Origin of the sequence: Lentzea sp. HUAS12 (assembly GCF_024125735.1) — a bacterium.
GTDB lineage: Bacteria > Actinomycetota > Actinomycetes > Mycobacteriales > Pseudonocardiaceae > Lentzea > Lentzea albida.
In genome coordinates this window covers 1,489,145-1,719,830 of record NZ_CP099738.1, presented here as the reverse complement: position 1 = coordinate 1,719,830, position 230,686 = coordinate 1,489,145, and the positions used below count along the sequence as shown (strand labels likewise).

Here is a 230,686-nt window from a genome sequence, read left to right as displayed (position 1 = left end):
GTCGTGGACGGACGGGGCTGCACCACCGGTCGACGACGCCGACGTGGCGTTGCTGCTGCGGCAGGGCTCCACCCCCGGCAGGACGCTGTTCCTGCTGCATCCCTCGGGTGGCGACGTGCTGTGCTACACGGAGCTGTCGCGACTGGTCGACCCCGGCGTCACCGTCGTCGCGCTCACCGACCCCGGGCTGTCCGGCCACGACGCCCCGGAGAGCGTGGACGCCCTGGCAGAGCTGTATCTGGGCGTCCTGCGGCGCCACCAGCCGCACGGCCCGTACCTGCTCGGCGGCTGGTCGATGGGCGGCGACCTGGCCCAGCGCGTGGCCTGCCTGTTGCACGAGGCGGGCGAGCACACCGCCCTGCTGGTGATGCTCGACTCCAACGACCCCACGCACATCGTCGACGTACCCGGTTCCCCCGCCGAGGCGGACGCGGAGGTGCGCCGCCGCTACGTGGCGTCGCTGGCGGGCTTCCTCGGCGTGCCGCTGAACGCGGGAGTGCAGCCGTCCCAGGACGACGTCGACGCGGCGTTGCGGTCGCAGGGCCTGCTGCGCCAAGAGGCCAGTGCCGCCGAACGGGTGGCCGTCTTCGCCCGGCACCTGCGCGGCCTGGCCGCGTACGAACCGCGGAGGCTGAACGATCCCGGCACCCGGACCCTCGTGGTCAAGGCCGGGAGGAAGGCCCCGGTCAACTCGGGCGTCGGCATGGGAGTCGACGACGTGCCCGGTGACCCCGCGGACCTCGGGTGGACCGCGCTGCTGGCCCGGCCGCCTCGGACGGCACCGGTGGACGCCCACCACTACTCCCTGCTGCGCGGCGGCGCCCTCGCCGCGATCGCCGCACTCGTCAACGAAGAACTCGCCCGCTGTGAAAGGCCCGCACCGTGACCCGCCTCCCCCGCCGCCTCGTCCTGCTGGCCGTGGCCGCGCTGACCACCACCGCCTGCGCCACCGGCAGCACCGCCTCCGCCATCGCCGAACTGGTCCGCTACGCCGCGGTCGGCTCGGCCGCCACCGCGAGCAACGACCCGCACGGCGGGCTCGGCAACGAGTCCGACGCGCTGCGCTTCGCCCTGCTCTACGACGTGCTGACCGTGGCCGGTTCCGACGGCGCGACCGCGCCCCGCCTGGCCACCGCCTGGGAACCCGACTCCACGCTCACCCGGTGGAAGATCACCCTGCGCACGGACGCGACCTTCGCCGACGGCAGGAAGGTCAGGGCCGCCGACGCGTTGTTCTCGTTGCGCCGCATGCAGAGCAAGGCCGCCGAGAACTACGGCCGCATGGCGATGTTCGACCTGGACGCCTCCAGCACCGTCGACGAGTCCACTGTGGAACTGCGCACCCGATCCCCGTTCGCGGCAGTACCGGAGGCGTTGCAGTCGGCGACCTTCGTCGTGCCCGAGGGCACGACGGACTTCAGCTCGCCGCCACCGGGCTCCGGGCCCTACCGGATGACCGGCGGTGATCCGGCGAACGCCGCCCTGGAGCGCAACGACGCGTGGTGGGGACCGAAGCCGCCGACGAAGCGGATCGAGATCCGCGCGATGGCGGACCCGCAGGCACGGGCCGACGCGGTCCGCTCGGGACAGGCCGACGTCGCGGGCAGCGTGAGCCCGACCGCCGCCGCTCAGGCCGAGAGCGCGGGCGTCCAGGTGGTCCGCCGACCGGCCGTCACGACGTACCCGGTCGTGATGCGGCTGGACCAGGCACCGTTCGACAAGCCCGAGGTGCGGGAGGCGGTCAAGCTCGCGACCGACCGCAAGCAGCTCACCGACACCGTGTTCGGCGTCTACGGCAAGGTGGGCAACGACCTGCTGACCCCCGGCGACCCGACCAGCCCCCGGCTGCCCGAGCGGAACCGCGACCTCGACCGCGCTCGCGCGCTGATGGCGCAGGCGGGTTACGCGGGTGGCGCGTCGGTCACCCTGCACACCACGACGGCCTACCCCGGCATGGACTCGGCCGCGACACTGCTCTCCGCGCAGCTCGCCGAGATCGGGCTGAAGGTCGCCGTGCAGGTCGACCCGCCGGAGAGCTTCTGGACGAAGACCTACGCCCAGGCCGGTTTCTACGTGAGCTACCTCGGTGGCATCGGCTTCCTCGACGTCTCCCGCATCGCATTGCGCGCGGCCTCTCCGACCAACGAGACCGCGTGGAAGAACCCGTCGTGGGAACGCGGCCTGGACGCCGCGCTCGCCGAGCCCGACGCCGCGAAGCGGGCCGGCGCGCTGGGCGCGCTGCAGGCGGCGTTGCGCGACGAGGGCGGTTACCTCGTCTGGGGTGTGGGCGACGGCCTCGACCTCGCCCGGTCCGGCGTCAGCGGGCTGCCGACCGGCCCTGGGTTCGCCCGCCTGTTCATCGACCAGGTGCGGATCACCGCGTGAGTGCTGCCGTGTCCCTGGCCCGCGCCGGAGGGGTTGTTCTGGCGCGGGCCACCGCGACCGCCGTGGTCGTCTCGGCCGCCGTGTTCGCGGCGGTGAGCGCACTGCCCTCGGACGCGGCCGACACGCGCACCGGTGGCCGTGCGAGCGCGGAGACGTTGGCGCAGCTCAGGGAAACGCTCGGCCTGGACGCGCCGCTGTGGCAGCGGTGGGGCCGGTGGACCACGACGATCCTGAACGGGGACTGGGGACGCTCGCTCGTCACCGACCGGCCGGTGGTGGACCTGGTGGCGCCCCGGCTCCAGGCCACCGCCGTGCTCACCGCGGTGGCGGTGACCCTGGCGGTTCCGCTGGCCCTCGCCCTCGCGCTCGCGGTCGGAACCACCCGGCCCCGGTCGGCACGGCGCTGGGCGGCGTTCGCCACGGCGGGCGCCGCGGTGCCGCAGACCGTCGTGGTCGCGGTGCTCGTGGTGGTCCTCAGTGGACTGCTGGGCTGGCTGCCGCCGTTGTCCCTGCTGCCACCGGGCGGCTCTCCCGCGGACCGGCCCGACCTGCTCGTGCTGCCCGCACTCGCCCTCGCGCTGCCCGCCGCCGCCTGGGCGGGCGGCCTGCTCGGCGGTGCGGTGGCGGACGCCTGGAGCGCACCGCACGTGCGCGACGCCGTCGCCCGCGGGGTGACCGGCTGGCGGCTGCGGACCCGGCACGTCCTGCCGTTCGTGCTGTCCCCCGCGATCCGCGCGGTGGCAGTGGTGACCGCGGGCACCGCCACCTCGGCGGCCGTCGTCGAGACGATGCTCGGCTACCAGGGCCTCGGCGAACTGCTGGTGACGGCGGTGGCGGGCAGGGACACCCCGGTCGTCGCGGCCGTCGGGCTCATCGGCGCGCTGGTCGTCGTCGCGGGCACGGCACTCGCGGACATGGCGGCCGCCGCAGTCGAGGTGCGGAGGGACCACCGATGAAATCAGCGTGGCCCGCCGCGGCCGTGGTCGCCGTCGTCCTCGCCGGCAGTCTGCTGGCACCGCACGATCCCCTTGCGGTCGCTGGTCTTCCGTTCGCCGGACCGGATGCCGGCCATCTCCTCGGCACCGACGTGCTGGGCAGGGACGTGCTGTCCCGGTCGCTGACCGGCGGGGCGGGCCTGGTCCTGCTGGCCGCCGTGGCGGGCGCCGTCACGTGCGTCGTCGGGGTGGCGTGCGGACTCGTCGCCGGGTGGCGCGGAGGCTGGGCGAACCGGGTGATCACCGCGGTGGCCGACGTGCTCACCGCCGTGCCGGTCCTGCTCGTGGCACTCGTGATCGCGATCGCGGTGCCCGGTCCGGTCGCCGTCGTCGCCGCCACCGTCACGGGAGGGGCCCCGCTCACGGCGCAGATCGTGCGGGACGCCACGCGGTCGGCGAAGTCGGCGGGCTGGGCGGACGCCGCCCGGTGCCGGGGAGAGACGACCACCGCTCTGCTGGCGCGCGAGGTGCTGCCCGCGATGTCCGGGCTGGTCGTGGCGGAGGCCGGGCTGCGGTTCGTCCTCGGTCTCCAGCTGGCTTGCACCCTCACGCTGCTCGGGTTCGGGGCCCAGCCTCCCGCCGCCGACTGGGCCTTGATGCTGCGCGAGAACCTGCCCGGCGCGGCGGTGAACCCGGCCGCCGTTGCGGCACCCGCCCTGCTCCTCGCGACGCTCGCCTGCGTGGTCGCGCTCGCGCTGCGGTCCCGCCGGGGCGCGGAGGTGACGGCATGACGGACCTGACCGTGCGCGGCCTCACCGTCCACGACGGACGCGGTCGCGCGGTGCTCTCCGGGGTCGACCTCGACGTGCCCGCGCACACCGTCGTGGCGGTGACCGGACCGTCGGGCAGCGGGAAGTCCACGGTGCTCAAGGCCGTTCTCGACGTCCTCCCACCCGGCCTGCGGCGTACCGGGGGCGAGGTCCGGTGGGCGGGCACGCCGGTGGTCCCGGGGCGTGCGGCCGTGCGGTGGCGGCGGCGATGCACCGGCCTGCTCGCGCAGGACCCGGTGAGCACGCTCAACCCGCTCTGGACCGTCGAGCGCCTTCTGTCCGAAGTGGACAGAGGCGTCGATGCTTCGCGGCTGCGTGCCCTGGGCCTGGACCCCGATGTCGTGCTCCAGCGCAGGCCCCACCAGCTCTCCGGAGGGCAGGCGCAGCGCGTCGCGCTCGCCAGGGCGACGGCGGGAGATCCGGCGCTGCTGCTGCTCGACGAGCCGACCAGCTCGCTCGACACCGACACCGCCCGGCGAGTCGCCGAACTCGTGCGGCGGCGCCGGGAAGAAGGACTCGGCTCCACCCTGCTGATCTCCCACGACCGCGAGTTCGTGTCGGCACTGGCCGACCACGTCGTCGACCTCGGCACCACCGGCTCCGGCTTCACCCCGCCCACCGCGCCACCACCGGAGGACGACGTCGTCCTCCGGGTCAGCGGGCTGGGCATCGAGCACCCGGTGCCGTTGCTGCACGACGCGACGTTCGAGGCGCGCCGCGGCGAGCTCGTGGTGATCGTCGGTCCGTCGGGCAGCGGGAAGACGACGTTGCTGCGCGCGCTGGCGGGGCTGCACGAGCCCTGCACCGGCCTGGCGCAGGTCGGCGGAACGGCGTTGGCGCCGCTGCCCCGGCGGGATCAGGACCACCTGCGCGCCGTGCAGTACCTGCCGCAGGACCCGTTCGCCGCGCTCAACCCGGCACACCGCGCCACGTCCGCCGTCGCCCGCGCCGCACGGGTGCTGCTCGGGCTTCCCCGTGACCGGGCGACCTCCGCGGCGCTGGAGCTGCTCGCCGCGGTCGGGCTCGACCCCGCGACCGGGCGCCGCCGGCCCCGTCAGCTCTCCGGCGGACAGCGGCAGCGCGTCGTGCTCGCCCGCGCGCTGGTCGCCGAACCCCGGCTGCTGCTCGCCGACGAACCCACGTCGGCGCTCGACGACCGCACCGCCGAGGCCGTGCTCGGCGTGCTCGCGGACCACCGGGCGCGAGGGCTCGCGGTGCTCGCGGCCACGCACGACCCGCGGCTCGTCCGGTACGCCGACCGCGTTCTGCGCTGGCGGCACGAGGCCCTCACCGACGAGACGACCCGTCACCCCACCCGAGGAGGAACCACCCGGTGACCACTTCCGAGCTACCGGTGCTCGCCGTGATCGAGCGCCTGCGCGCCCACCCCTGGATCGGGCACTGCGAACGGACCGCGGACGGGGTGCGCGTGCACCCCGCGCCGCACCTGCTCGACACCGCTCCCGAACCGGGCGCGCTCGTCACCGAGTACCTGGAGCAGTGGAGCGAGGTCTACCAGCTGACCTACTCCTCCGCCTCCGACGACACCCCGGGCGACCTGGACCTGAGCGGCTGGCGCGCCTCCGACTCGGGAGAACCGCTGCCCACCGGGCACATGCGCCAGTGGGTCGAGCGCACCGTCGAACTCGTCGCGGGCCTGCGCCCCCGGTGGGTGCTGGAGCTCGGTTGCGGCACCGGCATGCTCCTGCACCGGCTCGCGCCGCGGGTGCGGGGCTATGTCGGGACCGACGTAGTCGGCGGTTCCGTGCGCGGGCTCGACCAGGCCCGTGGCGCGGTCCGCACCGTGCGGGCGGCGGCGCACGAGGCCGCGGCGCCGTCCGTGGCCGCAGCGATGGCGGCCACGGGTTTCCCGGCGGCGACCCCCGACTGCGTGGTGCTCAACTCCGTGACCCAGTGCTTCCCCGACGTCGGCTACCTCGGCGAGGTCGTGCGCGAGGCGGTGCGCGTCGTGGCCGCCGGCGGGCACGTCGTGATCGGCGACAACCGGCACTCCGGGCTGCACGCCGACTTCAGCACGTGGGTCGAGGAACACCGCGGAGCCGGTCCCGACCTCGCCGAACGGGCCCGCGCCAGGATGGAGCGCGACGAGGAGCTGCTGTTCGACCCGCTCGTGCTGGCGCGGATCGCCGCCGAGGCGGGGGCGTCGACCGGGCGTCAGGTGCGGATCGCGACGTTCCCGAAGCTCCTCGACGCCGACTCGGAGTTGACCCGCTACCGCTTCGACTGCGTCCTGTCCGTCGACTCCGACGCACCGGTCGCCGAGCCGCGCGTTCTGCCGTGGCCGCAGGCGGCGGACGTCCTCGACGGGTCCGGTGTGCGCGTCACGGGCATCCCGAACGGCGCCCTGCCCGGCACAGGCGGCCCGGCGACGACCGCGGCGGAGCTGGCCCACCTGGTGGCAGGCCGCGACGCGCACGTGACGCTGGCGGCGCACGACCCCCGTTCGCTGGAGATCGTGTCACCCGCCTCGGCAGCGTGGCGTCCCGCCGAGGAGGTCGCCTCGCTGGGCAACGGTGCCGCGCACGAACCGCTGCGCCGCTTCACCGCGCAACGACTGCGGGCGGTCGTCCGCACGTGTCTGCGTGACGTCCCCGGAGCGAAGGACGTCCACGTCGAGGTCGTTCCCGTTCCGCACCGGACGGCCGAGTCGTGATCGAACGCTGCCACCAGGCCGGGCTCACCGCCGTCGGCCGGGCCGACCTCTCCGCACTGCCCGAGGCGATGCGCGCCCTCGACGAGGCCGCACTGGACACGATGGCCGCGGTGCTGCGCCGGGCGGGACTGTTCCGGCCTGGTGTGAGCCACCGCGCGGACCAGGTGCTCGACCGCCTGCGCGTGGCCGACCGGCACCGCTGGATCGTCCGCGGTTGGGTGCGCGCACTCGTGCGGCACGGTCGCCTCCAGGCCTCCGCCGACGGCGCGGCGCTGCGTGACCTCTCCCCCGCGCCGACCGCCCCCGTGCCCCTGCCCGAGCTGTGTGCCCGGCTGGGGTATCCACCCGAGGTCGCCACGTTCTTCACGTCCGCCGCCGCGCGTCTGCCGGAACTGCTGCGCGACGAGGTCACCCTGCAGTCGGTGCTGTTCGGAACCGACAGCACGGAGACCGCGGACGGCGTCTACCGCGAGAACGTGATCAACGGCTACCTCAACGCGGCCCTCGTCGAGGTGCTGCGCACCGCACTGCCGGCCGCACCTCGCGTGCTGGAGCTGGGAGCGGGTGTCGGCGCCACCGCCGTCCCGGTGCTCACGAGCATCACGGGTCCGCTCGAGTACCTGTTCACCGACGTCTCCCGCTACTTCCTCGACACCGCGGGGGAACTGCTCTCCGCCGACGGGCGGGTGCGGTTCGGTGAGCTCGACATCAACGAACCCGCGTCGCACACGGTCGACGCCGGCTCGTGCGACGCCGTCATCGCCGCGAACGTGCTGCACAACGCGATCGACGTCAACGCCGTGCTCACCACGGCACGCTCCTGGCTGCGCCCAGGCGGACTCCTGCTGATCGTCGAGTCGTGCGGCGAACTGCTGCAGGCCGCCGTGTCGATGCAACTGCTCATGTCCCCCGCGCCGGACCGTCCCGCCGCGGGTTCGCGCGACCTCCGCGCGGGTGAGGACCGCATCTTCCTCACCCGCGACGAATGGATCACCGCGCTGCGCGACAACGGCCTGAGCCCCGTGCTCGTCCTCCCCCACCCCGACCACCCCCTCAGCGCACTCGGCCAGCTCCTGCTGGTCGCCACACCCACAACTCCGGGAGCAACTCGATGACCGACACCCTGGACCACCGGGAGACTCTGGCCGACATCTGGGGCCGGTTGCTCGGGCTCGACGCCGCGGCCGTGCCGCACGACGCGGGGTTCCTCACCCTCGGCGGTGACTCCGTGCTCGCCGTGCGGATGTCCGCACAGGTGCGCAAGCAGCTCGGCGTCGTGCTGGCGCTGTCCGACGTCCGGGTCGAGATCACGCTGTCCGAACTCGCCGACCTCGTCGCGCAGCGCGCCTCCGGCGGCGGCCGGGCACTGCCCGTCGAGGTCGTGCGCCGCACGGACCCCGACGAGCCGTTCCCGTTGCTGCCCCTGCAACAGGGGTACTTCGTCGGGCAGCAGGACGGGTGGGAGCTGTCCTACCCGTCCGCGCACCACTACGTCGACATCGGACTGTCCGAAGTGGAGGCCGACGAGGCGGCGGAGTCTTTGCAGGACGCCCTGCGCCGGCTGGTGGCACACCAGCCCACCCTGCGGGCCCGCGTGCTTCCGGACGGACGGCAGCGCATCCTGCCCGCCGACGATCCGGCGGCCGTGCCCACTCTGACCGTCACCGACCTGCGCGGCGCGCCCGCCGACGACGCCTCTCGCACGCTGGCCGCCACGCGGCACGAGATGAGCACCAACGGCCCGAACCCCGCCGACGGCCCCGGTATCGACATCCGCCTCACGCTGCTCTCCGACGACCGCGCCCGGCTGCACTGCGCGGTGAGCCTGCTCATCATCGACGGCTGGTCCTCGAACGTCTTCTACCGCGACCTGTTCGCGCTCGTCGCGGACTGGAACGCCACCCTGGCGCCGCTGGACATCGACTACGGCGACTACGTGACGTCTGTGCGGCAGCTGCCCGGCACCGCGGCCTGGGAGGCCGACCGGGACTGGTGGTTCGACCGGTTGCCGGATTTCGGGCAGCCACCGGCCCTGCCGTTGCGGCTCGACCCGGCGCACGCACATCCCGATCTGATGGCCTCGACCCAGCGGACCGTGGACAGCACCACCTGGGCGGCCGTGCGCGTCCAGTGCGCGGCTCACGGTGTCACCCCGTCGGCGGCGGTGTTCACCGCCTACGCCTGCGTGCTCGCGCGAGCAGCCGGCCACCGCGTGATGCTGCTGAACTCGCTGCAGCTCAACAGGTTGCCGTTGCACCCGGACGTGCACCGCATCATCGGGGCCTTCGCCTCCACCATGCTGATCCCCGTCGAGCTCCAGCCGTCGGCCTCGTTCGCCGACCTGGCCCTCACCTGCCAGCGCCAGTTCGGTGACGCGGCGGCGCACAACCTGATCAGCGGGGTCGAGGTGTCGCGGGAACTGGGCCGTCACCGCGGCACCCACCGGCCGGTCGCGCCGGTGGTGTTCCAGAGCACGCTCGGCATGGACGCGGCGATGGGCCAGCGCCTGCCGCAGGACGCCGGCCCACTCGGCGTGATCGACATGCACGACCACCACCAGCAGCTCCGCACGCCGCAGGTCGCACTCGAAGTCCGCCTGTTCGAACTCGACGACACCATGACGGCGGTGTTCTCCTACGTTGAGGAGATCTTCGAACCCGGTCTCGTCGAGCGGATGTTCAGCGAACTGCTCGACCACGTCCACACGCTCGCCGAGCCGGGCTCCTGGGACTCGACCGTGCCGCTGCCCGCGGCGGAGCACCCACAGCACTCCGCGAACGTGCTGGCGCTGGGCAGGTACGGACGCACCGACACCGCTGGGGACTCGGAGAGCGGTCCGCCGCGTGACGATCTGGAGAAGCAGGTCTCGTTGCTGTGGCAGGACGTACTCGACGTCGCCGAGGTCGACCGGGCGGGGAACTTCTTCGCGATGGGCGGCGACTCGCTGCTGGCCGTGCGCGCCCTCGCCCGGCTGGCCCGGGAGACCGGGACCGCGGTGAGCGTGCGCGACTTCCTGGCCTCGCCAACGGTGGCGGGTGTGGCCGCACGGATCCGCACCGCACGGCCACACCCGGCGTGAGTGTGCCGCTAGGCCTGTTCCGCGGCGGCGAGCCCGGCGCGGAACAGGCCCTGCTCCAGCCACACCGCCGCCCGCACACCGTCGGCCGCCGCCTGGCTGACGAGCGTCAGCGCGTCGGGCAGCACGGCCAGCCTGGCCATGTCGCCCGCGGCCGACACACCCGCGACGGTGGTGGCCTGGAACTCGTCGACGCGCACGCAGCCGTCCGGGAGGATCTCGCAGCCGAGGTCGGCGGCGAAGGGCGCACCCTGCCGGGTCGGGGCGCGGTGGAAGACCGCCTCCCGCCGCACGACCTCACCACCTTCGAAGTGGATGCCCACGGCGCCGAGCTCGCCGCTGACCCGTTCGACGCGTTCCGTCCGCACCGGGATCCCCGCCTGGTCCAGCCGCGCCAGCACCTCGGGCGGAAGCTCGTGCGGGCCGTCGGTCAGCACGACCACGTCCTTGCCGAACCGGTCGGCGACGTACAACCCGAGCATCACCTGCGGCACGTCGCGGCCGAGCACGGCGAGCGTCCTGCCGCTGGTCTCGTAGCCGTGGCAGAACGGGCAGTGGAAGACGGACCGGCCGAACCGCTCGGGCAGTCCGGGAATCTGCCACGGCTCGTCGACCTGCCCGGTGGCGAGCACGAGCCGGCGCGCCCGTTCGACCCGCCCGCCGGCCAGTTCCACGCGGAAGTCGTCGAGCGCGCCGGACACCGCGACCACCCGCGTCTGCTCCAGCCGCACGGTCTCGTAGCCGGCCAGCTCCTCGCGCCCGGCGGCGAGCAGGTCGGCCGGGGGGAAGCCGTCCCTGCTCAGGAACATGTGCACGCCGTCGGAGGGTGCGTTCCTCGGTTCTCCCCCGTCCACCACCAACACCGACCGCCGCTGCCGGCCCAGCACCTGTGCGGCACTGAGGCCCGCCGCCCCGCCACCGATCACGACGACGTCGAACACGATCCCACCTCCAGTTTTCGATAATGACTATCACTATCAGAAACCTTGTGGGTGGTCGACACCCCGAACCGGAAGGGCACCCCGCATGACCATCGCGATCTTGGGCGGCTACGGAGCCGTGGGAGCGGCAGCGGCCCGCAGGCTGGCCGCTCGTGCCGCGTCCCCGCTTCGCATCGGCGGCCGCAGCCTCCGCTCCGCCACGGCGCTGCGCGAGGAGCTCGGCGACGGCGCCACAGCGCACGCCGTGGACCTGAGTGACAGCAACTCACTCGCCGCGTTCTGCGCGGGCAGCACCGTCGTCCTCAACTGCGCCGGACCGTCGTACCGCGTGCTCGACACCGTCGCACTCGCCGCCCGCGAGGCAGGGGCGCACTACGTCGACGTCGCGGGTGATCTACCGCTGCTGCGCCGCCTCCGCGCCCTGCCGCCCTCTGACCGCCTGGCGGTCGTGTCCGCGGGGGTCATGCCCGGACTCACCGCCATCCTCCCGCTCACCCTGCTCGGCGGCGATCCCACGACCACACGCATCGACCTCCACGTCGGCGGCCCAGTACGCATCACCCCGGCGTCCGCGCAGGACATCCTGCTGGCCACCGGTCCCGACTTCGGCACCCCCTCAGCCACCTGGCGTGACGGCCGAGTCGCCCCCGGCACCGCGACCGCGCGCTGGCACACCACGCTTCCGCACTTCGGTCCCGACGTGCACGCCCTGCCCTACCTGACCACCGAAACCGCGGACATCGCACACCACCACGACCTCGGCGAGGTCCGGCAGTACTCGGTCTACGTCTCCGAACGCATCCCCACCACGCTGGCCACCGCGTGGGCGGACTCCCCGGACGACCCCACCTCCTGGGCGGGCGAACTGGCCGCCGCCGCGACAGCCGACCTCGCGGAACACCGGCCCAGCTACACGATCCTGGCGGAGCGGAGGGACATCCCGTCGGGTCGCCTCGTCGGCCGACGGCTCCTGCAGGCCGACGACCCCTACCGGCTCAGCGGACTCGTGGCGGCCCTCACGGCCGAGGCTGCTCTCGTCCACGGCGGATCGGGCACGTGGCCCGCCTGGCGCTTCCTCGACGCGCACGAGACCTGGAGTGCCCTCACCTCGGATCCTCAATGCCGGACAGAAGTGCGGGCCACCTCCGCCGCACCGCTCTAGTGCGTTGCATTACGGCCGGCAGCAGGACGCCGAAGGCCGGCCGGCGACCTGGCGCGGCCCGCGACTACGCGCCGGCCCGCTCCGTGACGTAGGTGTCGCGCGCGACCGGACGGCTGGTGGCGAGAGCCGGAGCGCCCTGATGGGCGCCCCGGAAAGTGAGCGCGTCGGTTCTCAGACGCCGGCGCTGTGGGGAACGGCGCCGGCGGGCAGGGAAGCATCCGGCGCGGGACCTGTTCGAACGCGGCCAGAACTCCGGGGAGTTCACCCCGCTGATGACCACGGCCTGGCTGACCGAGGCGTTCTACAGCCTCGTCGTCGGCGCGGTCTGGGCCGTGCGCAGCGGCCGATGCGCCCAACGCGACTTCGTCCCCATGGTGATCAGGATGGTGCTCCTCGGAGCCTGCAACGGAAAGGACGAGCAGCTCGCGTGATCACGCAGGTGCTTGATCGGGCGGACCGTCGTGCATACCGAGTTCAGCTGCCGGTGTCATGGCCGCCAGGAGCGCCCGCGCTCGCGACACCAGCGGCAGATCGACCATCTGGCCGTCGTGCGCGGCGGCAGAACCGTCCGCTGACGCCACGATGACGGCGCGCGCCCACCTGAGTTGTGCCCGGGAGGGAACGAACGCGCGGTTCACTGCCGCGACCTGGCGGGGATGCACGCAGAGCTTGGCCGTGAAGCCCAGCGCCAGAGCGTGGTCGAGGTCTGCCGCGAGCACGTCCGGGGAGTCGAGCGCGGTCGTCACACCGTCGATCGGTCCTCCGCGACCGGCCGCTGCCGACGCCAGGACAACGGTGGAGCGGGCGTGCCGGAGAGCCAGGTGTGAGTGGTGGTCCACGCCGAGCTGGGTGGCGAGGTCGATGCTGCCGAAAGCCGGCCGCAGTGCGGTGTCCGCCTTGCAGAGGGTGGCTGCGTTGAGCACTCCGGCGGCTGTCTCGATCAGGGGGATGGTCGGCACGCCGAGGTCGAGGTCTGCCGGGGTCTCCGCTTTGGGCACCATCAGTGCCGACGCGGAGTGGCGCGTGGCTTCGACGTCGTCGCGGTGCCACGGTGTGCCGGCGGCGTTGATGCGGACGATCGCGCGGTTTCCTGAGGCGAGCCAGGCTCGGACGTGCTCGCGGGCCCTGGTCTTGTGCTCTGGTGCGACCGCGTCCTCCAGATCGAGGATGACGGCGTCCGCGCCACTGGCCAGCGCCTTGGCGAAGCGGTCGGGCCGGTCTCCGGGAACGAAGAGGAACGAGCGGCCGTTCACCGCAACTGTCCCGTCGCGGTCACGCGGCCGTACCGGTCCCGCACGGAGGTCGTGGTCGCCTCCGAAGTCTTCTCGGCCTTGGCGATCAGGCCCTGGTGGGCGAACAGCGGGGAGATGAGGCGGTAGTCGAAGTGCTGGTCGCCGGCGCACCCTCGGGCACGGGCGGCTTCGGCCATCGCGAGTGCCTGCAACGGGCCGTGCGTGACGAGTCCGGGGTAGCCCTCCACGTCGCGCGCGTAGTCGCGGTCGTAGTGGATGCGGTGCGCGTTGTAGGTCAACGCGGAGAAGCGGAACAGCAAGGTCGGGGACACGTCGATCGACCACTCGTCTCCTGCCGCTCCCACCTCCGCGCCCTCGTCGACGCGCAACGGTGTCGTTCCCGCGTCTCGGTAGACGATGTCCTGTTCCTCGTCGACGACGACTTCGCCGCGCTGGAGGACCTCGTTCCGCACCACCACGAACGTCAGCTTTCCCGAACGGCCTTCCTTGTCCTTCGTGGACAGGATCGTGGAGCGCCGGGTCGCCTCCTCGCCGCACCTCAACGCTCCCGCGGTGCGGATCCTGCCTCCCGCCCACATCCGGCGGCGGCCCCGTCCCGGCGTTGCCGCAACGGTGTCGCGGACCGGGTGCCCGTCGGCGCCCAGGTCCGCTTGGGCCGGGTGGTCGAGCAGGTAGACCCAGTGCCAGAGCAGCGGCAGCCCGTCCCGTTCCAGGTCGGGTACCGGCACGTCGAGCAGGGCGCCGAGCGCGAGGGCGGGCCCGGGTTGCAGCAGTTCGGTCCTCACGCGGGCACCTTTCCGAACTCGGCGCGGATCGCCTCGTTGTGCTGTCCCAATGCGGGCACGGCGCCCATGAGCGGTTCCCGTCCGGTCTCCACCGGCGGCAGCAGGGCCTCCACCTCACCGCCGGGCGTGGCGACGGAGCACCACCGCGAGCGGGCCAGCAGTTGCGGGTGTTCTGCGAGCTCGGCGGGGCCGCGCAGACGGGCGTTCGCGATGCCCGCGGTGTCGAGCAGCGCCAGCACCTCGTCGGCCTCGAAGCCGGCGAACGCCGCTTCCAGCAACGGGGTCAACTCGTGGTCGTGGCGCACGCGGTCGGTGTTGGTGCGGAACCTCGGGTCTTCGACGAGGTCCGGGCGCTTCAACACGTCGTGGCACAGGGCGGCCCACTCCCGGTCGTTCTGCACGCCGAGGAACACCGCGCCGTCGCCACAGTCGTAGGGACCGTAGGGCGCGATCGACGCGTGGCGGGCGGCGGTACGACGAGGTGGTTCGGCGCCGTACCGGGAGAAGTAGGCGGGCTGGCTCATCCACTCTCCCAGCGCGTCGATCATCGCCACGTGCAGGGAGGCGCCCTGGCCGGTGTGTTCGCGGTCGTAGAGGGCGGTGAGGATGCCGCTGTAGGCGTACATGCCGGTGGCGATGTCGGCGACCGAGATCCCGGCCTTCGACGGCACGTCCGGTGTGCCGGTGGTGGCGAGCAGACCGGTTTCGCACTGCACCAGCAGGTCGTAGGCCTTCTTGTCGCGGTACGGGCCGTGAGGGCCGTAGCCGGACACCGAGCAGTGGATCAGCGAGGGATGCTGGGCGCGCAACGCTTCCGCACCCAGGCCAAGGCGTTCGGCGGCTCCGGGCGCGAGGTTCTGCACGAACACGTCGGCACGGGCGATCAGCGCGTGCAGCAGCTCGATCTCGTTCTTGATGTCGAGCTCGATGCTCTCCTTGCCTCGGTTGAGCCACACGAAGTAGCTGGACTGGCCGTGCACGGTGCGGTCGTAGTCGCGGGCGAAGTCGCCGGCGCCGGGGCGTTCGACCTTGATCACGCGGGCGCCGAGGTCGGCGAGGTGCCGGGTGGCGAGCGGTGCGGCGACGGCCTGTTCCAGTGCGACGACGGTGATGCCGTCGAGGGGGTGGCGCATCAGGAGGTCCTCACTGCGCGATGGGGTGGCGCTGGACGAGCTGGCGGGCGATGACGTTGCGCTGGATCTCGTTGGTGCCCTCGCCCACGATCATCAGCGGCGCGTCGCGGAAGTACCGCTCGACGTCGAACTCCGTGGAGTAGCCGTAGCCGCCGTGGATGCGCACGGCGTTGAGCGCGACCTCCATCGCGGTCTCCGAGGCGAAGAGCTTCGCCATGCCGGCTTCCAGGTCAGCGCGCTCGCCCGAGTCGTAGCGGCGGGCGGCGTGCAACGTGAGCTGGCGGGCGGCCTCGAGCTTGGTCGCCATGTCGGCGAGGTAGTTGCCGACGGACTGGTGCTGCCAGATCGGCTTGCCGAAGCTCTCGCGCTCCTGGGCGTAGCGCAGCGAGTCCTCCAGCGCTGCCCGGCCCACGCCGAGCGCCCGGCAGGCCACCTGGATGCGGCCGATCTCCAGGCCTCGCATCATCTGCGCGAAGCCCTTGCCCTCCACGCCGCCGAGCACCGCGGTCGACGGCACGCGGAAGTCGTCGAACGCGAGTTCACAGCTCTCGACGCCCTTGTAGCCGAGCTTCGGCAGGTCGCGCGACAGGGAGAAGCCCGGCCCCTTCTCGACCAGCAGGACGCTGATACCCCTGTGCGCGGGCGAGGCTGCGGGATCCGTCTTGCACAGCAGCGCGATCAGGTCCGAGCGGCGGGCGTTGGTGATCCACGTCTTGGAGCCGTTGATCACGTACTCGTCGCCGTCGCACCGCGCGGTGGTGCGCATGGCCTGCAGGTCGGAGCCGCCACCGGGTTCGGTGAGGGCCATCGTCGCGCGGATCTCGCCGGTGGCCATGCGGGGCAGGTAGGTGTCCTGCTGCTCCCTGGTCCCGTGGGCGACGAGGAGCTTGGCCACGACGGTGTGGCCTCCCATCGCGCCGGCCAGTGACATCCAGCCGCGAGCCAGCTCCTCGGTGACCATGGCGTAGCACTGGGCGGAGACCTGAACCGGGCCCCAGGGCTCCGGCACGGCGAGCCCGAAGATGCCCATCTCCTTCATCTGCTCGATGAGTTTCTCGGGGTAGGTGTTCGTGTGGTCGAGTTCCTGCGCGACCGGCTTCACCTCGCGGTCGACGAACTCGCCGACGAGCCGGACGATCGCGGATTCTTCCTCGGTCAACGTCATGCCTTCTATCATCGCCACGAATGGGACCGGCCGGGTAATAACGAGTCGGCATGACCTCATGCGAGGCCGGGATGGACTTCAAGCAGCTCAAGGCACTGGTGACGGTCGTCGAGGTGGGCAGCGTGACCAGGGCCGCCGAGTTGCTGCACCTGGTGCAGCCCGCCGTGACGCGGCAGATCCGCGCGCTGGAGCAGGAACTGGGCGTGCCGCTGTTCGAACGCACCCGGCAGGGCATGCGCCCCACCGCGGCCGGTGTGAGCCTTGCCGAGCGGGCCCGGCGCGCGTTGACCGAGATCGAACGCGCCCGTGCCGAACTGGCCCCCACGCCCGGTGTCGTCACCGGCATCGTCACGGTCGGCCTGCTGGAGAGCGCGGCCGACCTGCTCACCGAACCGCTGGTGACGGCGATCGCCCGCGACCACCCCGGCATCGAACTGCGCCTGCTGACCGCCTACTCGGGGCACCTGCAGCAGTGGCTCGATGACGGCGACCTGGACCTGAGCCTGCTCTACAACCTCACGAGCACCCCGTCGCTGAACGTCACACCGCTGGTGCACGAACAGCTCTGGGCGGTCGCTCCCCCGTCGGCCGCGCTGACCGGGGACCGGCCGGCGTCGCTGGCCGAGGTCGCCGAGCATCCGATCGTCATGCCGTCGTCCGGGCACGCCCTGCGCAGCCTGATCGAGACCGCCGCGCGCACCGCCGGCGTCGGTCTGACGATCAGCGTGCAGACCAACTCGATGCACCTGCAGAAGTCCCTGGTGCGCGGTGGTCACGGGTGGACGGTCCTGCCCGGTGTGGGCATCGCCGCCGACGTCGCGAACGGGGTGCTGTCCGCCGCGCCGTTGTGCGAGCCGGAGGTGCGGCGGTCGATCGTGCTCGGCATGCCGCGCGCGGGCCGGATCGCCACCGCGGTCGAGGTCGTGGCGCGCGAACTCGTGCGGCAGATCCACGAGGCAGTCCGGAGTGGACGGTGGCCGTCGGCTCGGCCGCACTGAACGACCCCATGCCACGGCGGCATGGAGGTATGCCGACTTTCTATTTTCCAGGCGCGTTCATCACCGCTGATGATGGCTCGCATGAGCCCAGCACCGCCCTTGTGGCAACAGAAGATCTTCGAGGTGCTCCGCAAAGGCGGGGTCGAGCAGGTCGCCTACGTCCCTGACGCGGGGCACTCCCACGTCATCCGCGAGGCATCCCGCGATCCCGCGATCCACGACGTCGTGCTCACCACCGAGGAGGAGGGCGTCGCCGTCGCCGCCGGTGCCTGGCTCGGCGGGCACCGCGCGGTGCTGCTGATGCAGAGCAGCGGTGTCGGCAACTGCGTGAACATGTTCTCGTTGCTGGACACCTGCCGGTTCCCGTTCCTCGCGCTGGTCACCATGCGGGGCGAGTACGCCGAATTCAACCCCTGGCAGGGGCCGATGGGACGGGCCACGCAACAGGCGTTCGAGCTCATGGGCATCACCGTCGTGCGCGTCGACGACCCCGACGACGTCGAGGACACCGTCGGCGCCGCCCTCGACAGCGCTTTCGAGGCCGGTGACCGCGTGGCGGTGCTGCTGGGCCAGAAGCTGATCGGCCGCAAGAAGTGGGAGCGCGACTGATGATCCGTCTCGACCGCCGTCGTTTCGTCACCGACCTGATGGCCGCCGTGCACACAGCCCTGGTCGTCTCCGGGCTCGGGTCCGCGTCCTACGACCTGTTCGCCGCAGGCCACCGCCCCGGCAACTTCTACCTCTGGGGCGCGATGGGCGGCGCCACGCCGCTGGCGCTCGGACTCGCGCTCGCCCAGCCGGAACGCCCGGTCATCGCCCTGACCGGCGACGGCGAACAGCTGATGGGCATCGGCGCGCTCGGCACCGTCGCCGCGGCCCGTCCCGCGAACCTCACCGTCGTCGTGCTGGACAACGGCCACTTCGGCGAGACCGACATGCAGCCGAGCCACACCAGCCTCGGCACGGACCTCGCCGCCGTGGCACGGGGTTTCGGGATCACCGATGCCTTCCAGGCCCGTCAGGTCGCCGACGTCACCTCGCGTGTGCTGTCGGCCCGGGGCCCGGCGTTCGCCCACGTCCTGATCAACGCCGACGAGCCACCCCGCGCACTGCCGCCCCGTGACGGTGTCGCCGGCAAGAACTCGTTCCGCGCCGCGCTGGGCCTGCCTACCTTCTGACGCCCTGGAGGCCACCGTGCAGAAGTACCCGATGTTCGTCGACGGCAGGAACCACGAGCCGGCCGGAGGCGAGTGGTTCCTCACCGACGACCCGTTCCAGGGCAAGCCCTGGGCGGAGATCGCCCGGGGTGGCCAGCGCGACGTCGACGAAGCCGTCGAGGCGGCCCACCGCGCGTTCCCCGGCTGGGCGGACCTCACCGCCAGCGCCCGCGGAGCCCTGCTGCGCACACTCGGCGACGCGCTCGCCGGCCACGCCGAACGGCTGGCGCGGCTGGAGGTGCGCGACAACGGCAAGCTGCTCAGCGAGATGCACGCGCAGCTTTCCTATCTGCCGCAGTGGTTCCACTACTACGGCGGCCTCGCCGACAAGATCGAGGGCACCGTCGTCCCACTGGACAAGAAGGGCTACTTCGCCTACACGCAGAAGGAACCCCTGGGTGTCGTCGCGATCATCACGCCGTGGAACTCACCGCTGATGCTGCTGGCGTGGAAGCTCGCTCCCGCCCTCGCCGCCGGATGCACCGTGGTGGTCAAACCGTCCGAGTACACCTCGGCGTCCACAGTGGAGTTCGTCCGTCTGCTGCACACGGCCGGACTGCCGCCCGGCGTGGTGAACGTGGTCACCGGTTTCGGTCACGACGTGGGCGCGGCGCTGGTCGCGCACCCGTTGGTGCGCAAGGTCAGCTTCACCGGTGCGGACACTACCGGCCGGCAGATCAACGCGGCGGCCGCGCGGGACCTCAAGCCGGTCAGCCTGGAACTGGGAGGCAAGTCGCCCAACATCGTCTTCGCCGACGCCGACCTGGACGCCGCCGTCAACGGCGTCGTCTCCGGGATCTTCGCCGCCACGGGGCAGACGTGCATCGCCGGGTCCCGCCTGCTCGTCCAGGACACCGTGCACGACGAGGTCGTGCGCCGCGTGGTCGACCTCGCCGGCACCGCCCGCATGGGCGACCCCGCGGACCCGGCCACCCAGATCGGCCCCATCACGACACCAGCCCAGCACGCGAAGGTGCTCGACTACATCGACATCGCTCTGGCCGAGGGAGCGACCCTCGCACTCGGCGGCAGCGCGGCGACCCGGCCCGAGTGCGGCGACGGGTGGTTCGTCGAGCCGACGATCTTCACCGGGGTCGACAACGGCATGCGCATCGCCCAGGAAGAGGTCTTCGGACCGGTGCTCGCGGTCATCCCGTTCAGCGACGAGCAGCACGCCGTGGAGATCGCCAACGACTCCCGCTTCGGCCTCGGGGCCGGCGTGTGGACTTCCGACATCGCCCGCGCTTTCCGCATGGCACAACGCATCCGCTCCGGCACCGTGTGGGTCAACACCTACCGCGCGGTCAGCTACCTCGCGCCGTTCGGCGGCGTGAAGGACTCCGGCATCGGCCGGGAGAACGGCATCGGCGCCGTCCACGCCTACCTCGAGGACAGGTGCGTCTGGATCAACACCGGCGCGGAGACGGGCAACCCGTTCGTCCTGCGCTAGTCCCCTCCCCCGCGACCAGAGCAAAGGAGCTTCTCGTGTCGCACCAGCGCAAAGTCGTGGCGAACGTCGTCCGCGGTTGCCTCGGCAACCTCGTCGAGTGGTACGACTGGTTCGTCTACGCCTCGTTCAGCATCTACTTCGCGGCCGTGTTCTTCCCGAAGGGCAACCTGACCGCGCAACTGCTGTCCACGGCGGTCGTGTTCGCGGTCGGCTTCCTCATGCGCCCGCTCGGCGGTTGGCTGCTCGGCCTCTACGCCGACCGCCACGGCAGGAGGGCCGCGCTGACGCTCTCGGTCACACTGATGAGCTTCGGCTCGCTCGCCATCGCCGTCACACCGGGCTACGCGACGATCGGCGTGCTCGCGCCCGTCATCCTGGTGATCGCCCGGCTGCTGCAGGGCCTCTCGGTGGGAGGCGAGTTCGGTTCGAGCGCCACCTATCTGTCCGAGGTGGCCACTCCGCGACGGCGCGGGTTCTTCTCCAGCTTCCAGTACGTCTCGATCACCATGGGACAGATCAGCGCGCTGCTCGTGATGATCCTGCTGCAGGCGCTGCTCGACGAACGTCAGATGAGCGAGTGGGGCTGGCGCGTGCCGTTCGCCGTCGGCGCGGTCGCCGGCGTCGTCGTGATGTACCTGCGCCGGACTATGGACGAGTCCGAGCACTTCAAGGCCTCGGACGCGCGCAAGGGCGGCCTGCGCACGCTGCTCACCGAACACCCCAGGCAGCTCGTCGCCGTCCTCGGTCTCGCGATCGGCGGCACCGTCGCCTTCTACACCTTCACCTCGTACCTGCAGAAGTACATGGTGAACACCGCGGGCATCCCCAAGGAGACTGCGGCGGTCATCGGGTTCGCCGCCCTCACCGTGTTCATGTTCCTCCAGCCCGCCGCCGGCGCCATATCCGACAGGTACGGCCGACGGCCGGTGATGCTCGGGTTCTCCGTCGCCGGCATCCTGCTGACCGTGCCGATCCTGACAGTGCTGGGCCGCACCACGAACCCCTGGGCCGCGTTCGGGATCATGGTGCTCGGGCTGACGTTCCTCAGCGGCTACACCGCGCTGTCCGCGATCATCAAGGCGGAGATGTTCCCCACCAACGTCCGCGCGCTCGGCGTCGGCCTGCCCCACGCGATCGTGACGGCCACGTTCGGCGGCCTCTCCGAGCCCATCGCGCTGGCACTCAAGCAGGCGGGCCGCGAGAGCGCCTACTTCTGGTGGGTCACGGGCTGCATCAGCCTCACGCTCATCGCCACCCTGCTGGTGCGGGAGCCCTCGCGGAACTCGACGCTCGACCCGGTCGGCGCCACCCCTCTGCCTCCATCACCCAGAGCACAGACCGCGATACAGCTATGACACAGCGCGCGAACGCCGTACCGCTCGATGTTCGACGACCACGTCGACCGGATGTGGTTGCGAGCCTGCTGCGTGGTCCACGGGCCGTCAGGGTTGGAGATGGGGTCTGCTGCGACCAACAGTACAAACGCGACCCTCGACAGTCCAAACGCGACATACCTGAGCACGCGTGCCGTTGCCACCATGCCAACCACCTCCTGCCGTCAGGCCTCATCCGCCCGGACACCCCGGTGCAGGCAGGAAGGCACCACCGATGCCGCCGTTGGTCGCCGTCGAGCCGACGAGGACCTTCGGCTCTTCCCGGCCGCCGCGGGCAGGCCGATGCTCGAAGCGGCACGACGGCACGGGGAGGTCGCGCGATGACAACCGCTCGCAAACGCCGGATCACCGGAGGTCTCATCGGGCCCGTCGACTACACCGCACGGACCCGTTACCGCCGCACGCCGTCGTTGTACCAGCGTCTGCAGCCACTCGGCTGGTGGCTGACCAAGCACGGACTCAGCCCGTCCTACGTGGTGACCCTCGAGGTGCCGGGGCGAAGGACCGCGGTGATCCGCCGCACCTCGCTGGTGCAGGTGGTGCTCGCCGGGCAGCGCTACCTGGTGTCGTTGGCCGGCGAGTCGGAATGGGTGCGCAACGTGCGTGCGGCGGCCGGGCGCGCGGTGCTCGGTCGCACGCAGCGCCGCGAGGTGACGCTGGTCGAGGTTCCTGTCGACGATCGGCCGCCGGTCATCCAGGCCTATCTCGGCCGGGCGGGGCGAACCGGCCGTTCGTGGGGACGGGCGGCGGAGGCTCGCTACTACTTCGGCGTCAGCACCGAAGCGACGCTGGACGAGATCGCGGCGGTGGCCGCGCACTACCCGGTGTTCCGCGTCGCGTCGCCGTGATCAGCGGCTGCTGGGGCGAACACCTCGTCCAGCCAGTCGAAGACGTGGTGGCTCATGAGGCCGAGGTTGGTGACCAGGGCGTGCCCCCAGCCGCCGTCGGCGTAGGGGCAGACGACCAGGTTCTTGCGGGCGCTGCGAGCCTGCTCCAGGCAGAAGTGCTGGGCGGCCCGGCTGACCGGGGCTCGATCGAACTCGGCCTGCCCGATCAGAAGCAGCAGCGGGCAGGCGATCTGGGCCGGGTCGAACACGAACGTCCTCAGCGTGGCCAGCAATGTCGACGGTGACGTGACGCCCCAGCGCCACAGGTAGGAGTCGATCAGGATCATCTTGGCCCGCATCCGCCGGCGCAGCAGGGCGAGGATCGGCCAGAACTCCAGCAGCCGCGCGTTGCGTTCGGCTTTCGGATCCCCCTGCGTCATGTACTCGTGGAAGTCCGGAATCGCGCTGGCGGCGATGCACGCCTTGATGCGCGGTTCTCGGGTGATGGCACGCGGAACGAGGTAGCCGCCGGCGCTGATGCCGAAGGCCGCCAGGGTGTCCGGGTCGACATCCGGCCGGGAGAGCACGTGGTCGACGACGGCGGGCATCGGCACCTCGGCGTCGGCGCGCATGGGCAACCCCGCGAACGGCAGACCGCCCTGACCGGGCAGGTCGACGAGCAGCACCTGGTACCCGCGGCTGACCGCGGCCGGACCGATGTAGAAGTAGAGGTCCTCGACGAACGTGTCCCCGCCGCCCACCATGATCAACGTCGGTCGCCGGATACCGGAGTCGCCGGGGCGCAGGAAGTATCCCGGCAGGGTCGTTCCCTCGAACGGGACCGCCACCTGCTCGACGGGTGTGTCAAGCAGAGCCGTCCCCGCACGGAAACACCCCACTGCCCGTGTCCATCGGGACCTGTAGGAGGCGTCGGCAACGTTCAGGTACAGCAACGCGAGCCGCTGATAGTGGTACGCACGCAGGTACGACTCCCGAGCCGTGACGCGGTGGCCGCGAACCAACGCCTGCTCGGCCCGCTGCTCCAGCCGCACGCCCAGGTCGGTCCACTCCCGGACCCAGCTGTCCGGGTCACCGTCGGAGATCCGCGTGGCGACGAAGAAACACTCGCCCGGCTCGCTGCCCCCGTGCACCGACGCCGCCAGCGCCCACTGGAACCAGAAGTCGAAACCGCCGTGCCGGAACCTGTAACGGACATCCGCGCCCCTGACCAGTTCGTCCTTGCGCACAGCCATCGCCGTCTCCTCCGCAGACCTGCTGACACCAAATCATCAAATCGGCTCGTGACGGCCAAGGCGCACGGTCAACAGCCACGAGCCGCGCAGGACCTACGCCACTGTGCCTCGCCGGCCCCGATGCGAGCCTGAGGAGGTGCACACCTACGAGATTGCCCCGCCGCGCACCGCCCATCCCCGAGCTCTCGCCGTCTCTCCGACTGCCCACCGCGGCTGACGATCGGAGCCAGAGCCTCGCGGAGCAGGGCACAGAGGAAGATGTCCCGTCGTCCTCGCGTCGTGGATCCGTCGTGGCACCGAGGCCGAACTGCCCTGTCCGCTCACCTTGGCCTGCGGGATCGTCGACGGGACAGCACACCGCGAGGAGGCGGGCATGCCGGCGGAACGTGTCGCTGAGGACGTGTACGTGATCAGGCTCGGTCGCGGCCTGATGGCCACGAACGTCTATCTGGTGCGCACGGACGAGTCGTGGGTGCTGATCGACACCGGCTGGCGGCGCGACGCGGATGCCGTATCGGACGCCGCCGAGGCGTTGCTCGGCGCGGGAGCCCGCCCGATCGCGATCCTGCTCACCCACCTGCACCCGGACCACTCCGGAGCAGCCCCCGCCCTGGCGCGCCGGTGGGACCTGCCGGTGCACGTGCATCCGGTGGAACTCCCGCAGGCCGAGGGGAAGCTGCTGCCCCGGTACGCCAACCCGCTCGACCGCCGGATACTCGGGCCACTCCTGCGGCTGCTACCCGCGAAGACCCGCGCCCGGCTCGTCGCGGCAGGAGACCTGACCGGCACGGCGCACGGCCTCGACACGATCACCGGCCCACCCGGACTGCCGGGCTGGGAAGCAGTGCCCACACCCGGCCACACTCCGGGCCACGTCGCCTACCTCCGTCGCCACGACCGGGTCTTGATCACCGGTGACGCACTGCTGACCGTCGACCTCAACGCCTTCGGGAGACGGCGACTCGCGGGCCCGCCGTGGTACACCACCTGGCACCGATCCACGGCCGAAGACTCGATCCGGACATTGGCAGCGTTGCAGCCCGAGGTAGTAGCGCCAGGGCACGGCGAGCCTCTCACCTCAGGCGCCGCCACCCGCCTGCAGGCGGGTGGCGGACCGGCTCGGCACACGCTGACGACCTGGCGGGTCCGGTTTCGAGTCCTGCCTCGCCTGCCCGGCACCGCGGACGGCATCGTCACCGCGGCCGACAACCGCGGTTCAGCGTTCGCTACCACGCCGACCCCGTCGAGCGAAGGCATCGGCGTCCCCAGCGTCCGGCCTGAGCCTTCGCTGCGTCTACCGGGATCGTCGCGGTCGGCTCAGACCACTGCCCAGGCTCGTCCCAGGTGGCGAGTACTCCTGCCGGCCAGAGCAGGTCGACGCGTGGTGCGATGATCGGCGACTCGGATGCTGATCGTCAACGGTGCCGGGAGACCGCGCGGCGACGTGGCGGATCACCGAGTGAGGGTGGTGGCGCGGCCTGTCCTGCCTTCGTCGGCACAGCGGCCCTGATTCCTCCTTTCCCAGCACGAGAACGGCCTCCCAGCCGATGCCGTGAGGCACTTGTACCGGGGCAATTCCCCAAGGTCTGTCCTCGGTGGACGTGCCGTCCGGGTGGGACGCGGGCTTCCGGGAAGGAACTTGGGCCCGGCCGGGTGGGGTTGGAAGACCCTGCTCCGCTGTGTGACGGTGTGGCCAGCATGGACGAGTGGCCAGCCTCCGCGACCTCCTGCAGCGCTACCGACCGGTGGGAACACCGGGTGCCGCGGCACGCCCAGGGGTACCAGCGGACCGCGCGGCGGAGCTGGCGACCGAGCTCGAACCGGTGCTCGCACTGCTCGCGAGCACCGAGGACGAGATGCGGCGCCTGCGCGAGGAGGCGCGCGCAGAGGCTCACCGGATCCGGGAGCAGGCCGCTCGTCAGGCGGACGAGCTCGTCACCACGGCGCACGACCGTGCATCCGAGGTGCGTGCGCAGGCGGCCGCGAACGCCCGGGCGGCGGCTGCGCCGGACGGGACGTTGCTCGTCGAGGCCGCGCGGGAGAACGCACGCCGCATCCGGGAACGTGCCACGGTGATGATGCCCGAGTACGTCGACCGCGCCGTCGCAACAGCGCTGAGCAAAGGCTTGGTCGTGCGATGAGCGCGGCGTGGATCGCGGGCGGAGTCCGGGCACGAGCATTGATGCGGCGCCGCGTCGGCGCGCTCGGAGCGCGTGAGATCGCCGGGTGTTCGTCGTTGGCCGAGGCGGTGGGCCTGCTGGTCGCCGGACCCTACCAGCGGGACGTCCGAGCGGGTCAGTCGTTGGAGCAGGCCGAGCACGGTGTCGCGGCGACGTTGCTGTGGCACCTGCGAGTGCTCGCCGGGTGGCAGCCTCGGGCGGGCGCCGAGCTGGTGCGACTGCTCGCCGGATGGTTCGAGATGGCGAACGTCGTGGAGCACCTGCGGATGGTGACGGGAGAGGCTGCGAGCACAACCTTTCAGCTCGGCACGCTCGCCACCGCGTGGCCACGGCTCGCGGCCACGTCGTCGGTCGCGGAGCTGAGACACGCTCTCGCGGCTTCACCGTGGGGTGATCCGGGGACCGACAACCCGAGGCAGATCGTCTCCGCGGTCCAGCTCGGCTGGGCGGCGCGGGTCGCCGGCGGGGTTCCGCAGGCACGGTTCTGGGCCGCGGGAGGTGCGGCGTTGCTGGTGGCGCGCGAGCGGTTCCTGCTCGGTCGACCGGTGGACGTCCCTGCGCTGCTCGGAGATGCCGGAGGGCGTGGGTTCTCCGAGTTCGCCGCCCGACTGCCCGTTGAGGCGGCGTGGGCGCTCGCGGACGTCGGTGACCCTGCGGACCTGTGGCAGGCCGAGGAACGCTGGTGGGCACGCGTTGACAGCGACGCGCGAACGTTGTTGCGCGGACGAGGTTTCGGCCCTGACGCGGTGGTCGGGTGCGCGGCACTGCTCGCGGTCGACGCTCGCCGCGTGCGGGCAGCGCTCGAGTGCGCTGCCCGCGGTGGCAGCCGGCTGGAGGTGTTCGATGCCATCACATGAGGTCATGACGCCCGTGCGAATGGAACGGATCGCGATCGTCGCGCCGGAGGTCACGCTGCGCGATGCCCTTCTCGTGGTGGCGAACGCGGGTGTGGTCGACGTCGACCGCGCCGACGACGCGATGGACACCGTCGTGGGCGGAGCGGTCCGCCGGGAGTCCGCCGCTGCCGTCGCGGGATGGTGTCCGGCCGAGGAAAAGCCTGGCCTGGCAGCCGAACTCGCCGAGGTGGGTGCCGGTGCGGTGCCGTTGCCCGTTCCTCGCGGCGTGGATCCACCCTCGCTGCTGCGTTCTGCTGGAGCGGTGCGGCGGTCGTTCACGCCGCTCGTGAGCACATACGGCACAGTGCCGTACCAGGACGTCGATCCGACGGTGCTCGCGGGCGCCGCCTACGTGCTGATGTTCGGCATGATGTTCGGTGACGCCGGGCAGGGACTGCTGCTGGTCGTCGTAGCCGTGTTACTGCGGGCGGGATGGCCGGCACGCTTGGCGCGCTGGCGATCCGCGTGGCCGTTCGTACTCGGTGCCGGTGCCGCCAGCACCCTGTTCGGAGTGTTGTACGGAGAGTTCTTCGGGCCGACAGGAGTCGTTCCCGTGCTGTGGCTCGATCCGCTGGACGACCCGGTCCGGCTGCTGGGTGCGGGTGTCGCGGCAGGGGCGGTGCTGCTGGCCGCCGCCTACACCGTGGCGATTGTCAACCGGTGGCGGGAGGGCGGTACACGCCTCGCGGTGTACGCGTCGTCCGGCGTCGCCGGAGCCGCGTTGTTCCTCGGCATCGCCGGGATCGCGGGCGGGTTGCTGCTGAGCGCGGACCCGCTCGCCGTGACCGGTGCCGTGGTCGCGGTGATGGGCCTGGTGCTCGCCGGGATCGGGTTCGCCGCGGCGTCCGGGGGCGGTGCCGCGGGCTGGGTGCAGGCCGCCGTGGAGCTGTTCGACATCGTGATCAGGACCGGGTCGAACCTGGTGTCGTTCGCGCGGCTCGCGGCCTTCGGCCTGGTGCACGCCGCGATCGGTTCGGTGGTGTGGCTCGGGACGACCGCGCTGGCGGGGCGCGGCGGCGGGACGGGCATCGTCGCGGCGGTACTGCTCTTCCTGCTGGGCAACGTGCTTGCGTTCTCCCTCGAGGCGCTGGTCGCCGCCATCCAGGCATTGCGCCTGGAGTACTACGAACTGTTCTCGCGGGTCTTCGAGATCGAGGGCCGGCCGTTCCGCCCGTGGCACGGGGAGGCTCGATGATGGTCTGGCTGGCAGGACTGCCGGTGCTCGTCGCGGTGTGCGGGGGAGCCGTGTTGCTGATGCGCCGCGGAGGACGCGCGGTGCTCACCGTGTTAGCGGGGCTCAACGGTGTGTTGCTCGTCGGCGCGCTGGTCGTTCTGGTCATGGCGCTGCAGAGCGGTGAGGCGGCCGCAGCCGCCGCTCAGTCGCCCGCTCCCGCGGCGAACTGGGCGGCGCTGCTCGGGGCGGCGATCTCGGTCGCCGGATCGTCGATCGGGGCGGCGGTCGCGGTCGCTCACACCGGCGCGGCCGCGCTGGCCGCGCTCAGCGAACGACCGGAACTGTTCGGACGCGCGATGGTGATCGTGGGCCTGGCGGAGGGCATCGCGATCTACGGGCTGATCGTCGCGGTAATCCTCATCGGCAAGGCGTGAGCCGTGGGTGCCGTTGCCGTGATCGGGGCCGGAGTCGGTGACTGGGCGCTCGCCGGGGTGCGGGTGCGTGAGGCGACCGACGCCGCGGCCGTGCACCTGGCCTGGAGCGGCCTGGGCGACGATGTGTCCGTCGTGCTGCTCACCGGCGCCGCCGCCGAGGTGCTGAGCGCTCAACTCGCGGGAACCGACTGGCCGCTCGTGGTGGTGATCCCGTCGTGACCGCCCAGCAGCAGGACGCACTGGCTCCGGTCCGGGCCGCGTTGCTGGCCGAGGCGCGTGCCGAGGCCGAACGCGAACTCACCGCCGCACGACTCGACGCGGACGCGACGCTCGCCCGTGCCCGTGCCCGTGCGAGCTCGATCCTCGACGCAGCCGCACAAGAAGGCCGTGCGGACGCGGCGTCGTCGATCGCCGCCGAGCACGAGAAGGCGCGTCGTGCGGCCCGCACGGTCGAGCTGACCGCACAAGGCGAGATCTACGACGAACTCCTGCAGCGTGTCACCGCCGCCGTGGCGCGTGCCTTCACGGAACCGAGTCGGCGGGAACAGCTCGTGGCAGCTGTCCACGCCCAGCTCGGCGCAGGAGCAGTCGTGCGGGACGCTCCAGGAGGAGGCGTGACCGGTGAGGTCACCGGCCGGCTCGTGGATCTCGGTGTGCAGGCGGTCACCGGCCGCGCGGTCGACGCGCTCGGCGACGAGGTGCGAGCGCTGTGGGCGCCGTGACCTCCGGACGGGTGGTCCGGGTCTCGGGCCCGCTGGTCGAGGTCGAGGACGTCGGCCCGGTCGCGATGCACGACCTGGTCACTCTGGGACCCGACGCGATACCGGGCGAGGTCGTCGCGATCAAGGACGGCAGGGTGGGCGTGCAGGCCTACGAGTACACCGGCGGTCTCGCTCCGGGTGCGGTCGCCGTGCCCGCGGGCAGACCGCTGTCCGTCCGGCTCGGCCCGGGACTGCTCGGCCGTGTCTTCGACGGCTTGTTGCGGTCGTTGTCCGCTGCGCCTGTCTTCCTGACCCCCGGTGTCACCGCTGATGAATCGGACCGCAGGTGGCGGTTCGAACCGAGGGTCCGCGTCGGTGACCACGTCGAGGCCGGACAGGTGCTCGGTGTCGTGGCCGACGCCGGAGCGCTCGAACACCGGGTGCTCGTCCCTCCTGGCCTCGACGGCCCGGTCGAGTCGCTGGCGGACGGCAAGTGCGGAGCGGACGTCGCGGTCGCCGTGGTCGGCGGCACCGACGTGCACCTGTTCTCCGACTGGCCGGTCCGAACGCCACGGCCGTGCCGGTCGCGCCTCACCGACGTGACGCCCCTGCGCACCGGGCAACGCGTGCTGGACCTGCTCTACCCCCTGGCGAGAGGTGGTGCGGCCGCGGTACCCGGAGGCTTCGGCACCGGGAAGACCGTTCTCCTGCAACAGCTCGCGAAGTGGTGCGATGCGGACGTCATCATCTACGTCGGCTGCGGTGAACGCGGCAACGAGCTGGCCGAGGTCGTCGCCGAGCTGTTCGAGCTCACCGACCCCCGCACCGGCGGCCGGCTGGCCGACCGCAGCGTGGTCGTCGCCAACACCTCGAACATGCCGATGATGGCGCGCGAGGCGAGCATCTACACCGGCGTCGCCGTCGCGGAGTACTTCCGCGACATGGGCTACCACGCGGTCGTCATCGCCGACTCCACGTCGCGCTGGGCGGAGGCGTTGCGGGAGTTCGCGTCCCGCACCGGCGTGCTGCCCGCGGAAGAGGGGTATCCCGCCGACCTGGCCTCGGCGCTGGCGGCGTTCTACGAACGCGCGGGTTGCGTGGAGACGCTCGGTGGAGCGACTGGCTCGGTCACGATCATCGGAGCCGTGTCGCCGCCGGGTGGTGACATGACCGAGCCCGTCACCGCGCACACCGAGCGATTCGTCAGGGCCCGGTGGACGCTCGACCGGGATCTGGCCTACGCCAGGCACTACCCCGCGGTCTCCTGGTCGGGCTCGTTCTCCCGCGACGCACCGGCGGTCGGGGACCACCACGTCCGCGCGGGTGACCACGGATGGCCCGCACGGCGAGCCCGCGTGATGACCGCGCTGGCCGAGGCGGACCGGCTCGGTGCCCTCGCGGAACTGGTCGGCACGGCCGCTCTTTCCGGGCCCGAGCGGGTCGCGTTGCTGGCCGGACGGCTGCTGCGCGACGGAGTCCTCCAGCAGAGCGCTCTGTCCACGGTGGATGCGGCAGGAGGCGACGACAAGGCGCGCGCACTCGTGGAAGCCGTTCTGGCGGTGGCGGAGGAGTGCCACGAGCTGGTGACCGCGGGCGTGGCCGCCGACGTGCTCGAGGAGTTCGACTTCACCGCGCTGGTGCGGTCGCGCGAAGAAGCGGCACCGCACGATGCGGCGTTGATCGGCAAGCGGCGTGACGAACTGCTCGCCGGACTGCGGAGGTTGCGATGACGGTCGAGTTCACCGCTGTACGGGAGCTCCGCGGCCCGCTGGTCGTCGTCGGCGGCGTCGAGGGTGTCGGCTGGGACGAGTTCGTGCGCATCAGGCTGGACTCCGGCGAGCTGCGGCACGGCCTCGTCCTGGAAGTCGACCGCGACCTCGCTGTCGTGCAGGTGCTGGAGGGCACCGCCGGCATGGCCACCGCGAGCACCCGGCTGGAGTTCACCGGGCAACCGCTGAGCATCCCGGTCGGCACGGGATGGCTCGGTCGCACCTGCGACGGCCGGGGCAACCCGGTGGACGGCGGCCCGCCTGTGTTCGGTGCGCGGCACGAGCCGGTCGCCGGCGCACCGCTGAACCCGACGTGGCGCGAGCCCCCCGCGGAACCCGTGCTCACGGGGGTGTCCGTGATCGACGCGCTGACCACCCTGGTCCGCGGTCAGAAGCTGCCGCTGTTCTCCCTGCCGGGGCACCCGCACCTGGAGCTGGCGACCCAGATCGCCGCACAGTCCACAGTGGGAGGTGAACCGTTCTGCGTGGTGTTCGCGGGCATCGGGCTCACCCACGCGGACGCCGCGTACACGCGCGACGCACTCGAGGCGCGATCAGCGGCGGGAGAACTCGTGCTGCTGATCAACACCGCCGACGATCCCGTCATCGAGCGGATCCTCACCCCGAGGCTGGCGCTGACCATCGCCGAGTCGCTGGCGTTCCGCGACGGCAGGCACGTGCTGGTCGTGATGACCGACATGACGACGTACGCGGAGGCGTTGCGGGAGGTGTCCGCGGCACGTGGCGAGATTCCCGCGAGACGGTCGTATCCCGGCTATCTCTACAGCGATCTCGCCTCGTTGTTCGAACGCTGCGGCCGGATCCGCGGTAGGCCCGGGTCGGTGACGGTGCTGCCCGTGCTGACCATGCCGGGTGGCGACATCACCCATCCCGTTCCCGACCTCACCGGGTACATCACCGAGGGCCAGATCGTGTTCTCCGCGGAAGCCCACGCCCACGGCCTGTATCCACCGGTCGATCCACTCGCCTCGCTGTCGCGGCTCATGCGCAACGGCGCCGGGCCGGACCGGACCAGGGCCGACCACCTCGACGTCGCGGCTCAGCTGCTGTCCGCGCTGGCACGGGCGCGGCAGGTGCGCGACCTGGCCGAACTCATCGGTGTCGGCGGCCTGAGCCGCACCGACCAGGCCTACCTCGACCTGGAGCAGGCGTTCCGAGCCGACGTGCTCGGCCAGTCGCCCGGTGAGACGCGCACGCTCGACGACACCCTGGAGCGGGTGTGGCGGGCACTGCTGAGACTGCCCCGATCCGAGCTGTCGATGCTCCCCGCCTCGCTGCTGGAGACGCGGTGAACGCCATCCGCGTGCCTCCCGGCCGGTCAGGACGTCAGTGGCTGCGTGGACGTCTCGGCAGCGCCGAGCACGCCGCCGCGTTGCTGGAGCAGAAACTGCGCGCGTTGCGAACGGAACAGGGCCGCCTCGCCGAGGCAGCGGCGCACACCCACGACGAACTCCTCGCGCAGGCGGAGAGGACGAAGACCTGGACGCTCCGCGCCGCGCTGACCGCCGGCCGCCGCGGAATGCGCCTCGCGTGCACCGGCGCGGAAGCAGACGTGACGATCTCCTGGTCCACGACAGCGGGCGTGCGGCACCCCACCGGGGTCACCTGCTCGACGCCCTCAGGTGCAGCCGATGTGCCCACCGGCACCGCGGTCGCACGTGCCGTGCAGGAACAACGCCGGATGCTCGGTGCGGCCCTCCAGCACGCTGTCGCGGCTTCCGCGCTGCGCCGGCTCACTGCGGAGACCGACACGACCCAGCGCCGCGTTCGGGTGTTGCGCCGGCACTGGGTGCCGCTGTTGCGGAAGACGCTCGCGCACGTCGAGCTGGAGTTGGAGGAGCGGGAGCAAGCCGAGAACCTCCGGCATCGAGTTGCCTCGCACACCGGCCAGAACCGGGAGACCGAGTGACCACCGGTAAGGGGCGAAGGTCTTTGGCGCGCTACCGGGCCGTGACGCGAGGTGGACCTGGCGTCGGCACACCAGGACGCGCATGTCCCAGTCGAACGTCCGCGTGTCGACGCCCACCGGGTCCGGCCGGATGTGAGCGCCTCAGCCGCAGTTCGCCGCTGGAACAGTGCGGCACCTACCCGCTGCTCGTCATGTGTGTGAGCCCCGCGAGTCCGGCCTGCCACCGTGGGAGATGAGATGGACGTCGAGGCGTGGCTGCTGGCCGGTGATCCGGCCATCCGCTGGCAGGTGATGCGTGACCTCCAGGACGCGCCGGAGGCGGAGTGGCGGACGGAACGGGCGCGGGTCGCCACCGAAGGTTGGGGCGCGCGGCTGCTCGCCCATCGCAACGACAGCGGCCGCTGGACTCCGCGCCTCTACGGCCGGAAGTGGATCTCGACCACCTACTCGTTGTTGCTGTTGCGCCAGCTCGGGCTGCCACCGGGCGATCCACGGGCGCACGAGTCGTGCGCGCTGTTCCTGGAGGAAGGGCTGTGGCACGACGGCGGCATGAACCTCGCCGCCACCCGGAAACGGAGCGAAACGTGCATCACCGGGTTCGCTCTCGGTCTGTTGTCGTACTTCGAGGTCACAGACCCGCGCGGCGAACGTCTCGTCGACTACCTGCGGCGCGAGCAGATGCCGGACGGCGGGTGGAACTGCCTGCGGCACCAAGGCGCCACGCACAGTTCGTTCCACACCACGGCGAACGTGCTCGACGGTCTGCGCGACCACGGCCGATCCGAACAGGCGGAGGCACGCGGCCGGGAGTTCCTGCTGGCCCACCGGCTCTACCGGTCCCACCGCACCGGCGCCGTGGTCGATCCGGCGATGCTCCGGCTGACCTTCCCACCCCGCTGGCGCCACGACGTTCTGCGCGCACTGGACCACTTCCGCGCCGCCGGGGCGCACCGGGACGAACGGTTGACCGATGCCGTGGAAGTTGTCCGGGGCAGGCGAGGCCGTGACGGCAGGTGGGCGTTGCAGCGGCCCTACCCCGGCGCGGTCTGGTTCGAAATGGAGCAGACCGGTGAACCGAGCCGCTGGAACACGTTGCGGGCGCTACGAGTGCTGAAGTGGTTCGACAAATCCTGACGGTGCGCGTTGGACCGTCGTCAGTCCAACGCGGCGATGCGGTCGAGTTCGCCGCGCAGCGCACACGTGAGCACGTCGAGGTCCGGGAACCGGCCCGGATCCGCGATCAGGGTGATGGTGACAGTGCCCGCATAGGTGAACACCTCCACATATACGGTCATGTTCCCGGCACCGAGCGATCCGATCGGGATCGCCGATCGGATCGGCCAGCCGCCGAACGTGACCGGATCAACGGGGCCGCGGACGTGGCTGACCAGGGTGTGCATCCGGCGCTGGTGGTTCATGTACCAGGGGTAGACACCGAGCGCGGCGAGAGGCCGGAACAACCAGCCGAGCAACGCGATCGGCGGCGGCCCCTGGGCGGAGGACTGGTGCGCGCGAACCCCGGCCTCGGTGCGGCGCAGGCGTTGCACCAGGTCACCCGTGGCCGGTACGGACACCAGGAGAGGGCTGACCATGTTCCCCCGTGCGGGTTCCCCTGCCGCGTGGCCGGACACCGGCACGCCGATCATCACAGTGTCGAGGGACTCACCGCGGGTCACCAGTACGTGGTTCAGTGCCGCAGCCACCGCCACCAGTATCGCGTCGTTGGTGGTGGCGCCGCATCGGTGCGCCGCTGCCCGAAGCGCCGACGCGGGGACGCGGACGACCGCCAGCCTGCCGCGGCCCCCGGTCCGCCGCAACAACGAGCACGGCGCCGCAGGCGGGGGACGCAGCCCTCCCGCCGCGGCCGTCGAGGTGCGCAGCAAGCGCAGAGCCGCGCCGGTGCGGAGTACGCCGCGAACCCGTTCCGACACAGCGTCGACGGCCAGCGCGCACACAGCCGGACGCGGCCGGGGAAAGGCCACCGGGAGCGCGGGCCCACCCGGATCGACCAGGCCGGCCAGGATGGCAAGCCCGCCGACCCCGTCCGCGAGCACGTGATGCAACACGATCACCAGCGCGACCCCGCTGTCGGCGAGCCCCTCCACGAACACCGCCGACCACCTCGGGCCCGCGCGCGGCAGCGGGGTCGCGACCAGGGAGTACGCCATGTCGAGCAACGCCCGTTCGTCCCCCGGCTCCGCACATCGCACCAGGCGAACCTGGTCACGGATGTCGAACCATTCGTCGTCGACCCAGATCGGCCCGCCGCAGCCGAGCGGTGTCCGGATCAGTCGCTGACGCAGCCTGGGCACCGCCGCGACACGGTCGGCGAGCACCTGCCGGGCACGATCCAGGTCGAACCCGTCGGACTTGTCGAACAGCAGCACCACACCGAAATGCTCGGGAGCACATCGGTCGTCCATCGCCAGGAAGGCGCGGTCCGTCGGACTCGCCCGGTCGATCATCGGGTGCCCCTGCGCATGTTGAGGACCATCACGACGAGCGCGACCAGGGACACTCCCACGACGAACGGCCCGGTCGGGTCGAGACCGCGCCCCGTACCGATGTCCGCGATCATCCCGATGAACTCGGGATCGGCGGGATGTCATGCCTCCAGGCTGGAGCGGCACGGGTCCGAGCAGCAGGGACGAAGGTCCTCGGAGCGCCCGACATCGGTCCGCGGAACCGCGCGACCGCGGCAGACAGTCCCGGCGAGACAGGAACGTACCTCCCTCCCCGCGCAGCGGCACGGGCACGGGCACCCGGGCGACGATGGGCGACAGAGGTGTCGCGATGAGCGCGCCTTCCGCCACTCGGACGTCGTGTCCACGCTCTCCGTCCGACCGCCGCGGGGGCGCGGCGATCAGGGCCGGACGTCGCTCACCGCATGGGTCGACGTACCCAGGTCGACACGTTGTGGTGTCGGCGGGCACCGGCCGCTCGACCGATCGTCACGTCGACGGCCCGCGGCGCACCACACCAGGCTCCTGTTCCTCCGAGGGCCACCGGCCGTCGATTCCGCAGGACCTTCGACGGTGATCATCGAATTGGTTCCAGCAAGGACCAGCGTCGGTGAACAACGACCAGCAGGTCGGATGTCGCCCAGACCGAGAACTACGTCGATGCAGTTGAGCAGACGCGATGACACCCGAACAGAACTCAGCCGGGAAGTCCTGCCGACCCATGACGAAGCGTTCGATCCGGTTGAGTTCGACAGACCGGACCCGCACCCCAACGGGCCTGCGGCCTGGAACATCCGGGTCGCGTCCGCTCGCACCGCCGCGCCAACGCCGGAAGGCGAGCCCGCAGCTGCGCATTCGCGATCACGATGGGCGCACCGACCACGACCCGAAGAGCACTTCTGAGCATTACGAAAACTATTCCACGCGAATCATAATACGACAAACAAGTCAGATCACGTGAAATGACCATGCCCTTTGCGGAAGTGGTCTGATCCACCCGATCGAGCCGTACACCCAGCTCGCCCGCAGACAATCGTGTCGTCACCGACCGGATCCGCCATCCATCAGGTGCCGATTACACGCCTGCCGTATGTTTGACTGGTCAACCATGATGGCGTCATCGCGGATCGGTTCTCGCCACGATCCCGCAGACAGGACTGCGCTGTGACACCTGAGGCCTCCTTACGAGACCACTCTCGTTCTGCCCGCACCGGAGCCGACTGGCGCCGACGTCTGGCTTTCCTCGTCGCGCATTCGCATCCACTGCGTGATTCGGCGAACCTGGTTCGGGACCTGGTCGAATGCGCACAGGCCGGCGCGGACGCGGCCACGGCGGCGCTCACGGTCCCCGCGGAGCGGGAGGGGTGGCTGTGCATCGCCGTCGCTGCGGGAGGACTGCGGGAATGGGAGGGCAGGTTGCTTCCCGTGGAGGGGTCGGTGTCCGCTCTGGCGATCGACGCCGGCCGCGCCGTCGTGATCGACGACGTGATCCTCGACGAGCGGTCGGAACAGGCCGCGAGGTCGTCCGCTGTCGGCCCCACCGTGGCCGGACCGGTCGTGGCGGACGGCGAGCTGCGCGGTGTCCTGATGATCGGGCGTCCGCCGGGCAGCCCGAAGTTCACGGACTCCGACCGCGAGATGGTCGACGCGGTGGCCGGTCACCTCGGGTGGGCGTTGCTCGGTCAGGCCTGTGCGGACGATGCGGACCCGTGGGGCGTCGCCGACGCTGTGCACGGACGGTTGGCGGGGCGGCTCTTCCAGCTGACCGCGGACCTCTGCTCCTTGCGTCCGCTGGTGCCCAGGGCCGCGAGGACGAGGATCGACAGGATCATCGCCGATTCGGACGCCCTCATCGCTCACGCCCGGCACGTCGCGTGCGAAACGTCCTCCACTCCGCACCGGTCGACGGCCGCTCACTCCCGTGTCCTCCACACGTTCCAGGCGGCGCTGTCCAATCACGACCTGGTGGGTACAGCGCGGTTCGTCCGGCTGGCCGGCTTCGACGCGACGGATCCGGCGGTCGACGTGATCGAACGGTGGATTCCGGTCGTCGTGGCCGTCGCGGCTCGCTGCGGCCTGGCACGGTCGGTTTCGCTGGACATCGGCCGGCAGGACGGCACAGTCGAGGCGGAGCTGCGTTACCGGGGCTGGCCGGCGGCCGGCTCCGATCACGCGGCGGTCCGGGAACTCGGAACGGAAGTGGAGGTCGAGACGCGGACCGGCGTCGCCGGCTCGCCGGGCGACCAGGTGGTGCTGCGCCTGACTCTGCCGCAGGTCACACCGCCGGAGCCGCACGCAGGCCCGTCTTCCGCGCGCCGCGCGACCGGACCGCTCGATTCGGACTCGCCTCGCGGAACCGCACCACGTCCTGAGAACGCGTGATCGGTGCAGCACGGGTTCCCAGGGATCACCCGCATGCTGCCGGCGTGAGCGGGCTTCGAGATCAGCGCGTCGTCGGCGCGAGGACCGTTCGCCGACATGGGCATCACCATCCCGGTCGAGATCGGCATCGGCGATCTCCCGCCGTTGCGGAGTGAGCTGCCCGAGCCGACCTCGCGTCAGATCACTCGGTTCATCGAGGGGGCGACGGAACTTGGCCGAGTCACGCATCGGGATCGAACTCGTCGAGCAGTCGGCGGGTGACCGGGTGTCCTGCCTGGACGGCACTGTCCGCGTCGGGCAGATGTTCGAACGGCCGGAGGGGCCGGGCGGCGAGGTACGTCCTGTGTCCCCGCGGATGTTCGGGCTCCTCCGGTACGACCAGGAGGTGGAGTTCTCCGACCCACCGCACACCGGACGGGCCCAGCCGACCGGAACGGGTGTCGGCGAGCTGGTCCAGGGCACGTTCCCGGTCGGCTGACGCGCAAGTGACGACACGCACGGGTGGGGCGCTTCGGCGTCCCACCCCATGTCGCGTGAGCAGGTTGCGTGAGGTGCTCGCCTCGCGCCGGCCGAGTCCCTGCTGACCGTGCAACCTCAGCCAGACCGGCACACAACACCGAACGGTCGTTCCAAGCGGCTTCCCACGGCGTCGTGCCAATGCCCGCATGAACACTCGGGCTCATTGTTGCCGCTGAACCCGGCCCAGGTGGCGCGCACCTCGTTCCCCTCGGCCGGGTTCATCTTGTGGGCCGTTGATCGATTCGACGTGAATTCGACGATCAGGCCGCAGGAATTCTGCGGAGCATTTGACGGCCCGCTAGCTTGGGAGCGCTCCCATAACCCTGTCCCAGGAGTCGTCATGCGAAAGACCTTTCGCGCGGCCGTCGCCGCAGGCCTGCTCGTCGCGAGCACCTTCGTCGCAACGGCGGGCCCCGCGCACGCCGACGTGACCATCTGCGACCAGTACGGGTCGACCACGATCCAAGGCCGGTACGTGGTCCAGAACAACCGGTGGGGCACGTCGGCCCAGCAGTGCGTCAACGTCACGTCGTCCGGTTTCCAGATCACCCGTCAGGACGGTTCGTCGCCGACCAACGGGGCGCCCGTGTCCTACCCGTCGGCGTTCCTCGGTTGCCACTACGGCAACTGCTCCCCCGGCTCCGTTCTGCCGATGCAGGTGAGCCGGATCCGCAGTGCCACGTCGGCGATCAACTACCGCTACGCCGGCGGCACCTACAACGCCTCTTACGACATCTGGCTCGACCCCACGCCGAAGACCAACGGGGTGAACCAGATGGAAATCATGATCTGGTTCAACCGCCAGGGCTCGATCCAGCCCATCGGCAGCGCGGTCGGCACGACCACCCTCGGCGGGCGCAGCTGGCAGGTGTGGCGCGGCAGCAACGGTTCCAACAACGTCATCTCCTACCTCGCGCAGTCGCCGATCAGCTCGTGGTCGTTCAACGTGCTCGACTTCGTCAACGACGTGCGCAACCGCGGCGCGATCACGAACTCCTGGTACCTGACGAGCATCCAGGCCGGGTTCGAGCCGTGGAACGGCGGTGTCGGCCTGGCGGTCGACAACTTCTCGGCGTCCGTCAGCGGCTGAGCAGACCCTCCTCCACTTGCCTGAGCGGAAAGTGCACGCTACTTTCTTCTCAGGCAAGTACTTTCCCAAGGAGGATGAGATGGCGCCCACAACACTGCGACCAGCACGAACTCCGACGCCGCTGGCCGTCGAGGGGCTGCCGGTGTGGTACTTCGTCCTGGCCGGTTCGCTCGTGGCGAGCTTCGACATCAGCCAGCAGTTCAGCCCTGCCCACCCGGCCGTCGCAGCGCTGCCCCTGGTGCTCGCCGTCGCGCACATCGCGCTCTGGTTCACGGTGCTTTCGCGCCGCCGCGAGTTCATCCGCTCGGTGTGGCGCTCGAAGCGGGCGCGGCTGCTGGCCGTGCTCCTGTTCGCCGTCCGGCTGGGCCTCCAGCTGGTCCTGACGAAGGCCCTGGACGAGAACGCGCCCCTGCACAGCTACGCGCACCTGGTGATGGGGCTGGTGCTCCTGGTCCTGGCCACGGCAGGCGCGTGGTTTGACCAGTGGCTGATCTTGCGCACCCTGAACCGGCACCAGGAGCAGACGGAGGAACGATGACCGAACCGACGCCGGAAGAGGCCGCGGCGGCACTGCACGCGGTTCGCCAGGGCAAGGACCAGGTGGCGAGGTCCGCGCTCGGGTCCCGCGGGTTGTGGATCGCCTGCGGTCTCGCCCTCTTCGCCTACTGCGTGGTGATCGACCTCGCGCCCGCCGTGGGCAGCTGGCTGCTCTGGCCGTTCCTGCTGGTCTGCCTCGGCCTGTCCTTCGCCCTGCGCACGCGGACCGGTGGCGCCCTTCTCGGCCGTCGCGTCGCCGTGTCGAACCGCAGCCTGCCGGTCGGCCTCCGGTGGCGGTTGCTGCGCCTGGTACCCGTCCTCTTGATCGGGATCGTCGGGGCGCTGCTGATCGCGTGGCTGCAGGTGCCGCACGCCGCCATCTACTATGGGGCGCTGGCCGGGCTCTACGTCGTGTTCCTCGGTCCGAAGTTCCAGCTGTGGTTGTTGCGCAGGCAGGACGAGGTGAGTGGTGGCCGAGCTTGACCAGCTCCTGCTGGACCCGACGAGACTGGCCATCGTCTCCCTGCTGACCGCGGCGGAGTGGGCCGAGTTCGGGTTCGTCCGGGACTCGGTGGGGCTCTCCGACTCCGCACTGTCCAAACAGGTCACCACGCTGTCGAAGAACGAGTACGTAGAGGTCCGCAAGGGGTACGTCAACAAGCGGCCGCGGACCTGGCTCAACCTGACCGGTCCCGGTCGCTCGGCCCTGAGCGCGCACATCGCGGCGCTGCAGGCCATCGCGGAGAAGGCGAAGGCGGACGGGGCGAGCCACTCCCGCGGCTGACGCCGAAGCCGAGTTCAGCCGATCGTGCCACCGGCCACCTGAACAGCGTGGCGAACCAGAACCGCGTGGAGGTGAAGAGCGTCAACTCCTTCACCGACAGGTACTCGCCGGCGCAGAGCATCAGCGGGAACTTCCTGACGACGCGGCAACCCGCCTGGAGCAACAACACGTTCGGCCACGACACGCTCAACGACCCGTTCCGCACCGGGCCGCTCCACCTGACGAACGCGTACGAGTTCCTGGACACGGCGGGCGAGTGGTACCTCAACCTGGGCGCCGGGATCCTGCACCACATCCCCCGCTCCAGGCAGAACATGAACAACGTCAGCGTCGAACTGCCCACCCCGCAGTCGCTCGTGGCCGTCGGCGGCACCTACGACGCGCCCGCGCACGACATCTCGTTCAGCGGCATCACCTTCACCGGTACGTCGCGGCTCGGCCCCAGCGGCAACCAGGGGTACCCGCTTCGTCAACCCGGGCAGACCGCGATCGGCATCGCCAACGCGCACACCAGCGGGGTCGGCCTCGGTGCGTCCGGCACCACGATCACCCGCTCGGAGATCGCGCAGAACTCGGAGGGCGGTGTGGTGGTCGGCGGCGTGCACGCCGACGCGCACCACTCGAGCGACCAGCGGATGGTCAACCGGGACATCACGGTCAGCTACAACCGCGTGCACGACCTCGGGATCGAGTACCGGGGCATCGTCTCCGTGCTCAACACCTACGGGCGGCAGCAATCACAATCCGGGCAGGGGTCTCCACCACTACCAGCCCCGCCACTCCACCCCCACCACGGCGTCCGGCAACAAGCTGCTGAACAACTACGTCCACGACGTGATGCAGCAGATGACCGACGGCGGGTGCACCTACACGTTGCGCTGGAACCCTAACGCGGAGATCAGCGGCAACCACTGCCTGCGCACCACCGCCAACCACGGCGGCGGCGAGAACACGGGCAACTGGACGCTCACCGGCGACTGGCCGAGCAACGGCAGCAGCAACATCTCCCACGGAGATCGCGGCAACGTGGTGAACGGCGACGTCGTCGTCTCCGCCGGCGCCCAGGCGGTGATGGCCGGCGCGGGACCTGGCGGCGGCACCGGGACGGACGCGAGAACGTCACCGTCGTCGGCACCCAGTCGGGCCGGCGCCTCGACGTCGCGACCACGACGAACAACAGCGCCGTGAGGCTGTGGGACTGCGATGGCGGAGCGAACCAGCGGTGGAACCACACGTCCGCCCGGCAGTTCACGATCGGCGGCAGGTGCCTCGACGCCAGTGGCGGTGGCACCGCCAACGGCACCGCGATGATCCTGTGAGACTGCCACGGCGGCCTGAACCAGCAGTGGAGGCTGCGCGGCTGACCGGCACGACCACACCGCGCTGCCGTCCGCCGCGACAGGCGAACGGCAGCGCGGCCGTACCCGCGGAAAGCTAAAAGTGTTAGCGCTCACTTTAGCAAGGGATCGATTTGTTCGAATCTTTTCGACGACATTCGACTGCGTTCGAACTGGTTCACCACTATTTCGACCCACTCCCGTGCGCCATCCAGACCAATTCTCCGAACAACTGGCACGCACCTTCTTGTGAGCGTGAACATCCAGCTGGAACACTCCTGACCGGCGCACTCGCAGTCGCATGCGGAAGGGGACGGCGATGACGCTTTTCCACCGAAGACGATTCCGCGCGCACCTCTGAAGCGCGAACTGGATCGCCCTGCCCATCACGCCCGCATTCCGGGCGCCTCCGGTGAAAGTGTGGAAGATGAAACTGACATCGAGGTCGGTCTCACTCGTCCCGATCGTGGCGACCGCAGCGGCGGCGGCTCTCGGCGCCGTGCTCGTCGTGTCCGCTCCCGCCAGCGCGGCGACCACCCTCGGCGCCGCCGCGGCGCAGTCCGGCCGCTACTTCGGCACGGCCGTCGCGGCGGGCAAGCTCAACGACCAGACGTACGTGAACATCCTCAACACCGAGTTCAACATGGTGACCGCCGAGAACGAGATGAAGTGGGACGCCACCGAGCCCAACCGCGGCCAGTTCACCTACTCCGGCGGGGACCGCGTCCTGAACCAGGCCGTGAGCAACGGCAAGCGGGTCCGCGGGCACGCTCTCCTGTGGCACCAGCAGGAACCGGGCTGGGCACAGCGCATGGAGGGGTCGGACCTGCGCCAGGCCATGATGAACCACGTCACCCAGGTCGCCACGCACTACAAGGGCAAGATCTACGCCTGGGACGTCGTCAACGAGGCCTTCGCCGACGGCGGCAGCGGCGGCCGGCGCGACTCCAACCTGCAGCGGACCGGCAACGACTGGATCGAGGCGGCGTTCCGCGCGGCCCGTGCGGCCGATCCGAACGCGAAGCTCTGCTACAACGACTACAACACCGACAGCATCAACCCGAAGTCCACCGGCATCTACAACATGGTGCGCGACTTCAAAGCGCGCGGCGTGCCGATCGACTGCGTCGGGTTCCAGTCCCACCTCTCCAACAACGCGCCGTCGGACTACCAGGCGAACCTCCAGCGCTTCGCCAACCTCGGCGTCGAGGTGCAGATCACCGAGCTCGACATCTCCGGCGGCAACCAGGCGAACGCCTACGGGGCCGTGACGAGGGCGTGCATGGCCGTGCGCGCCTGCACGGGCATCACCGTGTGGGGCATCCGCGACACCGACTCGTGGCGCACCGGTGAGAACCCGTTGCTGTTCACCGGTTCCGGCGCCAAGAAGGCCGCGTACACCTCCGTGCTCGACGCGCTGAACGCGGGAGGCCCCGGCCCCACGACGACCACCACGACGACGTCCAACGACCCCGGTCCCGGCGGCTGCACGGCGTCGGTCTCGCTGAACCAGTGGAACGGCGGGTTCGTCGCCACCATCAAGGTCACCGCCGGATCCGGCGCGCTGAGCGGCTGGCGGGTCACCACCACCCTGTCGAACGGGACGGTCACCTCCCACTGGAGCTCGAACCGCAGCGGTACCAGCGGAACCGTCACCTTCACCAACGTGGACTACAACGGCGCGGTGCCGGCCGGTCAGTCCACCGAGTTCGGCTTCCAGGGCACCGGCAGCGGGTCCGGGCTCAACCCCACCTGCACCGCCACCTGACACACCACCGGAGGACGGCTCGCGCGGCCCGGGCATCCGGGCCGCGGGGCCTCCCTGCCCTCGGGAGACGACGATGGCCACGAAACGAAGGTTCTGGGCGACCGCCGCCGCGGTGGTGGGACTGGTCCTGACCGTGATCGCCCCCGCGCGAGCGGACAACCCGATCGTGCAACACATCTACACCGCCGACCCCGCGCCGTTGGTCCACAACGGACGGGTCTACCTCTACACAGGACACGACGAGGACGGCTCGACCTGGTTCACCATGAAGGAGTGGCGGGTCTGGTCCTCCGCCGACATGGTCAACTGGACCGACCACGGCTCCCCCATGAACCTCGCCACCTTCAGCTGGGCCAAGCAGGACGCCTGGGCCGGGCAGGCGATCGAGCGCAACGGCAAGTTCTACTGGTACGTCCCCGTCGTCACCAAGTCGACCGGCCGTCCGGCCATCGGGGTCGGCGTGTCCGACAGCCCCACCGGCCCGTTCCGCGACGCGATCGGCAGGCCGCTCGTCGAGAACGGCGAGATCGACCCGACCGTCATGATCGACGACGACGGTCAGGCGTACCTGTACTGGGGCAACCCGAACCTGTCCTACGTCCGGCTGAACGCCGACATGATCTCCTACAGCGGCGGCGTCAACCGCATCCCGCTCACCACCGCGGGCTTCGGCACCCGCACCGGTGACCCGAACCGGCCCACCCTCTACGAGGAGGGTCCCTGGGTCTACAAGCGCAACGGCCTGTACTACAACGTCTTCGCGGCCAAGTGCTGCTCGGAGTTCATCGCCTACTCCACCGCGCCGAGCCCGACCGGACCGTGGACCTACCGCGGCACCGTGATGCCCACCCAGGGCAGCAGTTTCACCAACCACCCCGGCATCGTCGACTTCAAGGGTGGTTCGTACTTCTTCTACCACAACGGTGCTCTGCCCGGCGGTGGCGGCTTCACGCGCTCCGTCGCCGTGGAGAGGTTCAGCTACAACTCCGACGGCACCATCCCGACGATCTCCATGACCACGACCGGGCCACCCGCTGCGGACACGCTCAACCCGTACGTCCGCCAGGAAGCCGAGACCATCGCGTGGGGCAGCGGCATCGAGACCGAGCCGTCGAGCGAGGGCGGCATGAACGTCGGCTACATCGACAACGGCGACTACGTGAAGCTGAAGAACGTGGCCTTCGGCAACGGTGCCAGGACCTTCACCGCCCGCGTCGCGTCCACCGTCGCGGGAAGTTCCGTCGAGGTCCGCTCCGGCGGCCCGACCGGCGCTCTCGCCGGAACCTGCTCGGTGCCCAACACCGGCGGCTGGCAGAACTGGACCACCGTCTCCTGCTCGGTCAGCGGACTGACCGGCACCCGCGACCTCTACCTCAGGTTCGCGGGAGGCAACGGCTACCTGCTCAACGTGAACTGGTGGCAGTTCACCGCCTGATCCCCACGCCATCGGAGGAGCGACATGTCCGACCTGAACCGGCGTCAGCTCATGAAGCTGGGTGCGGGAGTGGTGCTGACACAGGCGGGGTGGACGGCCACCGGCACCTCCTCCGCGGCACCCGAGGAGGTGCGGGCGGCGAACGACCTCGCGCTCTGGTACGACCGCCCCGCCGGCAGCGACTGGCTGCGCGCGCTGCCGGTGGGCAACGGACGGCTCGGCGCGATGGTGTTCGGCAACACCGACACCGAACGCCTGCAGCTCAACGAGGACACGGTCTGGGCGGGAGGCCCGCACGACTACAGCAACCCGCGGGGTGCCGGATCACTGGCGCAGATCCGGCAGCTCGTGTTCTCGAACCAGTGGCCGCAGGCGCAGTCGCTGATCGACCAGACCATGCTGGGCAGCCCGGCCGGTCAGCTCGCCTACCAGCCCGTCGGCGACCTCAGGCTGGTGCTGCCGTCCGGCACCGCGTCCGGGTACCAGCGCGCGCTCGACCTCACGACGGCGACGACCTCGGTGAGCTACGTGGTGAACGGCGTGCGCCACCGGCGGGAGGTGTTCGCCAGCGCGCCGGACCAGGTGGTCGTCGCGCGCCTGACCGCCGAAACGCCGGGGGCCATCGCGTTCACCGCGTCGTTCGGCTCGCCCCAGCGCACGACGACGTCCAGCCCGGACGCCACCACGATCGCGCTGGACGGGATCTCCGGCACCCAGCGGGGAATCGCGGGCACCGTGCGGTTCCTCGCGCTCGCGAAGGCGGTGACCGAGGGCGGCAACATCAGCAGCTCGGCGGGGACGCTGCAGGTGAGCGGTGCGAACGCCGTGACGCTGCTGATCTCCATCGGCAGCAGCTACGTCGACTTCCGCACGGTCAACGGCGACTACCAGGGCATCGCCCGCAGCCGCCTGAACGCCGCGCAGGGCTTCTCGTTCGACACGCTGCGGGCCCGGCACGTCACCGACTACCAGGCGTTGTTCGGGCGCGTCACGATCGACCTGGGACGGACGGCGGCGGCCGACCAGCCGACCGACGTCCGGATCTCGCGGCACGCGAGCACCACCGACCCGCAGTTCGCCGCGCTGCTCTTCCAGTACGGCCGCTACCTGCTCATCTCGTCGTCCCGGCCCGGCACGCAACCGGCGAACCTGCAGGGCATCTGGAACGACCAGATGGCGCCGTCGTGGGACTCGAAGTACACGATCAACGCCAACCTGCCGATGAACTACTGGCCGGCCGACACCACCAACCTCGGCGAGTGCCTGCAACCCGTGTTCCGCATGATCACCGACCTGACGACCACTGGTGCCCGCACGGCCCAGGTGCAGTACGGCGCCCGCGGCTGGGTCACCCACCACAACACCGACGCCTGGCGCGGTTCCTCCGTCGTCGACTTCGCGGCGGCGGGCATGTGGCAGACGGGTGGGGCGTGGCTGTCCACGCTCATCTGGGACCACTACCGCTTCACCGGTGACGTCGAGTTCCTGCGCACGTACTACCCGGCGCTCAAGGGGTGCGCGCAGTTCTTCCTCGACACGCTCGTCACCGAGCCGAACCTCGGCCACCTCGTCACGAACCCGTCCAACTCACCGGAACTCAACCACCACGCCAACGCGTCGGTGTGCGCCGGGCCCACGATGGACATGCAGATCCTGCGCGACCTGTTCGACGGCTGCGCGAGCGCGTCCGAGGTGCTGGGCGTCGACACCGACTTCCGCGCGCAGGCGCGGTCGGCGCGGCAGCGGCTGGCGCCGACGAAGGTCGGGTCGCGCGGCAACGTGATGGAGTGGCTCCACGACTGGGTGGAGACCGAACCGAACCACCGGCACGTCTCGCACCTGTACGGCCTGCACCCGAGCAACCAGATCACCAAGCGCGGCACACCTCAGCTGCACACCGCCGCCCGTCGCACCCTCGAACTGCGCGGTGACGCGGGCACCGGGTGGTCGCTCGCCTGGAAGATCAACTACTGGGCGCGGCTCGAGGAGGGTTCCCGCGCGCACGACCTGCTGCGCTCGCTCGTGACCACGGACCGGTTGGCACCCAACATGTTCGACCTGCACCCACCGTTCCAGATCGACGGCAACTTCGGCGCGACCTCCGGCATCGCGGAGATGCTGCTGCACAGCCACAACGGCGAGTTGCACGTGCTCCCCGCCCTGCCCCCGGCCTGGCCCGCGGGCAGCGTCACGGGCCTGCGCGGGCGCGGCGGCCACACGGTCGGCGCGACGTGGGCGGCCGACGGCGCGATCGCGCTGTCCGTCACCCCGGACCGCAGCGGCACGGTCCGCGTCCGCAACCGGATCTTCACCGGCACGTTCGAGCTGCGCGACACGACCACCGGTGCCGTGGTGCAGGCGAGGAAACCCGAAGCCGATGTCGTGGAGTTCATCGTCCAGGCCGGACGCACCTACCGCGCGACCGGCCAGGGCACCGGGTTGGGCGTGCAACCGGGCGTGTACTACCGGCTCATCGCACGGCACAGCGGCAAGTACGCCGACATCAGCGGTGCTTCCGCGGCTACTGGTGCGGTGTTGCAGCAGTGGTCCCCGACCGGCGGGCTCAACCAACAGTTCGACTTCCTCGACTCCGGCGGCGGCTACTACCGCGTCCGGGCCCGGCACAGCGGCCTGGTGCTCCAGGTCGCGAGCACGGCCGCCGGCGCCGACGTCACCCAGCAGACGGACACGGGAGCGGCCTCTCAGCAGTGGCGCGTGGCCGACCAGGGCGGCGGGGTCGTCAGCCTGGTCAGCCGGCTGAGCGGCCTCGCTCTCGACGTGTGGGAGGCGTCGGCCGCCGACGGTGCCCGGATCTCCCAGTGGAACCCCAGCGGGGCCGAGAACCAGCGGTTCCAGCTCCAACCAGCCTGACGAACCGGAGGAACGACGATGTTCCAGCAGGTCAAGTGGTTCCGGCGCAGGATCGTGCCCGCGCTGGCGGCGGCGAGTGCCGTCGTCTTCCTGGGTGCGGCGGGCATCGCCGCCGGCGGCACGACACCGGACGGGCCGGCCGCGCTCGCGGGAACGGCCGGGTGCGGCAAGGCACCGGCCCTCACGAGCGGCCAGCACACCATCTCGAGCGGCGGGCAGAACCGCACCTACATCCTGCGCGTGCCGCCCGGGTACGACGCCAACCGCCAGTACCGGTTGTTCGTCGGCCTGCACTGGCGGGGCGGCACCGCGAACGACGTCGACTCCGGCGGCACCGACGGCTACAACTGGTCCTACTACGGCCTGCGCCGGCTGTCCGACCAGGCGAACAACGGCACGATCTTCGTGGCACCGCAGGGCAACGGCAACGGCTGGGCCAACCCGGGCGGCCAGGACCTGACGTTCATCGACGACCTGGTCCGGTTGCTGGACAACAGCCTGTGCGTCGACACGGCCCAGCGCTACGCCGGTGGCTTCAGCTACGGCGGCGGCATGTCCTACGCCATCGCCTGCGCCCGCGCCAAGGTGTTCCGCGCGGTCGTCGTCTACTCCGGTGCCGAGCTCAGCGGATGCTCCGGTGGCAGCGATCCCATCGCCTACCTGGGCATCCACGGCGTCAGCGACAACGTCCTGGGCATCGGCCTGGGCCGCGGGCTGCGCGACCGGTTCGTGCGCAACAACGGTTGCACGGCCCAGAACCCCCGCGAGCCGGGCGCGGGCAGCCGGACCCACGTCGTGACCGCCTACAGCGGCTGCCGCGCCGGGTACCCGGTGGTGTGGGCGGCGTTCGACGGCGGCCACACGCCGGGCCCGATCGACTCGGGTGGTGACGGCTGGCGCACCTGGACCTCCGGTGAGGCGTGGAAGTTCATCACCCAGTTCGACGGCGGTACCGGCCCGACGACGACAACGACCACTACCACCACGACCTCGACCCCGCCGGGTGGCGCGACGTGCCGCGTCGGCGACGTGATCAACGCCTGGAACAACGGCCTCACGTCGAACATCACCATCACGAACACCGGCTCCGCCCCGATCAGCGGCTGGTCGCTGGTCTTCACCCTGCCCGGCGGCCAGTCCATCACGTCCGGCTGGAGTGCCACCTACTCCCCCGCGTCGGGCCAGGTGACGGCCAGGAACGTCTCCTACAACGCCGACATCGCGCCGAACGCGTCCGTCACGGTCGGCTTCCAGGCGAACCACACCGGTGACGCCTCCGCTCCCGCCTCGTTCGCCCTCAACGGAACCACGTGCACAGCCTCCTGACCACGGAAGAGAAACCCATGCGACGCAACACCATCCAACGACGGGCGTGGTCGCTGATCGCGGCGGCCGCGCTGGTCCTCTCCGGCACCGGTGCCGCGCAGGCCGATCCGGCCGTGCTCGCGGGCACCGCCGGCTGCGGCAAGGCCCCCACGCTGCGCAACGGCGACCAGACCATCCAGAGCGGCGGCAAGAACCGCTCGTTCATCCTGAGCATCCCGGACGACTACGACAACACGCGCCAGTACCGGCTGGTCTTCGGGTTTCACTGGCTGGGCGGCACGGCCGGCCAGGTGGCGGGCGGTGGCAGCGACGGCGACGTCTACGCCCACTACGGCCTGCGCCGGCTGGCGAACAACTCGACGATCTTCGTCGCGCCGCAGGGCCTGAACAACGGCTGGGGCAACTCCGGCGGCGAGGACGTCCGGTTCGTCGACGACATGCTCAGCCGCATCGAGAACGACCTCTGCGTCGACACCACGCAGCGCTTCTCGCTCGGCTTCAGCTACGGCGGCGCGATGAGCATCTCGCTCGCCTGCTCCCGGCCGACGGTGTTCCGCGCCATCGCCGCGATCGCCTCGCCGGGTGAGATCAGCGGGTGCGCCGGCGGCACCGCGCCCGTGGCGTTCATGGGCATCCACGGCATCAACGACAACATCGGGTCGGGCCGCGGTCAGCGCGACCGCTGGGTCCGCAACAACGGCTGCACCGCGCAGAACGCCCCGGAGCCCGCGCGGGGCAGCAACACGCACATCACCACCGCCTACTCGGGTTGCCGCAGCGGTTACCCCGTGGTGTGGGCGCCGTTCGACGGCGGACACCAGCAGGGACCGGTGGACGGGTGCGCGGGATGCGTGAGCGGCGCCCGCAGCTGGGTCAAGACCGAGGTGTGGAAGTTCTTCACCGGTGACACGACCCCAGGTCCCACGTCGTTCCGGTTGCGCGGCGAGGCCTCCGGCCGCTGCCTCGACGTGTCCGGGGCGGGCACGGCCAACGGCACCCAGCTGATCACCTGGGACTGCCACGCGAACGCCAACCAGCAGTTCACCCGGAACGGTCAGGCGCTCCAGGTCGTCGGCAAGTGCCTCGACGAGCCCACCGGCGCCGGTTCCGGGGCCAGGGTGCAGATCTGGGACTGCCACGGCGGCACCAACCAGAGCTGGACCGTCGGCGGCGGCACCGTCACCAGCGTCCAGACAGGACTGTGCCTCACCTCCGGCGGCACGGGCAACGGCGCGGCCGTCACCGTGGCCACCTGCCGGGGCAGCTCCGACCAGCGCTGGACCCAGGCCTGACGTCGCCCGCTCCCCCGCCGACCGGCGCACACCGGGAGACGACGTGTCCCACGCAGCGCAACACGCGACTTCGTGCCGCAACACCAACAAGTGCCGCAACACCAACAACTCGACGTCCCTGGCCGCCGAGGACCGGCCGAGCAGAACCAGCCAGCCCCCCAGCCGGACAAAGACGAGATGAGGCAGTCGCAGTGCCACGCCCACGATCAAGCATGCAGGACTACAGGACCTGATCACCGCGGCTCAGCGTGTGCCTGCGGATTTCCGGCACCCCACAGGATCCTGATCTGCACATGCCCGATCCCTGCCACCTGGGGTGAGGTCGAGTCGCCAGAATGGTCCGTGATCAGCTCGCCGGGGTGAGCACGTGCGGGGCTCGCGGCCGGGGAATCGTCGGCACGTTCTCGTCGTGCTCATCCTCGTGCAACGGCGCGGACGCCGCCCGCAAGGTCGAGACCAGCAGGACCGCGCCGAGCGCACATCCGCCGAGCACCAACGCGTCGTGCCCGGACCGCGCGGTGAACGTCAGGTCCCCGAGCCGGCCGAGCACGAACCCGGAGTGCAGGCACCAGCACACCACCACGGTGGCCAGGGCGGCCCATGCCCTGCTCGTCACCGCGACCAGGTCGACCACGGCGACCAACGCGACGACCGAGAGCACCGGCTCGCTCCGGACACCGACCGCTACCAGCAGCAACACCACGACGGCGGCGAGCGCCGACCCTGAGAAGAACGCGAAGCCCCCTGGAACCGTTGTGCGCATGCCTCCAGTCCACTCGTCGAATCCGTGGATCTCGAGGGCACTTGCGCCGTTGCAACGCGGTACTTGCGCAACCTTTGCCTCAGGGCTGGAAGCGGTAGCCCATACCGGGTTCGGTGATCAGGTGCTTCGGCCGCGACGGGTCCTGCTCCAGCTTGCGGCGGAGCTACGCCATGTACACCCGCAGGTACTGGGACTCGTTGAGGTGCTTCGGTCCCCAGACCTCCTGCAGGAGCTGTTTCTGCGTCACCAGCCGGTCGGGGTTGCGGGCGAGGATCTCCAGGATCCCCCACTCGGTGGGAGTCAGGTGCACCTCGTCGTCGCCGCGGTGCACGCGTTTGACCGTGAAGTCGACGGTGAAGGTCGACGTCCGCACGAGCGGTTCGTCCGGCACGTGCACGGCGGTGGCCTTCCGCCGCACCGCGGCACGCAGCCTGGCCAGCAACTCGTCCATGCCGAACGGCTTCGTGACGTAGTCGTCGGCACCCGCGTCGAGCGCCTCGACCTTCGCCGTCGAGTCGGTGCGTGCGGACAGCACGATGATCGGCACGGTGGACCAGCCGCGCAGGCCTGTGATGACGTCGACCCCGTCGAGGTCGGGTAGTCCCAGGTCGAGCACGACCACATCGGGTTTGGTCTCCACCGCGATGCTCAGCGCGGTCCGGCCGTCGTAGGCGGTCATGACGTCGTAGCCGTGTGCGCTGAGGTTGATTCTCAGCGCACGGACGATCTGCGGTTCGTCGTCGACCACCAGCACGGAAGTCATTCGTGGTTCTCCTTGTGCACCTGCAGCGAGATCACGACCGTGAGTCCACCGCCGGGGGTGTCCTCCGCGGTGATCTCGCCGCCCATGGCCTCGGTGAAGCCCTTCGCCACGCTCAGGCCCAGGCCGACGCCGGGGGTGGCGTCGCGGTCGCCGAGCCGCTGGAACGGCGTGAAGACCCCGGCGAGGGCCTTCTTGTGCAGTCCGGGGCCGTGGTCGACGACCCTCAGCTCGACGAACGAGCCGTGGGTGCTCGCCCTGACGGCGATCTCCGGCTCGTCGTCGGCGACCCGCCCGTCGCCGTCGACGTCGACCTCACGGCGCGGTGACATCCGGCCGTGGCGCAGCGCGTTGTCGATGACGTTGGCCACCACCCGTTCCAGCAGGCCGATGTCCGCCTCCACGAGAGGAAGGTCCTCGTCGACGTCGACCGTGACCGCTCGCCGTTCGTCCACGGCCGACAGTGCCCTGGCGACGACCTCGTAGTAGCCGACCGGCCGCATGATCGGCGCGACCGATCCGGTGGCGAGGCGGGAGGAGTCGAGCAGGTTGTCCACCAGGCCGTTGAGGCGGTCGGCGGACTCCTCCACGGTCTCCATCAGCTCTGCCGTGTCCTCTTCGGACAGTCGCAGGTCGCGGTCGCGCAGGCTGCCGATCGCGGCCTTGATCGACGTGAGCGGAGTCCGCAGGTCGTGGCCGACGCCCGACAGCAACGCGGTGCGCAGCTCGGTCGTCTCCACCTTGCGCTGGGCGTCCCTCGTCTCATCGGCCATGCGCTGTTGCCGCAGAGCCATCAACGCCTGCCCCGCGGCCGCCTCCAGCACTCGTTGGTCGCTCGCGGGCAACGTGCGGCCCTTGAGCGCGAGGTGGATGTCGCTGGTGACGGCGACGTCGGCATCGGCCTCGTCGGGGTCGTTGCACGGGCGCGCCCCCACGCAGGCGACGCGTTCCCACTCGGTCGAGCGTTTCTCCAGCAGTGCCACCGACTCCAGGCCGAAGTTCTCCCGGATCTTCTCCAGCAACCGCGCGAGCGGGTACGGGTTCGTGAGCACGGTGCGGGAGTACGAGGCGAGCAGCGCGGCCTCGGTCCGGGCGCGGGCGCCCTGCTCCCCCAGCCGTGCCGCCCGGTCGACGACCAGCGCGACGATCGTCGCCACGATCACCATGGCCACCAGCGTGATCACGTTCTCCGGCGAGTTCACCGCGAGGCTGTAGTAGGGCTCGGTGAAGAAGTAGTTGAGCAGGCCCGCGCCGAGGAACGCGCTGACCAGCGCCGGTCCCAGGCCACCGATCAGCGCGACCACGCAGGTGGCGAGCAGGAACCCGACCAGGTCGGTGGAGTAGGTGATGTCGTCCCGCCAGAACAGGCCGAGCACGGTGGTGGCGGCAGGGAGCAGGACCGATGCCAGCCAGCCGGTGAGCTGCCGGGATGCGCTGAGGGCGTTGCGGCCGATCTTCCAGCGCAGGCCGCGGTGGGATTCGTCGTGCGTGACCATGTGCACGTCGATGGCGCCGGACTCCTGCACGACCGATGCACCGATGCCCTCGTCGAACGCCCGCGCGAGCCGCGACCGGCGCGAGGTGCCGAGCACGAGCTGGGTCGCGTTGACGCCACGCGCGAACTCCAGCAGTGCGGTCGGCACGTCGTCGCCGACGACCTGGTGGAACGTCGCGCCGAGGTCCTCGGCGATCCTGCGGCACTTCGCGATCAGCTCGGGCGTCGCGCCGGTGAGGCCGTCGCCGCGCATCACGTGCACGACCAGCAGTTCGGCACCGGCGCGCAACGCGATCCTCCTGGCGCGCCGGATGAGCGTCTCGCTCTCCGGCCCGCCGGTGACCGACACGACGACGCGCTCGCGGGTCTCCCAGGTGTCGGTGATCCGCTGTTCGGTGCGGTAGCGCTGAAGGGCGACGTCGACCTGGTCGGCGACCCACAGCAGCGCCAGCTCCCGCAGCGCGGTGAGGTTGCCGACGCGGAAGTAGTTGCCCAGAGCGGCGTCGATCTTGTGTGCCGCGTAGACGTTGCCGTGCGCGAGTCTGCGCCGCAGCGCCTCCGGGGTGATGTCGACCAGTTCGAGCTGGTCGGCCCGGCGCACCACCTCGTCCGGCACGGTTTCCCGTTGCTGGACGCCGGTGATGCGCTGGACGACGTCGTTGAGCGACTCGAGGTGCTGGACGTTCACGGTGGACAGGACGTCGATGCCCGCGTCGAGCAGCTCCTCGACGTCCTGCCACCGCTTCTCGTTGCGCGAACCGGGAACGTTGGTGTGCGCCAACTCGTCCACGACCGCCACTTCGGGCGCGCGGGCGAGCAGTGCGTCGACGTCCATCTCGGAGAAGTCGACGCCCCGGTGGTGGAACTCACGGCGTGGCAACACCTCCAGGCCGTCCACCAGGTTGCCGGTCTTCTCCCGGCCGTGCGTCTCGACGAGACCGACGACCACGTCGGTGCCGCGCTCCCGGCGCCGGTGGGCCTCGCCGAGCATGGCGAAGGTCTTGCCGACACCGGGAGCCGCGCCGAGGTAGATCCTCAGCTCGCCGCGACGAGACTCAGGCCGCGTCGATGGCACGGTTGAGCGCCGTGACGTTGACGGTCGTGGTGAACGTGCCCCCGGTCGCGGCCGCCACCAGTTCCCGCACCTTCTCCACCGGCAGGCCGCTGGCCTTCGCCACGCGCGGGATCTGGATCTCGGCGTAGGCCGGGCTGATGTCCGGGTCGAGACCGGAGGCCGACGCCGTGACGGCGTCCTGGGGAACCTGGTCCTCGGACACGCCTTCGCGTCGAGCGATCGCCGTGCGCCGCTCGTCGACGACCTTGGTGTAGTCCTCGTTGATCTCGCTCTTGTTGGAGCCGCCGGACGCGGGCAGCGTGGCGGCGGACGGGCGCGGCACGAAGTACTGGTCCCCCTCCCGCACAACGGCCACCAGGGTGGTGCCGGACGCCTCGGCGTTGGCGTGCAGGCCGGGGATGCGCGACACGCCCCACACCGCGGCCGGGTAGGCCACACCGAGGATCACGGTCAGCGCCAGCAGGATGCGAACGCCCGCCCAGGCCTGTTTGAAGAAGTTGTCCATTGGTTCAGCCGATCCCGGGGATGAGTCGCACGAGCAGGTCGATCAGCCAGATCCCGGCGAAAGGCGTGACGACGCCGCCCAGGCCGTAGATCAGCAGGTTGCGCCGCAGCAGCGCGGACGCGCTGGACGGCCGGTACTTCACGCCCTTGAGCGCCAGCGGGATCAGCGCCACGATGACCAGCGCGTTGAAGATCACCGCCGACAGGATCGCCGACTGCGGCGTCGCGAGGTGCATGATGTTGAGCTTGTCCAGCGCCGGGTAGATGGCGGCGAACATGGCGGGCAGGATCGCGAAGTACTTGGCCAGGTCGTTCGCCACGGAGAACGTCGTGAGCGCTCCGCGGGTGATCAGCAGCTGCTTGCCGATCTCCACGATCTCGATGAGCTTCGTCGGGTCCGAGTCGAGGTCGACCATGTTGCCGGCCTCCTTCGCGGCCGACGTACCGGTGTTCATCGCGACGCCGACGTCGGACTGCGCGAGCGCCGGTGCGTCGTTCGTGCCGTCCCCGGTCATCGCGACCAGGCGGCCGCCCTCCTGCTCCTTGCGGATCAGGGCCATCTTGTCCTCGGGCTTGGCCTCGGCCAGGAAGTCGTCCACCCCGGCCTCGGCCGCGATGGCGCGGGCGGTCAGCGGGTTGTCGCCCGTGACCATGACCGTGCGGATGCCCATCGCGCGCAGCTCGTCGAACCGCGCCTTCATCCCCGGCTTCACGACGTCGCTCAACCTGATGACGCCGAGCACCTCGTCGTTCTCCGCGACCACCAGCGGCGTGCCACCGTCGGAGCTGATCCCGTCGACGACCTGGCGCACCGCGTCGGAGGTGCCGAACCCGCTGGCGGCGCCCTTGCGGATGCGGCGGTCGCCGAGGTCGATGCCGGACATGCGGGTCTGCGCGGTGAACGGCACGAACTCGCCGGCCCTCTCCGCGTCGGTCGGCTCGGCCGACAGACCGTACTTCCGCACGCACAGCTCGACGATGCTGCGGCCTTCGGGTGTGCCGTCGGCGAGGCTCGACAGCCGCACCACCTCCGCGAGCCTGTGCTCGTCGACGCCGGCGGCCGCGATGAACTCGGTCGCGCGCCGGTTGCCCCAGGTGATCGTTCCGGTCTTGTCGAGCAGCAACGTGTCGATGTCACCCGCCGCCTCGACCGCCTTGCCCGAGGTGGCGAGGACGTTGCGCTGCACCAGGCGGTCCATGCCCGCGATGCCGATCGCGGACAGCAGCGCGCCGATCGTCGTCGGGATCAGGCAGACCAGCAACGCGGTCAGCACGACCACCGACTGCTCGCCGCCGGAGTAGATCGCGAACGGCTGCAGCGCCACGACGGCCAGCAGGAAGATGATCGTCAGCGTCGACAGCAGGATCGTCAGCGCGATCTCGTTCGGCGTCTTCTGCCTCTCGGCACCCTCGACCAGCGCGATCATCCGGTCCACGAACGTCTCGCCCGGCTTGGCCGTGATCTTGACGACGATCCGGTCGGACAGCACGGTCGTGCCACCGGTGACGGCGGACCGGTCACCGCCGGACTCGCGGATCACCGGCGCGGACTCGCCGGTGATGGCCGACTCGTCCACGGTCGCGATGCCCTCGACGACGTCACCGTCGCCCGGGACGACTTCGCCGGCCTCCACGACGACCAGGTCGCCGAGCCGGAGCTCGGTGCCGGGCACGCGTTCCTCGGAACCGTCCTCGGTCAACCGCCGGGCGACGGCGTCCTTCTTCGTCTTGCGCAGCGACTCGGCCTGCGCCTTGCCGCGTCCTTCCGCGACGGCCTCGGCGAGGTTCGCGAACAGCACGGTGAACCACAGCCACACCGTGACCGCGATGGTGAACACGCTGGGGTCGAGGAACGCGAAGACGGTGACCAGCAGCGAGCCGGCCCAGACGACGAACATCACCGGGTTGCGCAGCTGGTGGCGCGGGTCGAACTTGCGCAGCGCGTCCGGCAGCGACTTGAGCAGCTGCTTGGGGTCGAAGACGCCGGCGCCGACCTGGTGGCCCAGGTTCTCGGCGTGCCGGTCGCGGATCTCTTCTGGAGTCCGCTGAAGTGTGCTGGTCACAGCAGTGCCTCCGCGATGGGACCAAGAGCGAGAGCGGGAACGAACGTGAGTGCGGCGACCAGCACGATCGCGCCGGTCAGCAGCGTCGCGAACAGCGGTCCGGTGGTGGGCAGCGTGCCCGCCGTCACCGGCACCTTCTTCTGCGCCGCAAGGGAACCGGCGAGCGCGAGGACCGCGATGATCGGGACGAACCGGCCGAACAGCATGCACAGGCCGAGCGAGGACTGGAACCAGTCGCTGGTCACCGTGATGCCGGCGAACGCGCTGCCGTTGTTGTTCGACGCCGACGCGTAGGCGTAGAGGATCTCCGACAGCCCGTGCTCACCGGAGTTGTTGAGCGCTCCCTGCGTTCCCGGCAGGATCGCGGCGATGCCCGCGCCGATCAGCAGCACCGTGGGCATCGCGAGGATCGACACCGCGGCGGCCGTGACCTCCCGGCGCCCCAGCTTCTTCCCGAGGTACTCGGGCGTGCGGCCGACCATCAGGCCCGCCAGGAACATCGCGATGATCGCCATCACCAGGATGCTGTACAGGCCGGTGCCGACACCGCCCGGCGTCATCTCGCCGAACAACATGTTCAGCATCGCACCGCCGCCGCCGAGACCGGTGAAGCTGTCGTGCAGCGAGTTCACCGCTCCGGTGGACGTGCCGGTCGTGGAGTTGGCGAACAACGCGCTCGACGCGATGCCGAAGCGGAACTCCTTGCCTTCCAACGGCCTGAGCCCGTTCGCCTCGGCGGTCCAGATGACCGTGAGCATGGCGCTCCAGATCAAGCCCATGACGCCCAGCAGCACGTAGCCCTGCTTCTTGTTGCCGACGAGCTGTCCGAACGTGCGGGTGAGCGCGACCGGGACGACCAGGAGCAGGAAGATCTCGATGAGGTTCGACCACTCGTTCGGGTTCTCGAACGGGTGCGCGGAGTTCGCGTTGAGGACACCACCGCCGTTGGTGCCGAGTTCCTTGATCGCCTCCTGGGAGGCAACGGGTGCGTTCGCGACGGTCTGACCGTCGACGTCCACACCGGACTTCAGCGACATCGTGACGCCCAACGCGATCAGCACGAGCGCGAACACGAACGCCAATGGCAGCAGGATCCGCAGCGTGCCGCGGACGAGGTCGACCCAGAAGTTGCCGAGCCGGTCCGTCTGGTGCCGCACGAAACCGCGGACGAGCGCCACCGCCACGGCCAGCCCGACGGCGGCCGACACGAAGTTCTGCACCGTCAAGCCGATCATCTGGACCGTGTGGCCCATCACGGCTTCCGGTACGTACGACTGCCAGTTCGTGTTCGTGACGAAGCTGATGGCCGTGTTGAACGACATGCCTTCCGGCACGTTGCCGCGGTCGAAGTCGAACGGCAGCAAGGACTGGATCCGTTGGAGGACGTACAGGAGCACGATGCTCACGAACGAGAAGCCGAGCACACCAAAGGCGTAGGTGCTCCACTTCTGCTCGGTGGCGGGGTCGATCCGGGCGAACCGGTAGATCGCGAGTTCCGCCTTGGAGTGCTTCTCGCTGCGGAACACCCGCGCCATGTAGTCGCCGAGCGGCCTGTACGCGACCGCGAGAGCCGCCAGCAGGATGCCGACCTGGACGAGGCCGGCCACGACAGGGGACATCAGAACTTCTCCGGCCTGATCAGTGCGATGAACAAGTAGACGATCAACCCGAGCGCGATCACGCCCGCGATGACGTTCGCGACGACACCGGTGCCGTTCACAGCTTCTCCAGTCCACGCACGGTGAGCCCCAGCACGAGGAAACTCACGATCAGCAGCAACGCATAGGCCAGGTCGGCCATGACGCCGCTCCCTTCAGCAACAGTCGATCGGTCCTGACGGCAGGAAGCGTGCATCACGAAAACGCCAGTTCAGAGGGACCTGACAGCACCTTGACACCGGAGGTGGGTTCCTTGATGCGATCTTTACGCGGAGCGATCCAGGTCTCACCCGATCGATGCGACCGACGTCACCGAATGTGATCCAGCTGGTCGTCGAGGTGTCGTTCGGATCGCTTGTCGTCAGCCGATCCGGGATGTGCCGCCGTCCCGTGCTCACCGCTGTGATGGCGACCATTACGCCGTCCGAACGGCCGCACGGCGCGCGCCGATCACGGGCCGCGATCCGTTGGGTCTGATGGCCCTGTGCCCCGGCACCACCACGACCTACCCTGGTCGTCAGGTGTGCCGGGAAGCCTGGTCGGCGTGACGTGACGTCGCGCGAAGGGACCCGGCCATGGCGTTCAGAAGAGCTCTCGTCCTCGGCACCGGCATCGCCGGCCTCACCACCGCCTACCGGCTCCTGCGCAGCGACTGGGACGTGACGCTGACCGGTCCAGTCCCCTCCCACCGCCACGCGGCCTACTCCGGTCCCGGTCTCGACGCCGCCCGGCGCCTGGGGCTGCTGCCCCGCACCGGCTCCGCCCGCGCCGACCTCGTGCCCGTGCTGCGCGCAGCCCTCGGCGACCTGAGGACCGCGGCGGACATCAGGTCGCGCGTGCCCGACGACTGCGGTGTCACGGTGACCTTCGCCGACGGCACCCAGGACTGGTTCGACCTGGTCGTCGACACCGACTGGAGCCCCGACGACCCCTCACTCGCGGTCGCCGGGGCCGAACTGCTCGGCGACGCGTTCGACATCCACACCGACACCACCGAGGCATGGCGGTGGTGGTACCGGACGATGCGGTCGTACGCGCGCCGGCGCACGGACCGGATGGTCACCCGCCGACGTGGATACCGGGCCGTCGTTGCGGATCCGGTTCGCTTGCCCGGATGATCTCCCGCACGACCGGGGCGGTGTCACCCCGCCCCAGCAGCAGGTAGCGGAAGAGGTGCCCCAGCGGATTGCCCTCGCTCCACGCGAAGTGGCAGTGGGGCCGCACCCCGGTGCAGTCGCGCAGTGCGAGCAGGATCGCGGCGATGGCGTTGGGCGCCGCGGGGCTCTCGGCCCGCAGCACCCGGTGCCCGTCGACCTGCACTCCGCGCACCTGCAGCACGTCGCTGAACCCGGACGGGTCGACCACGTCGATCTCGAGGAACAGCACGTCCGCAGTGCCCGGCACGGGATTCGCGTCGCGTTGCTCGGCCTCCTTCTCGGCGTACTCGGCCGCGTCACCCGCCTGGCGCCGGTTCGCGATGAGGGTGATCGCGCCGTCGTGAGCGAGCGAGTCGGTGACGAACCGGCGGGCCGCCTCGTCGAGCTCGATGTGCTCCACCCGCAGCTCGGTCGTGCGGCTGACCCGGGAGACCAGGGAGATCGCGATGATGCCCACGATGAAGAAGATCGAGATCGTCAGGCCGTCCGGCTTCTCGATCACGTTCTCGACCAGCGCGTACAGCAGGATCAGCGTCAGCACCGTGAACGCCACCGCGGCGGGGCGCTGCCGGCGCCGGGCCGCGGAGATGGCCACGGCGATCGACGCCGACACCATCATGGCCAGGATGCCCGTCGCGTAGGCGCCGGCCTGGGCGTTGACGTCGGCGTTGAAGGCGATCGTCACGAGGACGCAGATCGCGGTGTAGACGAGCACGACCGGCCGCACGGCCCGCGACCACTCGGGGGCCATGCCGTAGGACGGCAGGTAGCGCGGCACGATGTTGATCAGTCCGGCCATCGCCGAGGCGCCCGCGAACCACAGGATCAGGATGCTGCTGACGTCGTAGGCCGTCCCGACCCCCTCGCCCAGCAACTCGTGCGCCAGGTAGGCCAGCGCCCGGCCGTTGGCCTCGCCGCCGGGCTGGAACTTCTCCGCCGGGATCAGCACGGTCGTGACGAAGCTGGTCGCGACCAGGTACACCGACATGATCAACGCTGCGGCCGTGAGCAGCTTGCGGGTGTTGCGCACGCGGTCCCGCAGGCGCTCCTCGGCGGTCTTCCCGTTCGACGCGACCAGGGGCATCATGCTGACGCCGGTCTCGAAGCCGGACAGACCGAGCACCAGCAACGGGAAGGCCAGGATCGCGGGTCCCACCACGCCGGTCAGCCCGCCGCCACCCGACGTCAGGGCGTCGATCCAGCGGTCGAGCACCGCCGGTTCGGCCAGGACCCGCGCCACACCCGCGACGACGATCACGGCGTTCAGCAGCAAGAAGACCGCCACCAGCGGAATCGCCACGCCGACGGCCTCGCTGAACCCGAGCAGGAACACCCCGCCGAGCACGACGAGCAGGACGACGGTCACCGCGACCTCGTGACCGTGCAGGAAGTCGGGTGCGAGCGGGTTCTCCAGCAGGTGCACCGTCGCATCCGCCGAGGACAGCGTGATCGTGATGATCCACGACGTCGCCACGAACCCCAGCAGCACCAGCACGAACAGCTTGCCTCGCCAGAAGGGCAGCAGGTGCTCGAGCATCGCGACCGAGCCCTGCCCGTGCGGACTCTCGCGGGCCACCCTGCGGTACATGGGCAGCATCCCCAGCAGGGTGAGCGCCACGATCAGCAACGTCGCGAGCGGCGAGACGGCACCGGCGGCCAGCGCGGCGATGGCGGGCAGGTAGGACAGCGTGGAGAAGTAGTCGACGCCGGTCAGGCACATGACCTTCCACCACGACTGCGGCGCGGCGTGCGCCTCCCCGCTCTCCGGCCCGACCACCGGCTGAACCCGGTGCTTCAGCAGCCATCTGCCGAGCCGGGAGTCCGGAGCCTCCGCCCGGACCGGGCTGTCGAGCCGTTCGGGTACCGCTAACCGCGACGTGTCGGCGAGGTCCGCCGAGTCGTCTGACGAGGTGCTGATCACGACGATCAAGTGAACTGACCGTGAAGTCCGGCCGATGTAAAGGCAGCGGCCCCCAGGCGTAAGAATCGCGTAAAGATCAACAACTCGAACTGGACATTGACTAAACAGATGTTCAGTATCATGAACATGCGTTCAGCATCTGACCTGACGGCGCGCGCCCGGATCCGCGACGCCGCCCTTGCCCGGTTCGGCGCGGACGGGGTCTCGGCCACCACGGTGCGCACGGTCGCCGCAGACGCCGGCGTGTCCGCGGCACTGGTCGTGCACCACTTCGGCTCGAAGGAGGGCTTGCGCCGGGCCTGTGACGAGCACGTCCTGGAGGCCGTCCGGGCGGGCGGGGAAATCTCCCTGGAGTCGCTGGGCGAGGCCCTCGACTCCGCGACACCGGTGCGGCGCTACCTCGCCCGCGCGCTGCTGGACGACACCGAGGCGGCCAGGAGGCTGTTCACCGAGATCGTCGAACGGACGGAAGCGTGGCTCGCCGGCGGCGAGGAGGAGGGCTGGGTCCGTCCCACGTCGGACGCGCGCGCCCGTGCGGTGACCTACGTGTCGTGGCTGCTCGGGCCTCTTGTGCTCAGCGATCAGGTCGGCCGTCTGCTGGGCGGCGATCCGGCGGAGACCACGACGGCCGTACGCGGTGCACGAGCCGGGTTGGAGATGCTGACCAGAGGGTTGTTCACCGACGACCGCTGGCTGGCGGCGTTCACCGAGGCCGACGGGAGCAGCCGGCCGTGAGAGTCCTGGTCGTCACCCACGGCACGCGCGGAGACGTGCAACCGTTGCTGCCACTCGCCCAGGCTCTCGTGCTCGCGGGCCACGAGGCACTGCTCGCCGCACCCCGGTCGTTCGCGGACCAGGCGAGGTCCTACGACGTGCCGTTCGCACCGTTGGACGACGGGCCGAACAGGCTGCTCGACGACCCGGTGCTCAAGGAGGCGATCGAGGGCGGGTACCGAGGTGTCCGAGGCAAGATCACCGCGCTGTCGGCCATCAAGCGCATCAAGCCGCTGATGGCGGACGTGCTGCGCGACGTCGGGGCGGTCGCGCGATCGTGGACCGCCGACCTCGTCGTGCACACGCCCAGCGTGCCCCCGCACCACGCGACGGAGGTGCTCGGCGTGCCCTCGGTCCTGGCAGCGTTGCAGCCCGGCTGGGTCCCCACAGCGGAGTTCCCGTGCCCCATGGTTGCGCTCCCCAGGGTGCCGAGGTTCCTCAACCGCGCCACCTACCTGACGGTCTCCGCGACGTTGCGCGCCTACTCCGGCGTCGTCGACGACTGGCGCACCGGCGACCTGGGTCTGCCGCGAGGTCGTGGCCCTCAGCCGGTCCGCGTGCTGCAGGCGTTCAGCCGACTCGTCACCCCCGTCGATCCCGGGTGGCCGGAATCCGTGCTCACCACGGGCTTCTGGTACTTGCCGCGCACCGCCAACTGGACACCGGACGCGTCGCTGTCGGCGTTCCTCGACGCAGGTCCCGCTCCCGTGTACATCGGCTTCGGCAGCATGGCGGGACGCGATGCCGGGCGCACCGGCGAGATCGTCGCCGAGGCCGTCCGCGCGGCCGGCGTGCGCGCGGTCGTCGCGACCGGCTGGGGCGGGCTCTCCGCGCACGAGTCCGCCGATCTCCACGTGATCGACCAGGCACCGCACGACTGGTTGTTCCCGAGGACCTCCGCGGTGGCGCACCACGGCGGAGGAGGAACGACCGCAGCCGCACTCGCCGCAGGAACTCCCCAGGTCGTGTGCCCTTTTGTCGCCGACCAGCCGCACTGGGCCCAGCGCATGCACGCCGTAGGCGTCGCGCCGCCTCCGGTCCCCCACCGCGTGCTGACCGTCGCGGCACTGGCCGACGCGATCTCCCAGGCCGTCGGTGATGCGGCACTGCGGCGGCGTGCCGGAGAACTCGGCGAACGGATCCGCTCCGAGAACGGCGTCACCACGGCGGTCCGGGAGCTGGAGTCGGTGCACAGCGCGAGGAGTTCGAGCTGAGTCGACGGTCGTGACCGGTCGGCGGGCGGATCCGGGACCGCGCCGGTGCACCAGCCGGAGCGCACTGCTGGCGATGCCCGGCCGGCCGGGAAACCAGTCAGGCGTTCGCCGGTGCGCGCTCGGCTTCCGCGGTGACCGCTCGGCGGCCGCGCGGCGTGACGCTCGCGATGAGCGCCCTTGACGGCGATGCCGGCGGCACCGAGGAAGGCGGCGCAGACACCCGCGGTCAGCGCTTCGGTGTCGCCGAGCCGACCGACTCCGTGCCCAGCGGCGAGGGCGATCATCGCGGCCAGTCAGCACCTCATCGGCGCGCTGGTAGGAGTCGGCCCCAGCCGCACGGCTTGGTCGGCGGCCTGCACGTGCGGGGCGCCGACGCCGGGTGTCGGACACCGGCGGACCTTTCGTCAGGGCGACCCGAGGTAGATGGGAGTGGGACCGGCGAGCGCGTTCATCGCGGCGAGCGAGTGGGTGGCGCGTTCGGCGACGATCTCCAGCGAGGCCCCGATGTGCTCGTGCAGCAGGCGGTGCGCGGTCTCCAGATGGCCCTCGGCCACCCGTTCGGCGATCTCGATGTGCTCGTCGATCGAGGTTCCGACGCGGCCGGTGATCATGAAGTCGTACCTGCGGACGCGCCGGAGGCGGCGGGTCACGTCCGCCAGCACCGCGACGAGCTCGGTGTTGCCGGACGAGGCGAGCAGCGCGGTGTGGAAGCGTTCGTCCTCGAGCACGAACTCCGGTGACGGCTCAGGCGGGGCGGCCCTCAGCGCGTACCAGTGCTCCAGTTCGGTGCCCAGCGCGTCGACGTCGTGCCGCACCTGCGGGTTCTCGATGCTGCGGCTGATTCCGCGCAGCTCCACCGCGATGCGCACCTCGTAGATGTCGCGGACGCGGGCCATGCTCGGCACGACGACCGAGTAACCCCACTCCTCACGGGCGAGCAGGCCGTCGCCCACGAGCCGGGTCAGGGCGTCGCGAACCGGCGTGCGCGACACCCCGAACCGCTTGGACAGGCGTGGTTCGGTCAGCCGTTCGGTGGTGTCGATCCGCCCGCCCAGCACCTCGTCGCGCAGTTCCAGGTAGACGCGCTCACGGAGCGAGGTCGGGGCGTTGGTCTCGTTCATGGACACTGTGCAGCTGCTCTCAAATGGCCATCGCAGCGCGAACGTCGGTGAGCGCTGTCTCTCCGCCGGAACCAGACGAGGTGACCTGGCCGGACGCGAGCACGTAGTACGAGTGCGCGGCCGACAACGCGAAGCCCACGTGCTGTTCCACCAGCAGCACGGACAGGTCTCCGCGCCTGGTCAGGCCGAGGATGATCTCCTCGATCTCGGCGACCACCGACGGCTGGATGCCCTCGGTGGGTTCGTCGAGGATCAGCATCCGCGGCTGGGCGACCAGCGCGCGGGCGATCGCGAGCTGCTGGCGCTGCCCGCCGGAGAGCAGGCCCGCGCGGCGACCGAGCAGTCCCCGCAGCGCGGGGAAGAGGTCGAGGGCCTCGTCGATCAACGCCCCGCCGCGCGGGCGCCCGTCGGCCACCACGCGCAGGTTCTCCATCGTGGTCATCTGCCCGAACGACTGCTGTCCCTGCGGCACGTACCCCAGACCGCGCGCGACCCGCTTGTGCGGCGCGAGCGCGGTGACGTCCTCTCCGTCGAGGAGCACCCGCCCGGACCGTGCGGGCAGGGTGCCGACCGCCGCCCGCAACAGCGTGGTCTTGCCCGCACCGTTGTGGCCCATGATCGCGGTGACACCACCGGCCGGCACCTCGACGGTGACGCCGTGCACCACGGAGGTCCGCCCGTAGGCGACCTCCACGTCGACGAGTTGCAGCATCTACGCCCCCTCCCCCAGCACGGCCTCGGCCACGGCCTTCGAGTGCTCGCCCGGACCGAGGTAGACCTCCTGCACCCGCGGATCGGCCTGCACCTGCGCGACCGACCCCTCCGCGAGCACCTTCCCGGCGTGCAGCACGGTCACGGACGTGGCGAAGGCCCGCATGAAGTCCATGTCGTGCTCGACCACGACTACGGTCAGATCGGCGGCGATGCGGTGCAGCAGCCGCCCCGTCTCGTCCTTCTCCTCGGCGCTCATACCGGCCACCGGCTCGTCGAGCATGATCAGCCGGGCGTCCTGCACCAGCACCATGCCGATCTCCAGCCACTGCTTCTGACCGTGCGACAGCGTGCCGGCGAGGGCGTCCGCGAGGTCGGTGAGTCCGATCGTTTCCATGGCCTTGACGACCGCCTCGGGCAGACTCGTACGGCGCCGGGCGAGCGTGAGCAGGCCACGGCGCGCACCGGCCGCGATGTCGAGGTTCTGCGCCACCGTGAGCTCCTCGAACACGGTGGCGGTCTGGAACGTGCGGCCCACGCCGAGCCGGGCGATGCGGTGCACCTTGCGGCCGACGAGGTCCTCGCCCGCCCACCGCGCCGAGCCGGTGGCGGGCACCAGTCCGGACACCGCGTCGATCAGCGTGGTCTTGCCCGCACCGTTGGGACCGATGAGGAAGCGCAGGTCGCCCGGCAGCACCGACATGTTCACGCGGTCCACCGCGACGAACCCGTCGAAGCTCACGGTCAGGTCGGTCAGTTCCAGGTAGTCGGCGTTCATCGCGAGCTCCCCGAGAGCGACGGGACAGGAGCCGAATCGGCGGTGCGGGAGGGCCGCAGTCGTTCCCGCCATCCGCGCACGATCGGCCGCAGCGACGCGAGCCCGCCTGGCAGGAACGCCACGACCAGCATGAACAGCAGGCCCTGCGCGTAGGTCCAGCCCGACGGGAAGCGTTCCGACAGCGACGTCTCGGCCCAGGCCACGGCGATCGCGCCGAGCACCGGTCCGAGCAAAGTCGTGCGGCCGCCGATCGCGACACCGATGAGCAGCCCGATCGACGGGACGATGCCGACGTCGTTGGGCGACACGATGCCCACGATCGGCACGAACAACGCCCCGGCCACCCCCGCCATCGCCGCGGCGGCGGCGTAGGCGAACGTCTTGATCGCCGCCGGGTCGTACCCGAGGAACCGCACCCGTTCCTCCGCGTCACGGCACGCGACGAGCAGCTCGCCGTAGCGGCTCACCATCAGCTGCCGCGCCACCGCGACCATCGCGAGCAGGGCGACCACGGCGATGACGTAGAGGGTCATCCGGTTCGCCGGGTCGCGCAGCGAGAACCCGAAGAATCCCTTGAAGTTGTTGAGACCCGTCGATCCGCCGGTGCTGCGCGGGTTGCCGATCAGCAGGATCGCGAACGCCGCCGCGAGCGCCTGCGACAGGATCGCGAAGTACGCGCCGCGCACCCTGCGCCGGAACGTCGCGAGTCCCAAGAGGACCGCTACCGCCGTGGGCACCACCACGATCGCGACGAGCGTGACCACGCCGGACCGGAACGGCTCCCACCAGACGGGTACTCCGTCCGAGGAGATCAGCGCCATGAAGTCGGGCACGCCGGTGCTCGGCGGGGCGTCGGCGAGTTTCAGGTGCATCGCCATGATGTAGGCGCCCAGCCCGAAGAACACGCCCTGCCCGAGCACGAGCATCCCGCCGCGCCCCCACGCCAGGCCGATGCCGACCGCGACCATGGCGTAGCAGAGGTACTTGCCCAGCAACCCGAGCCGGAACGACGAGAGCAGCGCCGGTGCCACGACGAGCAGCAGGACCGCCGCGACGGCGAACCCGGCCGCCACCGCCCACCTGGTGGTGAGGAACGACTTGAGGTTCATACGAGGCTCCGGGTCCGCACGACGAAGATGCCCTGGGGGCGTGCCTGGAGGAACGCCACGATGAGCGCCAGCACCACGACCTTGGCGATCGACGCGGTGGTGGAGTACTCGATCCACGACTGCGCGACGCCGAGCACGAACGCCGCGATCACCGCGCCCTTGATCTGGCCGACCCCGCCGACCACGACCACGAGGAAGGCGTCGACGATGTAGTTGGTGCCGAGGTTCGACGAGATCGAGCCCATCAACGTGAGCGCCACCCCGGCGACTCCCGCCAGCCCCGAACCGACGAAGAACGTGATGCGGTCGGTGCGCCGGGTGGAGATGCCCGAGCTCTCCGCGAGCGACCGGTTCTGCACCGTGGCGCGGATCCGGCGACCCAGCGGTGTGAACGCGAGCAACGCCGACAGCACGACCACGGCCACGATCGCGAGCACCAGGATGAACAACCGGGTCTTCGGGAACGCGACCCCGAAGACCTCCACCGGACCGGACAGCCACCCCGGAGCAGCGACGTCGACGCCGGCGGTGCCGAACACGTCGCGAGCGAGTTGTTGCAGCACCAGGGAAACGCCGAAGGTGACCAGCAGCGTGTCAAGTGGACGGTGGTACATCCGCCGCAGCAGCAACGCCTCCAGGGCGAGACCGAGCAGGCCGCCCACCACGAAGGCCGCGGGAAGCGACAGCAGCAACGACAACCCGGCGTCGCCGAGCAGCTTCTGCACGACGAACGCGGTGTAGGCGCCGGCCATGATGAACTCGCCGTGCGCCATGTTGATGACGCCCATCTGCCCGAACGTCAGAGCGAGACCCAGCGCGGCCAGCAGGAGGATCGACCCTCCCGACAGGCCGTTGAACAGCTGGCTCAGCAGGATTTCCACGACATGCCTCCGTGAGATCGGACCGGCAGGTCACCGGCCGGGTGGTCCCCGGCCGGTGTCGGAGTGTGGATGCTCAGCCGGACAGACCGGTGGCCCAGGGGTAGGACTTGAGGTAGGGGTCCGGCTCGATCGGCTTGCCCGAGGTCCAGTCGGTGTAGATCAGGCCGTCCTGGCCGATCTTGCCGATGAGCGCGGTCTTGGCGATGTGGTGGTTCTCCCCGTTGACCGTCACCTTCCCTTCGGGAGCGTCGAAGGCGACCCCGCCCGCGGCCTTCTGGATGTCCGCTACCGCGAAGGACTTCGCCTTCTCGACCATGCCCTTCCACAGGTACAACGAGGTGTAGGCGGCCTCCATCGGGTCGGAGGTGACCTTCGTCGGCCCGTAGGCGGCCTTGAAGTCGGCGACGAACTTCTTGTTCTGCGCGCTGTCGATGGTCTGGTAGTAGTTCCACGCCACCGGCTGGCCGACGATGTTGCCGACGCCGATGCCGCCGACCTCCTCCTCGGCGATCGACACCGACAGCACCGGCATCGCGTCGGCCGTCAGGCCCGCGTTCTTGTACTCCTTGAAGAACGCCACGTTCGAGTCGCCGTTGAGGGTGTTGAACACCGCGTCCGCGTCGGCCGCCTTGACCTTCGAGACGATGGTGGAGAAGTCGGTGTGCCCGAGCGGCGCGTACTCCTCGCCTTTGACCTCGATGCCGTTCGCCTTCGCGTACGCCTTGATGATCTTGTTGGCGGTCTGCGGGAAGACGTAGTCGCTGCCCACCAGGAAGAGGCTCTTCGCGCCCTTCTCCTTGAGGTAGTCGAGCGCCGGCACGATCTGCTGGTTGGTGGTGGCGCCGGTGTAGAAGATGTTCTTCGACGACTCCAGGCCCTCGTACTGCACCGGGTAGAACAGCAGGGCGTTGTTGGACTCGAAGACCGGCAGCATCGCCTTGCGCGACGACGACGTCCAGCCGCCGAACACCGCGGCCACGCAGTCACCGCGGATCAGCTTCTCGGCCTTCTCCGCGAACGTCGTCGGCTCGGACGCGCCGTCCTCGGCGACGATCGCGAGCTGCTTCCCCGCGACACCGCCGGCGGCGTTGATCTGGTCAGCCGCGAGCTTCAGCGAGTTGTAGACGGTGTTCTCGCTGATCGCCATCGTGCCCGAGCGCGAGTTGAGGAAACCGATCTTGACCGACGACCCCGAAGTGTCGACGCAGCCGGCACCCGCCGCACCGGTCGACGGATCGTCGGACACACGAGCGCCGCAGCCTACGAGCAGTCCCATCGCCGACATCGTTGCCACGGCGACCAGCCGCCGGGCTGGTGAGATGTTCATCCGCATGCGCCTTTCACGAAGGCCGAGGCAGCGCGGAGCTCGTCGAAAGCCGCCTCTGAGCTGCTGGATACAGGCCTGTATCCAGGGAGGCAACGCTAGGTAGGCGATGTTGCGGCGGTGGCGGCGCGCGGTTAAGACGTCGTAGCCGAACGGTCCGGCCAGGGCCGGACCGCGAGATCCGGCGGAAACATCAGGTCGTGAGCACCTGCGCGTGCCGAAAACCGCGCCTGTGCAGTTCAAATCGCGTGGCGGTACTCGTGGACAACTCCGCTGGGACGGTCCTGCCGATCTGTGGTGAGGCGTCCGATCTGGCCGGGTTCAAGAGCTTCTGGAGTGCCGAAGTCAGCTCGTTGGGCCCGACCTGCGGATCAACCAGTCGGCGTTCTCCCGCGCCGAACGCTCGATCAACGCCACTACGGTCTCGTCGCCCCGCGGGCGACCACTCGATGCTGTGCACTCCGCCCTCGGCCGCCTCACCCGGCACCCCGCCACCAGCACCCGGTGCGCATCACGGTCGATCCTGATTGGACCTGCCGGCAGAAACGCACCTCGTCCAGGCACCGTTCGACGCGCGGCGACCACTTCGACGCGCAGGGCCGGCCACGCTCACCTTCGCCGACTGCGCACACGAGAACGCATCTGCCTTGAGCGCTGATCACCGGGACGACCTGCGAGCCAGTGCTTTGATGGGATCATGGCTCTCTCTCAGCGGTTCCAGTGGCGCGGTCGTACCATCGGCTGGGATGTCCGCGGTCGAGGCCCAGCGGTGGTGTTCTGTCATGGCACGCCGTGGTCGTCGCGCTTGTGGGAGCCGTACGCGCGCGCCTTGAGTACCGAGTTCACCGTCTATCTGTGGGACATGCCTGGATACGGCGCATCCTCGAAACACCCTGACCATCCGGTCGACCTCGCCGTCCAGGGTGAACTGTTCGCCGACCTGCTCGCACATTGGGAGCTGCGCGAACCACACGTCGTGGCCCACGACTACGGCGGAGCGGTCTCCCTGCGCGCGCACTTGTTGCACAGGGCCATGTACGGGTCGCTCGCTCTGGTGGACGTCGTCGCGTTGCGGCCGTGGGGCTCGGACTTCTTCAAGCTGGTCACCTCCAACGCCGGCACGTTCACGGCGCTGCCGCCAGCGGTGCACCGCGGTGCGCTGGAGGCGTACATCCGTGGGGCCAGCCACCGCGGCCTGACCGACGAGCAACTGGCGACGCTGACCGAGCCGTGGTTGACCGCCGAGGGGCAGGCCGCGTTCTACCGCCAGATCGCCCAAGCCGACGAACGGTTCACCGACGAGTTCCACGACCTGCTTCCGACGATCACCATTCCGACCCACGTCATCTGGGGCGACCGTGACACGTGGATCCCGCCGGATCGCGGTCGCCGGCTCGTGGATCTCATCCCGAGCGCTCATCTGGAGATCATCGAGAACGCCGGGCATCTCGTGCAGTACGACGCACCGGTGGAGCTCGCCGTCGCATTGCACCGATGGCTCAGCAGAACACGCTGAGCCATCACCATGGCTGTATCGCCGTGTCGAGAGCGTTTCCGGCCGCCTGATCGGTGCACCGACCCGATGGCGGTCGTGACCGCCGAGTCACATGGCGTCTTCCAACGCTGTGCGTGCCGAGAATCGTCCAGCGCCGGTTCCCGCGCTCGCACTGCCCTGACCCGATCGGGAGCGAACTCGGTCCGGAGCGTTTCCACGCTCACCGCGGAGTCCGTCAGCCCGGTGAACGGGATCCCTGGAATTTGCCGAGACGCGCCGAGAGCCTTCTCTCGGCGCGGTGCAGCCACGGAACCACGCCCGCCGCGCGGTTGCGCTCGACCGCCCGCCGGTAGGCCGCCGCCGCAGCGTCCATCTCGCCGAAGCCTTCCCGCCCGCGCCCGACGAAGTAGTCGATCGACCCGAGGAAGTCGATCGACCCGTACACCGCGAACTCGTGCCCCCACGGTGCGATCCGGTCCAGCACCCGCCGCAGCTCCGGGCTCGGCCCGCCGTGTGCCAGCACGTCGACTCGCAGACAGTCGCCCACGACGGGCGAGTAGTCCCACGCGCCGTCGGGCACGGGGTCGCCGAGCACGGCCATGCCTTCCTCGACCCGGCCCGCTTCAGCGAGCACGTGCCCGATGAACGCGCGGAACGTCGGATTGGCGTTGGTGCGCGCCAGTTCCACCCACTCGCCGGGCACGGGCACGCCCTCACCGGCGGGGCGTGCCGCGGCGATCGGCCCGCTTTCGGGTTGGGCGACGAGCTGGCTGCGATCGTGGAGTTCAACGGCGTCGGCGACGAGCTTGGTCGCCCGCTCGCGGTCGTTCGCCGCGATGGCGCGGTAGAAGTGCCACCACGCGATCGGGACGTCGGCGCCGGTGTGGCGCAGCCTTCTGGCCAGTTCGACGCAGCGGATCATCTCGGTGTCCGCGGCGTCGCCGGCGCCCAGTTGCAGATGGGCCGCAGCGGCGATGAAGCGGGTGTACAGCCCCTGCTCGAGGGTCAGCGGCAGCGCCCGCACCTCCGCGGCCAGTGCCAGTCGCTCCTGTGCCGAGCCCGGACGGCCCCAGAGCACGAGCATCCGCAGGGACGCCACGTCGACCAGCAGTTCCGCGTCTCCCACGGTGCGCGCGAGGGCGACCGCAGCGGTGCTCACCTCGTCCGCGACCACAGACCGCCATTCGTAGGTCAGCTCCATCGCCAGGCTCGCGAGAACCCTGGCCTTGAGCGCGGACTCCGGCAGCGCGGCCGCACAGTTCTCCAGCACCGCCACCATCTCCGGGTCAATGCCGCCGAACTCCCGCCAATACCAGACGCCCGCGCCGGTAGCGGGCGCTCGTGGTGGACGAGGAGCCGGAAGAACCGGGGCGGTTGTTCCAGGATTCGCAGTCAGGAACCGTCAGGAGGCGTCTCGGCGGCGACCGCCACTCGACAGCGGCCTCACAGCGAAGATCGTGAAATCGGTGTGCGACACGTCACCGTGGCCGCAGGCCGGAATCAGGTGAGGGGCGCCGAGGTTCCGGATGACATGACGACGATTGGCATCATCGGCAGTGGCAACATCGGAAGCACCGTCGCGCGGCTGGCGGTGGCTGCCGGGCACGACGTGGTGTTGAGCAACTCTCGTGGCCCGCACACCCTTCAGGACCTCGTGTCCGAGCTGGGGCCGAAGGCGCGCGCCGCGACTGCGGCGGAGGCGGCCGCGGCCGGCGACGTCGTGGTGGTGACGGTGCCGCTGCGGGCGTACCGGGACGTTCCGGTGGAGCCGCTGGCGGGCAAGGTGGTCATCGACACCAACAACTACTACCCGGACCGCGACGGCGTCTTCGACGAACTGGAGGACGGCTCCACCACCACCGGTGAACTGCTGCAGAAGCACCTGCCGCAAGCGCACGTGGTGAAGGGCTTCAACAACATCTGGGCCGGGCACCTGGGCGACCTGTCCCGTCCGGCGGGAAGCGCGGACCGGTCGGCGCTCCCGATCGCTGGTGACAACGAGGCCGCCAAGCAGACGGTCACCGAGCTCTTCGACAGCCTCGGCTACGACACCGTGGACGCCGGACCGCTCGCCGAGAACTGGCGCACCCAGCGGGACACTCCCGTGTACGTGACTCCTTACGGCGCTTACGGGCAACTCCCCGGTACCCAGGCGAGCACGCAGATCGTCCGCGAGGCGCTCGCCGCGGCGAAGTGACGGTCTGCGGATCGATCCGGTGACGGCTCTCCCGTTCTCCTTGGAGCTCACCGCGTCCTCCAGGTGGTCGTGGTGCCGGGAATCTCGGTGATTCCCGGCACGGGGAGAGGATGCGGTCAGCCAAGCATTCGGATACCGAGAGCATCTCAGGATGCCCAGGTCACGTCCGGCCTGCGCCGAGTGTCGCCGACCAGGCCGTCCTCGCCTCGTGCGAATGCCTCCACGGACCAGCCGTCGGCGGCGAGATCTGGCAGTGCCTCGGCGGCCTGTCCCCGCTCGACCCACCGCCCACCGGGCCACCCTTGAGCCGCGCACCTTCGTGCTGTCGGACATCGCCGGTCTGGTCGGACCCGGCCGCGACGCCGACCTTCGAACGCTGCTTCCGGAAGAGGGAGCGGGACCGGACCTGTCCCGGATGACGACATCGCCCTGTTCGTCATGCGGGTTCCAGCTCACGGGAGCCCGCGAACCGGAAACGAGGTCCCCCGCGAATGGAAGCGGTGCACGCGTTGCGCCACTTGGGTGGGCAACGTTCTCGTTCCGCCGCTTGATCTCGTTCGCAGGTTGCCGCCGCTCACGCCGACGATTCGTCTTGAAGGAAGTCGACCACCACCGTGCGGAAGTCGGGGCTGCTGCCGACGATCGTGTGATCGCCTGCGACGAGCACGAGGCAGGCGTCCGGGATCGCGTCCGCGAGCACTTCGGGCCGAGCCGCGAGTGGGTCCTCATCGCCCGCGATGACGAGCGTCCGCGCGGTGATGCGCGCGAGGTCGACTCCTCCCGTGTGCACCGCCCGTGCCTGCGCCGCCAGGGACGGGAGGTCCGCGCCCACCGTCTGCGCGAACGTGCGCATGCCGGCGACCTCCGGCGGGAAGGAACCAGGGTGGTCGGCGAGCAGTGCCTCCGCGAGCAGGTCGTTGGGCAACACCCGCGTGTCCACCCCGCCGACCTCGACGACGCCGGCGCCGACACCGCCGACGACCAGCTTGCGCACCTTCGGTTCCTCCGCGCCGACGAGCAACGAGATGATGGATCCCATCGAGTAGCCGACAAGATCCACCTCGTGCACGCCGAGGAGATCGATCACCGCGCGCAGGTCCATTGCCATGCGCGGTTCACCGTAGCGGCGGGGATCCGGGGACTTCTGCGACTGGCCGTGGCCGCGGGCGTCGACTCCGACCACCGTCCGCCCCACCGCGGTCAGTGCCGTCACGGTGCCCCTGCCGGCCCAGTCCACCATCGTGTTCGCCGTGAATCCGTGCTGCAGGACGACCGGGACGGGATGTGCCCGGATCCCGGGATCGGGTTCCCAGCGGTGGTACGCGATCTCCGTTCCGTCGTCCACGACGAGCACGGCCGTCCGCGGTTGCGGGGCCGCGGCGAGACCGGCCCTCAGGTCGAGCACGGGATCAGTCATCGAGGACCTCGGAGAACATGCCGTGACAGCAGGGGACGGATCTACGAGTCGTCGGCTCGGCGATCTCGCATCAGCCGATGATCACGCCGCCGGCGATGCCGAACATGGCGGTGTTGCGGAAGAACGGGCGGACACCGTGCGCGAGACCTGTGTGTGCCGAGAACTGCATCCCCTGTTGGTCAGGCGGCGCGGTGATGCTCGCGGATGACTCTCCCACGACGGTCACGTCGATCGACGGGAGGTGTTCGATTCGCTCGGGTTCGAGAGTCTGCGGTCTGGCGCTGAAGGGTGCTGCGGCGAGTGATCGGTGGGTGCGGTGTCCGTTTGTGGTGCCACTCGTATTCGCCGCGCGTGGCGTGAGTGGGTCTGATTCCAGGTTGCGGACAGCCCGGGTCACCCGGCACGACCGCCTGCCGGTGCCGTTCAGGGCCCGGTGGAGTAGACGTTGACGAGGTTGCCGTCGGGGTCGCGGAAGAGCATCGACCGGTTTCCCCATGGCTGGTCGGCGGGTTCCTGGACCCAGGCGGTGACGTGGTCGTCCAAGCGGGCGCGTTCGGCGTCGACGTCGTCCACCTCGAACTCGATGATGACGGATCGGTTGGCGGCGGCCTCGGCGGCGTTGTTGTTGAAACGCTTGACGGCCGCGCTGCTGGCCAGCGCGATGATGCTGCCCTCGGTACGCAGTTCGGCGTAGTCGCCGGGCCCGAAAGGTGTCACCGGCTCGGTGTTGGTGAGCGTGGAGTAGAAGGCGGTCAGGGTGGGCAGGTCGTCGGTGACGAGGCGCACCGAGGCGAGCTTCATGGCGTTCTCCTGGCTGCTTCCGAGGGGTCGGGCCGCCCGACCCGAGAAACAGTACGGTACAGTAGCGTACTGTTTCTGCCGGGAGAAAGAAGCGGAGATCGCAAGGTGGCCCGATCCGGGGACTTCGTCGACGTTCGAGTTCAGCGGTCCAAGGCGGCGGTGCTCGCCCAGACGTACGAGTTGCTGTCGGCGGGCGGCATCGGCGGTGTCAGCATCGACGAGGTGTCGCGACGTTCAGGCGTGTCCAAGACCACGATCTACCGGCACTGGCCGTCACGGGCCGCGTTGCTGATCGAGGCGTGCTCGACGATCGGGTCGGCGCCCCCGGTTCCGGACACGGGCAGCTTCGGCGGGGATCTCGTCGCCCTGTCCGGGGCGTTGGCCGAGCAGCTGCGAAGCGCCCGCTGGGCGGCGGTCCTGCCCTCCATCGTGGACGCCGCCGAGCGCGAGCCCGAGCTGGCCGGGCTCCATGCGGATCTGCACGCCCGGTTGATGGCTCCGTTCGGCGTGGTGACCGAACGCGCGCGAACTCGCGGGGAGCTCGCCGCGGATCGTGGGCCGGCCGACGTCACCGCCGCCGTCGCCGGCCCGCTGTTCTACCGACGCTGGTTCTCCCGCGAGCCTCTTGACGCCACGTTCGTCGCGCGCGTGGTCGAGGACGCGCTCGGCCGGCTCGGCGTCCAGGCCCGTTCGACCTGACGGGCGGGCGCCGAACTGCTCGTCCAGCGGCACCGAACAGGATGCCGGAACGCTGTGGCGCACCGGTCCCCTGGTTTCACAGTGCTTTGCGCGTCACGTCCGCGTGTGCGTTCGCCTGTCGCAGGGCATCCGGTCCGGTGTCGACCTCGTGAAGGCGGTTCGGGTGGATCTTGGGCGTGACGGGCTTCGTGTGGCGGTGGTCGTCCATCCGGGCGCTGTGGTGGACCACTCCGGATTGCGGGACCTGGTGTCTCGTACCGCTCAGGATCGCGGCTGGTGCGAGCCGCGGTGGTTCGAGACCACACGTGAGGATGCCGGGACAGGCGTGACGGCACTCGCCCTGCGCGACAACCCGCGGCTGGTTCTGGCGTGCGGTGGAGACGGCACGGTGAACGCGGTGGCCGCCGGGCTCGCGCACACCGGGGTGGCGATGGGAATCGTGCCGATCGGCACGGGGAACCTGGTGGCCCGGAACCTGGGAATCGGCAGGGGGGTGCAGGACGCCGTCACGTCGGCTTTCGACGGAGCGGACCGCCGCGTCGACATGGGTCTGCTGGATGGACGCCCCTTCGTCGGCATGGGCGGGATCGGTCTGGACGCGGAGATGGTCCGCGACACCTCGCCCGGGATGAAGCGCCTCCTGGGGTGGCCCGCATATCTACCGGCGGTCCTCAGGGGTCTGAGGTCGGGTGCCGGCCGGGTGCGTGTCCGGTTGGACGACGGCCCCTGGCTGACCCGCCGCGTCCTCGGGGCGGTCGTGGGCAACGTAGGCGCCTTGCAGGGCGGGGTCTCCCTCCTGCCGGAGGCGGATCCCGCCGACGGGCTCCTGGACCTGGCGTTGCTGCGTGACGTGAACACCAGGGGCTGGCTGGTCACGGCGGGGCGCCTGATCGGTTCCCGCCGGGTGGACGGGCCGGTGGTGGAGCGGTTCCGGTTCCGGCGCTTGGAGTTGCGCAGCAGTCGCACCAAGCCGTTCGAGGTCGACGGAGAAGTCTGCGGGACGACCAGGTCGCTCGAGGTCGAGGTGAATCCCGCAGCGCTCGTCGTCAAGATGCCGGCGTGAACCCGGTCAGAAGTTCTTCTTCGAGACGGTCCAGGGATACCTGGACGCGAGCCCGGACGGATCCAGGACGTACGAGCGGGCCGCTCGGTTGCCGTTGAGCACCATGTCGAGGAACTGCACCACGGTGGTCATGCCGTCGGTCATCTGGCTGCCGGTGATGAAGCCGACGTGCCCCGCCTGGGGGTGCACGGCGAGCACGGCCGGCACGGTGACCAAGTCGTAGTTGGCCCGCGTGTTGTCGTTGGCGACGTCGGAGGGTCCTCCGGCCATGAACAGGACCGGCGAGTGGAGCCGGGCGAGTTCGGCGCGGGAGTACCCGAAGGAGCCGTCGGCGAAGAACCCGCTGTCCAGTGACACCACCGCGGACACCCGGCTGTCCTGCGCGGCCACCAGGGCCTCCAGCCCACCGCAGGAGTGGCCCGCGGCGGCGACCTTGGTCAGGTCGAGCCGCTGGGACAGCGGCGCCCCGGACCGGGTCTGCTCCCGCTCCGCCCACGTGATCGCGCCGGTCAGCAAGGAGGGGATCGGAGAGCCGCTCGGCACACCGTTGGGCGACCCGTCCACTGAACCGGTGTCCACCACTACGACGCCTTTCGACGCGATGAACGTCAACGCCCTGGTGACCTCGCTGTTGTTCGTGTGCGCGCAGGCGCCGTTCCCGAACACCAGCACCGGCATCGGCGCTCCCACCGCCTGCGGGTTCGCCGGGCGGAACACGGTGTAGCGGTTGTCGCCGTAGGCGGCCTCCCGGCTGACCGGGAAGTTGTTGTCCACCAGGGCACCGCCTCCCGGCGGCGGTTCCGTCACCGAGCCGGTGCAGACCACGCCGTTGAGCGTGAACGCCGCCGGAACGGTCGAGGCGGTGCCGGACGTGGCGTTGAAGCCGAAGGAAACCGTGCCCCCGGTGACGACGGAACCGTTCCACGACGCGTTGGTCACCGACACCCGCGCGCCCGTTTGGGCCGCGGAACCGTTCCACAGCTGGGTGATCCGCTCGTCCCCGGCGAACGTCCACGCCACCTGCCAGCCGTTGACGGGACTGCCGAGGTTCGTCACCGTCACGGCCGCGCCGAACCCGCCCTGCCACTGCGAACTGATCGAGTAGTCGACCCGGCATCCGGCGGCGGACGACGTCGCAGCCGCGGCCCCTGGGGTCAGCGCTGTGGTCACGGCCATCGCAGCCGCGAGTGCCACTGCAGGCCGGACACGGGGAACCATCGTGAGCACAGTGATCTCCTCGTTGAGAACCGTGAGAGCGGGATTGGTCTGGGAGCGCTCCCAGTATGCTCGCGACTCTGGACTCATAGCGGCACGCCCGTCAAGACATGTGTCTGCTAAAATTCGTGGCTTCACCCGATCAGGGCAGCCCCGTTCCGCGACGTGCCGAACAGGGGCGACGTGGTCGGCCACAGGTCCGTCGTCAGGAGCGACCGGGTGCGTCGTCGAGCGGGCCGTGGTCGAACCAGTCGAACCACGCGGTGCCCTCGGTGACGTACATGCCGATCACCCGGCCGGTGAAGCCGGTGGCGACCTCCGTGGACAGGTACCTGCCGTCGAGCTCGGCCAGAGGCTCGGGGTCCGTGCCGACGTGGAAGGCGACGAAGTCGGGTGCGGCGACGTGCAGGCCCGACACCCTCTCCTCCCCCACCGACCACTTCCGGGCCGACCTGGTGGTGATCGCCAGGACCACCGGGCCCGCCGGCACGGCGCGGGTGGCCACGACCTGGCGCAGGGGTCCGATGCGGGCGATCACGCTCGCCTGTCCGCCGGCCACCTCCAGGTCGTAGTGGTGGCCCTCGTCCAGGCGCACCGACAGGCCGGCGCGACCGGTGCCGTGGTCCAGCAGCACCGCGGTCCGGCTCTCGGCGTGCTGCTGGCGGCGGCCGACGAAGGTGCAGCCCGGCCGGTCCAGCGTGCCGCCGGTGGCGTGCAGGGCGAGCCACCCCTGCCGCTCGGTCAGCGACCACGAGCCGTCCGGGCGTGACCGCGGCGAGATCAGCCGGGGCTCCAGCTCCGGCGCGTCGAAGTCGTCGCGCCGCGGTGCCGGCTCCTGCGGCCGCAGGGCGCCCGGTGCCCGCTCCCGCAGGTTGACGGGTCCGACGCGCGGCCAGCCGTCCTCCCACCGGACGGGGGTGAGAAACGTTTCCCTGCCCAGGACGTGGAACTTGGGGCTGTACCCGGCTGGGCGAGTGGCGAGCAGGACCATCCACCACTCGCCGTCCGGCGTGGTGACCAGGTCGGCGTGGCCGGTGCTCTGGACCGGGTGGTCGGTGCCGCGGTGGGACAGGATCGGGTTGGCCGGCGCCGGCTCCCACGGGCCGCGCGGCGAACGGGCACGCGCCATGGCGACGGTGTGGCCGCGTTCGGTGCCGCCCTCGGCGATCAGCAGGTACCACCACTCGCCGACGCGGTACAGGTGGGGCGCCTCCGGCCACTGCAACCCGGTGCCCGCCCAGGCGGGGAACGGGTCCTCGAGCACCTTCCCGCTCTCGGGGTCGACGCGGGCGATCTGCACTCCGGTGTAGCTGGGGCCGTGGGCACCGGCGAAGGCGCACCAGCAGGTGCCGTCGTCGTCCCAGGCCAGATCGGGGTCGATGCCGGGCAGTTCCAGCCACACCGGGTCCGACCAGGGGCCTTCAGGCCGTTCGGCGGTGACGAGGAAGTTGCCGCCCTGCGACACGTTCGTGGTGATCATCCAGAACCTGCCGTCGTGGTGCCGGATCGTGGGGGCGTAGATGCCGTCGGACGCCATCGCGTCGGCCGGCAGCGGCAACTGCGCCGTGCGGTCGAGGACGTTGCCGATCTGCCGCCAGTGCACCAGGTCGCGGCTGTGGAAGATCGGCACGCCCGGGAAGTACTCGAAACTGGAGCACACCAGGTAGAAGTCCTCGCCTACCCGGCACACGCTGGGGTCGGGGTGGAACCCGGGGATCACGGGGTTGTCGTGGAACGACGCGCCGGAGGTCGGTGAGTTCATGGGTTTTCCTCGGTGTGCGGGGGTTTCAGCCCTTGAAGGCGCCTTCGAGGATTCCGGCGACCATGCGGCGGCCGACCAGGACGAACAGCAGGACCAGCGGAACGGTGGCCAGGAACGAGCCGGACATGGCCAGGCCGAGGTCGACGTCGTAGCTGTTCTGCAGCGCCTTGATGGCGATCTGGGCGGTGTAGCGCTCAGGCGACTTGAGCACGATGAACGGCCACAGGAAGTCGTTCCACGCGGTGACGAACCCGAACAGGCCCAGGACGAACGCGGCCGGCCGCACCATCGGGAACGCGATGCGCCAGAACACCTGCCAGGTGCTCGCGCCGTCGATGCGGGCCGCCTGCATCAGCTCGTCGCTGATCGTGGCCGAGATGTGCTGGCGCATCCAGAAGATGCCGAACGCACTCGCCAGGCCGGGCACGATGAGCGCCTGCAGCGTGTCGACCCAGCCCAGCTCGGACATGATCAGGTACTGCGGGATGACCGAGAGCTGCGTCGGCACCGTCATCGTCAGCACCACCACCAGGAACAGCGCGTTGCGGCCGGGGAAGCGCAGCTTGGCGAACGCGAACCCGGCCAGCGCGCACAGCACCGCCTGGCCCACCCCGATCGCGGTGGCCACCGCCAGGCTGTTGAGCAGCGACTGCACGAACGGCACCGTGTCCACGACCAGGCCCGCGAGGTGGAGGAAGTTGCCGCCGGGCAGGACCTCCGGCGGCATCCGCGTCGCGGTCGCGGTGTCCGTCGTGGCCACGATGAACATCCAGTACAGCGGGAACAGGCACACGACGGTGGCGACGCCCAGCAGCAGGTAGGTCCACCACCGGACCCGGTCGAGACGCCGGTGGCGCGACGTGGTGGTCGTCATCAGTCCGCCTTGATCCGGGTGGACAGAAGGTAGTTGAGCGCGGCGATCGCGACGACCATGACGAACAGCGCGACGCCGACCGCCGATCCGTAGCCGAACTCGAACTGCCCGAAGCCCTGTTCGTAGAGGAACAGCGTCAGCGTCTGGCACTGCCGCACCGCCCCGCACGTGAGTGGCGCGCCCGTGGCGATCAGCAGCGGCTCGGTGAAGATCTGCAGGCCGCCAATGGTCGAGGTGACCACGGTGAAGATGATCACCGGGCGCAGCGAGGGCACCGAGATGTGGCGGAAGCGCTGCCACGGTCCCGCGCCGTCGATGGCCGCCGCCTCGAACACCGAGCGGGGCAACGACTGGAGCGACGCCAGGTAGAGCAACGTGGTGTAGCCGAACCACCGCCACGTCACCATGGTCGCGATCAGCAGGTGACTACCCCAAGTGGACTGCACGAAGTCCACCGGTTCCACACCGGCCAGCCCGAGCAACCAGTTCAACAGGCCGTAGTCGCGGTCGAAGAGCTGCACGAACACGATCGCCGTCGCCGCCACCGACGTGACGTACGGGACCAGCACCGACATCCGGAAGAACAGCGCGAACCGCAGCCGGGCGTGGTTGAGCACGTGCGCCAGCACCAGGGCGAGCAGCAGTTGCGGCACGGTGGACAGCGCCCAGATGCTCACCGTGTTGCCGGCGGCGTTCCAGAACCGCGGATCGCCGAACATCCGGGTGAAGTTGTCGAACCCGATGAACACCTGGTCGCCGATGGGGTTCCAGTCGAACAGGGCCACGTAGAACGTGAAGGCGAACGGGAACAGCCCGAACACCCCGAAGACCACGAAGAACGGGGCGATGTAGGCGTACGCCGACAGTCGCTCGCCCACACCCTTGACCTTCCTGGCCCCGGGCTGAGGTGGCGCGGCCCTGGACGCCCGGGAGAGCGTGGCGGTCACGTCGGTCACTCGCCGATGGCGTTCTTGATGGCGCGCAACGCGTCGTCCCACGCCGTCGCCGGGTTGCCGCCGCTCTGCTCGACGTTGGTGATGGCGTTGAGGAACTCCTGGCCGATGGCCGCGCTGTCGGGGCCGATGTAGAACGGCTTGAGGCCGAGCAGCGATTCGGTGTAGATCTTGCCGGTCGGCGCGTCGGAGAAGAACGGGTCCTTCGCGTCGGTGAGCTTCGAGTCCTTATAGACCGAGGGTGTGGAGGGCAGCGCGCCGACCCGGCTGAAGTGCTCCAACTGGCCCTGGGGCGACTGCATCTCCTTGATGTAGTCCCAGGCCGCCTGCGGGTTCTTCGCACGCTTGGGGATGGCGAGGTAGCTGCCGCCCCAGTTGCCGGAACCGCCGGGGATCTTCGCGATGTCCCACTTGCCCTTGGTGTCGGGGGCGGTGCTGCGGATGCTGTTGAGCATCCACGACGGCGCGGACACGGCCGCGTACTGGCCCTGCGCCATGCCCGCGCTCCACGCGCTCTCGAACGAGGACTGGCCGGAGGTGATCCCGGCGGTCGCCGCCTTGATGCCGAGGTCGAACGCGGCCTTCACCTGAGGGTTGGTGCTGTGGACCAGCTTGCGGTCCTCGCTGTAGTACTTCTCCGAGACCTGGTTGACCGCTTGGTAGAACACGCTGGTGGCCGCGTTGTCGGTGAACGCCCTGCCGGTGGTCTGCTTGTAGCGCTTGCCCGTCTCGATGAACGCGTCCCAGGTCGGCCACAGCGCGCTCACCGCCGCCCGGTCGGTGGGCAGCCCGGCGGCGGCGAACAGGTCGGTCCGGTACGCCACGGCCATCCCGCCCACGTCCGTGGGCACGCCCAGCACCTCGCCGTCCTTGGCGACGCTCTGCCGCCACACCCAGTCCAGGTAGTCGCCCTTGACCTCGTCGGCGCCCAACGTCCGCAGGTCCACGAAGTTCTGCGGCTGCTCCACGAACTGCGGCAGGTTGTCGCCCTGGATGAGCACCAGATCCGGCACCTTGCCGCCGGCCAGCGCCGTGGTGAGCGACTGGGCGGTCTCCGTGGAGGTGCCCACCTCGGTCAGTTTGATCTCGACGTCCGGGCGCTTCGCCTTGTACGCCTCGACGGTCAGCTTCTGGTTGATGGCGGAGAACGACCAGAACTCGAAGGACTTGCCGTCACCTCCCCCGCCACCTCCGGTACCGGGCGTGCAGGCGGTGAGCAGAACCAGGACCGCAGCGGCGAGGAGCAGGGGTGAACGGAGTTTCACGATGCTTCTCCAAGTGTGCGAGAACAAGCGGCACCACCACCGCGCGGTGGCCATCGCAAGCAGGCGATCGCATGAATCGGGTCGAGCCATTGCCGCACCGTGCGGTCGAAACTTCTTACCCTCGACTTCGATTGTTAACGCTCACGACAGTAAGCTGCGTCACACGTGGTCGTCAAGAACGGTTGCAACACATGGAATCGGCTGATCAGCAAGTGTGTGTTGCAGTGGACTTTCGAAACATCCGTTGTGAACGCGAACTATCCTAGGGTTTCGAAAAGTTTCGAATCGACCAGGACACCGATCCGCCGCATGTCGGGATGCAGGTCCTTCCCGTTGTCCTGTCCGAGTGGAATCTCGCGATCAGTTTGCACGCGCGCGACGCCGAAACGCACCCGCCTCTCGTGAAAGATCCACAATGCGGTTCAAGGAGGCCGACGAAGCATGTGGAGAGCTTCTTCACGGCGCCGCGAGCCGTGTTGAGATCCAGCCCTGGGCACGAATGATTCGACTTTCGAGAAATCTCCCTGGCCTGGAACAGGTAGCGGTTCGCACTCCGCTCCCTGACCCGTCGCGCCTTGGTCTTCACCGCGGTGGTCGCCCTCACCACGTGTGGCTCGATCGATGCACAGCCTTTCACCGCCGCAGGCAGCGAGGATCACAACTGCCGGGTTCCCCGCTTTCGCGGGTTCCGCCCCGATCGTTCGATGTGGACGGTCGGTCCGCGCGGTTCGGTCGACGGGACGGACGAACCGCGCGACCGCGGTGACGATCGATGCACGGTGTTCGGAGATTCGCCGGAGGTCGGCGGGGTCCGAGCCATGGGCTCGCAACAGCCCCACCGGCGTGAGGTACCACGACCGGGCGACGGATCGCCGGTACCCGGAGGCGACCTCCAAGACGGGCCGCTGGTGCTGACCCGCCGCAGGAGCGAACTGGCTCCCCGGCGGGTCCCGCGTCCTCTCAGGCCCGCTTGCCGTAGTCGACGAGTTCGACCAGCAGGCCGGTCGCCGGCCCGAGGTGGGCGAACGCCACCCGCAGGCCGGGACGCCCGCCCCGGCGGGGCTCCTCGTCGACGAGGATCGCGCCGCGGTCCTGCAGCACGCGCAGGTCCGCGTCGATGTCGTCCACCTCGAACGCCACGTGGTTCAGGCCGGGGCCCAGTCGCTTGAGGTGGCCGTGCACCGCGGCGTCCTCGCGGACCGGCGCGACCAGTTCGATCGAGGTGGTGTCGCCGGGGCACTGCCAGAACGAGGTCGCGACGCCGTACACGTCGACGTCGTCCTCGTAGGTGCACTTCAGGTCCAGCAGGGCCAGGGCGGGCGCGGCCGCCCCGATGTCGGACGTGACCACGCCGACGTGGTCGATGCGCAGGATCATCCCGACTTCTCCTGGGCGCTCGCGACGGCGGCGACGAGCCCGCCGACGTCCTTGATCGCGAAGTACTCCTGGAGGTCCAGGCGCACGGCGAACTTCTGCTCGATGCCGGTGAGCAGGCGCAGCGCGTCGTAACTGGTCCAGTTCGCGAGCGAGTCGAACCGCGCGTCGGCCGCGATCTCCTCGGCCGGCAGGTCGGTGACCTGGCCGACGAGGTCGGCCACCTCGACGAAGACCTCAGACATCGGCGGACTCCCTTTCCACGACGAGGGTGGTCCACTCGGGACCGATCTGCGGCCGCGGGTGCAGCGGCAGGGTGAAACGGCCTCCGGGGGCCTGCGTGAACCCGGCGTCCGGGTAGAACGCGGCCGCGGCCTTGTTGCGGTCGGTGGCGGTGAAGTCCGCCTCCAGCCTGGACGCGCCGGACGAGAGCGCGCGGTCGGCGATGTGCTGCACGACGGTGTGCTCGACGCCGCGGGTGAAGACGCGGCAGCTCATGACGAAGTTCTCGACGAGCCAGTGGTCGTCGTGCTTCGACACCCACACGCCGCCGACGATGCCTTCGGCGCCGAACCGGTCCGCCACCTCGAAGACCAGCACGAGGTGGTCGCTCGACGCGGCCATCTCCCTGGTGCGGGCCTCGGGGTGGGAGGTGCCGGTCATGTTGAACTGGTTGGTGCGCTGGCCGAGCTGGACCAGGCGCGGCAGGCTGAACTCGTCGGCCTCGCGGACCGTGACGACGATCTCCAGGCTGCGCAGGTAGTCCTGCACCGAGCTGAACGAGTCCGCGAACTCGGTGCGTTCGGCGCGGGCCTTGTAGAGCGCGGTGCGCTCGCGGTCGGTCGCCGTCGTCGTCAGGACGTCGAAGGAACCGCCGCGCTGCAACGCCGTCACGTGGTCGGCCGGGTCGCCGTCCAGGTGCACGACGGTGACCTCGGGGATCGAGCCGCGCACGAGCTGGGTCTCGAACGTGCTGTCGTCGGCGAAGACGAAGCTGTCGAGGCCGAGGTTGAGCTGGCCGGCGAGCCCGCGGATGTTGTGGTCCTTGGGCTGCCAGTTCACCGCGCGCGCCGCGATGTCGGCGGGGCGGATCACGAGGTCCGGGTGGGTCTCCAGCACCTCGTCCACGATCGCGGCCTCGTTCTTGCTGGCCAGCGCGAGGACCACGCCCTGCTTGCGCAGCTGGACGGCACGCCGCTGCACCTCGCGGAAGGCGTTGCCGGGGTACATCGAGCCGATCTGGATGCCGCTCGGGCCGTCGTCGCCGACGACACCGCCCCACAGCGTGTTGTCGAGGTCGAGGACCAGGACCTTCTTGGCCATTCCCAGGAACGCGCGGCAGAAGTTCGCGACCTCGGTCGCGTAGACCTGCTCGACCTCGGGCGTCCAGGCCGCGCTCGCGAACCGGTAGAGGCGTTCGTCGCGCAGCCGGACGGGGGCGTCGACCAGGTAGGCCTCCAGGTCGAGCGCGTGGACCTGGTCGCGGCGCAGCGCCATGCCGAGCAGGTCGCTGTTCAGGTCGCGCCACACCCGGCCGAGCGCCGCCCTGCCGTCGAACGCGACGACGCCGCGCATCTCGACCGGCGACAACGGCACGGTGTGCACGAGGACCGCGCTGCCGGAGCGTTCGGTGAACGCGCCCACGAGGGTGTCGAACATCGACCAGCGGCCGCGGACGGCGCTGTCGAGCACCTCCACGTCGTCCCACTCGGCCGGCACGAACCAGTCGTCGTGCAGCAGGCAGAGCGTGACCTGCGGCCCGAACTCCGCCAGTGGCGAGGAGGGGCTGCTCAGGTCGACGGCGAGCTGGTCGAAGCCGGACACGTGGATCTCCGGCGCGATCCCCTTGCTCAGCAACGCGATCCGCAGCAGCGGTGCGACACCGGATGCGGTGAACGTGCCGGTGACGGCGACCTTCAACGGCTTGAGCTTGCCCAACAGCTCCGCCGGTACCTTGCCGAGCAGCCGTCCGGCTTCGAGCAGCGCCGGGAGGTCGGTCAGGTGCCGCAGGTCGCCGAGCAGCGCCGGGTCGGCGACGGCGTCGGGCTTGGTCAACTGGCGGATCCGCGCCAGGATCTCCTTGGTCTCCACAGTTCTCCCCCTCAGATCGCCAGCAGCGTGCACAGCCAGTGCATGCCGCTGGCCGTGCTGGTCAGTGCCACGACGTCGCCCTCGGAGAGCTCCTCGGTCGTGAGGTAGTGCTCCAGCGACATCAGCTGGTCGGCGCACCCGACGTGCCCGTAGGCCTGGGACACCTCGGTGTTCGTCCACTCCGGACCGTGCTCGAGGTCCTTGGCGAGCAACGTCATCGCGGGCACGCTGTCGTGCAGGTGCAGCAGCTTGCGCAGGTCGGCGGGCTCGATGCCGGCACGCTGGCAGGAGCGGCGGACGACCTCGTGGTTGTTGGTGCGGATGGTCGAGACGAACTCGAACATCTTGCGGATGTCCCCCGCGAAGAACTCCTCCAGCCGCTTCTGCGGGCTCTTGACGCCCACGTCCTGCTGGCCGGCGAACGGCCGGGCCGCGGCGCCGACGTCCATCATCATGAAGTCGGCGTACCGGCCGTCGCTGATGATCTCGGTGTTGAGCCAGCGGTTGCGGGGGTGGTCGCGCCGGACCACGGCCGCCGCGGCGCCGTCGGAGAAGATGCTGGTGTTGATCTCCATCCGGTTCCAGTACGGCTCGCACACCCGGTTCGCGCCGATGATCAGCGCGGTCTGGTAGCCGGGGTGCGTGGCGAACTTGCCGGCGACGACGTCGAACGCGGCCACTCCCCCGCCGCACGCCTGGGTCAGCAGCACGTTCTCCGACCCGTGCGCGCCGATCTTGGCCTGCGTGGCGCCCGCCGCGTCCCAGTACAGGTGCTCCGACAGGTCGGACATGGCGAGCACGACCAGGTCGACCTCGTGCGGCTGCACGCCCGCGTCGCCCAGCGCCTTGGCACCGGCCTCCGCGGCCAGGTCCGTCAGCCCGACGCCGTCCTTCGCGCGGTGGAAGGTGCGGAAGCCCCAGCCCAGCACGCGGTCGACGTCGTCGGTGTAGCCCGGCGCGGCGGCGGCCACGTCGACGGGGTCGCCGAGCACGTGGCCGAGCGCCACGACTCCGAAGTGGACGGTCACGGGATCTCCTCGATTCTCGCCCCGGCGTCCGTCAGGAATCCGGCGGTGATCTGGTTGTGCGGGGTGATGCGGTGACGGAACACGAGGTCGCCGTGCTCTTCGCGCAGCCTTCTCAGCACGACGTCCTCGACGCCCTTGCCGAGCACCACGCAGGACAGCGAGAACACGTCCACGACGGTTCCACCGGTGATGCCGACCGCGCCGCTGATGCCGTACTGGCCGAACTTGTCGCGCACGCGGACCGCGAACACCTCGCGGTCCTCGGTCAGGTCGAGCTTCTCGGTGCCGAGGGTGAAGTCCTTGGCGCGGGAGACGACCTCGACGACCTTGGCCACGGTCTCGGGGCCGACGGGCTCCAGTTCGACCTCGACGTTCAGGCCGGCCATGAAGTCGTCGAGCGAGACGGTCTCCCTGGTGGAATGGCGCACGCGGGGTGCCGTGCGGTCCGGGGCGGGGAGGCGGTCCAGCAGGCCGGACCGCGCCACCTCGTCGCGCCACGCGTCGGGCTTGCCGCCCAGCGTCAGCAGCACCGCCGACTCGGCCGGCACGCCCTCCCGCGCCGCCACGTCCGCGATCTCCTCCCCCGCGGCCCGCACCACGAGCCGGGCGCCCGACTCGCGCAGCCACCGCACCGGTTCGTCCAGCGCGGGGTCCTCGTCCACGACGACCAGCCTCGGGGTCAGCCCGTACACGGCGCGCAGCACGCCGGCGAGCTGACCTCCCAGCTCGCCGAACACCGCCTCCGTGTACGGGATCTTCGCGAACTTGAACATCGCGGCGTGGTGCGCCTTGGCCGTGCCGACCGCCCGCACGGCCCGTTCGGCGTCGACCACCCAGGCGTCCGGACGGCCCGCGAGCTCGGCCCGGATCGTCTCCCTGGCCTCGTGGGCGAGCGCGGCCGTCCCTGCGGCCCGCCCGTCGTCCAGCTGCCCGGACGGCCGGTCCTCCGGCACGGCGGGCAGCACGACGACCAGGAACGACTTCCAGCGCCGGGCCGCGGACACCGCGGCGTCGACGGCGGTCAGCAGCTCGTCGCCCAGCTCCTCGAACCGGGGTGCCACCACGAGCACGTCCGGCTTCGCCCGCGCCATCTCCGACGCGTCGTCGAGGCACTGCCGCACGATCTGGTTGTACGGCGCGGTGTCGAACGCGACCGGCAGCCCGGCGTCGTGCAGCGCGACGCCGAGGTACGGCGTCAGCGGGTCGATCGTGTAGCTCGCGAGCAGTCCCACGCGCACGACCGGGCGGACGTCGGTCCGGCCGATCTCCTGCCAGCGCAGTCGCGTGTCCATCAGACCTCGACCCCCTTGGCGCGCAGCACTTCCCGGACCTCCCGGACCGTCCGCGCGCCGGCGATCTCCTCGTAGTCGAAGGAGAGCGAGTAGGCCTCCTCCAGCATCACGATCAGCTGGATGTGCCGCATGCTCGTCCAGCTCGACAGCGTGTCCTGGCCCGCGTCGTCGGTGACGTGCGCCGGATCGACGTCCAGGGCACCGGCCACCACGTCGGTGAAGGTCATGACCGTCCTCTCAGGCTGAGCGGGCGCATGTCCGTCCACACGCGACCGATGTGCTCCAGGCACTCGTCCTTCGACCCGCTGACGCCCGCGTCGTGCCAGCCGGGCGCGTTGTCCTTGTGGGCGGGCCAGATCGAGTACTGCTCTTCGTCGTTGACGACCACTCGGTGGGTCATGTCGGTCTCCTAGTCGGCCAGCGCGGGCTGGCGGTCGAGCGGCTCGGGCTCCGGCTCGTGGTCGGGCACGAGCGTCTCGACCTCGCGGACGTTGCGGTTCAAGAAGCCCGCGACGCCGACACCCGCGCCGAGCACGCCCACGACCACGAACAGCAGCCCGATGCCCGAGCCCGGTCCGGTGCCGACGAGCCAGCCGAACGTGTCGGCGAGCGCCGTGTCCCCGCGCATCGCCGGTTCGAGCACCTTGTCCACCAGCGGGCCGGCGGCCGCGAAGCCGATCGGGACCGAGAGGTTCTCGAAGAAGTTGCGGGCGGCGAACACGCGGCCCTGCACCGCCGGGTCGACCTTCTCCTGCCAGATGGTCTGCGCGAGACCGTCGATGAACGGGATGGTCAGCTCGACGAAGAACATCGCCGCAGCCCACGCGATCAGGCCGTCGCCGACGCCGTAGAGGATGCGGCCGACGATGCTGAACACCAGGATCGCGCCGAGCACCACGAGCATCTTGCGGCGCGGCGGCTTCATGAACGCGAGCAGCGTGCCGCCGAGGACACCGCCGACCGCGCCGATGCTCTGCACCAGGCCGAGCGTGCCCTCGTCGCCCAGGGTGCGGGCGAGGACCAGCGGCACGATCAGCGCCCACGCCAGCGCCGCGAGAAGGCTGATGGAGAACAGCACGATCTGCACGGCGAGCAGCGGCGGGCGTTCGACGATGTAGCGGAACCCGAACACGCAGTCCTGCCAGAAGGTGCTCTTCTCGCGGTTCTGGCCGGGCACCGGCGGGATCGTCACCACGAGCACGGTGATGATCGCGACGACGTACGTGAGCCCGTCGATGAGCAGGATCAGCTTGATGCCGGTCAGGCCGAGCAGCGTGGCGGCGAACGCCGGCGCGAAGATCACCGGGAAGCTCTTGACCGACCACATCATCGCGTTGGCGCGGAGGAACTTCCCCTTCTCCATCATCAGCGCGATGGTGGCGCCGAACGCCGGCCCCTGGATCGCGAGCAACGCGCCGGTCAGCACGTTCACCAGGTAGAGGTGCCACAGCTGCGTCGAGTCCGTGAGGAACAACGCGAGCAGGATGAACGTGACGGCGATCGACCCGATCTCGGAGATGATGATCGAGACCTTGCGGCTCAGCCGGTCGATCAGGCTGCCCGCGAGCGGGCTGAAGAGCACGGTCGAGCCGAAGCCGCAGAACATCATCAGCGCCATCGCCGTGGCCGAACCGGTGTGCTGCCACACCCAGATGCTGAGCGCGAAGTTCGTCATGCGGGTGCCGAGGGCGGACAGCAGCTGTCCTACCCACATGATCGTGAACGCGCCGAATCCCGAAGGCTTGGGCATTACCTCGTCCTGTTCTGGTCAGCGAGCTGGCGGAGCAGCCCTTCGATTTCGCCGAGCATCCGGCGCGCGGTCTCCGGCAGGTACATCTCGGTGCCGTAGTTCATCTCGATGCGGATCCGGCCGTCGACGAGCGAGCCGACGACGTCGATCCGGCCCGGCCACTCGGTCCCCTTGTCCTGCAGGACGCCGAGTTCGGACTGGCACAGCTCGAACAGCTCGTCGGCGCTCGAGAGGTCGGTGAACCCGAACGCGCCCGCGTAGTTGACGGTGAGCTGCGGGTTCGGCGTCTCCAGGCGCCGGCGGACGGCGGGGTCCGGATGGTTGTAGCGGAGCAGGCCGTAGCCGATGCCGTTGACGGGCACCTGCTTGAGCTGGCCGGCGAGCGAGGTGATGGCGGCGGTGTCGCCCCCGTCGGGCAAGGTGAGCCGGACCGGATACATGACCTGGAACCAGCCGACAGTGCGGGACAGGTCGAGGCCGTCGAACAGCGCCTCGCGGCCGTGGCCGGTGGTCGCGATCGTCCACTCCGGACCGCCGAACCGGTCCGACGCCATCCGCACGGACGCCCACACCAGCAGGTCGCTGACGCCGACGTGGAGCGCCTTGGCCAGCTCGCGCAGGCGCGTGGTGGTCTCGGCGTCGATCGTCGTGTGGATGTCCTGCATGACACCGAACGTGTTGCGGCCGGGCAGGTCGGGCGTCATGTCCTCGCTGCCGGGTGCCTGCTTCTCCCAGTACTCCAGCTCCCGCAGGGGCTCCGGGCCGCGGGCGTACCCGTCGATCTCGCGCGCCCAGTCCCGGAACGACGTGGTCTTCGGCCCGAGGTCGACGCACCGGCCGGCGAGGACCTGGCGCAGCGCGTTCTGGAAGTCCTCCAGGATCAGGCTGCGCGAGACGCCGTCGGTGACCAGGTGGTGGCAGATCAGCATCACGCGGTCGGGCTCGTGTCCACCAAGTCCGAAGTGGACGACCTTGGCCAGCGGGCCGTCCGCGATGTCCAGCGTCGGGTGCACCTCGTTCAGGTGGGCCTCGATCGCCTTCTCGCGGTCGGCGGCGTCCGACACGTCGAACGACACGAACGGCATCGCGCCGTCGACCGGGCCGTGCGAGGCGTGCCAGTCGTCGCCCTTGCGGCGGAACCGCAGGCGCATCCCGTCGTGGTGGGCGACCAGCGCGTTGGTCGCCTGCTCCAGCTGGTCCGGCGTCGCCGGCACGCGCAGGCGCAGGTAGTAGGGGTGGTTGAAGTGGGCGGGCGCGACCATCGACGTCGCGAGCGCCTCGAAGAACCAGCGCTGCGCACCCGTGGCCGGGAAGTCGCCCTCGACCGGTCCCTGGTCCGCGACCTGCTCAGGTGCGTCCGCGACCAGCAGCGCGGCGATCGTGCGCTTGGAGGTGAGCTGGGCGGGTGTGAACCTGATGCCGGCCTGGTTGGCGAGCCACACCACCTGGATCGCCGTCATCGAGTCGCCGCCCAACTCGAAGAAGTCGTCATGCGCGCCGACCTCGTCGACCTTGAGCACCTCGCGCCACACGGCCGCCAGCGCCTGCTGCTCCTCGGACATCGGCACGCGCAGCAGTTCGGCGATCGTGCGCTCGGCCGTGAGCTGGGCCGGCGTGAACCTGATCCCCGCCTGGTTGGCGAGCCACACCACCTGGATCGCCGTCATCGAGTCGCCGCCCAACTCGAAGAAGTCGTCGTGGACGCCGACCTCCGCGACCTTCAGCACGTCCTGCCAGACAGCCGCCAGCGCGCGTTCGTCGTCGGTGCGCGGCAGCTCCTTCGCCTGCGTCTCCTGCGGCAGCTCGCCCAGCAGCCGGGCGAGCTCGGTGCCCAGCACGACGTCCTGGTCGCCCTGCGCGGTCAGCAGGTCGACGACGCGCAGCGCCGGGAACCGCCGGGCGAGACGGTCCGCGGCATGACCGAACACGCCGGGCCAGGGCTTCTCGGTGCGCTCGGACGTGGCCAGCACGGCGAGTTCCCCACCGGTGCGCTCGGTCCAACGGTCGATCGCGGTGCCGAGCCGGTCGAACGCGAGCTCGAACGCGGCGACGCCACCGTCGAACAGGTCCTCCCAGCGCAGCACCACCGCGGTCGTCCCGCCGCCGAACCCGGCCGCGGGGTCCAGCAGCGGACGCAGCACCTGACCGGGCGCGGTCGTGCTGATGGTGAGCGGCAGGTCCAGCTTGTCGAGCCACGAGGTCAGCACCGGCAGCACGCCGTCGAGCGGCCGCGACGACGCGATTCCCATCGTCGGGTGGTCCACAGTGGACGAATCGACGATGATGCGCGTGTCGGGGGCCTCGACCAGTTCGGTGAGCTGCGCGACGAACGAGTCGAGCAGCTCGCCGGCACCGTCGGTGCCGAACAGGTCGGCGCTGTACTCCAGCGTCGCGGCCAGCTCGCCGTGCTCGGTCGTGAGCGTGAGGAACAGGTCGAAGTCGAGGCTCGTGACCGGCACCTCCAGCGGTTCCAGTTCCAGCCCCGGCCAGCTCATCGCCTCGTCGGGCAGGTCCGCGTAGTTGAACGCGCACTGGTAGACCGGGTGCCGTCCCCGCTGGCGCGGCAGCACGTGGGCGACGCTGGAGAACGGCACGTCACCGTGCTGGTAGCCGTCGACCATCGCGCGGTGCACCCGCTGCACGACCTGCCGGAACGTGAGGCGTCCCGCCAGGTCCACGCGGATCGGCAGCAGGTCGGTGAAGCAGCCGACGAGGTGCTCGACCTCCGGCCGCGGCCTGCCCTGCTGCGGCACGCTCAGCACGACGTCCGGTTGCGCGCTGCGGCGGTACAGCACCACCGCGTACGCGGCGAGCAGCGTGGCGAACGGCGTGCTGCCCTCCGCGCGCGCCAGGTCTTTCAGCGCCGCCGCGACCCTGTCCGGCACGACGGACGACGTGCGCCGGGTCTCGTTGCGCTCGGGGCGGTCCGCGGGCACTTCCAGCTGCGACGGCGCGTCGGCGAGGTAGGTGCGCCAGTGCTCCTGGTGCGGTGCGAGCGCCTCGTCGGTGAGCAGCTCCTGTTGCCACGCCGCGTAGTCCGCGTACTGGACGGTCAGGTCCGGCAGGTCACCGGCCTGGTAGCCGGCGGACAGCTCGGCGAGCAGCACGCCCCACGACGTGTTGTCGCAGACGATGTGGTGCATGCCGAGCAGCAGGTGGTGATCCTGCGCGGCCGTGCGCACCAGCCGGACGCGCAGCAGCGGCCCGTGCTCCAGGTCGTAGACGTGGGTGGTGTGCTCGGCGAGGAACTCCTCGGGCGAACCCACCGCCTCGGGCAGCCAGCAGTCCATGTACGGGTGCACGACCATGACCGGCCGCCCGTCCTGCTCGGCGAACGTGGTGCGCAGGATCTCGTGCCTGCGCACCACGTTCGCGACCGCGGCGCGCAACGCCGGCACGTCGAGCGAGCCGCGCAGCGCCACCGCGAACGTGGTGTTCATCCTCGTGGTGGTGGGGTCGAGCTGGGTCGCGGCCCACATGCGCCGCTGGATCGCCGACAGCTCGAGGGGTTCGTCGCGGGAGACCGGCGACAGCGGATGCCCGGTCTCCTGCGGCTCGTCGACGAGTTCCGCCAGCGCCTCGACGGTCGGGTGGGTGAACAACGCGTGCAGCGAGACGTCGGCGCCGAACTCCGCGAACACCTTGGACAGCAGCTGCGTCGCGAGCAGCGAGTGGCCGCCCAGTGCGAAGAAGTCGTGCGTGACGCCGACCTCGTCGAGCTTGAGCACCTCGCGCCAGACGCGGGCGAGCCGATCCTCGGTCGGGGTGCGCGGGGCCACCGGGGGCGTGTCGATCGCGACGGCCCGGACGGCCGGCGCAGCCCGTTCGGTCAGGGCTGCCGGCTCGCCCAGCGCGGTGCCGAGCAGGTGCAGGCGATCGGCCTCCGGGTGCAGCACGCGGGTCAGCAGGATCGCCAGCGCGGCGAACATCTCCTGCGTGTAGGGGACGTGGCCGAGCTTGTCGGCCTGCGCGTCGAACGTGGCGCTGACCGGCAGTGCCTTGGCCCAGTCCGTGAACCACGTGGCGTGCACGCCGTCGGTGGAGTCCGCGAGCACCGCGAGCCGGTCGTCGAGGTGGCCGAACTGCTGCTCGGACGGGCAGACGACGAGGTGCAGCGGCGCGGCCGACCGTTGCCGGTAGGCCGTGACCGCGGTCTCCAGGTCCTGCCAGTTCGCCTCGACGGCGTCTCCGTGCCGCGTCCAGTCCTCCCAGCGCAGCAGCACGACGTCGGCGAGCCTGCCGTCGTCGCCTTTGAGCAGGTGCTGGACGATTTGCTGGTACGGCGCGAGTTCGACGTCCACGGACAGCCGCAGCACGCCGTTGAGCACGTCCAGCGGTGTGCGGACGGGGTCGGCGGTGAACGTGGCGGCGATCGAGATGCGGTCCCGTCGCGGGAGCGTGCCCTCCGCCAGGCCGGTGAGCACGGCGAGGAACTGCTCGCCCAGCTCGCCGACGGTCTCGTCGAGGTAGAGGTCCGCGTTGTAGCCGATGACGCCGCGCAGGTCCCCGTCGGTCCGGGACAGCACCACGAACAGGTCGAAGTCGGTCAGGCCGTTGTCGACCTCGAACGGGCGGAACTCGACACCGGCCGCCGTGCGGGGAGCCGAGGCCTCGGTGAGACTCAGCATGGCCTGGAACAACGGGTTCTGGCTCGGGTCGCGCGGCGGGTCGACCGCCTCGACGACCCGTGCGTACGGCGCGTCCTGGTGGGAGTAGGCCTCGCTGATCGCGCGGTGCGTGCTGCGGATCGTCTTGTCGGCGTCGTCCTGGACGTCCACGCGCAGCACCAGCATGTTCGCCAGCGAACCGATCAGGTGCTCCAGGCCGGGACGGCCGCGGCCGCTGACCGGCATGCCGAGCAGCACCCGGTCCTGCCCGATCAGCGCGGCGAACCCGCTGAGCACCACAGCGTTCAGCGACACCCCGAGTTGCTGGGCGCGGGCCGCGAGCTTCTCGGTCAGCTCGCGCGGCACGACGAAGTGCCGCCGTCCGCCGGTGTGCGTCTGGACCGCCGGGCGCGGCAGGTCGGACGGCACGGTGGAGCGCGCCGGGCTGTCCGCGAGCCGGTCCCGCCAGTACGCGAGGTGCTCGTCCATCACCTCGGCGGTGAGCCTGCGGCGTTCGGCGGCGGCGTGCCGGCCGAACGACGTGGTCAGCTCAGGCGGCGTCTCCCCGCCGTAGAAGGCGGCGAGGTCGGCGCCGAACACCTCGGCCGACGCGGCGTCGAACACGATGTGGTGCGCGGTCACCAGCAGCAGGTGCTTCTCCGGCCCGAGCACGACGAGCCGGAACGCCACCAGCGGTCCCGCGCTCAGGTCGAACGCGTGCCGGGCGTGCTCCAGCGCGACCTCGTCCGCGCGCTCGGGCTGCTCGGACAGGTCCACGACCTCGATGGCGATGGACACGTTGTCACGTACTCGTTGCCGCAGCTCGCCGTCGCGCTCGAAGAACGTGGTGCGCAGGGCGGAGTGCCGGTCCACGACCCGGCCGACGGCCAGTTCGAGGGCGGTGCGGTCGAGCGGCCCGGTGAGCTCCAGCCCGAACGGGATGGCGTAGGCGGGGTTGCCGGGGTCGAGGCGGTCGAGGAACCAGAGCTGCTCCTGGGTGAACGACACCGGCTGCGACCGGTCGGCGTTGCGCAGGCGCAGCGCGAGGAGCTGTCTCTGCTCCTCGGTCAGTGAGCTGGTCAGGTGGTCTGTCATGACTGGGAGATCTCCTGGGCGTCCCGCTCGCGGTCCAGTTCGGCCCGCAGCTCTTCCGGTGACATGTCGCGGATCTCGGCGAGCAGCCGGGCGAACTCGTCGTCCTGCTCCGGCTCCTCGTCGCGCAGCTCGTCGATCCGCGCGGCGAGCCTGCGGGGCGTCGGCGCCTCGAAGATCGCGCCCGCGGGGAGGGTGACGTGGAGCTCCGCCGTGATCCGCGCGAGGATCTGGGTGGCCAGCAGCGAATGACCGCCGAGCTCGAAGTAGTCGTCGTCCGGGCCGATGCGCGCGATGCCGAGCAGTTCCTGCCAGATGCCGGTGACGACCGCGAGGTCGCCCTGGGGCAGCACGACCTCGGCCGGCTGCGGCAGCACCTCGACGACCTCGATCTGGCGAGGCGCGGTGCCGGGCAGGTCGACCCAGTGGCGGGCGCGCTCGAACGGGTAGCCCGGCAGCGGAACCCTGCGCCGCCGCTCGTCCGCGGTGAGCGCGCCGAGGTCGACCGGCACACCGGCGATCCACAACCGGCCCGCCGCGGCCAGCATCGTGTCGAGGTCGTGCTTGTCCTCGCGCGGGTGCCGCAACGATCCGAGCGCGGTGCCACCGCGGAGGTCGTGCTGACGCGCCAGCGTGGTCAGGACGTTGCCCGGCCCGACCTCCAGCACGGTCACCGGCTCGGTGACCAGCGTCGTCAGCCCCTCGCTGAACCGCACGGCCGCGCGGGCGTGCCGGGCCCAGTAGCCGGGGTCGGTCGTCTCCTCCTCGGTGATCCACGTGCCGGAGACGTTGGAGACGAACGGGATCCGCGGCGCGCGCGGCCCGATCCGGCTGACCAGCGCGGTGAACTCGCCGAGCATCGGGTCGATCATCGCCGAGTGGAAGGCGTGCGAGGTGTGCAGCCGGCGGCCGGCGACGGTCTGCTCGAAGCGCTCGATCGCCTCGAACGTGCCGGCGACCGTGCTCAGGTTCGGCGCGTTGCTCGCCGCGAGGGACACGTCCTCCGGCAGGTCCAGCTGGTCGGCGCCGAGCGGCACGGACAGCATGGCGCCACCGGGCAACGCGCCCATCAGCGCGCCGCGGGCCGTGACGAGCTCGAGCGCGTCCGGCAGCGAGAACACCCCGGCCAGGCACGCGGCCACGTACTCGCCGACGCTGTGCCCGAGCATCGCGGTCGGCCGCACACCCCAGTGCTCCCACAGCTTCGCGAGTGAGTACTCGACGGCGAAGAGGGCGGGCTGGGTGAACTCGGTGCGGGTCAGGCGGTCCGCGTCGGCCAGGACCTCGTGCAGGTCGAACGGGAGGAGCGCGGCGCACTCGTCCAGGGCGGCGCGGAAGACCGGCTCCTCGGCGGTGAGCTGGCCGGCCATGCCCGCGTACTGCGAACCCTGGCCGGGGAAGAGGAAGACGACGTCACGCCGGTCGCCGGAGCCGGTCCACGCTTCGGAGAGATCACCGACGGCCTGGGCACCCACCACCGCAGCCAGCCGATGCCGCAGCACCTTCCGCCCCGTCCGCAACGTGTGCGACACGTCCGCGAGCTCCTGGCCACCCTCCGCGAGGTGCGCGGCGAGCCGTTCCCGGCTCTCCTGCAACGCCTTCTCACTCGCGGCCGACAGCACCACCAGGTGCCGCGACCGGGTCGGCGGCATCGGCTCGGGCGACGGTGGCTCCTCCAGCACGGCGTGCGCGTTGGTGCCGCCCATGCCGAACCCGCTCACCCCGGCCCGGCGCGGACCCTCCAGCGGCCACGGCGCCGCCTCGCGGTTGACGAAGAACGGGCTGTCCTCCAGCCCCGTCTCGGGGTTCGGCGCGGTGAAGTACGGGCTGGGCGGTACGACGCCCTCCCGCACCGCGAGCGCGGCCTTCACGAACCCGGCGACACCGGCCGCCGCGTCCAGGTGGCCGATCAGTGCCTTGACCGACCCCAGAGCGCAGGCCTGTGGCGGGCGCACGAACGCCTGCTTCAGGGCGGCCACCTCGATGGGGTCGCCCAGCGGTGTGGCGGTGCCGTGCGCCTCGACGTAGCCGATCGTGGAGGAGTCCACTTCGGACAGGTCGTGCGCGGCCCTGATGACCCGCGCCTGACCGGTGACGCTCGGCGCGGTGAAGCCGACCTTGCTCGCGCCGTCGTTGTTCACGGCGGTGCCCTTGATCACCGCGTGGATCGTGTCGCCGTCGGCGAGGGCGTCCTCCAGGCGGCGCAACACGACGGCGGCGACGCCGTTGCCCGCGACCACCCCGTGCGCCTCCGCGTCGAAGGGCAGGCAGCGGCCGTCGGCGGCGAGGATGCCGCCCTCGGTGTGCTGATAGCCCTCGTGCACCGGCGGGCGGATCGAGACGCCGCCCGCGAGGGCGATGTCGCAGTCGTGGCCCAGCAACGCCTGGCAGGCCACGTGGATCGTGACGAGCGACGACGAGCACGCCGTCTGCACGGTGATCGCGGGACCGGTCAGGTCGAGGTGGTAGGCGACGCGGCTGGCGAGCGTGTCCTTGTCGTTGGCCAGCAGCAGGTCGAGCGGTTGCAGGCCGCCTGGCACGGCGGGGTTGCCCCACAGGTGGCGCAGCAGGTACGTGTCGACGCTCGCCGAGGCGTAGACGCCGACCTCCCGTCCGCCGCCGAGGTGGCCGGCGTGCTCCAGCGCGTGCCAGGCGCACTCCAGGAAGACGCGCTGCTGCGGGTCCAGCACGGCCGCGTCGCGCGGGCTGTAGCCGAACAGCTTGGCGTCGAAGAACTCGATGCCGGGCAGCGCGCCACCCATCGGTACGAAACCCGGATCGGCGCGTCGTTCCGCCGACACGCCCGCCGCGTCCATCTCCTCGTCGGTGAAGCGGCGCACGCCGACCTCGCCCGCGAGCACCTGCTCCCAGAACTCGTCCACTGTGGACGAGCCGGGGAAGCGGCCGGCCAGGCCGACGACCGCGATCTCCAGTCCGGTGTACTCCGTCACGACTTCCTCCCCCGAGCCAGCAATGCCTTCCTGCCACCGGCGGACCGCGTCTCCACCACGCCACCGCCGTCGAAGTGGGCGGCCAGCGCCCGCACGGTCGGGTAGGTGAAGAGCGTCACCGTCGGCACCTCGCGCGCGAACAGCTCCGCGAGCCGGCTGCGCGCCTTGACCAGCAGCACCGAGTTGCCGCCGAGGTCGAAGAAGTTGTCGTCGGCGCCGACGCGGTCCATCCGCAGCACCTCGCGCCAGACGTCGGAGATCGTCCGCTCGGTCTGGTTGCCCGCGGGCACCACGACCCGTTGCGAGCGCACCGACTCCGGCTTCGGCAGCGCGCGGTGGTCGAGCTTGCCGTTGGGGTTGCGCGGGATCGTCGGCACCGCGACGAACGCCGACGGCACCATGTACTCGGGCAGCCCGCGCCGCAGCGAGGCCCGCAGCTGCCCGGCGTCGATCTCGCAGCCGTCGGCGGCCACCGCGTAGGCGACCAGCCGCACGTCGCCCGGCACGTCCTCGCGGGCGATCACGACCGCCGCGCGCACGGACGGGTGCGCGCACACCGCGGTCTGGATCTCGCCCAGCTCGATGCGGTAGCCACGCAGCTTGATCTGGTCGTCCATGCGGCGCAGGAACTCGATCTGGCCGTCGGGACGGAACCGCGCGAGGTCGCCGGTGCGGTACAGCCGCCCGCCGCCGAACGGGTCGGCGACGAACCTGTCGGCAGTGAGCTCCGGCCGGTGCAGGTACCCGCGCGCCACCTGCACGCCACCGAGGTGCAGCTCCCCCGGTACGCCGACGGGCAGCGGCTCCTGGTGCGCGTCCAGCACGTACGCGGTGCTGCCGGTGATCGGGCGTCCGATCGGCAACGGGCTCTCGGTGCCGTCGCACTCCGCGGCGGTGATCCAGATGGACGCCTCGGTGGGCCCGTAGACGTTGAGGAACCGCCGGCCCACCGCCCACGCGGCCGCGACCTCCTCCGGGCAGGCCTCGCCACCGGCCATCAGCGTCCGCAGGCCGGGCACGGAGGCCGGGTCGGTCAGCCGCAGCACGGTCGGCGGCAGGCACGCCACGTCGACGCGCTGCTCGTTGATCGTGCGGGCGAGGTCGGGGCCGGGCTGCAGGTCGTGCTGCGCGGCCAGCACCACGGTCGCACCGGACCGCAGCGTCACCATGATGTCCGCGACGGAGACGTCGAAGCTGAACGAGGCGAACTGCAGCATCCGGTTGCCCGGACCGATGCCGAGCACCCGCGCCAGCTCGTCCGCGAGGTTCACGACACCGCGGTGCGGCAGCATGGCGCCCTTGGGCTTGCCGGTCGACCCGGACGTGTAGATCACGTACGCGAGGTCCTCCGGTTCCACGGTCCGCGCCAGACGAGCCGCGGGTACGCCCGAGAAGTCGGTCTCGTCCAACGGGAGCGTGGACACGCCGGGGAAGCGCGACGAGAACGCCGCCAGCGTCACGACCACGCGCAGCCCGGAGTCGGCGACCATGTACGCGAGCCGGTCCGCCGGGTACTCCGGGTCGAGCGGCACGTAGGCGGCACCGGACTTGAGCACGCCCTGTTGCGCCACCACGAGGTCGAGCGACCGCGGCAGGCTGATGCCGACGAAGTCGCCCCGGCCGATGCCGCGCGACCGCAGCACGTGCGCGAGCCGGTTGGCCCGCTCGTCCAGCTCCCGGTAGGTCAGCTCCTGGTCCTCGAACACCAGCGCCACGGCGTCGGGCGTGCGATCGGCCGAGGCCTCGGCCAGCTCGTGCACCAGCACGCCGTCGAGCCGCGCCGTGGGAACCGGGTTCCAGTCCTGGAGGATCTGGGCTCGCTCGGCCGGTGTGATCATGGTCAGACGACCGATCGGGCAGGACGGGTCGGCGAGGCCGGAGGAGAGCAGGGTCTCCAGGTGGCCGAGCAGGCGGCGCGCGGTCTCGGGTTCGTACAACGCGCTGTCGTACTCCAGCAGGCCGGTGATCCCGCCCTCGGTGGACGTGACGCCCAGCTCCAAGTCCCACTTCGCGGTGCCGGAGTGCGCCGGCACGCGGGAGATCTCGACGCCCGGCAACGACAGGAGCGAGTGCTGACCGTCCTCCATGCCGACGATCGTCTGGACCACCGGCTGGTGCGCGGTGCTGCGCGGCGGGGCCAGTGCCTCGACGACGCGTTCGAACGGCAGCTCCTGGTGCTGCTGCGCGGCCAGGGTCGTGTCGCGGACCTGGTGCAGCAACTCCAAGAAGCTGACGTCGGCGTTCACGCGGGTCCGCAGCGCGACGGTGTTGACGAAGAAGCCGATGGCGTCCTCGATCTCGGCCCGCCGGTTGCCCACGTTGGTGCCGACCACGATGTCGTCGGCGCCGCAGTACCGGTGCAGCAGCACGTTCCACGCGGTCAGCAGCACCATGAACGGGGTCACGCGCTCGGCGAGGCAGAACGCGTCGAGCCGGTCCTTCAGCGCGGCGGGCCAGGCGAACTCGACGGCACCGCCCCGCATCTTCATCACGGCCGGACGCGGGCGGTCCGACGGCAGCTCCAGCACCGGTGGCACCCCGGCGAGCTGCGTGGTCCAGTACTCCAGCAGCCGCGCGCCTTCGGGACCGTCGAGCCACTCGGTCTGCCAGCGGCTGAAGTCGAGGTACTGCGCGGGCGCCGGACCGAGGTCGCGGCCGGAGTAGGCGGCCTCCCACTCGGCGAACAGCAGCTGGGTGCTCCACCCGTCGCAGACGATGTGGTGCATCGACACGAGCAGCAGCGCATCGCTGGCGTCGAACACCACCAGTTCCGCCCGCAGCAACGGCCCGTCGGCGAGCGAGAACGGCTCCCCGGCCACCTCGGCGGCGCGCTCGGCCGCGAACGCGTCGCGGTCGGCGACGTCCACATGCGACACCACGAGCGAGAACTGCGGCTCCGGCAGGATCACCTGGCGCGGCTCGCCGTCGAGGTCGAGGAACACGGTCCGCAGCACCTCGTGCCGCCGGCCGACCTCCAGCAACGCCCCGCCCAGCGCGTCGGCGTCCACGGTGCCGCGCAGCCGGAAGGCGTACGGCACGTTGTAGACGGCGCTGCCGGGGTGCAGCTGGTCGAGCAGCCACAGCCGGCGCTGCCCGGACGACACCGGGTAGACGCCGAAGTCCTCACCCCGTTCGGCGAGCTGGGCGAACACCGCCGCCCGCTTCTCGGGGTCCAGCGCCTTCAAGCGCCGCAACACGTCCTGCACGACTTCCCCTCCAGTCACAGATCGAGCAGGTCGGCGACCGAACGCGAGGCCCTGGCCTCGGCTCGGATCACGCCGACGGGTACGGGTGTGGTGTCGCGCAACCGGTCGACCTCGGTCGCGATGCCGGCGACGGTCGGGTGGTCGAAGAGCGACCGCATCGGCAGCCGGACACCCAGTTCGCTCTCGACGCGGGCGAGGATCCTCGCCGCCTTCAGCGAGTGGCCGCCGCAGTCGAAGAAGTTGGTGTCACGTCCGACCGACTCCGCGCCGAGCACCTGGCGCCACAGGTTCGCGACGGCGACCTCGGTGAGCGTGCGCGGCTCGTCGAGCTCCTCCTCCGCGGCGATCTCCGGGTCGGGCAACGCGCGCAGGTCGAGCTTCCCGTTGCGGGTCAACGGCAACGACTCCAGCGGCACCAGCGCGGACGGCACCAGGTAGGCGGGCAGCGCGGCGCGCACGTGCCGCGCCAGTTCGTCGAGCTGCTCGTCGCCCGTCCGTTCCAGCACGACGTACCCGACCAGCCGGACGTCGCCGGCGGCGTCCGGGAGCGGCACGACCACGGCCTGGCGCACCAGTCCCGACGAGTGCAGGCAGGCCTCGACCTCGCCCGGTTCGATCCGGAACCCGCGGATCTTGACCTGCCGGTCGGCCCGGCCGAGGTACTCGAAGGTCCCGTCCGGCAGCAACCGCGCGAGGTCGCCGGTCCGGTACAGCCGCGCGCCGGGCTTGCCACCCAGGTGGTCCGGGACGAACCTGTCGGCGGTCAGCGCGGGGTTCCCGACGTAGCCGCGGCCCACGCCGTCACCGCCGATGCACAGCTCGCCCACGGCCATCGGTGGGACCGGCTCCAGGTACTGGTCCAGCACGTAGAGCTGGGTGTTGCTCAGCCCGCGCCCCAACGGGATGCGGCCCGGCGCGCGCTCGCACTCGTGGCTCGACGCGAAGGTCGTGGTCTCGGTGGGGCCGTAGCCGTTCACGACGTGCCGGGGACCGCCGGGGTGGGCGATGAGCGCGGCGACCGCGTGCTCGTCCGGCTGCTCGCCGCCGAACACGAAGTAGCGCAACCCGGACAGCGCGCCCGGCAGCTCGCGCGCCACGTGCATCGCGACGGACGTGGTGAGGAACAACGTGTCGATCGCGTTGGCCCGCAACCACTCCCCCAGCGCCGCCGGGTCGAGTGCCACGTCCTTGGGCAGGCCGACCAGACGACCGCCGTTCAGCAGAGCGCCCCAGATCTCGAACGTCGCCGCGTCGAACGTCGTCGTCGAGGCCTGCGCGACCCGGTCACCGGGCGCGAAGTCGACGTAGTTCGTGTCGCGGACCAGCCGGACCACGTTGCGGTGGCTGACGCACACGCCCTTGGGCATGCCGGTCGACCCGGACGTGTACATCACGTACGCGAGGTCGTCCGCGACCAGCGTCCGTTGTGGACGCTCGGCGGGGCAGGTGAGGACCATCGCCGACAGGTCGACCAGTTCGACGCCCAGCTCGACGGCACGATCGGCGAGCACCACGGCCGCGGAAGCGTCCTCGCACAACGCCTGCAGCCGGTCGAGCGGGTACTCCGGGTCGAGCGGCAGGTACGCGCCACCGGCCTTGAGCACGGCGATCGCGGCGACGACCCAGTCCACCCCGCGGTCCAGCAGGATGCCGACGGGCGTTCCCGCGGCCACGCCGAGGGTGCCGAGGTGGGCGGCGAGCCGGTTGGCCCGCTGGTCCAGTTCGGCATAGGTGAGCCGCACGCCGCCGAACTCGACGGCGACGTCCGCGGCGAAGCGGTCGACGGTCTGCTCGAACAGCTCGACGAGCGTCGCCTCCGCCGGGTACGCGGTGGCGTTCGCGTTGAGGTCGTGGACGATCCGGCCGCGCTCGTCGCCGGAGAGCAGCGACAGGTTCGACAGCCGCATGTCCGGCGCGCTGGTGAGCTGGCCGAGCACGGTGGCGAAGCGCTCGGTCAGGTCGACGACGTCGGCGCGCCGGTACAGCGCCGTGCGGAACTTGACCCAGCCGCGCATCTCGCCGCCGCCGGAGTCGGGCAGCTGCAGTTCGAGGTCGTAGAGGCTCTGGTCGCTGGTGCCCTGGACGAACGTGAACACGCACCCGCCGGCGGCCAGCGGACCGGCCAGCGGCGGCGGGGACGCGAAGACGACCTGGAAGACCGGGTGCCGGTCACCGTCCCCGGTCTGCCCGAGCGCGGAGCAGACCTCGTGGAACGGCGCGTCGCGGTGGTCGAGCGCGTCCAGCACGGCGCCGCGCACGACGTCCATCACCTCGCTGAACGTCGGGTCCCAGCCGAGGCGCACCCGCAACGCCAGCATGTTCACGAAGTAGCCGACCAGCTCGTGGGTGTCGGCGTGCTCGCGGCCCGCCGACGGCGAGCCGACCACGACGTCCGACGAGCCGGTCAACCGGTGCAGCAGCACGGAGAACGCGCTCAGCAGCACCATGAACGACGACGACCGGTGCGTGCTCGCCGCCCGGCGGACCGCGGTCGCCAGGTTCTCCGGCACGACGAGGGGCAACGACTCGGCGGCGAAGTCCGGCGGGGCGGGACGGGTGCGGACGGCCGGCAGCTCCAGCGGTTCCGGCAGGTCGGCCAGCTCGGTGAGCCAGTGCTCCACGCCGCCGTCGAGCGGCGCGATGTCGCGGTAGGCGACCGCGGGCCGGGGCAGCGCGACGACACCTCCGTCGACCGCGGCCTGGTAGCAGCGCGGCAGCTCGTCCTGGAGCACGGCGACGGACGCGCCGTCGATCGCGATGTGGTGCACCAGCAGCACGAGCTGGTGGCGGTCGTCCTCCAGGCGCAGCAGCACGATCCGCAACGGCAGACCCGAGGTGATGTCGACGCGGCGAGCGAGTTCGGCCGCTACCAGCGCTTCGGCGCGTGCGGTGCGTTCGGCAGGTGCGAGGTCGCGCAGGTCGCGTGCCGCGATCGACACGTGGGCCTCCAGCGCGACGGACGCCACCAGGACGTCGCCGTCCAGCCGGTAGCTGGTGCGCAACGGCTCGTGCCGGTCGATCACCGCGTTCAGCGCGCCGGCGAGCGCGTAGGTGTCGAGCTCGCCGGTGATCTCCACGTGCACCGGCACGGTGTTGAACGTGACGTCCGGCGCGAGCTGGTCGGAGAACCAGATCTGCTGCTGGCCGCGGGTAGCGGGGAACTGGTCGGTCACTGCACACCTTCCCTGGCCGCGAGCGACCGCACGACGCTCGTCACCGCCGCCGGATCGTCTTTGAGGTAGAAGTGGCCGCCCGGCCGGACCACGAGGTCGAAGCCGGCGACGGTGTGGTGCCGCCAGGCGGCGACGTCGGCCACGGTCGCGAGCGGGTCGTCGGTGCCGGAGACCGCGGTGACCGGCACGTCGACGACGTCGCGCGTGCCGTGGAACCCGGCGCACACCGTCAGGTCGGCGCGCAGCGTCGGCAGGATCAGCGCCAGCATGTCCCTGTGCGCCACCAGGTCCGCGGGCACACCACCGAGCGTGGTCATCCAGTCGAGCAGGCCCGCGTCGTCGAGCAGGTGGGGTGCGCCGCCGAACGGGAGGTGCGGCGCCTTGGCCGCGGACACCATCAGGTGCTCGACCTGCTCGCCCAGGCGCCGGGCCAGGTCGAACGCGAGCAGCCCGCCCATGCTGTGGCCGAACAGCACCACCGGTGCCGCGATCTCCGCGCGGACCGCCTCGGCCAGCGGCCCGGTGATCGCCGCGGCCTCGGTGAGCGCGGGTTCACCGAAACGCCTTTCCCTGCCCGGCAACGCCGCGACCCACAGGTCGACCGACTCGCCCAGCAGGTCCGCCCAGTCCCAGTAGGCCGACGCGCCACCCCCGGCGTACGGCAGACACACCACCCGCAGTGCCGCGCCCGGCCTCGGCTTCGGCCGGACGAGCCAGCCGCTTCCCCCGTTTTCGTTCACCAGACGAAGCTACGAAGCGGGTCTTAGCGCACCCTTCGGGAAACCTGACGGCTCTCTTATGCCTGTCCTGGCAGCACAAACGCGACCGGGGCCGCCGTTCGCACCAGCGCTGGCACGAACGACGGCCCCGGCCGCCGAAGAGCAGGCTCAGCCCGCCCGAAGAACCTCCGAACCCTTCGCACCGAACAGGTCCGGCTCGGCGGGCCGGACCCCGATGTCGCGCATCTGCTCCAGGTACACCTGGTACCGCCGCCGCGCCTCGCCGTGCCGTCCAGCGGCCCGCAGCGCCCGCACCAGCCGCACGTGCGCGCTCTCGTCGTAGCGGTCGAGCTCGAGCATCCGGATCAGGTAGCCGACCTGCAGGTCGGGATCGCGCACCAGCCGCACCAACGCCCGCAGCACGGCCGTGTACCGCGCGCACACCTCCTCGCGCACCTGGACGGCCCACTGCTCATAGGGCTCCTCCGCCAGGAACTCCCCCAGGTACAGCTCGTCGGCGTCGGTCAGCAACGACGCCGCAGCCGGGTCGCCACGCCGGTCGGCCACGAGCGCGGTGCTCGCGGCGTCCAGGAACCCCGCGACGTCGAGGTCCACGAAGGACAGGTCGAGCGACACCGTGTCGCGGTCCGCCACCAGCGGTTCGGCGTCGGCCGGCAGGCCCGGCACCGACAGCACCGCCCGCAACGTCGACAGCAGCACGGACAACCGGTTCGCCGTGCGGTCCGACCGGTCGTCCGGCCACAGCAGCTCCACGAGCTGCGGCCGCGGCACCGCCCGTCCCCGGTTCGCCGCCAGGATCTTGAGCAGGTCGCGCGCCTTCTTCGACTGCCACGACGCGGCCGGCACCGGGACTCCGTCGCGCAGCACCTGGAACCCGCCCAGCGTCCGCACGGCGATCCGCGCCCGGCGGCGAGTTCCCACTCCCAGCACGTCGGCCATCAGGACGTCGGTGCGCACCCCGTGCGCCCGCAGCTCGTTCTCGAACGACGTCGTCTCGGCACCGGTCGAGCGCGCCAGCGCCAGTTCCGCGGTCGCCGCGCCCACCGGGTCGCCCGCCGCCCGCCACACCATCGCGGCCTCGGCCAGCAACGCCGGTCCGTCGGCCGACGTCGCCGCCGCGAGCTGCAGCGCGTCCGCGAGACCCGCCCGGTCTCCGCGCCTGCCCGCGAGCGAGCGGGCCGTCGCCGCGTCCGCCCGCGCCGTCTCCCGATCCCCCGCGAGCACGGCGACCCAGCCGCGGGCGAGCAGCGCGGGCACCTCGCGCACCTGCAGCACCTGGCTCGTGGCCACCGCTTCCTCGGCCAGGGCCCGCGCGGCGCTCACGTCCTCGCCCGCGACGACCCGCGCGAGCGTCGCCCGCACCAGCGGGTCGGCACCGGGCAGTACCAGCGCCTCGTCGAGGAACGCCTGCGCCTGCCCGGGTTCTCCGCGCCTGCGGTGCGCCTCCGCCCTGACCACCAGGTTCCACGGGCACGTGCCGGCGTCGCGCAGGGCGTCGTCGAAGCGCCCGAGCCGCACGGCCGCCACCGCCCGGACGCCGCGGCAGTCCTGCTCGTGGCCGGTGAGCCCGGCCTGCCTGCCGAGGACGAGCAGCTCGTCGACCTCGGCGAGCGCCTGCTCCGGCCCGAACTCGTCCGCGAGGAACCTCGCTCGCTCGCACCGGATCGTGAGCTCCAGCATCCGGCAGCCGGCCCGGCGCGCCCGGTCCGCGGCCCGGCCGTAGTGCATCTCGAACGCCACCCGGTCACCGCCGAAGCCCGCGAGCACCCCGAAAGCCCTGCTGCTCCAGGCGAACGCGGCGTGCCCGCCACACCTCTTCGCCGACTCGGCGCACCGCTCGGCCAGTTCCTCCGCGCGCTCGATGCGCCCGGTCTCCCGGAACCAGCGCACCGCGAGCGACAGCAGCCGCACCTCGTCCAGGGACGCGAGGTCGTCGAACACCGTCCGCTCGAACACCTCGACGGCCTGGCCGGTCTGGCCCGCCAGCGCGTGCAGCTGCCCGCGGCGCCACGACAACCGCACGGTGTGCTCACCCGCCTGCTCGTAGCAGTGCAGCGCGCCGAGCCAGTCCCCCTTGTGCTGCAGGGCGAAACCCCACACCAGGTACAGCCGCGAGTCGTCGATCTCCAGTTGTTCCAGCGCGGCGAGCACCGCGTCCGCGTCGCCTCCGGCCACGATCTGCTCGTCGCGGCGCAGCAGCAACCGCGCGACCAGGTCCCACCTCCGCACGGCGACCAGGTGCGCGAGCGCGTCGGCGTGCGCACCGGTGCGTTCGCAGAACACGGCGGCCTTCAGCCGGATCTCCTCGTCCTCCAAGCCTTCCTGGCGCAGCAGGTCCGCGACGGGTTCGAGCACGCGCCAGTCCGGCCCGGTCACCAGTCCGCGCTGGGCCAGTCCGGCCAGCGTCTCGCGCACGTCGGAGAACCCGAGCGCGACGCAGAGCGCCGTGGACACCCTGCCCAGCAACGCGATCGCCCGCACCAGGCCCTGGTTCCGCTCGGGTTCCGCCGCCAGCGCGGAGGCCGCCATCTCCCCGGTCAGTTCGCCGTGGCACACCGCCGCGGGCCAGCCTCCGGTGCGCGCCAGCACCTCCGTCGCGTCCCCGTCGACGAGCGCGGCGATCTCCTGCTCGGAGAAGGCGAGCTCGCGCGCGCCGACCTCGGCGGCCGGTCCGGGGTCGAACGCGAGCGCGCCGCGCGTCAGCAGCACCAGGCCGAACCGGTCGGGGCTGGTGCGGCACAACGCCTCCAGCAGCCGGGCGCTCTCGCCGCGCACCACGCCCGCGTCATCGACGACCAGCACGAGGGGTTCGTCGAGGTGCACGTCCAGCAGGCCGCAGATCAGGGCGGCGACCGTCTCGGCTCCCTGGGCCGTGGTCGTGATCAACTCGGCGGGCAGGCGCGGTAATCGCTGTCTCAGCGCGCGCAACAGCCCGCGCGACAGGCGTTCCAGCGACACGTCGGCGGCATCGAGCCACGCCGCCCTGCGCGTGGCCGCCCACGCGGCGACCGACGTCGTCTTCCCCCAACCGGGCCCCGCCGACACCACGACCACCTTGTGGGCGGCCGCGGCGTCGAGCGCCGCGGTCAGCGCGGGCCGATCCACCAGCCTTGCGGGTAACGCGGGCTGCAGCATCTTCGTGCACCACTTCCTACCTGTACGACCTGTCGGAAGCAGTGCACCAACGCCGTGCATCCGTGCCGCATCGATGACCGATGCACGGATGTCGTCGCTGGTCAGCTCACTTTCGCGACCTCGCGCACGACCGTCAGCGCGCGGGGTGCCGACCGGCCGCAGGCGCACCGCATGCAGCCCGTGCCGGTGCCGGCCAGATGCGCGCGGGCGTTGTCCGCGTCCACCGCGCCGTCCGGGTAAAGCTCGACGGCCCGTTCCCAGTGCGTGCGCGCCCACTCGTGCTCGCCACGGCGGGCGGCGACGTGGGCGAGTCCCTCGTGCGCCCGTGCCCGCACCATCGGCAGCACGCCCGCCATCGCCAGTTCCTCGGCCTCGCGGAACATCGCCTCGGCCTCGCGCACCCGGCCGGCGGCCAGGCAGGTCTCGCCGAGCCCGTTCAGCGCGTCGCCCTGGGGTTCGCGCAGGTCCATCCGCCGCGCCGAGTCCAGGGCCTCCCGCCCGGCGGTGAACGCGTCCGCGATCCGGCCCTGCCTGCGGTAGGTGACCCCGAGCCAGGCCAACGAGATGCACTCGCCGCGGCTCATGCCGATCTCCCGGCTGAGCCGCACGGCGCGTTCGAGCGCGGTGGCCGCCTCGCCGTCACGGCCGCGCAGCTGGGCGAGCCAGCCGAGGTTGATGAGCACCACGACCTCGCCGCCGGTGTAGCCGGCGCGCTGGTGCATCGCCAGTGCGGCGCGGAACCGGGCGTCGGCCTCGGCGTGGCGGCCGAGGTTGCAGTCGACGAACCCGAGGTCGATGGTCGAGTTGACCTCGGCCCGCTGGTCGCCGACGGACCGCGCGAGCTCGACGGCCTCCGCGAAGCTCCCGGCGGCGTCGGTCAGCATGCCCGCCTGCACCTGTGCGGCGCCGAGGTCGCGCAGACCGCCCACGACCGCGGGCAGGTCGCCCAGCTCGCGGCTGATCGCGATGGCCCGGCCGAGGAAGTCGAGCACCTCGCCGTGGCGGCCCTCCTCCCGCAACGCGAACGCCATGTTCGTCAACGCCATCGACTCCCCGCACCGGTCGCCGAGCGCCTGCGCGGCCTTCAGCGCGTTGCGGGACAACTCCAGCACGCCGGAACGCAGGCCCACTCGGGTCAGGTACGGCATCAGCAGGCACGGCAGCTGCCACGCGTGCACGTGCCAGCCGTGCGCGCTCGCGTACCCGGCCACCGCCACCATGTTCTTGTACTCGGCGCGGAGCTGGCGCACGTCGTCCTCTTCGGACTCGGAGGCGGGCAGCTCCGGTTGCCACGTCAGGTCCGGCTCGAAGCCGCGCCGTCCCGGCAGGGAGCGCCGGCCGCGCACGTCGGCGAGGTGCAGGTAGTAGTCGAACAACCGGTGCCGCGCGGTGTCCAGTTCGGACGGTGTGCCGGCGCGGTCGGCGAGGTCGAGGGCGCAGTCGCGGACGAGGTCGTGCAGGCAGTAGCGGTCGGACCTGCGCTGCATCAGCAGGTTGCACTCGACGAGCTCCTCCAGCACCTCCTGCGCGTCCCACACCGGCACCCCGGCGAGCGCGGCGGCGGCGTACGCGTCGAAGTCGGCACCCGGCACGAGTGACAGCTTCCGGAACAGCTCCTGCCGGTCGGCCGGGAGGTGCTGGTACGACAGGGCGAGCACGCCTGCCACGCTGACGTCGTTCGCGGTGAACGCACGGGCGCGGCGCTGCCGGTCGCGCAACTGCTCGGCGAGGTGCGCGACGCTCCACGGCCGCCGCCGGAAGCGCGAGGCGGCGATCCGGATCGCCAGCGGGAGCCCGCCGCACAGGGAGATCACGTCCGCGACCGCCTCGGGTTCGGCGTCCGCCCGCTCCTGGCCCGCGATCCGGCTGAACAACGCCACCGCGTCGGCTGCGGGCAGCACGTCGAGCGACACCGGGACGGCACCCTCGATCGACATCAGGTGGCACCGGCTCACCACCAGCACGACGGAGCACGACGCGCCGGGCAGCAGCGGCCGGACCTGGCCCGCGTCGGCGGCGTTGTCGAGCACCACCAGCAGGCGGCGGCCGGACGCCTCGGTGAGCCACAGGTCGCGACGTGCGGCCGGGTCCACCGGGATGCGCTCCGGTGGCACACCGATCTGGCGCAGCAGCAGTTCGAGCGCGGCGCCCGCGGCCAGCGGCGCGGTGTCCGCGGTGAAGCCGCGCAGGTCGACGTAGCAGCGCCCGTCGGGGAAGCGGTCCTCCAGCCGGTTCGCCACGTGCACGGCCAGCGCGGTCTTGCCGATGCCGCCCATGCCCTCGATGGTGACGATGGCGGGCCCCCGGTCGCCGACCGCCTCGACCAGTTCGTCCACTTCGGACTCGCGGCCGGTGAAGTCGGGGATGTCGAACGGGAGCGGCGACCGGCGGGGGTCCGCCACCGGGACCGGTCGCGCGCGCAGGAACTCGGCGTGCAGCCCGGTCAGCTCGGGGCCGGGGTCGACACCCAGCTCGTCGGCCAGCACCCGGCGACCCTGCTCGAACACGGTCAGCGCGTCGCCGCGGCGCCCGGCCCGGTCCAGTGCCCGCATCAGCGTGGCGCGCAGCGACTCCCGCAACGGGTGCTCGGCGACCTGGCCCATCAGCTCTCCCAGCAGCGAGGTCACCTCCCCCAGCTCCAGCCGCAGCTCGGCGAGCCGCTCCACGGCCTGCAGCCGCCGCTCCCGCAGCGCCTCGGCCTCCGCGTCGATCGACGGGGACGTGAGCCCGGTCAGCACCGGTCCCCGCCACAGGTCGAGCGCGCTCTGCAGGAACGCCACGGCCTGCGCCGGTTCGCCCCTCCCGGCGAGGACGTCCGCCTCGCGGATCCGGGTGCGGAACAGGTCCGCGTCGAGGCTGCCCTCCGGCAGGTCGAGACGGTAGCCGTGGGTGGTGGTCGTCAGGTGGCCACCGCCCCGCGTGACGACGCGGCGCACCGCGGCCGCCGCGTTGCAGACCTGGCGGCGGGCGGTCTGGGGCGGGTCCTCCCACAGCTCGTCGATGAGCCGGTCGAAGGACACGACGGTGCCGGTGCCGAGCAGCAGGAGCGCGAGCAGCTTGCGCTGCCGCTCCCCGCCGAGCGCGACAGGGCGCCCGGCGGACCGCAGCTCCAGCGGACCCAGAATCCGATAATCCATTCAGCCGCACGCTTTCCGTCTCGGAGTACGCCAGTGTCGGCCGTCGGCGGACATCGGTGGCACCGCGGCGAATACAGGAGATATCACCTTTAAGAGTGGACAAGAGGCGGAAAGATACCCCGGGTTTTCTGTACCGATTCAGCCTCGCATGGAATCACACTGCGGAGCCGCTCGGACACGCCCTGTTACCAGTTGACGAAGTGGACAAACGCTGTCATATTCCCCTCCGCAGTGATGAGGAAGGGAGGTTCCTCATCGCATCCGGGAGGGGATCAAGAAATGAGAACCGCGGGTTTCTTCGGCGCGCTGCTGGCGGCTGCGGCATTGGCCGCGATCACCATTGCCAGTTCTGCTTCGGACACGGCACCTGTCGATTCGGGCAACCAGACGGCACTCATCATCGGGCCGTGCACGACGGGCGAGTGCTGAACCGACCGGGATTTCCGGTCCGATGTCCACCGGAATGGACACCCAGGCCCGTGCCGCGAAAGGCATGGCCTTCACGGGCGCCGCACTCGGCGTGATTCTGCTCGCGACCACCGCCGCCCAGTTGCCCGCCGACGTCGTCGGACCGGGAATCAGCGCCCAGCGGGACGCGTTCCGGCTTTTCTGGCCCGTCGGAATGCAGCTCTTCACCAATGCGGCGGGGCGCGAGTTCACCGTCGTGTACCGCCACGACAAAACCGCCGGCACGTTCGTCCCGATCACCCGGACCGCGGGTGACCGGGACTACCTGGGTGGCCTCGACCGCGGTGCCTACGCAGACCTGGTCCGGCTGCTGGCCCTGGCACGGGGGCTCCCGGCGGACCGCTGGCGGGACTGCGCGGGACCGGCGGTGACCGACTGCGCCGCCGTTGTCTCCACAACCCCGGCAGTGACCTTGACCAGCTATTTCACCGATCCGACCGCGTGCGGGCCGACCGTCTTCGCGGTGGAGAGGCCCAGCCGGGAGGGGACGACCCGGCACGTCGTCCGCGTCGTCCCCGTGGAACTCACGTGCGCACCCCGATAGCCCGCGCGCTCGCGTTCGAACCCCGCACGCGCACCCTCGGCGCCGCTCGGTCGCTGATCGCGATCGCGGAACTGTCCGCACTCGTGTTCACCTCGGACACCGACTTGTTCCCGGCTGTGCCGAATGGACCAATCGGCCCCCGATGTGACGGTCTGCGCGCGCTTTCACTCTGGTGCGCGGACACTTCTCCGGCGGCGCAGACCGTTGTCCGACTGCTCACGATCGCCGCTCTCGTGCTCGCGGCCTCGGGTTACCGGCCGCGCTGGACGTGCATTCCCCAGTGGTACGCGACCTTCAGCCTCGCCGCCGCGATGCACGTGCCCAACGGCGGCGAGAACGTGGCGCGAATCGTCACCCTCTTGTTGATCCCGTTGTGCCTCGCCGACGATCGCGTCTGGCACTGGACACGTCCGGACATGCCATTACCGGCGTGGTGGAGCGGCGCGTCCTGGATCACCCACTGGGCCGTTCGAGTGCAAGTCGTGCTCGTCTACGGCCAGGCGGTCTGGATCAAACTCCGGGAACCGGAATGGCGCGACGGCAGCGCGATGCACCATGTGATGCAGGACGCGTATTTCGGAACCGGTTCGCTGCTCGTGCCGTTCGCGGATTCGGCACTCCTGTCCCCCGCGATCACGTGGGGGACGATCCTGCTCGAATCGGCGATCGTGATTTGCGTGCTCGGGAATTCCCGGTCGCGCCGCGCCGCGCTCGCGTTCGCCGTCGTGCTGCACGGCGGGATCGTGCTGGCGCTCGGCCTGGTGAGCTTCGGCCTGGTGATGATCGGCTTCGTGGCCGCCGCGAGCAGCGGCCGGGCGGAGCAGCCCGTCAGCGCGCCCGTGCCTTAGGGCGACGCGCCGCGGTGTTGCAAGGGGTGGCGACCTGGCTGCCGGAACGCGCGGATCCGTTGTCACCGAGGCGACCTCGACGAGGAGTACCAACGAGGCCGCGCGATGCGGACGGAGGAGACCTACGAGTTGGCCTTCGGGTTGGCCCTGCGCCCGCTGACCGATCCGCCCCGCATGGTCGTCGAAGCCCTGCACGCCAACGACAACGCCGATCGGACTGGCGTGTGGGTGCGACGTCTGTTGCCCGGTCATGCGGAAACCAGACGTTCCCGAATCCTGCTGAGTTCGGAGCACGCCGACGGTAGGCTTTGCTGGGAGCCGAGGTAGCCAGGAGGGGCGGGTGTTCGGTTCGGTCTTGCGTGCTCGGCGTCGGCGTGCCGGTCTCACCCAGGAGGCGCTTGCCGAGCGGTCCGGTCTGGGCGTGCGCACCATCCGAAAGCTCGAGAACGGTCTCATCCGCCATCCCCGCAACGACACCGTGCGGCTGCTGGCGGACGGGCTGAACCTCACGGGCGAGGACCGCGATGTCTTCCTCGAGTCCGCGCTCGCCGACGACGACACCGGCGTGGTGGCGCGGCGGCCGCCGCCGGTCTTCTCCCTGCCGTCGGACACGGCCGACTTCACGGGGATGGACGAGCAGATCGCGGTCATGGAGGCGCGGCTGGCCGAGCGGCAGACGGCCGAGACCGCGGTTCCGGTGGTCGCGCTCGCCGGCGCGGCCGGGATGGGCAAGACGACGGTCGCGGTGCACGTCGCCCACCGCCTGCGCCGGATCTACCCCGACGGTGGCATGTTCATCAACCTCCGCGGGACGCAAGCGAACCCGGTGCCTCCCGACGAGGCGCTCGGGCGGTTGCTGCACGCGCTCAACGAGTCGGCCGCCGCGTCAGCGCGCAGCCTCGACGAGAAGGTCGAGCGGTACCGGCTGACCCTCGCGGCCCGGCGCGTCCTGGTCGTGCTCGACGACGCGGGCGGCCTCGACCAGGTGGCGCCGCTCCTGCCGGGCCACCCCGGCTGCGGGGTGATCATCACCAGCCGTGCGCCGGTCGCCGGTCTGCCAGGGGTGATCACGCTCGACGTCCAGGCGATGAGCGAGTCGCACGCCCTGGGTCTGCTGCGGCACATCATCGGCGACACCCGGCTCAGCCAGGATCCGGCCGCCGCGGAAACCCTCGTGCGGCTGTGCGACCGGGTTCCGCTGGCCGTGCGGATCGCGGGCGCGCGGCTGGCCAACCGTCCACAGTGGCCGGTCGCGACGCTGGTGGGCCGGATGGGTGACGAGCGGCGCAGGTTGGACGAGCTCCGGCTCGGCGAGTTCGGCGTGCGCTCGTCGCTGGCGGTCAGCTACCACGGACTCGACGAGCTGGGTAAACGGGCGTTCCGGCTGCTCGGTTTCCTCGATCCGTCCGACTTCGCGGCGTCGACCGCCGCCGCGCTGCTCGCCGTGCCCGTCGCCGCGGCGGAGGACGTCCTCGACCGGCTCGCCGACGCACGGCTGGTCGAGTACATCTCGAAGACGGGCGGTCGGATCCGGTACCGCATGCACGACCTCGTCCGGATCTACGCCAGGGAGTGCGCCGAGGCGGAGGAGAGCGCCGAGGACCGCACGACGGCCGTGGCGCGCGCGATCACCCAGGCGCTGCGAGCGGTGGAGGCGGTGGCCGAGCACCTGCCGGTGGCCGTGCGCCGCCTGTACCAGCCGGACCTGGACCCGAGCTGGCTCGCGGTCGACGGAGGCTGTGGCCCCGAACTGCTCGACGAGGAACCGATGCTGGTCGCGATGGTCGAGCGGGCGAGCGCGCTCGGACTGGACCGGCTCGCGTGCGCGCTGGCCGAGGCCCTGGTGTTCGCCGTTTTCGGCACCTACAACCGCTTCGACGGCTGGGACCGCACCCACGCCGCGGCCTGCGCCGCCGCGGACGCGGCCGGCAACGACTCGGGACGGGCCGCGCTGGAATGCGGCCTCGGTCAGCTCCGGTACACCGAAGACCGCTTCGCCGAAGCGAAGCACCACTTCCAGCTGGCCATCGAACGCTTCCGCGCGGGCGGGAACCCGCACGGCGAAGCGGTCGCGACCAACGGCATCGGCACGGCCCACCGCGAACTGGGCGAACACGACCTGGCCCTGCTGTACCACGAACGAGCCCGGGAAGCCCTGTCCGCACTGGGCGACTGGCACGGCGTCGCGCACGCGCTCTACGGAATCGGCCACGCACACCGGGAACTGGGCCACGACGAACTGGCAGCACAGCACCTGGAAGAAGCGGCACGCCAGTACCGCCGCATCGGACACCACCGCGGCGAGGCGATCGCGATCCGGGGCATCGGCCTGATCCACCGGGCCCGCGACGAACACGAGCCGGCCGAACAGTTCTGCGCACGAGCACACCGGATCATCGAGACGACCGGCGACCGGCACCTGCGGTGCTACACCTCGCAGGCGCTGGCGAAGGTCTGGATCCGCCGCGGCGCGACCGACCGGGCGAGACCGGTGCTGCTGCACAGCCTGCGCGTGTGCCGAGAACACCAGGACCGCCTCGGCGTAGCGCTCGTGCTCCGCACGATCGGCGAACTGCACCTGGCGGAAGGCGACGCCGAGTCCGCCCTGCACTGGCTGAGCCAGGCCATGACGATCTGGCGTCACCTCCACCTCGTGCTCTGGCAGGCCCGCACCCTCCGGGACATCGGGGCGGCACATGCCGTCGCATCGGACTGCACCCGGGCCCACCCGCACTGGGCGGAGGCCATGACCATCTTCCGCGCCCACCGCACAAGGGAAGCGGGCGAGCTCGACACCTGGCGCCGTTCGTGGGGCTGCCACTGCGATCCGGACGTGCTGGTCGAGCGGTAGAGCGAGCCGGTCGACCCGCTCCACCGCTCAGCAGGAGGTCCCCCCTCGCAGACCTCCGTCCTACCTCACAGCCAGCCGGAGCCGACCGTGTTGCCACAGGGTGCGACCGGTGCCCAGCTGGCCGAGCCGTTCACCGGATCGGTGTGGTGCCACCAATGCAGGACGCCCGCCTGGTCGGCGGCGTAGATCCGGCCGTCCCCGGCCGCGAGAACGGTCTGGTAGTTGCAGGTCCCCTTGACCCAGCCGGACCCGATGCCCGCCCCGCTGCCTCCAGCCCACCCGGCGCCCGATCCGTCATCCGGCGTGAGATACCGGTACCACCGCAGCGATCCGTCGTGTCCGACGGCGTAGAGCACCCCGTTGGACGCGGTGATCGAACGGAACGTGTGCCAGCCCGACCCGATGACCTTGCCGGAGTTCGGTGCCCAGGAACCGCCGGCACCAGGCGTTCCGCGATACCGGTACCAGTGCAGGGCGCCGGTCCAGGAGACGCCGTAGACGACCCCCGCGCCGGCGGAGACGACGAACTTGAAGGAGTTCCACCCGGTGCCGATCAGCGCGCCGCTGGCCCCGGCGAACCCCTGGTCGGTGTCGTAGCGGTACCACTGCATGTCGCCGTTCGTGCGGACACCGAAAAGGGTCCGGTCCGCGGCGACGAGCTTGTCGAAGTTCTGGAACCCGGCGCCCGCGGTGAACGAGGACTCCCAGCTCGGCGTGCCCGAGGACCAGCCGGTGTGCTGGTACCAGCGCAGTGCCCCGTCGTCGGCGACGAGGTTCAACCGGCCCAGCTGGCCGGACACGACGTCGTTGGCGAGCTTCGCGTAGCGGATGGGGGAATAGGAGTTGACCTTGGACTGGGACCAGACGGCCGCCCGGGTCCGGTCGACCGCCCCGGTCTGCTCGTACACCAGCGCGCCGCCGGAGACCCACGCCACGAACAGGGCGGCGTGGTCGTTGTTGGGGTCGCTGTCCGCGATGTGCAGCAGCAGCGCGTCGCCTGGCGCGAGCTGCGACTGGGTGATCGAGACGGTCCGCCCGCCGGAGTGCGCCGGCCGCAGGTTGCCCGTGTCCCAGGCGTTCCCCCGGCCACCCATCCCCCAGACCATGGACAGGTACCCGGAACAGTCCTGCCGGTACGAGCCGTAGCTGTTGTTGTGGCAGGAAGACTGCGAGTACGGCACGAAGTCGCCGTAATAGTTGATCGGGTCGGCACTGGTGTCGACGCGGGCGAGCCACGACCGTGCCCGGCGCAGCACCTCGCTGCGGGACGGCACGAGATCGTTGCCGTTGTCCAGGCACGTCGCCTGGACCCCGACGTCCGGCTCGGCGACTGCGGTGCCCCCACCTCCCAGCAGTCCCGCCGTCACCACCGCGGCGGTGACGATGATCGTGGTCAGTCGTCTCATCATTCCCCCTCCTCGTCTGAGCGGTGCCGACGTTGCGCACCACCCGCACAGGAGCGTCTCGTGCACAGCGGCGGCGTGACAGGTCCAGAACCGGCCGCTGACCGGCACCTTCACGACCCGCGGGAGAACCTGTCCCGGTCGCCGGCGGTCTGCCGCCGCCTGCGTGTCGGTTGTTCGACCCACTGCGCCGAGCTGCACGTCTCGGTAACTTGCGATCACCCGAAGGCTTGAAGGAGCAGCATGTCCACCACCCGGCCCCTCGTCACCGGCCCGGCCACCTGCGTGGCGCGCGTGCCCGCCGGTACCAAGGCGCGCACGGTCATCAACGCTCACCGGAAAGACGACCGCGGCCGGAAGTGTGTGGGCGCGCTCGCGATCATCTGATCGGCAGCGCACCGCGATGCGCAAGGAAATGGCCGGTTTGCGCGTGTATGCCGGAGTCACCTATTCGGTGTTATGTCCGGTTCGCGGGAAAGATTCACCGTTCCACCGATGTATCGGTTACCCATGTCAATTGTCCTCCATCGACTCGGAGAGCCCCCGGCACCGAGTTGTGGATCTTGGTTGTGGCCCCACTGCGCCAGGGCGAGAGCCTGGCGCGCGGCACCTCGGTCCGGCACACCCCGCCCCGAAGGCGCGGCTACGAGTCCGACACGGATCCGATAATCACGACGATGCCCCGCTCGAGCTGTGCTACAGAACGCTCCACCGTTGCGCGACCGAGGTTCCGCGCTCCGCGATTCGGCCGTACCGACTGATCCGTTCGCCACCTGTTGAGACAAGGCGAGGCAGATTCGGATTCACAAAACCAATAGCTTCGAGACGCATCTGGAACACGTTCCTATAGCTGTTCTCAAGAGATGCTGCCAAAGTCGCTGGAAAAATCGGGCATCCATGCTATAAAGCGTCCACCTGGGGGTGTGCCGCAACGGAAAGACCATCGGTGACCGTGCTGGAGGGAACTGGACGATTGGTGTCGACGGACCATGACGACGCACTCGTTGAACTGGTCGGCCTGCTCGCCGAATGCTCGGCGGGAACAGGCAGGCTCGCGCTGGTCAGTGGCGGTTTAGCCAGCGGGAAGACGGAGTTGCTGCAGCGATTCCAGCGGCACGCCGCCGCCTCGGGGGCGTTGTTGCTGACCGCGACGGGCGCGCCTGCCGAGCGCCCCCTCCAGGCAGGTGTCATCGACCAGTTGTTCCACGGCGCCGGACTGCCGCCGGAATTAGCGGACCGCGTCTCCCACCTCATCACGCCGATCGCCGCGACCGTGACCGAACCCGGAACGGACGTACGCAGAACCCAACATTCTTACGTGCGACCCGTGCACGAATTGTGTCAAATCCTTCTTGAATTATCTCGGGAACGCCCGGTCGTGTTGTGCGTGGACGACGTGCAATTCGCCGACAGCTCCTCACTGCAATTCATCCTCTACCTGAGGCGGCGGATGAGGACCGGGCGGGTGGTCGTCGTGCTCGCCGAGTGGCAGCAGCCGCAGCCGACGCTGCCGCTCTTCCACGCCGAACTGACCCGGCGGCCGCACCACCGCATCCGGCTCGCACCGCTGTCGGTGCGCGGGATCGCCGACCTGCTGCGCGACCGGGTGCCCGATCCCGATGCGCTCGCGCCTGCCTGGCACGCCCTGAGCGGCGGGAACCCGATGCTGGTCCGAGCCCTCGTCGAAGACCGGGAGGCAGGGCACGAGACCTGTCCCGACCAGGTCGGTCCCGCGTTCAAGCGCGCGTTGCTGGAGTGTCTGCACCGCTGGGAGGCGGGGCTGCTCGAGGTCGCGCGCGCCATCGCCGTGCTCGGGGAGGAGCGCACGCCGGTCCTGCTCGGCCGGCTGGCCGGCACCACGCCCGAAGCCGTCGAGCAGGCGGTCGACGTGCTCACCGCCGCGGGCCTGCTGGCCGACGGCCGCTTCCGCCATCCCGGTGCGGGGCCGGCGGTCCTCGACAGCACACCCGGCGCCGAACGGGTGCGGTTGCGCGCCCGTGCCGCCGAACTGCTCTACCAGCGCGGCGCGGCGGCGGCCGTGGTGGCCGACCACCTCGTCGCCGCCGACCGGGTCGCGCCGGGCTGGCCGGTCTCCGTGCTGCGCATCGCCGCCGAGGAGGCGCTCATGGGCGACGACGTGGCAGCGGCCGTGCGCTACCTGGAACCCGCGCTGCCCGTGGTCGAGCCGGAGGAGCGGCTGGGCGTCACCAGCGTCCTGGTCCGCGCGCTGTGGCGGGTCAACCCGGCCGCCGCCGTCGTGCACATGGAACCCCTGCACGAGGCGATGTGGGCGGGCCGGCTGCGCGGCCGGGACGCCATGACCGTCGTGCACCACGCGTTGTGGATCGGAGACGAGGCCACGGCCGTACGCGCGCTCGCCGTGCTGCAGGAGAACCCCGGCATGCTGGACGCGCAGAGCGCGGCCGAGCTGCGGATCGTCTGCCAGTGGTTCCACGGCCTCGGCCCGGCGACCGCCGTGGCCACCGACCTGGTGGCCGACGCGGACCCGTGGGTGGCCGCGGCGCAGGCCATCGGCACGTTCTGGACCGCCGAGTTCCACCCCGACGCCATCGCCAGCGCCGAACACGTCCTGCGCAGCTGCCGGCTCGGCGACATGTCGCTGGAGGTCGTGCTCACCGCCCTGCTGGTCCTGTCCCACGGCGGCCACCCCGACCGGGCCGAGCGGTGGTGCGACCGGCTCACCGCCGAGGCCGTGCGCGGTGGCGCGGTGACCTGGCAGGCGGTCCTGGAGGTCCTCCGGGCCGACATCGCCCTGCGGCGCGGGGAGGTGGTGGTGGCCGCCGCCCGCGCGGAGACCGCGCTCGCCCTGCTGCCGCACCAGGGCTGGGGCCTGTCCATCGGCTACCCGCTGGCCGTCCTGCTGGACGCCAACACCGCGCTGGGCCGGCACCGCGTGATCGCCGACGTGATGCGGGTGCGCGTGCCCGACGCCATGTTCGCCACGGCCGCCGGCCTGCGCTACCTGCACGCCCGCGGCACCGGCAACCTCGCCGTCGGGCGGGTGCTGGCCGCCATCAGCGACTTCCAGAACTGCGGCACCCGGATGCGCGAGTGGCGCGTCGACCTGCCGGTGCTCGCGCCGTGGCGCTGCGGCCTCGCCCAGGCCAACCTCACCCTCGGCCGGCCGGAGGCGGCTCGTGAACTGATCAGCGAGCAGATGCTCCTGCCGGCCGGCGACCGCCGCACCCGCGGCGCGGCACTGCGGGTCCTCGCCGCCGCGGGCGAGCTCGCCGAGCGGCCCGCGCTCCTGCGCGAGGCCGTGCGGCACCTGCGGCGGGCGGGCGACCGGGTCGAGCTGGCCCGCGCCCTGTCCGACCTCGGCGAAGCGCTCGACACCCTGGGCGAGCACGCCGAGGCCCGCGAACTGTCCCGGACTGCGGCGGCCGAGACCAAGGCCTCGTACTCCGGTGCCCTGCCCATCCCGATCGACTGGGAAGACGGCGACACCGGTGACGGGCGATCGGTCCTGAGCGACTCCGAGCTGCGCGTGGCCGAGCTCGCCGCGAAGGGCCACACGAACCGCGAGATCAGCGGAATCCTCTACATCACCGTCAGCACGGTCGAACAACACCTCACCAGGGTCTACCGCAAGCTCGGCATGCGCAGCCGGGCGGACCTGCCGCACCGCCTGTCCCAGCGGACCGGCACCGGCCCACGGACCTCCGAAGCCCGAGGGTGACCCGAACTCCACCCGAGTAGAAAGAACCCGCCCATGCCCAACCAGTCCACCTGCCGCGTCTGCGCCGGGACGGTCACCGAGTTCCTCGACCTCGGCGACCAGCCGCTGTCCGACGCGTTCCGCCTGCCCTCCGACACCTCCGCCGAGTTCACCTACCGCCTCGCCGTGGGCGCCTGCGCGGAGTGCGCGATGGTGCAGCTGATGGAAGAGGTGCCCCGGGAGAAGATGTTCCACCAGGACTACCCCTACCTGTCCCAGGGATCGGCGGTGATGCGCGAGCACTTCCACTCCCTGGCCGAGCGGTTCCTGAGCACCGAGCTGGCGGGCGAGGACCCGTTCGTGGTCGAGCTCGGCTGCAACGACGGCACCATGTTGCGCACCGTCGCGGAGGCGGGTGTGCGGCACCTGGGCGTGGAACCGTCCGGCGCGGTCGGCGACCTGGCCGTCGAGGCGGGTGTGCGGGTCCGCAAGGACTTCTTCGAAGAGGCCACCGCACTGTCCATCCGGGACCAGGACGGTCCGGCCGACCTCGTGTACGCCGCGAACACGTTCTGCCACATCCCCTACGTGGACTCGATCCTGCGCGGCGTCGTGGCGCTGCTCAAGCCCGGTGGGGCGTTCGTGTTCGAGGACCCCTACCTCGGCGACATCGTCGAGAAGACCTCGTTCGACCAGATCTACGACGAGCACTTCTTCCTGTTCAGCGCGACCTCCGTGGACGGCATGGCCCGCCGGCACGGTCTGGAGCTGGTCGACGTCGAACGGCTTCCGGTGCACGGCGGCGAGGTGCGCTACACCCTGGCGCTGCCCGGTGCGCGCACGCCCTCCCCCGCCGTCGCCGCCCTGCTCGCCGAGGAGGAGGCGCGCGGCCTGCACGACCGCGCCGTCCTGGACGGGTTCGCGGACCGGGTCCGCACGATCCGCACCGACCTCGTGGCGCTGCTGGAGGACCTGAAGGCGAAGGGAGAGCGGGTCGTCGGCTACGGCGCGACCGCCAAGAGCGCCACCACCGCGAACTTCTGCGGCATCGGACCGGACCTGGTCGAGTTCATCAGCGACACCACGCCCGCCAAGCAGCACAGGCTGGCACCCGGCTCGGGCATCCCGGTGCGCCCGCCGGCCGCCTTCGCCGACCCCTACCCCGCCTACGCGCTGCTGTTCGCCTGGAACCACGCCGCGGAGATCATGGCGAAGGAGCAGGAGTTCCGCGAGGCGGGCGGCAAGTGGATCCTGTACGTGCCCGAAGTCCACGTGGTGTGAGCGTGCCGGGAGAACTGTCCGGCGCGCTCGTCGCGGTGCTCGGCGGATCGGGGTTCGTGGGTTCCGCGGTGTCCGCGCGGCTGGCGGCGCGGGGCGCGCGGGTGCGGGTGGTGGCGCGCAATCCCGGCGTGCCACCGTTCCCGGCCGAGGTCGTCGCGGCCGACCTCACCGAGCCCGGCGCGGTGGCCGCCGCGGTCGCGGGCGCGGACGTGGTGCTCCCGCTGGTGCTGTTCACCGGTGGCGGCACCTGGCGGGTCGCCGGCGGCGGGGCGGCCGACGCCGCCAGGGTCAACGTCGGCATCGTCGCCGAGGCGGTGGGCGCGGCGCGGGGCCCCGTCGTGTTCGCCGGCTCCACCTCGCAGGTGGGGCCGGGCGCGCCGGAGCGGATCGACGGCACCGAGACCGACCACCCCGAGTCGGAGTACGACCGGCAGAAGTGCGCCGCCGAACGGCTCGTGCTCGACGCGGGTGGCTGCTCCTTGAGGCTGCCCACCGTCTTCGGCCCCTCCACCGGCTCGCCGGACCGGGGCGTGGTGACCGCGATGGCGCGGCGTGCGCTCGCCGGGGAGCCCCTGACCGTGTGGGGGGCCGGGGACGTGCGGCGCGACCTGGTGTTCGTCGAGGACGTCGCCGAGGCGTTCGCGGCGGCCGTGGCGCACGCAGATCGGCTGGCCGGACGGGCGTGGCTCGTCGGCTCGGGCACCGGGATCGCGGTGCGCGCGTTGTTCGAGCTCGTCGCCGCCACCGCCGCGGACCTGACCGGTCGTCCGGCCGTGCCGGTGCGGTCGGTGCCGCCCCCGCCGTATGCCACCGCGTCGGACTTCCGCAGCCTCGTGGCCGACCCGGCCGGCCTCACCCTGGCCACCGGGTGGCGGGCCCGGATTCCCCTGACCGAGGCCGTGCCGAGGACCGTCACCCACCTCGCCCAGTCCTCTGTGGACAGAAGGTGACCGGGCACCCCTAACTGCGGTTAGGGGTCCCCTAAGCTGGTTGACCGCGCGGTTCGGGCCTCTGCACGCTGATCACCGTCCTGAGACGGAGGTCGTCGATGAAAGCCCGCGCACTCTCTGTCGGCGGAGCCTGGGAGTTCGAGCCCGAGGTGTTCCCGGACGACCGCGGCCTGTTCGTCTCGCCGTTTCAGCACGAGGTGTTCGCCGAGGCGGTCGGGGCGCCGCTGTTCGCCGTGGCCCAGGCCAGCGCCAGCGTGTCCCGCCGCGGCGTCGCCCGCGGTGTGCACTACGCCCGCACGGCACCGGGTTGCGCGAAGTACGTGACCTGTTCCCGCGGGCGCGTGCTGGACATCGTGGTGGACCTGCGGGTCGGCTCGCCGACGTTCGGCGAGTGGGACTCCGTCGAGCTGACGGGTGACGGCTTCCGCGCCGTCTACCTCCCGCCCGGGCTCGGTCACGCCTTCCTCGCCCTGGAAGACCATTCCACCGTGCACTACCTGCTGTCTCGCGGCTACGACCCCGCGGACGAGCTGGCCGTGTCCATTGTGGACCCGGAGCTGGCGCTGCCCGTGCCCGCCGACGCCGTGCTGTCCGAACGCGACCGCACGGCACCGGGCCTGGCCCTGGCACGCAGCACCGGGCTGCTGCCGGTACACGCCGCCTGAGCAGAGGAGAGCACATCAGGTGACCGCGCCCACCCGCCGACCCACCCCGACGCGCCTGGCCGAGTCGATGCTCGCCGCGCGTGACACCGACGCCGTGCACGCCTGGCTCGCCCGCACCGCCGAACACAGCTGGATGAGCGTCGAGCGGGTGCCGCTGGACGGTCTCGCGGGCTGGCTCACCGAACCGGGCACCGGCACCCTGCGCCACCACAGCGGCCGGTTCTTCAGCGTCGAGGCGCTCACCGTCGACCTGCCGGGCGCGCTCGTGCCGCACTGGTCGCAGCCGATCATCAACCAGCCGGAGATCGGCATCCTCGGCATCCTGGTGCGCGAGGTCGACGGCGTGCTGCAGTGCCTGATGCAGGCCAAGCACGAACCGGGCAACGTCAACGGCCTGCAGCTGTCGCCGACGGTGCAGGCCACCCGCAGCAACTACACCCGAGTGCACCAGGGCAAGCCCATCCCCTACCTGGAGCACTTCCGCGACACCTCCGGTCACCACGTCCTGGTGGACATCCGGCAGTCCGAGCAGGGCGCGTGGTTCTACCGCAAGCGCAACCGCAACATGGTCGTCGAGGTCGACGGCGAGATCGAGGTGCGCGAGGGGTTCCGCTGGTTCACCCTCGGCGAGATCGCGGGCCTGATGACCGTGCCGGACCTGGTGAACATGGACGCCCGCACGGTCCTGGCGTGCCTGCCCGGCGGCGGCGCGGCCCTCGCCTCAGCGGCCACCGACCCGTTCAGCGAAGCCCTGGTCCGGTCGGGAGATCCGGCCGCTCCCGGCGTGCACACGATCGGGGACGTGCTGAGCTGGATCACCGAGGTCCGCACGCGCACCGACCTCCGGGTCGCCCTCGGCCCGCTGGCCGGGTTGCCGGACTGGACGCGCGAGAACGGCGTCATCGCGCACCGCGACGGCAGGTTCTTCACCGTCGTGGGCGTGGACGTGCGGGCCGGCGGGCGTGAGGTCGGAGGCTGGTCCCAGCCGTTGATCGAACCGGTCGGCACGGGCGTGATCGCGTTCCTGGTCAAGGACATCGGTGGTGTGCTGCACGTGCTCACCCACGCGCGCACCGAAGCGGGCTACGCCGACGTGACCGAGCTGGCGCCCACCGTGCAGTGCGTGCCCGAGGCGCACGACCACCTGCCGGTGCGGCCCCGGTTCCTCGACGAGGTTCTCGGCTCGACCAGGATCCGCTTCGACGCCGTGCTCTCCGAGGAGGGCGGCCGGTTCCTCGGCGCCCGCAACCGGTACCTGGTCGTGGAGACCGACGCCGACGTCGCACGGGACGACCCCGAGTACCGGTGGCTGACCCTGCATCAGTACGAAGAGCTGTTGCGGCACAGCTTCTACGTCAACATCCAGGCCCGCACCCTGTTGCTGTGCCTGCGCAGTCTCGTCCCGCGCGGGTGAGGCGGGCGACGTGGTGACCGCGCCCGCCACCGGTCCGGTCAGAGCGTCGCCAGCACCTGCTTGAGCGCGTCGACCACGTGCTCCTGCGTCTCCTGGGGCAGCGACGGGTACATCGGCAGCGAGAAGATCTCCCGGGCCACCCGCTCGGTCACCGGCAGGCTGCCCTCGGCGTAGCCCAGGTGCGCGAACCCGGTCATGGTGTGCACCGGCCACGGGTAGCTGATGTTCAGGTGGATGTCGTGCGCCTTCAGGCGTTCCAGGATGTCGTCGCGCCGCGGGTGGCGCACCACGTGCACGTAGTAGGAGTGCGTGTTGCCCGGTGCGGTCGTGGGCAGCACCAGATCGGTGTCCGCCAACGCCTCCGCGTACCGCGCCGCCACCGCCTGCCTCGCCGCGACGTAGTCGTCGAGGCGGACGAGCTTGCGGCGCAGGATCTCCGCCTGCACCTCGTCGAGCCGGCAGTTGTGGCCGGGCGTCTCCACGACGTAGTACGTCTTCTCCATGCCGTAGTACCGGTGGCGGCGCAGGTTCGCGTCCACCTCCGGGTCGTTGGTGATCGTCGCGCCGCCGTCGCCGTAGGCACCCAGCACCTTGGTGGGGTAGAACGAGAACGCGGCGGCGTCGCCCATCGACCCGGCCACCCGGCCGTGGTGACGCGCACCGTGCGCCTGGGCGCAGTCCTCCAGCACCAGCAGGCCGTGTCGCCGCGCGAGCTCCTGCAACGGTTCCATGTCCACGCACTGGCCGTACAGGTGCACCGGCAGCAAAGCCTTGGTGCGCGGTGTGATCACCGAAGCGACCTGGGCGACGTCCATCAGGTAGGTGTCCGGGTCCACGTCGACGAACACCGGTGTGGCGCCGACGGCGTCGATCGCCAGCACGGTCGGCGCGGCGGTGTTGGACACCGTGACCACCTCGTCGCCGGGGCCGACACCGAGCGCCTGCAGCGCCAGGCGGAGGGCGTTCGTGCCGTTGTCCACGCCGACGCAGTGGGCGACGCCGTGGTAGGCCGCGAACTCCTCCTCGAAGGACGACACGCTCGGCCCGAGCACGAGTCTGCCGGAGGAGAAAACGGTCTCGACCGCGTCGAGTATGTCCTTGCGCTCCCATTCGTATTCGCGCGAGTAGTCCCAGACGAGCGTGGCCATCGGCAGCCCTTTCGCTGTGGTCGGCATCCCGGCCAGCCTAGGTCGGGCCCCCGACTAGGGGGTAACCCCTAATCTGCAGGTCAGGGTGGTCGCCGGAGTCCGCGCGAAGGCGAACGACCCCTCGTCCGGCCGCGTCGGGGGAACAGGGGTGATAGGGGTGTCCAGGCCGCTCGCGGGCGCTTTACGGTGACCACGCTCCCGGCAGGGTCGCCGGATTCCAGCACAACAATCGGGGCGAGGACGACAAATGTCGCGGCATTTCCTGTTCATGTGCCACCCGGATCACGGGCACGTCATCCCGAACCTCGCGGTGGTCACCGAACTGGCCGCGCGCGGGCACCGGGTCACCTACCTGACCGCACCGAGCATGGCGGACATCGCCGCCGAGGCCGGCGCCACCGTCGTGACCTACCCGTCCCGGTACCGCGACGCCGATTTCGCCCGCGTGGCCAACGATCCCGGTTACCTGATGGGCGTGCTGCTCGACGAGAGCGAGGCCATGCTCGCCACCGCGACGGCCGAGCTCGACGGCGACCGGCCGGACTGCCTGGTCTACGACACCTCGGTGCTCTACGCGGCCCGCGTGCTGGCCCGGCACTGGGACGTCCCCGCGACACAGGTCATCCCGGTGTTCGCCTCCAACGAGCACTTCTCGTTCCTCAACGCCATGTACAACCCCGAATCCGACGCCGCCGAGCGACCGGCCGGGGAACGGCCGAAGGAGATGCCGGAGTGGGTCGGCGCCACGATGGGGCGCATCGGCGCGCTGTGCGGCCGTTACGGGGTGGCCGCCGCGCCGCACGAGGTGTGGTTCGAGGTGCCGCCGCTGAGCCTGGTCACCGTGCCGCGGGAGTTCCAGTACGCGGGTGAGACCTTCGACGAGCGGTTCGCGTTCGTCGGGCCGTGCGTCGGCGACCGCAGCTTCCTCGGGGCGTGGACGCCGCCCGCCGGCGACCTGCCCGTGGTGCTGGTGTCGCTCGGCGCGGTGTTCAACGAGGACGCGGGTTTCTTCCGCACGTGCGTCGAAGCGTTCCGCGGCAGGCCGTGGCACGCGGTGATGACCACCGGCGGCGGTGTGGACCGCGCCTCGCTCGGCGACCTGCCGCCCAACGTCGAGGTGCACGACTTCGTTCCGCACGTGGCGGTGCTCGAGCACGCGTCCCTGTGCGTCACCCACGCCGGCATGGGCACCGTGATGGAGGCGTTGCGATCGGGCACGCCGATGGTGTGCGTCCCCGGTTCCGCTCTCGACCGGCCCACCGGGTGGCGGGTCCGCGAGCTGGGCCTGGGCACCGTGCTCTCCCCCGCCGACCTCACGCCCGAAGCGCTGGTCGACGCGGTCACGTCGGTGCTCGGCGACCAGGACATCGCGGCCCGGTCGGACCTCATGCGCAAGGCCGTCGCGGACGCGGGCGGTGCGGCGCGCGCCGCCGACGAGGTCGAGAAGCACCTGGCGCGGTCGCGTTGACCGCCGCCCCGGCCGAGTTCGGCGTGCTGGGCCCGATCCGGTTCCTGCGGGACGGCGTCGAGGAACGGGTGGGCGGTCCCCGCGAGCGCGCGGTGCTGGCGCGGCTGGTGTTCGACGCCGGCCGCGTGGTCAGCGTGGACCGGCTCATCGAGGCGGTGTGGCACGGCGACCCGCCGGCCAGCGCACGCGGTCAGATCGCGATCTGCATGTCCCGGCTGCGGCGGGCGCTCGGCGAGGCGGGCCGGGTCATCGACACCGCGAGCCCCGGGTACGTGGCGCGGCTGGACGAGGACGCCGCCGACTGGTCGCGGTTCAACGGACTCGTCGGCCGGGCCCGGTCGCGCGCGGCGAGTGGTGACGTGGCGGGCGCCGTGGCGCTGTTCCGCGAGGCGCTGGGGTTGTGGCGCGGGGTGCCGTTCGAGGACCTGCCCGGTCTGCGCGCGGAGGCGGTGGCGCTGCAGTCCGCACGGCTGGACGCGGTCGAGGCGTGCGCCGAGCTGGAGCTGCGGCTCGGACTGCACCACCGGGTCGGCAAGGACCTGGCCGCGGTGGTGGCGGAACACCCGCTGCGCGAGCGGGCGCGGGCACAGCTGATGCTGGCCCAGTACCGGTCGGGCCGGCGGGCCGACGCGTTGCGCACCTACCAGGACGCCCGGCGGGTGCTCGTCGACCAGATCGGCCTGGAACCCGGTCCGGAACTGCGGGAACTGCACGAGCAGGTGCTGCGTGACGCGCCGGCGCTGCTCACGCCGGTCCGCGTCGAGGTGCAGGCGGTCGCGCCGTCCCAGCTGCCGCGCCAGGTGCTGCCGTTCGCCGGTAGGCCGGCCGAACTGGCCGAACTGGACGCCGCCCTCGCCGCGGGCCCCGACGTGCCCGGCGTGGCCGTGCTGTCGGGTCCGGCCGAGGTGGGCAAGACGGCGCTGGCGCTGCGCTGGGCGCACCAACGCCTGGACCGGTTCCCCGACGGGCAGCTGTACGCCGACCTGGTGGACGACTTCGGCTGCCCGGTACCGCCGGCCGTGGTGCTCGACCGGTTCCTGCGGGCGCTCGGCGTGCCCGCGTCGTCCATTCCGGACGATCCGGGCGAGAAGGTCGCGCTGTACCGCAGCACGGTGTCGCACAAGCGCGTGCTGGTGGTGCTGGACGGCGCGGTGGACCACGCCCAGGTCCGGCCGTTGCTGCCCAGCGGCACGCACACCAGGGCCATCGTCACCAGCAGGCTCCCGATGGACGAGCTGGTCGCCCGCCAGGGCGCGCACCGGGCGTTCCTGCCACCGCTGACGGCCGAGGAGTCGTGGCAGCTGCTGACCATGCTGCTCGGGCGTGACTGGGTGGCCGAGGAACGCGGTGAGGCGAACAGGATCGTCGGCTCGGCCGACGGCTTCCCGCTGCCGCTGCGCCGCGCGGCGGCGGGGGTGCGGGCGGCACCGCACCGCCAGGACCGGCGGCTGGCCGGCGTGCCCGCGTGACCGGTGCCACCGGTTCGGACGGTGCGTGGCGTGGCGGGCGGCACCAGCGCTGCGTGCCGCGCGATCCTGGTTCCGGCTAAGACAAGGGCGTTCCTCGGCAGGCCCATCAACCCCGTGCGAGAACCGCGTCCACCGCAGCCGACAGCGCGTCCGCCGACGCGGCAGCCGTGCTGCGCCAGGCCACGTGACCGTCCGGCCGCACCAGCACCGCGCCCACTCCACCCACGCCGTAGACCGAGGCCCACTCCGGTGACACCACCGCGGTCGAGCCGTCGGCCGACACCTCGACCGCCGCGATCGCCACCCCGGTCCGGGAGCCGACCTCCTTCGCCGCCTGCGCCCAGCCGCTGCCCGCCGGGGTGAGCAGGACGAACCCCACGCCGAACAGGTCCAATGTGGACGAGTTCTCCACACCCCGGGTCAGGGGCACGTGCGGGGCGCGGTGGCCCGGTCGCGCGGTCGCGACGTAAGTCCGATACGGGTCCTCGACCGCCGGTGCGCCGGTGCCGTCCGGCACGACGGCGGCGGAGTCGTAGTGGAAGCCCAGGACCAGGCCCTCGCAGCTGCGGCGGCCCGCCTGCTGCGCGATGGCCTCCTTCATGGACAGCTTGCCCTCCATCATCTGGAACGTGATGAAGGCGTTCGCCAGGCTCTCGCCGACGGTGCGCTCGCCGATCGGGTGACGCTCGGCGTCGTAGGTGTCGAGCAGGGCCTCGCCGGCCGTGCCCGACAGCACCGCCGCCAGCTTCCACACCAGGTTGTGCGCGTCCTGGATGCCGCAGTTCATCCCGAAACCGCCCTGCGGCGTCGACACGTGCGCCGAGTCGCCCGCCAGGAACACCCGGCCCTCGCGGAAGCGCGTCGCGGTCACCGCCTGTTGCAGCCACGGCATGACGCCGACCAGTTCGACGTCGAGGTCCGGGACGCCGACGGCCTCGCGCACCACCTGCACGCAGAACTCGGGCGTGAAGTCGGCCTCGCTGCCGCCCTCCGCCGGGTCGTAGCCGGTCTGGATGATCCAGCGCCGCTGGTTGTCCACCGCCTCCACCGCGCACGGGATGGCGCTGCGGAGGAAGTACAGCGCGCACATCCGGTCGGTCAGCAGCGGCACCAGGTCGGCGTCGAACATGATGCTGATCATGTGCCCGAGCGGCGGCGGGCCCTCGACGCCGATGCCGAGGCGGTCGCGCACGGTGCTGCGTCCGCCGTCCGCGGCGATGGCGTAGCGGGCGCGCACGGTGGCGCGTCCCGACTCGGACTCGACCACACCGTCCACACCGGACTCGTCCTGTTCCAGGGACGTGAGTGTGGTGGAGAACCGGACGTCCGAGCCGGGCGAGCTCTCGGCCAGTCCGCGCAGCACCACCTCGAACTTGTCCTGCGCGCAGATGTAGGTGTACGTGGGACTGTGCGGCGCGTCCTCGGCGACCGGGGCGACCTCGCGGTGGAAGTCGTTCGCCGTCAACGACGAGCCGACGCCGACGGCCAGGCTGTCCTCGCGCGGCAGGCCCACGCGCTCGACCTCCTCCGCCAATCCCCACGCCCGCACCAGTTCCATCGTGCGGGTGGACACCAGGCGCGCCTTGGGGAAGATCGACGTCCCGGCGTGTCGCTCCACCAGCAGCGACGTCAAACCGTTGCGGGAGCACTCGATCGACGCGGCGAGGCCGACCGGGCCACCACCCACGATCAGGACGTCGACCTCGAAGTCAGCCATGAGCAGGAGCCTGCGACACCGCCGCGGGGACGTCAAGGAGGCGGATATCGAACTGATAGAGCACTGAAGTCGCAGGTCAGTAGCGTTGCGCTCGAACGACGGCGTGCCCAGCGGGCAGGCCTGGGACAACGGGGGAGGCACCATGTTCGCCGAAGGATCGGTCGCCGTGGTCACCGGCGGGTCGCGCGGCATCGGGCGGGCTGTCGTGGTCGACCTGGCGGCCCACGGCGTGCACGTGGTCGTCAACTACTCCCGTTCGGAGGAGCAGGCCAAGGAACTGGTCGCGCAGGTCGAGCAGAACGGCGGCAGCGCGAGCGCGGTGCGCGCCGACGTGACCGACGAGGACGCGGTGCGCGAGCTGTTCCGCTCCGTGCGCTCCGAGCACGGCAGGCTCGACGTGCTGGTCACCAGCGCGGGCGTGACGCGCGACCGGCACCTGGTCGCGATGAGCAGCGACCTGTTCCGCGAGACGATGGACATCAACCTGCACGGCACGTTCCTCGCCTGCCGCGAGGCGATGCGCATCATGCAGCACCAGCGGCGCGGCGCGATCGTGACCCTCAGCTCCGCGAGCGGCCTGGACGGCGGCTTTCCCGGCCAGACGAACTACGTCGCGTCCAAGGGCGCGATCATCGCGTTCACCAAGGCGCTGTCCTACGAGGCAGCTCCCCACGGCGTGCGCGTCAACGTGGTGGCGCCGGGATTCGTCGAGACCGACATGACCAAGGTCATCCCCGCGAAGCTGCGCGACGGCTACTCCTCGCGCATCCGGCTCGGCCGCATGGGCCGGCCGGAGGAGATCGCGAACCTGGTCACGTTCCTGGCCTCCGACAAGGCCTCCTACATCACCAGCGAGACGTTCGTCGCCAACGGCGGCGGGCTCGGCTGATCCCCCACCAGGAAGAACCAGCGAGCCGCAGTACACAGTGGACGGAAGGACAAGCGTGACCCTCGACGAACTGCGCGCCACCGCGGCCGCCCGGCACGACACGTGCGCCCAGATCAAGAAGATGATCGTCTCGCGGCTCGACCTGCCGATCGAGCCCGCGTGGATCACGAACGACCAGCCGCTGTTCGGCCGCGGCCTGGAGCTCGACAGCCTCGACGTGCTCGAGCTGTACGTGGCGATCGAGGCCGAGTTCGGCGTCGCCCTCTACGACAGCGACATGTCGGTGTTCGGTTCCGTGTCGCGCCTGGCCGACCACGTGAACCCGGCCCTGGCCGAGCAGGCGCCGACCGGGTCGGCATGACGGCGACCCGGGAGCCCGTGCGCACCGGGACGTCGCTCACGAACGACCAGCTCCGGGAGATCCTGCCGCACCGGTGGCCCTTCCTGCTGATCGACCGGGTCGAGAAGGTCTCCCCCGGCGCCGGCGCGGTCGGGATCAAGAACGTCGCGGCCACGGAGATGTGGTTCCAGGGGCACTTCCCGAGCGCGGCCGTGCTTCCGGGCGTGATCGTCGTCGAGGCGATGGCCCAGCTGGCCGGCGTGGTGGTCGCCCTCGCCGGCGCGGGACCGATCGGCTACCTGGCGGGCGTGCGGTCGATGCGGTTCCGGCGCCCCGTCGTCCCAGGGGACCAGCTCCTGCTCACCGCCGACCGCACGGCGGGAGGCCGGGGCTTCACCGAGTTCAAGGTGAGCGCCAGGGTCGACGGCCAGATCGCCGCCGAGGGCACCATCACCATCGCCGACCCGGCAGCCACCAGCCCTACCGGAAAGGTTTGACACGCCAATGGAATCCCTGACGTCGCCGGTGAAGGCCGCGCACCCCGAGGGGGCCGCGTACGGCACCGTCCTGGACGCCGAGGTCGCGCTCCGGTTCAGCACGCTCGACGCCGAGTACGAGGCGATCCGGGAACGCGCAGCCCTCCTCGACCTGTCCGGCGAGCGGATCATCGAGCTCTCCGGCGGCAACGCCGTCGACTTCGCGCAGAAGGTGCTGGCGCGCGACGTCGAGTACCTGACCGCCGAACGTTGCATGACGAGCCTGGTGCTCGCCGAGGACGGCGCCGTCGTGGACCAGGTCGTGGTGTGGGGCCGGGAGGACGGCCTGCTGCTGGAGTCCTCCACCGGTGCGGGCACCCGGCTGCTGGAGCACCTGCGCGCCCACGCCGAGGACGGCGTGGAGATCACCGATCGCACCGCGGAGTACGCGCTCTTCGGCCTGGAGGGCCCGTACGCGTGGGGCGTGGTCGGACGGCTGATCGACGGCGAGCTGGCCGCGCTGCCGTTCGAGTCCGTTGTGGACAGCCAGTGGGACGGCGTGGACATCCTCTTCGCCCGCACCGGTGTGACGGGCGAGTACGGGTACAAGGTCCTGGTGCCTCGCGAATCGGCCGAGCGCCTGTGGGCCAAGGCCCTGGAGCACGCCGTGCCCGCCGGCCAGGAGGCCGTGGAGCTGGCCATGCTGGAGGTCCGGCAGCCGGTCGTGCGCCACGAGGCCGGCGAGGGCGTCGACGTGCTGGAGATGGGCGCGGGCTGGCTCGTGGACATCACCAAGGACGAGTTCGTCGGACGCGACGCCGTGGTGGCCGCGTTCGAGGGCACGGCGGAGCGCCGCACCGTCGGCTTCTCCGGCGGCGCCGAGGTGCCCGCGCCGGGCACGCCGGTCACCGTGGGCGGGGAGAAGATCGGCGAGGTCGTCCACGCCGTGCACAGCATCGGGCTGAAGTCCGCCCTGGGCCTGCTGCGGCTGCCGCCGGACCTGGCCGCCGCCGGGCTCAGGATCACCGTCGGCGACACCGAGGTCGTCACGCTGACCAGCCCGTACGTCACGCCCAAGAGCTGGAGCACCCCGATCATCTGATCTGGTCCCCCGGGCCGTCGCCCGGGGATTGCGAGGAGGAGCAAGCATGGCGCTGCGGCCAGTGGTCATCACCGGAGTCGGGGTGATCTGCGCGGCGGGGCGGGACCCGGAGGAGTTCTGGGCGCGGCTCACCGCGGGCGCGGGCGGCATCACCGCCGTGGAGGACGAACGGTTCGCCGCGTTCGAGGCCAGGTTCGCGGGCCAGGTGCCCGACGAGTGGATCGACGCGCAACTGCCGGCCGAGGACACCGGGCTGGACCGCACGGCCCGGCTCGCCCTCGTCGCCGCCCGGCAGGCGGTCACCTGGGCAGGGCTGGGCGCGGACCTGCCAGGGGACCGGTTCGGGCTGGTCCTCGGCAAGTGCCAGGCCACTCCGACCGCGGCAGGCGGCTACCAGCCCATGCACGCCACGGGTGACGTCGTCGCCGGCAAGCTCGGCATGACCGGCCCGCGCATCCTGGTCTCGACCGCGTGCGCGGCGGGCGGCAACGCGGTCGGCCTGGCCAAGGACAAGATCCTCACCGGCGAGGCGGACGTGGTGCTCGCCGGTGGCGTCGACCCGCTGCTGTTCGGCACCTACGCGGGATTCGCGGGCCTGCACGCCCTCAGCACCCGCCCGTGCGGCCCCTACAGCCGCTCGGACGGCCTGAACCTGGGCGAGGGCGCCGCGTTCCTGGTCGTGGAGGCGCTGGACCACGCGCTGGCCAGGGGCGCGGAGCCACTGGCCGAGGTCGCGGGCTACGGCCTGTCCGCCGACGCCTACCACGCCACCGCGCCGGACCCGACCGGCCGCGGCGGCATCACGGCCATGCGCCGGGCGCTGACCGACGCCGGCCTGGACCCCGACGCCGTGGACTACGTCAACGGGCACGGCACCGGCACGCCCGCCAACGACTCCATGGAGAAGAAGGTCATGCGCGCCGTGTTCGGCGAGCGGGCACCCCAGGTGCCGACCAGCAGCATCAAGAGCTTCGTCGGGCACACGCTGGGCGCGGCCGGTGCGGTCGAGGCGGTGGCCAGCGTGCTGGCCCTGCGCACCGCGACCGCGCCGCCCACCATCGGGTTCACCGACGAAGCGATCGCGGAGTCCACTTTGGACTTCGTGCCGAACACCTCGCGTCCGCTGCCCATGGACGTCGTGGTCTCCAACAACTACGCGTTCGGCGGCAACAACGCCTCGCTCGTGCTGCGCCGCCCCGGCGGCCTCCGCGAGTACGACGACCTGCCCGCCGCCGAGGTCGTCCTCACCGGTCTCGGACCGGTCACCGGCCTCGGCACCGGCATCGCCGAGGTCGCCGAGGCGGTCGCCAACGGACGCACGGCGGTCGGCACGGAGCCGTCGCTGGAGGGCCGCACGTTCGCACCGCGCTCGCTGTGGCGGCACATGAACAACCTGTCCCGCATGGCGATCGCCGCCTCCCGGCTGGCCTGGGAGGACGCCGGGCTGAAGCTGCCCCGCGCCGCCCTGGACAACGTGGGCGTCATCTTCGCCACCGCGGCGGGCTCGGTGGAGAGCACCGGCGGGTTCGACGAGAGCGTGCTGGCCAACCCGAACAAGCCCGCCGTGCTCAGCTTCTCCAACGTGGTGCTCAACGCCACCGGCGGCGCGGTGTGCCAGACCCTGGGTCTGCGCGGCCCGACGACGACGATCTGCAACGGAAACGCGTCGGCGTCCATCGCGCTGGACTGCGCGGTGGAGACCATCCGGGCCGGCAAGGCGGACGTGGTGATCGTGGTCGCCGCCGACGAGGCACCGAGGCCCGGCGACGGCGCGCAGGTGGACCCCTACGACCGGAACTCGGGCGAGGCGCCCGCGTCCGCGTCGGTGGCACTCGTCGTCGAGTCCGCCGCACACGCCGCCGCCAGGGGCGCGACGCCGTACGCACGGGTGCTGAGCAGTGCCCATGCGAGCGCGGGAGCGGGTGACGAGCGGTCCCTCGTGGAGCGCGCCATCACCGCGCTGCCCACGGAGGGCGTGGACCTGGTGGTCGGTGCCGCCACCGGCGGCCCGACCGACGAGGCGGAGGCGAGCGCGGTGCTGGGCGCCGTCCCGTCCGCCCGGCTCACCGCCACCGCGGGCCTGACCGGTGACGCGGGCGCGGCCACCGGCGCGCTGAACCTGGCGCTGGCCGCGCTCGCCCTGCGCGACGGCGTCGCACCGGCCATCACCCGGCTGACCAGTCCCCGTGCCGGCACGGTCGAGTCCTACGTCACCAAGCCCGAGCTGCCCGCCACACCGGCCAAGGCCCTGGTGCTCAGCGCCGCGCCCGGTTCGGTGCGCGGAGGAACCCTGCTGGGTGCGGTATGACCGGTCTGCCCTTCGACGTGCTCGAGACCGACCGGCTGCTCACCACCACCCGGTCGGTGCGCCGCCGGCTCGACCTCGACCGGCCCGTTCCCCGCGCGGTGATCGAGGAGGCGCTGGAGGTCGCCGTCCAGGCACCGACCGCGAACGACCAGCAGAACTGGCGCTGGGTCGTGCTCACCGAGCAGGCGGTGAAGGACCGGCTGGCGGAGCTGTTCGACATCTCCTGGCAGTTCCACCAGAAAGAGGTGTGGACGCGCTCCGGGCGCCGCCGCAACACCCCACAGGCCAGGAAGAACAACGACTCGGCCGCCGCCCTGGCCGAGACCATCGCCAGGGTGCCCGCGCTGGTGATCCCGTGCGTGCTCGGCCGGCCTCCGGACATCGGTGCGATCGACGCCGAGTGGCTCGGCGCCACCGGCACCCGCAACCTCGGCACCTGGCAGGAGGGCGTGCGGATCGGGGCCATGCGCGCCAGCAACTTCTACGGCTCGATCTTCCCCGCGATCTGGTCGTTCCAGCTGGCCCTGCGCAGCCGCGGCCTCGGCAGCACGATCACGTGCATGCACCTGCCGTTCGAGCGGCAGGTGGGCGAGCTGCTCGGCATCCCCGCCGGGGTCACCCAGGTCTGCCTGGTCCCGGTCGCCTACACGATCGGCACCGATTTCCGCCCCGCCAAGCGGGTTCCGGCCAAGGAACGCACGTCCTGGGAGAGGTGGCGGGCATGACCGTCGAGCACACCGGAGTCGACGTCGTCGTGGTGGGCGGCGGTATCGCGGGCGCGTCCGCCGCGGCCAACCTCGTGCAGCACGGCCTGTCCGTGGTGCTGCTGGAGAAGCAGGAGACCTACCAGGACATCGTGCGCGGCGAGTGGATCGCGCCGTGGGGCCTGCGCGAGGCGCAGACGCTGGGCGTCGAGGAGGCGTTCGGCCTCGGCGGCGCATGGGAGATCCGCGAGTGGACGCAGTGGGACGAGACGGTCGACCCGGCCGAGGCGGAGACCGTGGACATGACGCGGTTCGTGCCCGGCGTCGGCGGCCCCATGTCGTTCCCGCACCACGAGGTCTGCGCGCTGATGGCCGAACAGGCCGAGGACGGCGGCGCGAAAGTGGTCATGGGCGCGCAGCGGGTCCAGGTCACCGCCGGCACCAGTCCGCAGGTCCGCTGGACCCACGCCGGGCAGGAACACCTGGCCAGGCCGCGCATCGTCATCGGCGCCACCGGCCGCGGCTGCACGGTCGGCCGCCAGGTCGGCGTGTCCATGGCGACCTCGGTGCACCACTGGGGCGGCGGGCTGCGGGTCAGCGGCCTCGACGACTGGCCGATGGACGTGCAGGCGATGGGCACCGAGGACGAGAAGATGTTCATGGTGTTCCCGCAGGGCGACGGCAACGCCCGGCTCTACATCAACTTCCCCACCGCCAACCGGAAGCTCTACCAGGGCCCGGAAGGCGAGAAGCGGTTCATCGCCGACTTCGAGCTGGCGTCCCTGCCCGACCGCGGCAAGGCCGTGTACAGCGCCGCCAGGTCGATCGGCCCGCTCAAGCTGTGGCCGTCGGTGGCGATGTTCCCCGAGCAGCCGATCGTCCTGGACGGCGTGGTGCTCGTCGGCGACGAGGCGGGCAACGCCGACACCGTGCTCGGCACCGGCCTGTCGTGCAGCCTGCGCGACACCCGCGCCGTGTGCGAGGTGCTGACCGGTGGCGACGACTGGTCGCCCGCCGCGTTCGAGGGGTACCTGGCCGAGCGGAAGTTCCGGATGGACCGGCTGCACTTCGGCGCGGGCATCATCGCCAAGCTGCACTGCGAGTTCGGGCCCGTCGCGGCCGAACGCAGGCGGCGGGCGCGCGAACTGATGGCCGACAACTTCGCCGCGTCGGTGACCGGCCTGCTCAACATGGTCCCGCCCGAGGACGTGCCGGAGTTCGGGTTCAGCGAGTTCTTCGCCGAGAGGCTGTTCAGGGAGAGGGCATGAGCGTCAAGGACACCCTGCTGACCGGGTCGGCACACGTCAACGGCATCGACATCGCCTACGTCGACAAGGGCGAGGGCGACCCGGTCGTGCTGCTGCACGGCTTCCCCGACTCGCACTACCTGTGGCGGCACCAGATCGACCCGTTGGTCGAGGCGGGCTTCCGGGTCATCGCGCCCGACCTGCGCGGCTTCGGCGAGTCCGGCAAGCCGCAGGAGGTCGAGGCGTACGACATGCGCACGATCGTCAACGACGTCGTGGCGCTGACCCAGCACCTCGGCATCTCCAAGGCGCACATCGTCGGACACGACTGGGGCGCCGCCATCGCGTGGATGTACGCGTTCCTGATGCCGCGCCGCGTCGACCACCTGGCGGTGCTGTCGGTCGGCCACCCCGGCGTCTTCGGCACGCCGTCGATCGAGCAGCGCAAGGCCAGCTGGTACATGCTCTTCTACCAGTTCCCCGGCGTGAGCGAACAGTTGTTGCGGCGCAACGGGTGGCGGCTGTTCAAGGAGATCATGGGCGGCGAGGGCGACCACCAGCGCTACCCGCGCGAGCTGGCCAAGCCGGGCGCGCTCACCGCCGCGCTGAACTGGTACCGCGCCAACCGCTCCCCCGAGGCCGAGCTGCGCGTGGAGGGCAACTTCCCGCCCGTGCTCGCGCCCACCCTCGGCATCTGGTCCACCGGGGACAAGGCGCTGCTCGAAGAGGGCATGACGGGCTCGGTGAAGTTCGTCAAGGGCTCGTGGCGCTACGAGCGCGTCGAGGACGCCAGCCACTGGATCCCGCTGGACCAGCCGGAGATCGTCACCAAGCTGCTGCTGGGTTTCCTGGGCACCGAGAAGGCCGCGGCGGTGCCCACCCGGCGGCGCCGGCTCTGACGGGTGCCCGGCTCGCCGGCAAGGACAGCGCACAGGACGGGAGGTTCGCAGGTGATCGGCTTCGTGTTCCCCGGTCAGGGAACGGTCCGGATCGGCATGGGCGGCTGGCTGCGCCGCGACCCGGCGGGCGCGGCGGTGGTCGCGCGCGCCGACGCGCTGCTGCCCGAACCGGTGTCGGAGCTGTGCGCCCGCGGGCCGCTGGACAAGCTCGTCGACACCCTGCACGCGCAGCCCGCCGTGACCGCGTGCAACCTCGCCGCGCTCGCGGTCCTGCGGGAACGCGGTGTGGAACCGGACGTCGTCGCGGGGCACAGCGTGGGTGAGATCAGCGCGCTGTGCGCGGCGGGCGTGCTGGACGCCGACACCGCCCTGCGCCTGGTCGCCGTCCGCGCCCGGCTGATGGCCGACCTGCCGGACACCGGTGGCATGACGGCCGTGATGGGGTTGACGCCGCAGCGGGTGGAGGAACTGGCCGCCGAGGCCGCCGGGCCGGGTGAGCCGCTGGTCGTCGGCCTGGAGAACGCGCCGGACCACACCGTGGTCTCCGGCGCGACCGCCGCCGTCGACCGGCTCGTCGAACTGGCCGCGGCGGCCGGCGCCCGCAAGGTGGTGCCGCTCAAGGTGAGCAACGCGTTCCACTCGCCGCTGATGGCGGGCGCGCTGGACGCCTGGGCCGAGGCCGTGCGCGCCACACCGATGCACTCGCCGCGCGTCCCGGTGATCCCGAACGCGACCGCAGAACCCACCACCGACCTGCCGACGATCGTGGACGCGCTGATCGCGCAGCTCACCGAGCGGGTGCGGTGGACGGAGACGATGCGCGTGCTCGCCGAGGCCGAGACCCTGGTCGAGGTCGGCGACAGCAAGGTGCTCGCCGGACTGCTGCGCGGCGTCGGCTCGAGCTGCGTCAGCATGGCCGACCCGGCCGCCGTGCGCAGGCTGCGCCGACCGGAGCCCGCGGCATGACCACGTGGGGCAGCGCCGCGGTCGCCTTCGGCGGGCTGACCGCGCCGTCGCAGCTGGTCGAGCCGATGCCGCTGGAGGTCGTGTTCACCCGCCCGGAACGGCTGCGGTCCGGTGCGGGCCGCACCCTGCAGCACTGGGCGGGCAGGCTCGCGGCCAAGTACGCCGTGCTGCGCCTGCTCGACGAGCCCGTGACCGCGGAGCACCTGGGTGCGGTGGAGGTGCTCCCCCTGCCGGCGCCTCTCTGCAGCCGCACGGCGGCCTGTCTGCACGGCCACCCGCCGGGTGTGCGCCTGATCGGCGCGCTGGACGGGCGGGAGGCGCCGGGCACCCGCGTCCGGGTCTCCGTCAGCCACACCGCCGACCTCGCGTTCGCGGTGGCGCTGACCGCGGCCCGGCTGGCCGAGGACCACGAGCTGGAAGCGATGACCGCATGGACCTGATCGAGACCGCCGCGCGGTGGGCCGCGGCCTGGCACGAACGCGACGCCGCCGCCATCGCGGACGCGGTGGCGGAGTTCGCCGACCCGGACACACCGGAGCCGGTGGCGGGCGCGGACCTCGTCGCGCACGTCGAGGCCGTGCTGACCCGGTTCCCGGACCTGGCGCTCGACTTCGCGCCCGCCGCCGACGCGGGCGGCACCGCCGTGCTCACCTGGACTCTGACCGGCACTCACCGCTCCCCCTACCTCGGGATACCGGGCACCGGCGGCACGGCGGCGGTCAGCGGGGTCGACGTGCTGACCGTCGTGGACGGCGAGGTGCGCGTGCGCCGCCACTTCGACCGGGTCGCCCTGGCCTCGTCGCTCGGCCACACCGCACGCTTCCTCCTCAGCCGCGACGAGGTGCAGGAGTACGGCATCAGCGCGCGCACCACGGCGGGCAGGACCGACTACCCGCGGGCGCTCACGTTCACCTACCTGGACTTCCGCGACGACGTCGAGGGCGCGGAGGTCGACCTGCTCAGCACCGAGGTGGTCAAGTCGCTGCGCGCCTCGAAGGGTTTCCTCGGCGTGAGCACGTTCGAGATCGGCACCCGCAAGTACACGGTCAGCGCCTTCGACCGCCCGGAGTCGATCCGCGCCGTGCACGCCCGGCCGCACCAGCGGTCCCTGCGGAAGTTCTTCCGCGGCGGCCTGTGCACCGGGGCGTACACCAGCGTGTGGACGCTGGAGCGGGAGACCCTGCACCTGCGCTGCCCCGAGTGCGACGAGATGGTCGACGCGGCGGCGGGCAGGACCTGCGCGTGCGGCACCACCCCGACCCCCGATCCCCTGTTCTGATGACGCCAGGAGCTGCCCGATGACGGTCTTCACCGCCGACCACCGGCCCGCGGCGGGCGGGCGACCGCTGGTGGCCTTCATGTCCGCCCTCTTCGCGGGTGGCTGGATCTGGGACCACCCGTTCGCCGCCCTCGCCGACGCCGGGTGGCCGGTGCTGCGCACCGAGGAACCCATCTGCGGGGTGGACGCGAAGATCGCGGGGTCCATCGAACGACTCGGCGACGCCCTGATGGAGGCCGCGGACGCGGCCGGCGCGGACGAGGTGGTGGTCTGCGCGAACTCCCTGGGAGGTCTGGTCGCCATCGACCTCGCGGGCCGCTTCCCCGACCGGGTGAGGGCGATCGCGGTCAGCGGCGCGCCCGGCCTGAGCGCCGACCCCGACGTGGGTCTGAACATGGACCGGCGCGGTGACGTGCGGTTGCAGGGCGAGCAGTTCCGCGACCGCATGCTGGCCGCCCTCTTCCACGGCGAACCGCTGTTCACCGACGAGCAGGTGGAGTCGACCGCGCAGCTGCTGCGCCAGGGCTCGGCGATGGTCGCGATGGCCCGCAGCATCCGCGCCACCAGAACGTTCCAGGTCGCCCCGGCGATGGACAAGGTCACGTGCCCGTCGCTGTACGTCTGGGGCCGCCACGACCGCATGACGCCGATCGAGCCGTGGCTCGACCTGGTGCCGCAGCACGCGAACACCGAGTTCGTCACCGTGGAGGACTGCGGGCACATCCCGATGATCGAGCGCGGCGAGGTCTACACCGCCGAGCTGCTGCGGTTCCTCGGCAGGGTCACCGGGTGACCGCGCCGCCGATGCTGTTCGGGGTGGACGTCGTCGACGTCGCCAGGGTCACCCGCGCGATGTCCTACAGCGGGCCCGCCTACACCCGGCACGTCGTCTCCCCCGGCGAGCGGGACCTGCACGCGGACCCCGGCCTCGCCACCGCGGCCACGGTCGCGGTGAAGGAGTGCCTCGTGAAGGCGGTCGGCGGCCGGCCGCGCGGGTTCTCCTGGCACGACTTCGAGGCGTGCGGCGAGGTGCCGCTGCCCGGCGCGGAGTGGGCGGACCCGCTGCTGGCCGCGGCCGTGCCCGAGGTCGAGGCGGCCACCAGGGTCGCCATGACCGAGCGGTGCGCCTACACCGTGCTCGGTGCCAGCGGGTCGGCCGCCCTGGCCCGGCTCACCGACCGGTCTGCGGCCTCCGCCGACGACGCGGCCGTCGTGGGCATGGCCCGCTGGGGCGTCCGCGGAGACCTGATCGTCGCCGTTGCCATACTGATCATCACGCCGAGAGGAGCGTTGCGATGTCCGTGACCGAGGTCGGGACCGAAGTTCGCATTCGACCAGGGGATTCCGTTCAGGAGGCGCTCGAGAACTGCGCACCGGGCACGGTGCTGCGCCTGGCCGAGGGAACGTACGAGGGCAGCCTGGTGATCGGCCGCCCGGACGTCGCACTCGTCGGCGCGGGCGCGGGCCGCACGGTGATCGTGCCCGGCACCGTCGCGCCCAGCGCGGTGCCTGCCCTGCACGACGCTCCCGCGGACGTGGTCAGCGGCATCACCGTGCACGACGTGTCCGGGGTGACCGTCGAGGGCTTGAGCGTGCGCGGCTTCTCGGGGGCGGGCGTCTACGCGCACACCGCCACCGGTCTGAAACTCGTCGACGTCGAGTCGGTCGGCAACGCGGTGTGGGGCCTGTACGTGCGCGAGTCGTCGGTGGTGGAGGTGCTGCGGTGCCGCGCGGAGGGCAGCCAGTACGGCGGCATCGCGCTGGCGTTCTGCCCGGCCGCCGACGCGCTGATCGCGGACAGCGAGAGCACCGCCAACGCCTTCGGCGTGTTCGTGGACAACTCCAGTCGCGCACGGGTGCAGCGCAACCGCTGCCACGGCAACGCGGCTGGCGTGCTGCTGCTGCACCAGACCTACGAGGGTGAGCTGCCCGGCGGCGTCGCCGACGTGCTCGTCGCGGACAACGACATCACCGGCAACACCCTGGCCTCCGGTGGCGACGAGCCCGGCGTGCTGGGTTTCGCCGGGCCGCCGATCTCCGGCGTCGGCATCGCCGCCGTCGGCGTCCAGCGCGTCTCCGTCGTCGGCAACCGGTTGCACGGCAACGAACCCACGGGCCCGTCGGTCATGGGCGCCGCGCTGGTGCTGGCCTCGTCGGCGGACTGGGGCGGCTCCGACTCGGCCGACAACTCCTTCGAGTGGAACACCATCACCGGCAACAGCCCGTTCGACGTGCAGATCGGCACCGACCCGGGCAACCAGCGCTTCCGCAACAACGTGGTGGGCGCCTCCCAGCCGGAGCTGATCGACGGGTACGGATCTTGATCGAGAGGACGACATGACGCCTGCGCTGGTGTGCGAGCGCCTGGTCAAACGCTACGGCGACAAGACTGTGGTGGACCGGGTCGGCTTCCACATCGACGAGGGAGAGGCGTACGGGTTGCTCGGCCCCAACGGGGCCGGCAAGACCACGACCATCTCCATGCTCGTCGGCCTGCTGCGCCCGGACGAGGGAACGGTCCGGGTCGGCGGCATCGACGTCGGCGAGGACCCGGTGGCGGCCAAGCGGCTCATCGGGTACGTCCCGCAGGAGATCGCGCTGTACCCGGAGCTGACCGCCCGGGAGAACCTGCGCTACTTCGGCAGGCTCTACGGCCTGCCGCGGCGTGAGCTGACCTCGCGCATCGGCGAGGTGCTCGACCTGGTCGGCCTGACCGACCGCGGCGACGACAAGGTGGGCACCTACTCCGGCGGCATGAAGCGGCGCACCAACATCGCCGTGGCCCTGCTGCACCGGCCGCGCCTGCTCATCCTCGACGAGCCGACGGTCGGCGTGGACCCGCAGAGCCGCGTCGCGATCCTGGACCGGGTCGAAGCCCTCGTCGGCGAGGGCATGAGCCTGCTCTACACCTCCCACTACATGGAGGAGGTGGAGCGGGTGTGCACGCGGGTCGGGATCATCGACCGGGGCCGCGTGGTCGCCGACGGGACCAAGCGCGAGCTGGTCGCCGAACTGGGCGGCACGGACCGGGTGGAGCTGACGCTGGACGGCGACGTCACCGCGGCGGCCGAGAAGCTGCGCGCCGTGGAAGGCGTGTCCGAGTCGGTGGTCACCGGGTCGTCGTCGATCCGGCTGCTCGTCGCGGGCGGGCGGCACCTGCTGCCCGCACTGCTGGCCGCCATCGGCGACGCGGGCGCGGTGACCGGCGTCGAGGTCGTCGAACCCGACCTGGAGGCGGCGTTCCTGCACCTCACCGGCAGCACCCTGCGCGACTGACGCGGACCGAAGCTTAGGGATTGGGCGAAGAACCTTGGGGAAGAGCACTCTGCGCGCCCTGCTGGTCGTGGGCGGCCACGAGCTGCGGTCGCGGCTGCGGGACGGCACCGCGCCGCTGATCGCGCTCGTCGCGCCGATCCTGCTCGCGACCCTGTTCGGGCTGGCGCTGGGCGGTGACGACGACCCGCCGCTGAAGGCGACCATCGGCGTGGTCGACCTCGACGGCGGCGAGTTCCCGGCCAGCGTGCAGCGCGAAGCGCTGAACACCGACGAGCTCAAGGGCGTGCTGACCTTCCGCCAGTACCTGGACGAGGCCGCGGCGCGCAGCGCGGTCGACGGCGGTGAGTCGGGTGCGGCCCTGGTGTTCCCCGCCGGGTTCAGCGAGGGCGTCGGCGCGGGCCGCGGCGGGCAGGTGTCCGTCCTGGAGTCACCGGAGTCGCCGCTGGCGGGTGTGGTGGCGCGCAGCATGGTCGACCGGATCTCGGCCCTGGTCCAGGCCAGGACGCTGGCCGTGCGCGCCTCGCTGGAGGCGGGCGTGCCGGCCGACCGGGTGCAGCTGTTCGTCGAGGAGAACGGCGCGGCCGGGCCCGCGCTGTCGCTGGTCGGCGACCCGGTCTCGGGCGGAAAGGTGGACCTCGCCGTGCACTACGGCGCGGGCATGGCGGTGATGTTCGCGTTCTTCGTCGTCGGCACCACGGCCCGCAGCCTGCTCACCGAGCGCCAGAACGGCACGCTCGACCGGATGCGCGCCGCGCCGATCCCCCTGTGGACGGCGCTGGTGGGCAAGAGCGCGGTCGGGTTCGGGCTGGCGCTGCTCAGCATGTGCGCGACCTGGCTGTCGTCCGTGCTGATCTTCGGCGCGAGCTGGGGCGACCCGCTCGGCGTGTTCCCGCTGCTGCTGGCGCACGTGTTCGCGGCGACCGCGATCGTCATGCTCGTGGCCAGCCGCGCGAAGACCGATGCGCAGGCCGACGGCTACACGCTGGGCGTGGCCTTCGTCTTCGCGTTCCTGGGCGGCAGCATCGTGCCCGCCTACAACCTGCCCGAGTGGCTGCGCGGCGTCTCGCTGATCACCCCCAACGGGTGGGTGTCGGCGGGCCTGTCCGAGCTGGCGGGCACCGGCGCGGGCCCGTCCGCCGTCCTCGTGCCGATCGCCGTGGTCACCGGCATCGGTCTCGTCGCCGGAACGGTGGCGTTGCTCGGCTTCCGCAAAGGCAGGTTCGCATGAGGCCCCGCCCGCTCACCGCACTGGTGCTGGCCAACCTGCAGCGCCAGCTGCGCGACAAGGTCGGCATGTTCTTCATCGTCGTCATGCCGTTCGTGACGATCTTGTTCGTCGGCATGGCCCTGGGCGGCGACGCGGCGGACGCGAAGCTGCCGGTGGCCGTCGTCGCCGACACCTCCGACCCGGTGTCGGCGGCCGTGGTCGCCGAACTGGAGTCCGACCAGGCGCTGCAGGTGCGGCGCGCGGAGTCCGCGCAGGAGGTCCGCGACGACGTCCGCCGGGGTGAGCTGGCCGCGGGCTTGATCGTCACGCCGGGCGACACCGACCTCGAACTGGTCATGACCCAGACCAGCGGCAGCGGCATGGCCGCGCGCAGCGAGATCGACGTGGCGGTCGGCAGGGTGGCGGCGGTGCTGGAGGCCACCCGCGCGGCGCGGGCGGCGGGCGCGTCACCGGAGCAGGCCGAGCAGTACGTGCGCAAGGCGAAGGAGGAGTCGGTGGCCGTCACCGTCGCCTCGACAGGGGGCGACGAGCCCTCCAGGCCGACCGGCTTCGCCTACACCGCGCCCGCGAACCTGCTGCTCTTCACGTTCGTCAACTCGATGGCCGTCGCCGCCGCGCTGGTCGAGAGCCGCCGCATCGGCATGGTGCGCCGCTCCCTCGCCGCACCCGTGCGGCGCAGCCAGGTGCTGCTGGGCGAGGCGCTGAGCCGGTTCGCGGTGGCGCTCGCGCAGTCCCTGCTGATCATCGTGGTGAGCCGGCTCCTGTTCGACGTGCGGTGGGGCGACCCGCTGGGCGTGGGTGTGGTCGTCGCGCTGTTCTGCCTGATCGCCACGGGCGCCGCGATGCTGGTCGGCGCCCTGGTGCGCTCGCCGCAGCAGGCTCCGGCCATCGGTCCCCCGGTCGGCATCGTGCTGGGCATGCTGGGCGGCTGCCTGTGGCCGCGCGAGGTGGCCGGCGAGACGCTGGGCACGATCGGCTACCTGTTCCCGCACTCGTGGGCGATGGACGCGTTGCTCACGCTGTCGCGGCCGTCAGCGGGGCTGGGGTCGGTCCTGGTCGAGACCGGGGTGCTGGCGGGCATGGCGGTGGTGGTGCTGGGTGTTGCGATGGTGGTGTTCCAGCGGCGGGCGCTGGCGGCCGTCTAGGCGGACGGACCACACCAGACGCGTTGAGCGCACGCGTCACGCTTCACCCGGTCGGGGCGGACACCTCGGTGCTGTCGCGATGCTGCCGGCGGAACTTGCCGGGCGCGGTGCCGAACTCCCGCTTGAAGGCGTTCGAGAAGGCGAACTCCGAGGTGTAGCCGACGGTGCGGGCGATCGCCGCCAGCGGCGCCTGGCCGTCCCTCAGCATCCGCGCGCCGGTGCTCAGACGCCACCAGGTCAGGTAGGCCATCGGGGACTGCCCGACCAGGGACGTGAACCTGCGGGCGAAGGCGGTCTTGGACAGCCCGACCGCGGCGCCCAGTTCCTGGACCGTCCACGGATGGGCGGGCGAGCGGTGGATGTGTTGCAGCGCGGTGGCGACGACCGGATCGGTGAGCGCCACGCACCAGCCGCCGCGCGGGCCGTGGCGCGCGGCTTCCTCTTCCAGCCAGGCGCGCAGCAGGTAGACCAGCAGCAGGTCCATCAGGGCGGGAACCGCCGCCGCGGCCCCGGGACGGGCCTCGATGAGGTCCGCGCCGAGCAGGTCCACGGCGCTGCGCAGCGCGGAGTGGTCACCGAGCCTGGCCGGGAGGTGGACGACCTCGGGCAGGGTCCGCAGGAACGGATGGGCCTGTCCGCGATCGAGCCGGTAGGCGCCGCACAGCAGTTGCGCCTGGTCCGGCGCGGGCTCGTGGTCCGGCGGGCCGGTCTCCGGTGCCGGGGGCAGCTCGGCGATCGTCCTGTCAGGACTGTCGCTCAAGCCGTGCACCGCGCCGTGCGGCAGGAACACCACGTCGCCCGCGCCGAGGGCGACGGGTGAGCCGGATGGTGGGATCAGCCAGCAGTTGCCCTCGAGGACGACGTGGAAGCCGGCTCCGGGATACGGGCCGAACGCGTAACCCCACCGGCCGCTCAGACGGGAACGGGTGAACTTCGCCCGGCCCGCCCTGACCGTCGAGATCACGTCGCTGAAGACGTCCATGACGTCATGCTACGTGGTCCGATGGAATATGTTTGCTACCTAATCTCTCATCGGAAGGACCACGCTGAGTCCTTCGCGTCGGTGAGACCGCCTGATCCGGCACCATGCTCGTCACGCGGCCAACGCGGGTTCACCGCGACAGGCGACGTCCGCGACGGAATCCTCTACCACGAGCACCTCGTACTGCACCGTGAGCAGTGAGAACTCCACACCCGGCGTTTCAGTTCGCGGCGGAGCAGCTCACGGCCGGGCGAGCGGGTTCGGGACCGCCGGCGACGAACCCGAACGAGGTGGTTCCCCCGGCGGCGAGCACGGCGTTGTAACCGGCGTTGGTGACGGTCACCGCGGTCGCGTTCTGGGTCAGGGTGCCGTTCCACAGGTTGCCGATGGTGTGGCCCGCGGCCGGCTGCCACGTGATGGTCCAGCCGGTCAGGCCGGCCGCGCTGGTGTTGCGCACGGTCACCTCGACCTGGTAGCCGCCCGGCCACGAGTTGGTCACCTCGTACCGGGCATCGCAGGCGCTCGTGACCGTGCTCGTCGCCGTGGTGGAGCCGGTCTGGGCGCTGCTGGTGGGCCGGTCGCCCTGCACGACGATGCCGATCACGACACCGGCGGCGACCAGGACGGCCGCACCGGCGGCCATCGCGATCCCCCGGCGCGGCAGGGGGCGGCGGGCGCGCAGCATCCGCGTCCCGCTACTCGGGGGCGCGGCGGGCAGCGGCAGACCCTCCGCGACGGCCGCGAGCAGCTTGTGGGCCTCGGCCATCGTCGGGCGCTGGGCCGCGTCACGGTGCAGGAGGCGCAGGAGCACCTCACCGAGCGGGCCACCTGACCGCGGCGGCTCGAACTCCCCCCGAACCGCGCGTTGCAGGAGCGCGTAGGGGTTGTCGTCCACACCGAACGGCGGCGTGCCTTCCAGCGCCGCGTAGAGGGTCGCGCCGAGGGAGAACACGTCCGAGGCGGACGTCGCCGCCTCGCCCGCCGCCACCTCCGGTGCCAGGAAGGCCGGCGTGCCGACGATCAGGCGGGCGTCGGTCACCGTGCCCTCGCCGACCGCGCGGGCGATGCCGAAGTCGGTGATCTTCGCGATGCCGTCCTCGGCCAGCAGGACGTTGAACGTCGAGACGTCCCGGTGCACGATGCCCTCCGCGTGCGCCGCCGCCAGCGCGGCGGCGACCTGCCTGCCCACGGCCGCGACGACGCCCGGCGGCAGCGCGCCCCGTTCGGCGATCAGCGCCGCGAGGCTGCGGGAGGGCAGGTACTCCAGCACCAGGCAGGGCTTGTCCTCGTGCTCGACCACCTCGTACACGCTGATCGCGTGCGGGTGCCGCAGCCGACCGGCGACCCGGCCCTCGCGCAGCATCTGCGCCACCGCATCCGGGGACCGCCGGTCGGTGTTGAGCAGCTTGACCGCGACCACGCGGTCGAGCCGCTCGTCGCGCGCCTGCCAGACCACCCCCATGGAACCTTGCCCGATCGACGACACCAGCCGGTACCGCCCGGCGACGACCTCACCCTCTTCTGGCACAGGCCGACGCTACTGGGCTGAGCCGACCACCGGCCACCTTCGGCTTCACACGGCCCCGGACGGTCAGGCGCGCTCGACGGCGTCGGCCTGCGGGCCCCGGTCGCTCTGCCGGATGCGGAAGCGCACCCGCTCGCCGGCCACCAGGGGCTCACCGGAGACCACCGAGACGTGCACGAACAGGTCCGGCCCGCCCGCGTCCGGGGTGATGAAACCGAAGCCGCGGTCGCCGTCGTAGCGCGCCACCACGCCGTCGCCGGCGCGGGCGGTGGGCCGGGCCGCCGGACGGGGCTGGCTGGGGGCCTCCACCGGGTCGCCGGCGGCCACGAACCGCACGTCGCGCGCCTGACGACCCTGGTCCACGGTGACCGCGGTGAACGAGACCCGGTCGCCCTCGACCGGCAGATACCGGTCGTCGACCAGGGCCCGCACGTGCAGGAAGACGTCGCCCGCCCCGTCGTCGGCGGCCACGAACCCGAACGCCTTCTCCTCGTCGAACCACAGCACGGAGCCGTCGGCGCCGTCGTCGGGCACGACCAGAGGCGCCCGGTTGACCCCGGCGTCGAAGCTCAGCGGCACCACGTGCTGGGCCTGCGGCCCCTTCTCCCCCGCGACGACGACGAAGGCCACCCGCTGCCCGGCCGCGAGAACACCCCCGGTGACGATCGCGGAGGAGTGCACGAACACCTCCGCGCCCCCGCCGTCCGGCGCGGCGAACCCGTAGCCCTTGGCAGGCTCGTACCAGGAGACGGTGGCGAGCACGCCCAGGGTCGCGCCCGGTGCGGCGTCCCCGGTGACGGCGACGCGCAGCGCCTGCGGACCGCGGGGCCCCTCACCGGTCTCGAACTCCACCGCCTGGCCCTCGCGCAGCGCCTTGGCCGGGCCCTCGCCCCGCACCTGCGAGACGTGCACGAAGATGTCGTCGCCGCCGTCGTCGGGGGCGAGGAAGCCGAAGCCGCGCTCGAGGTCGTACCAGCGGACGGTTCCCTGCTGCAAGGTGCACTCCTGGTCTAGCGGGTGGTCGGGGGTCCAGTGTCCCAGGCTCCGGGCACCCGCCGCGCCACGGAACCGCGCACCGCCGTGAGCCACCTCATCCTTTCGGGACCGGTCACCTGTGACCGGTCGGTGCTCTGTTCCGCAACGACCGCACCTCGCAGGATCGTGGTCATGATGAACAAGATCACGGCCGCACTGGCCGCGCTCGCCTTCTCCACCGGCTGCCTGGCGCTCGTCGCCACGCCCGCCTCCGCCGCGTCGTGCAGCGTGCAGAACGTGCGGGGCAGCGCCGGCCACAACGGTGCCGCCGTCACCTGTTACGACCTCGGCACGTTCCAGGCGTCCGCACGCTGTCGCCGCACCGACAACGGCTTCCAGTACACCCACTTCGGACCGATGGTGGGCCAGGGCAGGACCTCGACCGTTTGGTGCGACATCGATGCCGTGGTCGTCTCGGCCACCGGGATCAACATCTGATGGCGCGCATCACGGCTCTGGTCGCGTCCGCGGCGATCGTGCTCGGCGGCGTGGTGCTGACCGCGGCGCCCGCCTCCGCCGCGGGGTGCGAGTGGTACGGCACGCACGGCAGCGCCGGCCACCGCGGCGCCATCGTGCACTGCGTCGGCATCGGCCGTTTCAAGGCCATCGCCGACTGCGAGCGCATCGACAACGGCTACCGCTACGCGCACTACGGACCGATCGCGGCCGACGGGGGAACGTCGACGGTGTGGTGCGACGTCGGAGCGGTGGTGAAGAACGCGACGGGCTGGCACGTCTGACCCGCGCGGACCTGACCAAAAGGAGCCGAACGAGTGAACCCGCCGATGCTCGCGCAGCGCCACGAGTCCGAGCGCCGACAGGACCACAACATCCAGACCAGGCGCACCGACCGCGAGCTGCGCAGCGATCTGGTCATCCAGGTCACCGACGCGGCGGGGTCGTTCCACTTCCTCGCCACCTCCTACTGGTTCATGAAGGAGACGACGGGCTCCTCCTCCGGCGACCACGGGTACCTGGAGCCGGTCAAGCGCGACCCCGGGCTCCAGTACCGGAGCTCACGAGTGACCGGCACCGAGCGGCATTCCGGGTTCACCGTCCTCGCGCGGCAACTCCTGGTGGCAGAGATCGCCCGCACGTGACACTCAGGCGCTTCGCCGGACCGGGACGGCGGCGGGTCGTCGCCCGCCGCCGTCCGTCGTGGTGTCTCAGCGGAACTCGCCGGCGTGCTCCTCGCACCACTCGCGGAAGGTGCGGGGAGCGATGCCGGTGAGGTTGGTGATGTCGTCGCTGATGACTCCGGCGCGGCCGGCGCGGAAGAGCTCGTTGAGGTTCCGCACCGCGCCGGCGAAGTCGGCCGGGGTGCCCTGCTCGATGCTGTGCCGGGCGAACTGCTCGGGGGTGAGCGGCACGAACTCGATGGTCCGTCCCAGGACGTCGGCGAGGATCTCCACCTGCTCGCGGGCGGTGAGCGCCTGCGGGCCGTTGATGATGTAGGCGCGGCCGGCGTGACCGTCCTGGGTGAGGGCGACGGCGGCGACGCGGGCGATGTCGTAGGTGTCGACGGGCACGGTCTTGCCGGGGTCGCTGGCGTCGTAGACGCGGCCCTCGTCGCGGATCGTGGGCAGCCACCAGGTCGCGTTCGACATCAAGGTGTTGGCGCGCAGGTAGGTGACGTCGAGGCCGGAGTCGCGGAAGACCTGGTCGCGGGCGGCGATCCTGGCCCCGATCACGGGCAGCGGTTCCAGGACGGTGCCGATGGAGGACAGCACCACGATCTTGCGCACTCCGGCGGTGCGGGCGGCCTTGATCATGTTCTCGGCCTGCTCGCGCAGCGGGTCGAGCTGCATGAAGAAGACGCCGTCGACGCCGCGGGTGGCCTCGGTGAGGCTCTCGGCGTCGTCCAGGTCGCCGACGGCGATGTCGACGCCGGCCGGGACCAGTTCGGCGCGTGAGGGACTGCGGACCAGGGCCCGCACTTGGTGGCCCTGCTCGTGGAGCTGCGGTATCAGGGCGCTGCCGACGTTTCCGGTGGCTCCGATGACGAGGAAGGAGGACATGACGGATCCTTTCGGGATCGATGAGTGGTGGGGCGGTTGACGAGGCTGGACGAGCCCGGCTACCAGGGCAGGTCGCCGTCGCGGTCGCGGAAGGTCCTGGTCACGCCGCCCGGTCCGGCGAGGGCGTAGGCGACGATGGCGTCGGTTCCGTCCTGCACGGAGTGGCCCTGGCCGCCGCTGAGGTCGGTGGCGGTCATGCCGGGGTCGGCGGCGTTGATGCGCAGGTGGGGCAGCAACCGCGCGTAGCGGGCGGTGAGCATGTTGATCCCGGCCTTCGACGCCGCGTACAGCGGCGAGCCGAAGCGCGATTCGATGCGGCTGTCGTCGTGGAACAGGCCGAAGGAACCCAGGCCGCTGCTGACGTTGACGATGCGGGGGTTCGTGCTGCGTTCGAGCAGCGGCAGGAACGCGTGGATCATGCGGACGTAGCCGACGACGTTGGTCAGCAGGACCGCGGTGGCGTCGTCCGGGGTGTAGTCCCCTGCCGCGGCTATCGGGCCGGTGATTCCGGCGTTGTTGACCAGCACGTCGAGGTGGCCGTCGGTCTGCTCGACGGTCACGGCGGCACGGTCGACCGACTCCTGCGAAGTCACGTCCACCTGGAGGAAGTGCGCGCCGATGCTGTCGGCGGCGGGCTTGCCGAGGTCGGGGTCGCGGGCACCCAGGTGGACGCGGCACCCCGCCTCCACCAGACGGCGTGCCGTCTCCAGGCCGATGCCCTTGTTGCCGCCCGTGACCAACGCGACCGCCGCGTCCGTGGCCGGTGTGTTCATCTCTGGCTTCCTTTTCTCTCGCTGCCAGATCGAGTCTGGGGCGCGGGAGCAGAGGCAACGTGGCCCAAGTCGGGCCACCCAGAGGCCGGGCGGCGCGTCGACAATCGGGTCATGACCGAGAATGCAGTCGTGAGCGAGGGACCGGATCTGGCGACGATGCTGCGCTCCTGGCGTGCCAGGGTCCGCCCGGAGGACGTCGGTTCCCCCTTCGCCCGCGGCGCCCGCCGCACCCCGGGGTTGCGGCGCGAGGAGGTCGGCTGGCTGGCCGGTGTCTCGCCCGACTACGTCAAACGCCTCGAACAGGGCCGCGCGCACCCCAGCGCCGACGTCCTGCGGGCGCTGTCCCGCGCCCTGCGCCTCACCGACGCCGAGTTCCAGCTGGCGTGCCGGCTCGCGGGCCACGCCGCCGAGCTCGCCGGGAGCATCCCCCAGCTCATCGGTCCCAACGTGCAACGGCTGCTCAGTCGCCTGGGCGACGTGCCGATCGCGGTCTTCGACGCGGCCTGGACCCTGCTGGAGCACAACGAGCTGTGGGCGGCCCTGCACGGCGAGACGCGACGCCGCGCCGGCCGCGAGACGAACCTGGTCTGGCGCATCTTCCACAACGACCCCGGCAGGATCCGGCACACCTCCCCGGAGGACCACCGGGCCTCCCTGGTCGCCGACCTGCGCGACGTCGCCTCCCGCTACCCGGCCGACCGCCGGCTGGCCGCCATGATCAGCGACCTGCGCCGGTCGAGCACCGACTTCGCCCGGCTGTGGGACGGCTCCGCCGTCGCGCACCACACCAGTGAGCGCAAGACCATCGACCACCCCCAGGTCGGCGCGATCGAACTCGACTGCGACGTGCTCTCACTCCGCGGCGCGGACCTGCGCATCGTCGTCTTCACGGCTGCCCCCGACAGCGAAGCCGCCGACCAGCTCCGGTTCCTGACCGTCATCGGTCAGCAGGACATGACCTCGCCGGCCGCCGGTTCCAGCGACCACGCGGAGGATCCCGGTCTGAGGACCGCTGAGCACGACTAGCCTCGCGGTGGCACACAAGACACCTGGGGATCCGATGAACGCACCGATCACGCCGGAAGGACGGCGCAGGCTCCGCGAAGCGCTGCTGGAGCTGCCCGACCACGACTCGGGTGACGAACCCGCCGCCGGGAGCGAGGTCGACGTCCTCAGCGAGGTGATGGTGATGCTCGCGTTCCACGGGATGAACGTGGCCAGGCGAGTGCGGACGGCGCCCGGCGTGAGCGCCGACCCGCGCGCGGCACGCCTGCTCGACGAGTACGAGGAGCTGCTGACCCGGGCGGGCTCGTTGTCGCAGCAGTTCCTCGGCCTCGCGAAGCGCTTCGGCGAACCGAACGGCTCGTGAACTCGGGAGATCTCCCCACAGGCGGCCGATCGGCGTTGTGCAGTCCACCCGTCAGTTGTGCACCACCGGCTGGATGCCCAGCTCTGCGGCCCAGCGCTCGACGACGTCCGCGGCGTCCGTCTGCACGGTGTTCGCCGAGACCCGCGAGCCGAGCTCCTTCGCCTGGCCCGCGCACGCCAGCGCCGCGTCGACGGCGGCACCGAGCCGGTCGGCCGTGATCTTGTGGAACGGCAGGCGCATGCCGGCGCCCAGTTGCTCCACGCGCCACGCCCAGTAGGCCTGGTCGGCGAGCATTCCGGCGATGACGGACGGCAGGCCCGCGCAGGACGGACGCGGTCGTGCCCGACCCGCCGTGGTGCACGGCGGCCCGGCAGCGCGGCAGCACCGCGTCGAAGTCGACGTTGTTCACGAGGTGCAGGTGGTCGGGCAGTCCGGCGCCGTCGGCGCCGAAGTCGCTCCAGTCGGCGCAGATCAGCCCTCGCAGGCCCCGTTCTCGCGTCAGGTCGGAGATGGTGCGCAACATGGCCCGGGGGTCGGCCACCGGTGTCGAGCCGAAGCCGAAGAAGACCGGTGCGCTGCCCGCGTCCAGCCAGGCGTCCAGGGATTCCGGCACGGTGTCACCGAGCCGGGCCCGCAGGTCCGCGGACAGCGCCTGCCACCCGACGATCTCGTGCCGCTGGTCCCATTCCGCCGGCCTCGACGCGACGTCGCCGCTGAACATCGCCACGGACGGGATCAGTTCCACGCGCGGGGCGCGCCGGTACCGCTCGATGCCGAGCACGTCGCACATCTCGTCGATGTTCGGCTTGTTCTCGTACCAGAAGGCGAGGTCCAGCAGGCGCCAGCTCGCCCAGTTCAGCCGGCGCAGCCGCAGATCGCGGACCGGAGAGAGGAAGCTCGCGTGATTGCCCGCGTCGAGGACCGGATAAAGGCTCGACGTGCGGTGCGGCACGCCGAGTGCCTTCGCGAGGCACTCACCGCGGTACACGGTCGTGATCGTCGAGATCACCAGGTCGGCACCCTCGGCCGCGGTGACGCACGCGTCGATGATCGACCGGTTCGCCGCGCGTTCCTCGAGGGTCATCGCCTTGAGGAACGCGTAGACCTTCCCGCGGGCCATGTTGGCGCGCCCCGCGTCCGAGCTCATGATCACGCTCAGGTCCGGTTTCATCGGGACGACGTCGATGCCGGAACGTGCGGCCCACGCGGCGAGGTTCTCGTTCACCGTCATCACGACCGAGTGCCCGCGCCGCCGCAGTTGGTAGCCGAGCGCCACCATCGGCTGGATGTCTCCCCGCGAACCGTGCGCGAGGATCGCTACCCCCCATACCCATTGTTCAGCAATCGCGCAGTTCTTCTCCTGGTGCGGTCAGCGTTCGCCGTGGAGCAGCCGGCAACGGCCCTTTCCACGCTTCTCAAGGGAGCGTCCCGTTGAGCCGCAGATGGGTCCGAGCGTGCTCGATGGCTTCAGGTGTGCTCGCGAACGTGCGCACTCCGAGGACCTCCAGCTGGCGGCGATGTCCTTCTCGCACACCGGAAAGCAGGACGGTCACACCACGGTGTTCCAGCTTCTCGACGGCGTCGCGCAGGACCAGGACTCCAGTGGTGTCCAGTGTGGACACATGCGACAGGCGGAGGATCACCACGGAGACCGCCGAGATCTCGGTGAGCTCCAGGAGGAAGCGGTGTGCCGCGGCGAAGAACAGCGGTCCGTCCAGCCGGTAGGCGACGATGTGCTCGGAGAGCAGCCTCCGTTCCTCTTCGGTGTGGTCGCCCGCTTCCAGGGGCTCCACGTCGATGCGCGCGGATCTGGCGACGGCTCGCAGTGCCAGCGCTCCCGCGACGGCGATGCCGACGATCACGGCCGTGACGAGGTCGAGGGTCAGCGTCGCGATGGCGGTGAGGGCGAGCACCACCGCGTCGGAGCGGTTCGCGCGCATCAGCACGCGCACCGATCCCACCTCGACCATGCGCACGGCGGTGGCGATCAGGACGCCTGCCAGCACGGCCAACGGGATTCGCCCGACCGCGGGGGCGGCGGCCAGCATGATGACGGCGAGCGTCGCGGCGTGCACCAGGGCCGCCAGTCTCGATGTCGCGCCCGACCGGACGTTGACCGCGGTCCTCGCGATCGCCGCGGTGGCGGGCACTCCGCCGAACAGCGGTGTGACGACGTTCGCGACACCTTGCCCGAAGAGCTCGCGGTCGGGGTTGTGCCGCTGGTTGACGCTCATGCCATCGGCCACGGTGGCCGACAGCAGGCTCTCCAGCGCGGCGAGTGCCGCCACCGCGACCGCGGACGGCAGCAAGGACCACAACGCGTCCAGATCCAGGAAGGACAGCGACGGCGCGGGCAGCAACGCCGGCAGCGAGCCGATCCTGGCCACCGGCAACGACCAGATCTCCGCCACCGCCGTACCCACCGCGACGGCCAGCAACGAGAACGGGATCGCGGGCTTCCAGCGCGACCCGACGAGCATCACCACGACCACACCGCCGGCGAGCAGTGCGGCGGGCCACACGGGGCCGGCCCCGACCGCACGCACCGCGGTCACCACCACGTTGTGCCCGGTGGAAGCCGGCACCCCGAGAGCCGCCGGGACCTGCTGCAACGCGATCACCGCGGCGATGCCGATGGTGAAGCCCTCGACCACCGGCGCGGGAACGTACCGCATGTAGCGCCCGATCCTGGCCACCGCCAGGCAGAGCAGGACCACACCCGCGAGCAGACCGACCGTCAGCACACCGCCGGGTCCGAACCTCGCGACGATCGGGACGAGCACGACGGTCATGGCGCCGGTGGGCCCGGACACCTGCAGGCTCGACCCCCCGAACACCGCCGCCAACGCGCCCGCCACGATCGCCGTCACCAGGCCGGCCGCCGCACCGAGTCCGGACGCGACGCCGAAGCCGAGCGCCAGAGGTAAGGCGACCACCGCGACGGTGACACCCGCCAGGACGTCTCTGGGCGTGGCGGCCGACCAGTCGGCCTTCGCCGGCAGGAAGGCTCTCACGCGGAGTCCTCGCGCAGCTGCGCGAGCAACTCGTTCTGCCCGACCAGCAACTCGGTCAGGATGCGTCTGGCCGCCTTCATCAGGTCGGCCACGTCGGCGCCCGCGAGCGCGTACACCACCGTCGATCCTTCCCGGGTCGCCGTCACGATGCCGGACCTGCGCAACACGGCCAGCTGCGCCGAGAGGTTGGACGCCTCCACGTCGATCTCGGCGAGCAGGTCGCGCACCGCTTTCGGACCGTCCTGCAACAGCTCCAGCACCCGGATGCGCACCGGATGGCCGAGCATGCGGAAGAACTCGGCCTTCGCCTGGTACAGCGGAACAGGCACCGCTCAGCCCTCCTCGGGCCTGGTGACGGCCACCCCGTGCTCGCCCGCCAGGCGTCGCAGGTTGGCGAGGTCGGCGCGGTGCACCTCGGCGCCGTAGTCGTCCTGCCGCTCCACGGCGAGACACACCGCCCGCTCGGCCTGCTCGAGCCGGCGGTGCAGGTTGTCCTCGAACTCACTCATGCGTCCACAACCTGTCGAATTGAACAATTCTTCAATTTGACACTCTACAACCTCGCGACCCGAGTGCCGGGATCGGCGCGGCCACCACCCGGTGGCCGCGCCGATCCCGGCGACCTGGTCAGAGGATGGCGCTGTGCCCGCACGACGTCGGCCGGGCACGACCAGGACGCGCTTCAGGTGTCACGAAACCCATCCGGAACAGTTCCAGGTCCCGTACCAGGAGCCGTCCATCGCCTCCAAGCGGTGGCACACGCGGGCGCGGTCGTCGGACAGGTTGGCGATCATCGGGGTCCAGAAGCTGCCTTCCAGGCCGGCGCCGACCCGTCTGCTGCGCCAGTCGCCCGCGATCCAGTTGCCCGCGTAGTAGCGCTGGCTCTCGATCGCGGTGCTGATCGCGTAGCAGCACGTGGGCAGGTAGTCGTCGATGACGAGCCGCGCCCAGCGGGCGGAGCACGTGCCGCTGTTGCGCATCGCCCTGCTGAAGGACGAGGCCCAGTACTCGGTGCCGGACACGTTCGCCGCGCCGGACGAGCACCCGGTGCTCTGCGGGTCCTGGCCGGCACAGCCCGAGCCGTAGCACGACGCCGCCTGGGCGGCCGGTGCCGCGGTCAGACCGGTCGCGAGGGCCAGGGCCAGCCACAGGGCCAGGATCAGGAAACGGTTCCTCTTCAACGGTTCTCTCCTCGTTGTCAGCACTGCCGGTCGAGAATGTCCAGGAGCGTGAAGTACTCCGGGTAGGTGATCGCCAGGTGGTAGACCCGTTTGACGTGGATCCACGACCGGGCGTAGGCGCACCAGTGCGAGGGCGTCGGCAGCCACACGTCGGGCGGCCGGTCGCCCTTGGAACTGTTGGTGGTCTTCGACACCGCGAGCAGCTGCGGGTGTTCGAGGTCGTTCGCGAACGTGATGCGGTGCCTGTCGGTCCACCCGCTGGCCCCGGCGTACCAGGCGTGGCCCAGCGGGACCACGTGGTCGATCTCCATCTCGTTGCGGGCGGTGGTGGTCGTGTTGTCGTACGGGCTGGTCCACCGGCCGGCCGTCACGGGGCAGCCGGTGGGCGGGGCGAGTGCCTGGCCGTCCCGACGCAACACGACCTCCCTGGTGTTGCAGCCCACGCCGGGGAAGCTCGCCCAGGGCGTGTTCGGGCCCGGGTAGAAGCTCTCCCGGGCATACTGCGGCGGGTTCTGCGGCGCCACGTACGACTGGAGCTCGTACAGCTCGGCTCTCGCGATCTGCGCACTCGGCGGCACCACACCGCCCGCGCCGTCGCGGAGGGCTCCCAGTGTGTGGGCGAACGCGGCGGCGTAGCTGCCGGTGCCGGAGCTCTTGGGGTGGAACGACTGCTGGGACACGACGGCGTCCGGGTCCTCGCCCTCGGTCTTGCCGGTGACGACGCGGTGGATCGACTCGCCGGTCGCGTCGAAGCGGGAACAGACCTGGGACAGCTCGAACTCGTCGCGAGGGTCCGAATAGGACACGAAGACGTCCTCCCGCAGCAACGACACGGCGGTCTCGTGCAGGGCGTTGTTGAGCAGGTCGGCCATGTCGTTGAGGAAGTCGATCTCGGCATCGCTGAGGCGCAGCGTGGTCATGCACAGGCTGTCGCGGTACCAGGTGTTCCCGTCGCCGACGAGCGGGAACAGCCGCGGGTAGCCCATGAGCACGATCCGGGCGTTCGGTGCCTTGGCGTGCACCTGGCGCACCACGGTCTCGACGGAGGGTTTGACCTTCTGCTCGATGAGCGCGGGCAGCGCCCTCTCCAACGGCGTCGGCACGGGCGGTGGGTCGCCGTACCAGTCGTTGGGCGCGTTCGAGCTTCCGCAGTACTGGTCCGGGAGCGGGGTGCCGACGGTGCACGTGGTGAGCACGTCGCCGAAGTGCGCGTCGTTGCCGCCGATGCTCAGCGCCACCGTGGTCGTGTTGTCGTCGAGGAACCCGCGGTCGATCTGGGAGAGCTCCTTGTGCTGACCGCGCCCGTTCTCGCCCCAGGCGTTGGCGACGCCGTCCGGCAGCAGGTTCTCGGTCTGCGCGCCGGAGCACGCCAGCAGGTGGTAGTCCAGGCCCGGGTCGAAGCGGTCCGCCCTGGCGCCGACCGATTCGGACGTGCCGGACAGCACGGCTTGCCGCGACCACGCGTTCCTGGAGCGGTGGCACCCGTTGCGCCACGCCGCACCGGTGGTGCCGCTGTCGTCCGTCTCCTGGAAGTAGCTCCCGGCGCCCTCGCCGGAGGCGTAGGAGTCGCCGAGGACGACCATCTGCTCAGCCGGTTTCCCCGGCAGCGGCAGGAAGGCGACGGCGTCGAACGCGACGTCCTGGGTGCCGTTGCCCTCCCCCGTGATCGACGACAGCGTCACCGAAGGGGTGCCGGCGAACGGGAAGGCGCCGAGCGAGACCCAGCGGTGCTCCTGGGTCTTCTGCAGGACGCTGCGCCGCTTGGTCTGCCCGTTGCCCAGGTCGACCGTGTATGTGCCCTGCTGGGTGTGGGCTCCGTGGTCGGGCATGTGCACCACCACGCGGGCCCACTGGTGCAACGACCGGTTGAGCGTCCAGGTGCCGGCGACCTCCCAGTTCTTGGCGTCGTTGGCGGTCGTGGTGCGGGTGTGGGCGAACCAGAAGTGGCCGCCGAACCCGCCGCCGATCTGGTGGAAGTCCACTTTGGAGTGGTAAAGGCCGTCGGTGTGCTGGGCGAAGCGCAACCGGAACGCGCCCTGCCCGGTCCACGTCCGCCCGCAGCCCGGCCGGACGGACGGCACGTCGTCCCCCACGTCGTCGATCACCAGCGCACCCGACGGCAGGCCGTCGAGGGTGCACCTCGGCCGGTAACGGGCGCGTTGCTCGTCGGGGTACGCGCCACCGGTGTCGGCGTCGGGCGGCTCCGCACTGCCGGGTGCGGCGAGGCCTGCCGCTTCGAAACCGCACGTGGTGCTGCCGGCCGAGCAGTCCTTCCACGAGGCGGACGCGTGCCACCAGCAGTGGAAGTCGCCGAGCAGGCAGGGGTTCGCGGCGGTGCCGATATTGTTCGCGTTGCAGCGGTTGCCGTTGGTGGCGTGCGTGCTGCAGAAGGTGCCGACGGGCGGTTTGGCCCGCGTGCGGTGGTCCGCCGCGGTCCACCACGCCTGCTTGTACCCGGCCTCGTAGCCGTTGCCGCCGGTGTACTTGACGATCGGGTAGGCCGCCCAGCCGATGACCTTCTCCGGGTACGGCCAGTGCTGCGGGTGGCGGGCGTCGTCGTAGTGGTCGTTGTCCAGGAACGGGGTGCGGTTGAACGGGTAGTCGGGACGCGCCGGGTTGTTCGACCAGCCCAGGCCGTAGTTGCCGCCCGGCCCGTTGCCCGGCGCGTCGGTGCAGTTCGGTCCCGGCGTGCAGCCGGTGGTGTTGCCGGTGCTCGCCTGCGGGTTGATGCCGCTGTTGTAGGCCCACAGCGCGGTGAACCAGTTCTCGGCCTTCGCCGCGTCGCCGCCGTTGACGGTCATGCCGAGCGCCTGGGTCTGGTTCCACTTCTCCTGCAGGATGCGCAGCCCGGCGGCGATGTTGGTGGCGTAGTCGACCGCGACCGCGAGCTGCTTGTCCGCCGGCAAGGTACCGGGACCGGAGCGCCGCATGCCGTCGGTGACCTGCGCGACGCCGTAGCCGCAGTCGGCGGCCGACCAGTTGATGCCCCAGCCGTCCTCGACCCCGTAGAAGCTGCCGACCAGCGGGTTGCCGGTCACTCCCTCCACGACGTGGAACGAGGCCTGCCACAGGTTGGACTCCTGGGCCAGCACGCCGAGCAGGATCTGAGCGGGCACCCGGCCGCCGCCGGAGAGCCCGACCGACGGGAACATCACCTGCGGCCGCCACGCGGCGGGCATGCCCGACTGCTTCCAGTTCGCGGGCCGTTGCACGGTCAACTCGTTCTGCACCGCGAGCTCGGCCGCCCACTCCACCTGGCTCCAGTGCGGCTGGTACACCTGGATCCGCGCGTCGTTGCGGGGGATGGAACAGGTGCGGTCCCGGTCGACCGAGTCGTTCGGCGACTCCGCGCTCGCCCTGACCTGCGTCGCGGCCGGTGCCGCCCGCGTGCCCTGCTCCGCGTTCGCCGACGTCCTGGCGACGGGGCTCACCTCGAAGTCCACCGAGGCCCCGGTCGCCCGCACCGCGGCGCGCACCGCGACCGTCCGGTCGGCGGCGGGCGCGGAGGCGAGCGCGGCCGCCCGCGCCTGGTTCGTCCGTTCGAGGACGAGCCCGCCCTCGGTGGACACCTCGGCGTCCGCCGGCGCCGTCACGGCCGTGACGCCCGCCGGCAGCGACCCGGCGAGTTCTGCCTTGCCGGTGACGAACACCCTGCGCCCGGTGCCGGCGACCAGGCCGACCCCGGTGAGCGGACCGCGTCCGAGGTCCTGGACCTTGCCGTTCGCGAGCCGTGAGACGACGGTCTGGTCACCGTCTCGCTGGAGGTGGACGATCCCGCCGGCGGCGTCCGGGTGCAGCCGGATCGCCGGGCCGCGGGTGTCGGCGAGCGGGACGACCTTCCCGGTGTCCTCGACGCGCACGATCTGCCCGCCGCGCGCCGCCACGACCCCGTCCGAGGCCGGGACGGCGGAAGTGACCTCACCGTCGATCTCGTGGGACCGCACCAGGGCGGCACGGGTGGTGTCGACGACGTGCAGTCGCGTCGCGGCCAGGTCCACGGCGCCGGACTGCGTCAGCACGGCGTTCTCCCCCACGCCGCACCCCGGGTCGTAGTACGCCAGCGAGACGGTCACCGGGAGCTTCGTCACGGCGCCCGAGACGAGGTCGACGACGGCGGCGAACGCACCCCGGTCGAACAGGTGGGCCCGGTTGGTGAAGTGGCGCGGCGCGTAGACGACCACCGCGCGGCGTCCCGACTCGGTCAGGCACGCGTTGCCGATCCACCGGTCCGTCTCCAGCCAGGGCTCGGCCAGCGTCGCCGCCGTGCGCCAGGTGAACCCGGACCGGGAGTCGGCGACGAGCAGGTGGAAGCCCGTCGAGTCGCCGTCGGTGGTCCAGGCGAGGTCGCCGGAGGACCGCCAGCCGGCGGGCAGCAGCTCGTCGCGCCGCGCCGGGTCGACCGTCGAGCGGTCGGCGACCGGCTCGGGAGCGGCGGGGGCGGCAGGCTCCTGGGCGGCCGCCTGCGACACCGGCAGCCCGGCGGTCAGCAGGACGGCGAGAACGGGCGGCACGAGTCTCCGCAGACGCGCGGCGATCCGCTTCCGGAATGTCTTCCGGCGGTGAATGCGGGGCACTCTTCGGCGCGTTCCCATTTCTCCTCCATTCACGTGCCGCTGAACAGAGGAATGGGCACTGCTCCGCCCGGGCCGCCGATACCCCCGGTGGTGACGTGGAATTCTGGATCGGCGGCCCGGGCGTTTACTTCACATCCCCCTGTGCGGGCCAGTGCAGCACTCCGGGAGGCCGCGTCTGAAGGCCCGTTGACAGGTCCGCACAAGTCCGTACAGTCGGACCTCGTGCTGCACCGGCACCGAGGTGGGGATGTGCGGGTCTGTCGCGGAACGCGAGCGGAGGAGGCCCGGTGAGCGACGCCGCCGACCCGCTCGGCCCGGCCGCGGTGTCGTCGAAGAAGGATTTCGGGCGCGCCTTGACGGCGTTGCGGGAGAGCGCCGGTCTGACCGTGCGCAATCTGGCCGGAAAGGTCGATGCGCCATTCGGCACAATCAGCGGCTGGTGCACCGGACGCCATTTGCCGACGCTGTCGCAGCGGGATTTGTTCCTGCGCGTGCTGGCGGCCTGCGGGGTGACCGGCGAGGCGCTCGCCGCGGACTGGGTCGCGTGCTGGCTGCGGCTGCGGCGGCCGCTCGGGCAGCAGCGGTCCGACGTGCCCACCCCCTACCGCGGGCTGGAGCCGTTCCAACCGGAGCACGCCGACTGGTTCTTCGGCCGGTCGCGGCTGACCGAGGCGTTGGTGCACCGGGTCAGCTCCGGCGCGCCGGGACTGACCCTCGCCGTCGGTTCGTCCGGTTCCGGCAAGTCGTCGCTCCTGCGCGCGGGAGTGCTGCCCGCGCTGTGCGGCAACGGGCGTTCCCACCGCTGGCAGGGGCTGTCGCTCACGCCCGGCCCGCGCCCCACGTCCGCGCTGGCCACCCAGCTCGCGCTCGTCACGGACGTGGCACCGGACGAGATCGAGGTGGAACTGCGCGAACGCCCCGCGCACACCGCCCGCCGGGTGCTGCACCTCGTGGCGGACCCGGTCCTGCTCGTCGTCGACCAGTTCGAGGAGGTCTTCACCGCCACGAGCGCCGACCTCGCCGAGCAGGCCGCGTTCCTCGAGGCGCTGCACGCGCTGGCCCAGACCGCCGACGGCATCCGCGTGCTGGCCGGGATGCGCGCGGACTTCTACCCGGACGCGCTGCGCTGGCCGGTGCTCGCGTCGGCGTTGCAGGACAACCAGGTCACGGTCGGGCCGATGTCGGGCGAGGAGCTGCGGCAGGCCATCGTGGAACCGGCCAGGCTGGCGGGGATCGACATCGAGCCCGGCCTGGTCGACGTGCTGCTGCGCGACCTCACGTCGGCGGGCGCCCGCCACGGCAGGACGGACACGGGCGCGCTGCCGCTGCTGTCCCACGCACTGCTCGCCACCTGGGAGCAGGGCGGGCACCGGACGATGTCGATCGCGGACTACACGGAGACCGGCGGCATCCACGGCGCCATCGCCCGCACCGCGGAGAGCGTGTTCAGCGGGCTCACCGAGGCCGACCAGCACCTCGCCCGGCAACTGTTCCTGCGGCTGGTCAACGTCGGCGACAACACCCCGGACACGCGCAGGCGCGTCCCGCTCGACGAGCTGGGCGGCTCCCGGGACGACGACCGCGACGCGCGCACGAGCGAGCTGCTGGGACGCTACGTCGACCGGCGCCTGCTCACCGCCGACGTCGACGGGGTGGAGATCAGCCACGAGGCGCTGCTGGACTCCTGGCCACGACTGCGGGAGTGGATCGACACCGACCGGTCGGGACTGCGCCTGCACCAACGCCTCACCGAGGCGGCCAAGGGCTGGGAGGACGCCGAACGCGACTCCGGCGCGCTCTACCGGGGTGTGCGGCTCGACGCCGCGGTCGACTGGGTGACCCAGCAGGACCACCGCGACGAGCTCAACCAGCTCGAACGGGACTTCTTCGACACGAGCGTCGAGGCCCACCGCGCCGAGCGCCTGCTCGACCGGCGCCAGACCCGGCGGCTGCGGTGGCTGGCCGCCGCGCTCAGCGTCCTGCTCGTGCTCTCCGTCGTCGCCACCGCGGACTCGATCCGGCAGCAGGCGGTGGCCGAGGGCGAACGCAACCTCGCGATCTCCCGCCAGGTCGCGGGCACCGCCCAGCGGCTGGCCGACCACGACCCCGCCCTCGCCGCGCAGCTCGCGGTGGCCGCGTACCGCATCGCCCCCACCGTCGAGGCCACGTCGAGCCTGCTCGCCGCCACCGGCCGTCCCACCGTGACCCGGATGGTGCGCCCGGGAGGTGCGTTGCAGGCAGTCGTGGTCGACCGGGCGGGAACGCTGCTCGCGGCCGCCGGCGCGGACGAGGCCGACACCGAGGTGCTGCTGTGGGACCTGCGCGACCAGGACCGCCCGCGCCTGCTGGACACGAAGCTCACCGGTCACGCCGACGCGATCTACGCCGCCGCGTTCTCCCCCGACGGACGCACCCTGGCGACCGGTTCCGCCGATCGCACCGTGCGGCTCTGGGACGTGGCGGACCCGGCCCGCCCGCAGCCGCTCGGGCACCCGCTCACCGGTCCCGCCGGCGAGGTCCTCGCGGTCGAGTTCACCCCGGACGGCGAAACCCTCGTGGCGGGCGGCCGAGACAAGACCATCAGGCTGTGGGACGTGCGCGACCTCGCACACCCGGTGCCGGCCGGTCCCGCGCTCACCGGCGCGACCGGCGCGGTGCAGTCGATCTCCTTCACGCCGGGCGGCGGGATCATGGCGGTCGCCGACGCGGGCGGAGCCGTCCGCCTCTGGGACCTCGGCGACCGCGCGACCCCACGCCCCCTCGACACCCCGTGGACCGGACCCAGCCGCGTCAACACCGTCGCATTCAGCCCGGACGGCAAGACCCTCGCCGCCGGCAGCAACGACGCGACCGTGCGCCTGTGGACCACGGCCGACCCCGCGCACCCGGTACCCGCCGGCACGCTGACCGGCGTCGCCGGCTGGATCAACGCGATCGCCTTCAACTCCGACGGAACCCAGCTGGCCGTGGCGAGTGCCACCAGCAGGGTCCAGCTGTGGGACGTCGCCACCGGGAAGGTGCGGCTCGACCTCCCCCACTCCGAACCCACCACAGCGGTCGCGTTCCGCGGTGACGACCGCGTGCTCTACACCAACAGCGCCGACGGCGTCGCCCGCAGGTGGCTGGTCCCCGGCCCCGTGCTGCCCACCGAGGGCAGGCAGCTCACGGGCGTCGCCTTCCACCCCGACCGGCCGCTGCTCGTCGACGGCGGGATCGACACCCGCCTGTGGGACCTGGCGAACCGCGACAGGCCTGTGCCGGTCGGCTCACCGCTCACGGCGCCGCCCGGCTACGACCGGATGACCGGCAACGTCGCGCTGAGCCCCGACGGGACCACCCTGGCCGGGGCGACCAGGTCCGGGAACACGGTGCTGCTGTGGAACGTCGAGGACGCGGCACGGCCGCGGCTGCTACCGCTCCGGCTGGCGGGCCACACGGCGCTCGTCGAACACGTCAGGTTCAGCCACGACGGCCGCCTGATCGCCAGCGCGAGCGACGACGGCACCGTGCGCCTGTGGGACCCGGCGGCAGAACGGCCTCTCGCGACGCTCGACTCCGGCACCGGCTTCGTCTACGCGACCGCCTTCAGCCCCGGCGACGACGTGCTCGCCGCCGCGACGCAGGACGGCCACGTCGCGTTGTGGGACATCAGCGACCCCCGCGCACCGCGACCGATCGGACCGCCGCTCGAGGTGGCCCCCGACGACGCGCGCTCGATCGCGATCAGCCCCGACGGCAGGACGCTGGCGGTCGGCATCGCCAACGGAACCGTGCTGGTGTGGGACATCGAAAACCCCCGGGAGCCGCGTTCGGCCGGCCCCGCCGTCACCGGACCCGACGGTTTCGTGCACGCGCTGGTCTTCAGCCCGGACGGCGGCACCCTCGCCGGCGGTGCCGGCACCGGCCAGACGTGGATGTGGCGCGTGACCGGGGACCGCCGCCTGGAGACCGTGGCCATCCTGCAGGCGTCACCGGCGACGACCTGGGCCCTGCAGTTCAGCCCCGACGGGCGGCGGCTCGCGACCGTCGCCGGCAACGTCCACCTGTGGGACACCGATCCCCTGGCCGCCATCGACCACATCTGCCGGCACTCGGGCGACCGGCTCAGCGAGGCCGAGTGGGCCAAGTACGCCCCCGGTGCCCCGTACCTCGACGTCTGTCCCTGATCCCCGGTGGCCTCTTCGCCGATCTGTGAAGGCGACTTGATCCGTCGTGCGCCGAGGCCCGGTGGGTTCATTTTGGTCAACACTGAAGCAATAGAGTCTTTCGAACTACGCTGCGTCGTCGTCGATGATCTGCACGACCACCTTCCCCACCGTGCGGCCGTTCTTGCTGTGCTCCAGCGCTGCGACCACCTCGTCACGGGAGAACCCGTAGGTCCGGTCGACGTGCACGCGGACCTGCCCGGCCTCCACCATCCGGTCCACGCGGTCGAGGAGTTCGCGTGACGCGTCGAGGAAGATCGGGACGTAGGCGATCCTCCTGCCCACCAACGACTTCACCTTCCGGGCCAGGATCGTCGTCCCCAGACGCAACGCGGCTCCGACGGTGATCCGGTCGTCCTCGTCGCGGGAGATCGTGACGAACCGGCCTCCGTCGGCGATGACGTTCCGGGCGGCCACCCACTGCTCGCGCCCGCCGACGAAGTCGAGCACCGCGTCCGCGGAAGCTGCGGGCACGGCGGCGTCGTAGCGGCCCGCGGTGTGGTCGATGACGTCGTGCGCGCCGAGTTCGCGGACGAACGCCTCGTTGCGTCCACTGCTGACCGCGGTGACGTGCGCGCCGAGGACCCTCGCGATCTGGACGGCGTAGGTGCCGACGCCACCCGACGCGCCGATCACGACCACGCGGCTGCCGGGGCCGATCCGCGCCTTGTCCAGTGCCAGCAGGGCGGTCTGGGCGGCCAGCGGCACGGCGGCGGCCTCGGCGAAGCTCAGCCCGGCGGGGATCACGCTGACCAGGTCCTGTTCGACGTTCACGTGTTCGCCGGCGCCGCCGCCGTGGAGCTTGTTGTCGGCGTGCACGCGGTCGCCCACCTTCAGCCGGGCGACCTCGCTGCCGACGGCGGTCACGACGCCGGCGAGGTCGAACAGCGGGACGAACGGGAATGTGCGCTTCGCGATCAGGCGGCGGCGACCTTCGATCATCTGCCAGTCGATGGGGTTGACCGAGGCCGCGTGCACCTCGATGCGGACCTGGGTCGGGGACGGTTCCCCGACCGGGTGCGCCGCCGAGTACGCCAGCACCGCGTCGGCGACGCCGTAGTCACGCTGCACGACAGCGCGCTGGGCGGGGCGGGCGACAGGTTCGAGGACGACCACCGGGATCTCCCTGCCGGTGTGACCGGCGTAGTCCTCATAGGACGGGAAGACCTCGACGAGGCGGGGCCACAGGGCGGCGCGTTCGGCACCGGAGGCCACGCGGGGACGAACGCGGCGGCGCATCCCTCCTGGCAGCTCCACCTCGGTGACCGGCATGGCCATCAGGTTGTGGAACCACGCGGGATGCGTGTCGGACCCGCCCTTGGACGCGACGACGACCAGGCCGGGTTCGTCGTCGAGGTAGATCAACGGGTTGGTGCGGAGCTCGCCGCTGCGACGCCCGACGTGGTCGAGCAACAGCACCGGAGCACCGAGGAACGTCGCGCCCAGCCGCCCCCTGGTGGAGCGGAACAGGACCTTCTGCAAGCGCGCACCCTGCTTGTGGAGGTTCCAGAAAGCGGTGGAGTTGCGCGTCATCTGACTCATGACGGCGATATTGTCAGAGTCTGACATTTGTCGCAACGAGACAAACGACAGTGTGTGACGTGATCGCGCGAACTCCAGTAAGGTTGGCCCATGAGCACTCCCGGGCTGCGCGAGCGCAAGAAGGTCCGCACCCGCCAGGCGCTGGTCGACGCGGCGTACGAGCTCTTCGCACAGCAGGGTTTCGCCGCCACGACCGTCGACCAGATCGCCGAAGCGGTGGAGATGTCCGCGCGGACCTTCCACCGCTACTTCACCTCGAAGGAGGACGCGGCGCTGTCGGTGCTGACCGAGCAGCACGACGCCATGGTCGAAGCGCTGCGGTCCCGCCCCGCCGACGAGCCGGCGATGACCGCGATGCGCAACGCGGTCGTCGCAGTGCTGACCGCTTACGAAGCCGACGAGAACTGCGACGCTTTCCGCTTCCACCAACTGCAGACCCTGATCGCGGGCAACCCGGCACTCCGAGCCGCGGCCGCCGAGCACAGCACCGCGCGGACGTCCGAGGTGGCGGAGCTGATCGCCGCACGGATGGGTGTCGAGCCCGCGGTGGACCCGCGTCCCGGACTCGTCGCCGCCGTCGCGCTCTGCGCCGCTCCCGCCGCGGTCGACGCCCGGCGCCACCACGAACCGTCGCGGTCGGCCTCGGAGCTGTACGGGCAGGTGTTCGACCTCCTCGGGTCCGGTATGGACTACCCGGCGGCCGTCACCGCACGCGGCGTTCGTTCGTCCGAGCGAAAAGACTGATCTCGGGAGCCGGCGCGACCGTCGTGTCAGAGCTTTGTCAGCGTGATGTCCGAGCCTTGTCCAGGACACCGCGCTCGCGTTGTCCCATCGCGCAACGAGCTCGACCGAACGGAAAAGACCGCATGAAGCCAAAATTGAAGACCCGGAGCGGCACCGCGGCGCTGGCGGCCTTCGCCGTCCTGGGCTGCCTGACGTCGAGCACGACGCAGGCTTCGGCCGCAGCGCTGCCGGTCGTCAACATGGAAGCCACCGTCCTGGCCGCCCAGATCGATCCCCGGCGCGCGGACGACACGCTGACCCCCGGCGCCAAGGACTCCGTGCTGGCCGTCGAACGGGCCCTCCAGGCGCGCAACCTGCTGGACGCCCGCTGGGTCGACGGTTACTTCGGCACCACGACCATCACGGCGTACGCGGCCTACCAGCGTTCGCTCGGCTACACCGGGCTGGCCGCGAACGGGCTGCCCGGCGCGAGTTCGCTGGCCTCGCTCGGGCAGAACCGGTTCACCGTCTCGCACGTGCTCAAGCCGGGCTCGAAGGTGCAGCGTGACGGGTACGTCGTCAACACCCGCACCCAGGCGATGCTGACCGAGGCCGAACGCCTGCTGGGACGTCGCCTCGTGCTGTCGCAGGGTTCGTACAACCCCGGCGGCGACCCGACCTCCGCCGGCACCCACGACGGCGGCGGCGCCCTGGACATCAACGTCGACGGCATGTCCGCCACCACCCGCACCGCCGCCGCCCGTGCGCTGCGCCAGGTCGGCTTCGCCGCCTGGGTCCGCAGCCCGTCCCAGGGCGACTGGCCGTGGCACATCCACGCCGTGGCGATCAACGACACCGACCAGGCCACCCAGGCCCAGAACCAGGTCGGTGACTACTACCTCGGCTTCAACGGCCTCGCCAACCACCGCCCCGACGACGGGCCCCGGATCCCGATCCGGACCTGGGAGGACTACCGGCGCACGTCCTGACCGGTAGCCCGGACAGCTGCCACGTCGGACAGACCGAACTCGGTGGCCTGGTTCCTCGATCAGGCTCACCGAGGTTCCGGCGACGGCCGGCGCGGCGCCGCCGTCCTGTGACCTCACCACGCGGCACTTAATGTGTCCTTCGTGGACGTAGTCGTGGTCGGGGCAGGCATAGCGGGTCTCTCGTGCGCACGTGCGCTGTCAGAAGGAGGAGCACGGGTACGCGTCCTCGAACGTGGCCGTGTCGTGGGCGGGCGGCTGGCCAGCCGGCGCATCAACGGCCGGTACGCGGACATCGGTGCCGCCTACCTGGTCGCCGACGATCCGGCGTTCGTCGCGCAGACCGAGTCCTGGCAGGCGCGGGGCCTCGCCCGTCCCTGGACCGACACCCTGCGGGTCTACCCCGCGGGCACGGACGCGCGCGGTCCCGTGCGCTGGGCCGCACCCGGCGGACTGCGCAGCCTCGCCACCGACCTCGCCGACGGACTCGACGTCCGCCTCTCCACACCGGTCGACTCCGTCGAATCCATCGCACAGGACGCGGACGCGGTGGTGCTGGCCATGCCGGGACCCCAGGCCCTGAAACTGTCCCCGCCGCCGGCGATCGCCTCCGCCGCCGCCTCGCAGAGCTGGCGGCCGGTGATCGCCGCGGTCCTCACCTACCCGGCCCGCTCGTGGAACGGACTACGCGGCGCGTTCGTCAACGACCACCCGGTGCTCGCCACCGTGTGCGACGACGGCGACCGCCGCGGCGACGCCGCACCGGTCCTCGTCGCCCACTCCACCCCCGAACTGGCCTCCGAACACCTGGACGCACCCGCCGAGGCCGGTCCGATCCTCGCCTCGGCCGTGGGAGTACTGCTCGACATAGCCGCCTCGCCGCAGATCGAGACGCACCGGTGGACCTACGCCCAGCCGGAGAAGGGGTTCGAGGTCCCGTACGCGAGGGACGGCCAGGTGTGGCTGTGCGGCGACGCGTTCGGGCGTCCGCGCGTGCAGACGGCCTGGCTCTCCGGCCGCGCCGTGGCGAGGGCCCTGCTCGGCGGGTGAGCCGCGGCCACGGTCGCGTGGCCCACCGCCAGGCCCGCACCAGGAGCTCGCCCTCGCCTGGGGACGGCGGGGCGACGATCGGCAGGCTTCCGACGGCGACACCGGTCTCGGAGTGGATCACGCCGAGGGTCTCCGGCGTCGACCACGACCGACGTTCGCCCGCGCGCAGCGGGTTATCCCCTCGGACAGCGGGTACCTGCCGGTTTCGCGAGTGGCCCGCCGTTGCGTCCGTCGGCGTCCCACCGAAGAGACGGTCGAAGGAGACGCCATGCGTGCGATGGTCTACCGCGGTCCTTACAAGATCCGGGTGGAGGAGAAGCCCCCGCCGGTCGTCGAGCACCCCAACGACGCGATCGTGCGAGTCTCGATGGCTGCGATCTGCGGCTCCGACCTGCACCTCTACCACGGCATGATGCCCGACACGCGTGTGGGCATGACGTTCGGGCACGAGTTCATCGGCGTGGTCGAGGAGGTCGGGTCCTCGGTGCGCAACCTCGTGCCCGGCGACCGAGTGATGGTGCCGTTCAACATCTTCTGCGGCACGTGCTGGTTCTGCGCGCGTGGGCTGTATTCCAACTGCCACAACGTCAATCCCAACGCGACGGCCGTCGGCGGCATCTACGGCTACTCCCACACCTGTGGCGGCTACGACGGCGGCCAGGCCGAGTACGTCCGGGTGCCGTTCGCGGACGTGGGGCCGACCGTCATTCCGGAGTGGATGGAGGACGAGGACGCCGTCCTGCTCACCGACGCGCTGGCCACCGGCTACTTCGGGGCGCAGCTCGGCGACATCGTCGAGGGTGACGTGGTGGTGGTCTTCGGCGCCGGGCCGGTCGGCCTGTTCGCGGCGAAGTCGGCCTGGCTGATGGGCGCCGGCCGCGTCATCGTCGTCGACCACCTCGAGTACCGCCTGGCCAAGGCCCGCGCGTTCGCGCACGCCGAGACCGTCAACTTCACCGAGTGCGACGACATCGTGGTGCACATGAAGAAGACCACCGATTTCCTCGGCGCGGACGTCGCGATCGACGCCGTGGGCGCGGAGGCGGACGGCAACTTCACCCAGCACGTCGCTTCGGCCAAGCTGAAGCTCCAGGGCGGCTCCCCTGTGGCGCTCAACTGGGCCATCGACTCGGTCCGCAAGGGCGCCACGATCTCGGTGGTGGGCGCCTACGGCCCGATGTTCAGCGCGGTGAAGTTCGGCGACGCCATGAACAAGGGGCTGACGCTGCGGATGAACCAGTGCCACGTGAAGCGGCAGTGGCCGCGGCTGTTCGAGCACGTCCGCAACGGCTACCTCAAGCCCAGCGACATCGTCACCCACCGCATCCCGCTGGAACACATCGCCGAGGGCTACCACATGTTCTCGGCCAAGCTCGACGGCTGCATCAAGCCGCTGATCGTGCCCAACGCCGCCTGAAGGAGACGACCGCCATGACCTACACGTCGGACAAGCCGCCGCTGGCCGAGTCCACCGACCAGCTGCGGGCCCGCATCCCGGGCTGGGGCGCGGACCTCGACCCGAAGGACCGCCCGTCCGTGCCGAAGCTGCGGTGGCAGGAGGACCGGACCGGCGCGCACTGGGAGTTCCCGGACCGCCAGCCGGAGAAGTGGCCGCGGGAACGCTCGATCGAGCACAAGTTCCTCACCCCCGTCTTCGGCACCACCTGCCCGCCCCGAGGGGCGTCCGGGAAGATCCGGCGGCTCGCCTACCGGAAGTACAGCGAGGGGCGGGCCGCGCACTGGCTGCTGCTGCTCGCCGCCGACCGGGTGGACGCGTGGGAGAGCCACCTGAGCTCGTTCCTGACGGCCCGGCCGGACAACCCCGTCACCGAGACCGGGGTGCTCAGCGAGTTCTCCCGGCACGGCGCCTCCTCCCGCCTCGGCCAGAAGCGTGCCGACGTCAAGCACCAGGTCCTGGACCCGGTCATCGTGGCCGGCCCGTGGGTGCTGGCCGTCGCCGTCGTGGTCACGCTCGTGCGGAAGCTGCTCCGCCGCTCGTAGGCGAGCCCGGAAGTACCCGGCGTGCGGGCGGCTGGGCCGCGCTGCCCGATCGCGCCGGTGCGCCGCCGACCAGATCGTCGGCGGTGCGAGACGAGAAGGTGCGGCGGTAGTCGGTCGGGGTGGTTCCCGTCGCGACCCGGAAGTGGTGGCGGAAGTTCGCCGGGGTTCCCAGCCCGCACGCCTGGCCGATGTGGTCGATGCCGGCGTCGGTCGTCTCGAGCAGTTCGCGGGCACGGCTGACCCGGGCCGCCGTGAGCCACTTCATCGGGCTGATCCCGAGCTGCTCGGTGAACATCCGGGCGAACGTGCGCTCGGCGACCGCGGCGTGCCTGGCCAGCTCGGCGACCGTCAGCGGGGTGTCGAGGCGGTGCAGGGCCCACTCCAGGGTCGCGCTCAGCCCGGTGCGGTTCGGTGGCGCGGGCGGGCGGGTCACGTACTGCGCCTGGCCGCCCTCGCGGTGGGGAGCGGCCACCATCACGCGGGCGATCGACGTCGCCGTGGCCGCGCCGCAGTCCCGGCGCAGGAGGTTCAGGCAGAGGTCGATGCCGCTGGCCACCCCGGCCGAGGTGAGCAGGGAGCCGTTGTCGACGTAGAGCGCGCCGGGGTCGACCTGGATGCGCGGATGCCGGCGGGCCAGCTCATCGGTGAGCAGCCAGTGGGTGGTCGCGCGCAGGCCGTCGAGCAGGCCGGTGGAGGCCAGGGCGAACGCGCCCGTGCAGATGGTGGCGATCCGCGCACCCCGGGAGTGCGCCTCGCGCAGCGCTTCCCGCACGTCCGGGGTGGCGTCCGGCGGGGTGCCCAGCTCCGAGTTCCCGTAGGCCGGCACGATCACCGTGTCCGCCGTGACCACCTCGTCGAGGCCGTGGGGCGCGGTGAGCGACCAGCCGTGGAGAGTCTCGACCGGCCCGGCGGACCGTCCGCACAGGATGACGTCGTAGCGGCTGTCGTGGAGACCGAAGGTCTGGAACGGCATGCCGACCTCCATCGGCTGCACACCGCCGAGGGCGAGCACCGCGACGCGATGCCGCCGGGACGAACCGGTCATGGCGGAATCCTATCGAACAGGGGCATTCCTGCTACTCGTCGCGGCGGGGCGGGGCCCGAAGGATGGGGGCATGACAGACACGCTGCCCTACCGCATCACCGTGCTCCTCTTCGACGGCGTCGAGGAGCTGGACTTCACCGGCCCGTGGGAGACGCTCCGGATCTGGCAGACGGTGGCGACCCGTCCGGTGAGCGTGCGCACGGCCAGCCTCGACGGTGCGCCCGTGCGCTGCGCGCTGGGGTTGACGGTCACCCCGGACGGCGGGATCGACGACGAGCCCCTGCCCGACCTCGTCGTCCACCCCGGCGGCGCGGGCGTCGAAGCGCTTTGCGCAGACCAGGCCCACCTCGCCCGCATGCGAGCCCTCGCCGAGCACGGCACGATCATGACCTCGGTCTGCAACGGTGCGATGGTCTACGCCGCGGCCGGGCTGCTCGACGGCCGGGCCGCCACCTCCCACTGGCTCGTCCTGGACGAACTGGCCGAGAAGCACCCGGAGGTCGAGGTCGTCCGCGACCGGCGCTGGGTGGACGCCGGCCCGGTGGTGACCAGCGCGGGCATCACCGCCGGCATCGACATGGCGCTGCACCTGATCGACCGGCTGGAGAACACCGACACGGCCCGGGCGGTGGCCGGCGTGCTCGAGCACCCGTGGGACCCGCGTGTGGACCTCGTCGCGGCGACCAGCCCAGAGATCCGCCAGCACACGCTCACCACCATCGTCCCGCGGATGCAGGCGGCCCGCAGGGCGGGTTGATCGGCCTCGGACGGCGGTTCAGGAGCGCGTTGTCGGCGGTGGCTGCGGGCGGTGTGCACGTGCGTGATCAACCGCCCGCTGCCGGACGCACCCCGCAACGCGCGAAGGTCAACGAACCGATCGTCGTCATCACCCGGAAAGCGGGTCCTGTCCCTCGATGAACTCCTTGAGGTGCACCAGTCCCTGGTCCATCACCTGCTGGGCGCCCGCGAGCAACTCCTGCGCCGACCGGCCGGGCGGCAGCAGGGCGCCGCGGGTGTAGACGTCGTAGGCGACCACCGTGCCGTCACCGGCCGGGGTCAGTTCCCAGGTCGCGAACCCGATGAAGGAGCCGTCCAGCCCGTCGAGGCGGATCGTGCGGCGCTGCTCCGCGACCAGTTCGACGTTCTCGACGTAGTAGAGCGGCACGTCGAGGGCTTCCGGTGCCGCCACGTGGAACCGGCCACCCAGACCGGCCGCGTCACCGCTGAGGTGCACGAGTCGCTGACCGCGGCGCCATCCGCCCACGTCGACGACGTGCGGCCAGATCGTCGCCGCGCCGGCCTCCACCCGCACCTTGCTGTGGGTCAGGAAGTCGATGGTCTCGAGGGTCTCGGTCATGCGGAACCTCCCTTGTGGACCGCGCCGGGGTGGCGCAGGCCGGTCTGATTCATGAGGAAGGACAGCCACTCCGCCGTGTAGGTGGCCGCCTGTGCCGGGTCGAGTGCGACGTGGCCGGTGTGGCGCCACACGCGCAGGTGGATCGGTCGTCCGCCGGCGTCGGCCTCGCGCAGGCGGGCCGTGAACTTGCGGCCGTGGAAGGGCCGGCAGGCCGGGTCGCTCTCGCCGAACACCTGGTAGACGGCGGGATGGGCGATTCCGGGCTCGATGTTGTGGTACGGCGACCAGGCGAAGGTCGTTCTGGCGTCCTCGGGGTCGTCGACGTCGCCGTAGTCCTCGTGCACGACGGCGCGCATCATCGACGCCTCCGGGGTGTCCGGGAAGGCCTCCATCAGGTCCAGCAACGGGGAGACCGGGGCGACGGCCCGCCAGAGGTGCGGTTGCCGCACGGCCGCGACCCCGGCGAGCAGGCCACCGTTGCTCTCGCCCTGGAAGGCCAGGTGGTCGGGTGAGGACACGCCCTCGTCGATCAACGCCTGTGCCACAGCGGCCAGGTCGTCGAACACGTTCTGCTTGTTCGCCAGGCGTCCGGCGTCGTGCCAGGCGCGGCCGTACTCTCCGCCGCCGCGCAGGGACGCCTGCACGAAGATCCCACCCGCCTCGATGAACGGGACGTACTCGCCCGGGAACCGCGGCAGCAGTGAGAGGTTGAACCCACCGTAGGCGTGCACCAGGCACGGCAACGGGTTCCCGCGGTCGAGATCAGCGCGCCGCACCAGGAAGTACGGCACGCGCGTGCCGTCGCGGCCGGTCGCGAAGCCGCGCTCCACCACCACGCCGGACAGCTCGGCAGCGGGCGGCCGGGCGCGCACGAGCTCGCCGGTCTCCGGGTCGTGCCACATCAGGGCGGGCGCCTGGGTGAAGGTCGTGTGGGTGAAGGCGAAGGCCTCGGTCGGCCGGATGCAGCGGCTGATCATCATGCTGGGCAGGTCGCACGGCCCTGGCAACGGCAGCACCGCGGCGGAGCCACCGTCCAGATCGGCCATCCGGACCCGCTGGGAGACGTCGACCAGGTCGCCGACGTACAGGCGTCCCCCGACAACACCCGCCCAGTTGAGGAAGCCATCGCCCTCCGGGACCAGAGTCCGCCAGGTCGTGAGGTCCTGGGAGGTCGCGACCGGAATCGCCTCGACCTGCCCGCGCGACCCGTCCCAGGTGACCCGTGCGACGTAGGTGTCGTCGTCCAGCCACGACCCGTCGCACTCCCCCGTCCACCCGTCGGGCAGGAACGGGCTCAGCGTCAGCGTCCCTAGGTCGAGCAGGCCGAGTGCGACGTGCTCGTGCGGCTCGCTCACCAGCAACGCTCGCCGGCCGTCGGGCGAGATCTGCGCCGTCAGCGCGGGGTGCGACACTGCGACCTGCTCGGCGGGCAGCACGAGTTCGGGCCGTGTGGCGGTGCCGGGAGCCACCGGGTGGAAGCGCAGCCGGTGCAGGCCGTCCGGTGTGCGGTCGGCCATCCAGAAGCCGCTCTCGTCGGGCAGCCACCCGGGTTGTGCGTGGATGTGGGGCGCCGGCGGAGTGGAGAACAGCGGCTTGCCCGAGACCACCTCGTAGACGATCCACGGACCGACCGTGTCACCGTCCAGCATGACCGCCCCCGCCACGTACGTCCCCCGCGGCGACGGGACCGCGTCGAACAGCGACCTGAGGCTCACGCCCTCCCGCGAGGCGATCGCTGTGGCCATGTCGATCACCCGCTGCGGCCCGACCTCCGGTCCGGCACCGGTGAGGCTGAGCGCCCGGCGATGTAGGCGGCGACGTTGCGTTCCACGGCCGTCAGCGGCAGCGTTCCCGATCCGAGCACGACCTCGTGGAACTCGCGCACGTCGAACGCGGCGCCGAGTTCCTGTTCCGCCTCGCGACGCAACTGCCAGAACTTCGTCGCTCCCAGCCGGTACCCGAGACATTGGCCGGGCATGTCCGTGGCGTACCGAAGGGTCTCGGACGCGACCTGAGCCGGAGATTCCATGGTCATCGACGCCATGTACTCGCGCGCCTTCTCGAGCGGCCAGCCCATCAGGTTCAGGCCGGTGTCGACGACCAGGCGCTGGGCGACGAACCGCTGGTGCACACAGGCGCCGTACGCGTCCCAAGGATCGTCGTACGCACCCATCTCGAACCCGAGCGAGGCGGCGTACTCGGCCCAGCCCTCGGTGTACGCGCCGAACTCCGCCGGTGCCGCCTGAGCCTGCAGCGGGTGCAGGCCGGTGTCCTCGGCCTGGCGAGCGAGGTGGAAGTGGTGGCCGGGAACCAGTTCGTGCAGGATCAGCGCGGCAGCGGAGATCTGCGCGCGGGAGTCCAGCCCTGATCCGTTGAACCGGTAGCTGCCCACGACGTTCGAGGCGACGGGCGGCTCGTAGTAGCCGTACGACATCCCGGCTTCGAGCGCCGCGTCCAGCCGCTGCACGCCGTACTCTGCCTTCGGCAGGACGCTGAACCACTCCCCGATCCGCGGCTCGATCGCCGAGATGTGCCTGCGGTAGGTGCTCGCGACGGACTCGGCGTCCGGTGCGTGGAAGCGGTCATCCGCCTGCAGCACCGCGCGGTACGCGGCCTCGTCACCGGTGAACCCGGCAGCCCGGCGGATGTCCGCCAGCTGCTCGGTCAGCTGCGCCACCTGCTCCAGGCCCAGCTCGTGGACCCGCTCAGGCGAGATGTCATAGGTCGCGTACTGCCGCACGAGCGCGCGGTAAGCATCTTCGCCGCCGGCGTACTGGTGGAGTCCTACCCCCTCAATGGCGCGTTCGGCGCCAGGACCGGTCAGGTGGTCCAGCAGCCGGTCGAACGCGGGAAGCACCTCCCCGTCGACGATGCGTTCGACGTCGTCGCGGAGGTTGCCCCGCGTCGCCGCTCCGAGACCGGTCGCACGGGCCTCGTCCACCCGGAGGTAGTCGGCCGCGGCCGCGCGGTGCGCGCGAATCGTGGCCAGGAAACCCGGCAGTGCCGGACGCGGCAACGCGATCCCGTTCTCGGCCTGCGCGACCAGCTTGCCGCGGGCGGCGTCGAGGGTCTTCGCGAAGTCGTCGACCAGCGAGAGGTAGCGGGAGACGTCTCCCCCGTCCGCGAAGGTGAACGGCTCGAACACCTGCTGCCGGTACAACGACCACGGATAGGTCTGGTAGGGCGCGACCGGGAAGGTCCACCAGTAGTCGTTGTCGGCGCGCGCCAGCTTGCGGGCGTACTCCCCGACGACGACGGCGAGATCGGAGTCCTTTTCGGACAGTGCGGAGATCTCCGCGAGGAGCCGCCGCCCGAACGCGGCGTCGTCCTGCGCCTCCTCCGGAGTCCCGTGCGGGAGCCGTGTGACCGGATCGCCGGCCCGCTGCGCGAGGTAGGGATCACCCGCTCGGAGATGCGACCAGAGACGGTCGGCAAGAGCCCGCAGCGCGATCGAGTCAGTTGATTCCGGCATCGGACCAAACTATCCACGGGGGCAGCACCGAGGAATCGACTTGTGTCGCGTGGCCGGGGAACAAGTTGCGACCGATGTCCACTCCGAACTCGTTCGAAGGCGTCGACGATGACGGCAACGTGTACTGCGAGGAGTGGCGACATGAGCGTGCGAACCCGTGCTGACCTGGCGTCCCTGCCGTCCTACGTGCCTGGCAGGAGCATCCCCGGCGCCATCAAGCTCGCGAGCAACGAGGTCTCCGCCGGACCTCTGCCCAGCGTCGTCGAGGCCATCGCCGAGGCGGCCACCGGCATCAACAGGTACCCCGACTCGGGCTCGGTCGAACTCACGAACCGGCTGTCGGACAAGCTCGGCGTGCCCGCGGACCACATCGCCGTCGGCTGCGGCTCGGTAATGCTGTGCCAGCAGCTCGTCCAGGCCACCTGCGGCGAGAACGACGAGGTCCTGTTCGCGTGGAGGTCCTTCGAGGCCTACCCGATCGTCACGCACGTCTCCGGCGCCCGGCAGATCCGCGTGCCGCTGACCGACGAGCACACCCACGACCTCGACGCGATGCTCGCCGCGATCACCCCGAACACGCGGATGCTGTTCGTCTGCAACCCCAACAACCCGACCGGCACCGCGCTGCGCACCGAGCAGATCGAGGCGTTCATCGCCCGCGTGCCCCGCGACGTGCTCGTCGTGCTCGACGAGGCCTACAAGGAGTTCGTCGACGACGCCCACGTCCCCGACGGCGTCGAGCTCGCCAAGCAGCAGTGGGCGGCCGGGCACACCAACGTCGCCGTGCTGCGCACCTTCTCCAAGGCCTACGGCCTCGCCGGCCTGCGCGTGGGCTACGCGGTCGCGCCGCCGGTCGTCGCGGACGTGCTGCGCAAGGTCTACGTGCCGTTCTCGGTCAACGCGCTCGCGCAGGTCGCCGCCATCGCCTCGCTCGACGCCGAGGACGAGCTGATGGTCCGCTGCCGCGCGATCGTCGCCGAACGCACCCGCGTGCGCGGCGAACTCCTCGCGATGGGCTACGACGTCCCCGAGACCCAGGCGAACTTCGTGTGGCTGCCCCTGGGCGAGCGCACCGGCGCGTTCAACGCCCACTGCCTGGACCACAAGGTCGTCGTGCGCGCGTTCGTCGACGAGGGCGCCCGCGTCACCATCGGCGAACCCGACGAGAACGACGCCTTCCTGGCCGCCGCCCGCGCGTTCACCCCCTGAGAACCACTGCGACGAACTACTGCGACGTCTTCACGAGGTGGGTGCGGAAGAAGTCGCTGACCTTGCGCCAGTAGTAGCTGTTGTGCGCGGCGTCGTAGCTGTGCGGCTGTCCCGGCAGGACCACGAACTCGTGCTGCTTCCGTGCTCGGATGAGGGCTTCGCTCATGGTGACGTTGTTGGACCAGGTGGAGTGGTCGATGGTCCCGCACAGGAGCATGAACTCCGCCGACATGCGTTCGGCGAGGGGGTAGACCGCGGCGTCGCGGTAGGCGTCGGCGTCGGTCTGGGGGAATCCGAGGTAGCACTCGTACAACACCGACGAGTACGGGTCGAAGCCCGAAGCGGACGACACGGCGGCGGTGTAGACGTCAGGTCGTTCGGCGGCGAGCCGGAACGCGGAGTAGCCGCCCCAGCTGTGCCCGATGACTCCGACCGGCGCCTCGGACAGGAAGGAGTGCCGTGCCTTCAGCTGCTCGACCACGGTGGCGTGGTCGGGTACCAGTGCACCGGCCCAGTCGCGGTGCACGACGTCGTGGAAGGCCTTCGACCGCTCCGGGGTGCCTCGGCCGTCGACGACGAACGTCACGAACCCGAGTTGCGCCAACGCCTGTGCCCTCGGGGTGAACACGTCGTGGAAGGCGCGCGGGACGACCGCGATCTGCGGACCGCCGTAGACGTACTCGACGAGCGGATAGGTCCTGGCCTCGTCGAAGTCGGCCGGGAAGAACATCGTTCCCCACAGCTCGGTCCTCCCGTCCGCGGCGGTGGCGGTGAACTCGCGAGGCGGCGTCCACTCCAGACGCGACACGTCCGCTGTGGACAGCTCGCACAGCAGCGCTCCGTCGTTGCGCCGGAGCACGCTGCGCGGTGCCTCGGCCGGAGTCGACCAGGTGTCCACGAACACGGCACCGTCCGGCGAGAACATCACCGAGTGCTTCCCCGCGTGCTCGGTCAGGTGCTCCACCTCCCCGCCGACCAGTGGAACCCGCGCCAGGTGGAGGTCGTAGGGACGGGCCTGGTCGAGGTGCGCCGTGAAGTACACGTGCTCACCGTCGATCCGGCACGCGTAGTCCACCGGCCAGTCCCCGTCGGTGAGCTGACCGACCAGGTTGCCGTCCAGGTCGTACTGGTAGAGGTGCTTCCAGCCGGACCGCTCCGACAGCCACAGCAACCGGGTGCCGTCCGGCGTGAGGAACAGGCCGATCTTCTTGCCGAAGTAGACGTCGTGGTGGATGCGCAGGAAGGTGTCGCCTTCCTCGACGAACAACGACCGCGTGGCACCGGTCCTCGCATCGGCGAGCAGCACCTCGGCCCGGCGGCAGTCGCGGCTCAGCACGAAGACCACCAGCGCGGTGCCGTCGGGCAACCAGGCCGCGTGCACCGGATAGGTGTCGGTGGTGTCGCCGAGGTCCAGCTCCACCGGCGCACCGCCGTGCACGTCCAGTACGTGCAGCGTGGTGCGTTCGAGCTTTCCGCCAGCCAGCGGGTCGTAGCGGAGGACCACCTCGGCCTCGCGCTTGAGCTGGTGGACCTGGGGGTTCTGGTACACGCCCCGGTTGTCGACGCGGTGAACGGCGAGACGTGACCCGTCCGGCGACCAGTTGCACACCGGGAAGGCCATGCCCAGCATGGCCATCGACGGGTCCACCAGGTCGAACCGGTACTCGTGCTCGGGTGTGCCGTCCGCGGTCAGCGGCACGGACCGCCCGTCCGCGGCGGAGCGCAGCACGACGTTGCCGCCCTCGGTCGACACGAACAGGTCGCCGTCCGGCGACACCAGTTCCCGGACCTTCATCGGGTCGACCATCGGCAGCGTGCGCAGGAACTCCCGCGGCGTCCGGCGGACGCTGTCCGCGAATCCCGTGTGGACGTCGACCGCCCGCTCCTCGGGCACCTTGCGGACGTCACCGGTGTCGAGGTCGAGGGTCACCCGATCCCGCCCGACCACGCCCAGGAGCGTGCGCGGCCCGGTGAAGGCGATGTGGTCGAACGGCAGGCCACGCCCGGCCGGAGACCTCCCGGTGGCCTTCTGGACCTCCTCGCGCAGCACCTGCACGTCGGCGACGAGCGGGGTGCTCTCCCCCGACTCCAGGTCGACGAGGCGGCCGGTGCGCTCCTCCGCGGTGCCGTCGAGGAACGCGAGCGACCTCCCGTCCGGTGACCAGGCGGGAAGGATCGTCCCCCCGGTGACGAGCCCGTCCAGGCCCCCGATGAACCGGTCGAAGCCGGCGTGTCCGGTGCTCATCGAACCTCGATCCTCACTTGTGGACTGATCATGTGATCACGCTTCGCCGAGCAGGTCGTTCATCGTTTCGGGCGTTCGGCTGGGCAGTTCCGGCAACCTACTGCCGACCCGGACACGTTCGGCATCGACATCCGTCGCCAGTTCACCCGCACCGCGATCCACACTTGTCGTGCGAAAGATCCGATCGACACCTGTCGAATCCGGACAGGGAGCAATGCGAAGGTTTGCGCCTGCGACGACCCGTGCCCCCGTGGCAGTGTCCGTCGCATGATGACGTCAGATGAACTCCAGGTGAGGCTGGCGGAACTCGCCGCCACCACCCTCGTGCCGGGTGCCGCGGTCGCGATCCTCCGCGGCGAGGAGACGGTCAGCGCCGTGACGGGTACCGCGAACATGAACACCGGTGCGCCCGTCGTGCCGGACACCCTGTTCGCTTCCGGCTCGATCTGCAAGGTCTTCACCGCGTCGCTGATCATGACGCTGGTGGACGACGGGCTCGTCGAGCTCGACGCTCCGGTCCAGCGCTACCTGCCGGACTTCACCCTCGCGGATCCGGCCAAGTCGGCGGCCGTCACCGTGCGGATGCTGCTCAGCCACACGGCAGGGCTACCCGGCAACTTCTTCCCCGACGACCCGGCGGGACCGGACGTCATCGAGAAGTTCCTGCAGCGGCTCAAGGCCCTGCCCTTCCCCGGCACACCGGGCAAGCAGTGGAGCTACAGCAACCCGGGCATGGCCACGCTGGGACGCATCGCCGAGGTCCTCACGAAGCAGACCTACGACGACGCACTCGATCAGCGCGTCCTGCGCCCGCTCGGTCTCAACGCCACGACGTACGCGGACCGCATGATCATGGGCTCGACGGCGATCGGCCACATGGTCGACCCGGCCACGGGTGACGTGACGCCGGCGCCGCTGCTGCGCAAGTGGTTCGGCAACGCTCCCGCGGGATCGACGCTCTGGCTCGACGTGGCCGCCCTGATCGGGCTCGCGCGGCTGCACCTCGACGGCGGTCTTGCCGCTGATGGGCGCCGCGTGCTGTCGGCGGAGTCGGTGGCGGCGATGCAGACACCGCAGACCGAGATCTGGGGCGGCTTCCCCTACCCCCGCTGGGGGCTGGGATGGGGGATCGTCGACGTCGGCGACCGGCGGCTGGTGGCGCACGCCGGTGGCAACATCGGCATGCAGTCCACGCTGTGGGTGATCCCCGACCAGCACGCCGCGGTCGCGGTCCTGACCAACAGCAACACCGGATACGGCCTGCACTCGGTGCTTTCCGCCGAGATCCTGGAGCAGGAGTTCGGCCTGGAGCTGCCGACTCCACAGTCTCCGCCCGACGTCCCCGAGCCCGTGGATCCCTCGTTGTACGTCGGCCGGTACGAAGCAGTGGAGGGCCGCCTCGTGATCACAAGTGACGCGAACGGAGGCCTGTACGTGCAGATCGAGCCGGAGCCTTCCCAGGTGGAGGTGGGCCGGCTGCTGGGAGGCCCGCAGGAGCCCGTGCGTTTCCCGATGACGTGCGTCGATGCCGAGCGATCCCGGTTCCTGGTGGCCGCGGGACCGGAGGGATCGCCCGTGGCGTCGATGCCCGTGGAGTTCTACGAGGCGGATTCCGCGGGTCGTCCCAGGCTGGCACGTCTGTTCTACCTCGCCGAGCGGGTCGGATAGCCCCTGGACTCCTGCTCGGCCAGATCAGCCGATCGTGGACGAATAACAGGACGTTGACCAGCACGATTCCGGCGATCAGCGCCAGCCCGAGGACGTACACCCCCACGAGCAGCGCGACCGCGACGACAGCGCGCATCACTTCTCCCCCAGGGCCGCCCCCTGCGGCAGGAGAAGTGTGCACGATGGACGGTCCTGCCGGGCAGCACGCCCTGGGAGTCGCGCATCACAGGCACCGGCGCCACCGCCGACTGATCATCCGAGTAGTTCTACCGACGTCGCTGCGAGCCACCGCATATAACGTGCACGCAGGAGGTGCGGGAGTGAGTACACGGTTGGCCGGTGTGGCGGTGCACCTGCCCGAGACGCGGCTGAGCACGGACGAGGTGGAGCGGCGGTTGGGACCGTTCACCCCGCCGCCCGGGCTCATAGGCCGGTTGACCGGCATCCGGTCGCGGCACGTGATGCGCGAGGACGAGCAGGCATCCGACCTGGCGGTCGCGGCGGCGCGGAAGTTGCTGGCGGACACCGGGTCCGAGCCGGCGGACGTCGACCTGCTCCTGTTCGCCTCCGCCAGTCAGGACATGGTGGAGCCGGCGACCGCCCACATCGTCGCGGCGAAGCTCGAGCTGCGCTGCCCCGTGATGGACGTCAAGAACGCGTGCAACAGCGTGCTCAACGCGATCGAGGTCGCCGACGCCTTGATCTCGACGGGTCGTTACCGCACGGTTCTGATCGCGAGCGGGGAGTCACCGTCGCGGGCTGTGCGCTGGGACGTGGCGGACGCAGCGCAGTTCCGGCGTGCCTTTCCCGGGTACACGCTGTCCGACGCGGGTGCGGCCGTGCTGCTCACCGCCGGTGATGCCGGCGTGCTGGGCAGTGCGTTCACCGCGGACTCGACGTGGTGGGACGTCGGCACCCTCCCCGGCGGTGGTTCCCGGCATCCGCGCGATCCGGAGTTCACCTACTTCGACATGGACGGTCCGCGGCTCAAGGACGCGTTCCTGCACCTGGGCCGCGACGTCCTCGACGACACGCTCCGCGGGCTCGATCTGACGTGGGACGACTTCGCGGTGGCCTGCGTGCACCAGGTGTCGTTGCCCTACCTGGAGATCTTCGCCGATCGCGCGGGCGTGCCGCGCGACAAGCTCGTGGTGACGCTGGCCGAGCACGGCAACGTGGCGTCCGCGAGCCTGCCCCTGCAACTGGTCACCGCGCAGCGCATGGGCCGTTGCGGTCCCGGCGACCTCGTCGCGCTGGTGGGCCTGGCCGGCGGAGTGAGCCTCGGACTCGTGGTGGTGCGGCTGTGAGCCTGTGGGTGGTCGTGCCGGCCTACAACGAGGAACGCTCCATCGTCGCGACGCTGAGATCCCTTGCGGCGCAGGAGGACCAGGACTTCACGCTGGTCGTGGTGGACAACGGCTCGACCGATTCCACTGTGGATGTGGTGCGGCGGTTCCACGGGGAGAATCCTGGGCTGCGGCTGGAAGTCGTGCACGAGCCGCAGAAGGGCACCGGCGCGGCGGCGGACACCGGGATGCGCCACGCCGTCGCCCGCGGGGCGCGGTGGCTGGCGCGCACGGATGCCGACTGCCTGCCGGCGCCGGACTGGACGGCTCGGATCAAGGCCGCGCTGGGTGGCGGGCTTCGACTGGTGTCAGGACAGCTCCTGCCGCGCAAGGACGAAGGGGTTCCGGCCGTCACGCGGTGGCTGCTCGTCGGCGCCGTCGAGGTCGCGTCGCTGTTCGGCAAGGTGAGGTCCGGCAACAGGGATCCGCGCTACCTGGGTCCGTACGTGATGACGCCCGGCTGCAACATGGCGATCACGGCCGAGTTGTACGTGCTCGCCGGTGGGTTCCCGCGGTCGAAGATCGAGGACCTGCACGAGGACCGCGCCCTGGTGAACGCGGTTCGCCTGCACACCAGGGCGTACGGGCGGAGGCGGGACGTGGTCGTGCACGGCTCGTCGCGGCGGGCGCGGGCGTGGGGGTTGCGCAGAACGCTCGCCTGGTACGCCGACCACCGCTACCGGCCGGACGTCGTGGACATCCGATGAGCTGGGAGCTGAAGCTCCAACTGGCCGCGCACCCGGTCGCCTACCCCTTGGTCCGCGCCGTCGGCCGCATCGCGCCGGTGGTCCGCGTACCGCGGGTGGGGGTCGTGGTCAGCGACGCCGCTCTCGCGAAGGAAGTGCTCAACGACCCGGCGCACTTCACCAAGACCGGGCCGGGGTCACCCGCGGACCTGTGGACACCTGTGGTGGGCCCGACGGTGTTGCTGAACATGGAGGGCGCGGCGCACGGCGAGCTCCGGCGCAAGCTGTCCGGGCTGTTCACACCCCGCAGCGTGTCCGAGCTGTGCGGGACGGTCCTCGACGCACCGCTGGAGGAGCTGCGGGGTGCTCTGAGGTCCGGCCGCCCGGTCGACCTGGTGGCCGTCGTGCGGCGACTGGTGGGTGCGGTGATCTGCGGGCTGGTCGGACTGGAGGCGTCGCAGGCGGTGGCGGCGCACGTGGCGGGAACCGCGATCACCTCGGCGATCCGGCTGGGCCGCCGGTCGCTGACGCCCGCGCAGGTGCTGCGGTGCCGGGAGTCGCTGGGTGTGCTCACCCGGCCGGCCGCGCGGGCGTGGGCCGACGGCGACCCGGCGACCGTGCCGGGCCGGATGCGGCAGCTCGGGCTGACCGAGGAGGAGGCACTCGGCGCGGTGGCCGCGTTCGTGCTCACGGGGACCGAGACGCTGGTGTCGTACGTCCCGCGGCTGGTGGCGTTGCTGCACGACTTCGGCTGGCTGGACCGGCTGGCGGCGGACAGGAGCCGGGTCGACGACGCGGTCGCCGAGGCGCTGCGGGTGACCGTGCCCTCGCCGGTGATGCTGCGCAGCGTCGCCGCGGACACCCGGATCGGCCGGGTGCCGGTGCGGGCGGGCGACCGGGTGGTGATCGCGACGATCTCGGCGGCCACCGCGCTGGGGTCGTTCGATCCGGAGCGTCCGCACCCGCCGGAGATCAGGCAGCTGTGGTTCGGCGCGGGACCGCACTTCTGCCTGGGAATGCCGTTGGCACAAGCGGAGATCCGCGCGGTGCTCGGCGCCGTGCTCGACGCGACTCCCCTGTCCGTTGTGGACCGGAGCGTCGCCCGACGGGTGCTGATCCCCTCCTACTCGAGACTGGTGGTGCGCAGTGGCTGACGACCTGCTGATCGGGGTGCTGCAGGCGGCCGGGCGCCACAGCCGGCGCCCCGCGCTGACCGACGGACGCGGGAGGACGACGACCTACGGCGAGCTGGCCGACCGCGTGCTCGGCACCGCGCACCGGTTGCGCTCCCGGGGCTTCTCACCTGGAAGCCGGATGCTGTTCTCGGTGCGACCGGGGCCCGACGCGATCGTCCTGGCCCTCGGAACCGTCGCGGCCGGCGGCACGGTGGTGTTCGTCGACCCCGGCGGCGGGCAGGAGCTCTTCACGAAGCGCACCGAGCTGGCAGGACCGGCGTGGGTGGCGGCCGAGTCCCTGCTGTACGCGGCGAGCGCACCCGGCCCGGTGCGCGCCCTGGCTCGTCGCAGGGGCGTGCTCCTCCCGGACTACACGTCCTTGCCGGTGCGGTACATCAGGTCCGGGCCGTGGCTGCCCGGTGTGCCGCTGCGCTCGGTGTCCACCCGGAGGCTCGCGAAACCGGTCGCCGACGCGCCGGTGCCCGATCCCCGGCCGGACCAGGACGCCGTGGTCGTGTTCACCTCGGGCACCACGGCGGAGCCCAAAGCCGTTGTGCACACCAGGGGTTCGCTCGCGGCCGCGCTGACCGTGCTGGCGACGCGGTGCGAACTCGACCAGGACTCCCGAGTCCACACCGACCAGATGATGCTGGGACTTCCCGCGCTCATCGCGGGTGCGCACTGGTCCATGCCGCCCTACGGGTTCGCACCCGCCGCGGAGCCCACCGCGCTCGCGGCCGGCCTGGAGGGCGCCACCCACACGTTCCTGGTGCCCTCCGACCTGGCCGCCATCCTCGACAGCGGGGTGACGCTGCCGCGGTCGCTGCGCCAGGTGTTGCTGGGGTCCGCACCCGTCCTGCCACCTCTGCTGCGACGTGCGCGAGCCGCGCTGCCGGAGGTCGAACTGCTCGCCGTGTACGGCATGACCGAGATCCTCCCGGTGGCGATCGCGACCGCCGAGGAGAAGCTCGCACACGACGGCGACCTCCTCGGCCGGCCGCTGCCGGGCGTGCGGGCACGCGTCGCCGAGGACGGAGAACTGGTGGTGTCCGGGCCCAACCTGTGCCGCGGTTATCTGGGATCGCCACCGTTGACCGAGCACGCCACCGGCGACCTGGCCCGGCTCGAGGGCGACCTGATCGTGCTCACCGGCCGGAAGAAGGACATGATCCTGCGCGGGGGCACCAACGTGTACCCCGGCCTGTACGAACCGGCCATCACCCGCCTGCCGGGAGTGGCGGACGCCGTCATGATCGGCGTGCCGGACGAGATCGGCGACGAGCGGATCGTGCTGGCTCTCGTGCCCACCCCGGACGCGGGCCCCGAATTGGCCGCGCGGGTCCGGGCCTCGCTGCCGGACCTGATCGACGTCTACGCGCTGCCCGACGAGGTCGTGGTCCTGCCGGAGCTGCCGTTGTCGGGCCGCACCAGGAAGATCGACCGGTCCGCCCTCCGCACGACACTGGCTCTCTGATGCGGCTCGCGGTGACGGGGGCGACCGGCTTCGTGGGCGGGGCGGTGTGCCGTGCCGCCGAAGCACGCGGCTGGCAGGTGCACGCCTACGGGTCGCGTTCGTGGGACATCACGACGGGCCCGCTGACCGATCCGCCGGTCGTCGACGCGGTGGTGCACTGCGCCGCCGCCGTGACCGACTGGGGCTCGCCCGCGGAGATCCGGCGGGTGAACGTCTCCGGCACGCGGAACGTCCTGGAGACCTTCCCCGAGGCGCGGTTCGTGCACATGTCGTCGGCGAGCGTGTACGACCCGTTCCGGCCGACCACCTCGGCGGTCGAGTCCACCGCCCCGGTGAGTCGCTACCTCACCGCCTACGGTGCGACGAAGGCCGAAGCCGAAGGAGTGGTGCTGGCACGTCCGAACAGCGTCGTCCTCCGCCCCCATGCCGTGTACGGCCCCGGCGACCCGACTCTGCTCCCGCGGGTTCTGAGCGCGATCCGCGGCCGGACCTTGTTCCTCGTGGGCGACGGGCAGGCGCCGCAGTCGCTCACGTCGATCGGCAACCTGGCACAGGCCGGCCTGCTGGCCTGCACCGGCCGGCCCGGCGTCTACAACGTGGCGGACTCTGCGCCGGTCGTACTGGAAAGCGCGCTGCGGGACCTCCTGCGGGAACGCGGCCTGGACGTCCGGATCCGCCACCTCCCCCTGGGACTCGCCTGGTCCCTGGCAGCGGTGGCCGAACCTGTCTGGCGACTGGCGGGTCGAGCGACGCCTCCCCGCCTGACCCGGTACGCCATCAGCCACCTCGCTCACGAGCGCACTCTGGACATCACGGCGGCCCGGACGCACCTCGGGTACAGGCCCGCACCGACGTCTTTCGCCGGTGCGGCAACCTGGTGAGCCGCTCGTCACCACCGCAGGGCGCTGAGCCGCCTGGTCAGAACCGGTGACAACGTGCCGTCGGCGGTCGTCATCGCGTGCCCCACGTCCGGCAGGACCACGCGGCGACCGACCACGGCGGCGAGCTGGTCGGTGGTGTGGCAGGGCACCTGGGGGTCCAGTGCACCGCAGGTGAGCAGCACGGGCATCGGGCGCAGGCGGCGCGCGACGTCGGGCGGGGAGTAGGCGTCCACGGAGGTGATGTACCGGCGGCTCGGTCCTGCCAGTGCCTGGAACAGCGCGGCGAGCGCGGGCGGCATGCCCGTCGTGTCGACCGGGCGGCCTTCCCGCAGGTCGGTCACGGCCAGGTCGACCGCGCGGTCTGCGGCCCGCCCTTCTGCCTCCGGCATGGCACCTGCCTCGACGGCCTGCCCGATCTGGTCGTGCAGTTGCATGGCCAGCACGTCCAGCATCCGCAACGCCAAGGGCTGCAACAGGATCAGCGCGGCGGCACGCCGGTCGCGGGGTGCGTCCGCGGCGAGCACCAGCGCGGTCATCGCTCCCTCGCTGTGGCCCGCGAGTGCCACCCGGCGCGGCGCCACCTCCTCGCGGCCCCGCAGGTAGTCGCGGGCGGCCGCGGCCTGCCGGACGAACGCCGGGTAGTCGATCTCCTGGGGACGCCCAGCCCACTCCCCCAGTCCGGTGCGGCCGGTCCCGTACTTGTCGAACCGCAGGGTCACCACGCGATCGCGGTCCAGCACGCCGGCCAGATCGCGCAGGGTGTTCGGCGTGAGCGCCGGAGGCTGGTTGCCGTCGCGATCGGTCGGTCCGCTACCGGGCAGCAGAAGGGCCGCGGGCAGTCGCTCCCCACGGCGGCGTTCGGGCACGTGCAACGTCCCGTAGGTGGTCGTGCCGTCGACGACGAAGGAGATCTCCTCGTCCTGCGCCGGCACCCGTCCGGCGTGGTGACCGCCGTCGACCGCGAGGGCGGCCGGGGCCGGTGCGGCGAGCGTGACACCGGCCGCCGTCGACATCACCGCCGCCAACGCCACCGCGGCGTTGGCGATCATCGGTTCGTCGCCTTCTCGACCATCGCCACGACCGCGCGCGGGTCGTCGACCTCGACCACGAGCCGGGTGTAGGTCTCGTCGGCCAACTCCACGACCACGGCCTTCTGCGCGTCCCGCACCGCCCAGAAGACCTTCTCGCCCTCGTGGTGGAACGTGCCCGCGGTGATCACCTTCGGCACGTGCGTGCCCGGCGCCCGGATTCCCTTGGGCTCGCCCAGGATCCCCGGATCCACCGTGGCGCCCCGCACGTTCGCCAGAGGGATGGTCAGTCGGCTCTTCAGAGCCCACAGCTTGTCCAGTCCCTCCATCTCCACCACCAGGTCCTCGCCCTGCACGCTGACCACAGCCATGTCAGATCCCCTCACCAGGCGCCGTTTCCGGCGCGTCCTGTTCGGCCGGGACGCCGTGGCGCCCGGCCTCGGGCCGGCGACGCAGCCACCGGCCCAGCAGCACCTCGGTGGCCGCCGGATCACCCGTCGCCTCGTCGAGCTCAGCGAAGACGGCGGACACCAGCTCCGCCACCTCCGCGTCGTCCGGCGCCCGGTCCACCGCGGCGAGCAGCAACAGGTCCCACGTCAGCGCGACCCCCGGCTCCGCCGCGCGGGCCAGGTGCGGACGCACCTCCTGGTCGATGTGCCGGCGCAACGCCGCGAGGTACACCCCGCGCTTGCTGCCGAACACGCCGTAGAGGCTGTTGCGGTGCACGCCCAGCCGCTTGACCAGGTCGTCGATCGAGACACCGTCGTAGCTGCGGCCCGCGAACAACTCCGCGGCCGCCTCGACGACCTCGTCCACGTCGAATGACCGTCGCCGTCCCATGAGACGACCCTAGCGTTTTCAGGAACGATCAGTCAAGAACGAGCGTTCCTGAATTGGGCGACGCTGCCGGGCGGACGCAAAAAACTCCGGGAACCGCAACACAGTGCGGTTCCCGGAGTCGCGGTACTGCCTCTCCCCTGGAGATGTCAGGCGGGGAGCAGCACCGAGTCGATGAGGTACACGGTGGCGTTGGCGGTGTGCACGCCGCCGCAGATCACGTTGGCGTCGTTGACCTTCAGCGCGTCCTTGGTGCCGGTGACCTTGACGGTGCCGGTCTGCACGGTCTTCTGGTCGCCGGCGATCTTGTCGGGCGAGATCTGGCCGGGGACGACGTGGTAGGTCAGGATCTTGGTCAGCAGCGCGTCGTCGGTCTTGAGCTTCTCGATCGTCGCGGCGTCGATCTTGGCGAACGCGGAGTCGACCGGGGCGAAGACGGTGAACTCGCCGCCGTTGAGGGTCGAGACGAGGTTGACCTTCGGGTTCAGCTTGCCGGAGACGGCGCTGACTAGGGTGGTGAGCAGCGGGTTGTTGGACGCGGCGGTGGCGACCGGGTCGGCGGCCATGCCGCTCACGGAACCGGAGCCCGACGGGACCTGCTTGGCGTAGTCGGCGCAGCCGGGGCCGACGAGGTCACGGGCCGGGTCGGCCATCGCGGCCGACGAGGACGCCGTCGTGGTGGGCGCGGCGGCGGAGCTGGAGCTGCCACCGCCGGCCGTGTCGCCCGAGCCGCACGCCGTGCCGAACAGGGCGAGCGCGGCGGTGCCGACGGCGAGAACGGTGTTGCGGACCGACTTGTTCATGACGGGACATCTCCAGGGAGCGTTCGGGTTGTGTCGGAGGGGATTCGCCGCCCCGCACAGAGCGGATGGGTTCGGTTATCGACCCGTTACCCGAGAATCCGCGAACCTCGCACCACCAGCACGAACAGTCCCGCGCCGTCCAGTTCCTCCACAGTGGACGGCGAGGTCGGTTCACTCTTCCGTGTTCGCAAGCACCTTCGCGGCGCGGAGCCGCGGCGCGGGTGTCGCGATGATCGCCTCCTGGGGGAAGAGGCCTACCGCGCCGCCGGCCTGCAGGCCATCGGCTCGTTCACCGCGACCGTGAGCGCAGGTGGTCACGTGCGCAGCAGATGCAGCATCGCCAGGGACCGCTGCACGGCGACGCTGGGACTGACCAGGCACAGTTCCGATCCGAGCCGGTTCGCGTGCCGCTCGGCCCGCGCCAGCACCCTGAGGCCGGCGGTCCCCAGGAACGTGACCCCGCTCAGGTCCACCACGATCCTCGCGTTCGACATGTCCAGGTGCGGCTCGATCGCACTGACCAGGAGGTCCACGGTGGACGCGTCGACCTCCCCGCTCACACGGACTCTGATCACCTTCGCGACGGCAACGGGAACCACCATGCTCACACCTCCAGCAGATCATCGGGATGAGCACGGTGCCGCACCGCACGCGTGCGACGCTTCGCTCTGCGAGGCGGAATTCCACAGTGGGCAGTAGACCTGCGGGGTCACTCCCGTTCACGGCAGAGGCTGCTGGTGGTAGGGGTTGTCGAGGAGCACGCCGGTCATCCAGATCTGCGGGTGGGCGTTCACCATCGGGACGATCACGTCGCCGTCGAACAGGTCGAGGTCGTAGAAGCACAACGCGTACACCGGGCGCGTCGTCACCCACCGGCTCGCGTTCACCTCGTGCCGGAAGAGCGCGTCGAGCTGACCCGGCCGGCTCAGCGAACTGCCGGCCCAGCGCATGTCGCCCGCGACCCGGCAGGGGTTTTCCTGCTCGCCCGACCACTCGTCGAGTTCGGCCATGAACGCGTCGCTGTCCATGCCGTCATCGCACCGGTAACGGCTTTCCGCGTCGTTCACCTGGAGTCGCGGGTGCGGACCTCCCAGCTTCCGCTCCGCGTCGTCCCGGTCCCCCGCCATGGCGAAGTACTGGCACGCCTCGCCGCGGCGGAGGCCGTCGGAGAGGAACGGCATCAGCAGCTCGTCCCGCTCGGCGGGACCGTGGTGGAACACGCACAGGTGGGAGTGCACGTCCAGCGGCACGCCATCGAACACCGCAACGGTCACAGGCCCTCCAGCGATCGTCCCTGCAGCACCTGCCACGCGCGGGTGGCGACGTGGACGTTCAACCGGGTCTCCACGTCACCGAGGTCGAAACCGGTGATCTCCTTCATCCTGCTCAGCCGGTACCGCAACGTGCTGCGGTGGATCATCAGCGCGGTCGCGGTCCTGTCGTAGCTGCCGCCGCACTCGAGGAACTGGGAGAGCGTGCGGACCATGTCCGCGGCCCGCGCCTCGTCGTAGTCGATCAGTCCGCCGAGCCACTGCCGGACGAAGGACGTCACCTCGGCGCGGCCCTCCCCCGCGTCGAGGATGCGGTAGAGGCCCAGCTGGGCGAACGACGCCATCCCGCTCGGAGTGCCCGAGGCCTGCCGGATGCGCAGCGTGCGCACCGCCTCGCGGAACGACCGGGGCAGCGCGTCCGGGGTGTCGCACCTTCCCCCGACGGCGACGATTCCCGTCTCCACGCCCAGGTCGTTCGCCACGAATCGGAACAGCGCCTCGCAGTCCGGATCTCCGGCGACGAGCACCACCACGACGCCGGAGCGGCGCGAGCACAGGGCTTTCCACTCCAGGGCGACCACCGCACGCGCCACCGCGTCGGACAGGACGCTGTCGGCCTGAGCGCCGTCCCACTGCGCCACGAGCACCTGGTGGGTGCCCCGCAGGTCGTGGCCCAGCGCGTCGGCCCGTGCGTACGCGCTGGTGTTGTCCGTGCCGGCGATCAGGTCGTCGACGAGCTCCCGGTGCAACCTCAGCTCCACCTCGGCGAGGGTGCGCTGGTGGGCGAGCTCCAGCGCGAGCACGGTCGTGCCGTACTCCAGCGTGAAGACGTCCTGGTCCCCCGCGGTCTTCGCCGGATCGACCAGGGAGACCACGCCCAGCACCTCGTGGTGCGGCTTGACCAGCGAGACCAGCCGGTCCTTCTCCCGCAGCGGGGACGTGCAGCGGGCGGCACGGGCCAGCAGGTCCTCCCTGCGCCGCGCGGGCAGCTTCGGGTACGGGTCGGGGAGCCCCGGTCCCGACCACGCGCGCAGGTTGCCGAACTTGTCCTCGATGGCGACGGACAGCCCGGTGAGCTCGTGCAGCGCCTGCGCGATTCCCGGCTCACCGTCTCCCCAGGCACCCTCACGAGTGAGCACGTCGTGCACGCGTTGCTGGTGCCGCAGCACGTCGACCGTGGCGGTCAGCCGGGCGTTCACCGCCGCCCGCTCGTCGTTGGACCGGCGCAGCTCCTCGACGTACTCGTCACCCCTGCGGTGCAGTGCCGCGTTCGCGAGCGCGGCACTGGTCTGCTGGCAGAGCGTCTTGAGCAGGAACATGACGTCGACCGACGGCTCCGAGTCCGCGTTCCCGCTCAGGCAGCCGGCGAGACCGGCCTGCTCCTGAGCGGGAACGCCCAGCGCCACGTGCCGCCGGGGAGCGCCACACCGGATCCGTGCTCGTCGATCTGCGACACGATGCGGTCGAGCTCGGCGTCGGGCGGGCGGTCCGAGGGCTGGCGCTCCAGCGCGCCCCCCGCCACGAGGTAGGTCGCGGCCACCGTGCACGGCCCGAGCGACGGCACCGCGGTCGCCGCGAGGGCGAGGATCTTCGCGGCGTCCCTGCCGCCGAACATCTTCATCGACAACACGAAGACGCCGTAGAGATTGGACAGTTGGGTGCGAGCCCACCCGTCCACTCCTCCGATGCCAGCGGTCATGGTCCCTCCGTGACTGGTTGCCCGTCGACCGCCCGGAGACCTCGCGGTCATGCTCCCATGTCCATTGCGGAAGACCGGTTTGGTCCTGGCAGGACGACGCGCCGCACATGTGTTCTTCGCGAGGGTTGACGCGAAGCACGGGACTAAACCGCGCAGGGCCGGCAGGCCCCGCGCGGATGAGATCCGCGACCAACCCGCAGTCAACGCCTGAGGGAGCAGCCATGACCACCCACCACTCGGGTGCCCACGCACGCGCTGACACCGGCGCCGGCACCACGCAGAATACGCCGCGCCGGCGCACGATCGCGTCGTTCAGCAACTACGAGGACGCCGAGCGCGCCGTCGACCACCTGTCCGACAACAAGTTCCCGGTCGGCCGCACCGCGATCGTCGGAGTCGACATCCGCATGGTGGAGCAGGTCGTCGGCCGGATGAACTGGGGCCGGGCGATGCTGCACGGCGCCGCCACCGGCGCTGTCCCCGGACTGCTGTTCGGCTGGATCTTCGGCTTGTTCGACCTCATCAACCCGCTCGTCGCCGCGTTCACGCTCGCCCTGTACGGCCTGGTGTTCGGCGCGCTCATCGGCGCCGTCATCGGCGCGATCACCTACGCCCTGCAGCGCGGCAGGCGTGACTTCAGCTCGGTGACCGCGATGGTTCCCAGCCGGTACGACCTCGTCGTGGACGAGGAGGTCGCGGAGGACGCACTGCGACTCCTCAGCGCCATGACCCCGGCAGGAGGTGGTGAGTGATGGCAGCGGCAGTCGGGATCGACCTCGGCACGACGAACTCCGCCATCGCGGTCGTCGAGGGAGGCCAGCCCACCGTGATCGCGAACGCGGAGGGGTCGCGGACCACCCCGTCCGTCGTGGCGTTCACCGACAGCGGCGAACGCCTGGTGGGACAGCTGGCGAAGCGCCAGGCGGTGCTGAACCCGCACGGCACGATCAACTCGGCCAAGCGCTTCATCGGCCGCCGGTTCGACGAGGTCGGCGAGGAGGCGAAGTCGGTCACGTTCGACGTCGTCCGCGGACCGAACGACTCGGTGCGCTTCAAGGTGCGCGACAAGCTCTACGCACCCGAGGAGATCAGCGCGCAGGTGCTGCGCAAGCTGGTCGACGACGCGAGCAAGTACCTCGGGGAGAAGGTGCGCGAGGCGGTGATCACCGTGCCCGCGTACTTCAACGACTCGCAGCGCCAGGCGACCAAGGACGCCGGGAAGATCGCGGGTCTCGAGGTCCTGCGGATCATCAACGAGCCGACGGCGGCGGCGCTGGCGTACGGGCTGGACCGCAAGGGACACGAGACGGTGCTCGTGTTCGACCTGGGCGGCGGCACGTTCGACGTGTCCCTGCTCGACGTCGGTGACGGCGTGGTCGAGGTGCGGTCCACCTCCGGTGACACCCACCTCGGCGGCGACGACTTCGATCACAGGCTGGTCGACCACCTCGCCGACAAGTTCAAGAACGACACGGGGATCGACCTGCGCGGCGACGCCCAGGCCCTGCAACGGCTGTCCGAGGCCGCGGAGAAGGCGAAGGTCGAGCTCAGCTCGGTCACCCAGACCCAGGTGAGCCTGCCGTTCATCACCGCCGACGCGAGCGGCCCGAAGCACCTGACCGAGACCGTGACGCGGTCGACGTTCGAGCAGATCACGGCAGACCTGGTGGAACGCTGCCTCGGCCCGGTCGAGCAGGCCATGGCCGACGGCAAGGTGACCGCGAACGACATCGACGAGGTCGTCCTCGTCGGCGGGTCGACCAGGATTCCGGCCGTGCAGAAGCTCGTCCGCCGGCTGACCGGCGGCAAGGACCCGAACATGAGCGTCAACCCGGACGAGGTCGTGGCACTCGGTGCCGCCGTCCAGGCCGGTGTGCTCAAGGGCGAGGTCAAGGACGTGCTGCTGCTCGACGTCACCCCGCTGTCGCTGGGCGTCGAGACCCGCGGCGGCGTGATGACCAAGATCATCGAGCGGAACACGACCATCCCGGCCCGCCGCTCCGAGGTGTTCTCCACCGCCGAGGACAACCAGCCCGCGGTGGACGTCGTCGTGCTGCAGGGCGAACGCGAACGCGCGGCCGACAACCGCGTGCTCGGCCGGTTCCAGCTCAGCGGCATCAGGCCCGCGCCCCGCGGGGAACCGCAGGTCGAGGTCATCTTCGACATCGACGCCAACGGCATCCTCAACGTGACCGCCCGGGACAAGGACACGGGAGCCGAGCAAGGCATCACGATCAGCGAGAGCTCGAACCTCGACACGTCCGAGATCGAACGGATGGTGACCGACGCGCAGGCGCACCAGGCGGAGGACCAGCGGCTGCGCGAGGCCGTGGACGCCCGCAACACCCTCGACTCGATCGCCTACCAGGTCGAGAAGACGCTGTCCGACCTGGGCGACAACGCGCCGGCGCACGAGAAGGCCCGTGCCGAGATGCTGGTGTCCGAGGCGCGCGAGGCGTTGCAGGACGAGGCGCCGATCGAGCGCGTGCGGGAGATGACCGACGAGCTCACCCAGGTGCTGAACGGCCTGGTGGCGGCACGGTCGTCCGCTCCGCCGCCGTCTTCCGGCCCGAGCTCGGCCACCGCGCAGGACGACGACGTCATCGACGCCGACTTCGACCGGGTCTGATCACCGTGACCTCCCAGGGGAACGCCGCGAACGCCGCGGCCGAGTCCGGGGCAGGCGCTCCCCCTTCCCCCGCGCCGGTCCCGGACGTCGCCGAACTGGAAGACCGCTGGCTGCGCTCCATGGCAGAGCTGGACAACACGCGCAAACGCCACAGCCGGGAGCTGGAGCGCCAGCGCGTCTCCGAACGCGCGCGGGTGGCGTCGGCCTGGCTGCCGGTGCTCGACAACCTGGAGCTCGCGCTCGAGCACGCGTCCGACGACGCCCTGGCCGAGGGCGTGCGGGCGACCCTCGACCAGGCCGTCGAGCTGCTCGCCCGGCTCGGCTACCCGCGCCAGGACGCCACCGGGGTGCCGTTCGACCCGGCCGTGCACGAGGTCGTGACGGTGCTGGACGACCCGGACGCCCCGCCGAACACGGTCGTGCGCGTGCTGCGACCGGGCTACGGCGATCTGCGTCCCGCCGCCGTCGCGGTGGCGCGCGCCAGGGGGTGATGACGACGTGGCCAGGGACTTCTACGAGGTGCTCGGCGTGCCGCGCGGGGCGAGCACCGAGGAGATCCAGCGGGCGTACCGCGCGCTCGCCCGGCAGTACCACCCGGACGTCAACCGCGACCCCGGTGCCGAGGACCGGTTCAAAGAGGTCAGCGAGGCCTACGGGGTCCTGTCGGATCCCGACCAGCGCCGGCGGTACGACCGGTTCGGCGCCGACTTCCGCCAGGTTCCGGAGGACTACGGGGAACGCGCTCCCCGAGGCCGCACCGCGTACACGAGCGGACCGGGCCGCGGCGGGTTCGAGGACTTCGACTTCGAGGACCTCTTCGGCGGTGTCTTCCGCCGCGGCGGACGGGGTGGCCCGCTACCGGGCGCCGACCAGGAGGCCGAGTTGACCCTCTCGGTCGAGGAGGCCTACCGGGGCGGCCACCGCCGCCTGACCGTCGGCGACCGCGAGCTGGACGTGACGATCCCGGCCGGCGTGGTGGACGGCCAGCGCATCCGCCTGTCCGGCGAGGGCGGCCGCGGCTCCGGCGGTGGTACGTCCGGGGACCTGTTCCTGGTGGTCCGGATCGCGCCGCACCCCCGTTACCGGCTGGAAGGCCGCACCATCGTCGTCGACCTGCCCGTCACCCCGTGGGAGGCCGCCCTCGGCGCCACCGTGCCGATCACGACCCCCGGCGGGGAGGCGAAGGTGCGGGTGGTCCCGGGCTCGTCGAGCGGACGGCGGCTGCGGCTGCGCGGCGAGGGCATGCCGAACCCGCGCGGGAAGGACGGTGACCTCCACGCGGTCGTGAAGGTCATGGTGCCGAAGTCGCTCGGCAAGCGGGAGCGGGAACTGTTCGAGGAACTGGCCGCGGTCTCCGACTTCGACCCGAGGGGCTCGTGATGTACGTCCTGACCAAACCGGCCCGGCTGAGCGTCGACCGGGTGTCCGTCCACACCGGACTCCACCCGGACCTGGTGCGCCGGTTCGCCGCGCTCGGGCTGATCGAGTGCGCGGTGGACGACGGCGGACGGCTGTGGTTCCCCCCGGACACCGCAGCCCGCATCGCGAGGATCCAGCGGCTGCGCGGCGGGCTCTCGCTCAACTACAGCGCGGTCGCGCTCGTGCTGGACCTGCTCGACCGGATCCGGGTCCTGGAAGCACAAGTGCGCGGAAGTGATCCGTCGTGGAGGTGATGTGGCTGTGGACGTGAACAAGCTGACGCAGAAGTCGCAGGAGGCGCTGCAGTCCGCCCAGGAGGTCGCCCGGCGGCTCGGGCACACCGAGACCGACGGCGAACACCTCCTGCTGGCACTGGTCGAGCAGCCCGACGGCCTGGTGGCACGGCTGCTCGCCCAGGCGGACGTGGACGTGCGGGCGCTGACCGAGGACGTCCGATCCGCGCTCGCCCGCCGCCCCAGGGTGACCGGACCGGGTGCCCAACCCGGGCAGGTCAGCGTCACCCGACGGCTGATGGGCCTGCTCGACGCCGCGGAACGGGAAGCCAAGCGGCTCAAGGACGAGTACGTCAGCGTCGAGCACCTGCTGCTCGCTCTCGCCGAGGAGGGCAGCGGTACCAAGGCCGGTCAGGTGCTCGCGCAGCACGGCGTCACGAGCGACCGGTTCCTGGAGGGACTGACCAGGATCCGGGGCAACCAGCGCGTGCGCAGCGCCACGCCGGAGGGGACGTACGAGGCACTGGAGAAGTACGGTCGCGACCTGGTCGAGGACGCGCGGACCGGTGACCTCGACCCGGTGATCGGCCGGGACGCGGAGATCCGCCGGGTGGTCCAGATCCTGTCCCGCAAGACGAAGAACAACCCCGTGCTGATCGGTGAGCCCGGCGTCGGCAAGACCGCGATCGTCGAAGGACTCGCGCAGCGCATCGTGCGCGGCGACGTGCCGGAGGGGTTGCGGGACAAGACGGTCTTCTCCCTCGACATGGGTGCTCTCGTGGCGGGCGCCAAGTACCGCGGCGAGTTCGAGGAGCGGCTCAAGGCCGTGCTCGCCGAGGTGAAGGCCGCCGAAGGCAGGATCCTGCTGTTCGTCGACGAGCTGCACACGGTCGTGGGCGCGGGAGCCGCCGAGGGGTCGATGGACGCCGGCAACATGCTCAAACCCATGCTCGCGCGCGGTGAGCTGCACCTGATCGGCGCCACCACGCTCGACGAGTACCGCAAGCACATCGAGTCCGACGCCGCGCTGGAGCGGCGGTTCCAGACCGTGGTCGTGGCCGAACCGTCACCGGAGGACGCGATCTCGATCCTGCGCGGGCTCAGGGAACGACTGGAGGTCTACCACGGTGTCAAGATCCAGGACGCCGCGCTGGTGTCCGCCGTGGTGCTGTCCCAGCGCTACATCACCGACCGGTTCCTGCCGGACAAGGCGATCGACCTGGTGGACGAGGCGTGTGCCCGGCTGCGCACCGAGATCGACTCGATGCCCGCCGAGCTGGACGAGACCTCGCGGCGGGTGACCCGGCTGGAGATCGAGGAGGCCGCACTCGCCAAGGAGACCGACGAGGCGAGCAGGCACCGCCTGGAGGCGCTGCGCAAGGAGCTCGCCGACCTCCGCGCCGAGCTCGACGCCATGACCGCGCAGTGGGAGGCGGAACGGCAGGCGATCCGGCGCGTGCAGGACCTCCGCGGCGAACTCGAACGCGTGCGCCGCGAAGCCGAGGAAGCGGAACGGGCGTACGACCTCAACCGGGCCGCGGAACTGCGCTACGGCAGGCTCGCCGACCTGGAGGGCCAGCTCGCGTCCGAGGAGCAACGGCTGGCCGGCAAACAGGGTCAGCACCGGCTGCTCAAGGAGGTCGTGACGGAGGACGAGATCGCCGAGATCGTCGCGGCGTGGACCGGCATCCCCGTGTCGCGGCTCAAGGAGGGCGAACGCGAGAAGCTGCTCAGGCTCGACCAGATCCTGCACGACCGGGTGATCGGCCAGGACGAGCCGGTGCGGCTGGTCGCCGACGCGATCATCCGGGCGCGGGCGGGCGTGAAGGACCCGCGCAGGCCGATCGGGTCGTTCATCTTCCTGGGCCCCACCGGGGTCGGCAAGACCGAGCTCGCGAAGGCGCTGGCGGCGGCGCTGTTCGACAGCGAGGACAACATGGTGCGCCTCGACATGAGCGAGTACCAGGAGAAGCACACGGTCTCGCGGCTCGTCGGCGCGCCACCCGGTTACGTCGGCTACGACGAGGGCGGCCAGCTCACGGAAGCGGTGCGGCGCAAGCCCTACTCCGTCGTGCTGCTGGACGAGATGGAGAAGGCGCACCCGGACGTGTTCAACACGTTCCTGCAGGTGCTCGACGACGGACGGATCACCGACTCGCAGGGCCGCACGGTCGACTTCCGCAACACCGTGATCATCATGACGTCCAACATCGGCTCGGAGTACCTGCTCGACGGTGTCACACCCGACGGGGAGATCAAGCCGGACGCGCGCGGGGCCGTGCTGGCATCGCTGCGCGACCACTTCCGGCCCGAGTTCCTCAACCGCGTCGACGACATCGTGCTGTTCACGCCGCTGCGGCTGGAGCAGATCGAACGCATCGTGGACCTCCAGATCGCCGAGCTGCGCACCCGCCTCGCCGAACGCCGGATCGACGTCGAGCTCACTCCCGAGGCCCGCGAGTTCATCGCCAGGCGCGGTTTCGACCCCGTCTACGGCGCACGGCCGCTGCGGCGCTACATCGCGCACGAGATCGAGACGCGGGTGGCACGGGCGCTGATCGCGGGTGACGTGGCGGAGAACGCGACGATCCGGGTGGACGTGGCGGACGACGAGCTCTCCGTCAGCACGTCCGGTGAAAGCAGGGCGGCCGCATGAGGACGACCGACATCTCGTGCCCGAACTGCGGCAAGACCAACCGCATACCCGTTGCCGCACAGGGCAGACCGAAGTGCGGCAACTGCGGCCGGCCGCTGCCGTGGATCGTCGACGCGCTGGACGGCGACTTCGGTGAGGTGGCCGAACAGGCCGACGTCCCGGTGCTGGTGGACATGTGGGCGACGTGGTGCGGGCCGTGCCGGATGGTCAGCCCGGTGCTGGACCAGATCGCGCACGAACGGGCGGGAGAGATCAAGCTCGTGCGGGTGGACGTGGACCGCGCACCCCGCCTGTCCGAACGCTTCGACGTGCGTTCCATACCCACGTTGATGATCCTGCGCGGCGGTGAGGTCATCGCGCGCCAGCCCGGTGCCGTGCCCGCACCCCAGCTGCGCGCCTGGCTCGACAACGCTCTCGTCCCGGAGGTGAGGACATGATCAGCCGATCCCTGCTGCGCCAACTGCCCGCGCGCATCACCACAGGTGCGTACGTGCTCAACTCGGGACTCGGGAAGCTGCACGCCGACCAGCAAGCGGCCGAGTCGATGCACGGCTGGGCCGCGAACACGTACCCGTTGCTGGGCAAGCTCGATCCCCAGCGGTTCGCGAAGCTGCTCGCGGCCGGCGAGATCGCGACCGGCGTGGCTCTGCTGGTGCCGCTGGTGCCCGGGATCGTCGCGGGGGCCGCGCTCACCGGGTTCGGCGGAGCGTTGCTCGGGCTCTACCTGAAGACACCCGGGATGCGGCAGGAACGCAGCCTGCGGCCGACCGAGCAGGGCATCTCGCTGGCGAAGGACGTGTGGCTGGTGGGCATCGGCCTGTCGCTGGTGCTCGACGACGTGATGCGGGAGGAACGATGACCACGGTCGTGGACGAACACCTGGCGCTGGTGCGCGAGGTCGTGCCGCGAACACCTCAGGGGTGCGAGGAGTGCCTCGTCGCGGGCACCTCCTGGGTCCACCTGCGACTCTGCCTCACCTGCGGCCACGTCGGCTGCTGCGACTCCTCCCCCATGAAGCACGCACGCAGGCACGCCTTCGGCGGTGGCCATCCGATCGTGCGATCCCTGGAACCCGGCGAGAACTGGCGGTGGTGCTATGCCCACGAGGCTTTCGTCTGACCTGCCCGTGCAGGAGACCCCGGACGAGAACGGTGCTTTCCCCCGACTCGACGACGACCAGATCGACCAGTTCGCGCGGTACGGCACACGACGTGCGACACAAGAGGACGAGGTGCTCTACGCCGAAGGTGACCGGAACCACGACTTCTTCGTGATCGTCAGCGGTCTCGTGCAGGTGCTGGAGCACGGTGAGGTGGTGCGAGTCCACGGACCTGGGCGGTTCCTCGGCGAACTCGGCCTGCTGGAGGGACAACCGTCGTTCGTGACGGCTGTCGCCGCCCAGCCCGGCGAGGTCGTCCAGCTGACCGCGGACCAGCTGAACGAACTGGTGCGCAACGATCCCGTGCTGGGAGACCTGGTCCTGCGCGCGTACCTGATGCGCCGGGCGGTGCTGATCGGCCGGGGCAACGGGCTGCAGATCATCGGTTCGTGCTTCTCCCCGGACACCAAGCGGTTGCTGGAGTTCGCCGCGCGCAACCGGGTCCCGCACCGGCTCGTCGACACCGACAGGGACGTCCACGCCGAGGAGGTGCTGCGCCGGTTCGGCGTGACGATCGACGAGACCCCCTTGGTCGTGGTCCCCGGTGGCGGGACGCTGCGCAACCCGAGCAGCCGGAAACTCGCCCAAGCTCTGGGCCTGCACGCGCACCCCCCGCCGCGCAACCTCACCGACCTGCTCGTGGTCGGTGCCGGCCCCGGCGGCCTGGCCGCCGTCGTGTACGGCGCGGCGGACGGACTCGACGTCGTGGCCGTCGACTCGGTCGCGGCCGGCGGCCAGGCGGGGACCACGTCGCGGATCGAGAACTACCTGGGTTTCCCGGCCGGCATCTCCGGCCCGGACCTGGCCGAACGCGCGGTGCTGCAGGCGGAGAAGTTCGGCGTGCCGGTGCACGTGTCGGTGGAAGCGGTCGAGTTCTCCTCGCGCGACGGGCACTACGTGGTGAGCTTCGACGACTCGTCCCAGGTCCGGACGCGGTCGCTGGTGATCGCGACCGGGGCCCGCTACCGCAAGCTCGACCTGCCCAGGCTCGCCGACTTCGAGTCGACCGACGTGTACTACGCCGCCACGATCCACGAGGCACGGGCGTGCGAGGCGAGCCCGGTCGCGATCGTGGGCGGGGGCAACTCGGCCGGCCAGGCGGCCGTGTTCCTCGCGGACCGCGTGCCTCACGTACACCTGGTGGTCCGCGGCGACGACCTGAACAAGGACATGTCCCGTTACCTGGTCGACCGGGTGACGAGCCATCCCCGGATCGAGGTGTTGCTGCGCCACGAGGTCGTGGAGCTGCTGGGCGGCGACAAGCTCGACGGTGTGGTCGTGCAGGACAACCGCAACCGGGAGCGGCGGACCTTGCCGGTGCGGGGTCTGTTCGTGTTCATCGGCGCGACGCCGTGCACGGCCTGGCTCTCCTCGTTGATCGCGGTCGACGAGGACGGGTTCGTCCTGACCGGTCAACACGTCGCGACCGACGACACCTGGTGGCAGAAGGGCAGAAGGCCGTTCCCGCTGGAGACCAACCGGCCGGGCGTGTTCGCGATCGGCGACGTGCGCAGCGGTTCGATCAAGCGGGTCGGCTCCGCGGTCGGTGAGGGCGCGATGGTGGTCCGGCTCGTCCACGACCACCTGTCCTTCGGCGCGAGGAGATGAGCCGGCGGAGGACGCCGCCGGCTCGGGCCGGACGTTCCGGCGGCGCCAAGCCCTGATCACCACCGCCGTCGGCACCGCCGGTGGAGATCAGTCCATCCGGGACTGTCCGCGGGCAGGTGTCGACGGTGGTTCGCAGGAGGCCGCGCGAGGCCCTCGGCGTCGGGGCAGATCCGCGCCCGCACGATCCCGGCCGCCCGACGACCGGTCCTCATCCGTTTCCAGAACCCGCCGTGCCGCGGGAGTGCGAGGACGCGACGTCACCGCCCGTGGACGACGAGACCACCGCCGCGGGCCAGAGCTCCGACCGGCCCGCCGCGCGGGAACGGAAGTCCGCGACCGCATCGTGGTAGACCTCGACCGTGTCGGCCGCGATCCGTTCCCACGAGTACCGAGCGGACGCGCGGTCGCGGCCCGCGACACCGAACTGCTCGCGGCGGACGCCGTCGTCGAGCAGACCGCGCAGCACCTTGGCCAGCTGGCGCGGTCTTCCGGGCGGCACGTGCACACCCGTCACCCCGTCGACCACCGAGTCCGCCAGGGCGCCCACCGTCGTCGCCACCACGGGCACGCCGCACGCCATCGCCTCGAGCGGGACGTGGCCGACCGATTCGTGCGGTGGCGCGCACACCACGACGTCGGCGGAGCGCAGCAAAGCGACCATCCGCTCACTCGAGACGCCTCCGGTGAACACCACCCGGTCCGCCACCCCGGTGCGTGCGGCGAATGCCCGCAACCACCGCACTTCGGGCTCCCGCCTGATCCGCCGCCTGTCCGCTCCGCCGACGATCAGCAACTCCGCGTTGTCCACGTGGGACAGCACCCTCACCAGATCCGCCAGACCGCTGTCCGGCGCGACGGTCCGCACCGCCACGATCCGCCTTCGCGTGCCGCGTTTCGCCCCCAGTCCCCACGGCGTGAACAGTTGGACGTCCACACCGGTCGGAACGACGGAGATCCGGTTCCGGCCGACACCCGTGCGGGCGAGCCCGAGCACCTCGCCGAACGACATCGCGATGACCCGCGCGACCTCCCTGCCGACGATTCGTTCCCCCCGGGACCGCCCGGCGGAGCCGCCGAGCCCGTAGTACGTCTGCACCACGGGAATCCCGTGACGTGCCGCGAGCACGCCGGCCAGTCCGGACGCCCAGCCGTGCGCGTGCACGACGTCCGGCGGGTCGTCCCGCCAGCAGCGGCCGAGGAAGTCGGCGAGCCGGCCCAACTGGGAGATCATCGTGTTCTCGTCGCCCCCCACCGCCGTCCCGGTGGACACCCGCACGACGTCATGACCGGACTCGGTGCGGCCGTGGCCGGTGCGGAACGTGCCCTCCCGACGGGTGTAGACCGTGACAGCGTGGCCACCGCCGGCGAGTGCGGCCGACAGTCCCGACACGTGCACGTTCTGTCCGAAACAGGACTGCTCAGCCGACACCATCGCTATCCGCAACCGGTCTTGTTCCACGTCCGCCTCCTCGCGTCGAGTGCAAGAGGCCCATCGTCGACGGACGGACCACGTCGGCGCTTCAGCAGGAAAGGACGAACTCGGCGGCTCCGGTTGGGCCTGTCGGTTCACACAGGTGCGGGCGGGGGTGTGCGTCGTTCCTCCGGCGTGGTGATGACTTCACGGCTCGGCTCGGTGCTGCCGACCGACGCGACCGGCACCTGCCGACGGGTCACGAGCGTCCGGAGCACCCGCCCGTGCCGGCACACCGGGCACAACAGGTCCTCCTCCGCGGGCGGTGGTACGGGCACACCGTCGAGCCGGTAGAAGGCGAACACGGCGTCGTCGGCGTCGTGCAGGTGCTGCACGTCGTAGTCGGCACTCCAGGTGTGGCCGCAGTGCGCACACTCGAAGCTGTACCGCTCGACGGCGATCTCGACGATCATCGCGGTGCCTCCACGTGCGCGAGGACCCAGTCCCAGGCGCGCCGCAGCCGGGCCTGCAACGGGTTCTCCGCCGGTCCGGGCTCACCGGCCGTCCGCCGCCGCGGCGCGGGGTCGTGCAGTGCGGAGCGGCCGACCCGGAGCAGCACACCGCGTTCGCGCAGTTCCTCGATCTGGTCCGCGTCGGCGAAGAGGTGTTTGCCCGGCAAGGGCAGCGTGTGCACGACCAGGCCTTCGAACACGTCGACCGGCTCGTCGGCGACGACGTGCTCGACCACGCCGATCCGGTCGCCGTCCGGCGCGTACACCGGCGTTCCCTCCGGGAGGGCCGTGCAGGCGACGGGCCTGCCGAGCTCCGTGATCCGCATGCTGGTCCGTCCTGCTGGGACGGTCCCCCCGCGGGGGACCGCGGGCGTCGTGCCGGCGGGCATCACCGCCGGCACGTCCGGGTACACCGGCTCAGTCGAGGGTGCCCGGGAACGCGGCCGCGCTCTTCGGCCTCCCGGACCGAACTCGGCGGCCGTTCCCGGTCACGGGTGCAGCACGACCTTGGTGAAGCCCTCGACCCGCTTGTCGAACTTCTCGTACGCCATGGGCGCCTCGTCGAGCGACAACTCGTGCGACACCACGAAGCTCGGCGTCGCACCGCCCGCGATGATCAGGTCGCGCAGTTGCACGTTGTAGCGCTTCACGTCGCACTGGCCCGTGCCCATCCGCAGGCCCTTCTCGAACATGCGCCCGATCGACACGAGCAGCATGCCCTGCTTCGACTGTTCGTCGGGAGCTCCGGGATCAGCGGGGACGTACAGTCCGGGCACGCCGAGCATGCCGGTCGCGCGAACCGTCTCGATCAACGAGTTCAGCACGACGGCCGGTTCCTCCTTGGTACCGCTGTCCGAATGCGCCTGGTAGCCGACCGCGTCGACGCCCTTGTCCGCACCACCGGTCTCGGCGCACTGCTCGACGATCTGCTGCGCCGCGTTGCCCCAGGTGAAGTCGATCGGCACGGCGCCGATGTCCCGGGCCTTCTGCAACCGCTCGGGCACGCGGTCGACCACGAACACCTTCGCGGCACCGCGCAACAGCGCGGAATAGGCGGCCATCAGGCCGACGGGCCCGGCCCCGAACACCGCGACCGACTCGCCGAGGTCCACCTCGGCGAGCTCACAACCGTGGTAACCGGTCGGGAAGATGTCGGCCAGCAGGACGAAGTCGAGTTCGTGCTCGGTTCCCGGCGGCAGCTTGAGGCAGTTGAAGTCCGCGTACGGCACGCGGAGCTTCTCGGCCTGCCCGCCGGGATACGGGCCCATGGACACGTACCCGTACGCGCCGCCGGCGAAGCCGGGGTTGACCGTCAGGCAGAACCCCGTGTGGCCTCGCGTGCAGTTCAGGCAGAACCCGCACGCGACGTTGAACGGCATCACCACCCGGTCGCCCTGCTTGATCGCCGTCACACCGTCGCCGACCTGTTCGACCACGCCCAGGTTCTCGTGCCCGAAGATGATTCCCGGCTCGGCGGCGGTCCGCCCCTCGTACATGTGCAGGTCCGATCCGCAGATCGCGGTCGAGGTGATGCGGACGATCACGTCGGCGGGGTGCTGGAGCTCCGGCTCCGGCACCTCCTCGACGGCCACCCGGTACGGTTCCTTGTAAACGACAGCCTTCATGATCACTACCTTCGGCGGCACGTTCTCACTACGCCGCAACGGTTTGGCACGCTGCTCGTCCCCGTTCGGGGACGGTCGGGCACGATGCACCCGCGCGGCGCGGAACTGGTCATCCGCGGCGGCGGGACCTCCGTCGGCGCGATCGTCGACGGTGACCGTTCTCCTCGCTCGGCCGGAGTTCTCCAGAGGTGCCTTGCTCAGCGGGCCCTGACGTCAGCCGGGCACCCGCCCTGCGGCCCGGAGCTCCGTCGCGCGAGGTCCCGCCCCGGTCGCGAGAGACCTCGGGACGGGGGGATCCCGCTCACCACGGGGCGGTGAGCGTGCTCCGAACCCCGCTCGCCGTCGGGCAGGAGGTGCCGGACTCCGGCTCGGCCGACACACCCCGGGTGTGCGCCTCACCGGTCCGACACCGCGAAGACCGGGGTGCCGTCCCTGTCCGTGCGGGCGTCGAGAACCTTGTTCCTCAGGTAGTCCGCCGACTCCGGCGCGACGAAGACGCGCTCGCCGGAGCGAGCGGTGACCACCTCGTCACCTTCCTCGGGCGCGTCGGCCCGCGTGACGTGCAGGTCGCCGTCGGCGAAGTCGAGCCGCAGTCCCGCCGACGGCCTCTCCCCCGCCATCAGCTCCCTGATCACACCGGCGGCGACGGACGTCATCTCCAGCACGGCAACCTCCGATCGCTCACCGGCTGCCCAAGGCAACCGTCAACTCGGTCTTCTCGTCCCCGCGTTGCACCGAGACGGGAACCTGCTCCCCGACACGTGAAGACCGCAGCACGGCCTGCACGGCCTGCACGTCGCCGACCTCCTGGTCCTTCATCCTCACGATCACGTCCCCGGCGCGCAGTCCACCCGCAGCGGCCGGACCCGCCGGCTCGACCTCGAGCACCAGAGCCCCGCGTTCGGCGGAGATCCCGAACTGCTCGCGGATCTCCGGCGTCAGGTTTCCCAGGGACGCCCCGAGGTACGGGTGCTCGACCTTTCCCGCCGTCAACAGCTTCTCCGCCACGTCCAGCGTCACGCCGGACGGAATCGCGAACCCCAGGGACTCCGCACCCTGCGCGGGCGGGATGTAGGCCTCGTTGATCCCGACGACGCGTCCTGACGAGTCGAGCAGTGCGCCACCGGAGTTGCCGGGCGAGATCGGCGCATCGGTCTGGATGAGCTCGGACAGCGGTCCGCCGGGCAACGTCCGGTGCAGACCGGACACGATCCCGGCCGTCACCGTGAACTCCAGCCCGAGCGGACTCCCGATCGCCAGCACGGCGTCTCCCGGCCGCGGCAGCTCCGTGCGGAACTCGGCGACCGGAAGGTTCTTCCGCTCGGTGCGGATCACCGCGAGGTCCGACAGCGGGTCCGTGGCGAGCACCTCGCCGCCGGACTCCTGCCCGTCGGCGTACCGGATGCGCGCCTGCCGGTTGGTCTTCACCACGTGCTCGTTCGTCACCACGACGTCGGGACGGAGAACCACGCCACTGCCGACCCCTTCCTCGACCCGGACGGTCACCGCGGAGGGCGCGACGCGCGCGACCACGTCGGCGTGGGAATCGGCACCGGCAACGGCGGGCGCTGGCGGCGACCTGCTGTCCGTGCAGGCGACCACACCCATCAACAACAGCAAAAACGCTAGAATTCGTGCGACCATGCCGGGCGACTACCCGCCCGAACCCCTTTCACACGAGGTCCTGCCGAATCCGCAGCACATCCGCTTGCAACGCGGGAGCGACCTGTCCCAGCAGGTCCACCGCGGCGACCGCCGATCGCACCGCCTCCTCGTCCCGGGTCTCGCCCAGCAACCGCTCGATCCGCCAGGACAGGCTTGCCAGCGTGCTCTCGTCGGTGGCAGGGGGCATCAGCCCGGCCAGTTCCGGTGGATCACCGTCGGATGCCCGCACGGAGCGCAGGGCGGTGACCACGTCAGGGCGTGCGGTGAGCTCGTCCAGCAGGCCGATCACGCGGTAGACGCGGGCGACCAGGCGGGGACGGCCGGGGTGATCGTCCAACCAGGGCAGCAGGGCGCGGTCGCCACCCACGTGTTTCACCACGCGCAGCAGATCGCCCGCGATGGTGTGTGGCAGTTCCGCGTGGAACGGGAGGACTCGGGCCACCTGCTCGGCGAGCTCCTGCTCGTCGACCGGGGTCAGGCCGCCCTCCTCGAGCTCCCGGACCAGGGCCGGGTCAAGGCTGAAATGGGCCATGGCCCCAGGTAGCCGTGCATGACGATGCCAAACACGGGTATGGCGAGCGGCATGCTGAACGCGGAGACGATCGACCGGATCATCCGGCTCCGAGGCGACGGGTTGCCGATCACCTCGGTCTACGTGGACGTCGTGGACAAGGGCGGCGTCGTGGCGAAGGTGTCGAGCATGTTGCACGAGGTGCGGCCGCTCGCCGAGAGCGAGGACCTGGACCGCACGGCGCGACTGTCCGTCCGGGACGACCTCGACCGCATCGAGCACGAGATCGCTCTGGGCGACTGGAGGAACTCGGCTGCCGTGGCCTTCTTCTCCTGCAGCGGCAGGGAGTGGTTCGAGTGGGTCGGGCTGCCGCACCGCGTCGCGGACCGGGTGGTCGTGGACACGACGCCGTGGGTGCGGCCGATGCTCGCGGTGCTGGACGAGTACCACCGGACGCTGGTCGTGGTGACCACCCGGCGCGAGGCGCGGCTGTGGGCCCTGTACCAGGACGAGATCGAGGAGCGGGAACAGCTCCGCGATCCCGTCACACCCGAGCTCGACGACCACCGCGACGAGGAGCTGGACCGGCGCCACTTCCGGCGGGTCGTCGGCACGGTGCACGACCTCTGGCGGGCCGAGGAGTTCGAGGTCCTCGTGCTCGGCGGTGTGCGGGCGGAGATCGCCCAGCTGGTCGAGATGCTGCCGAAGAAGCTGGAGGACAGGATCGCCGGCGAGTTCCGCGTCGACCTCGACCGCGCCACCGACGCGTCCGTCCGGGAGGAGGCGAACCAGGTCGTCGAACGGTACGAGCGCGCACAGGAACGCCGGCAGGTCGAGGAGACCGTGGAAATGCATGCGGCGGGCGGGCTCGCGGCGGTGGGCCTGCGCGACTGCCTGTGGGCCGGGGCGACGGCGGCCGTCGACCTGCTCCTGGTGCAGGAGGACGTGATGACACCCGGCGTGGTGTGCGACGAGAACCATTGGCTCGCCACCGAAGGCACCACCTGCCCGCTGTGCGGGCGAAAGCTGCGCCGAACACCCGACGTCCTCGACGAGCTGGTGGAGAGCGTGATCAACGAGGCGGGCTCGGTCGAGCACGTGCGGGCGGACACCCCGCTGCGCGACCACGTCGTGGCCGCCCAGCTCAGGTTCCCGTTGCCTCCGTTCGCCTGATGCCCGCGGCGCCGTGCTCACCGCGACCGCGACGGTCGCGTGACACCGGCCGGGTCCCCGCCCTGACTCCGCAGGACGAACGCGGGCGGGAAATTTCGGCCTGGCAGGGGTACGCGCATCCTGTCGCGCGCTTGCCAACCTGCTCGTGGTGACAATCGCGATGGGAGACCGGCGATGACGCGCATGCGGTTCGGCGCGGCACGTGGAGGTCCTCGGCCGAGGTGACGGCCGGCACCCGTGATCGAGGCGCCGCACACCGGAACCTGAGCAGTCCGGCGCAGAGACGGAGACGAGCATGTCCGCGACCACGTCGACCGGGCGCCACGCCGCGCCGCCCCCGCGACCTCCCCCGGCGACCGGCCGCCGATCGCGAGCGCCGGTGTCACCCGCCTGCTGCCGATCCCCGGAGTCGCCGAGGTTCCCCGCCCTCGCCGACGCCTACCCGGCGTGCTGTCCGGCCTGGACGAGCGCCTGTCCGTCCCCGCACAGAGAGCCGGATCACGCCCATGACCCACCAGCACCCGCAATGCCACGGCAAGAGAGCCGCCACCGACCGCAGGCGACCACGGGAGCGCGGAGACGAGGGCCTGGTCCCCGTGGTGGACCGCGGCGGCGCCGGAGTGCCGTCGCACGTGCCGCTCGAGGAACCGGGGACGCCGGCCGCCGGCCGCGTCCGAACGACATGACCGGGGGCTGGGCCTTCGAGGGTCACCCCGCCACTCTGTCGGGAAGCACGATCACCCTGGTCAACGGCACTTCGTTCTGCGTGTGCGGACACGACGGCGAGATCCGCGCCGACGGGCCGCAGGGCACCTTCTTCATGGACACGCGAATCGTGTCCGGCTGGCACGTGAGCATCGACGGCTCCCCGGCCGAACCGATCACCACGGTGCCGGCGGAACCCTTCCGCACCACGTTCCTCGGGCGAGCGCTCCTGGGCCGGCACGGCGAGAGCTCACTGCTGGTGGAGCGCACCCGGTACATCGGCGCGGGCATGCGCGAGGACGTGGTGCTGCGCAACTTCGGGCCGCAGGACGTGCCGGTGACGGTCACGGTGCACGTCCACGCCGATTTCGCGGACCTCTTCGAGGTCAAGGAAGACCGCGTGCGCACCGACCGGCCGCACAGCGCCGAGGTCCGCGAGGACGGCCTCTGGCTGCACCGCGGCAGCCGGGGCGTGCGGGTGCGTGCCGACCACGCCGAGTACGAGCTGGACCGGCTCACCTTCCGCGCCGTGGTGCCCGCGAGGAGCCAGTGGACGACGCGGGTCACCGCACGGCCGGTGGTGGACGGCGAACTGGCGCCCGCGCAGTTCCCGCTGGACCAGCCGGTCGAGCAGTCGGCGCCGATGGCGCGGGCCCGGCAGTGGCACGAGATGGGCCCGGTGCTGCGCGTGTTCGGTGCGCCGTCGCTGATGCGCACGCTCCACCAGAGCCGCCAGGACCTGGGCGCCCTGCGCATCTTCGACCCCGACCGCCCGCAGGACACGGTGATCGCGGCCGGCGCGCCGTGGTTCATGACCCTGTTCGGCCGCGACTCGATCCTGTCGTCCCTGATGTCGCTGCCGATCGACCCGACGCTCGCGCTGGGCACCGCGCAGACGCTCGCCCGCCACCAGGGCACGGTGGTGGAACCGAACAGCGAGGAGGAACCCGGCCGCATCCTGCACGAGATCCGGTTCGGCGCGGACGCCTCTCTCGCGCTCGGCGGACGCAACGTCTACTACGGCACCGCCGACGCCACCCCGTTGTTCGTGATGCTGCTGGGCGAGCTGGCCGGCTGGGGCATCGGAGACGACCGCCTGGCGGCACTCCTGCCCCACGCCGACCGCGCGCTCGACTGGGTCGACCGCCACGGCGACCGCGACGGCGACGGGTTCGTCGAGTACCACCGGGCGACCGAGCGGGGCCTCGTGAACCAGGGCTGGAAGGACTCCTGGGACGGCATCAACTTCGCCGACGGCACGATCGCGCGCAGCCCGCTCGCCCTGTGCGAGGTGCAGGGCTACGTGTATGCGGCATTCCGCGCGCGGGCGTGCCTCGCACGGGTGTCCGGTGACGATCCGGAGTACTGGGAGGACAGGGCCCAGTCGCTGAAGGAGCGGTTCAACGAGGCCTTCTGGCTTCCCGAACTCGGCCGGTACGCCGTCGCACTGGACCACGCCAAGCGACCCGTCGACTCCGTCGCGTCCAACATCGGGCACTGCCTGTGGACCGGCATCGTCGACGAGGACAAGGCCGAGCTGGTCGCGGAGTCGTTGATGTCGAAGGAGATGTTCACCGGCTGGGGTGTGCGCACCCTCGCCTCCGGCATGGGCGCGTACAACCCGATGAGCTACCACAACGGATCGGTGTGGCCGCACGACTCGACCATCATCGCGGCGGGACTGATGCGGTACGGGTTCGTCGAGCACGCCCAACGCCTCGCGAACGCGCTGTTCGACGCGGCGGAGGCGTTCGGGGGGAGACTGCCGGAACTGCTCTGCGGGTTCGACCGCTCCGAGTACGCCCAGCCGGTGCCCTACCCGACGTCGTGTTCCCCGCAGGCGTGGGCGTCGGCGTCGCCCGTGCACCTCCTGCGGGTGCTGCTGCGCCTGGAACCCGCTGTGCCGGAGGGAAAGGTGAGCATCGCGCCGGCACTGCCCGACGCGTTCCTCCCCATCGCGCTCGACAACGTGCCGCTGGCGGGTGCGAGGGTGACCGTGGAGGTCGACACGAAGGTCAGGGTTTCGGGTCTGCCAGAGGGAATCGTGCTCTCGGACGAGGCAACTCCTGGTTTCGTCCGCCCCGCCCGGGAAACTCGTCCGAAATGGACGAACTGAAAGTTGCGATGGTGGCGCCTCCGTGGTTCGAACTCCCACCGAAGGCTTACGGAGGAATCGAGTCCATGTGTGCGGATCTCGTCGAGCAGCTGGTGAGACAAGCCGTGCACGTGACCCTGGTGGGTGTCGGGAAGAACGGCACGAACGCGGAGTTCGTGTCCGTTTCAGGTGCGGCACAGGAAGACCGCATGGGAATGAGCTTGCCCGAGGTGGGACATGCGGCCGCGCTGCCCGACTTGCTCAGCCACCTCGACGTCGATCTGGTCCACGACCACTCGCTGGCCGGACCGCTGCTGGCCCGCGGACGGGCACTGCCCACCGTCGTCACCGCTCATGGTCCGGTGAGCGGGGAGATGGGCCGCTACTACCGGGCCCTCGGCGACAGCGTGCACCTCGTCGCGCTGTCGGAAGCACAACGCACGCGGGCACCGGATCTGAACTGGGTGGCCACCGTGCACAACGCCGTTGACGTGACGGTCTTCCCGTTCCGCAAGGACAAGGAGGACTTCGCGCTGTTCCTCGGCCGCGCCACGCCGGAGAAGGGCATCCCCGAAGCGATCAAGGCGGCCAGAGCGGCGGGTGTCCGCCTGCTGATCGCCGCGAAGTGCCGCGAGCGGGAGGAGATCCGCTACTTCGACGAAGTCGTGAAGCCGTTGCTGGACGAAGGCGACGGCGTCGACTGGATCGGCGAGGCGAACCGAGAGCAGAAGCACGCGTTGCTCGCCGCCGCCGGGTGCCTGCTGTTCCCGATCCAGTGGGAGGAACCGTTCGGCCTCGTGATGGCGGAGGCCTTGGCCTGCGGGACACCTGTGGTGGCACTGCGCCGGGGATCCGTGCAGGAGGTGGTGACGCACGGCGAGACCGGGTGGGTGTGCGACACCCAGGACGAGCTGGCCGATGCGTTGCGCAGCATCGGATCGCTGAGCCCCGCGCGGTGCAGGACGGACGCGGAGGAACGCTTCGACGTCTCGCTGATGGCGCAGCGCTACGAGTCGGTGTACCGATCGGTCGTCGGGCGGTCCGCTGAAGACGAGGGCCGCGGTCTGCAGTTGGTGAGCGGGCGCTGAACGGACACATCAGATCGTTGACCTCGTTCCGCGGAGTCAACCCGGCGAACGGAGGACCCGGCCATGCCGGTCATGAACGTATCCAGGTTCGAGCACTTCTTCCGCACCGCGGCAGGACTCGACGTCGACAAGGAGGACCTCAAACGCCACAACGACTTCATCGACCAGCAACTGCAGGACATGTACCTGATGGCCGCGATCACGGCGAAGACGAACGCACGCGACGTCGTCCAGGCCTACGACTTCCCGATCACCAAAGGCCTCCAGGAACGCATACGCGAGTTCGACCAGCTCTTCGCCGAGCTCGAGGACGCCCTGGACGCGATGTCGCCGCGGCCACCGGACATCACCTTGTCCGAGGAGGCCGAGGACTGGGTCCCGCGCATCGCGGGCGGCATCAGCCTGGGGCTCGCCCACACCTTCAAGATCATCGATCCGGATCTGGTCAACCCGCAGACCAGGCACTGGGAGTCGGCGTTCCGCCTGTTCGACCTGCTGCTGTGACGGGTCGGGCAACCACGGTCTTCTGCCGTGCGCGATCGGGTTCCGTAGAGAACATCCACAGTGGACGGCCGGTTTGGATTGTTTTTCAAGGGTATTCGGCTCTGAGGGGTCCTCCACGACCGAGGCGGAGCCCGTGACGAGGAGGTAGTGGTGAAAGCAGTGGTGTACGAGGGGCCGCGTCAGGTCAGCGTCCAGGACGTGCCGGACGCCCGGATCGAGCGGCCGACCGACGTGCTGGTGCAGATCACGACGACGAACATCTGCGGTTCGGACCTGCACATGTACGAGGGGCGAACCGACTTCGAGCCCGGCCGCTGGTTCGGGCACGAGAACATGGGCCAGGTGGTCGAGGTCGGCGCCGCGGTCGAGAAGATCCAGGTGGGCGACTGGGTGGTCCTGCCGTTCAACGTCGCGTGCGGGCACTGCAAGAACTGCGAGCGCCAGCTGACGAACTACTGCCTGACCGCCCAGCCCGAGCCGAACATGGCCGGCGCCGCGTACGGTTTCGCGGACATGGGACCGTGGGCCGGCGGGCAGGCCGAGTTGCTGCGCGTGCCCTGGGGCGACTTCAACTGCCTGCGACTGGGCGAGGACGCCGAAGAACGCCAGACCGACTACGTGATGCTCGCCGACATCTTCCCCACCGGTTACCACGCCACCGAGATGGCCGGCGTGAAACCCGGCGACCAGACGGTCATCTACGGCGCGGGCCCGGTCGGGCTGATGGCGGCTCTCTCGGCGACCATCCGGGGTGCGAGCAAGGTGATGGTGGTCGATCGGCACGCCGACCGGTTGCGGCTGGCGGAGTCGCTCGGCGCGATCGCCATCGACGACTCGAAGGTCGATCCGGTGCAGGCCGTCCTGGACGAGACGATGGGGCTGGGCGCGGACAACGGCTGCGAGTGCGTCGGCTACCAGGCGCACGAGCCCGATGGGCAGGAGAAGGCGAACCTGACGATGAACCGGTTGGTCTCCTCGGTGCGGTTCACCGGGAAGATCGGCAACGTGGGTGTCTTCGTGCCCCAGGACCCCGGCGCCGCCGACGAGTTGGCCAAGCAGGGCAAACTCGCTTTCGACTACGGCATGTTCTGGTTCAAGGGCCAGCACGTGGGCACCGGTCAGGCCCCGGTCAAGAAGTACAACCGGCAACTGCGCGACCTGGTCGCCGGCGGCAAGGCCGAACCGTCGTTCATCGTGAGCCACGAGTTGCCCCTCGACCGCGCGCCGGAGGCGTACGAGCACTTCGACAAGCGGGACGACGGCTGGACGAAGGTCGTCCTGCACCCCGCGATGGCGGGTGCCTGACATGGCAAGAGAGCTGAACGGACGCAGGGTCGCCATCCTCGCCGCCGACGGGGTGGAACGGGTCGAACTGGAACAGCCGCGGCAGGCGCTCGACGACGCCGGAGCCAGCACGGTCGTGGTCTCCCTCGCCGAGGGCGAGATCCAGGCGCGCAACAACGACCTCGAGGACGCCGGCACCTTCGCGGTGGACCGGCTGGTCGGCGACGTGTCGGTCGACGACTACGACGCGCTGCTCCTGCCGGGCGGCACGGTGAACCCGGACAAGCTGCGGATGGAACCCACCGCGGTGCGGTTCGTCCGGGAGTTCGTGCAGTCGGGCAAGCCGGTCGCCTCGATCTGCCACGGGCCGTGGAACTTCGTCGAGGCCGACGTCGCGCGGGGACGCCGGCTGACCTCGTGGCCCAGCGTGCGCACCGACCTGCGCAACGCGGGGGCCGAGGTGGTCGACGAGCAGGTCGTCACCGACGGCAACATCACCACCAGCCGGTCTCCCGACGACCTGCCGGCCTTCTGTGAGCGGATCGTGCAGGAGTTCGCCAAAACCCCGTGAGTCGTGCGGTGAGGTGCCGGTCCTGGTGTCGATGACGCCGAGACCGGCACCTCACTCGTGGGACTCGAAGCCGACGGGACGCTGGAACAGCACGTAGAGATACACCAACGACGGAACCAGGATCAGCGCCCCGGCGCCCAGCGCCACGAGCAGGGCGACGAGAGTGCTGCGGCCGGTCGCGGCCTGCTCGACGGTCAGGGACGGCAGCAGCACGTACGGGTACTGCCCGACCGCCCACCCGATCAGGATCGCCGTGACGGCGAGCGCGGAGGCGATCCTGGCAGCGGTGTAGCGGCGGGTCAGCAGCAGGGCGAGCGCGCCGAGCCCGGCGATGACGGACGACACCACGACCGGCAGGCCGCGCCCGACGAGTCCGTCGAACAACTCCGGCGCGTCGGCGCGGAGCACGACGATCCCGGCCAGGCCCACCGCACCCGTGACGGCGGCGGTCACCAGGGCGCGCAGGCGGAACGCGTCGGCCAGGTCGTGCTCGCCGTCGCGGCGGGCGTCGCCGCACAGGAACACCGCCGCCAGGTACGCGCAGACCAGCACGGCGAGGCTGCCACCCAGCAACGACGTCGGGGTGACCCAACTGCTCACCACATCACCCTCGGCGATGCCGGGCGGCACCCGGCCGGAGGCCACGCCACCGACCACGGCACCGAGAAAGAACGGTGTCAGCAGTGAGGACAGCGCGAAGGCGGCGCCGAAGAGGCGGCGCATGCCCGGCGTGCTCACGCTCTTGCGGTAGGCGAACGCCGCTCCCCTGGCGATGATGCCGAACGCCGCCAGCGTGAGCGGGACGTACAGCGTCGTCACCGCCGCGGCGAACGCGCGGGAGAAGCCGGTCCACAGCACCACCAGCACGAAGATCAGCCACACGTGGTTGGCCTCCCAGACCGGGCCGATCGAGTGCTCGATCCGGTCCCGCACCCGCCATCCGCGGTCCGTGCCGCCCGCCAGCAGGTCCCACACGCCGCCGCCGAAGTCCGCACCGCCGAACAACGCGTAGGCCACCAGGCCCGCGAACGCCGCTCCGAGCACCACCTCCGCGAGCGTCATCGCCGCTCCTGCGGCACCGGTGTGTCCCGGTCGCGGGCCAGCCTGCGCAGCACCACCACCGTGAAGACCGTGAGCACCGTGTAGACGCCCGCGACCGCGACCAGGCCCCAGCCGAGCCCTGGTGCCGGGCTCACGGCGTCAGCGGTGCGCAGGACGCCGTAGACGACCCAGGGCTGCCGGCCGACCTCGGTGGTGATCCACCCCGCCTCCATCGCGACCACCGCCGCGACACCGGACACCGCGACGGCGCGCAGGAACCACGCGCTGTGCGACAGTCGCCGCCTCCGCCACCACACCAGCCCGTACCAGGCGGCGAGCAGCAGCAGGGCCACTCCGATGCCGACCATGGCGTTGTAGGCGAGGTGCACGACGTTGACGGGTGGTCGTTCGTCGGCCGGTACCTCCTCCAGTCCGGGCACGACACCGTCCGGATCGTGGTGGATCAGCAACGACAGCCCGTACGGGATCTCCACGGCGTAGTGCAGCTGGTCGTCCCAGTAGAGGCCTCCGAGCGACAGCCCGGCGCCGGAGGTCGTCTCGTACTGGCCTTCCATCGCCGCGAGCTTCGCGGGCTGGTTGTCGGCCACCACGGTGGCGATCCAGTCCCCGACACCGATCTGCACCGGCGTGGCCAGGGCGGCGACGGTCAGCGGGATGAGCAGTCCCGCCCGGTGGTAGCGGTCCCGCCGGCCGCGCAGCATGCCGACCGCGTACACCGAGGCGATCAGGAACCCCGTCACCATGAAGGCCGCGAGCCACATGTGGACGAACTGCGCCCACGTCGACGGACCGAACATGGCGGCCCACGGCCGCGCGTCGACCACGTCGCCCCGCTCGTCCAGCCGGAACCCGGTGGGGTTGTTCATCCACGCGTTCGCGGACACCACGCAGAACGCGCCCACGACGCCCGCGGCCACCATCGGCAGCGCGCTCAGCACGTGCGCCCGCGGCGACAACCGGTTCCAGCCGAACAGGTACACGCCGACGAAGATCGCCTCGACGAAGAACGCGAACCCCTCCAGCACGAACGGGAACCCGAACACCTCGCCGAACCGGCCCATCAACCCGGGCCAGAGGATGCCCATCTCGAACGACAGCAGGGTGCCCGACACCGCACCGGCCGCGAACAGCACGGCCATCGCCTTGGCCCACTTGTGCGCCAGGGCGTTCAGCACCTCGTCGCCGCGCCGGTGACTCCGCCACTCGACGAACACGACGATCGCCGGGAACGCGATGCCGAAGCAGGCGAACACGATGTGCCACCCCAGCGACAGCGCCATCTGCGTCCGCGCGGGGTACAGGTTCGCGCTCGCATCAGCGAGGTGTTCCAGCACGATCCTCCCGACCACGCGTCGCCCGACGTGGCCGGACCACCCGCGCGTTCCCCGGTCAAACGACCGCCGGCGAACGTCAGTCCGGAGGGACGACCGGAACGTGCCTCCCGGCACCGCGGTGTCCCCCGTCAGGCGAGCCGTCCCGACCTGCGAAGCCGAGTGGGTGCGCTCCGTTCCACAGTGGACCGGTGCCCGGCCGGAACCGGCTCGAACTGGAGCCGGAACCCGACGCACGCGCTCAGAGGTAGATCGCCAGCGCGACCGTCACCACCCAGGCGAGCCCCAGCGACTGCAGGACCCGGTCGGAGCGGGCCAGGTCGTCCGGCGCGCCCGCCTTGCCGCTGTCCACGTCGACGGCGTAGCGGAGCACGGCGATGACGAACGGCACCATGGACAGCGCGGCCCACGGACTGCCCGTGCGCTGACCGAGCTCGAACGCCCACAGGCCGTAGGTCATGTTCATGACGGCCGCCGACGTGGCCCAGACGAACCGGAGGTAGGTCTCCGAGTACCTGGTCAGCGAGTGGCGGATCGCGGCTCCGGTCTCGTGGAACAGCTTGATCTCGGCATACCGCTTGCCCGCCACGATGAACAGCGACCCGAACGCGGTCACGAGCAGGAACCACTGGCTGGGCTCGATGTCCGCGCCCATGCCGCCCGCGATGGCGCGCAGCAGGAACCCGGAGGCGACCACGCACAGTTCGAGGACGGGCTGGTGCTTCAGGCCGTAGCAGTACCCGAGCTGCACGACCAGGTAGACGGCCATGAGCACGAGCAGCTTCCAGCCCGCCACCGCGCCGATCGCCAGCGACGCGGCCATCAGCGCACCGGCGGTGCCGAACGCGAGCGGCACGGGGACCACGCCCGCCGCGATCGGGCGGTGGCGCTTCTTCGGGTGGGCCCGGTCGGCTTCCACGTCCTTCGCGTCGTTGACCAGGTACACCGCCGAGGCCGCGCAGCAGAACGCGGCGAACGTGAGCGCCGCCGACCGCAGCACGACGGCTTCCGCGATCCTGCTCGACGCGAAGGGCGCGGCCAGGACCAGGACGTTCTTCACCCACTGGTGCGGCCGGGCGGTCCTGATCAGCCCCCGGACGACCGATGGCCGTGTCTCGGTCGCCACGGTCATCGACGACCCCACACCACGCGCCGCACGCCGCGTGCCACCACGGCACCCAGCACGGCGCCCGCCAGCACGTCGGTCGGGTAGTGCACGCCCAGCACCAGCCTGCTGACCATCATGGGCGGCACGAGGATCGGCACCAGCGGCTGGTTCGTCAGCGCGCCGTAGGCGATCGCGGCCGCCGTGGTGGACGACGCGTGCGACGACGGGAAGCTCAGCTTGCTCGGGGTTCCCGCCAGCACCTGCACGTCCGCGTGGTGCGGTCGCCGCCGCCGCACCACGCGCTTCACCACGATCGACGCCGCGTGCGCCGCGACGACCGAGGTGGCCGCGACCGTCCACTCAGGACGGCGTGCGCGGTCCACCGCGGCGCCGGCGACGCCCAGGAGCAGCCATCCCGCGCTGTGCTCGCCGAACCACGACAGCAGCCGGGCCGCGTGCACCACGGGTGTCGTGGCCAGGGCCGTCTGCACGGCCACCAGCGCCTCCGCTTCACGATCGCTCATCGAACGCCTTCCCAACCCATCCGGGTCCGGGTGTCGCGGGTGGTCGTGTACCGGCCGGTCTCGTAGAGAGGGGTGGCCTGGTACACCTGGATCGGGTACGGGCGGGAGGTGTCCCGCAGCCGTGCCGGCAACGCGGTGACCTCGTGCGTGGTGACGACGTCCCCGAACAGCGCGCCGCGCACGGGTTGCCAGGTCGCGTCGGACAGGCCGAGCGCCTGCGTGTCGCCCCACTGCACGGCGTAGGAAACAGGTTCGATCACGCCGTCCTGGACGCGCGGCTGGCGCTGGCACGGGAACAGGAACGCGATCTGCCACGCCACCGCGACCGCCGGCTCGCGAGGCAGGAACTCCCGCAGCCGCACGTACTTCTGCGCGGCGGGCGGGGTGAACTCGCCCTCTCCGGTGAGCCGCACCTGCGTGGCTCCGGCGGGTGCCGGCGGCAGCAGGAGCGTGCGCCGCACCGTGCTGTCCACGTTGTCGGTGACCTTGCCGGTGCCGAGCACCTTCGCGTTCGAGTCCGCGTACTCGTAGGTGACGGGAGCCGGTCCGCCGGTGACGACGGTCGCGATCGGATCGGTCTGGATCGCGAACCACCTGTCCGGCAGGGACACCAGCGGCTGCGGTGTCGCGACCTCGACCGCGTCCGCCGCGACGCACCTTTCCGCGAGCGGGTCCTGGACGTTCGCCGCCCACGGTGACCACGTGTCCAGCGTGCGCACGGTCGCGACGGTGAAACCGCCCACGAGATAAGCGATGTTGGCGAAGAAGAACATCACCACCACGACCGGTATCGCGATGACCGGTGCGAGAGAACCCTTGCCCCGCCGGTACAACACGACCGCCACGACCACGATCAGCAGGAGCCACCAGTACGGCTTGTCGAACTTGAGCACGGACACGTGCGGCGGAACACCCGTGGACGGCAGCCCGAGGTGCCACGAGTAGGGCCACAGGTTGGCGCCGTGCCCGGCGAGGCCCAGCATCGCGACGACGCTGACGATGCCGCCCAGCAGCACCGGAACCGGCATGCGCCGGTCGCTGGTCAGTTCACGCACCAACGGCACGGAACCCAGCAGCATCAACGCGATGAACACCGAGCCGATCCCCGCGAGGCTGCCGAAGTGGTGCGTCCACTTGCTGGGTGTCAGCCACAGCAGGAAGAACGCGAACAACGTCGACCAGCCCGCCAGCGCGAGCCTGGGTGGGACGTCGATCCGGCGCGCACGTGCGGCCGTGACGAGCACGACGAACCAGACCAGCGCGACGACGCACACCAGCACCGGCGCGCGTTTGGCGTAGTTCGCCATGGCGTCGCCCTGGTTCAGCAGGAACATCCACCGCGCGAACTCCGTGTACCAGGTGTCCGAACCGGCCATCTTCTTGAAGATCTCCTGTGCGTACAGGAAATCGCGCAGTGTTCCGTCGCTGAAGGCCATGACCATCGCGATCGCGCCGGGAGACAGCACGGCGAGCGTCCTCGCCACGACCGTGCGCCAGCCCGCGTCCCTGGTGAGCAGCTTCCACGCGAACGGCAGGCTCGCGAGCAACGGCGCGAGAGTCGTGAAACCCGTGGGGTGCGCGAAGAAACCGATGCCCGCGACACCCACGGCGGCGGCCAGCAGCGCCAGCCGCTCGCGTTCGACCGCGGCCGTCACCGCCAGCAGCGTGAGCATGCCGCACATGGTCACGACGCCCTCCGGCCGCACCCCCATGTCGAGCGGCAGCCACCAGGCCAGGAAGGCCGCGCCGAGCACGACCCCGCTGAACCTGCCCGACACGTAACGACGTGCGGCGAACCACGTCACCAGACCGAACACCAGCGCGGGAATGCGCAGGACCACCGGAGCGAAGCCGAAGACCTGCCACTTGGCGAGGAAGTAGTAGAACCAGGAGAACGGTGTGAAGCCCTGGTTGAGGATCTGGTAGTAGTTCCCGACATATCCCTCGAACGGCACGTTCTTGGCCATCGCGCTGTAGTAGCCGTCGTCGTCGGACATCGGAGCCAGGAACAGCCAGAGGACCATGATCGCGGGGACGACCAGGTCGACGGGGCTCAGTCTCCACCGGAACCGGGCCGGCTCGCGGGACACGCGCCGGTCCAGCAGCACCAGGCAGGCGAACGCGGTCGCCGCGCACAGCGCCAGGAGCACCATCAGCACGATCTTGAGCGGTGTCGGGCTGGTGCTGAACTGGTCGTCCACCCTGATCCGCACGGACAGGTCCGCCGTCGCCGACGCGGTGATCGAGGTCGCCAGCACGTGCACGTCCGGCATGGTCGCGGACCGGCCGATCTCCTTGCCGTCACGCAGGATGCTCAGTCCGCCGCGGTCGCCGGTGATCTGGTACGAGCAGTCACCCGCGGGCAGCGGCTCGTCCACCGCGGCGACACCGCTGACCAGCAGCCGGTCGTTCTCCGCCTTCACGACGAGGCCACGGGCCGGAGCCGACGGCGTGATGGTCGAGACCACGACTCCACCACCGGCCTGCGCGGCGCGTGCTGTGGCGCAACTGAATCGCGCGTCCATCTCAAATGGCCGGTAGGCGCTCAGCGCCAGCATCGTGGATCTGGGCGCCGACGCGTTCTCCGGCCACGTGACGGTGGGATCGTTGATCGTCACGGGCGCGAGCGGCATCAACGCCGACAGCAGCACCGTGAGCGCACCCGACACCACCGCGACGGCCAGCAGCCGTCGTCTCCTCCCCTGTCCGGGTCGAGCGGTCACTGCGGGTGTTTCGGGAGCGAGCGAAATCGTTTCAGTCGTCACGCGCCGATGTCCTAAGGGGGTTTGGAAGGGCGAGGCGTCAGAAGCTAGCGACCGCCCGTTACGCGAGAACCCCGAAGAACCCTCGCATTGCTACGTCTGCGTTGCCATACCCCGCGATCGTGTTACGGATGGGAAAATCGCCACAGCGCGGCCGATATGGTCCGGCCATGGTTCGTGCGCTCGGTCTCGTCGGGGTGTGCATCGTCCTGTCCGGACTGCTCGTCAACGCCTACCTGGCGATCGTCGCGCGCAACGTCTCACCCGCCGAGTACAGCGACTTCGGCGCGTTCTGGTCGATCGCGCTGCTCGTCGGGTTCGGCGCTTTCCTTCCCGTGGAACAGGAACTGGCCCGCCTCGGCCCCCGCGCGCTGCGCTCGGCCGCCGTCGTCGCCGGCTGCATGGCGGTCGTCGAGTGCGCGCTGGCCGTGTTCGTCTCCCCCGCCGTCGTGGTGCTGTGCTTCCTGTCCGCGGCGCAGTTCCTGGTGCGGGGCACGCTGATCGGCAGCGGGAGGCTGGCGTGGCACGGCGGCCTGCTGGTCGCCGACACCACCCTGCGCGTGGTGTTCGCGCTGCTCGCCGGTTGGCTCGGGGCCACGACGAGCGCGCAGTTCGAGTGGACGCTCGTGGCGGCGGTCGCGGTGGCACACCTGCCCGTGCTGGCCGCCATCTGGTGGCAGCAGGACGGCGAAGTGCCCGTGCGCGAGTTCGCTCGCGCGGTCTCCCCCCTGCTCGTCGGCTCCCTGTGCGCGCAACTGCTGCTCAACGGCATCCCCGTGCTGGTGAGCGCGGTCGCGACGCCGGCGGAACGAGCCCACGCCGGGGTGTTCCTCGCGGCCTTCCTGCTCGCCAGGGTCCCGCTCTTCGTCGCGGTCCCGCTGCAGACGGCGCTGCTGCCCGTGCTCGCGGGCAAGCGCAAGCGCACCGTCGTGACCCGTCTCGCGGCCGTGCTCGCGGTCGCGGCGGGCTTCGGCGTCGCCGTGGCGTTCACGATCGGGCCGTGGCTGGTGCGGCTCGTGTTCGGTCCTCTCTACGTCGTGTCCGCCGCGGATCTGGCGCTCCTCGCGGTCGGCGTCGTCGCCCACCTCGGGTTGATCGTCACCACCCAGGCCCTCGTCGCGGACGCCCTGCACAGCCGGGTCGCGTGGAGCTGGATCGCGGGCGTCCTCACCGCCGCCGCGACGTTCGCCGTCATCCCCGACCTGGTGCTGCGCGCGGAGATCGCGTTCCTCACCGGATCACTCGCCGGACTGCTCGTCGGACTCCGGCTGCTCACATCCCCACGACAGGAGAGCGAACTGTGCTCGACGACCTCGTCATCGCCCTGACCTACTACTCGCCGTACGTGTCGGGGCTGACCAACTTCGCGCGGGACGTCGCGGAGGGGCTCGCCGAACGCGGCAAACGCGTCCGCGTGGTCACGACCCGCCACGACCCCTCGCTGCCGCACGAGGAGACGATCAACGGCGTGCGCGTGAGCCGCGCGCCCGTGCTCGCCCGGTTCGGCAAGGGCGTGATCAGCCCCGCGTTCGCCACGATGGTGCGCGAGGCGTCGGCGAACGCCAGGGTGCTCAACCTCCACCTGCCGATGCTCGAGGCCGGCCCGGTGGCCGCGCTGGCGAAGTGCCCGGTCGTCGTGACCTACCACTGCGACGTCAGCCTGCCGCCCGGCCTGGTGAACGCGGTGCAGGGCAGGGTGATCGACGCGTCCAGCCGCCTCGCGATGCGCCGCGCGGCGGCCGTCGCGGTGACGAGCGAGGACTACGCGCGGGCGAGCAGGCTGTGGCCGTCCATCCAGCCGCACATGACAGCCGTGCCCCCGCCCTGCCGCCCGGTCCCCGCCGGCACGCCGAGGTTCCGCGACGGCGACGGCCCGCACGTCGGGTTCCTCGGCCGCATCGTCGAGGAGAAGGGCGTCGAGCACCTGGTCGACGGCTTCCGCGCGCTGGAGGACCCGTCCGCCCGCCTGCTGATCGGCGGCGACTTCGGCAACGTCGCCGGCGGCAGCGTCATCGCCCGCGTGCGCGAACGCATCGCGGACGACCCGCGGATCAAGCTGCTCGGGTTCGTGCCGGACGAGGACCTCGGCGACTTCTACGCGTCCCTGGACGTGTTCGCCCTGCCGTCGGTGAACGCGTTCGAGGCCTTCGGGATCGTGCAGGTCGTCGCGATGCTCGCGGGAGTGCCGGTGCTGGCGAGCGATCTCCCCGGTGTGCGCATCCCCGTGCGGGAGACGGGTTTCGGCGTCATCGTGCCGCCCGGCGACGCGGCGGCCATCACCGCGGGACTGCGGTCGCTGCGCGACGACCCCCCGGTCGCGGACGGAACGGCCGCGGCGAAGTTCAGCGTCCCGGCGGTGCTCGACGCCTTCGAGGCGTTGTTCGAGAAGCACGCCCGCGAGCAGGGAACGGTGCCGGGCGGTTCCGCCTAGGCCCTGTCCTGGGGCTCAGCGGGCGAGCTCGTCCTCGACGAACGCGGGCTTGGCGAGCGTGACGACCGGGATGGCCGTCACGAGGATCACGGCGAGCAGGAACAGCAGCGGCAGGGTCCACCCGCCGCTCACGTCACGCAGCAGCCCGACGAGAAGTGGACCGAGCGCGTACGCGATCCCTTGGGCGACCCCGACGGCGATGAGCCGGCCGACGTTGCGCAGCCGCGCGACGAGCAGCGGCACGACGAGCGCGCCGGGCACGCTGATCAGGCCCGTGACGGCGAGCAGCACACCGGCCTCGGTCGGTGTGCTGCCGGCGACGTCGTCCGGGAGGCGCCCGCGGCGTTCCCGCGCGATGACCACGATCCGGGGGACGAAAGCGACGATCTAGGTCGCCGACCACATGCCGAGCGAGAACCGCCAGCCCCACTGTTCGGCGACCGGAGCGACGACCGCGGCGGGCACGGCCGTGCTCACGCCCACGATGCCGCCGTCGAGGCCGGCGCCGATGTTGGGGATCGGAATGTCCACCCGGATGTCGCCGAGGACCGGTGACACCGCCGCGACCGCCTGGCGCAGGGTGAGTGCGACGAGTGCGAGGCCCAGCAGCGCGGTCACGCATCCCGCTCACAGCGGACGGCGGCGGTGCTCGGACACCTCTCGGCTCCGGGGTGTCGGAGCGGCCCGGCGGC

203 protein-coding genes and 3 pseudogenes (1 of these 206 only partly in view) are annotated in these 230,686 nt (G+C 71.1%); 115 read left to right on the top strand and 91 right to left on the bottom strand.

Features of this window, described 5'->3' with window-relative positions; genetic code table 11:
• The 8 genes in view from ND450_RS07605 to ND450_RS07570 are tightly spaced (each overlapping or abutting the next) and all read left to right on the top strand, a layout consistent with a single transcriptional unit that may run on beyond the window.
• A protein-coding gene (locus ND450_RS07605; protein ID WP_253325447.1) for a type I polyketide synthase crosses the window boundary here: on the top strand, positions 1-886 show its 3' portion. The gene continues 5,462 nt to the left of window position 1, outside the view; the window shows 886 of its 6,348 coding nt (coding positions 5,463-6,348); the start codon falls outside the window, past its left edge; its stop codon occupies positions 884-886.
• The gene (locus tag ND450_RS07600; protein ID WP_253325446.1) at positions 883-2,385 is read left to right on the top strand and encodes an ABC transporter substrate-binding protein; all 1,503 of its coding nucleotides are present in this window, start codon (positions 883-885) and stop codon (positions 2,383-2,385) included. Before ND450_RS07605 ends, ND450_RS07600 begins: the two co-directional genes overlap by 4 nt.
• Positions 2,382-3,341 (top strand): ABC transporter permease subunit, encoded by a 960-nt coding sequence (locus ND450_RS07595; protein WP_253325445.1) that lies wholly within the window; start codon positions 2,382-2,384, stop codon positions 3,339-3,341. The genes ND450_RS07600 and ND450_RS07595 overlap by 4 nt, the downstream gene beginning before the upstream one ends.
• Positions 3,338-4,111: an ABC transporter permease gene (locus tag ND450_RS07590; RefSeq protein WP_253325444.1), complete on the top strand. Its 774-nt coding sequence runs from the start codon at positions 3,338-3,340 to the stop codon at positions 4,109-4,111. The genes ND450_RS07595 and ND450_RS07590 overlap by 4 nt, the downstream gene beginning before the upstream one ends.
• The gene (locus tag ND450_RS07585; protein ID WP_253325443.1) at positions 4,108-5,487 is read left to right on the top strand and encodes an ABC transporter ATP-binding protein; all 1,380 of its coding nucleotides are present in this window, start codon (positions 4,108-4,110) and stop codon (positions 5,485-5,487) included. Before ND450_RS07590 ends, ND450_RS07585 begins: the two co-directional genes overlap by 4 nt.
• Positions 5,484-6,824 (top strand): class I SAM-dependent methyltransferase, encoded by a 1,341-nt coding sequence (locus ND450_RS07580; protein WP_253325442.1) that lies wholly within the window; start codon positions 5,484-5,486, stop codon positions 6,822-6,824. Before ND450_RS07585 ends, ND450_RS07580 begins: the two co-directional genes overlap by 4 nt.
• Positions 6,821-7,939: a class I SAM-dependent methyltransferase gene (locus ND450_RS07575; RefSeq protein WP_253325441.1), complete on the top strand. Its 1,119-nt coding sequence runs from the start codon at positions 6,821-6,823 to the stop codon at positions 7,937-7,939. Before ND450_RS07580 ends, ND450_RS07575 begins: the two co-directional genes overlap by 4 nt.
• Positions 7,936-9,903 (top strand): condensation domain-containing protein, encoded by a 1,968-nt coding sequence (locus ND450_RS07570; RefSeq protein ID WP_253325440.1) that lies wholly within the window; start codon positions 7,936-7,938, stop codon positions 9,901-9,903. Before ND450_RS07575 ends, ND450_RS07570 begins: the two co-directional genes overlap by 4 nt.
• Positions 9,904-9,911: 8 nt before the next feature.
• Here the strand turns inward: ND450_RS07570 and ND450_RS07565 are convergent, their stop codons facing one another.
• Complete coding sequence (locus tag ND450_RS07565; protein ID WP_253325439.1) at positions 9,912-10,841, bottom strand: NAD(P)/FAD-dependent oxidoreductase; 930 nt, start codon at positions 10,839-10,841, stop codon at positions 9,912-9,914.
• Between the two features lie 85 nt (positions 10,842-10,926).
• Here ND450_RS07565 and ND450_RS07560 point away from each other — a divergent pair, with 85 nt between their 5' ends.
• Together ND450_RS07560 and ND450_RS07555 are read left to right on the top strand one after the other, a co-directional pair.
• The gene (locus ND450_RS07560) at positions 10,927-12,003 is read left to right on the top strand and encodes a saccharopine dehydrogenase NADP-binding domain-containing protein (RefSeq protein WP_253325438.1); all 1,077 of its coding nucleotides are present in this window, start codon (positions 10,927-10,929) and stop codon (positions 12,001-12,003) included.
• A 272-nt stretch (positions 12,004-12,275) separates the two neighbouring features.
• On the top strand, positions 12,276-12,434 hold the full coding sequence (locus ND450_RS07555; protein WP_253325437.1) for a hypothetical protein: 159 nt from the start codon (positions 12,276-12,278) through the stop codon (positions 12,432-12,434).
• Here ND450_RS07555 and ND450_RS07550 read toward each other — a convergent pair whose 3' ends face one another.
• The 4 genes from ND450_RS07550 to ND450_RS07535 are packed head-to-tail and all read right to left on the bottom strand — an operon-like array spanning position 12,435 to position 16,339.
• Positions 12,435-13,256: a CoA ester lyase gene (locus ND450_RS07550; protein ID WP_253325436.1), complete on the bottom strand. Its 822-nt coding sequence runs from the start codon at positions 13,254-13,256 to the stop codon at positions 12,435-12,437.
• The gene (locus ND450_RS07545) at positions 13,253-14,041 is read right to left on the bottom strand and encodes a MaoC family dehydratase N-terminal domain-containing protein (RefSeq protein WP_253325435.1); all 789 of its coding nucleotides are present in this window, start codon (positions 14,039-14,041) and stop codon (positions 13,253-13,255) included. Before ND450_RS07545 ends, ND450_RS07550 begins: the two co-directional genes overlap by 4 nt.
• Positions 14,038-15,174, bottom strand: a complete 1,137-nt coding sequence (locus ND450_RS07540; protein ID WP_253325434.1) for a CaiB/BaiF CoA-transferase family protein — start codon at positions 15,172-15,174, stop codon at positions 14,038-14,040. Before ND450_RS07540 ends, ND450_RS07545 begins: the two co-directional genes overlap by 4 nt.
• Before the next feature lie 10 nt (positions 15,175-15,184).
• Complete coding sequence (locus tag ND450_RS07535) at positions 15,185-16,339, bottom strand: acyl-CoA dehydrogenase family protein (RefSeq protein WP_253325433.1); 1,155 nt, start codon at positions 16,337-16,339, stop codon at positions 15,185-15,187.
• A 50-nt stretch (positions 16,340-16,389) separates the two neighbouring features.
• Between ND450_RS07535 and ND450_RS07530 the strand changes: the two genes are divergently transcribed.
• The 6 genes from ND450_RS07530 to ND450_RS07505 all read left to right on the top strand — a co-directional run bounded on the left by ND450_RS07530 (position 16,390) and on the right by ND450_RS07505 (position 22,246).
• Complete coding sequence (locus ND450_RS07530; RefSeq protein ID WP_253325432.1) at positions 16,390-17,337, top strand: LysR family transcriptional regulator; 948 nt, start codon at positions 16,390-16,392, stop codon at positions 17,335-17,337.
• 81 nt (positions 17,338-17,418) lie between these two features.
• Positions 17,419-17,946, top strand: a complete 528-nt coding sequence (locus tag ND450_RS07525) for a thiamine pyrophosphate-binding protein (protein ID WP_253325431.1) — start codon at positions 17,419-17,421, stop codon at positions 17,944-17,946.
• Complete coding sequence (locus tag ND450_RS07520; RefSeq protein WP_253325430.1) at positions 17,946-18,515, top strand: thiamine pyrophosphate-dependent enzyme; 570 nt, start codon at positions 17,946-17,948, stop codon at positions 18,513-18,515. The genes ND450_RS07525 and ND450_RS07520 overlap by 1 nt, the downstream gene beginning before the upstream one ends.
• A 16-nt stretch (positions 18,516-18,531) precedes the next feature.
• Positions 18,532-20,004 carry an aldehyde dehydrogenase gene (locus tag ND450_RS07515; protein ID WP_371927676.1) on the top strand — a complete coding sequence of 491 codons (1,473 nt, stop codon included), beginning with the start codon at positions 18,532-18,534 and terminating at the stop codon, positions 20,002-20,004.
• A gap of 35 nt (positions 20,005-20,039) precedes the next feature.
• On the top strand, positions 20,040-21,359 hold the full coding sequence (locus ND450_RS07510; protein WP_253325429.1) for an MFS transporter: 1,320 nt from the start codon (positions 20,040-20,042) through the stop codon (positions 21,357-21,359).
• A gap of 359 nt (positions 21,360-21,718) precedes the next feature.
• Positions 21,719-22,246: a nitroreductase/quinone reductase family protein gene (locus ND450_RS07505; RefSeq protein WP_253325428.1), complete on the top strand. Its 528-nt coding sequence runs from the start codon at positions 21,719-21,721 to the stop codon at positions 22,244-22,246.
• On the opposite strand, the gene ND450_RS07500 is transcribed toward ND450_RS07505, so the two are convergent.
• Positions 22,216-23,478 carry a S9 family peptidase gene (locus ND450_RS07500; RefSeq protein ID WP_253325427.1) on the bottom strand — a complete coding sequence of 421 codons (1,263 nt, stop codon included), beginning with the start codon at positions 23,476-23,478 and terminating at the stop codon, positions 22,216-22,218. The genes ND450_RS07505 and ND450_RS07500 overlap by 31 nt on opposite strands.
• A 373-nt stretch (positions 23,479-23,851) precedes the next feature.
• Between ND450_RS07500 and ND450_RS07495 the strand changes: the two genes are divergently transcribed.
• From ND450_RS07495 to ND450_RS07445, 11 genes are all read left to right on the top strand, one after another.
• Positions 23,852-24,871, top strand: a complete 1,020-nt coding sequence (locus ND450_RS07495) for an MBL fold metallo-hydrolase (RefSeq protein WP_253325426.1) — start codon at positions 23,852-23,854, stop codon at positions 24,869-24,871.
• A 313-nt stretch (positions 24,872-25,184) separates the two neighbouring features.
• Positions 25,185-25,619 carry a hypothetical protein gene (locus tag ND450_RS07490; RefSeq protein WP_253325425.1) on the top strand — a complete coding sequence of 145 codons (435 nt, stop codon included), beginning with the start codon at positions 25,185-25,187 and terminating at the stop codon, positions 25,617-25,619.
• Complete coding sequence (locus ND450_RS07485; RefSeq protein ID WP_253325424.1) at positions 25,616-26,515, top strand: hypothetical protein; 900 nt, start codon at positions 25,616-25,618, stop codon at positions 26,513-26,515. Before ND450_RS07490 ends, ND450_RS07485 begins: the two co-directional genes overlap by 4 nt.
• 4 nt (positions 26,516-26,519) lie before the next feature.
• A complete protein-coding gene (locus ND450_RS07480) occupies positions 26,520-27,749 on the top strand; it encodes a V-type ATPase 116kDa subunit family protein (protein WP_253325423.1) in 1,230 nt (409 codons plus the stop codon).
• On the top strand, positions 27,746-28,162 hold the full coding sequence (locus ND450_RS07475) for an ATP synthase subunit C (RefSeq protein ID WP_253325422.1): 417 nt from the start codon (positions 27,746-27,748) through the stop codon (positions 28,160-28,162). The genes ND450_RS07480 and ND450_RS07475 overlap by 4 nt, the downstream gene beginning before the upstream one ends.
• 3 nt (positions 28,163-28,165) lie before the next feature.
• Positions 28,166-28,381 (top strand): hypothetical protein, encoded by a 216-nt coding sequence (locus ND450_RS07470; RefSeq protein ID WP_253325421.1) that lies wholly within the window; start codon positions 28,166-28,168, stop codon positions 28,379-28,381.
• Entirely contained in the window at positions 28,378-28,884 is a 507-nt protein-coding gene (locus ND450_RS07465) for a hypothetical protein (protein WP_253325420.1), read from the top strand. The genes ND450_RS07470 and ND450_RS07465 overlap by 4 nt, the downstream gene beginning before the upstream one ends.
• Positions 28,872-30,593, top strand: a complete 1,722-nt coding sequence (locus ND450_RS07460) for a V-type ATP synthase subunit A (protein ID WP_253325419.1) — start codon at positions 28,872-28,874, stop codon at positions 30,591-30,593. The genes ND450_RS07465 and ND450_RS07460 overlap by 13 nt, the downstream gene beginning before the upstream one ends.
• Entirely contained in the window at positions 30,590-31,945 is a 1,356-nt protein-coding gene (locus tag ND450_RS07455) for a V-type ATP synthase subunit B (RefSeq protein WP_253325418.1), read from the top strand. Before ND450_RS07460 ends, ND450_RS07455 begins: the two co-directional genes overlap by 4 nt.
• The gene (locus ND450_RS07450; protein WP_253325417.1) at positions 31,942-32,562 is read left to right on the top strand and encodes a V-type ATP synthase subunit D; all 621 of its coding nucleotides are present in this window, start codon (positions 31,942-31,944) and stop codon (positions 32,560-32,562) included. The genes ND450_RS07455 and ND450_RS07450 overlap by 4 nt, the downstream gene beginning before the upstream one ends.
• Before the next feature lie 237 nt (positions 32,563-32,799).
• Positions 32,800-33,696 carry a hypothetical protein gene (locus ND450_RS07445; protein WP_253325416.1) on the top strand — a complete coding sequence of 299 codons (897 nt, stop codon included), beginning with the start codon at positions 32,800-32,802 and terminating at the stop codon, positions 33,694-33,696.
• Positions 33,697-33,716: 20 nt separating this feature from the next.
• Here the strand turns inward: ND450_RS07445 and ND450_RS07440 are convergent, their stop codons facing one another.
• Complete coding sequence (locus tag ND450_RS07440; protein WP_253325415.1) at positions 33,717-35,027, bottom strand: wax ester/triacylglycerol synthase domain-containing protein; 1,311 nt, start codon at positions 35,025-35,027, stop codon at positions 33,717-33,719.
• Between the two features lie 1,161 nt (positions 35,028-36,188).
• Here ND450_RS07440 and ND450_RS07435 point away from each other — a divergent pair.
• The 13 genes from ND450_RS07435 (at position 36,189) to ND450_RS07375 (ending at position 50,365) form a co-directional block, all read left to right on the top strand.
• Positions 36,189-37,406: a GAF domain-containing protein gene (locus tag ND450_RS07435; protein WP_256557460.1), complete on the top strand. Its 1,218-nt coding sequence runs from the start codon at positions 36,189-36,191 to the stop codon at positions 37,404-37,406.
• Between the two features lie 211 nt (positions 37,407-37,617).
• Positions 37,618-37,884 carry a hypothetical protein gene (locus ND450_RS07430; RefSeq protein ID WP_253325413.1) on the top strand — a complete coding sequence of 89 codons (267 nt, stop codon included), beginning with the start codon at positions 37,618-37,620 and terminating at the stop codon, positions 37,882-37,884.
• Positions 37,885-38,265: 381 nt separating this feature from the next.
• On the top strand, positions 38,266-39,015 hold the full coding sequence (locus ND450_RS07425; RefSeq protein ID WP_253325412.1) for a glycoside hydrolase: 750 nt from the start codon (positions 38,266-38,268) through the stop codon (positions 39,013-39,015).
• A 79-nt stretch (positions 39,016-39,094) separates the two neighbouring features.
• Positions 39,095-39,553 carry a hypothetical protein gene (locus ND450_RS07420; protein WP_253325411.1) on the top strand — a complete coding sequence of 153 codons (459 nt, stop codon included), beginning with the start codon at positions 39,095-39,097 and terminating at the stop codon, positions 39,551-39,553.
• A complete protein-coding gene (locus ND450_RS07415; protein ID WP_253325410.1) occupies positions 39,550-40,035 on the top strand; it encodes a hypothetical protein in 486 nt (161 codons plus the stop codon). The genes ND450_RS07420 and ND450_RS07415 overlap by 4 nt, the downstream gene beginning before the upstream one ends.
• Positions 40,022-40,336, top strand: coding sequence for a transcriptional regulator (locus ND450_RS07410; protein WP_245786633.1), 315 nt, complete (start codon positions 40,022-40,024; stop codon positions 40,334-40,336). Before ND450_RS07415 ends, ND450_RS07410 begins: the two co-directional genes overlap by 14 nt.
• A gap of 47 nt (positions 40,337-40,383) precedes the next feature.
• Entirely contained in the window at positions 40,384-41,226 is an 843-nt protein-coding gene (locus ND450_RS07405) for a hypothetical protein (RefSeq protein ID WP_253325409.1), read from the top strand.
• A gap of 21 nt (positions 41,227-41,247) precedes the next feature.
• The gene (locus tag ND450_RS07400) at positions 41,248-41,655 is read left to right on the top strand and encodes an RICIN domain-containing protein (RefSeq protein ID WP_371927756.1); all 408 of its coding nucleotides are present in this window, start codon (positions 41,248-41,250) and stop codon (positions 41,653-41,655) included.
• A 445-nt stretch (positions 41,656-42,100) separates the two neighbouring features.
• On the top strand, positions 42,101-43,441 hold the full coding sequence (locus ND450_RS07395; RefSeq protein WP_253325408.1) for an endo-1,4-beta-xylanase: 1,341 nt from the start codon (positions 42,101-42,103) through the stop codon (positions 43,439-43,441).
• A 73-nt stretch (positions 43,442-43,514) separates the two neighbouring features.
• Positions 43,515-44,876 carry a glycoside hydrolase family 43 protein gene (locus ND450_RS07390; protein ID WP_253325407.1) on the top strand — a complete coding sequence of 454 codons (1,362 nt, stop codon included), beginning with the start codon at positions 43,515-43,517 and terminating at the stop codon, positions 44,874-44,876.
• Positions 44,877-44,900: 24 nt separating this feature from the next.
• The gene (locus ND450_RS07385; protein ID WP_253325406.1) at positions 44,901-47,747 is read left to right on the top strand and encodes a glycoside hydrolase N-terminal domain-containing protein; all 2,847 of its coding nucleotides are present in this window, start codon (positions 44,901-44,903) and stop codon (positions 47,745-47,747) included.
• Positions 47,748-47,765: 18 nt separating this feature from the next.
• Positions 47,766-49,073 (top strand): cellulose binding domain-containing protein, encoded by a 1,308-nt coding sequence (locus tag ND450_RS07380; protein WP_253325405.1) that lies wholly within the window; start codon positions 47,766-47,768, stop codon positions 49,071-49,073.
• A gap of 17 nt (positions 49,074-49,090) precedes the next feature.
• Entirely contained in the window at positions 49,091-50,365 is a 1,275-nt protein-coding gene (locus tag ND450_RS07375) for a ricin-type beta-trefoil lectin domain protein (RefSeq protein ID WP_253325404.1), read from the top strand.
• Positions 50,366-50,711: 346 nt separating this feature from the next.
• On the opposite strand, the gene ND450_RS07370 is transcribed toward ND450_RS07375, so the two are convergent.
• The 8 genes and pseudogenes from ND450_RS07370 to ND450_RS07335 form a co-directional block, all read right to left on the bottom strand.
• Complete coding sequence (locus tag ND450_RS07370) at positions 50,712-51,128, bottom strand: hypothetical protein (protein ID WP_253325403.1); 417 nt, start codon at positions 51,126-51,128, stop codon at positions 50,712-50,714.
• A gap of 79 nt (positions 51,129-51,207) precedes the next feature.
• Positions 51,208-51,891, bottom strand: a pseudogene (locus ND450_RS07365) (response regulator).
• Positions 51,888-54,458 carry a sensor histidine kinase KdpD gene (locus tag ND450_RS07360; protein ID WP_253325402.1) on the bottom strand — a complete coding sequence of 857 codons (2,571 nt, stop codon included), beginning with the start codon at positions 54,456-54,458 and terminating at the stop codon, positions 51,888-51,890. Before ND450_RS07360 ends, ND450_RS07365 begins: the two are co-directional and overlap by 4 nt.
• Entirely contained in the window at positions 54,439-54,963 is a 525-nt protein-coding gene (locus ND450_RS07355) for a potassium-transporting ATPase subunit C (protein ID WP_253325401.1), read from the bottom strand. The genes ND450_RS07360 and ND450_RS07355 overlap by 20 nt, the downstream gene beginning before the upstream one ends.
• Positions 54,964-54,967: 4 nt before the next feature.
• On the bottom strand, positions 54,968-57,025 hold the full coding sequence (gene kdpB / locus ND450_RS07350; protein ID WP_305885210.1) for a potassium-transporting ATPase subunit KdpB: 2,058 nt from the start codon (positions 57,023-57,025) through the stop codon (positions 54,968-54,970).
• On the bottom strand, positions 57,022-58,644 hold the full coding sequence (kdpA, locus tag ND450_RS07345; protein WP_253325400.1) for a potassium-transporting ATPase subunit KdpA: 1,623 nt from the start codon (positions 58,642-58,644) through the stop codon (positions 57,022-57,024). The genes kdpB and kdpA overlap by 4 nt, the downstream gene beginning before the upstream one ends.
• The gene (kdpF, locus tag ND450_RS07340) at positions 58,644-58,745 is read right to left on the bottom strand and encodes a K(+)-transporting ATPase subunit F (RefSeq protein ID WP_253325399.1); all 102 of its coding nucleotides are present in this window, start codon (positions 58,743-58,745) and stop codon (positions 58,644-58,646) included. Before kdpF ends, kdpA begins: the two co-directional genes overlap by 1 nt.
• Entirely contained in the window at positions 58,742-58,879 is a 138-nt protein-coding gene (locus ND450_RS07335; RefSeq protein ID WP_253325398.1) for a hypothetical protein, read from the bottom strand. The genes kdpF and ND450_RS07335 overlap by 4 nt, the downstream gene beginning before the upstream one ends.
• A gap of 379 nt (positions 58,880-59,258) precedes the next feature.
• Between ND450_RS07335 and ND450_RS07330 the strand changes: the two genes are divergently transcribed.
• Entirely contained in the window at positions 59,259-59,801 is a 543-nt protein-coding gene (locus tag ND450_RS07330) for a hypothetical protein (RefSeq protein ID WP_253325397.1), read from the top strand.
• Here ND450_RS07330 and ND450_RS07325 read toward each other — a convergent pair.
• Positions 59,743-61,560, bottom strand: a complete 1,818-nt coding sequence (locus ND450_RS07325; RefSeq protein WP_253327874.1) for an amino acid transporter — start codon at positions 61,558-61,560, stop codon at positions 59,743-59,745. The two genes, ND450_RS07330 and ND450_RS07325, sit on opposite strands and share 59 nt — an antisense overlap.
• 327 nt (positions 61,561-61,887) lie before the next feature.
• Between ND450_RS07325 and ND450_RS07320 the strand changes: the two genes are divergently transcribed.
• Together ND450_RS07320 and ND450_RS07315 are read left to right on the top strand one after the other, a co-directional pair.
• A complete protein-coding gene (locus ND450_RS07320) occupies positions 61,888-62,496 on the top strand; it encodes a TetR/AcrR family transcriptional regulator (protein ID WP_253325396.1) in 609 nt (202 codons plus the stop codon).
• Positions 62,493-63,749, top strand: a complete 1,257-nt coding sequence (locus tag ND450_RS07315) for a glycosyltransferase (RefSeq protein ID WP_253325395.1) — start codon at positions 62,493-62,495, stop codon at positions 63,747-63,749. Before ND450_RS07320 ends, ND450_RS07315 begins: the two co-directional genes overlap by 4 nt.
• 404 nt (positions 63,750-64,153) lie before the next feature.
• Here ND450_RS07315 and ND450_RS07305 read toward each other — a convergent pair whose 3' ends face one another.
• The 6 genes from ND450_RS07305 to urtA all read right to left on the bottom strand — a co-directional run bounded on the left by ND450_RS07305 (position 64,154) and on the right by urtA (position 69,625).
• Positions 64,154-64,870, bottom strand: coding sequence for a GntR family transcriptional regulator (locus tag ND450_RS07305; RefSeq protein ID WP_253325394.1), 717 nt, complete (start codon positions 64,868-64,870; stop codon positions 64,154-64,156).
• A 19-nt stretch (positions 64,871-64,889) separates the two neighbouring features.
• The gene (gene urtE / locus ND450_RS07300) at positions 64,890-65,582 is read right to left on the bottom strand and encodes an urea ABC transporter ATP-binding subunit UrtE (RefSeq protein ID WP_253325393.1); all 693 of its coding nucleotides are present in this window, start codon (positions 65,580-65,582) and stop codon (positions 64,890-64,892) included.
• The gene (gene urtD, locus ND450_RS07295) at positions 65,583-66,359 is read right to left on the bottom strand and encodes an urea ABC transporter ATP-binding protein UrtD (RefSeq protein ID WP_253325392.1); all 777 of its coding nucleotides are present in this window, start codon (positions 66,357-66,359) and stop codon (positions 65,583-65,585) included. It abuts the gene before it with no gap.
• Positions 66,356-67,468 (bottom strand): urea ABC transporter permease subunit UrtC, encoded by a 1,113-nt coding sequence (gene urtC, locus ND450_RS07290; protein WP_253325391.1) that lies wholly within the window; start codon positions 67,466-67,468, stop codon positions 66,356-66,358. The genes urtD and urtC overlap by 4 nt, the downstream gene beginning before the upstream one ends.
• The gene (gene urtB / locus ND450_RS07285) at positions 67,465-68,349 is read right to left on the bottom strand and encodes an urea ABC transporter permease subunit UrtB (protein WP_253325390.1); all 885 of its coding nucleotides are present in this window, start codon (positions 68,347-68,349) and stop codon (positions 67,465-67,467) included. The genes urtC and urtB overlap by 4 nt, the downstream gene beginning before the upstream one ends.
• A 73-nt stretch (positions 68,350-68,422) precedes the next feature.
• Positions 68,423-69,625: an urea ABC transporter substrate-binding protein gene (urtA, locus tag ND450_RS07280; RefSeq protein WP_253325389.1), complete on the bottom strand. Its 1,203-nt coding sequence runs from the start codon at positions 69,623-69,625 to the stop codon at positions 68,423-68,425.
• A gap of 745 nt (positions 69,626-70,370) precedes the next feature.
• Here urtA and ND450_RS07275 point away from each other — a divergent pair.
• Positions 70,371-71,189, top strand: a complete 819-nt coding sequence (locus ND450_RS07275; protein ID WP_253325388.1) for an alpha/beta fold hydrolase — start codon at positions 70,371-70,373, stop codon at positions 71,187-71,189.
• 214 nt (positions 71,190-71,403) lie between these two features.
• Here ND450_RS07275 and ND450_RS07270 read toward each other — a convergent pair whose 3' ends face one another.
• The gene (locus tag ND450_RS07270) at positions 71,404-72,438 is read right to left on the bottom strand and encodes a hypothetical protein (RefSeq protein ID WP_253325387.1); all 1,035 of its coding nucleotides are present in this window, start codon (positions 72,436-72,438) and stop codon (positions 71,404-71,406) included.
• 261 nt (positions 72,439-72,699) lie between these two features.
• Between ND450_RS07270 and ND450_RS07265 the strand changes: the two genes are divergently transcribed.
• Positions 72,700-73,365: an NADPH-dependent F420 reductase gene (locus ND450_RS07265; RefSeq protein WP_253325386.1), complete on the top strand. Its 666-nt coding sequence runs from the start codon at positions 72,700-72,702 to the stop codon at positions 73,363-73,365.
• 574 nt (positions 73,366-73,939) lie between these two features.
• On the opposite strand, the gene ND450_RS07260 is transcribed toward ND450_RS07265, so the two are convergent.
• The 3 genes from ND450_RS07260 to ND450_RS07250 form a co-directional block, all read right to left on the bottom strand.
• Positions 73,940-74,782 carry an alpha/beta fold hydrolase gene (locus tag ND450_RS07260; protein ID WP_253325385.1) on the bottom strand — a complete coding sequence of 281 codons (843 nt, stop codon included), beginning with the start codon at positions 74,780-74,782 and terminating at the stop codon, positions 73,940-73,942.
• 70 nt (positions 74,783-74,852) lie between these two features.
• The gene (locus ND450_RS07255; RefSeq protein WP_253325384.1) at positions 74,853-74,999 is read right to left on the bottom strand and encodes a hypothetical protein; all 147 of its coding nucleotides are present in this window, start codon (positions 74,997-74,999) and stop codon (positions 74,853-74,855) included.
• Between the two features lie 206 nt (positions 75,000-75,205).
• Entirely contained in the window at positions 75,206-75,583 is a 378-nt protein-coding gene (locus ND450_RS07250; RefSeq protein WP_253325383.1) for a VOC family protein, read from the bottom strand.
• Between the two features lie 105 nt (positions 75,584-75,688).
• Between ND450_RS07250 and ND450_RS07245 the strand changes: the two genes are divergently transcribed.
• On the top strand, positions 75,689-76,282 hold the full coding sequence (locus ND450_RS07245; RefSeq protein ID WP_253325382.1) for a TetR/AcrR family transcriptional regulator: 594 nt from the start codon (positions 75,689-75,691) through the stop codon (positions 76,280-76,282).
• Positions 76,283-76,358: 76 nt separating this feature from the next.
• Here the strand turns inward: ND450_RS07245 and ND450_RS45685 are convergent, their stop codons facing one another.
• Complete coding sequence (locus tag ND450_RS45685) at positions 76,359-76,490, bottom strand: hypothetical protein (protein ID WP_256557459.1); 132 nt, start codon at positions 76,488-76,490, stop codon at positions 76,359-76,361.
• Here ND450_RS45685 and ND450_RS07240 point away from each other — a divergent pair.
• Entirely contained in the window at positions 76,431-77,345 is a 915-nt protein-coding gene (locus ND450_RS07240; protein WP_371927755.1) for a diacylglycerol kinase family protein, read from the top strand. The genes ND450_RS45685 and ND450_RS07240 overlap by 60 nt on opposite strands.
• A gap of 6 nt (positions 77,346-77,351) precedes the next feature.
• Here the strand turns inward: ND450_RS07240 and ND450_RS07235 are convergent, their stop codons facing one another.
• The 20 genes from ND450_RS07235 to ND450_RS07140 all read right to left on the bottom strand — a co-directional run bounded on the left by ND450_RS07235 (position 77,352) and on the right by ND450_RS07140 (position 112,990).
• Positions 77,352-78,539: a cellulose binding domain-containing protein gene (locus ND450_RS07235; RefSeq protein WP_253325380.1), complete on the bottom strand. Its 1,188-nt coding sequence runs from the start codon at positions 78,537-78,539 to the stop codon at positions 77,352-77,354.
• 226 nt (positions 78,540-78,765) lie between these two features.
• Positions 78,766-80,322, bottom strand: a complete 1,557-nt coding sequence (locus ND450_RS07230; RefSeq protein ID WP_253325379.1) for a glycoside hydrolase family 43 protein — start codon at positions 80,320-80,322, stop codon at positions 78,766-78,768.
• Positions 80,323-80,347: 25 nt separating this feature from the next.
• Positions 80,348-81,196, bottom strand: coding sequence for a carbohydrate ABC transporter permease (locus ND450_RS07225; RefSeq protein ID WP_253325378.1), 849 nt, complete (start codon positions 81,194-81,196; stop codon positions 80,348-80,350).
• The gene (locus tag ND450_RS07220; RefSeq protein WP_253325377.1) at positions 81,196-82,074 is read right to left on the bottom strand and encodes a carbohydrate ABC transporter permease; all 879 of its coding nucleotides are present in this window, start codon (positions 82,072-82,074) and stop codon (positions 81,196-81,198) included. The genes ND450_RS07225 and ND450_RS07220 overlap by 1 nt, the downstream gene beginning before the upstream one ends.
• Before the next feature lie 74 nt (positions 82,075-82,148).
• Positions 82,149-83,414 carry an ABC transporter substrate-binding protein gene (locus tag ND450_RS07215; RefSeq protein ID WP_253325376.1) on the bottom strand — a complete coding sequence of 422 codons (1,266 nt, stop codon included), beginning with the start codon at positions 83,412-83,414 and terminating at the stop codon, positions 82,149-82,151.
• Between the two features lie 960 nt (positions 83,415-84,374).
• A complete protein-coding gene (locus ND450_RS07210) occupies positions 84,375-84,791 on the bottom strand; it encodes a VOC family protein (RefSeq protein ID WP_253325375.1) in 417 nt (138 codons plus the stop codon).
• Entirely contained in the window at positions 84,788-85,033 is a 246-nt protein-coding gene (locus ND450_RS07205) for an acyl carrier protein (RefSeq protein ID WP_089927029.1), read from the bottom strand. Before ND450_RS07205 ends, ND450_RS07210 begins: the two co-directional genes overlap by 4 nt.
• Complete coding sequence (locus ND450_RS07200) at positions 85,026-86,879, bottom strand: HAD family hydrolase (protein ID WP_253325374.1); 1,854 nt, start codon at positions 86,877-86,879, stop codon at positions 85,026-85,028. The genes ND450_RS07205 and ND450_RS07200 overlap by 8 nt, the downstream gene beginning before the upstream one ends.
• A gap of 11 nt (positions 86,880-86,890) precedes the next feature.
• Entirely contained in the window at positions 86,891-87,907 is a 1,017-nt protein-coding gene (locus ND450_RS07195) for a 3-oxoacyl-ACP synthase III family protein (RefSeq protein ID WP_253325373.1), read from the bottom strand.
• On the bottom strand, positions 87,904-89,199 hold the full coding sequence (locus ND450_RS07190; protein WP_253325372.1) for a hypothetical protein: 1,296 nt from the start codon (positions 89,197-89,199) through the stop codon (positions 87,904-87,906). The genes ND450_RS07195 and ND450_RS07190 overlap by 4 nt, the downstream gene beginning before the upstream one ends.
• A complete protein-coding gene (locus ND450_RS07185) occupies positions 89,199-89,426 on the bottom strand; it encodes an acyl carrier protein (protein WP_089927016.1) in 228 nt (75 codons plus the stop codon). Before ND450_RS07185 ends, ND450_RS07190 begins: the two co-directional genes overlap by 1 nt.
• Positions 89,423-89,599, bottom strand: a complete 177-nt coding sequence (locus ND450_RS07180) for an MbtH family protein (RefSeq protein ID WP_253325371.1) — start codon at positions 89,597-89,599, stop codon at positions 89,423-89,425. The genes ND450_RS07185 and ND450_RS07180 overlap by 4 nt, the downstream gene beginning before the upstream one ends.
• A 9-nt stretch (positions 89,600-89,608) precedes the next feature.
• Complete coding sequence (locus tag ND450_RS07175; protein ID WP_253325370.1) at positions 89,609-90,949, bottom strand: MFS transporter; 1,341 nt, start codon at positions 90,947-90,949, stop codon at positions 89,609-89,611.
• Complete coding sequence (locus tag ND450_RS07170) at positions 90,949-96,651, bottom strand: condensation domain-containing protein (protein WP_253325369.1); 5,703 nt, start codon at positions 96,649-96,651, stop codon at positions 90,949-90,951. Before ND450_RS07170 ends, ND450_RS07175 begins: the two co-directional genes overlap by 1 nt.
• On the bottom strand, positions 96,648-99,599 hold the full coding sequence (locus tag ND450_RS07165; protein ID WP_253325368.1) for a type I polyketide synthase: 2,952 nt from the start codon (positions 99,597-99,599) through the stop codon (positions 96,648-96,650). The genes ND450_RS07170 and ND450_RS07165 overlap by 4 nt, the downstream gene beginning before the upstream one ends.
• Entirely contained in the window at positions 99,596-102,805 is a 3,210-nt protein-coding gene (locus tag ND450_RS07160; RefSeq protein ID WP_253325367.1) for an amino acid adenylation domain-containing protein, read from the bottom strand. The genes ND450_RS07165 and ND450_RS07160 overlap by 4 nt, the downstream gene beginning before the upstream one ends.
• 14 nt (positions 102,806-102,819) lie before the next feature.
• Positions 102,820-105,978 (bottom strand): amino acid adenylation domain-containing protein, encoded by a 3,159-nt coding sequence (locus tag ND450_RS07155; protein ID WP_253325366.1) that lies wholly within the window; start codon positions 105,976-105,978, stop codon positions 102,820-102,822.
• Positions 105,975-106,718: a thioesterase II family protein gene (locus ND450_RS07150; RefSeq protein ID WP_253325365.1), complete on the bottom strand. Its 744-nt coding sequence runs from the start codon at positions 106,716-106,718 to the stop codon at positions 105,975-105,977. The genes ND450_RS07155 and ND450_RS07150 overlap by 4 nt, the downstream gene beginning before the upstream one ends.
• Before the next feature lie 147 nt (positions 106,719-106,865).
• Complete coding sequence (locus ND450_RS07145) at positions 106,866-109,853, bottom strand: BTAD domain-containing putative transcriptional regulator (RefSeq protein ID WP_253325364.1); 2,988 nt, start codon at positions 109,851-109,853, stop codon at positions 106,866-106,868.
• A gap of 101 nt (positions 109,854-109,954) precedes the next feature.
• Positions 109,955-112,990, bottom strand: a complete 3,036-nt coding sequence (locus ND450_RS07140) for a BTAD domain-containing putative transcriptional regulator (protein WP_253325363.1) — start codon at positions 112,988-112,990, stop codon at positions 109,955-109,957.
• 279 nt (positions 112,991-113,269) lie between these two features.
• On the opposite strand from ND450_RS07140, the gene ND450_RS07135 reads away from it, so the two are divergent.
• From ND450_RS07135 to ND450_RS07120, 4 genes are all read left to right on the top strand, one after another.
• Positions 113,270-113,419 (top strand): hypothetical protein, encoded by a 150-nt coding sequence (locus ND450_RS07135; protein WP_253325362.1) that lies wholly within the window; start codon positions 113,270-113,272, stop codon positions 113,417-113,419.
• A 22-nt stretch (positions 113,420-113,441) separates the two neighbouring features.
• A complete protein-coding gene (locus ND450_RS07130; RefSeq protein WP_253325361.1) occupies positions 113,442-114,002 on the top strand; it encodes a hypothetical protein in 561 nt (186 codons plus the stop codon).
• The gene (locus ND450_RS07125; RefSeq protein ID WP_371927675.1) at positions 113,900-114,850 is read left to right on the top strand and encodes a sporulation-delaying protein SdpB family protein; all 951 of its coding nucleotides are present in this window, start codon (positions 113,900-113,902) and stop codon (positions 114,848-114,850) included. Before ND450_RS07130 ends, ND450_RS07125 begins: the two co-directional genes overlap by 103 nt.
• Positions 114,851-115,190: 340 nt before the next feature.
• Positions 115,191-117,701 (top strand): tetratricopeptide repeat protein, encoded by a 2,511-nt coding sequence (locus ND450_RS07120; protein ID WP_253325359.1) that lies wholly within the window; start codon positions 115,191-115,193, stop codon positions 117,699-117,701.
• Between the two features lie 65 nt (positions 117,702-117,766).
• On the opposite strand, the gene ND450_RS07115 is transcribed toward ND450_RS07120, so the two are convergent.
• Positions 117,767-119,110: a tachylectin-related carbohydrate-binding protein gene (locus tag ND450_RS07115; protein ID WP_253325358.1), complete on the bottom strand. Its 1,344-nt coding sequence runs from the start codon at positions 119,108-119,110 to the stop codon at positions 117,767-117,769.
• 237 nt (positions 119,111-119,347) lie between these two features.
• On the opposite strand from ND450_RS07115, the gene ND450_RS07110 reads away from it, so the two are divergent.
• From ND450_RS07110 to ND450_RS07085, 6 genes are all read left to right on the top strand, one after another.
• Positions 119,348-119,491, top strand: coding sequence for a hypothetical protein (locus tag ND450_RS07110; RefSeq protein WP_253325357.1), 144 nt, complete (start codon positions 119,348-119,350; stop codon positions 119,489-119,491).
• 559 nt (positions 119,492-120,050) lie between these two features.
• The gene (locus tag ND450_RS07105) at positions 120,051-122,804 is read left to right on the top strand and encodes an AAA family ATPase (protein ID WP_371927674.1); all 2,754 of its coding nucleotides are present in this window, start codon (positions 120,051-120,053) and stop codon (positions 122,802-122,804) included.
• Positions 122,805-122,837: 33 nt separating this feature from the next.
• Positions 122,838-124,064 carry a class I SAM-dependent methyltransferase gene (locus tag ND450_RS07100; protein ID WP_253325356.1) on the top strand — a complete coding sequence of 409 codons (1,227 nt, stop codon included), beginning with the start codon at positions 122,838-122,840 and terminating at the stop codon, positions 124,062-124,064.
• A 2-nt stretch (positions 124,065-124,066) separates the two neighbouring features.
• Positions 124,067-125,014 carry an NAD(P)-dependent oxidoreductase gene (locus ND450_RS07095; RefSeq protein ID WP_253325355.1) on the top strand — a complete coding sequence of 316 codons (948 nt, stop codon included), beginning with the start codon at positions 124,067-124,069 and terminating at the stop codon, positions 125,012-125,014.
• Between the two features lie 98 nt (positions 125,015-125,112).
• Entirely contained in the window at positions 125,113-125,679 is a 567-nt protein-coding gene (locus ND450_RS07090) for a dTDP-4-dehydrorhamnose 3,5-epimerase family protein (RefSeq protein WP_253325354.1), read from the top strand.
• Positions 125,680-125,698: 19 nt separating this feature from the next.
• Complete coding sequence (locus ND450_RS07085) at positions 125,699-127,093, top strand: NDP-hexose 2,3-dehydratase family protein (RefSeq protein WP_371927673.1); 1,395 nt, start codon at positions 125,699-125,701, stop codon at positions 127,091-127,093.
• A 38-nt stretch (positions 127,094-127,131) separates the two neighbouring features.
• On the opposite strand, the gene ND450_RS07080 is transcribed toward ND450_RS07085, so the two are convergent.
• The gene (locus ND450_RS07080; RefSeq protein WP_253327871.1) at positions 127,132-128,241 is read right to left on the bottom strand and encodes a DegT/DnrJ/EryC1/StrS aminotransferase family protein; all 1,110 of its coding nucleotides are present in this window, start codon (positions 128,239-128,241) and stop codon (positions 127,132-127,134) included.
• A 247-nt stretch (positions 128,242-128,488) separates the two neighbouring features.
• Between ND450_RS07080 and ND450_RS07075 the strand changes: the two genes are divergently transcribed.
• Entirely contained in the window at positions 128,489-129,709 is a 1,221-nt protein-coding gene (locus ND450_RS07075) for a macrolide family glycosyltransferase (protein WP_253325353.1), read from the top strand.
• Positions 129,706-131,178: a BTAD domain-containing putative transcriptional regulator gene (locus tag ND450_RS07070; protein WP_253325352.1), complete on the top strand. Its 1,473-nt coding sequence runs from the start codon at positions 129,706-129,708 to the stop codon at positions 131,176-131,178. The genes ND450_RS07075 and ND450_RS07070 overlap by 4 nt, the downstream gene beginning before the upstream one ends.
• A 106-nt stretch (positions 131,179-131,284) precedes the next feature.
• Here the strand turns inward: ND450_RS07070 and ND450_RS07065 are convergent, their stop codons facing one another.
• Positions 131,285-132,895: an FAD-dependent monooxygenase gene (locus ND450_RS07065; protein WP_253325351.1), complete on the bottom strand. Its 1,611-nt coding sequence runs from the start codon at positions 132,893-132,895 to the stop codon at positions 131,285-131,287.
• Between the two features lie 142 nt (positions 132,896-133,037).
• Here ND450_RS07065 and fabG point away from each other — a divergent pair, with 142 nt between their 5' ends.
• Genes fabG through ND450_RS06980 form a run of 17 tightly spaced genes read left to right on the top strand, consistent with a single transcriptional unit; the run spans position 133,038 to position 148,754 of the window.
• Positions 133,038-133,784 (top strand): 3-oxoacyl-ACP reductase FabG, encoded by a 747-nt coding sequence (fabG, locus tag ND450_RS07060; RefSeq protein ID WP_253325350.1) that lies wholly within the window; start codon positions 133,038-133,040, stop codon positions 133,782-133,784.
• Positions 133,785-133,839: 55 nt separating this feature from the next.
• Positions 133,840-134,145 (top strand): acyl carrier protein, encoded by a 306-nt coding sequence (locus ND450_RS07055; protein ID WP_253325349.1) that lies wholly within the window; start codon positions 133,840-133,842, stop codon positions 134,143-134,145.
• Entirely contained in the window at positions 134,142-134,621 is a 480-nt protein-coding gene (fabZ, locus tag ND450_RS07050; RefSeq protein ID WP_253325348.1) for a 3-hydroxyacyl-ACP dehydratase FabZ, read from the top strand. Before ND450_RS07055 ends, fabZ begins: the two co-directional genes overlap by 4 nt.
• A gap of 7 nt (positions 134,622-134,628) precedes the next feature.
• Positions 134,629-135,702, top strand: a complete 1,074-nt coding sequence (locus tag ND450_RS07045) for an aminomethyltransferase family protein (RefSeq protein WP_253325347.1) — start codon at positions 134,629-134,631, stop codon at positions 135,700-135,702.
• 46 nt (positions 135,703-135,748) lie between these two features.
• A complete protein-coding gene (locus ND450_RS07040; protein ID WP_253325346.1) occupies positions 135,749-138,010 on the top strand; it encodes a beta-ketoacyl-[acyl-carrier-protein] synthase family protein in 2,262 nt (753 codons plus the stop codon).
• Positions 138,007-138,735, top strand: coding sequence for a nitroreductase family protein (locus ND450_RS07035; RefSeq protein ID WP_253325345.1), 729 nt, complete (start codon positions 138,007-138,009; stop codon positions 138,733-138,735). Before ND450_RS07040 ends, ND450_RS07035 begins: the two co-directional genes overlap by 4 nt.
• Entirely contained in the window at positions 138,732-139,982 is a 1,251-nt protein-coding gene (locus ND450_RS07030) for an NAD(P)/FAD-dependent oxidoreductase (protein ID WP_253325344.1), read from the top strand. Before ND450_RS07035 ends, ND450_RS07030 begins: the two co-directional genes overlap by 4 nt.
• Positions 139,979-140,860 (top strand): alpha/beta fold hydrolase, encoded by an 882-nt coding sequence (locus ND450_RS07025; protein WP_253325343.1) that lies wholly within the window; start codon positions 139,979-139,981, stop codon positions 140,858-140,860. Before ND450_RS07030 ends, ND450_RS07025 begins: the two co-directional genes overlap by 4 nt.
• Before the next feature lie 51 nt (positions 140,861-140,911).
• On the top strand, positions 140,912-141,826 hold the full coding sequence (locus tag ND450_RS07020; RefSeq protein WP_253325342.1) for an ACP S-malonyltransferase: 915 nt from the start codon (positions 140,912-140,914) through the stop codon (positions 141,824-141,826).
• Entirely contained in the window at positions 141,823-142,266 is a 444-nt protein-coding gene (locus ND450_RS07015) for a phosphopantetheinyl transferase (protein ID WP_253325341.1), read from the top strand. The genes ND450_RS07020 and ND450_RS07015 overlap by 4 nt, the downstream gene beginning before the upstream one ends.
• Complete coding sequence (locus ND450_RS07010; RefSeq protein ID WP_253325340.1) at positions 142,257-143,105, top strand: ester cyclase; 849 nt, start codon at positions 142,257-142,259, stop codon at positions 143,103-143,105. The genes ND450_RS07015 and ND450_RS07010 overlap by 10 nt, the downstream gene beginning before the upstream one ends.
• Before the next feature lie 19 nt (positions 143,106-143,124).
• The gene (locus ND450_RS07005) at positions 143,125-143,898 is read left to right on the top strand and encodes an alpha/beta fold hydrolase (protein ID WP_253325339.1); all 774 of its coding nucleotides are present in this window, start codon (positions 143,125-143,127) and stop codon (positions 143,896-143,898) included.
• A complete protein-coding gene (locus ND450_RS07000; protein ID WP_253325338.1) occupies positions 143,895-144,410 on the top strand; it encodes a 4'-phosphopantetheinyl transferase superfamily protein in 516 nt (171 codons plus the stop codon). Before ND450_RS07005 ends, ND450_RS07000 begins: the two co-directional genes overlap by 4 nt.
• Positions 144,401-145,429: a nitrous oxide reductase family maturation protein NosD gene (locus tag ND450_RS06995; protein ID WP_253325337.1), complete on the top strand. Its 1,029-nt coding sequence runs from the start codon at positions 144,401-144,403 to the stop codon at positions 145,427-145,429. The genes ND450_RS07000 and ND450_RS06995 overlap by 10 nt, the downstream gene beginning before the upstream one ends.
• Before the next feature lie 13 nt (positions 145,430-145,442).
• The gene (locus ND450_RS06990; RefSeq protein ID WP_089926923.1) at positions 145,443-146,381 is read left to right on the top strand and encodes an ABC transporter ATP-binding protein; all 939 of its coding nucleotides are present in this window, start codon (positions 145,443-145,445) and stop codon (positions 146,379-146,381) included.
• Positions 146,382-146,415: 34 nt separating this feature from the next.
• Positions 146,416-147,609, top strand: a complete 1,194-nt coding sequence (locus tag ND450_RS06985) for an ABC transporter permease (RefSeq protein WP_253325336.1) — start codon at positions 146,416-146,418, stop codon at positions 147,607-147,609.
• Positions 147,606-148,754: an ABC transporter permease gene (locus ND450_RS06980; RefSeq protein WP_253325335.1), complete on the top strand. Its 1,149-nt coding sequence runs from the start codon at positions 147,606-147,608 to the stop codon at positions 148,752-148,754. The genes ND450_RS06985 and ND450_RS06980 overlap by 4 nt, the downstream gene beginning before the upstream one ends.
• A 43-nt stretch (positions 148,755-148,797) precedes the next feature.
• On the opposite strand, the gene ND450_RS06975 is transcribed toward ND450_RS06980, so the two are convergent.
• Entirely contained in the window at positions 148,798-149,736 is a 939-nt protein-coding gene (locus ND450_RS06975) for an AraC family transcriptional regulator (protein WP_253325334.1), read from the bottom strand.
• Between the two features lie 6 nt (positions 149,737-149,742).
• Between ND450_RS06975 and ND450_RS45995 the strand changes: the two genes are divergently transcribed.
• Positions 149,743-149,937, top strand: a complete 195-nt coding sequence (locus ND450_RS45995; protein WP_371927672.1) for an Atu4866 domain-containing protein — start codon at positions 149,743-149,745, stop codon at positions 149,935-149,937.
• Positions 149,938-149,956: 19 nt separating this feature from the next.
• Here ND450_RS45995 and ND450_RS06970 read toward each other — a convergent pair whose 3' ends face one another.
• From ND450_RS06970 to ND450_RS06950, 3 genes and pseudogenes are all read right to left on the bottom strand, one after another.
• Positions 149,957-151,264: a protein kinase gene (locus ND450_RS06970; RefSeq protein WP_253325333.1), complete on the bottom strand. Its 1,308-nt coding sequence runs from the start codon at positions 151,262-151,264 to the stop codon at positions 149,957-149,959.
• Between the two features lie 63 nt (positions 151,265-151,327).
• Positions 151,328-152,023: a cold shock domain-containing protein gene (locus tag ND450_RS45990; protein WP_371927754.1), complete on the bottom strand. Its 696-nt coding sequence runs from the start codon at positions 152,021-152,023 to the stop codon at positions 151,328-151,330.
• Between the two features lie 39 nt (positions 152,024-152,062).
• Positions 152,063-152,257 (bottom strand): annotated as a pseudogene (locus tag ND450_RS06950) (cold-shock protein); the annotation flags it as partial.
• 171 nt (positions 152,258-152,428) lie between these two features.
• On the opposite strand from ND450_RS06950, the gene ND450_RS06945 reads away from it, so the two are divergent.
• From ND450_RS06945 to ND450_RS06935, 3 genes are read left to right on the top strand one after another with little or no spacing between them, the layout of a single operon-like run.
• The gene (locus ND450_RS06945; protein WP_253325332.1) at positions 152,429-152,734 is read left to right on the top strand and encodes a hypothetical protein; all 306 of its coding nucleotides are present in this window, start codon (positions 152,429-152,431) and stop codon (positions 152,732-152,734) included.
• On the top strand, positions 152,734-153,036 hold the full coding sequence (locus ND450_RS06940) for a hypothetical protein (RefSeq protein ID WP_253325331.1): 303 nt from the start codon (positions 152,734-152,736) through the stop codon (positions 153,034-153,036). Before ND450_RS06945 ends, ND450_RS06940 begins: the two co-directional genes overlap by 1 nt.
• 33 nt (positions 153,037-153,069) lie before the next feature.
• Positions 153,070-153,396, top strand: coding sequence for a hypothetical protein (locus ND450_RS06935; RefSeq protein WP_253325330.1), 327 nt, complete (start codon positions 153,070-153,072; stop codon positions 153,394-153,396).
• A gap of 66 nt (positions 153,397-153,462) precedes the next feature.
• Here ND450_RS06935 and ND450_RS06930 read toward each other — a convergent pair whose 3' ends face one another.
• Positions 153,463-154,314: an NAD(P)H-binding protein gene (locus ND450_RS06930; RefSeq protein ID WP_253325329.1), complete on the bottom strand. Its 852-nt coding sequence runs from the start codon at positions 154,312-154,314 to the stop codon at positions 153,463-153,465.
• 59 nt (positions 154,315-154,373) lie between these two features.
• Positions 154,374-155,087 carry an SDR family NAD(P)-dependent oxidoreductase gene (locus ND450_RS06925; RefSeq protein WP_253325328.1) on the bottom strand — a complete coding sequence of 238 codons (714 nt, stop codon included), beginning with the start codon at positions 155,085-155,087 and terminating at the stop codon, positions 154,374-154,376.
• A 111-nt stretch (positions 155,088-155,198) separates the two neighbouring features.
• Here ND450_RS06925 and ND450_RS06920 point away from each other — a divergent pair, with 111 nt between their 5' ends.
• Positions 155,199-156,113 (top strand): helix-turn-helix domain-containing protein, encoded by a 915-nt coding sequence (locus ND450_RS06920; RefSeq protein WP_253325327.1) that lies wholly within the window; start codon positions 155,199-155,201, stop codon positions 156,111-156,113.
• Positions 156,114-156,147: 34 nt separating this feature from the next.
• Positions 156,148-156,456: a hypothetical protein gene (locus ND450_RS06915; protein WP_253325326.1), complete on the top strand. Its 309-nt coding sequence runs from the start codon at positions 156,148-156,150 to the stop codon at positions 156,454-156,456.
• Positions 156,457-156,507: 51 nt separating this feature from the next.
• Here ND450_RS06915 and ND450_RS06910 read toward each other — a convergent pair whose 3' ends face one another.
• Positions 156,508-156,750: a hypothetical protein gene (locus ND450_RS06910; protein WP_253325325.1), complete on the bottom strand. Its 243-nt coding sequence runs from the start codon at positions 156,748-156,750 to the stop codon at positions 156,508-156,510.
• Between the two features lie 44 nt (positions 156,751-156,794).
• Here ND450_RS06910 and ND450_RS06905 point away from each other — a divergent pair, with 44 nt between their 5' ends.
• On the top strand, positions 156,795-157,361 hold the full coding sequence (locus ND450_RS06905) for a hypothetical protein (protein WP_253325324.1): 567 nt from the start codon (positions 156,795-156,797) through the stop codon (positions 157,359-157,361).
• Between the two features lie 278 nt (positions 157,362-157,639).
• Here ND450_RS06905 and ND450_RS45985 read toward each other — a convergent pair.
• The 6 genes and pseudogenes from ND450_RS45985 to ND450_RS06875 all read right to left on the bottom strand — a co-directional run.
• Positions 157,640-157,735, bottom strand: a pseudogene (locus ND450_RS45985) (hypothetical protein); the annotation flags it as partial.
• A 136-nt stretch (positions 157,736-157,871) separates the two neighbouring features.
• Entirely contained in the window at positions 157,872-159,470 is a 1,599-nt protein-coding gene (locus tag ND450_RS06895) for a SulP family inorganic anion transporter (RefSeq protein WP_253325322.1), read from the bottom strand.
• Complete coding sequence (locus tag ND450_RS06890; RefSeq protein WP_089926887.1) at positions 159,467-159,799, bottom strand: helix-turn-helix transcriptional regulator; 333 nt, start codon at positions 159,797-159,799, stop codon at positions 159,467-159,469. The genes ND450_RS06895 and ND450_RS06890 overlap by 4 nt, the downstream gene beginning before the upstream one ends.
• Before the next feature lie 3 nt (positions 159,800-159,802).
• A complete protein-coding gene (locus ND450_RS06885) occupies positions 159,803-159,979 on the bottom strand; it encodes a hypothetical protein (RefSeq protein ID WP_253325321.1) in 177 nt (58 codons plus the stop codon).
• Between the two features lie 180 nt (positions 159,980-160,159).
• On the bottom strand, positions 160,160-160,651 hold the full coding sequence (locus ND450_RS06880; protein ID WP_253325320.1) for a DUF2690 domain-containing protein: 492 nt from the start codon (positions 160,649-160,651) through the stop codon (positions 160,160-160,162).
• A 17-nt stretch (positions 160,652-160,668) separates the two neighbouring features.
• The gene (locus tag ND450_RS06875; RefSeq protein WP_253325319.1) at positions 160,669-165,162 is read right to left on the bottom strand and encodes a DUF1524 domain-containing protein; all 4,494 of its coding nucleotides are present in this window, start codon (positions 165,160-165,162) and stop codon (positions 160,669-160,671) included.
• A 350-nt stretch (positions 165,163-165,512) separates the two neighbouring features.
• Here ND450_RS06875 and ND450_RS06870 point away from each other — a divergent pair, with 350 nt between their 5' ends.
• On the top strand, positions 165,513-169,391 hold the full coding sequence (locus ND450_RS06870; RefSeq protein ID WP_253325318.1) for a helix-turn-helix domain-containing protein: 3,879 nt from the start codon (positions 165,513-165,515) through the stop codon (positions 169,389-169,391).
• A gap of 105 nt (positions 169,392-169,496) precedes the next feature.
• Here ND450_RS06870 and ND450_RS06865 read toward each other — a convergent pair whose 3' ends face one another.
• The gene (locus ND450_RS06865; protein WP_253325317.1) at positions 169,497-170,972 is read right to left on the bottom strand and encodes a nitroreductase/quinone reductase family protein; all 1,476 of its coding nucleotides are present in this window, start codon (positions 170,970-170,972) and stop codon (positions 169,497-169,499) included.
• A 90-nt stretch (positions 170,973-171,062) separates the two neighbouring features.
• Between ND450_RS06865 and ND450_RS06860 the strand changes: the two genes are divergently transcribed.
• The 5 genes from ND450_RS06860 to ND450_RS06840 all read left to right on the top strand — a co-directional run bounded on the left by ND450_RS06860 (position 171,063) and on the right by ND450_RS06840 (position 175,732).
• Positions 171,063-171,716: a TetR family transcriptional regulator gene (locus tag ND450_RS06860; RefSeq protein ID WP_253325316.1), complete on the top strand. Its 654-nt coding sequence runs from the start codon at positions 171,063-171,065 to the stop codon at positions 171,714-171,716.
• A 122-nt stretch (positions 171,717-171,838) separates the two neighbouring features.
• Positions 171,839-172,684 carry a peptidoglycan-binding protein gene (locus ND450_RS06855; protein ID WP_253325315.1) on the top strand — a complete coding sequence of 282 codons (846 nt, stop codon included), beginning with the start codon at positions 171,839-171,841 and terminating at the stop codon, positions 172,682-172,684.
• 132 nt (positions 172,685-172,816) lie between these two features.
• Entirely contained in the window at positions 172,817-173,731 is a 915-nt protein-coding gene (locus tag ND450_RS06850) for an NAD(P)/FAD-dependent oxidoreductase (RefSeq protein WP_253325314.1), read from the top strand.
• A gap of 268 nt (positions 173,732-173,999) precedes the next feature.
• A complete protein-coding gene (locus ND450_RS06845; protein ID WP_253325313.1) occupies positions 174,000-175,148 on the top strand; it encodes a zinc-dependent alcohol dehydrogenase in 1,149 nt (382 codons plus the stop codon).
• 14 nt (positions 175,149-175,162) lie between these two features.
• The gene (locus ND450_RS06840) at positions 175,163-175,732 is read left to right on the top strand and encodes a hypothetical protein (protein WP_253325312.1); all 570 of its coding nucleotides are present in this window, start codon (positions 175,163-175,165) and stop codon (positions 175,730-175,732) included.
• Here the strand turns inward: ND450_RS06840 and ND450_RS06835 are convergent.
• Complete coding sequence (locus tag ND450_RS06835; RefSeq protein ID WP_253325311.1) at positions 175,698-176,777, bottom strand: GlxA family transcriptional regulator; 1,080 nt, start codon at positions 176,775-176,777, stop codon at positions 175,698-175,700. The two genes, ND450_RS06840 and ND450_RS06835, sit on opposite strands and share 35 nt — an antisense overlap.
• Before the next feature lie 70 nt (positions 176,778-176,847).
• On the opposite strand from ND450_RS06835, the gene ND450_RS06830 reads away from it, so the two are divergent.
• On the top strand, positions 176,848-177,534 hold the full coding sequence (locus ND450_RS06830; protein WP_253325310.1) for a DJ-1/PfpI family protein: 687 nt from the start codon (positions 176,848-176,850) through the stop codon (positions 177,532-177,534).
• Positions 177,535-177,663: 129 nt separating this feature from the next.
• Here the strand turns inward: ND450_RS06830 and ND450_RS06825 are convergent, their stop codons facing one another.
• From ND450_RS06825 to ND450_RS06815, 3 genes are read right to left on the bottom strand one after another with little or no spacing between them, the layout of a single operon-like run.
• Positions 177,664-178,134: an SRPBCC family protein gene (locus ND450_RS06825; protein ID WP_253325309.1), complete on the bottom strand. Its 471-nt coding sequence runs from the start codon at positions 178,132-178,134 to the stop codon at positions 177,664-177,666.
• Positions 178,131-179,879 (bottom strand): prolyl oligopeptidase family serine peptidase, encoded by a 1,749-nt coding sequence (locus tag ND450_RS06820; RefSeq protein WP_253325308.1) that lies wholly within the window; start codon positions 179,877-179,879, stop codon positions 178,131-178,133. Before ND450_RS06820 ends, ND450_RS06825 begins: the two co-directional genes overlap by 4 nt.
• Before the next feature lie 5 nt (positions 179,880-179,884).
• A complete protein-coding gene (locus tag ND450_RS06815; protein WP_253325307.1) occupies positions 179,885-181,606 on the bottom strand; it encodes a DUF885 family protein in 1,722 nt (573 codons plus the stop codon).
• Between the two features lie 141 nt (positions 181,607-181,747).
• Between ND450_RS06815 and hisC the strand changes: the two genes are divergently transcribed.
• Positions 181,748-182,815, top strand: a complete 1,068-nt coding sequence (gene hisC, locus ND450_RS06810; RefSeq protein WP_253325306.1) for a histidinol-phosphate transaminase — start codon at positions 181,748-181,750, stop codon at positions 182,813-182,815.
• Positions 182,816-182,831: 16 nt separating this feature from the next.
• Here hisC and ND450_RS06805 read toward each other — a convergent pair whose 3' ends face one another.
• Positions 182,832-185,060: a DPP IV N-terminal domain-containing protein gene (locus ND450_RS06805; protein ID WP_253325305.1), complete on the bottom strand. Its 2,229-nt coding sequence runs from the start codon at positions 185,058-185,060 to the stop codon at positions 182,832-182,834.
• A gap of 267 nt (positions 185,061-185,327) precedes the next feature.
• Between ND450_RS06805 and ND450_RS06800 the strand changes: the two genes are divergently transcribed.
• The 6 genes from ND450_RS06800 to ND450_RS06775 all read left to right on the top strand — a co-directional run bounded on the left by ND450_RS06800 (position 185,328) and on the right by ND450_RS06775 (position 192,290).
• Positions 185,328-186,728, top strand: a complete 1,401-nt coding sequence (locus ND450_RS06800; protein ID WP_253325304.1) for a serine hydrolase — start codon at positions 185,328-185,330, stop codon at positions 186,726-186,728.
• A 320-nt stretch (positions 186,729-187,048) separates the two neighbouring features.
• The gene (locus ND450_RS06795; protein ID WP_253325303.1) at positions 187,049-188,035 is read left to right on the top strand and encodes a 3-oxoacyl-ACP synthase III family protein; all 987 of its coding nucleotides are present in this window, start codon (positions 187,049-187,051) and stop codon (positions 188,033-188,035) included.
• Positions 188,032-188,781, top strand: a complete 750-nt coding sequence (locus tag ND450_RS06790; protein ID WP_253325302.1) for a glycosyltransferase family 2 protein — start codon at positions 188,032-188,034, stop codon at positions 188,779-188,781. Before ND450_RS06795 ends, ND450_RS06790 begins: the two co-directional genes overlap by 4 nt.
• Complete coding sequence (locus ND450_RS06785) at positions 188,778-189,914, top strand: cytochrome P450 (protein ID WP_253325301.1); 1,137 nt, start codon at positions 188,778-188,780, stop codon at positions 189,912-189,914. Before ND450_RS06790 ends, ND450_RS06785 begins: the two co-directional genes overlap by 4 nt.
• Positions 189,907-191,409: a class I adenylate-forming enzyme family protein gene (locus ND450_RS06780; RefSeq protein WP_253325300.1), complete on the top strand. Its 1,503-nt coding sequence runs from the start codon at positions 189,907-189,909 to the stop codon at positions 191,407-191,409. The genes ND450_RS06785 and ND450_RS06780 overlap by 8 nt, the downstream gene beginning before the upstream one ends.
• The gene (locus ND450_RS06775; protein WP_253325299.1) at positions 191,409-192,290 is read left to right on the top strand and encodes an NAD(P)-dependent oxidoreductase; all 882 of its coding nucleotides are present in this window, start codon (positions 191,409-191,411) and stop codon (positions 192,288-192,290) included. The genes ND450_RS06780 and ND450_RS06775 overlap by 1 nt, the downstream gene beginning before the upstream one ends.
• 8 nt (positions 192,291-192,298) lie before the next feature.
• On the opposite strand, the gene ND450_RS06770 is transcribed toward ND450_RS06775, so the two are convergent.
• The 8 genes from ND450_RS06770 to ND450_RS06735 all read right to left on the bottom strand — a co-directional run bounded on the left by ND450_RS06770 (position 192,299) and on the right by ND450_RS06735 (position 197,928).
• Positions 192,299-193,339 (bottom strand): S9 family peptidase, encoded by a 1,041-nt coding sequence (locus ND450_RS06770; RefSeq protein WP_253325298.1) that lies wholly within the window; start codon positions 193,337-193,339, stop codon positions 192,299-192,301.
• A complete protein-coding gene (locus ND450_RS06765) occupies positions 193,336-193,689 on the bottom strand; it encodes a hypothetical protein (RefSeq protein ID WP_089927939.1) in 354 nt (117 codons plus the stop codon). Before ND450_RS06765 ends, ND450_RS06770 begins: the two co-directional genes overlap by 4 nt.
• A gap of 1 nt (position 193,690) precedes the next feature.
• A complete protein-coding gene (locus tag ND450_RS06760; protein WP_253325297.1) occupies positions 193,691-194,158 on the bottom strand; it encodes a TetR/AcrR family transcriptional regulator in 468 nt (155 codons plus the stop codon).
• Positions 194,159-194,304: 146 nt separating this feature from the next.
• A complete protein-coding gene (locus ND450_RS06755) occupies positions 194,305-194,958 on the bottom strand; it encodes a fasciclin domain-containing protein (protein WP_253325296.1) in 654 nt (217 codons plus the stop codon).
• A 314-nt stretch (positions 194,959-195,272) separates the two neighbouring features.
• Positions 195,273-195,560, bottom strand: a complete 288-nt coding sequence (locus ND450_RS06750; protein WP_253325295.1) for an STAS domain-containing protein — start codon at positions 195,558-195,560, stop codon at positions 195,273-195,275.
• A gap of 117 nt (positions 195,561-195,677) precedes the next feature.
• Positions 195,678-196,232, bottom strand: a complete 555-nt coding sequence (locus tag ND450_RS06745) for an MEDS domain-containing protein (RefSeq protein ID WP_253325294.1) — start codon at positions 196,230-196,232, stop codon at positions 195,678-195,680.
• Positions 196,229-197,635 carry a CdaR family transcriptional regulator gene (locus ND450_RS06740; protein WP_253325293.1) on the bottom strand — a complete coding sequence of 469 codons (1,407 nt, stop codon included), beginning with the start codon at positions 197,633-197,635 and terminating at the stop codon, positions 196,229-196,231. Before ND450_RS06740 ends, ND450_RS06745 begins: the two co-directional genes overlap by 4 nt.
• On the bottom strand, positions 197,584-197,928 hold the full coding sequence (locus ND450_RS06735) for a hypothetical protein (RefSeq protein WP_253325292.1): 345 nt from the start codon (positions 197,926-197,928) through the stop codon (positions 197,584-197,586). The genes ND450_RS06740 and ND450_RS06735 overlap by 52 nt, the downstream gene beginning before the upstream one ends.
• Positions 197,929-198,149: 221 nt before the next feature.
• Here ND450_RS06735 and ND450_RS06730 point away from each other — a divergent pair, with 221 nt between their 5' ends.
• Genes ND450_RS06730 through ND450_RS06685 form a run of 10 tightly spaced genes read left to right on the top strand, consistent with a single transcriptional unit; the run spans position 198,150 to position 207,632 of the window.
• Positions 198,150-198,680, top strand: coding sequence for a general stress protein (locus ND450_RS06730; RefSeq protein ID WP_253325291.1), 531 nt, complete (start codon positions 198,150-198,152; stop codon positions 198,678-198,680).
• Positions 198,680-200,557: a molecular chaperone DnaK gene (dnaK, locus tag ND450_RS06725; RefSeq protein WP_253325290.1), complete on the top strand. Its 1,878-nt coding sequence runs from the start codon at positions 198,680-198,682 to the stop codon at positions 200,555-200,557. The genes ND450_RS06730 and dnaK overlap by 1 nt, the downstream gene beginning before the upstream one ends.
• Positions 200,558-200,562: 5 nt before the next feature.
• Positions 200,563-201,048, top strand: a complete 486-nt coding sequence (locus ND450_RS06720) for a nucleotide exchange factor GrpE (RefSeq protein WP_253325289.1) — start codon at positions 200,563-200,565, stop codon at positions 201,046-201,048.
• Between the two features lie 7 nt (positions 201,049-201,055).
• The gene (locus ND450_RS06715; protein ID WP_253325288.1) at positions 201,056-201,937 is read left to right on the top strand and encodes a DnaJ C-terminal domain-containing protein; all 882 of its coding nucleotides are present in this window, start codon (positions 201,056-201,058) and stop codon (positions 201,935-201,937) included.
• Positions 201,937-202,230, top strand: coding sequence for a chaperone modulator CbpM (locus tag ND450_RS06710; RefSeq protein ID WP_253325287.1), 294 nt, complete (start codon positions 201,937-201,939; stop codon positions 202,228-202,230). Before ND450_RS06715 ends, ND450_RS06710 begins: the two co-directional genes overlap by 1 nt.
• A gap of 7 nt (positions 202,231-202,237) precedes the next feature.
• Positions 202,238-204,865 carry an ATP-dependent chaperone ClpB gene (gene clpB / locus ND450_RS06705; RefSeq protein ID WP_253325286.1) on the top strand — a complete coding sequence of 876 codons (2,628 nt, stop codon included), beginning with the start codon at positions 202,238-202,240 and terminating at the stop codon, positions 204,863-204,865.
• Complete coding sequence (gene trxA, locus ND450_RS06700) at positions 204,862-205,302, top strand: thioredoxin (RefSeq protein WP_253325285.1); 441 nt, start codon at positions 204,862-204,864, stop codon at positions 205,300-205,302. The genes clpB and trxA overlap by 4 nt, the downstream gene beginning before the upstream one ends.
• Positions 205,299-205,724, top strand: a complete 426-nt coding sequence (locus ND450_RS06695) for a DoxX family membrane protein (RefSeq protein ID WP_089927912.1) — start codon at positions 205,299-205,301, stop codon at positions 205,722-205,724. The genes trxA and ND450_RS06695 overlap by 4 nt, the downstream gene beginning before the upstream one ends.
• A complete protein-coding gene (locus ND450_RS06690) occupies positions 205,721-205,984 on the top strand; it encodes a UBP-type zinc finger domain-containing protein (protein ID WP_253325284.1) in 264 nt (87 codons plus the stop codon). The genes ND450_RS06695 and ND450_RS06690 overlap by 4 nt, the downstream gene beginning before the upstream one ends.
• Positions 205,962-207,632, top strand: coding sequence for a cyclic nucleotide-binding domain-containing thioredoxin-disulfide reductase (locus tag ND450_RS06685; protein WP_253325283.1), 1,671 nt, complete (start codon positions 205,962-205,964; stop codon positions 207,630-207,632). The genes ND450_RS06690 and ND450_RS06685 overlap by 23 nt, the downstream gene beginning before the upstream one ends.
• A 208-nt stretch (positions 207,633-207,840) precedes the next feature.
• Here the strand turns inward: ND450_RS06685 and ND450_RS06680 are convergent, their stop codons facing one another.
• The 7 genes from ND450_RS06680 to ND450_RS06650 all read right to left on the bottom strand — a co-directional run bounded on the left by ND450_RS06680 (position 207,841) and on the right by ND450_RS06650 (position 213,377).
• A complete protein-coding gene (locus ND450_RS06680) occupies positions 207,841-209,091 on the bottom strand; it encodes a glycosyltransferase (protein WP_253325282.1) in 1,251 nt (416 codons plus the stop codon).
• Between the two features lie 107 nt (positions 209,092-209,198).
• Positions 209,199-209,516 carry a hypothetical protein gene (locus tag ND450_RS06675; RefSeq protein ID WP_253325281.1) on the bottom strand — a complete coding sequence of 106 codons (318 nt, stop codon included), beginning with the start codon at positions 209,514-209,516 and terminating at the stop codon, positions 209,199-209,201.
• Entirely contained in the window at positions 209,513-209,881 is a 369-nt protein-coding gene (locus ND450_RS06670) for a PRC-barrel domain-containing protein (protein WP_253325280.1), read from the bottom strand. Before ND450_RS06670 ends, ND450_RS06675 begins: the two co-directional genes overlap by 4 nt.
• 162 nt (positions 209,882-210,043) lie before the next feature.
• A complete protein-coding gene (locus tag ND450_RS06665; protein WP_253325279.1) occupies positions 210,044-211,180 on the bottom strand; it encodes a glutathione-independent formaldehyde dehydrogenase in 1,137 nt (378 codons plus the stop codon).
• 395 nt (positions 211,181-211,575) lie between these two features.
• Positions 211,576-211,845 carry a hypothetical protein gene (locus ND450_RS06660; RefSeq protein ID WP_253325278.1) on the bottom strand — a complete coding sequence of 90 codons (270 nt, stop codon included), beginning with the start codon at positions 211,843-211,845 and terminating at the stop codon, positions 211,576-211,578.
• A gap of 16 nt (positions 211,846-211,861) precedes the next feature.
• Entirely contained in the window at positions 211,862-212,788 is a 927-nt protein-coding gene (locus tag ND450_RS06655) for a S1C family serine protease (RefSeq protein ID WP_253325277.1), read from the bottom strand.
• Between the two features lie 64 nt (positions 212,789-212,852).
• The gene (locus ND450_RS06650; protein ID WP_253325276.1) at positions 212,853-213,377 is read right to left on the bottom strand and encodes a hypothetical protein; all 525 of its coding nucleotides are present in this window, start codon (positions 213,375-213,377) and stop codon (positions 212,853-212,855) included.
• Positions 213,378-213,395: 18 nt separating this feature from the next.
• Between ND450_RS06650 and ND450_RS06645 the strand changes: the two genes are divergently transcribed.
• From ND450_RS06645 to ND450_RS06620, 6 genes are all read left to right on the top strand, one after another.
• The gene (locus tag ND450_RS06645) at positions 213,396-214,529 is read left to right on the top strand and encodes a hypothetical protein (RefSeq protein WP_253325275.1); all 1,134 of its coding nucleotides are present in this window, start codon (positions 213,396-213,398) and stop codon (positions 214,527-214,529) included.
• Positions 214,530-215,211: 682 nt separating this feature from the next.
• Entirely contained in the window at positions 215,212-217,350 is a 2,139-nt protein-coding gene (locus tag ND450_RS06640; protein ID WP_253325274.1) for a glycogen debranching N-terminal domain-containing protein, read from the top strand.
• Entirely contained in the window at positions 217,338-218,417 is a 1,080-nt protein-coding gene (locus tag ND450_RS06635) for a glycosyltransferase family 4 protein (protein WP_253325273.1), read from the top strand. The genes ND450_RS06640 and ND450_RS06635 overlap by 13 nt, the downstream gene beginning before the upstream one ends.
• Before the next feature lie 72 nt (positions 218,418-218,489).
• On the top strand, positions 218,490-218,921 hold the full coding sequence (locus ND450_RS06630; RefSeq protein WP_253325272.1) for a DUF1931 family protein: 432 nt from the start codon (positions 218,490-218,492) through the stop codon (positions 218,919-218,921).
• 150 nt (positions 218,922-219,071) lie between these two features.
• On the top strand, positions 219,072-220,226 hold the full coding sequence (locus tag ND450_RS06625; RefSeq protein ID WP_253325271.1) for a glutathione-independent formaldehyde dehydrogenase: 1,155 nt from the start codon (positions 219,072-219,074) through the stop codon (positions 220,224-220,226).
• A 1-nt stretch (position 220,227) separates the two neighbouring features.
• Entirely contained in the window at positions 220,228-220,776 is a 549-nt protein-coding gene (locus ND450_RS06620) for a type 1 glutamine amidotransferase domain-containing protein (protein WP_253325270.1), read from the top strand.
• Positions 220,777-220,827: 51 nt separating this feature from the next.
• Here the strand turns inward: ND450_RS06620 and ND450_RS06615 are convergent, their stop codons facing one another.
• From ND450_RS06615 to ND450_RS06595, 5 genes are all read right to left on the bottom strand, one after another.
• Complete coding sequence (locus ND450_RS06615) at positions 220,828-221,838, bottom strand: cytochrome d ubiquinol oxidase subunit II (protein WP_253325269.1); 1,011 nt, start codon at positions 221,836-221,838, stop codon at positions 220,828-220,830.
• On the bottom strand, positions 221,835-223,187 hold the full coding sequence (locus ND450_RS06610; protein WP_253325268.1) for a cytochrome ubiquinol oxidase subunit I: 1,353 nt from the start codon (positions 223,185-223,187) through the stop codon (positions 221,835-221,837). The genes ND450_RS06615 and ND450_RS06610 overlap by 4 nt, the downstream gene beginning before the upstream one ends.
• A gap of 223 nt (positions 223,188-223,410) precedes the next feature.
• The gene (locus ND450_RS06605; protein WP_253325267.1) at positions 223,411-224,301 is read right to left on the bottom strand and encodes a decaprenyl-phosphate phosphoribosyltransferase; all 891 of its coding nucleotides are present in this window, start codon (positions 224,299-224,301) and stop codon (positions 223,411-223,413) included.
• Positions 224,298-224,801 (bottom strand): phosphatase PAP2 family protein, encoded by a 504-nt coding sequence (locus tag ND450_RS06600; protein ID WP_253325266.1) that lies wholly within the window; start codon positions 224,799-224,801, stop codon positions 224,298-224,300. Before ND450_RS06600 ends, ND450_RS06605 begins: the two co-directional genes overlap by 4 nt.
• Positions 224,798-227,524 (bottom strand): arabinosyltransferase domain-containing protein, encoded by a 2,727-nt coding sequence (locus tag ND450_RS06595; RefSeq protein WP_253325265.1) that lies wholly within the window; start codon positions 227,522-227,524, stop codon positions 224,798-224,800. The genes ND450_RS06600 and ND450_RS06595 overlap by 4 nt, the downstream gene beginning before the upstream one ends.
• Before the next feature lie 209 nt (positions 227,525-227,733).
• Here ND450_RS06595 and ND450_RS06590 point away from each other — a divergent pair, with 209 nt between their 5' ends.
• A complete protein-coding gene (locus ND450_RS06590; protein ID WP_253325264.1) occupies positions 227,734-228,891 on the top strand; it encodes a lipopolysaccharide biosynthesis protein in 1,158 nt (385 codons plus the stop codon).
• Positions 228,864-229,994: a glycosyltransferase family 4 protein gene (locus tag ND450_RS06585; protein WP_253325263.1), complete on the top strand. Its 1,131-nt coding sequence runs from the start codon at positions 228,864-228,866 to the stop codon at positions 229,992-229,994. Before ND450_RS06590 ends, ND450_RS06585 begins: the two co-directional genes overlap by 28 nt.
• A gap of 15 nt (positions 229,995-230,009) precedes the next feature.
• On the opposite strand, the gene ND450_RS06580 is transcribed toward ND450_RS06585, so the two are convergent.
• The gene (locus ND450_RS06580; protein ID WP_253325262.1) at positions 230,010-230,357 is read right to left on the bottom strand and encodes a hypothetical protein; all 348 of its coding nucleotides are present in this window, start codon (positions 230,355-230,357) and stop codon (positions 230,010-230,012) included.
• 24 nt (positions 230,358-230,381) lie between these two features.
• Complete coding sequence (locus tag ND450_RS06575) at positions 230,382-230,612, bottom strand: hypothetical protein (RefSeq protein WP_253325261.1); 231 nt, start codon at positions 230,610-230,612, stop codon at positions 230,382-230,384.
• Between the last annotated feature and the right edge of the window lie 74 nt (positions 230,613-230,686).

Coding starts and splice junctions, on each gene's coding strand:
- ND450_RS07590 (WP_253325444.1), top strand. CDS start 3,338: ATGAAATCAGCGTGGCCCGCCGCGGCCGTGGTCGCCGTCGTCCTCGCC.
- ND450_RS07585 (WP_253325443.1), top strand. CDS start 4,108: ATGACGGACCTGACCGTGCGCGGCCTCACCGTCCACGACGGACGCGGT.
- ND450_RS07570 (WP_253325440.1), top strand. CDS start 7,936: ATGACCGACACCCTGGACCACCGGGAGACTCTGGCCGACATCTGGGGC.
- ND450_RS07560 (WP_253325438.1), top strand. CDS start 10,927: ATGACCATCGCGATCTTGGGCGGCTACGGAGCCGTGGGAGCGGCAGCG.
- ND450_RS07555 (WP_253325437.1), top strand. CDS start 12,276: ATGACCACGGCCTGGCTGACCGAGGCGTTCTACAGCCTCGTCGTCGGC.
- ND450_RS07540 (WP_253325434.1), bottom strand. CDS start 15,174: ATGCGCCACCCCCTCGACGGCATCACCGTCGTCGCACTGGAACAGGCC.
- ND450_RS07535 (WP_253325433.1), bottom strand. CDS start 16,339: ATGACGTTGACCGAGGAAGAATCCGCGATCGTCCGGCTCGTCGGCGAG.
- ND450_RS07530 (WP_253325432.1), top strand. CDS start 16,390: ATGACCTCATGCGAGGCCGGGATGGACTTCAAGCAGCTCAAGGCACTG.
- ND450_RS07525 (WP_253325431.1), top strand. CDS start 17,419: ATGAGCCCAGCACCGCCCTTGTGGCAACAGAAGATCTTCGAGGTGCTC.
- ND450_RS07520 (WP_253325430.1), top strand. CDS start 17,946: ATGATCCGTCTCGACCGCCGTCGTTTCGTCACCGACCTGATGGCCGCC.
- ND450_RS07505 (WP_253325428.1), top strand. CDS start 21,719: ATGACAACCGCTCGCAAACGCCGGATCACCGGAGGTCTCATCGGGCCC.
- ND450_RS07500 (WP_253325427.1), bottom strand. CDS start 23,478: ATGGCTGTGCGCAAGGACGAACTGGTCAGGGGCGCGGATGTCCGTTAC.
- ND450_RS07495 (WP_253325426.1), top strand. CDS start 23,852: ATGCCGGCGGAACGTGTCGCTGAGGACGTGTACGTGATCAGGCTCGGT.
- ND450_RS07485 (WP_253325424.1), top strand. CDS start 25,616: ATGAGCGCGGCGTGGATCGCGGGCGGAGTCCGGGCACGAGCATTGATG.
- ND450_RS07480 (WP_253325423.1), top strand. CDS start 26,520: ATGACGCCCGTGCGAATGGAACGGATCGCGATCGTCGCGCCGGAGGTC.
- ND450_RS07475 (WP_253325422.1), top strand. CDS start 27,746: ATGATGGTCTGGCTGGCAGGACTGCCGGTGCTCGTCGCGGTGTGCGGG.
- ND450_RS07455 (WP_253325418.1), top strand. CDS start 30,590: ATGACGGTCGAGTTCACCGCTGTACGGGAGCTCCGCGGCCCGCTGGTC.
- ND450_RS07445 (WP_253325416.1), top strand. CDS start 32,800: ATGGACGTCGAGGCGTGGCTGCTGGCCGGTGATCCGGCCATCCGCTGG.
- ND450_RS07440 (WP_253325415.1), bottom strand. CDS start 35,027: ATGATCGACCGGGCGAGTCCGACGGACCGCGCCTTCCTGGCGATGGAC.
- ND450_RS07425 (WP_253325412.1), top strand. CDS start 38,266: ATGCGAAAGACCTTTCGCGCGGCCGTCGCCGCAGGCCTGCTCGTCGCG.
- ND450_RS07420 (WP_253325411.1), top strand. CDS start 39,095: ATGGCGCCCACAACACTGCGACCAGCACGAACTCCGACGCCGCTGGCC.
- ND450_RS07415 (WP_253325410.1), top strand. CDS start 39,550: ATGACCGAACCGACGCCGGAAGAGGCCGCGGCGGCACTGCACGCGGTT.
- ND450_RS07395 (WP_253325408.1), top strand. CDS start 42,101: ATGAAACTGACATCGAGGTCGGTCTCACTCGTCCCGATCGTGGCGACC.
- ND450_RS07390 (WP_253325407.1), top strand. CDS start 43,515: ATGGCCACGAAACGAAGGTTCTGGGCGACCGCCGCCGCGGTGGTGGGA.
- ND450_RS07385 (WP_253325406.1), top strand. CDS start 44,901: ATGTCCGACCTGAACCGGCGTCAGCTCATGAAGCTGGGTGCGGGAGTG.
- ND450_RS07380 (WP_253325405.1), top strand. CDS start 47,766: ATGTTCCAGCAGGTCAAGTGGTTCCGGCGCAGGATCGTGCCCGCGCTG.
- ND450_RS07375 (WP_253325404.1), top strand. CDS start 49,091: ATGCGACGCAACACCATCCAACGACGGGCGTGGTCGCTGATCGCGGCG.
- ND450_RS07370 (WP_253325403.1), bottom strand. CDS start 51,128: ATGCGCACAACGGTTCCAGGGGGCTTCGCGTTCTTCTCAGGGTCGGCG.
- ND450_RS07355 (WP_253325401.1), bottom strand. CDS start 54,963: ATGGACAACTTCTTCAAACAGGCCTGGGCGGGCGTTCGCATCCTGCTG.
- kdpA (WP_253325400.1), bottom strand. CDS start 58,644: ATGTCCCCTGTCGTGGCCGGCCTCGTCCAGGTCGGCATCCTGCTGGCG.
- ND450_RS07335 (WP_253325398.1), bottom strand. CDS start 58,879: ATGCACGCTTCCTGCCGTCAGGACCGATCGACTGTTGCTGAAGGGAGC.
- ND450_RS07330 (WP_253325397.1), top strand. CDS start 59,259: ATGGCGTTCAGAAGAGCTCTCGTCCTCGGCACCGGCATCGCCGGCCTC.
- ND450_RS07325 (WP_253327874.1), bottom strand. CDS start 61,560: ATGTGCCTGACCGGCGTCGACTACTTCTCCACGCTGTCCTACCTGCCC.
- ND450_RS07320 (WP_253325396.1), top strand. CDS start 61,888: ATGCGTTCAGCATCTGACCTGACGGCGCGCGCCCGGATCCGCGACGCC.
- ND450_RS07305 (WP_253325394.1), bottom strand. CDS start 64,870: ATGAACGAGACCAACGCCCCGACCTCGCTCCGTGAGCGCGTCTACCTG.
- urtE (WP_253325393.1), bottom strand. CDS start 65,582: ATGCTGCAACTCGTCGACGTGGAGGTCGCCTACGGGCGGACCTCCGTG.
- urtD (WP_253325392.1), bottom strand. CDS start 66,359: ATGAACGCCGACTACCTGGAACTGACCGACCTGACCGTGAGCTTCGAC.
- urtC (WP_253325391.1), bottom strand. CDS start 67,468: ATGAACCTCAAGTCGTTCCTCACCACCAGGTGGGCGGTGGCGGCCGGG.
- urtA (WP_253325389.1), bottom strand. CDS start 69,625: ATGGGACTGCTCGTAGGCTGCGGCGCTCGTGTGTCCGACGATCCGTCG.
- ND450_RS07275 (WP_253325388.1), top strand. CDS start 70,371: ATGGCTCTCTCTCAGCGGTTCCAGTGGCGCGGTCGTACCATCGGCTGG.
- ND450_RS07265 (WP_253325386.1), top strand. CDS start 72,700: ATGACGACGATTGGCATCATCGGCAGTGGCAACATCGGAAGCACCGTC.
- ND450_RS07260 (WP_253325385.1), bottom strand. CDS start 74,782: ATGACTGATCCCGTGCTCGACCTGAGGGCCGGTCTCGCCGCGGCCCCG.
- ND450_RS07250 (WP_253325383.1), bottom strand. CDS start 75,583: ATGAAGCTCGCCTCGGTGCGCCTCGTCACCGACGACCTGCCCACCCTG.
- ND450_RS45685 (WP_256557459.1), bottom strand. CDS start 76,490: ATGGACGACCACCGCCACACGAAGCCCGTCACGCCCAAGATCCACCCG.
- ND450_RS07230 (WP_253325379.1), bottom strand. CDS start 80,322: ATGAACTCACCGACCTCCGGCGCGTCGTTCCACGACAACCCCGTGATC.
- ND450_RS07225 (WP_253325378.1), bottom strand. CDS start 81,196: ATGACGACCACCACGTCGCGCCACCGGCGTCTCGACCGGGTCCGGTGG.
- ND450_RS07210 (WP_253325375.1), bottom strand. CDS start 84,791: ATGATCCTGCGCATCGACCACGTCGGCGTGGTCACGTCCGACATCGGG.
- ND450_RS07205 (WP_089927029.1), bottom strand. CDS start 85,033: ATGTCTGAGGTCTTCGTCGAGGTGGCCGACCTCGTCGGCCAGGTCACC.
- ND450_RS07190 (WP_253325372.1), bottom strand. CDS start 89,199: ATGGACACGCGACTGCGCTGGCAGGAGATCGGCCGGACCGACGTCCGC.
- ND450_RS07185 (WP_089927016.1), bottom strand. CDS start 89,426: ATGACCTTCACCGACGTGGTGGCCGGTGCCCTGGACGTCGATCCGGCG.
- ND450_RS07180 (WP_253325371.1), bottom strand. CDS start 89,599: ATGACCCACCGAGTGGTCGTCAACGACGAAGAGCAGTACTCGATCTGG.
- ND450_RS07175 (WP_253325370.1), bottom strand. CDS start 90,949: ATGCCCAAGCCTTCGGGATTCGGCGCGTTCACGATCATGTGGGTAGGA.
- ND450_RS07170 (WP_253325369.1), bottom strand. CDS start 96,651: ATGACAGACCACCTGACCAGCTCACTGACCGAGGAGCAGAGACAGCTC.
- ND450_RS07145 (WP_253325364.1), bottom strand. CDS start 109,853: ATGCTGCAGCCCGCGTTACCCGCAAGGCTGGTGGATCGGCCCGCGCTG.
- ND450_RS07140 (WP_253325363.1), bottom strand. CDS start 112,990: ATGGATTATCGGATTCTGGGTCCGCTGGAGCTGCGGTCCGCCGGGCGC.
- ND450_RS07135 (WP_253325362.1), top strand. CDS start 113,270: ATGAGAACCGCGGGTTTCTTCGGCGCGCTGCTGGCGGCTGCGGCATTG.
- ND450_RS07130 (WP_253325361.1), top strand. CDS start 113,442: ATGTCCACCGGAATGGACACCCAGGCCCGTGCCGCGAAAGGCATGGCC.
- ND450_RS07115 (WP_253325358.1), bottom strand. CDS start 119,110: ATGATGAGACGACTGACCACGATCATCGTCACCGCCGCGGTGGTGACG.
- ND450_RS07110 (WP_253325357.1), top strand. CDS start 119,348: ATGTCCACCACCCGGCCCCTCGTCACCGGCCCGGCCACCTGCGTGGCG.
- ND450_RS07100 (WP_253325356.1), top strand. CDS start 122,838: ATGCCCAACCAGTCCACCTGCCGCGTCTGCGCCGGGACGGTCACCGAG.
- ND450_RS07090 (WP_253325354.1), top strand. CDS start 125,113: ATGAAAGCCCGCGCACTCTCTGTCGGCGGAGCCTGGGAGTTCGAGCCC.
- ND450_RS07080 (WP_253327871.1), bottom strand. CDS start 128,241: ATGGCCACGCTCGTCTGGGACTACTCGCGCGAATACGAATGGGAGCGC.
- ND450_RS07075 (WP_253325353.1), top strand. CDS start 128,489: ATGTCGCGGCATTTCCTGTTCATGTGCCACCCGGATCACGGGCACGTC.
- ND450_RS07065 (WP_253325351.1), bottom strand. CDS start 132,895: ATGGCTGACTTCGAGGTCGACGTCCTGATCGTGGGTGGTGGCCCGGTC.
- fabG (WP_253325350.1), top strand. CDS start 133,038: ATGTTCGCCGAAGGATCGGTCGCCGTGGTCACCGGCGGGTCGCGCGGC.
- fabZ (WP_253325348.1), top strand. CDS start 134,142: ATGACGGCGACCCGGGAGCCCGTGCGCACCGGGACGTCGCTCACGAAC.
- ND450_RS07045 (WP_253325347.1), top strand. CDS start 134,629: ATGGAATCCCTGACGTCGCCGGTGAAGGCCGCGCACCCCGAGGGGGCC.
- ND450_RS07040 (WP_253325346.1), top strand. CDS start 135,749: ATGGCGCTGCGGCCAGTGGTCATCACCGGAGTCGGGGTGATCTGCGCG.
- ND450_RS07035 (WP_253325345.1), top strand. CDS start 138,007: ATGACCGGTCTGCCCTTCGACGTGCTCGAGACCGACCGGCTGCTCACC.
- ND450_RS07030 (WP_253325344.1), top strand. CDS start 138,732: ATGACCGTCGAGCACACCGGAGTCGACGTCGTCGTGGTGGGCGGCGGT.
- ND450_RS07025 (WP_253325343.1), top strand. CDS start 139,979: ATGAGCGTCAAGGACACCCTGCTGACCGGGTCGGCACACGTCAACGGC.
- ND450_RS07015 (WP_253325341.1), top strand. CDS start 141,823: ATGACCACGTGGGGCAGCGCCGCGGTCGCCTTCGGCGGGCTGACCGCG.
- ND450_RS07010 (WP_253325340.1), top strand. CDS start 142,257: ATGGACCTGATCGAGACCGCCGCGCGGTGGGCCGCGGCCTGGCACGAA.
- ND450_RS07005 (WP_253325339.1), top strand. CDS start 143,125: ATGACGGTCTTCACCGCCGACCACCGGCCCGCGGCGGGCGGGCGACCG.
- ND450_RS06995 (WP_253325337.1), top strand. CDS start 144,401: ATGTCCGTGACCGAGGTCGGGACCGAAGTTCGCATTCGACCAGGGGAT.
- ND450_RS06990 (WP_089926923.1), top strand. CDS start 145,443: ATGACGCCTGCGCTGGTGTGCGAGCGCCTGGTCAAACGCTACGGCGAC.
- ND450_RS06980 (WP_253325335.1), top strand. CDS start 147,606: ATGAGGCCCCGCCCGCTCACCGCACTGGTGCTGGCCAACCTGCAGCGC.
- ND450_RS06975 (WP_253325334.1), bottom strand. CDS start 149,736: ATGGACGTCTTCAGCGACGTGATCTCGACGGTCAGGGCGGGCCGGGCG.
- ND450_RS45995 (WP_371927672.1), top strand. CDS start 149,743: ATGCTACGTGGTCCGATGGAATATGTTTGCTACCTAATCTCTCATCGG.
- ND450_RS06945 (WP_253325332.1), top strand. CDS start 152,429: ATGATGAACAAGATCACGGCCGCACTGGCCGCGCTCGCCTTCTCCACC.
- ND450_RS06940 (WP_253325331.1), top strand. CDS start 152,734: ATGGCGCGCATCACGGCTCTGGTCGCGTCCGCGGCGATCGTGCTCGGC.
- ND450_RS06930 (WP_253325329.1), bottom strand. CDS start 154,314: ATGTCCTCCTTCCTCGTCATCGGAGCCACCGGAAACGTCGGCAGCGCC.
- ND450_RS06925 (WP_253325328.1), bottom strand. CDS start 155,087: ATGAACACACCGGCCACGGACGCGGCGGTCGCGTTGGTCACGGGCGGC.
- ND450_RS06920 (WP_253325327.1), top strand. CDS start 155,199: ATGACCGAGAATGCAGTCGTGAGCGAGGGACCGGATCTGGCGACGATG.
- ND450_RS06915 (WP_253325326.1), top strand. CDS start 156,148: ATGAACGCACCGATCACGCCGGAAGGACGGCGCAGGCTCCGCGAAGCG.
- ND450_RS06910 (WP_253325325.1), bottom strand. CDS start 156,750: ATGCTCGCCGACCAGGCCTACTGGGCGTGGCGCGTGGAGCAACTGGGC.
- ND450_RS06885 (WP_253325321.1), bottom strand. CDS start 159,979: ATGAGTGAGTTCGAGGACAACCTGCACCGCCGGCTCGAGCAGGCCGAG.
- ND450_RS06865 (WP_253325317.1), bottom strand. CDS start 170,972: ATGAGTCAGATGACGCGCAACTCCACCGCTTTCTGGAACCTCCACAAG.
- ND450_RS06860 (WP_253325316.1), top strand. CDS start 171,063: ATGAGCACTCCCGGGCTGCGCGAGCGCAAGAAGGTCCGCACCCGCCAG.
- ND450_RS06855 (WP_253325315.1), top strand. CDS start 171,839: ATGAAGCCAAAATTGAAGACCCGGAGCGGCACCGCGGCGCTGGCGGCC.
- ND450_RS06845 (WP_253325313.1), top strand. CDS start 174,000: ATGCGTGCGATGGTCTACCGCGGTCCTTACAAGATCCGGGTGGAGGAG.
- ND450_RS06840 (WP_253325312.1), top strand. CDS start 175,163: ATGACCTACACGTCGGACAAGCCGCCGCTGGCCGAGTCCACCGACCAG.
- ND450_RS06835 (WP_253325311.1), bottom strand. CDS start 176,777: ATGACCGGTTCGTCCCGGCGGCATCGCGTCGCGGTGCTCGCCCTCGGC.
- ND450_RS06830 (WP_253325310.1), top strand. CDS start 176,848: ATGACAGACACGCTGCCCTACCGCATCACCGTGCTCCTCTTCGACGGC.
- ND450_RS06825 (WP_253325309.1), bottom strand. CDS start 178,134: ATGACCGAGACCCTCGAGACCATCGACTTCCTGACCCACAGCAAGGTG.
- ND450_RS06820 (WP_253325308.1), bottom strand. CDS start 179,879: ATGGCCACAGCGATCGCCTCGCGGGAGGGCGTGAGCCTCAGGTCGCTG.
- ND450_RS06815 (WP_253325307.1), bottom strand. CDS start 181,606: ATGCCGGAATCAACTGACTCGATCGCGCTGCGGGCTCTTGCCGACCGT.
- hisC (WP_253325306.1), top strand. CDS start 181,748: ATGAGCGTGCGAACCCGTGCTGACCTGGCGTCCCTGCCGTCCTACGTG.
- ND450_RS06805 (WP_253325305.1), bottom strand. CDS start 185,060: ATGAGCACCGGACACGCCGGCTTCGACCGGTTCATCGGGGGCCTGGAC.
- ND450_RS06800 (WP_253325304.1), top strand. CDS start 185,328: ATGATGACGTCAGATGAACTCCAGGTGAGGCTGGCGGAACTCGCCGCC.
- ND450_RS06785 (WP_253325301.1), top strand. CDS start 188,778: ATGAGCTGGGAGCTGAAGCTCCAACTGGCCGCGCACCCGGTCGCCTAC.
- ND450_RS06775 (WP_253325299.1), top strand. CDS start 191,409: ATGCGGCTCGCGGTGACGGGGGCGACCGGCTTCGTGGGCGGGGCGGTG.
- ND450_RS06770 (WP_253325298.1), bottom strand. CDS start 193,339: ATGATCGCCAACGCCGCGGTGGCGTTGGCGGCGGTGATGTCGACGGCG.
- ND450_RS06765 (WP_089927939.1), bottom strand. CDS start 193,689: ATGGCTGTGGTCAGCGTGCAGGGCGAGGACCTGGTGGTGGAGATGGAG.
- ND450_RS06760 (WP_253325297.1), bottom strand. CDS start 194,158: ATGGGACGGCGACGGTCATTCGACGTGGACGAGGTCGTCGAGGCGGCC.
- ND450_RS06755 (WP_253325296.1), bottom strand. CDS start 194,958: ATGAACAAGTCGGTCCGCAACACCGTTCTCGCCGTCGGCACCGCCGCG.
- ND450_RS06750 (WP_253325295.1), bottom strand. CDS start 195,560: ATGGTGGTTCCCGTTGCCGTCGCGAAGGTGATCAGAGTCCGTGTGAGC.
- ND450_RS06735 (WP_253325292.1), bottom strand. CDS start 197,928: ATGACCGCTGGCATCGGAGGAGTGGACGGGTGGGCTCGCACCCAACTG.
- ND450_RS06730 (WP_253325291.1), top strand. CDS start 198,150: ATGACCACCCACCACTCGGGTGCCCACGCACGCGCTGACACCGGCGCC.
- dnaK (WP_253325290.1), top strand. CDS start 198,680: ATGGCAGCGGCAGTCGGGATCGACCTCGGCACGACGAACTCCGCCATC.
- ND450_RS06710 (WP_253325287.1), top strand. CDS start 201,937: ATGTACGTCCTGACCAAACCGGCCCGGCTGAGCGTCGACCGGGTGTCC.
- trxA (WP_253325285.1), top strand. CDS start 204,862: ATGAGGACGACCGACATCTCGTGCCCGAACTGCGGCAAGACCAACCGC.
- ND450_RS06695 (WP_089927912.1), top strand. CDS start 205,299: ATGATCAGCCGATCCCTGCTGCGCCAACTGCCCGCGCGCATCACCACA.
- ND450_RS06690 (WP_253325284.1), top strand. CDS start 205,721: ATGACCACGGTCGTGGACGAACACCTGGCGCTGGTGCGCGAGGTCGTG.
- ND450_RS06685 (WP_253325283.1), top strand. CDS start 205,962: ATGCCCACGAGGCTTTCGTCTGACCTGCCCGTGCAGGAGACCCCGGAC.
- ND450_RS06675 (WP_253325281.1), bottom strand. CDS start 209,516: ATGATCGTCGAGATCGCCGTCGAGCGGTACAGCTTCGAGTGTGCGCAC.
- ND450_RS06670 (WP_253325280.1), bottom strand. CDS start 209,881: ATGCGGATCACGGAGCTCGGCAGGCCCGTCGCCTGCACGGCCCTCCCG.
- ND450_RS06665 (WP_253325279.1), bottom strand. CDS start 211,180: ATGAAGGCTGTCGTTTACAAGGAACCGTACCGGGTGGCCGTCGAGGAG.
- ND450_RS06655 (WP_253325277.1), bottom strand. CDS start 212,788: ATGGGTGTGGTCGCCTGCACGGACAGCAGGTCGCCGCCAGCGCCCGCC.
- ND450_RS06650 (WP_253325276.1), bottom strand. CDS start 213,377: ATGGCCCATTTCAGCCTTGACCCGGCCCTGGTCCGGGAGCTCGAGGAG.
- ND450_RS06645 (WP_253325275.1), top strand. CDS start 213,396: ATGACGATGCCAAACACGGGTATGGCGAGCGGCATGCTGAACGCGGAG.
- ND450_RS06640 (WP_253325274.1), top strand. CDS start 215,212: ATGACCGGGGGCTGGGCCTTCGAGGGTCACCCCGCCACTCTGTCGGGA.
- ND450_RS06635 (WP_253325273.1), top strand. CDS start 217,338: ATGGACGAACTGAAAGTTGCGATGGTGGCGCCTCCGTGGTTCGAACTC.
- ND450_RS06630 (WP_253325272.1), top strand. CDS start 218,490: ATGAACGTATCCAGGTTCGAGCACTTCTTCCGCACCGCGGCAGGACTC.
- ND450_RS06620 (WP_253325270.1), top strand. CDS start 220,228: ATGGCAAGAGAGCTGAACGGACGCAGGGTCGCCATCCTCGCCGCCGAC.
- ND450_RS06615 (WP_253325269.1), bottom strand. CDS start 221,838: ATGACGCTCGCGGAGGTGGTGCTCGGAGCGGCGTTCGCGGGCCTGGTG.
- ND450_RS06605 (WP_253325267.1), bottom strand. CDS start 224,301: ATGACCGTGGCGACCGAGACACGGCCATCGGTCGTCCGGGGGCTGATC.
- ND450_RS06600 (WP_253325266.1), bottom strand. CDS start 224,801: ATGAGCGATCGTGAAGCGGAGGCGCTGGTGGCCGTGCAGACGGCCCTG.
- ND450_RS06590 (WP_253325264.1), top strand. CDS start 227,734: ATGGTTCGTGCGCTCGGTCTCGTCGGGGTGTGCATCGTCCTGTCCGGA.